Origin of the sequence: Chryseobacterium sp. MP_3.2 (assembly GCF_035984805.1) — a bacterium.
Taxonomy (GTDB): Bacteria; Bacteroidota; Bacteroidia; order Flavobacteriales; family Weeksellaceae; genus Kaistella.
In genome coordinates this window covers 57,672-288,357 of sequence record NZ_JAXCHW010000002.1, presented here as the reverse complement: position 1 = coordinate 288,357, position 230,686 = coordinate 57,672, and the positions used below count along the sequence as shown (strand labels likewise).

At 36.0% G+C, this 230,686-nt stretch carries 240 protein-coding genes, 4 tRNA genes and 3 pseudogenes (1 of these 247 running past the window's edge); 128 read left to right on the top strand and 119 right to left on the bottom strand.

The genetic code is table 11. The features are described 5' to 3' along the window. Positions 1-6 precede the first annotated feature (6 nt). Positions 7-855 (top strand): pantoate--beta-alanine ligase, encoded by an 849-nt coding sequence (panC, locus tag RCH13_RS05560; protein ID WP_326986241.1) that lies wholly within the window; start codon positions 7-9, stop codon positions 853-855. 110 nt (positions 856-965) lie between these two features. Here panC and RCH13_RS05555 read toward each other — a convergent pair. The 3 genes from RCH13_RS05555 to RCH13_RS05545 form a co-directional block, all read right to left on the bottom strand. Beyond that, positions 966-1,038, bottom strand: a tRNA-Lys gene (locus RCH13_RS05555). Between the two features lie 82 nt (positions 1,039-1,120). Next, positions 1,121-1,206: transfer RNA gene (locus RCH13_RS05550), tRNA-Leu, on the bottom strand. 49 nt (positions 1,207-1,255) lie between these two features. Continuing rightward, a tRNA-Lys gene (locus tag RCH13_RS05545) sits at positions 1,256-1,328 on the bottom strand. 103 nt (positions 1,329-1,431) lie between these two features. On the opposite strand from RCH13_RS05545, the gene RCH13_RS05540 reads away from it, so the two are divergent. Further along, positions 1,432-1,962, top strand: a complete 531-nt coding sequence (locus tag RCH13_RS05540; protein WP_326986240.1) for a shikimate kinase — start codon at positions 1,432-1,434, stop codon at positions 1,960-1,962. On the opposite strand, the gene RCH13_RS05535 is transcribed toward RCH13_RS05540, so the two are convergent. Then, positions 1,943-2,368 (bottom strand): RNA-binding S4 domain-containing protein, encoded by a 426-nt coding sequence (locus RCH13_RS05535; protein WP_326986239.1) that lies wholly within the window; start codon positions 2,366-2,368, stop codon positions 1,943-1,945. The two genes, RCH13_RS05540 and RCH13_RS05535, sit on opposite strands and share 20 nt — an antisense overlap. Positions 2,369-2,427: 59 nt before the next feature. Between RCH13_RS05535 and RCH13_RS05530 the strand changes: the two genes are divergently transcribed. Together RCH13_RS05530 and RCH13_RS05525 are read left to right on the top strand one after the other, a co-directional pair. Then, entirely contained in the window at positions 2,428-3,153 is a 726-nt protein-coding gene (locus RCH13_RS05530; RefSeq protein WP_326986238.1) for a hypothetical protein, read from the top strand. Positions 3,154-3,156: 3 nt separating this feature from the next. Beyond that, positions 3,157-4,170 carry an acyltransferase family protein gene (locus RCH13_RS05525; protein ID WP_326986237.1) on the top strand — a complete coding sequence of 338 codons (1,014 nt, stop codon included), beginning with the start codon at positions 3,157-3,159 and terminating at the stop codon, positions 4,168-4,170. Here the strand turns inward: RCH13_RS05525 and recO are convergent. From recO to RCH13_RS05505, 4 genes are read right to left on the bottom strand one after another with little or no spacing between them, the layout of a single operon-like run. Then, positions 4,148-4,837 (bottom strand): DNA repair protein RecO, encoded by a 690-nt coding sequence (recO, locus tag RCH13_RS05520; RefSeq protein ID WP_326986236.1) that lies wholly within the window; start codon positions 4,835-4,837, stop codon positions 4,148-4,150. The two genes, RCH13_RS05525 and recO, sit on opposite strands and share 23 nt — an antisense overlap. Beyond that, complete coding sequence (porZ, locus tag RCH13_RS05515) at positions 4,837-7,062, bottom strand: type IX secretion system anionic LPS delivery protein PorZ (RefSeq protein ID WP_326986235.1); 2,226 nt, start codon at positions 7,060-7,062, stop codon at positions 4,837-4,839. The genes recO and porZ overlap by 1 nt, the downstream gene beginning before the upstream one ends. A 2-nt stretch (positions 7,063-7,064) precedes the next feature. Beyond that, positions 7,065-8,015, bottom strand: a complete 951-nt coding sequence (locus tag RCH13_RS05510) for a bifunctional metallophosphatase/5'-nucleotidase (protein ID WP_326986234.1) — start codon at positions 8,013-8,015, stop codon at positions 7,065-7,067. Continuing rightward, entirely contained in the window at positions 8,008-8,778 is a 771-nt protein-coding gene (locus RCH13_RS05505; protein WP_326986233.1) for a 5'-nucleotidase, read from the bottom strand. The genes RCH13_RS05510 and RCH13_RS05505 overlap by 8 nt, the downstream gene beginning before the upstream one ends. Before the next feature lie 110 nt (positions 8,779-8,888). Between RCH13_RS05505 and dapA the strand changes: the two genes are divergently transcribed. Next, complete coding sequence (gene dapA / locus RCH13_RS05500; protein ID WP_326986232.1) at positions 8,889-9,773, top strand: 4-hydroxy-tetrahydrodipicolinate synthase; 885 nt, start codon at positions 8,889-8,891, stop codon at positions 9,771-9,773. A 30-nt stretch (positions 9,774-9,803) separates the two neighbouring features. Here the strand turns inward: dapA and RCH13_RS05495 are convergent, their stop codons facing one another. The 3 genes from RCH13_RS05495 to RCH13_RS05485 form a co-directional block, all read right to left on the bottom strand. Beyond that, positions 9,804-10,532, bottom strand: coding sequence for an ABC transporter substrate-binding protein (locus RCH13_RS05495; protein WP_326986231.1), 729 nt, complete (start codon positions 10,530-10,532; stop codon positions 9,804-9,806). An 8-nt stretch (positions 10,533-10,540) separates the two neighbouring features. Beyond that, positions 10,541-11,860 carry a magnesium transporter gene (gene mgtE, locus RCH13_RS05490; protein ID WP_326986230.1) on the bottom strand — a complete coding sequence of 440 codons (1,320 nt, stop codon included), beginning with the start codon at positions 11,858-11,860 and terminating at the stop codon, positions 10,541-10,543. A 101-nt stretch (positions 11,861-11,961) separates the two neighbouring features. Further along, positions 11,962-12,513 carry a pyruvate decarboxylase gene (locus tag RCH13_RS05485; RefSeq protein WP_326986229.1) on the bottom strand — a complete coding sequence of 184 codons (552 nt, stop codon included), beginning with the start codon at positions 12,511-12,513 and terminating at the stop codon, positions 11,962-11,964. Between the two features lie 175 nt (positions 12,514-12,688). Between RCH13_RS05485 and rpsO the strand changes: the two genes are divergently transcribed. Then, positions 12,689-12,958 (top strand): 30S ribosomal protein S15, encoded by a 270-nt coding sequence (rpsO, locus tag RCH13_RS05480; protein WP_326986228.1) that lies wholly within the window; start codon positions 12,689-12,691, stop codon positions 12,956-12,958. 140 nt (positions 12,959-13,098) lie between these two features. On the opposite strand, the gene RCH13_RS05475 is transcribed toward rpsO, so the two are convergent. Then, on the bottom strand, positions 13,099-13,341 hold the full coding sequence (locus tag RCH13_RS05475; RefSeq protein WP_326986227.1) for a GlsB/YeaQ/YmgE family stress response membrane protein: 243 nt from the start codon (positions 13,339-13,341) through the stop codon (positions 13,099-13,101). Between the two features lie 354 nt (positions 13,342-13,695). Between RCH13_RS05475 and RCH13_RS05470 the strand changes: the two genes are divergently transcribed. Continuing rightward, a complete protein-coding gene (locus RCH13_RS05470; RefSeq protein ID WP_326986226.1) occupies positions 13,696-16,041 on the top strand; it encodes a polyribonucleotide nucleotidyltransferase in 2,346 nt (781 codons plus the stop codon). Positions 16,042-16,162: 121 nt separating this feature from the next. Here RCH13_RS05470 and RCH13_RS05465 read toward each other — a convergent pair whose 3' ends face one another. The 3 genes from RCH13_RS05465 to RCH13_RS05455 all read right to left on the bottom strand — a co-directional run bounded on the left by RCH13_RS05465 (position 16,163) and on the right by RCH13_RS05455 (position 18,422). Then, positions 16,163-16,786: a hypothetical protein gene (locus tag RCH13_RS05465; RefSeq protein WP_326986225.1), complete on the bottom strand. Its 624-nt coding sequence runs from the start codon at positions 16,784-16,786 to the stop codon at positions 16,163-16,165. Between the two features lie 99 nt (positions 16,787-16,885). Beyond that, positions 16,886-17,605 carry a hypothetical protein gene (locus RCH13_RS05460; protein ID WP_326986224.1) on the bottom strand — a complete coding sequence of 240 codons (720 nt, stop codon included), beginning with the start codon at positions 17,603-17,605 and terminating at the stop codon, positions 16,886-16,888. Between the two features lie 112 nt (positions 17,606-17,717). Further along, complete coding sequence (locus tag RCH13_RS05455; RefSeq protein ID WP_326986223.1) at positions 17,718-18,422, bottom strand: endonuclease domain-containing protein; 705 nt, start codon at positions 18,420-18,422, stop codon at positions 17,718-17,720. A gap of 201 nt (positions 18,423-18,623) precedes the next feature. Here RCH13_RS05455 and RCH13_RS05450 point away from each other — a divergent pair, with 201 nt between their 5' ends. The 3 genes from RCH13_RS05450 to RCH13_RS05440 all read left to right on the top strand — a co-directional run bounded on the left by RCH13_RS05450 (position 18,624) and on the right by RCH13_RS05440 (position 19,957). Continuing rightward, positions 18,624-18,956, top strand: coding sequence for a HopJ type III effector protein (locus RCH13_RS05450; RefSeq protein ID WP_326986222.1), 333 nt, complete (start codon positions 18,624-18,626; stop codon positions 18,954-18,956). A gap of 173 nt (positions 18,957-19,129) precedes the next feature. Then, positions 19,130-19,600 carry a hypothetical protein gene (locus tag RCH13_RS05445; RefSeq protein ID WP_326986221.1) on the top strand — a complete coding sequence of 157 codons (471 nt, stop codon included), beginning with the start codon at positions 19,130-19,132 and terminating at the stop codon, positions 19,598-19,600. A gap of 129 nt (positions 19,601-19,729) precedes the next feature. Further along, positions 19,730-19,957, top strand: coding sequence for a hypothetical protein (locus tag RCH13_RS05440; RefSeq protein ID WP_326986220.1), 228 nt, complete (start codon positions 19,730-19,732; stop codon positions 19,955-19,957). Positions 19,958-19,997: 40 nt separating this feature from the next. Here RCH13_RS05440 and RCH13_RS05435 read toward each other — a convergent pair whose 3' ends face one another. From RCH13_RS05435 to RCH13_RS05410, 6 genes are all read right to left on the bottom strand, one after another. Then, on the bottom strand, positions 19,998-21,185 hold the full coding sequence (locus RCH13_RS05435; RefSeq protein WP_326986219.1) for a DUF1501 domain-containing protein: 1,188 nt from the start codon (positions 21,183-21,185) through the stop codon (positions 19,998-20,000). 45 nt (positions 21,186-21,230) lie between these two features. Next, positions 21,231-22,607, bottom strand: coding sequence for a DUF1800 domain-containing protein (locus tag RCH13_RS05430; protein ID WP_326986218.1), 1,377 nt, complete (start codon positions 22,605-22,607; stop codon positions 21,231-21,233). A 74-nt stretch (positions 22,608-22,681) separates the two neighbouring features. Further along, positions 22,682-23,665: an NAD(P)H-dependent flavin oxidoreductase gene (locus tag RCH13_RS05425; protein WP_326986217.1), complete on the bottom strand. Its 984-nt coding sequence runs from the start codon at positions 23,663-23,665 to the stop codon at positions 22,682-22,684. Positions 23,666-23,791: 126 nt separating this feature from the next. Next, positions 23,792-24,139, bottom strand: a complete 348-nt coding sequence (locus RCH13_RS05420) for a hypothetical protein (RefSeq protein WP_326986216.1) — start codon at positions 24,137-24,139, stop codon at positions 23,792-23,794. A 15-nt stretch (positions 24,140-24,154) separates the two neighbouring features. After that, entirely contained in the window at positions 24,155-25,108 is a 954-nt protein-coding gene (locus RCH13_RS05415) for a calcium/sodium antiporter (RefSeq protein ID WP_326986215.1), read from the bottom strand. Between the two features lie 14 nt (positions 25,109-25,122). Beyond that, positions 25,123-25,773, bottom strand: a complete 651-nt coding sequence (locus RCH13_RS05410; RefSeq protein WP_326986214.1) for a DUF2490 domain-containing protein — start codon at positions 25,771-25,773, stop codon at positions 25,123-25,125. Between the two features lie 193 nt (positions 25,774-25,966). Here RCH13_RS05410 and RCH13_RS05405 point away from each other — a divergent pair, with 193 nt between their 5' ends. Further along, complete coding sequence (locus tag RCH13_RS05405) at positions 25,967-26,656, top strand: TetR/AcrR family transcriptional regulator (protein WP_326986213.1); 690 nt, start codon at positions 25,967-25,969, stop codon at positions 26,654-26,656. A gap of 232 nt (positions 26,657-26,888) precedes the next feature. On the opposite strand, the gene RCH13_RS05400 is transcribed toward RCH13_RS05405, so the two are convergent. The 5 genes from RCH13_RS05400 to mutY all read right to left on the bottom strand — a co-directional run bounded on the left by RCH13_RS05400 (position 26,889) and on the right by mutY (position 32,873). After that, positions 26,889-28,253: a peptidylprolyl isomerase gene (locus tag RCH13_RS05400; RefSeq protein WP_326986212.1), complete on the bottom strand. Its 1,365-nt coding sequence runs from the start codon at positions 28,251-28,253 to the stop codon at positions 26,889-26,891. Between the two features lie 65 nt (positions 28,254-28,318). Continuing rightward, the gene (locus tag RCH13_RS05395) at positions 28,319-30,151 is read right to left on the bottom strand and encodes a peptidylprolyl isomerase (RefSeq protein ID WP_326986211.1); all 1,833 of its coding nucleotides are present in this window, start codon (positions 30,149-30,151) and stop codon (positions 28,319-28,321) included. 73 nt (positions 30,152-30,224) lie between these two features. Beyond that, positions 30,225-31,145, bottom strand: coding sequence for a PfkB family carbohydrate kinase (locus RCH13_RS05390; protein WP_326986210.1), 921 nt, complete (start codon positions 31,143-31,145; stop codon positions 30,225-30,227). A 63-nt stretch (positions 31,146-31,208) separates the two neighbouring features. Beyond that, the gene (gene gldD, locus RCH13_RS05385; protein ID WP_326986209.1) at positions 31,209-31,763 is read right to left on the bottom strand and encodes a gliding motility lipoprotein GldD; all 555 of its coding nucleotides are present in this window, start codon (positions 31,761-31,763) and stop codon (positions 31,209-31,211) included. A gap of 66 nt (positions 31,764-31,829) precedes the next feature. After that, positions 31,830-32,873 carry an A/G-specific adenine glycosylase gene (mutY, locus tag RCH13_RS05380; protein ID WP_326986208.1) on the bottom strand — a complete coding sequence of 348 codons (1,044 nt, stop codon included), beginning with the start codon at positions 32,871-32,873 and terminating at the stop codon, positions 31,830-31,832. A gap of 47 nt (positions 32,874-32,920) precedes the next feature. On the opposite strand from mutY, the gene RCH13_RS05375 reads away from it, so the two are divergent. The 16 genes and pseudogenes from RCH13_RS05375 to RCH13_RS05300 all read left to right on the top strand — a co-directional run bounded on the left by RCH13_RS05375 (position 32,921) and on the right by RCH13_RS05300 (position 47,204). Further along, complete coding sequence (locus RCH13_RS05375; RefSeq protein ID WP_326986207.1) at positions 32,921-33,211, top strand: HU family DNA-binding protein; 291 nt, start codon at positions 32,921-32,923, stop codon at positions 33,209-33,211. Positions 33,212-33,570: 359 nt separating this feature from the next. Beyond that, positions 33,571-35,130 (top strand): ribonuclease E/G, encoded by a 1,560-nt coding sequence (locus tag RCH13_RS05370; protein WP_326986206.1) that lies wholly within the window; start codon positions 33,571-33,573, stop codon positions 35,128-35,130. Positions 35,131-35,261: 131 nt separating this feature from the next. Further along, positions 35,262-35,891, top strand: a complete 630-nt coding sequence (locus RCH13_RS05365) for an NUDIX hydrolase (RefSeq protein WP_326986205.1) — start codon at positions 35,262-35,264, stop codon at positions 35,889-35,891. Positions 35,892-35,916: 25 nt separating this feature from the next. Continuing rightward, complete coding sequence (locus RCH13_RS05360) at positions 35,917-36,714, top strand: lysophospholipid acyltransferase family protein (RefSeq protein ID WP_326986204.1); 798 nt, start codon at positions 35,917-35,919, stop codon at positions 36,712-36,714. A gap of 24 nt (positions 36,715-36,738) precedes the next feature. Next, positions 36,739-37,182 carry a hypothetical protein gene (locus tag RCH13_RS05355; RefSeq protein WP_326986203.1) on the top strand — a complete coding sequence of 148 codons (444 nt, stop codon included), beginning with the start codon at positions 36,739-36,741 and terminating at the stop codon, positions 37,180-37,182. Between the two features lie 2 nt (positions 37,183-37,184). Beyond that, a complete protein-coding gene (locus RCH13_RS05350) occupies positions 37,185-37,730 on the top strand; it encodes a hypothetical protein (protein WP_326986202.1) in 546 nt (181 codons plus the stop codon). A gap of 97 nt (positions 37,731-37,827) precedes the next feature. Then, positions 37,828-39,015 (top strand): homogentisate 1,2-dioxygenase, encoded by a 1,188-nt coding sequence (locus tag RCH13_RS05345; protein ID WP_326986201.1) that lies wholly within the window; start codon positions 37,828-37,830, stop codon positions 39,013-39,015. A gap of 168 nt (positions 39,016-39,183) precedes the next feature. Further along, entirely contained in the window at positions 39,184-40,461 is a 1,278-nt protein-coding gene (locus RCH13_RS05340) for an acetyl-CoA hydrolase/transferase family protein (protein ID WP_326986200.1), read from the top strand. A gap of 111 nt (positions 40,462-40,572) precedes the next feature. Beyond that, entirely contained in the window at positions 40,573-40,962 is a 390-nt protein-coding gene (locus RCH13_RS05335) for a hypothetical protein (RefSeq protein ID WP_326986199.1), read from the top strand. Between the two features lie 172 nt (positions 40,963-41,134). Continuing rightward, positions 41,135-41,737: a Crp/Fnr family transcriptional regulator gene (locus RCH13_RS05330; protein ID WP_326986198.1), complete on the top strand. Its 603-nt coding sequence runs from the start codon at positions 41,135-41,137 to the stop codon at positions 41,735-41,737. A 151-nt stretch (positions 41,738-41,888) separates the two neighbouring features. Continuing rightward, positions 41,889-42,677, top strand: a complete 789-nt coding sequence (locus RCH13_RS05325; protein ID WP_326986197.1) for a hypothetical protein — start codon at positions 41,889-41,891, stop codon at positions 42,675-42,677. 213 nt (positions 42,678-42,890) lie between these two features. Beyond that, positions 42,891-44,021, top strand: a complete 1,131-nt coding sequence (hppD, locus tag RCH13_RS05320; protein ID WP_326986196.1) for a 4-hydroxyphenylpyruvate dioxygenase — start codon at positions 42,891-42,893, stop codon at positions 44,019-44,021. A 43-nt stretch (positions 44,022-44,064) separates the two neighbouring features. After that, entirely contained in the window at positions 44,065-44,526 is a 462-nt protein-coding gene (locus RCH13_RS05315) for a hypothetical protein (protein ID WP_326986195.1), read from the top strand. Positions 44,527-44,607: 81 nt separating this feature from the next. Beyond that, positions 44,608-45,855 (top strand): fumarylacetoacetase, encoded by a 1,248-nt coding sequence (gene fahA, locus RCH13_RS05310; protein ID WP_326986194.1) that lies wholly within the window; start codon positions 44,608-44,610, stop codon positions 45,853-45,855. Positions 45,856-45,946: 91 nt separating this feature from the next. Next, a pseudogene (locus RCH13_RS05305) lies at positions 45,947-46,276 on the top strand (GxxExxY protein). Positions 46,277-46,379: 103 nt separating this feature from the next. Next, entirely contained in the window at positions 46,380-47,204 is an 825-nt protein-coding gene (locus RCH13_RS05300; RefSeq protein WP_326986193.1) for a flavin reductase family protein, read from the top strand. Positions 47,205-47,299: 95 nt separating this feature from the next. On the opposite strand, the gene RCH13_RS05295 is transcribed toward RCH13_RS05300, so the two are convergent. From RCH13_RS05295 to RCH13_RS05260, 8 genes are all read right to left on the bottom strand, one after another. Continuing rightward, the gene (locus RCH13_RS05295; RefSeq protein WP_326986192.1) at positions 47,300-48,133 is read right to left on the bottom strand and encodes a TerC family protein; all 834 of its coding nucleotides are present in this window, start codon (positions 48,131-48,133) and stop codon (positions 47,300-47,302) included. 75 nt (positions 48,134-48,208) lie between these two features. After that, positions 48,209-49,057: an alpha/beta hydrolase family protein gene (locus tag RCH13_RS05290; protein WP_326986191.1), complete on the bottom strand. Its 849-nt coding sequence runs from the start codon at positions 49,055-49,057 to the stop codon at positions 48,209-48,211. Between the two features lie 217 nt (positions 49,058-49,274). Beyond that, a complete protein-coding gene (locus RCH13_RS05285; protein ID WP_326986190.1) occupies positions 49,275-51,359 on the bottom strand; it encodes a M13 family metallopeptidase in 2,085 nt (694 codons plus the stop codon). A 244-nt stretch (positions 51,360-51,603) separates the two neighbouring features. Further along, a complete protein-coding gene (locus RCH13_RS05280; protein WP_326986189.1) occupies positions 51,604-51,813 on the bottom strand; it encodes a GIN domain-containing protein in 210 nt (69 codons plus the stop codon). Continuing rightward, on the bottom strand, positions 51,803-52,261 hold the full coding sequence (locus RCH13_RS05275) for a GIN domain-containing protein (protein ID WP_326986188.1): 459 nt from the start codon (positions 52,259-52,261) through the stop codon (positions 51,803-51,805). Before RCH13_RS05275 ends, RCH13_RS05280 begins: the two co-directional genes overlap by 11 nt. Positions 52,262-52,323: 62 nt before the next feature. Continuing rightward, positions 52,324-52,794, bottom strand: a complete 471-nt coding sequence (locus RCH13_RS05270) for a DUF2238 domain-containing protein (protein ID WP_326986187.1) — start codon at positions 52,792-52,794, stop codon at positions 52,324-52,326. Between the two features lie 112 nt (positions 52,795-52,906). Further along, positions 52,907-53,296 (bottom strand): YkvA family protein, encoded by a 390-nt coding sequence (locus RCH13_RS05265; RefSeq protein WP_326986186.1) that lies wholly within the window; start codon positions 53,294-53,296, stop codon positions 52,907-52,909. Next, positions 53,289-54,542, bottom strand: coding sequence for a CinA family nicotinamide mononucleotide deamidase-related protein (locus RCH13_RS05260; protein WP_326986185.1), 1,254 nt, complete (start codon positions 54,540-54,542; stop codon positions 53,289-53,291). Before RCH13_RS05260 ends, RCH13_RS05265 begins: the two co-directional genes overlap by 8 nt. A gap of 319 nt (positions 54,543-54,861) precedes the next feature. Here RCH13_RS05260 and RCH13_RS05255 point away from each other — a divergent pair, with 319 nt between their 5' ends. Continuing rightward, the gene (locus RCH13_RS05255) at positions 54,862-55,239 is read left to right on the top strand and encodes an STAS/SEC14 domain-containing protein (protein ID WP_326986184.1); all 378 of its coding nucleotides are present in this window, start codon (positions 54,862-54,864) and stop codon (positions 55,237-55,239) included. A 26-nt stretch (positions 55,240-55,265) separates the two neighbouring features. After that, positions 55,266-55,745 carry a Dps family protein gene (locus RCH13_RS05250; protein ID WP_326986183.1) on the top strand — a complete coding sequence of 160 codons (480 nt, stop codon included), beginning with the start codon at positions 55,266-55,268 and terminating at the stop codon, positions 55,743-55,745. Between the two features lie 56 nt (positions 55,746-55,801). Here the strand turns inward: RCH13_RS05250 and lipA are convergent, their stop codons facing one another. Next, positions 55,802-56,668 carry a lipoyl synthase gene (gene lipA / locus RCH13_RS05245; RefSeq protein WP_326986182.1) on the bottom strand — a complete coding sequence of 289 codons (867 nt, stop codon included), beginning with the start codon at positions 56,666-56,668 and terminating at the stop codon, positions 55,802-55,804. Between the two features lie 128 nt (positions 56,669-56,796). Further along, complete coding sequence (locus RCH13_RS05240) at positions 56,797-57,354, bottom strand: RNA polymerase sigma factor (RefSeq protein WP_326986181.1); 558 nt, start codon at positions 57,352-57,354, stop codon at positions 56,797-56,799. A gap of 118 nt (positions 57,355-57,472) precedes the next feature. On the opposite strand from RCH13_RS05240, the gene RCH13_RS05235 reads away from it, so the two are divergent. Beyond that, the gene (locus RCH13_RS05235; protein WP_326986180.1) at positions 57,473-57,769 is read left to right on the top strand and encodes a hypothetical protein; all 297 of its coding nucleotides are present in this window, start codon (positions 57,473-57,475) and stop codon (positions 57,767-57,769) included. A 99-nt stretch (positions 57,770-57,868) separates the two neighbouring features. Here RCH13_RS05235 and RCH13_RS05230 read toward each other — a convergent pair whose 3' ends face one another. From RCH13_RS05230 to RCH13_RS05200, 7 genes are all read right to left on the bottom strand, one after another. After that, positions 57,869-58,282, bottom strand: a complete 414-nt coding sequence (locus tag RCH13_RS05230) for a cytochrome C (protein ID WP_326986179.1) — start codon at positions 58,280-58,282, stop codon at positions 57,869-57,871. An 18-nt stretch (positions 58,283-58,300) separates the two neighbouring features. Next, positions 58,301-58,561, bottom strand: a complete 261-nt coding sequence (locus RCH13_RS05225) for a hypothetical protein (RefSeq protein WP_326986178.1) — start codon at positions 58,559-58,561, stop codon at positions 58,301-58,303. 23 nt (positions 58,562-58,584) lie between these two features. Beyond that, a complete protein-coding gene (locus RCH13_RS05220; RefSeq protein ID WP_326986177.1) occupies positions 58,585-59,577 on the bottom strand; it encodes a cbb3-type cytochrome c oxidase subunit II in 993 nt (330 codons plus the stop codon). 10 nt (positions 59,578-59,587) lie between these two features. Next, positions 59,588-61,339, bottom strand: a complete 1,752-nt coding sequence (locus tag RCH13_RS05215; protein ID WP_326986176.1) for a cbb3-type cytochrome c oxidase subunit I — start codon at positions 61,337-61,339, stop codon at positions 59,588-59,590. A gap of 47 nt (positions 61,340-61,386) precedes the next feature. Beyond that, entirely contained in the window at positions 61,387-61,821 is a 435-nt protein-coding gene (locus tag RCH13_RS05210) for an RrF2 family transcriptional regulator (RefSeq protein ID WP_326986175.1), read from the bottom strand. 183 nt (positions 61,822-62,004) lie between these two features. Then, positions 62,005-63,675: a ribonucleoside-diphosphate reductase subunit alpha gene (locus tag RCH13_RS05205; RefSeq protein WP_326986174.1), complete on the bottom strand. Its 1,671-nt coding sequence runs from the start codon at positions 63,673-63,675 to the stop codon at positions 62,005-62,007. Positions 63,676-64,101: 426 nt separating this feature from the next. Beyond that, positions 64,102-65,076: a ribonucleotide-diphosphate reductase subunit beta gene (locus RCH13_RS05200; RefSeq protein WP_326986173.1), complete on the bottom strand. Its 975-nt coding sequence runs from the start codon at positions 65,074-65,076 to the stop codon at positions 64,102-64,104. A 420-nt stretch (positions 65,077-65,496) separates the two neighbouring features. Here RCH13_RS05200 and RCH13_RS05195 point away from each other — a divergent pair, with 420 nt between their 5' ends. The 4 genes from RCH13_RS05195 (at position 65,497) to RCH13_RS05180 (ending at position 70,035) form a co-directional block, all read left to right on the top strand. Further along, the gene (locus RCH13_RS05195) at positions 65,497-66,189 is read left to right on the top strand and encodes an ABC transporter ATP-binding protein (protein ID WP_326986172.1); all 693 of its coding nucleotides are present in this window, start codon (positions 65,497-65,499) and stop codon (positions 66,187-66,189) included. Between the two features lie 11 nt (positions 66,190-66,200). Further along, a complete protein-coding gene (locus RCH13_RS05190; RefSeq protein ID WP_326986171.1) occupies positions 66,201-67,430 on the top strand; it encodes an ABC transporter permease in 1,230 nt (409 codons plus the stop codon). 97 nt (positions 67,431-67,527) lie between these two features. Next, positions 67,528-68,799 carry an ABC transporter permease gene (locus tag RCH13_RS05185; RefSeq protein ID WP_326986170.1) on the top strand — a complete coding sequence of 424 codons (1,272 nt, stop codon included), beginning with the start codon at positions 67,528-67,530 and terminating at the stop codon, positions 68,797-68,799. Between the two features lie 36 nt (positions 68,800-68,835). Next, complete coding sequence (locus tag RCH13_RS05180) at positions 68,836-70,035, top strand: efflux RND transporter periplasmic adaptor subunit (RefSeq protein ID WP_326986169.1); 1,200 nt, start codon at positions 68,836-68,838, stop codon at positions 70,033-70,035. Positions 70,036-70,061: 26 nt separating this feature from the next. Here the strand turns inward: RCH13_RS05180 and RCH13_RS05175 are convergent, their stop codons facing one another. The 5 genes and pseudogenes from RCH13_RS05175 to lptB all read right to left on the bottom strand — a co-directional run. Further along, positions 70,062-70,673 (bottom strand): hypothetical protein, encoded by a 612-nt coding sequence (locus RCH13_RS05175; protein WP_326986168.1) that lies wholly within the window; start codon positions 70,671-70,673, stop codon positions 70,062-70,064. Between the two features lie 114 nt (positions 70,674-70,787). Then, positions 70,788-71,438, bottom strand: coding sequence for an HD domain-containing protein (locus tag RCH13_RS05170; RefSeq protein ID WP_326986167.1), 651 nt, complete (start codon positions 71,436-71,438; stop codon positions 70,788-70,790). A gap of 6 nt (positions 71,439-71,444) precedes the next feature. Then, complete coding sequence (locus tag RCH13_RS05165) at positions 71,445-72,038, bottom strand: hypothetical protein (protein ID WP_326986166.1); 594 nt, start codon at positions 72,036-72,038, stop codon at positions 71,445-71,447. A gap of 16 nt (positions 72,039-72,054) precedes the next feature. Further along, positions 72,055-73,782 carry an ABC transporter ATP-binding protein gene (locus tag RCH13_RS05160; RefSeq protein ID WP_326986269.1) on the bottom strand — a complete coding sequence of 576 codons (1,728 nt, stop codon included), beginning with the start codon at positions 73,780-73,782 and terminating at the stop codon, positions 72,055-72,057. 517 nt (positions 73,783-74,299) lie between these two features. After that, positions 74,300-75,025 (bottom strand): annotated as a pseudogene (gene lptB / locus RCH13_RS05155) (LPS export ABC transporter ATP-binding protein); the annotation flags it as partial. A 129-nt stretch (positions 75,026-75,154) separates the two neighbouring features. Here lptB and RCH13_RS05150 point away from each other — a divergent pair. Continuing rightward, positions 75,155-75,649: an RNA polymerase sigma factor gene (locus RCH13_RS05150; RefSeq protein WP_326986165.1), complete on the top strand. Its 495-nt coding sequence runs from the start codon at positions 75,155-75,157 to the stop codon at positions 75,647-75,649. Then, positions 75,642-76,316 (top strand): beta-carotene 15,15'-monooxygenase, encoded by a 675-nt coding sequence (locus tag RCH13_RS05145; RefSeq protein ID WP_326986164.1) that lies wholly within the window; start codon positions 75,642-75,644, stop codon positions 76,314-76,316. Before RCH13_RS05150 ends, RCH13_RS05145 begins: the two co-directional genes overlap by 8 nt. Positions 76,317-76,347: 31 nt before the next feature. Here RCH13_RS05145 and rpoN read toward each other — a convergent pair whose 3' ends face one another. The 5 genes from rpoN to RCH13_RS05120 form a co-directional block, all read right to left on the bottom strand. Continuing rightward, complete coding sequence (rpoN, locus tag RCH13_RS05140) at positions 76,348-77,826, bottom strand: RNA polymerase factor sigma-54 (protein ID WP_326986163.1); 1,479 nt, start codon at positions 77,824-77,826, stop codon at positions 76,348-76,350. A 294-nt stretch (positions 77,827-78,120) separates the two neighbouring features. Beyond that, positions 78,121-78,348, bottom strand: coding sequence for a DUF2683 family protein (locus tag RCH13_RS05135; RefSeq protein WP_326986162.1), 228 nt, complete (start codon positions 78,346-78,348; stop codon positions 78,121-78,123). Positions 78,349-78,382: 34 nt separating this feature from the next. Then, positions 78,383-79,828 carry an asparagine--tRNA ligase gene (gene asnS / locus RCH13_RS05130; protein WP_326986161.1) on the bottom strand — a complete coding sequence of 482 codons (1,446 nt, stop codon included), beginning with the start codon at positions 79,826-79,828 and terminating at the stop codon, positions 78,383-78,385. A 188-nt stretch (positions 79,829-80,016) separates the two neighbouring features. Further along, complete coding sequence (locus tag RCH13_RS05125; protein WP_326986160.1) at positions 80,017-80,637, bottom strand: hypothetical protein; 621 nt, start codon at positions 80,635-80,637, stop codon at positions 80,017-80,019. 1 nt (position 80,638) lies between these two features. Beyond that, a complete protein-coding gene (locus RCH13_RS05120; RefSeq protein WP_326986159.1) occupies positions 80,639-81,325 on the bottom strand; it encodes an LA_2272 family surface repeat-containing protein in 687 nt (228 codons plus the stop codon). Positions 81,326-81,428: 103 nt separating this feature from the next. Here RCH13_RS05120 and RCH13_RS05115 point away from each other — a divergent pair, with 103 nt between their 5' ends. Continuing rightward, positions 81,429-82,358, top strand: a complete 930-nt coding sequence (locus RCH13_RS05115; protein ID WP_326986158.1) for an XRE family transcriptional regulator — start codon at positions 81,429-81,431, stop codon at positions 82,356-82,358. 126 nt (positions 82,359-82,484) lie between these two features. Here RCH13_RS05115 and rimM read toward each other — a convergent pair whose 3' ends face one another. Then, positions 82,485-83,027 (bottom strand): ribosome maturation factor RimM, encoded by a 543-nt coding sequence (rimM, locus tag RCH13_RS05110; protein ID WP_326986157.1) that lies wholly within the window; start codon positions 83,025-83,027, stop codon positions 82,485-82,487. Positions 83,028-83,276: 249 nt separating this feature from the next. Next, positions 83,277-83,819: pseudogene (locus tag RCH13_RS05105) on the bottom strand (30S ribosomal protein S16); the annotation flags it as partial. A 495-nt stretch (positions 83,820-84,314) separates the two neighbouring features. On the opposite strand from RCH13_RS05105, the gene RCH13_RS05100 reads away from it, so the two are divergent. The 3 genes from RCH13_RS05100 (at position 84,315) to RCH13_RS05090 (ending at position 91,207) form a co-directional block, all read left to right on the top strand. Next, on the top strand, positions 84,315-84,692 hold the full coding sequence (locus RCH13_RS05100) for a hypothetical protein (RefSeq protein WP_326986156.1): 378 nt from the start codon (positions 84,315-84,317) through the stop codon (positions 84,690-84,692). Between the two features lie 9 nt (positions 84,693-84,701). Further along, positions 84,702-88,418, top strand: a complete 3,717-nt coding sequence (locus RCH13_RS05095; RefSeq protein ID WP_326986155.1) for a T9SS type A sorting domain-containing protein — start codon at positions 84,702-84,704, stop codon at positions 88,416-88,418. 632 nt (positions 88,419-89,050) lie between these two features. Beyond that, positions 89,051-91,207: a TonB-dependent receptor gene (locus RCH13_RS05090; protein WP_442784617.1), complete on the top strand. Its 2,157-nt coding sequence runs from the start codon at positions 89,051-89,053 to the stop codon at positions 91,205-91,207. A gap of 209 nt (positions 91,208-91,416) precedes the next feature. Here the strand turns inward: RCH13_RS05090 and RCH13_RS05085 are convergent, their stop codons facing one another. From RCH13_RS05085 to RCH13_RS05070, 4 genes are all read right to left on the bottom strand, one after another. Beyond that, complete coding sequence (locus tag RCH13_RS05085) at positions 91,417-91,935, bottom strand: hypothetical protein (protein WP_326986153.1); 519 nt, start codon at positions 91,933-91,935, stop codon at positions 91,417-91,419. Positions 91,936-92,039: 104 nt separating this feature from the next. Beyond that, positions 92,040-94,277 (bottom strand): TonB-dependent siderophore receptor, encoded by a 2,238-nt coding sequence (locus RCH13_RS05080; protein ID WP_326986152.1) that lies wholly within the window; start codon positions 94,275-94,277, stop codon positions 92,040-92,042. Between the two features lie 153 nt (positions 94,278-94,430). Beyond that, entirely contained in the window at positions 94,431-95,807 is a 1,377-nt protein-coding gene (locus RCH13_RS05075; protein ID WP_326986151.1) for an APC family permease, read from the bottom strand. 19 nt (positions 95,808-95,826) lie between these two features. Further along, positions 95,827-97,707, bottom strand: a complete 1,881-nt coding sequence (locus RCH13_RS05070; protein ID WP_326986150.1) for an ABC-F family ATP-binding cassette domain-containing protein — start codon at positions 97,705-97,707, stop codon at positions 95,827-95,829. A 137-nt stretch (positions 97,708-97,844) separates the two neighbouring features. On the opposite strand from RCH13_RS05070, the gene RCH13_RS05065 reads away from it, so the two are divergent. Next, the gene (locus RCH13_RS05065) at positions 97,845-98,981 is read left to right on the top strand and encodes an 8-amino-7-oxononanoate synthase (RefSeq protein WP_326986149.1); all 1,137 of its coding nucleotides are present in this window, start codon (positions 97,845-97,847) and stop codon (positions 98,979-98,981) included. On the opposite strand, the gene RCH13_RS05060 is transcribed toward RCH13_RS05065, so the two are convergent. The 8 genes from RCH13_RS05060 to RCH13_RS05025 all read right to left on the bottom strand — a co-directional run bounded on the left by RCH13_RS05060 (position 98,978) and on the right by RCH13_RS05025 (position 107,839). Then, on the bottom strand, positions 98,978-99,841 hold the full coding sequence (locus RCH13_RS05060; RefSeq protein WP_326986148.1) for a glycoside hydrolase family 25 protein: 864 nt from the start codon (positions 99,839-99,841) through the stop codon (positions 98,978-98,980). The genes RCH13_RS05065 and RCH13_RS05060 overlap by 4 nt on opposite strands. Positions 99,842-100,143: 302 nt before the next feature. Beyond that, the gene (locus RCH13_RS05055) at positions 100,144-102,537 is read right to left on the bottom strand and encodes an aldehyde dehydrogenase family protein (RefSeq protein ID WP_326986147.1); all 2,394 of its coding nucleotides are present in this window, start codon (positions 102,535-102,537) and stop codon (positions 100,144-100,146) included. A gap of 299 nt (positions 102,538-102,836) precedes the next feature. Continuing rightward, the gene (gene deoC, locus RCH13_RS05050; protein WP_326986146.1) at positions 102,837-103,835 is read right to left on the bottom strand and encodes a deoxyribose-phosphate aldolase; all 999 of its coding nucleotides are present in this window, start codon (positions 103,833-103,835) and stop codon (positions 102,837-102,839) included. 120 nt (positions 103,836-103,955) lie between these two features. After that, positions 103,956-104,426, bottom strand: a complete 471-nt coding sequence (locus RCH13_RS05045) for an Lrp/AsnC ligand binding domain-containing protein (protein WP_326986145.1) — start codon at positions 104,424-104,426, stop codon at positions 103,956-103,958. After that, a complete protein-coding gene (locus RCH13_RS05040; protein ID WP_326986144.1) occupies positions 104,423-105,397 on the bottom strand; it encodes an endonuclease/exonuclease/phosphatase family protein in 975 nt (324 codons plus the stop codon). Before RCH13_RS05040 ends, RCH13_RS05045 begins: the two co-directional genes overlap by 4 nt. 55 nt (positions 105,398-105,452) lie before the next feature. Beyond that, on the bottom strand, positions 105,453-106,127 hold the full coding sequence (gene trmD / locus RCH13_RS05035) for a tRNA (guanosine(37)-N1)-methyltransferase TrmD (protein ID WP_326986143.1): 675 nt from the start codon (positions 106,125-106,127) through the stop codon (positions 105,453-105,455). After that, the gene (locus RCH13_RS05030; RefSeq protein ID WP_326986142.1) at positions 106,124-107,386 is read right to left on the bottom strand and encodes an NAD(P)/FAD-dependent oxidoreductase; all 1,263 of its coding nucleotides are present in this window, start codon (positions 107,384-107,386) and stop codon (positions 106,124-106,126) included. Before RCH13_RS05030 ends, trmD begins: the two co-directional genes overlap by 4 nt. A 96-nt stretch (positions 107,387-107,482) precedes the next feature. Beyond that, complete coding sequence (locus tag RCH13_RS05025) at positions 107,483-107,839, bottom strand: T9SS type A sorting domain-containing protein (RefSeq protein WP_326986141.1); 357 nt, start codon at positions 107,837-107,839, stop codon at positions 107,483-107,485. A gap of 123 nt (positions 107,840-107,962) precedes the next feature. Here RCH13_RS05025 and hemB point away from each other — a divergent pair, with 123 nt between their 5' ends. After that, complete coding sequence (gene hemB, locus RCH13_RS05020) at positions 107,963-108,955, top strand: porphobilinogen synthase (protein WP_326986140.1); 993 nt, start codon at positions 107,963-107,965, stop codon at positions 108,953-108,955. Between the two features lie 52 nt (positions 108,956-109,007). Here the strand turns inward: hemB and RCH13_RS05015 are convergent, their stop codons facing one another. The 5 genes from RCH13_RS05015 to RCH13_RS04995 all read right to left on the bottom strand — a co-directional run bounded on the left by RCH13_RS05015 (position 109,008) and on the right by RCH13_RS04995 (position 111,805). Beyond that, positions 109,008-109,304 carry a TM2 domain-containing protein gene (locus RCH13_RS05015; RefSeq protein ID WP_326986139.1) on the bottom strand — a complete coding sequence of 99 codons (297 nt, stop codon included), beginning with the start codon at positions 109,302-109,304 and terminating at the stop codon, positions 109,008-109,010. 58 nt (positions 109,305-109,362) lie between these two features. Continuing rightward, positions 109,363-109,890 carry a nitroreductase family protein gene (locus tag RCH13_RS05010; protein WP_326986138.1) on the bottom strand — a complete coding sequence of 176 codons (528 nt, stop codon included), beginning with the start codon at positions 109,888-109,890 and terminating at the stop codon, positions 109,363-109,365. Between the two features lie 13 nt (positions 109,891-109,903). Beyond that, positions 109,904-110,353 (bottom strand): hypothetical protein, encoded by a 450-nt coding sequence (locus tag RCH13_RS05005; RefSeq protein ID WP_326986137.1) that lies wholly within the window; start codon positions 110,351-110,353, stop codon positions 109,904-109,906. A 174-nt stretch (positions 110,354-110,527) separates the two neighbouring features. After that, entirely contained in the window at positions 110,528-111,271 is a 744-nt protein-coding gene (gene rlmB / locus RCH13_RS05000; protein WP_326986136.1) for a 23S rRNA (guanosine(2251)-2'-O)-methyltransferase RlmB, read from the bottom strand. A gap of 63 nt (positions 111,272-111,334) precedes the next feature. Beyond that, a complete protein-coding gene (locus RCH13_RS04995; protein ID WP_326986135.1) occupies positions 111,335-111,805 on the bottom strand; it encodes a DinB family protein in 471 nt (156 codons plus the stop codon). A gap of 343 nt (positions 111,806-112,148) precedes the next feature. Between RCH13_RS04995 and RCH13_RS04990 the strand changes: the two genes are divergently transcribed. The 8 genes from RCH13_RS04990 to RCH13_RS04955 all read left to right on the top strand — a co-directional run bounded on the left by RCH13_RS04990 (position 112,149) and on the right by RCH13_RS04955 (position 120,470). After that, positions 112,149-113,153, top strand: a complete 1,005-nt coding sequence (locus RCH13_RS04990) for an AAA family ATPase (protein ID WP_326986134.1) — start codon at positions 112,149-112,151, stop codon at positions 113,151-113,153. A gap of 86 nt (positions 113,154-113,239) precedes the next feature. Then, the gene (locus RCH13_RS04985; RefSeq protein WP_326986133.1) at positions 113,240-114,103 is read left to right on the top strand and encodes a DUF58 domain-containing protein; all 864 of its coding nucleotides are present in this window, start codon (positions 113,240-113,242) and stop codon (positions 114,101-114,103) included. Positions 114,104-114,149: 46 nt separating this feature from the next. Next, positions 114,150-115,046 carry a hypothetical protein gene (locus RCH13_RS04980; protein WP_326986132.1) on the top strand — a complete coding sequence of 299 codons (897 nt, stop codon included), beginning with the start codon at positions 114,150-114,152 and terminating at the stop codon, positions 115,044-115,046. Positions 115,047-115,057: 11 nt separating this feature from the next. After that, the gene (locus RCH13_RS04975) at positions 115,058-116,062 is read left to right on the top strand and encodes a vWA domain-containing protein (RefSeq protein WP_326986131.1); all 1,005 of its coding nucleotides are present in this window, start codon (positions 115,058-115,060) and stop codon (positions 116,060-116,062) included. A gap of 193 nt (positions 116,063-116,255) precedes the next feature. Further along, positions 116,256-117,263 carry a vWA domain-containing protein gene (locus tag RCH13_RS04970; RefSeq protein WP_326986130.1) on the top strand — a complete coding sequence of 336 codons (1,008 nt, stop codon included), beginning with the start codon at positions 116,256-116,258 and terminating at the stop codon, positions 117,261-117,263. 87 nt (positions 117,264-117,350) lie between these two features. Then, complete coding sequence (locus tag RCH13_RS04965) at positions 117,351-118,094, top strand: tetratricopeptide repeat protein (RefSeq protein ID WP_326986129.1); 744 nt, start codon at positions 117,351-117,353, stop codon at positions 118,092-118,094. Next, positions 118,094-119,833, top strand: coding sequence for a BatD family protein (locus RCH13_RS04960; RefSeq protein WP_326986128.1), 1,740 nt, complete (start codon positions 118,094-118,096; stop codon positions 119,831-119,833). Before RCH13_RS04965 ends, RCH13_RS04960 begins: the two co-directional genes overlap by 1 nt. 40 nt (positions 119,834-119,873) lie before the next feature. Next, positions 119,874-120,470 carry a MarC family protein gene (locus RCH13_RS04955; RefSeq protein ID WP_326986127.1) on the top strand — a complete coding sequence of 199 codons (597 nt, stop codon included), beginning with the start codon at positions 119,874-119,876 and terminating at the stop codon, positions 120,468-120,470. Between the two features lie 221 nt (positions 120,471-120,691). Here RCH13_RS04955 and RCH13_RS04950 read toward each other — a convergent pair whose 3' ends face one another. From RCH13_RS04950 to RCH13_RS04920, 7 genes are all read right to left on the bottom strand, one after another. Beyond that, positions 120,692-121,048, bottom strand: a complete 357-nt coding sequence (locus RCH13_RS04950; RefSeq protein WP_326986126.1) for a hypothetical protein — start codon at positions 121,046-121,048, stop codon at positions 120,692-120,694. Positions 121,049-121,194: 146 nt separating this feature from the next. Continuing rightward, entirely contained in the window at positions 121,195-122,247 is a 1,053-nt protein-coding gene (locus tag RCH13_RS04945; protein WP_326986125.1) for a diphosphomevalonate/mevalonate 3,5-bisphosphate decarboxylase family protein, read from the bottom strand. A gap of 27 nt (positions 122,248-122,274) precedes the next feature. Then, positions 122,275-124,035 carry an AMP-dependent synthetase/ligase gene (locus RCH13_RS04940; protein WP_326986124.1) on the bottom strand — a complete coding sequence of 587 codons (1,761 nt, stop codon included), beginning with the start codon at positions 124,033-124,035 and terminating at the stop codon, positions 122,275-122,277. After that, positions 124,032-125,054 (bottom strand): NAD-dependent epimerase/dehydratase family protein, encoded by a 1,023-nt coding sequence (locus RCH13_RS04935; RefSeq protein WP_326986123.1) that lies wholly within the window; start codon positions 125,052-125,054, stop codon positions 124,032-124,034. The genes RCH13_RS04940 and RCH13_RS04935 overlap by 4 nt, the downstream gene beginning before the upstream one ends. Positions 125,055-125,065: 11 nt before the next feature. Further along, positions 125,066-125,854 (bottom strand): alpha/beta fold hydrolase, encoded by a 789-nt coding sequence (locus tag RCH13_RS04930; protein WP_326986122.1) that lies wholly within the window; start codon positions 125,852-125,854, stop codon positions 125,066-125,068. Between the two features lie 33 nt (positions 125,855-125,887). Continuing rightward, positions 125,888-126,607 (bottom strand): pyridoxine 5'-phosphate synthase, encoded by a 720-nt coding sequence (locus RCH13_RS04925; RefSeq protein ID WP_326986121.1) that lies wholly within the window; start codon positions 126,605-126,607, stop codon positions 125,888-125,890. A gap of 5 nt (positions 126,608-126,612) precedes the next feature. Beyond that, positions 126,613-127,872 carry a mechanosensitive ion channel family protein gene (locus RCH13_RS04920; RefSeq protein ID WP_326986120.1) on the bottom strand — a complete coding sequence of 420 codons (1,260 nt, stop codon included), beginning with the start codon at positions 127,870-127,872 and terminating at the stop codon, positions 126,613-126,615. Between the two features lie 70 nt (positions 127,873-127,942). On the opposite strand from RCH13_RS04920, the gene RCH13_RS04915 reads away from it, so the two are divergent. Together RCH13_RS04915 and RCH13_RS04910 are read left to right on the top strand one after the other, a co-directional pair. Continuing rightward, positions 127,943-128,434, top strand: coding sequence for a DUF456 domain-containing protein (locus tag RCH13_RS04915; RefSeq protein ID WP_326986119.1), 492 nt, complete (start codon positions 127,943-127,945; stop codon positions 128,432-128,434). Between the two features lie 4 nt (positions 128,435-128,438). Continuing rightward, positions 128,439-129,074 (top strand): hypothetical protein, encoded by a 636-nt coding sequence (locus RCH13_RS04910; protein WP_326986118.1) that lies wholly within the window; start codon positions 128,439-128,441, stop codon positions 129,072-129,074. On the opposite strand, the gene RCH13_RS04905 is transcribed toward RCH13_RS04910, so the two are convergent. After that, positions 129,061-129,702, bottom strand: coding sequence for a uracil-DNA glycosylase (locus RCH13_RS04905; RefSeq protein WP_326986117.1), 642 nt, complete (start codon positions 129,700-129,702; stop codon positions 129,061-129,063). The genes RCH13_RS04910 and RCH13_RS04905 overlap by 14 nt on opposite strands. Before the next feature lie 93 nt (positions 129,703-129,795). Next, the gene (locus RCH13_RS04900; protein ID WP_326986116.1) at positions 129,796-130,254 is read right to left on the bottom strand and encodes a GNAT family N-acetyltransferase; all 459 of its coding nucleotides are present in this window, start codon (positions 130,252-130,254) and stop codon (positions 129,796-129,798) included. A gap of 83 nt (positions 130,255-130,337) precedes the next feature. Here RCH13_RS04900 and RCH13_RS04895 point away from each other — a divergent pair, with 83 nt between their 5' ends. Further along, entirely contained in the window at positions 130,338-132,488 is a 2,151-nt protein-coding gene (locus RCH13_RS04895; RefSeq protein ID WP_326986115.1) for an endonuclease MutS2, read from the top strand. A gap of 33 nt (positions 132,489-132,521) precedes the next feature. Here the strand turns inward: RCH13_RS04895 and RCH13_RS04890 are convergent, their stop codons facing one another. The 3 genes from RCH13_RS04890 to RCH13_RS04880 all read right to left on the bottom strand — a co-directional run bounded on the left by RCH13_RS04890 (position 132,522) and on the right by RCH13_RS04880 (position 135,770). Continuing rightward, complete coding sequence (locus RCH13_RS04890; RefSeq protein ID WP_326986114.1) at positions 132,522-133,085, bottom strand: DUF421 domain-containing protein; 564 nt, start codon at positions 133,083-133,085, stop codon at positions 132,522-132,524. Between the two features lie 74 nt (positions 133,086-133,159). Next, on the bottom strand, positions 133,160-135,187 hold the full coding sequence (locus RCH13_RS04885) for a heavy metal translocating P-type ATPase (RefSeq protein WP_326986113.1): 2,028 nt from the start codon (positions 135,185-135,187) through the stop codon (positions 133,160-133,162). Between the two features lie 256 nt (positions 135,188-135,443). After that, on the bottom strand, positions 135,444-135,770 hold the full coding sequence (locus RCH13_RS04880; protein WP_326986112.1) for a helix-turn-helix transcriptional regulator: 327 nt from the start codon (positions 135,768-135,770) through the stop codon (positions 135,444-135,446). 106 nt (positions 135,771-135,876) lie between these two features. On the opposite strand from RCH13_RS04880, the gene RCH13_RS04875 reads away from it, so the two are divergent. The 26 genes from RCH13_RS04875 to RCH13_RS04750 all read left to right on the top strand — a co-directional run bounded on the left by RCH13_RS04875 (position 135,877) and on the right by RCH13_RS04750 (position 152,039). Further along, the gene (locus RCH13_RS04875) at positions 135,877-136,110 is read left to right on the top strand and encodes a hypothetical protein (RefSeq protein WP_326986111.1); all 234 of its coding nucleotides are present in this window, start codon (positions 135,877-135,879) and stop codon (positions 136,108-136,110) included. Positions 136,111-136,121: 11 nt separating this feature from the next. Next, on the top strand, positions 136,122-136,688 hold the full coding sequence (locus RCH13_RS04870) for a helix-turn-helix transcriptional regulator (RefSeq protein WP_326986110.1): 567 nt from the start codon (positions 136,122-136,124) through the stop codon (positions 136,686-136,688). Between the two features lie 114 nt (positions 136,689-136,802). Continuing rightward, positions 136,803-137,135: a hypothetical protein gene (locus RCH13_RS04865; protein WP_326986109.1), complete on the top strand. Its 333-nt coding sequence runs from the start codon at positions 136,803-136,805 to the stop codon at positions 137,133-137,135. A gap of 101 nt (positions 137,136-137,236) precedes the next feature. After that, on the top strand, positions 137,237-137,671 hold the full coding sequence (locus tag RCH13_RS04860; protein ID WP_326986108.1) for a hypothetical protein: 435 nt from the start codon (positions 137,237-137,239) through the stop codon (positions 137,669-137,671). Position 137,672: 1 nt separating this feature from the next. Continuing rightward, on the top strand, positions 137,673-140,609 hold the full coding sequence (locus tag RCH13_RS04855) for a hypothetical protein (RefSeq protein WP_326986107.1): 2,937 nt from the start codon (positions 137,673-137,675) through the stop codon (positions 140,607-140,609). Continuing rightward, positions 140,578-140,946, top strand: a complete 369-nt coding sequence (locus tag RCH13_RS04850; RefSeq protein ID WP_326986106.1) for a hypothetical protein — start codon at positions 140,578-140,580, stop codon at positions 140,944-140,946. Before RCH13_RS04855 ends, RCH13_RS04850 begins: the two co-directional genes overlap by 32 nt. 4 nt (positions 140,947-140,950) lie before the next feature. Further along, complete coding sequence (locus RCH13_RS04845; RefSeq protein WP_326986105.1) at positions 140,951-141,295, top strand: hypothetical protein; 345 nt, start codon at positions 140,951-140,953, stop codon at positions 141,293-141,295. After that, positions 141,295-141,504: a hypothetical protein gene (locus tag RCH13_RS04840; protein ID WP_326986104.1), complete on the top strand. Its 210-nt coding sequence runs from the start codon at positions 141,295-141,297 to the stop codon at positions 141,502-141,504. Before RCH13_RS04845 ends, RCH13_RS04840 begins: the two co-directional genes overlap by 1 nt. A 12-nt stretch (positions 141,505-141,516) precedes the next feature. Further along, the gene (locus RCH13_RS04835; protein ID WP_326986103.1) at positions 141,517-142,170 is read left to right on the top strand and encodes a hypothetical protein; all 654 of its coding nucleotides are present in this window, start codon (positions 141,517-141,519) and stop codon (positions 142,168-142,170) included. A 12-nt stretch (positions 142,171-142,182) separates the two neighbouring features. After that, positions 142,183-142,596 carry a hypothetical protein gene (locus RCH13_RS04830; RefSeq protein ID WP_326986102.1) on the top strand — a complete coding sequence of 138 codons (414 nt, stop codon included), beginning with the start codon at positions 142,183-142,185 and terminating at the stop codon, positions 142,594-142,596. A gap of 18 nt (positions 142,597-142,614) precedes the next feature. Continuing rightward, positions 142,615-142,887: a DUF3127 domain-containing protein gene (locus RCH13_RS04825; protein ID WP_326986101.1), complete on the top strand. Its 273-nt coding sequence runs from the start codon at positions 142,615-142,617 to the stop codon at positions 142,885-142,887. A gap of 2 nt (positions 142,888-142,889) precedes the next feature. After that, positions 142,890-143,132: a hypothetical protein gene (locus RCH13_RS04820; protein WP_326986100.1), complete on the top strand. Its 243-nt coding sequence runs from the start codon at positions 142,890-142,892 to the stop codon at positions 143,130-143,132. Positions 143,133-143,144: 12 nt separating this feature from the next. After that, positions 143,145-143,681 (top strand): hypothetical protein, encoded by a 537-nt coding sequence (locus RCH13_RS04815; RefSeq protein WP_326986099.1) that lies wholly within the window; start codon positions 143,145-143,147, stop codon positions 143,679-143,681. A gap of 6 nt (positions 143,682-143,687) precedes the next feature. Continuing rightward, positions 143,688-143,945 (top strand): hypothetical protein, encoded by a 258-nt coding sequence (locus RCH13_RS04810; RefSeq protein ID WP_326986098.1) that lies wholly within the window; start codon positions 143,688-143,690, stop codon positions 143,943-143,945. Further along, positions 143,942-144,097, top strand: coding sequence for a hypothetical protein (locus tag RCH13_RS04805; protein WP_326986097.1), 156 nt, complete (start codon positions 143,942-143,944; stop codon positions 144,095-144,097). The genes RCH13_RS04810 and RCH13_RS04805 overlap by 4 nt, the downstream gene beginning before the upstream one ends. Beyond that, the gene (locus tag RCH13_RS04800; protein ID WP_326986096.1) at positions 144,087-144,671 is read left to right on the top strand and encodes a hypothetical protein; all 585 of its coding nucleotides are present in this window, start codon (positions 144,087-144,089) and stop codon (positions 144,669-144,671) included. The genes RCH13_RS04805 and RCH13_RS04800 overlap by 11 nt, the downstream gene beginning before the upstream one ends. A gap of 494 nt (positions 144,672-145,165) precedes the next feature. Continuing rightward, the gene (locus tag RCH13_RS04795) at positions 145,166-145,564 is read left to right on the top strand and encodes a hypothetical protein (protein ID WP_326986095.1); all 399 of its coding nucleotides are present in this window, start codon (positions 145,166-145,168) and stop codon (positions 145,562-145,564) included. 2 nt (positions 145,565-145,566) lie between these two features. After that, a complete protein-coding gene (locus tag RCH13_RS04790; protein ID WP_326986094.1) occupies positions 145,567-146,115 on the top strand; it encodes a hypothetical protein in 549 nt (182 codons plus the stop codon). Positions 146,116-146,167: 52 nt separating this feature from the next. Then, positions 146,168-146,767, top strand: a complete 600-nt coding sequence (locus RCH13_RS04785) for a hypothetical protein (protein ID WP_326986093.1) — start codon at positions 146,168-146,170, stop codon at positions 146,765-146,767. After that, positions 146,767-148,212, top strand: coding sequence for a hypothetical protein (locus tag RCH13_RS04780; protein ID WP_326986092.1), 1,446 nt, complete (start codon positions 146,767-146,769; stop codon positions 148,210-148,212). Before RCH13_RS04785 ends, RCH13_RS04780 begins: the two co-directional genes overlap by 1 nt. A 152-nt stretch (positions 148,213-148,364) precedes the next feature. Beyond that, complete coding sequence (locus tag RCH13_RS04775) at positions 148,365-149,531, top strand: discoidin domain-containing protein (RefSeq protein ID WP_326986091.1); 1,167 nt, start codon at positions 148,365-148,367, stop codon at positions 149,529-149,531. A 1-nt stretch (position 149,532) separates the two neighbouring features. After that, positions 149,533-149,916, top strand: coding sequence for a hypothetical protein (locus RCH13_RS04770; RefSeq protein ID WP_326986090.1), 384 nt, complete (start codon positions 149,533-149,535; stop codon positions 149,914-149,916). After that, positions 149,913-150,323, top strand: a complete 411-nt coding sequence (locus RCH13_RS04765) for a hypothetical protein (protein WP_326986089.1) — start codon at positions 149,913-149,915, stop codon at positions 150,321-150,323. The genes RCH13_RS04770 and RCH13_RS04765 overlap by 4 nt, the downstream gene beginning before the upstream one ends. Positions 150,324-150,359: 36 nt before the next feature. Beyond that, positions 150,360-150,944 (top strand): phage holin family protein, encoded by a 585-nt coding sequence (locus RCH13_RS04760; protein ID WP_326986088.1) that lies wholly within the window; start codon positions 150,360-150,362, stop codon positions 150,942-150,944. Beyond that, positions 150,871-151,479, top strand: coding sequence for a hypothetical protein (locus RCH13_RS04755; protein ID WP_326986087.1), 609 nt, complete (start codon positions 150,871-150,873; stop codon positions 151,477-151,479). Before RCH13_RS04760 ends, RCH13_RS04755 begins: the two co-directional genes overlap by 74 nt. Next, on the top strand, positions 151,476-152,039 hold the full coding sequence (locus RCH13_RS04750; RefSeq protein WP_326985660.1) for an N-acetylmuramoyl-L-alanine amidase: 564 nt from the start codon (positions 151,476-151,478) through the stop codon (positions 152,037-152,039). The genes RCH13_RS04755 and RCH13_RS04750 overlap by 4 nt, the downstream gene beginning before the upstream one ends. Before the next feature lie 268 nt (positions 152,040-152,307). Here RCH13_RS04750 and RCH13_RS04745 read toward each other — a convergent pair whose 3' ends face one another. Next, positions 152,308-152,580: a hypothetical protein gene (locus RCH13_RS04745; protein ID WP_326986086.1), complete on the bottom strand. Its 273-nt coding sequence runs from the start codon at positions 152,578-152,580 to the stop codon at positions 152,308-152,310. Between the two features lie 172 nt (positions 152,581-152,752). Between RCH13_RS04745 and RCH13_RS04740 the strand changes: the two genes are divergently transcribed. The 31 genes from RCH13_RS04740 (at position 152,753) to RCH13_RS04590 (ending at position 173,217) form a co-directional block, all read left to right on the top strand. Next, positions 152,753-153,532, top strand: a complete 780-nt coding sequence (locus tag RCH13_RS04740) for a hypothetical protein (protein ID WP_326986085.1) — start codon at positions 152,753-152,755, stop codon at positions 153,530-153,532. Positions 153,533-153,544: 12 nt separating this feature from the next. Beyond that, on the top strand, positions 153,545-155,611 hold the full coding sequence (locus RCH13_RS04735; RefSeq protein WP_326986084.1) for a hypothetical protein: 2,067 nt from the start codon (positions 153,545-153,547) through the stop codon (positions 155,609-155,611). A 61-nt stretch (positions 155,612-155,672) separates the two neighbouring features. Beyond that, entirely contained in the window at positions 155,673-156,482 is an 810-nt protein-coding gene (locus RCH13_RS04730; RefSeq protein WP_326986083.1) for a hypothetical protein, read from the top strand. A 78-nt stretch (positions 156,483-156,560) separates the two neighbouring features. Beyond that, a complete protein-coding gene (locus RCH13_RS04725; RefSeq protein ID WP_326986082.1) occupies positions 156,561-156,893 on the top strand; it encodes a hypothetical protein in 333 nt (110 codons plus the stop codon). Next, positions 156,874-158,232: a hypothetical protein gene (locus tag RCH13_RS04720; protein WP_326986081.1), complete on the top strand. Its 1,359-nt coding sequence runs from the start codon at positions 156,874-156,876 to the stop codon at positions 158,230-158,232. Before RCH13_RS04725 ends, RCH13_RS04720 begins: the two co-directional genes overlap by 20 nt. Position 158,233: 1 nt before the next feature. Next, positions 158,234-158,503: a hypothetical protein gene (locus RCH13_RS04715; RefSeq protein ID WP_326986080.1), complete on the top strand. Its 270-nt coding sequence runs from the start codon at positions 158,234-158,236 to the stop codon at positions 158,501-158,503. Then, positions 158,494-159,408: a hypothetical protein gene (locus tag RCH13_RS04710; protein ID WP_326986079.1), complete on the top strand. Its 915-nt coding sequence runs from the start codon at positions 158,494-158,496 to the stop codon at positions 159,406-159,408. Before RCH13_RS04715 ends, RCH13_RS04710 begins: the two co-directional genes overlap by 10 nt. A gap of 116 nt (positions 159,409-159,524) precedes the next feature. Beyond that, positions 159,525-160,358 carry a hypothetical protein gene (locus RCH13_RS04705; RefSeq protein WP_326986078.1) on the top strand — a complete coding sequence of 278 codons (834 nt, stop codon included), beginning with the start codon at positions 159,525-159,527 and terminating at the stop codon, positions 160,356-160,358. 4 nt (positions 160,359-160,362) lie between these two features. Then, on the top strand, positions 160,363-160,806 hold the full coding sequence (locus RCH13_RS04700) for a hypothetical protein (protein ID WP_326986077.1): 444 nt from the start codon (positions 160,363-160,365) through the stop codon (positions 160,804-160,806). Further along, positions 160,806-161,210 carry a hypothetical protein gene (locus RCH13_RS04695; protein WP_326986076.1) on the top strand — a complete coding sequence of 135 codons (405 nt, stop codon included), beginning with the start codon at positions 160,806-160,808 and terminating at the stop codon, positions 161,208-161,210. Before RCH13_RS04700 ends, RCH13_RS04695 begins: the two co-directional genes overlap by 1 nt. Positions 161,211-161,246: 36 nt before the next feature. Next, the gene (locus RCH13_RS04690) at positions 161,247-161,438 is read left to right on the top strand and encodes a hypothetical protein (protein WP_326986075.1); all 192 of its coding nucleotides are present in this window, start codon (positions 161,247-161,249) and stop codon (positions 161,436-161,438) included. Positions 161,439-161,485: 47 nt separating this feature from the next. Further along, positions 161,486-161,989 carry a DUF4468 domain-containing protein gene (locus RCH13_RS04685; RefSeq protein WP_326986074.1) on the top strand — a complete coding sequence of 168 codons (504 nt, stop codon included), beginning with the start codon at positions 161,486-161,488 and terminating at the stop codon, positions 161,987-161,989. Between the two features lie 55 nt (positions 161,990-162,044). Next, positions 162,045-162,773: a hypothetical protein gene (locus tag RCH13_RS04680; RefSeq protein WP_326986073.1), complete on the top strand. Its 729-nt coding sequence runs from the start codon at positions 162,045-162,047 to the stop codon at positions 162,771-162,773. A 208-nt stretch (positions 162,774-162,981) separates the two neighbouring features. After that, positions 162,982-163,269, top strand: a complete 288-nt coding sequence (locus RCH13_RS04675; protein WP_326986072.1) for a hypothetical protein — start codon at positions 162,982-162,984, stop codon at positions 163,267-163,269. A gap of 12 nt (positions 163,270-163,281) precedes the next feature. Continuing rightward, positions 163,282-163,548, top strand: coding sequence for a hypothetical protein (locus tag RCH13_RS04670; RefSeq protein WP_326986071.1), 267 nt, complete (start codon positions 163,282-163,284; stop codon positions 163,546-163,548). Continuing rightward, positions 163,518-163,688 carry a hypothetical protein gene (locus RCH13_RS04665; RefSeq protein ID WP_326986070.1) on the top strand — a complete coding sequence of 57 codons (171 nt, stop codon included), beginning with the start codon at positions 163,518-163,520 and terminating at the stop codon, positions 163,686-163,688. The genes RCH13_RS04670 and RCH13_RS04665 overlap by 31 nt, the downstream gene beginning before the upstream one ends. A gap of 111 nt (positions 163,689-163,799) precedes the next feature. Further along, complete coding sequence (locus RCH13_RS04660) at positions 163,800-164,642, top strand: hypothetical protein (RefSeq protein ID WP_326986069.1); 843 nt, start codon at positions 163,800-163,802, stop codon at positions 164,640-164,642. Further along, positions 164,629-165,210, top strand: a complete 582-nt coding sequence (locus RCH13_RS04655; protein ID WP_326986068.1) for a hypothetical protein — start codon at positions 164,629-164,631, stop codon at positions 165,208-165,210. The genes RCH13_RS04660 and RCH13_RS04655 overlap by 14 nt, the downstream gene beginning before the upstream one ends. Then, positions 165,207-165,632, top strand: a complete 426-nt coding sequence (locus tag RCH13_RS04650) for a hypothetical protein (protein WP_326986067.1) — start codon at positions 165,207-165,209, stop codon at positions 165,630-165,632. The genes RCH13_RS04655 and RCH13_RS04650 overlap by 4 nt, the downstream gene beginning before the upstream one ends. A 1-nt stretch (position 165,633) precedes the next feature. Further along, entirely contained in the window at positions 165,634-165,834 is a 201-nt protein-coding gene (locus tag RCH13_RS04645; RefSeq protein WP_326986066.1) for a hypothetical protein, read from the top strand. Then, positions 165,835-166,167: a hypothetical protein gene (locus tag RCH13_RS04640; RefSeq protein ID WP_326986065.1), complete on the top strand. Its 333-nt coding sequence runs from the start codon at positions 165,835-165,837 to the stop codon at positions 166,165-166,167. Then, on the top strand, positions 166,148-166,792 hold the full coding sequence (locus tag RCH13_RS04635; RefSeq protein ID WP_326986064.1) for a hypothetical protein: 645 nt from the start codon (positions 166,148-166,150) through the stop codon (positions 166,790-166,792). The genes RCH13_RS04640 and RCH13_RS04635 overlap by 20 nt, the downstream gene beginning before the upstream one ends. Continuing rightward, positions 166,792-168,504 (top strand): hypothetical protein, encoded by a 1,713-nt coding sequence (locus RCH13_RS04630; protein WP_326986063.1) that lies wholly within the window; start codon positions 166,792-166,794, stop codon positions 168,502-168,504. The genes RCH13_RS04635 and RCH13_RS04630 overlap by 1 nt, the downstream gene beginning before the upstream one ends. Positions 168,505-168,525: 21 nt before the next feature. After that, the gene (locus RCH13_RS04625) at positions 168,526-168,783 is read left to right on the top strand and encodes a hypothetical protein (RefSeq protein WP_326986062.1); all 258 of its coding nucleotides are present in this window, start codon (positions 168,526-168,528) and stop codon (positions 168,781-168,783) included. A gap of 231 nt (positions 168,784-169,014) precedes the next feature. Then, positions 169,015-169,413, top strand: a complete 399-nt coding sequence (locus RCH13_RS04620; protein WP_326986061.1) for a hypothetical protein — start codon at positions 169,015-169,017, stop codon at positions 169,411-169,413. Next, the gene (locus tag RCH13_RS04615) at positions 169,413-169,751 is read left to right on the top strand and encodes a hypothetical protein (RefSeq protein WP_326986060.1); all 339 of its coding nucleotides are present in this window, start codon (positions 169,413-169,415) and stop codon (positions 169,749-169,751) included. The genes RCH13_RS04620 and RCH13_RS04615 overlap by 1 nt, the downstream gene beginning before the upstream one ends. Further along, positions 169,748-170,965, top strand: coding sequence for a DEAD/DEAH box helicase (locus tag RCH13_RS04610; RefSeq protein WP_326986059.1), 1,218 nt, complete (start codon positions 169,748-169,750; stop codon positions 170,963-170,965). The genes RCH13_RS04615 and RCH13_RS04610 overlap by 4 nt, the downstream gene beginning before the upstream one ends. Next, entirely contained in the window at positions 170,962-171,510 is a 549-nt protein-coding gene (locus RCH13_RS04605; RefSeq protein WP_326986058.1) for a ParB N-terminal domain-containing protein, read from the top strand. The genes RCH13_RS04610 and RCH13_RS04605 overlap by 4 nt, the downstream gene beginning before the upstream one ends. Before the next feature lies 1 nt (position 171,511). After that, positions 171,512-172,642 carry a phosphoadenosine phosphosulfate reductase domain-containing protein gene (locus tag RCH13_RS04600; protein WP_326986057.1) on the top strand — a complete coding sequence of 377 codons (1,131 nt, stop codon included), beginning with the start codon at positions 171,512-171,514 and terminating at the stop codon, positions 172,640-172,642. Between the two features lie 99 nt (positions 172,643-172,741). Beyond that, positions 172,742-173,020: a hypothetical protein gene (locus tag RCH13_RS04595; protein ID WP_326986056.1), complete on the top strand. Its 279-nt coding sequence runs from the start codon at positions 172,742-172,744 to the stop codon at positions 173,018-173,020. After that, on the top strand, positions 173,020-173,217 hold the full coding sequence (locus RCH13_RS04590; RefSeq protein ID WP_326986055.1) for a helix-turn-helix domain-containing protein: 198 nt from the start codon (positions 173,020-173,022) through the stop codon (positions 173,215-173,217). Before RCH13_RS04595 ends, RCH13_RS04590 begins: the two co-directional genes overlap by 1 nt. A 99-nt stretch (positions 173,218-173,316) precedes the next feature. Here the strand turns inward: RCH13_RS04590 and RCH13_RS04585 are convergent, their stop codons facing one another. From RCH13_RS04585 to RCH13_RS04570, 4 genes are all read right to left on the bottom strand, one after another. Next, the gene (locus tag RCH13_RS04585; protein WP_326986054.1) at positions 173,317-173,742 is read right to left on the bottom strand and encodes a DUF6943 family protein; all 426 of its coding nucleotides are present in this window, start codon (positions 173,740-173,742) and stop codon (positions 173,317-173,319) included. Next, positions 173,732-173,896 (bottom strand): SymE family type I addiction module toxin, encoded by a 165-nt coding sequence (locus RCH13_RS04580; protein ID WP_326986053.1) that lies wholly within the window; start codon positions 173,894-173,896, stop codon positions 173,732-173,734. Before RCH13_RS04580 ends, RCH13_RS04585 begins: the two co-directional genes overlap by 11 nt. Then, a complete protein-coding gene (locus RCH13_RS04575; protein WP_326986052.1) occupies positions 173,886-174,098 on the bottom strand; it encodes a hypothetical protein in 213 nt (70 codons plus the stop codon). The genes RCH13_RS04580 and RCH13_RS04575 overlap by 11 nt, the downstream gene beginning before the upstream one ends. 66 nt (positions 174,099-174,164) lie before the next feature. Then, a complete protein-coding gene (locus RCH13_RS04570) occupies positions 174,165-174,587 on the bottom strand; it encodes a hypothetical protein (RefSeq protein WP_326986051.1) in 423 nt (140 codons plus the stop codon). A gap of 459 nt (positions 174,588-175,046) precedes the next feature. On the opposite strand from RCH13_RS04570, the gene RCH13_RS04565 reads away from it, so the two are divergent. From RCH13_RS04565 to RCH13_RS04555, 3 genes are read left to right on the top strand one after another with little or no spacing between them, the layout of a single operon-like run. Next, entirely contained in the window at positions 175,047-179,342 is a 4,296-nt protein-coding gene (locus tag RCH13_RS04565) for a phage tail tape measure protein (protein WP_326986050.1), read from the top strand. Positions 179,343-179,345: 3 nt separating this feature from the next. Next, a complete protein-coding gene (locus RCH13_RS04560; protein ID WP_326986049.1) occupies positions 179,346-181,265 on the top strand; it encodes a hypothetical protein in 1,920 nt (639 codons plus the stop codon). Continuing rightward, positions 181,262-183,085, top strand: a complete 1,824-nt coding sequence (locus RCH13_RS04555; RefSeq protein ID WP_326986048.1) for a hypothetical protein — start codon at positions 181,262-181,264, stop codon at positions 183,083-183,085. Before RCH13_RS04560 ends, RCH13_RS04555 begins: the two co-directional genes overlap by 4 nt. On the opposite strand, the gene RCH13_RS04550 is transcribed toward RCH13_RS04555, so the two are convergent. The 4 genes from RCH13_RS04550 to RCH13_RS04535 all read right to left on the bottom strand — a co-directional run bounded on the left by RCH13_RS04550 (position 183,082) and on the right by RCH13_RS04535 (position 187,624). Further along, complete coding sequence (locus RCH13_RS04550) at positions 183,082-184,182, bottom strand: tyrosine-type recombinase/integrase (RefSeq protein WP_326986047.1); 1,101 nt, start codon at positions 184,180-184,182, stop codon at positions 183,082-183,084. The two genes, RCH13_RS04555 and RCH13_RS04550, sit on opposite strands and share 4 nt — an antisense overlap. Before the next feature lie 201 nt (positions 184,183-184,383). Then, positions 184,384-184,456 (bottom strand) — tRNA-Phe (locus tag RCH13_RS04545). Positions 184,457-184,541: 85 nt separating this feature from the next. Further along, entirely contained in the window at positions 184,542-186,380 is a 1,839-nt protein-coding gene (locus tag RCH13_RS04540) for a lysophospholipid acyltransferase family protein (protein WP_326986046.1), read from the bottom strand. A 5-nt stretch (positions 186,381-186,385) separates the two neighbouring features. After that, positions 186,386-187,624 (bottom strand): aspartate kinase, encoded by a 1,239-nt coding sequence (locus RCH13_RS04535; protein ID WP_326986045.1) that lies wholly within the window; start codon positions 187,622-187,624, stop codon positions 186,386-186,388. 254 nt (positions 187,625-187,878) lie between these two features. On the opposite strand from RCH13_RS04535, the gene fbp reads away from it, so the two are divergent. Together fbp and menC are read left to right on the top strand one after the other, a co-directional pair. Beyond that, the gene (gene fbp / locus RCH13_RS04530) at positions 187,879-188,889 is read left to right on the top strand and encodes a class 1 fructose-bisphosphatase (RefSeq protein ID WP_326986044.1); all 1,011 of its coding nucleotides are present in this window, start codon (positions 187,879-187,881) and stop codon (positions 188,887-188,889) included. Positions 188,890-189,029: 140 nt separating this feature from the next. Then, complete coding sequence (gene menC, locus RCH13_RS04525; RefSeq protein ID WP_326986043.1) at positions 189,030-190,031, top strand: o-succinylbenzoate synthase; 1,002 nt, start codon at positions 189,030-189,032, stop codon at positions 190,029-190,031. A 34-nt stretch (positions 190,032-190,065) separates the two neighbouring features. On the opposite strand, the gene RCH13_RS04520 is transcribed toward menC, so the two are convergent. Continuing rightward, complete coding sequence (locus tag RCH13_RS04520; RefSeq protein WP_326986268.1) at positions 190,066-191,025, bottom strand: YpdA family putative bacillithiol disulfide reductase; 960 nt, start codon at positions 191,023-191,025, stop codon at positions 190,066-190,068. Between the two features lie 126 nt (positions 191,026-191,151). Continuing rightward, complete coding sequence (locus RCH13_RS04515) at positions 191,152-195,360, bottom strand: T9SS type B sorting domain-containing protein (RefSeq protein WP_326986042.1); 4,209 nt, start codon at positions 195,358-195,360, stop codon at positions 191,152-191,154. Between the two features lie 242 nt (positions 195,361-195,602). Here RCH13_RS04515 and RCH13_RS04510 point away from each other — a divergent pair, with 242 nt between their 5' ends. Beyond that, the gene (locus RCH13_RS04510; RefSeq protein WP_326986041.1) at positions 195,603-195,761 is read left to right on the top strand and encodes a hypothetical protein; all 159 of its coding nucleotides are present in this window, start codon (positions 195,603-195,605) and stop codon (positions 195,759-195,761) included. On the opposite strand, the gene RCH13_RS04505 is transcribed toward RCH13_RS04510, so the two are convergent. Continuing rightward, positions 195,758-196,555, bottom strand: coding sequence for a sensor histidine kinase (locus RCH13_RS04505; RefSeq protein WP_326986040.1), 798 nt, complete (start codon positions 196,553-196,555; stop codon positions 195,758-195,760). The two genes, RCH13_RS04510 and RCH13_RS04505, sit on opposite strands and share 4 nt — an antisense overlap. Further along, entirely contained in the window at positions 196,552-197,031 is a 480-nt protein-coding gene (locus tag RCH13_RS04500) for a hypothetical protein (protein WP_326986039.1), read from the bottom strand. The genes RCH13_RS04505 and RCH13_RS04500 overlap by 4 nt, the downstream gene beginning before the upstream one ends. A gap of 465 nt (positions 197,032-197,496) precedes the next feature. Here RCH13_RS04500 and RCH13_RS04495 point away from each other — a divergent pair, with 465 nt between their 5' ends. The 10 genes from RCH13_RS04495 to RCH13_RS04450 all read left to right on the top strand — a co-directional run bounded on the left by RCH13_RS04495 (position 197,497) and on the right by RCH13_RS04450 (position 206,778). Further along, on the top strand, positions 197,497-199,173 hold the full coding sequence (locus RCH13_RS04495) for a glutamine--tRNA ligase/YqeY domain fusion protein (RefSeq protein WP_326986038.1): 1,677 nt from the start codon (positions 197,497-197,499) through the stop codon (positions 199,171-199,173). Positions 199,174-199,326: 153 nt separating this feature from the next. Beyond that, positions 199,327-200,499: a thioredoxin family protein gene (locus RCH13_RS04490; protein WP_326986037.1), complete on the top strand. Its 1,173-nt coding sequence runs from the start codon at positions 199,327-199,329 to the stop codon at positions 200,497-200,499. Positions 200,500-200,509: 10 nt separating this feature from the next. Next, on the top strand, positions 200,510-201,139 hold the full coding sequence (locus tag RCH13_RS04485) for a DUF3575 domain-containing protein (protein WP_326986036.1): 630 nt from the start codon (positions 200,510-200,512) through the stop codon (positions 201,137-201,139). Next, entirely contained in the window at positions 201,139-201,342 is a 204-nt protein-coding gene (locus tag RCH13_RS04480) for a hypothetical protein (protein ID WP_326986035.1), read from the top strand. Before RCH13_RS04485 ends, RCH13_RS04480 begins: the two co-directional genes overlap by 1 nt. Positions 201,343-201,405: 63 nt before the next feature. Then, positions 201,406-202,398, top strand: a complete 993-nt coding sequence (dusB, locus tag RCH13_RS04475; RefSeq protein ID WP_326986034.1) for a tRNA dihydrouridine synthase DusB — start codon at positions 201,406-201,408, stop codon at positions 202,396-202,398. 327 nt (positions 202,399-202,725) lie between these two features. Further along, positions 202,726-203,631 (top strand): ABC transporter ATP-binding protein, encoded by a 906-nt coding sequence (locus tag RCH13_RS04470; RefSeq protein WP_326986033.1) that lies wholly within the window; start codon positions 202,726-202,728, stop codon positions 203,629-203,631. Positions 203,632-203,678: 47 nt separating this feature from the next. Next, positions 203,679-204,992, top strand: a complete 1,314-nt coding sequence (locus tag RCH13_RS04465; RefSeq protein WP_326986032.1) for an ABC transporter permease — start codon at positions 203,679-203,681, stop codon at positions 204,990-204,992. 248 nt (positions 204,993-205,240) lie between these two features. Next, positions 205,241-205,579 carry a type II toxin-antitoxin system RelE/ParE family toxin gene (locus RCH13_RS04460; RefSeq protein ID WP_326986031.1) on the top strand — a complete coding sequence of 113 codons (339 nt, stop codon included), beginning with the start codon at positions 205,241-205,243 and terminating at the stop codon, positions 205,577-205,579. A gap of 2 nt (positions 205,580-205,581) precedes the next feature. Then, entirely contained in the window at positions 205,582-205,866 is a 285-nt protein-coding gene (locus RCH13_RS04455; protein ID WP_326986030.1) for a helix-turn-helix domain-containing protein, read from the top strand. A 168-nt stretch (positions 205,867-206,034) separates the two neighbouring features. Then, a complete protein-coding gene (locus RCH13_RS04450) occupies positions 206,035-206,778 on the top strand; it encodes a CPBP family intramembrane glutamic endopeptidase (protein ID WP_326986029.1) in 744 nt (247 codons plus the stop codon). 420 nt (positions 206,779-207,198) lie between these two features. On the opposite strand, the gene RCH13_RS04445 is transcribed toward RCH13_RS04450, so the two are convergent. From RCH13_RS04445 to RCH13_RS04410, 8 genes are all read right to left on the bottom strand, one after another. Continuing rightward, a complete protein-coding gene (locus tag RCH13_RS04445; protein ID WP_326986028.1) occupies positions 207,199-207,858 on the bottom strand; it encodes a porin family protein in 660 nt (219 codons plus the stop codon). Positions 207,859-207,885: 27 nt separating this feature from the next. Continuing rightward, positions 207,886-208,758, bottom strand: a complete 873-nt coding sequence (gene sucD, locus RCH13_RS04440; RefSeq protein ID WP_326986027.1) for a succinate--CoA ligase subunit alpha — start codon at positions 208,756-208,758, stop codon at positions 207,886-207,888. Positions 208,759-208,838: 80 nt separating this feature from the next. Beyond that, positions 208,839-209,741 (bottom strand): LpxD N-terminal domain-containing protein, encoded by a 903-nt coding sequence (locus RCH13_RS04435; RefSeq protein WP_326986026.1) that lies wholly within the window; start codon positions 209,739-209,741, stop codon positions 208,839-208,841. A gap of 18 nt (positions 209,742-209,759) precedes the next feature. Further along, positions 209,760-210,323, bottom strand: coding sequence for an elongation factor P (efp, locus tag RCH13_RS04430; RefSeq protein WP_326986025.1), 564 nt, complete (start codon positions 210,321-210,323; stop codon positions 209,760-209,762). Between the two features lie 55 nt (positions 210,324-210,378). Beyond that, a complete protein-coding gene (gene lpxA, locus RCH13_RS04425; protein WP_326986024.1) occupies positions 210,379-211,170 on the bottom strand; it encodes an acyl-ACP--UDP-N-acetylglucosamine O-acyltransferase in 792 nt (263 codons plus the stop codon). Continuing rightward, positions 211,167-212,567 carry a bifunctional UDP-3-O-[3-hydroxymyristoyl] N-acetylglucosamine deacetylase/3-hydroxyacyl-ACP dehydratase gene (locus tag RCH13_RS04420; RefSeq protein ID WP_326986023.1) on the bottom strand — a complete coding sequence of 467 codons (1,401 nt, stop codon included), beginning with the start codon at positions 212,565-212,567 and terminating at the stop codon, positions 211,167-211,169. The genes lpxA and RCH13_RS04420 overlap by 4 nt, the downstream gene beginning before the upstream one ends. After that, positions 212,560-213,591, bottom strand: a complete 1,032-nt coding sequence (gene lpxD / locus RCH13_RS04415; RefSeq protein WP_326986022.1) for a UDP-3-O-(3-hydroxymyristoyl)glucosamine N-acyltransferase — start codon at positions 213,589-213,591, stop codon at positions 212,560-212,562. Before lpxD ends, RCH13_RS04420 begins: the two co-directional genes overlap by 8 nt. A gap of 60 nt (positions 213,592-213,651) precedes the next feature. Then, entirely contained in the window at positions 213,652-214,863 is a 1,212-nt protein-coding gene (locus RCH13_RS04410; RefSeq protein WP_326986021.1) for an HD domain-containing protein, read from the bottom strand. 230 nt (positions 214,864-215,093) lie between these two features. Here RCH13_RS04410 and porX point away from each other — a divergent pair, with 230 nt between their 5' ends. Both porX and RCH13_RS04400 read left to right on the top strand, forming a co-directional pair. Continuing rightward, complete coding sequence (porX, locus tag RCH13_RS04405) at positions 215,094-216,635, top strand: T9SS response regulator signal transducer PorX (protein WP_326986020.1); 1,542 nt, start codon at positions 215,094-215,096, stop codon at positions 216,633-216,635. 138 nt (positions 216,636-216,773) lie between these two features. Continuing rightward, entirely contained in the window at positions 216,774-217,535 is a 762-nt protein-coding gene (locus RCH13_RS04400) for an exodeoxyribonuclease III (RefSeq protein WP_326986019.1), read from the top strand. Between the two features lie 129 nt (positions 217,536-217,664). Here RCH13_RS04400 and RCH13_RS04395 read toward each other — a convergent pair whose 3' ends face one another. The 14 genes from RCH13_RS04395 to RCH13_RS04330 all read right to left on the bottom strand — a co-directional run. Then, positions 217,665-218,036, bottom strand: coding sequence for a septal ring lytic transglycosylase RlpA family protein (locus tag RCH13_RS04395; protein ID WP_326986018.1), 372 nt, complete (start codon positions 218,034-218,036; stop codon positions 217,665-217,667). Between the two features lie 340 nt (positions 218,037-218,376). After that, positions 218,377-219,678 carry a 30S ribosomal protein S12 methylthiotransferase RimO gene (gene rimO, locus RCH13_RS04390; RefSeq protein ID WP_326986017.1) on the bottom strand — a complete coding sequence of 434 codons (1,302 nt, stop codon included), beginning with the start codon at positions 219,676-219,678 and terminating at the stop codon, positions 218,377-218,379. A 46-nt stretch (positions 219,679-219,724) separates the two neighbouring features. Next, entirely contained in the window at positions 219,725-220,942 is a 1,218-nt protein-coding gene (locus RCH13_RS04385) for a sodium:proton antiporter (protein ID WP_326986016.1), read from the bottom strand. A gap of 133 nt (positions 220,943-221,075) precedes the next feature. Then, positions 221,076-221,933, bottom strand: a complete 858-nt coding sequence (rfbA, locus tag RCH13_RS04380; protein ID WP_326986015.1) for a glucose-1-phosphate thymidylyltransferase RfbA — start codon at positions 221,931-221,933, stop codon at positions 221,076-221,078. A 157-nt stretch (positions 221,934-222,090) separates the two neighbouring features. Then, positions 222,091-222,399: a four helix bundle protein gene (locus tag RCH13_RS04375; RefSeq protein WP_326986014.1), complete on the bottom strand. Its 309-nt coding sequence runs from the start codon at positions 222,397-222,399 to the stop codon at positions 222,091-222,093. Positions 222,400-222,439: 40 nt separating this feature from the next. Beyond that, positions 222,440-223,519, bottom strand: coding sequence for a dTDP-glucose 4,6-dehydratase (gene rfbB / locus RCH13_RS04370; RefSeq protein WP_326986013.1), 1,080 nt, complete (start codon positions 223,517-223,519; stop codon positions 222,440-222,442). A 9-nt stretch (positions 223,520-223,528) separates the two neighbouring features. Then, positions 223,529-224,074 carry a dTDP-4-dehydrorhamnose 3,5-epimerase gene (gene rfbC / locus RCH13_RS04365; protein ID WP_326986012.1) on the bottom strand — a complete coding sequence of 182 codons (546 nt, stop codon included), beginning with the start codon at positions 224,072-224,074 and terminating at the stop codon, positions 223,529-223,531. Positions 224,075-224,086: 12 nt separating this feature from the next. Next, positions 224,087-225,100, bottom strand: a complete 1,014-nt coding sequence (locus RCH13_RS04360; protein ID WP_326986011.1) for a Gfo/Idh/MocA family protein — start codon at positions 225,098-225,100, stop codon at positions 224,087-224,089. Positions 225,101-225,250: 150 nt separating this feature from the next. Further along, entirely contained in the window at positions 225,251-226,249 is a 999-nt protein-coding gene (locus tag RCH13_RS04355) for an MraY family glycosyltransferase (protein WP_326986010.1), read from the bottom strand. Continuing rightward, complete coding sequence (locus RCH13_RS04350; protein WP_326986009.1) at positions 226,249-227,145, bottom strand: NAD-dependent epimerase/dehydratase family protein; 897 nt, start codon at positions 227,143-227,145, stop codon at positions 226,249-226,251. The genes RCH13_RS04355 and RCH13_RS04350 overlap by 1 nt, the downstream gene beginning before the upstream one ends. A 95-nt stretch (positions 227,146-227,240) precedes the next feature. Next, positions 227,241-228,440 carry a glycosyltransferase family 4 protein gene (locus RCH13_RS04345; protein WP_326986008.1) on the bottom strand — a complete coding sequence of 400 codons (1,200 nt, stop codon included), beginning with the start codon at positions 228,438-228,440 and terminating at the stop codon, positions 227,241-227,243. Further along, positions 228,440-229,294 (bottom strand): sugar nucleotide-binding protein, encoded by an 855-nt coding sequence (locus tag RCH13_RS04340; protein ID WP_326986007.1) that lies wholly within the window; start codon positions 229,292-229,294, stop codon positions 228,440-228,442. The genes RCH13_RS04345 and RCH13_RS04340 overlap by 1 nt, the downstream gene beginning before the upstream one ends. Beyond that, entirely contained in the window at positions 229,294-230,415 is a 1,122-nt protein-coding gene (gene wecB, locus RCH13_RS04335) for a non-hydrolyzing UDP-N-acetylglucosamine 2-epimerase (RefSeq protein ID WP_326986006.1), read from the bottom strand. Before wecB ends, RCH13_RS04340 begins: the two co-directional genes overlap by 1 nt. 36 nt (positions 230,416-230,451) lie before the next feature. Beyond that, positions 230,452-230,686, bottom strand: the 3' portion of a protein-coding gene (locus RCH13_RS04330; RefSeq protein ID WP_326986005.1) for a polysaccharide biosynthesis protein. It continues 773 nt past the right edge of the window; only the last 235 of its 1,008 coding nucleotides appear in the window; its start codon lies beyond the right edge, outside the window — the gene reads right to left on this strand; it ends in the stop codon at positions 230,452-230,454.

Here is a 230,686-nt window from a genome sequence, read left to right as displayed (position 1 = left end):
TAAACTATGAAAGTTTTCCGATCAAAAAAAACACTTCAAGATTACATTGAAAGGCAAAAGGAAATGGGCAAAAAAATTGGTTTTGCGCCTACTATGGGATCATTGCATGAGGGACATTTATCACTTTATACACAAGCAAGCAAAGAAAACGATTTGGTCATCTCCTCAGTCTTTGTAAACCCCACTCAATTTAATAATCCGAGTGATTTAGAAAAATATCCACGTGATTTTAACCGAGATATTAAGATATTAGAAAAGGCTGGAAATGTAGACGCTGTTTACTTACCAGAAATAGTTGATTTATATCCAGATGGGTTAAAAAGCAAGGGCTACGATTTTGATGGGTTAGAAAATGAAATGGAAGGTAAATTTCGGTCCGGACATTTTGACGGCGTAGGAACTGTAGTTGAGGAATTACTACTTCAAGTTAAACCAGACAATGCGTACTTTGGAGAAAAAGACTACCAACAACTACTCATTATAGAGAAGCTTACGGAAAAACTTAAATTACCTGTAAAAATTCATGGAGTTCCTATTTTTAGAGAAAAAAGTGGCTTAGCGATGAGTTCCCGAAATGAGCGGCTTACTCCTGAGCAACGAGAATCATCTAAAGTCATCCACGAAACTTTAATTAAGGTCAATGATTGGTTTAGAATCATCACCATTCCAGAAATTAATAAAAGAATAAAAGACATATTCGATGATCAGCGTGGAATGATGTTGGAATATTTTGTGATCGCTGATGAAAAAACTTTAAAGGAAACAGATTTTTTCTATAAGGGACATGATTACAGAGCTTTTATAGTGGTTTTTGTGAATGATATACGGTTAATTGACAATATGCACTTAGATTAAAATTAACTCATTTACAAAAATCAAAAGTCTTCCTTGCAGGGAAGACTTTTTTAACACAAATTACCTCATATTAATATGAAAAAAAAATTACTCCCGAAGAAGTAATTTTGTGACCCGGCTGGGATTCGAACCCAGGACCCATACATTAAAAGTGTATTGCTCTACCAGCTGAGCTACCGAGTCGGTCTTAAGAAAATAAGAGATGATTTATTACTGACAATTGATTTGAAAATCATTTATTTTTCATCAATGATCAATGATTCTCTGGTGCCTGCGACTGGACTCGAACCAGCACATCCATAGGAAACCACCCCCTCAAGATGGCGTGTCTACCAATTTCACCACGCAGGCAAAAAAAATCCGTGTCGTCCTAAATAACGAGACGGAATTTTTTCGCTTGTGACCCGGCTGGGATTCGAACCCAGGACCCATACATTAAAAGTGTATTGCTCTACCAGCTGAGCTACCGAGTCGGTCACCGTTAATCGAGAATAACATTCCCTTTTAAAGTGGTGCAAAGATAAGTCTTTTTTTAAAATCTCAAAATTTTTTTGGAACTTTGTGCAAAATAAAAAGATGATAATTTCACTCGTAGGATACATGGGAAGCGGCAAATCTCACGTTTCCAAAGTCTTGAGTACACAACTTGGTTTAAAATTAATAGATTTGGATCAACAAATTTCTACGATAATTAATATGCCCATCTCAGAAATATTTGATAAAAAGGGCGAAATCTACTTTAGAAAGGTTGAAAGAGAGATTTTAGAAAATATTTTAGCCACCGAAAAAAAGGCTATTTTGAGTGTTGGCGGTGGTACTCCTGTTTATTATGATAATATGGATTTAATTAATAAAAATTCGGAAAGTATATTTCTTAGAACCTCTGTCCCAACTCTCGCAAAGAGAGTTTCAATACAAAGATTTAAACGACCCCTTATCGCCAATATTCCTGATGAGGATTTGAATGAATTTATTGCAAAACATTTATTTGAAAGAAACTTCTACTATGCGAAGGCCAAATATGCGATCAGTACAGACCAGAAATCGGTAGAAGAAATTGCCGCAGAAATTATTTTACTTATAAATCCTACTCCTCTACCTCACTAAAGAATAAATCCCAATCACCAGTTTCCATCGATTCTGTGGAATCATGATCTACAAAATCGTCCATATCTCTACGATCTTTCTTCGTAGGTCTACCTTCGCCTTTAATACGATAGTAATCTTGCGTTAGTTTGCGTTGCTTTAAGATTTCATACTGCTCAGTCTCAGTTCTATCTTGAATGTGCAGAGGAACCAATTTGGCAGCCAACCTACTTTTTGGAATTTGAAGTATTTTTATTTGGTAATCAATTTGGTTCTTGCGTATTTTAATGACAGTTCCTTCCGCAATTTCCTTTGAGGACTTCACGGTATTTCCGCCTACAGAAACTCTATTTTTCTTTATTTCATCTGCAGAAATAGTGCGGGTTTTGTAAAATCTAACGCACCATAAAAATTTATCTATTCTCATAATTTATTTATACTTTTGCAGCATTACAATTTTTTAGCAATTTAATGATAAAAATAAAAATGAAAAAAATATTCTTATACCTTTCTTTAGCCTTAGTTACTACAATATCTTGCCGAGAAGATCAGGTGGAAATCGCAAAGGAAGCAAGCATTGAGACGCAAAACAGTTATGATGATCAAGCAGCACAATTGTATTTGCAAACTCATAGTTTTGACGCTAGAGGAAATATTGTGGCCTACGTAGCGACAGATATCGCTGCTGTGAAATTGGCAGACCTGAACCCAATCACATTACCTTCTGGTGTTATTTATATTATAAAACCGGGAGCGCAACCAACTCCAGGCGAGCAAATTAGCACCTTTGATTTACTAAAAATCATGCACAAATCTATTACTTATGTAGCGTCTGACATTGATGGGAAAGTTGATTATTATGGCGAAGCTACTTTTAGAAACACCATTGATGGTTCTGGCGTACCAGAATCTGATCCTAATTACTACTACGTAAAAAAAGCTGATTTAGAGAAACCTAATCTTCCTGATTTTGCGAAAGAAAGAAAATATTATGAAATTGAAGGTTTTCAAGAAGCAATTAAAAAATTCAGTGCATATAACATTACAGATGATTCAGATTATAACTTACAAGGTATAATCATTGTACCCTCTAGAGCGGCTTTCGCAAGGGATGCTCACGCAACCTATATCAATGGATTAAGTTTCCGAAACAGAAGTTTTATCTTCAATTTTCAAATTTACAAAGCGACGCATTTTACAGAACCAAGATAGTAAATGAAACATGCTAACAATTTTGATTTTCTGCGGTTTCTGTTCGCATTCTTAGTTGTTTTAGGTCATACCATAATCTTAAGCAAACAGCCTGAATTTCAAAATGAATTTCTAGCGGCAATGCCTAATTATAGTGTTTACTGCTTTTTCATCATTAGTGGATTTCTGATATTTTCGAGTTTCGAAAAATTAAACAATCTTAAAAAATATATTATCAATAGGTCTAGAAGAATTTTCCCGGCCTATTTTTTCGTTGTTTTATTCTTCTCCTTTTTTCTTTTGTTCTTCTCTAATGTTAAAAATTATGAATATTTCACTTTAGAATGGACAAAATATGTAGGAGCCAATCTTCTATTTGCTAATTTTCTGCAACCCTGCATCAATTACGTTTTCACTTCAAATCTAATTTGTGCCGTAAATGGCTCACTCTGGACTATTAAGGTCGAACTTATGTTTTATGCTTTTATACCCGCACTCTTTTATTGTCTTAAAAATAGAAGCATTATCATTAAAAACATGGCTTTGATAGTGATTTACGGACTTTCTATATTTTATTTTTGGTTTGTAGTGAATTTAGGTAAATATGAACTTGCGCGTCAACTTCCAGGAGTGCTATGTTATTTCGTATCAGGTATTTTTCTATTTGTGAATTTAGAATTTTTCAAAAAATGGAGGAATACTTTACTTCCATTTGCTATTGCAGCGATCTTTTTAGAGAAGGGAATTTTTCATCAAAATTTATTGACGCCAATTGCTTTGGGAATTTGTATTTTTTGGTTTGCTTTTTCAAATATTCCCTTGAAAAATTTCGCGAAATATGGAGATTACTCTTACGGAATTTATCTGGTCCACTTTCCTATAGTCCAGTTATTTGTGCAGGAAAACTTATTTGAAAAATACTCATTTTACGCATTTTTTGCCTGCTTAAGTATTGTTTTACTATTTTCTATTTTTATTTGGAACTTCATTGAAAAGCCAGTTTTGAAACGAAAATTTAATCATAAATCTGCTGTATAACTGCTAAAGAAATCGGTTCCCGAAATCCGTGGAAATGAGTTCCGTAATAAGACATGAGCGAATCCAACATCTTTTTTCGGAGATTTCTATTTAATTTTATGGAGTAAAGATTTTCAGATTGTAAGTAATCTTTCCAAATGGTGGAAATTTCTTCATCAAATAATTCCATCGACTTCTGGGAAGAAAAAGTCCCGATTTCTGGATTTAAAAAAACTTCTGCACTTACCAAAGGTGAAATGCCTTGTTTTTCTAAAATTTTAAAAATAAAAGATATGTAAGAATCCATATTTTCTGCATAAAGTTCCTTCATAAAGTTTTTTATTTCGATATAAATTCTTTCATAATTCTGCTCTTCCCGCAAAACTTGAAAAAGGAAATCTGACACAAAAAACAGGATGGAATTAATCTTTACGCTTTCAAATTCGTACAGTTGATCCGCAGTTTCTATTCGGGAAACAGTCGGTAGTCCAGATCCACTTTTCTTTGGTGCAACTGTAATTTGAATCTCGTTAAGGGGAAATAAATAGGACTTTTTCTTATTTCTAGGGGAATAAATATTTGAGGCAAAAAAACTTTGAAAACCCTGATCTTTTGAAAAACATGTTAAAACCGCGCCATTGTCTCCATATTTTACGTAGGAAAGCAAGAAACAAGTTTGGGTAATCATCAATTCACCACCGCTATTTTAGCCGTCGCGGTATCAGTGCCATCGGCATTGGTCATTAAAACGAAGTAAATCCCCGACGCGACTCTAACGCCACGTGTATTGTTAAGATTCCATTCATAATAACCACCTCTGGAAACCGCTTGATGAACTAGATTTCCAGCAGCATCAGTAATTCGAATATTTGTTTTTTCTGCAAGTCCTCTTATGGTTACATTCCCTTTGTATTGCGCATAAACCACCGGATTCGGATATACCAAGACCTCACCAAAATCTTCCGTAACATTCAACACATCTCCTTGGTAGACCATAACGCCCTCTAATGTTACAAAATACACCTTACCTGTTTTATTATCTACTTTAATATCCGTGATATTATCACTTGGAAGTGGCGAATTAGCGCGCGTAAATTGCTTCAAAGTTCGTTCTCCATTCGAACTCAAATAAAAAACTCCACCACCATCAACAGAAACCCATTTTTGGTTTCCGTCGTCAACTTCAATTTGTAAAATATTACTGTCTCGAAAAAGCTCTTCGCCCAATCCATTTTCTTCAATGATAACTGGATTTGCTTGCGGGTTTGCCTCTGTAATAATAGATGATGGACTTCCAATAATTCTTAATCCAATTCGAGTTCCAATCCATATATCATCATTTTTATCAATGGCAGCGGAAACTACACCATCTGTAGGAAGATTATTTCCTTTTTTTATCACCTTCAATCTATCATCACCTAGCGAAGTCGGGGTATTATTATAATCGTAAATGAGAAGTCCGCCCCCTGTAAATACGGGGTCTGGAATAAATAAGTATCCGTCTTTCGTAAAAGGTTTTTGAACGCGACCCCCTGAAACTACATTCACCAAACTAAAATTATCCGATCCAGCATTATATGAGTAAAATCCTATTTTATTTTCATTCCCAAATTCAGTGACAAAAAGTTGATTATTTGCATCAAAGGTCATCCCAACCACCAAATTAAAATATCCACCTGTACTCGCATAGATTTTTGCGACCTCATCGTTATCCATCCGATAAATCCCTTTTGATCCATCATTTGGAGTATAATTAGTGAAAAAAATCTCAGTAGGTTTCGCTGGATTGATAACCGCATCTAAAACATTAAACTGAGTAGAAGTGTTCTTAAATACGTTCGGATAATTCCACTTCAAACCATCAAAATGGTAATAACCTAAATTTCTGATAATGGCTTCATTAAATGCATCTCTACCTCCACTAGAAATTACAATTTGAGAACCTACCAAATCAATCTTATATGACGCATTATTATATGGCCCATCTGGTTTCAGTGAATCACCTGCATCATTCTTTAAGCCAGAAATTTTCGTGCCCGCATAAATTCTATCCTGGGAAAAAATCCCTGTGTTTAGGGCTTCACCGGCGTCATAAGACTTTACAAATTGCCCTGCTGTAGAAAAAACATAAACCAAATTAGAATCAGTAACCACTATGTTTTGTGAATCTACTAAGACATCTGCAACATTGCTAAATCCTTGAGGCAAAGTTGAAAAAGCGCTTCCTGTTCCGTATCTGACCGAATTTGCGTTTGCGTAAGCAATTACACCTCCGGATGCTATATTGTTAAAATTTCCACCTTCAACTGTTGTCCACGTGGAGTAAATTGGAAAGGTGACATTCATTTCATGGAATTTTAAACCTGTCGCAGTTACCGCGTAAACTGTATTGTCTTTGATAATAGCTTCTTTTGCCGCTTCATAATTTCCAACCCTTGTAAAAAAAGAGGAGTCTCCAAACTCTTTTCTTTCCAAATTAAAAAGTGAAACACCATAACCCACAGAAATTACTGCGGTATTGCCTGTAATAGAAATATGATTAATTTTTTTGTCACCGCTATATCCAGATGCAATAGGAATATCAACAACATATGTAATACCATTTGGCGTAATCACATCCATGGATCCATTTCTATAACCCACCAAACCAATTTTTGTTTCAGAATTATAATCGAATGCAGAAATTTTTACTTCATGCAAACCATTGGCTTTTGAAAGCTTTGTGATTTCTCCCGTTGTAGGAGTGTAGAAAAATATTCCGTTTTCTGTAGCTGCTATTAATTTTCCCTCATCTTCCCGAACAGACAAAACATTATTATAAGAAAACAAATCTGTCCATTTACTGGAAGAAATGACTTGCGCCGAAAATTGCAAAGAAACCAGAAGCAGAAATAACGGTAGTATTTTTTTCATCTTTAAACTAAAATTGTATCATCTATAACTTGATTATCCCACGAAATATTTTTCACTTTTTTATCTTTATCAAAATAAAAATCTACTTTTCCTAAAAGTAAACCAGCCCAACCGACTTGATTTACAAGAACATTCTTCCCACCTTTATTCGCAAAAGATTGTGGCTCCTTTAAAAAAGTGTGCGTATGGCCACCTAAAATTAAATCAATGTTATCGGTTTTTGAAGCTAAAATTTTATCAGAAACTTTGTTTGGACTATCCCGATAATCAAAACCAATGTGAGATAGGCAGATTACCAAATCACATTTCTTCTCTTTTTTTAATAAATCTGCATAATGCTGGGCAGTTTCAATGGGATCCAAATATTTCGTTTCACCATAGCTTTTCTTACCTACCAATCCTTCTAACTGAATACCTACTCCGAATATTCCTACTTTAATCCCATTTTTATTGAAGATTTTACAAGGTTTGGTTGCACCCTCTAAAATTGTATCAGTAAATTCGTAATTAGAACAAAGAAACGGAAATTTTGCGTTCGGCAATACTTTTTTAAAACCTTCTAAACCGTTGTCAAAGTCGTGATTTCCCATGGTAGAGGCATCGTAACCCATCATAGACATCAATTTAAATTCTAATTCGCCACCAAAAAAATTAAAATAAGGCGTTCCCTGAAAGGTATCTCCAGAGTCTAAAAGCAAAATATTCGATTGTTCATCTCTGAATTTTTGAATTAAAGCAGCTCTTCTGGCAAAACCTCCCTGATTAGGATTCCGAGTATAAGACGCGTCAAAAGGCTCTATTCTACTATGCTGATCATTAGTATGCAAAATGGTGAGATGATATTCTGAGGCAGATTTCAACAGATTAAAGTTTTCTGCCAAAAGTAAATTCGGTGCCAGAGTCATGGCCAAAGTTCCACCACCAATTGTTTTCAGAAAATTCTTTCTATTCATCGGTCTTGTTTTTTTGAGTTTTAAAGTTTAAGCGGATGTCTGTAGGCGCTGCAATTTCTGGATTTGCTTTAAATTTTTCTAAAAATAAATCCCGTAATGCAATTCCAGTAGAAATCACTTCTCCCTTTGAAAAGAATGTCATGTTATCCCCACCTAATGCTAAATAATCTGAAGTTGCGATGTAATAAATTTTGGTAGGTTCTACCTCTTTTCCATTGATTAGTTCTTTCAATATAACTCCATTTCCCGTTTCGATATACAGATTAGAAACAGGATTATTTTTTTGAGTTTTTAAGTAATAATCAAAGAGTCCCTTCAAATCAGAGCCTTTCATTTTCACAATTACTACTTCGTTTTCGAAGGGCATCACTTCATAGATATGTTTCGTAAGAATATCACCTTTTCCAATCGTAGACCGAATTCCGCCTATATTAATCACGGCAGCATCTACTCCACTTGGAATTCCATTATTTTTTGCCCATTCATCTGCGCCTTGTAAAGTGTAATCAGAAAGCAGATTTCCAAGATTACTATTATCTCCCTGTTTATTAAGATCAAGAGCAGTATAAGAAATCTTAGTATTCATCACCCCTTCCAATTGCTGTTTGTAAGGAGAAATAACTTGCGTTAAATTTTCAGCTTCTGGTAAATCTGCAGCTAAAGAAATGTTTTTTTCTGTAGAAACTTTAGCAATATTCAATGGCGTTTTACAGGATGAAAATGCTAAAAATGACAGGGCGACAATTACATATTTAATATTCATTCATAATTTAATTTGTGATGCAAATATAAAGATATGAATACAAACTTATCATCTTATTTAGTAAATTCTCGTCCGAAATTTTGTAATTTTGAAAGCATAATTTCAAATATATGAGCAACTTAAAAGGAGTTGGTGTTGCGTTGGTTACACCCTTTAATTCAGATTTAACCGTAGATTATAATTCTCTTACAAAATTGGTGGATTATAATATTGAAAACGGCACCAATTATTTAGTGGTTTTGGGCACTACTGCAGAATCAGCTACCCTTTCGACTGAAGAAAAGCAGGCCGTAATTTCTCATATCATTAAGGCAAATAATGGCAGAGTTCCTTTAGTTTTGGGCATCGGGGGAAATAATACATACGAGGTAAAAAAGCAAATTGAAGAAGCAGATTTATCAGCTTTTGAAGCTATACTATCTGTATCCCCTTATTACAACAGACCAAGCCAAGAAGGACTTTATCAACATTACAAAGTGTTGGCAGAAACAGGTAAGAAAATAATCATTTACAATGTTCCCTCCAGAACGGGACAAAACCTAGAAGCATCTACCACCTTAAGATTGGCAAAGGAATTCCCGAACTTAATCATGATTAAAGAAGCTGCTCCCAATATTCTTCAATATTTTGATATTCTGCGACAAAAACCAGAAAACTTCAATCTCGTTTCGGGAGATGATGAATATACTTTACCAGTAACTTTAGCGGGTGGAAATGGCGTGATCTCTGTGATTGGGCAAGCTTATCCAAAAGAATTTTCCACAATGGTGCAGTTGGCTTTCGAGGGCAAAGTGAAAGAAGCCTATGAAATTCACAACAATCTGGTTGAAATTACGCGTTCCATTTTTGCGGAGGGAAATCCAGCAGGAGTAAAATACGTTTTAGCCGAAATGGGTATCATTCAAAATTACTTAAGACTTCCTTTAGTTGCAGCAACAGAAGTTTTGGAAAATCGACTAAAAGAGGACATGAAAAAAATTAAGAGATTAAATTAAGACAAGAAGGGAGTTTAAAAACTCCTTTTTTTATGCAAAAATTTCAGTTTTTAATTTTTGATAGTTGTTCGCGCATTTAGAAATGTGGGTTCCAAACCAAGAAAACGCTTCGCCATCTACCAAAATTATTTTTGAATGAGGCAGTTGTTCCTGAAGTTCTTTAATGTGTTTATTTTGGAAAGGAAAAGGTTCGGAAGAAAGTAAAATAAAGTCTGCTCCACTCATTTCTTCGAGGGAAATCTCTGGATATCTCAATTGATTTTTAGCAATATTTTCAACTCCAATCTTCTCTAATACATCATGAATAAAAGTATCTGAGCCAATTGTCATATAGGGATTTTTCCAAATGAGATATGCTGCTTTCTTCGGTTGAAGGGAAGAAGAATTTTGAAAAATTGAGTCAATTATTTTGTTAAATTGCGCTGCTTTCTCTTTTTGATGAAGCAGTTCTCCAACTTCAAATATAAATTTTGAATTATCTTCTAATGTCTTAATATCGGTTACCCACACTTCACTATGTTTCATTAACTCTTCTACCTGAAGTTTTTCATTCTCCTCTTTATTGGCAATGATAAGATCGGGCTTTAGAGCGATAATCTTTTCGATATTCAAATTCTTTGTCCCACCAATGATCGGTACATTTTTTACGAGGTTTTCGGGATGGATACAAAATTTAGTTCGGCCAATTACATCGTTCCCCGTTAATCCAAAGTCAAAAAGGGTTTCCGTAATACTTGGAACAAGGGAGACGATTTTCATTTTAAAAATTAAAGGAGTTTACCACTTAGTAAAAGTCCAGCTAAGGTAAAATAAATCACCAATCCCGTAACATCTACCAAAGTTGCTACAAAAGGCGCGGAAGAAGTGGCTGGATCCAAGTTGAATCTCTTTAAAATAAAAGGAACCATTGAACCAGAAAGTGTGCCCCACATGACGATTAAAGATAAAGATACTCCAACACTTAATCCGATAAAGGCCCAATATTCTCCATAATCAAACCATCCTGCATATTGCCAAAGCATGATTCGAAAAAAACCAAGCACCCCTAAAACTCCACCCAGAAACAATCCTGTAATCAATTCTTTTTTAATAACAATCCACCAATCCTTCACCGTAATTTCTTGCAATGCCATAGCACGAATAATCAATGTTGCGGCTTGAGATCCTGTATTTCCGCCACTGGAAATAATAAGCGGAACAAATAAAGTAAGCACCACCGCTCGCTGAATTTCATCTTCAAAATACCCCATCGCGGAGGCAGTTAAAAGTTGAAAAAAGAATAAAAGGATTAGCCAGAAACCGCGTTTCTTAACCATTTCAAACCAATGCGTTTGCCGATAAGGTTCATCCAACGCATCCATTCCCCCAAATTTTTGAATGTCTTCTGTATTTTGGGAAGCAATTTGATCCAAGATATCATCAATGGTTACAATTCCCACCAGAACACCAGATTCGGTAACGATGGGCAAAGCAGTGCGGTCATACTTTTCAAAATATGTTACTGCATCTTCTTTGGATGTTGTGGTGGTTATTGCCACAAAGTGATTGTCTGTAATATCTGCAATCGGAGTATCTTCTTCCGCCAATAACAAAGAACCAATAGCAATATCATCAATTAATTGATTTTTTTCATCCACCACATAAAGATGATTCATGGTTTCCATCTTTTTGCCCACCTTTTTAATCTGCTGAAGACATCTTTTCACCGTCCATTCTTTTCGGATTTGAATATAATAAGGAGTCATCAACCTCGCGATGGAATCCATATCGTATCCTAAAAGTTTCAGGGCTATTCTTCTTTCCTGCGGATTAAGAAGGTTGATGGAATATTTAATCAGTTCATCTGGGAAATCTTCAAACAAGGCTGTTCTATCATCCGGAGTCATGGCGTTCAAAAGTTCAGAAACATCTTCACTCCCTATACTTCTAATGGTATCTTCTTGAAAAGACGGATCTAAGTGCGAGAAAACATCTGCCTTATATTCTTTCGGAATTTTCAAAAAAGCCAATAACCGATCTTCTCCCCGAAGCGCCGTAAGCGTTTCAGCAATATCTTGCGGATTAAAAACGAGTTCTTGAACTTTCACCTATTTGATATTAAGAATTGCAAAACTAAGGGAAAAAGTCAAAAATTCCCAATAATAAAGAAGTTTAAAAAATAGAAGGGAAAATGATTCGCTCGTGAACGTTAGATTTTTCGCAAATCAGTAAGAGTTTTGGCCATATTTTTCATCGCGCCACTTGTTCCAATTTTAATGGAGTTTTCTGCAGAACCTAAAATTCTTGCATTTTTTTTGTAGGTATCGTAATCGGTCTCTGCCAAAAATTTTCCAGAAGCATCAAACAGCTTCATACTTACAATGACTTGGTTTGAAAAAACATATTTTCCAATCCCAACTTTAAAATATTTTACTTTCGGAATTACAGCAAATTGCGCGTTGTTATTATGACAAAATTCTTTGATTAATGAAGGATCTTGTTCATCATACGCTATTTGTGAATCGACCCGTAACATCTTAAAATGGCGATATTGCCCGATTTTTTCTGAAACAGCACTGTAAAAAGCTGAATAGGTAGGCTCTTTAATCTCCTCAACATCTGGATATACTTCTGGATTGAAATACAGAATACGCTGCATTTTCAAGTCTTTGCTCTGAGTTTGGTTTTGCGCAGTAGCAGTACAACTAGCAAACAAGAGCAAGGTTACAAAAGTAAGGGGAAGTAAGTAAATTTTTTTCATCAGTTGGTGTGTTGCAAAAATACGGCCATTCAACGGATAAATGAAGTATATTTTAAGATTTAATTAACATTTAACAGGGAGGTTTCTGACTCTAGTTTTCATTACCTCTTCCCAAGTCGAAAAATTAGTTGTACTTTTGCACCCGTTACATAATAATCATTAAAATAATATTGGAATGTACTTAACAACTGACAAGAAGAAAGAAATCTTCGCAAAACATGGAAAGTCTGATGCAGACACTGGAACAGCAGAGGGACAAATTGCCCTTTTCACATTCAGAATCAACCACCTTTCAGGTCACCTGAAAAAAAACCACAAAGATTACGCAACTGAAAGATCACTGGTACTTTTGGTAGGTAAAAGAAAAGCCCTTTTGGATTATCTGAAGAAAAAAGATGTTCTAAGATACAGAGCTATTATTGCTGAATTAGGATTAAGAAAATAATCTTAGATCACTCTAAAAAATTAAAGCAACTCATTTCGAGTTGCTTTTTTTTGATGGCTCCTCACCCTAATCAATGAGTAAAAAAAAAATAAGCAATCTATTTCTAGATTGCTTATGTGCTTTAAATGGAATAAAATTAATTATACCTTTCCTCTGGTAAATAAGTTCACTATTGCTAGTAGCACAATTGCACCAATGGTTCCTGTTAAAATTTCGCCGACTACGCCTTCACCTAATCTTCCTCCTAATAACCAGTAACCGATGAAACCACCGACGATACCAACGATAATATTACCGATTAGTCCTAGACTTCCGCCTTTAAAAATTTGTGATCCTAACCATCCTGCAATTGCACCGATAATCAATGTCCATAGAATTCCCATAATGTTTAATTTTTAAGTTTATAAATATGTTTGTGCTAAAATCGCAACCAAATTTGTGCCGAAAATTTAAGATTAAATCTTTATCTCAATACAAATCTCATCTACCAACTTTGCAAAGTTTTGATTTTATGACATTTAAGTATTCCTAACTAAATCATAAATTTTACAGTTTATAAATAATCACCAAATTTCTCCTGATCATGTATTTGCTTTTCTTATTCAATCCTCTTAAAATTGAGCTCATCCAATAAAGACTTTGGCTCTCATCAAAATTCCGTATCTTCGCACACGAAAATTTAAATAGATTAAATACTAACCGCACTCAATACGGAGTGCCAAAGACAGACAAATTTTATGAATGCTCCACAAGCAATTATTGAAACGATTCAATTAAGTGATGGTAGAGAAATTACCATCGAAACAGGAAGATTAGCGAAACAAGCTAATGGTGCTGTAGTAGTAACAATGGGCGGAACAATGCTTTTGGCAACTGTTGTTGCGAGTAAAGATGCAAAACCAGGTGTGGATTTTCTTCCACTAACGGTAGATTACAGAGAGAAATTTTATTCTGCAGGTAAAATTCCAGGAAACTTTTTCAGAAGAGAAGCAAGACCATCTGATGAAGAGATTTTAACAATGAGATTAGTTGACCGAGTTCTTCGTCCACTTTTCCCCTCTGATTTCCATGCAGAAGTTCAGGTAATGATTTCCCTGATTTCTTATGATAAAGAATGTATGCCGGAAAGTTTGGCTGGATTAGCCGCTTCTGCTGCAATCGCAATTACCGATATCCCTTTCAACGGACCAATGTCTGAAGTTACCGTTGCCAGAATCGACGGACAATTAGTGGTAAATCCAAGTATGGAAAATTTAGCGAAAGCTGATTTGAATATTATGGTAGGTGCAACCAAAGACTCTATCGTAATGGTAGAAGGTGAAATGGAAGAAATTTCTGAACAGGAAATGATTGAAGCCATTAAATTCGCACACGAAGTAATTAAAGTACAGGTAGCCGCTCAGGAAAGATTAGCCGAGAGAGTTGGCAAATCTCTTCCAAAAAGAGAATATACGCACGAAGATCACAACGAAGAAATTCGGGAAAAAGTTTGGGCAGCCACTTATGATAAAGTATATGAAGTTGCAAAAACTCCTTCTGCAAAAGAAGAAAGACATGACAATTTCCAGGCAATTTTAGAAGAGTTTTTGACTACGTATTCCGAAGAAGAATTAGAAGTTGCTAAACCTTACGCAAAAAACTATTTCCACGATGTAGAAAAAGAAGCAATGCGCCAGTTAATTCTGAACGAGAAAATTCGTTTGGATGGAAGAAGTCCAGAAACGATTCGTCCGATCTGGTCAGAAGTGGATTATTTACCCGGAGCTCACGGTTCTGCAATCTTTACACGTGGAGAAACTCAGTCCTTGACTGCAGTAACTTTAGGATCTGTAAAAGATGCAAACATGGTCGATACGGTTGCCATCAATTACGATCAAAAATTCTTCTTACATTATAACTTCCCTCCGTTTTCTACGGGTGAAGCAAGACCTTTAAGAGGAACTTCAAGAAGAGAAGTTGGTCACGGAAACTTAGCTCAAAGAGCATTAGCGAAAATGATCCCAACAGAAAATCCGTACACCATCCGTATCGTTTCAGATATTTTAGAATCAAACGGTTCATCTTCTATGGCGACTGTTTGTGCGGGAACTTTAGCCTTAATGGATGCAGGGGTTCAAATTTCAAAACCAGTTTCTGGGATTGCAATGGGATTGGTAACTGATCCAAAATCTGGTAAATTCACCGTACTTTCTGATATTTTAGGAGACGAAGATCACTTAGGTGATATGGACTTCAAAGTAACAGGAACTGCAGACGGAATCACGGCTTGTCAGATGGACATTAAAGTGGAAGGTTTGACAATGGACATTATGGAAAAAGCTTTGATCCAGGCGAAAGACGGAAGATTGCATATCCTTAACGAATTATTGAAAACGCTTGACGCACCAAGACCAGACGTAAAACCTCACGCACCGAAAATGGAAGTATTGGAAATCTCCAAAGACTTCATCGGAGCAATCATCGGACCTGGAGGAAAAATCATTCAGCAAATGCAGAAAGATTTCGAAACGGTTATCGCGATTGAAGAAATTGGCGAAATCGGAAGAATCGAAATTTCTGGAGTGAACAGAGAGAATATCAACAGAACCATTGCAGCCATCAACGAAATTTGTTTCGTACCGGTAATTGGTGAAGTTTATAACGGTAGAGTTGTAAAAGTGATGGACTTCGGAGCATTCGTAGCGATTGCAAAAGGAACGGAAGGTTTACTTCACATCTCAGAAATCGAATGGGCGCGTTTGGACAAAGTTCCTTACAACGAAGGCGATATGGTAGAAGTGAAATTCATGGGTTATGATGACCGTAAGAAAATGAAACTTTCCCGAAAAGTTCTTTTGGACCGACCAGCTCGGGAAGAAAGACCCCAAGGAGATCGTCCTCAATTTAATGACAGACCGAGAGAAGATCGTCCACAAGGCGATAGACCTCCGAGAAGAGATGACCGAAGAGAAGGCAACTTCAATCAGGGAAATAACAGACCTCAACACGGTGGACAAAATAATGATCGACCTGCAACAGAGGAAAATTTCAAACCTTTGAATGAAGGCGAAAATCCAACAGACAGCAAGCCGGAAGGTTTTTAATTAGAAAAACTGAACAGGTTTAATTATAGAAACCATCCCGATGTAAAATCGGGATGGTTTTTTTTATGGTTGAAATAGTATTTTCGATCTTAATTTTTGATTCTTGACTCTTGGCTCTTGATCATAACAAATCACCCTCTCTTTTTACAATAATGCCCAGTTTTTCCAGGGTTTGATTATCCGGGAAAAGCACCTTGGCAAAGGCGATGAGTTGCGTGTATTTCGGGTAAAGTAAATCAATTGCTGCATCCCGGGTATCGGTTGCTTTTTGTGCCTCGCCGAGTTCTTTTTTCTGAGAATTTTTCACGTCAGAAACCTCTTGCAGGGAAGTTTGCATGGCAGTAATATCGGCATCTTTAATATTCACCGCTTCGGCTTTGGTTTTGAAATCTGGATTGGCAAGAATCTGCGCATAAAAATTACTGATCTGCTGAAACCAAGCGGCGAAAGCTACTTTCTTCGGGTAGTCGATTCCTAAGGTGGTGTTGGCTTGTCGGTCTCCTTCGAAAGCGATCTTCGCAAGATTGCGGTGGCGTGTAAAAAGCGTATCTATTTCAGCTTTTTTCAGGTTATAAATATCCGTTTCTGCATACTGCTCCCCGTATTCCCGTTGTTGTATTTGACTAAGCTGCTCGAGATTGGTAATCTCCACCAAATAATCATCCAACATGGCTTCCGTAATACCCACCGTTTCCAGTTCGGGTAACAGGTCCGGATCTTTTGCATTGGTAAATGCAATTTTCATTTTAGCGATCAATTATTCGGCCGAAACATATCGGTTTCTGGACGCACTCTTTCCCGCTTTGGGATTTAGGTTTTCAGGATTTTCCATTATTATTTGTATTTAGATACAAAATTGTCGGTAACCATCTTTGTTCCCTAGCTCATAATTTTTTCCACCCAAAGAGATAACGGGCGCATTGTTTTTATGTAAGAGTTCTGCGGGTAAATTTTCGTGCGTAGAAATAGTACCATCGCTCATAATATCTGCAAAAAATAAAAGCGCGTAATCTTTTTCGGCAACACCATTAATCTCTCGCCCAATCATCAAAACCCATTTATCAAAAACCTGTTTTAAATTGTCGGGTGTAATTTGGGTACGGATAATATCACCATTAATGATGGCATTTTTGATGGTTGAAATAAATTCTTCTTCATGCGTTTCTATTTTAAAAGAAACAAAATACGTCCCGATGTAGGCAGAAACCGCATCCAGAGCTTCCTGCGTATAACCACTTGCAGATTTTCCCCATTTTATGGTTTTCTTTTCCAGGAAAGGAAGCACATCTGCAGTTTTCATAATCGCGGCTTTGTGCGTATCAATCACACACAAAAAGGGCGGAATATATTCTCCTTTGTTCAAGGCATCTTGTACATAATGCATCAATTGTGTGAACATTGCGTAGGTAGAAATTCTGCCAGAATCTTTGGCTTCAAACCAAATTTCTTTCGTTTGTATATCAACGAGGTTTTTGGAATATCCTTTTAAGCCAAGAGCTTTTATGTAGGCATCTTTAACATCTTCTTCGCTTTTTGTGAGTTTTAGTTTTTGGTGTAATGTCATGGAGAAAAGAGAATTTGTTTCTGTGAAAACTCCCAAATTTATTTAAATGAAAATTTCCAATGATTAGTTATTTACTTAAAGTTATTGCTTATAAATCTCTGAACATTTTAGTTTAAACAGTCCATCGCTTTATTTCGGAAATTATTTTTTCAGGATTTTCTTTAACCTCTTTTCCTGTGTATCGCAAAACTGTAAAACCCAATTCCTGTAGTTTTCGGTCGATATTGCGATCCCGTTTTGCTTGCTCTTCAGTTCTCTCGTGATAAGTGTGTCCATCAGTATAAACACATAATTTCGCTTGCCTTTTTTCTATAAAAAAATCAACAACCGTTAACACTTCTTTGAAATTATTAAATTTATCGTCAAACGTTTTCCCTTCAATGGAGATCGTTTCTCCTTGCCAATTCAATGGATATTGTGTTTCAAATTTTATATATGACTTTAGTAGCGATAGAAATAATTGTCTTTCTAAAGGACTTTGCAAAATAAATAAACACTCTTTACATCTGCTGCTCAACTTATAACTACAATTTTGACATAATGGATCAGTTCTGTAATGTTCATCTACAATTTTAGCTTTGTCGATTGATATATTTAGGATTTCGGAAGTAGTTGTTGTAGAAAGCAGTTTGTCAATTTCATTTCGAAATTTTAAAAGATCATCACGATGGCAAGTGATTGTCTTCTCCCATTGTGTTCCCTTTTCAATGAGTTTTAATAAATATTGTACAGTTTCGGTAATCGTATCGTCACTTTTTAAGTGTTGATTAGTATTTCTAATTATAATTTTTTCTATACTGATTGGAATTCTTGCCATATAAATTTATTGTCTTGCTTAAAATTGGTATTGGAAAAAAAAATTCCACTCAATCCCAAATATAGTTAAATTTTCAAATTTAACTACTTTCCGTCATCTTAAATCTAATTACCAGAAATACCAACCTATATTAGTGTTTCCAACGAAATTCCCTACTTTTAATCCATCATCCTCCAGCAAAATAAAATAACCAAAATTGATATGCTTGTAAACCAACTCAAAACTTCCCCAGAAACCATTGACTTTACAAAAGTCCTCGCTTTCATTGATGAACATTACGATTTCACCCCCACAAAATTCACCAACGGAAATACGGTAAATGAAGCCAATCAGAATGATGGTTCTTGTAAAATTTTCAGTTTTGCGAAGTTGAATGATTTATCGAAGCGCGACACTTTGGCTTTGTTTGGCGCGTTTTATAGAGAAGATGTTCTAAAAAATATTGAAGGAAATGACCATCAAAATATTCGGAATTTTATAGAGTTTGGGTGGAACGGAATTTCTTTTGAAAGGGAAGCTTTGAGACAAAAATAATTTTTCAACTCCACTTACATTCATTGCTTCACACTTTCTCCCATAGCTATTGAAATCAATTTGCAATTCAACTAATTTTTAGAATTAACTGATATCAATAGGGTAGAAATTCAAGAATATTCTTGGCAGGATTTTTAATGCTCTATTTCCCATTCACATTTAAATAAAATAACATGGTCATAAAAAATTATTTGATCCTCGCTGGATCGGCGCTTCTGCTCCAGAATTGTCAAAACACAGTAAATTCCGCCACAACAACTGATAATGAAAATGAAAAATTAACGCGCGTGGAATGGTCTACCTATGGAGGCCAAAGAGGTTATGTAGAAAAAATGGTTATTACAAAAGACAGTATTCTTCATTCCTCTTTTACCACCATGAACGACAATGAAACGGTTGAAAATAAATATAAAAATAGTCCGGAAAAGTGGCGAAAACTTGTCGATGCCTTCCAAATTTCAGATTTTAAAAAGGTAAAAGATGGGGAGAGCAAACTAGCTTTTGATGGCGTAGATCAAAAACTCATTGTGCGCACCGCTACAGATGCAGATTCTCTCGTAAATGGTTTTGAGGACAAGGTTAATTTTCCCAAAATAGAAAAATTCGCAAAGCTTGTAGAAAGCATTAGAGCGGAAAATAAATAAAGGCAGCAGCTTATTCCTCCAGAAAACTTCTAGATGATTTTAAGAAAATCTGTCGACCAACTTGAACTGAGTTGCACGTCAGATCGAAAAGGGCCATGAAGTACCGCCCGTCAAATGAGATTGGGCAATTTGAAAGAGGAAAAAGTTGTAAAGCAGCCGGTAGAATTCAATTTCCTTGCTGGTAATTTCCTCCTCAATATATTTGGCAAAATTGTTGCAAAGCAATATTCAAATAAAAATAAAATTATGGGAACAATATTTAGAAGACTGCTTATTTGGGTAGCACCGTTGGCTTTAGGTTATTTTATGAAAAAATTTCAAAATAGAAAACAGAGCACTCCTACTCGTACGAGATAATCACAAAACAAAACCTCACTCTACGGTGAGGTTTTTTTGTTTAGACGAAATCGTAAATCCCATTTTTCCACCCGAGAATTTTATTTGAATCTGCACCGAGCCAACTTTTCAATACCGTGGCATATACTTTTCGAAAATCTTCTGTAAAGATTAAATCGCCCTCATTCAGTTTTTCTAAATCGGGTAACGCGTTCAAAATTCCTTTTTTCTTCAAACCACCGGACACAAAGAACATCTGATTCGCCGTTCCGTGATCGGTTCCTTTGCTTCCATTTTGCGCGACACGACGACCAAATTCGGAGAAGGTCATCAATAAAGTATCCCGAAATCTTCCAGAGCCTTTCAAATCTTGCACGAACGCTTTCACCGCGTCATTAATTTCTGTAAAAAGTTGTGCTTGTTTTTGATTTTGATTAACGTGCGTATCAAAACTTCCCACTGATAAATAGTAAACTTTCGTATTAATATCCGAATTAATGAGGGAGGCGATATTCTTAAAATCTTTTCCTAATTGCGAATTCGGATAAATAACGGTGCTGGCTTTTGCCTTACTTTTTTCGAAAATATAACCTGCATTATTCAGCGTAGATCCCATGGTTTGGTATAAATAATCTACCGTTTCATCTTCATGATGATGCGCATCTACAAGCGTTTTGAAATATTTTTCCTGCGAAGTTTGAAACAATCTTTTGGGATCTTTAAAGGCAAATGCTTTCTGCTCCTTTCCTTTCATCGCCAAACTCAACATATCATCCACTTCTAAAGCTTGAGTTGGATGATCACACTTGTAGCAAGCTTCATCCAAATATCTACCAACCCAGCCAGTTTCTAAAAACTCCTCACTTTTACTTGCAGACTGCCAAATATCCATACTGCGAAAATGGGATTTATCAGGATTCGGATAGCCAACATTGTTTAAAACCGCCATTTCTCCCTGATCAAAAAGTTCTTTGAAATAACTTAAATTGGAATTAATTCCTGCCTCATCTGTGAGTTTTAAAGAATCTTTAATGGCGATGGTTTGTCGCTCCCGGAAATAAATATCATTTCTTGTGGGAATAATGGTGTTTAGGCCATCATTTCCACCACTTAACTGAAGAATGATCAGAATCCTGTTGTCTTTATCCACCGCCTCTGGAATTGCCATGGCTTGTAAAAAATTGGGCATCATCAAAGATGCCGTGGCGAGGGAAGATATTTTGAGAAAGTCGCGTCTTTTAATAAGCATCACATTAAATTTAAGGTTGGAAATTGATTTTGAAGTGTTGAATAATTACATCATCTGAAATTCAGGCGTAGACATCAGATTAATCATCTGCGATTTCGTGGAAGCATCGGAATGCTGCATAATCGATTTTCTCAAAGTAGGAGAAGTCTTTTGCAGCAGATATTTTTCCATGTCGAGGGACTGAAAAACGTTGTCCACTTTCTCCCAATCAATCGTAATATTGGCGTTTTTGACAGATTTTACAGATTGCTGTGCGGATTTCATTCCCATCTCCACATCATCATCGGATTTTGGCTCTGCATTCAGCGGCCTTAATCCCGACCAAATCTGGGGCATTTGCAAACGAACCATTAAAGTAGAACTGTCTATCCAAGATTTTCCAGCGGGCCAACCTGCAACATTTGGAGGATACAGAAGCATTTGTCCCAAGAGCTTTTGGTAAGTGATGAGCGTTTCGGGCTTTTGAATTTCCATCGGTAAAATTCTACGCATTCCTGCAATCAATTCAATAGGCGATTTTATTTTCGTGCCGATGTTTTCTTCATTATAAAACCAAGTAGAAGAAAAAATATTTTCCATCAGCATTCTAATATTGAAATTAGAAGCGTAGAATTTTGTACTCAAATCTTCAATGATTTCAGTGTTTACCTTTTCATTAACGAAGAATTTATAAATCTTAGTGGCGATAAATTTTGCGGTCGTTTTTTGCTCTAAAATTATTTTTAAAACATCTTCGCCATTAAAATTTCCTGTTTTACCTAAAAAAGTTTTAGTCCCGAAATCATGGACTTTTGGTCGTTCAAAGAAAGTTCCGTTGGGTAAAAAAGCCCATCCTGTAAAAGCTCTGGCTGCTTCTTGTACATCTTTTTCCGTGTAATTTCCACGTCCGAGCGTAAATAATTCCATGACTTCTCTTGCAAAATTTTCATTGGGATGATTTTTTCGATTTTGCTGATTGCTTAAAAACTGAAGCATCGCGGGAGATTGAGAAACTGCCATGAGCAAATCACCGAAATTACCGAGGGATTTTTCGCGAAGGGTATTGAGTAATTGCAGATTGAATTGAGAATTGGCGACGCGTGTTGCAAAATGTCCGTGCCAGAAAAAAGCCATTTTCTCCCGAAGTTGATCTTCGGAAAAAACCATTTGATTTAAGAAAGAATGATTAAGTTCTAAGTTTTGCTTTCTGTTTTTCTGTTGCGCCAATTTTTTGGTAACAGAATCCATCTTTTGAATATTTTGATAATCAAATGATGAAGAATTATCCTTAAACTCCAAGGGTTTAAAAGCGTACTCTTGCAAAAACTTACTTCTCAATTCTTCCGAATTAAGCTTTTCTAAATTTTTAAATTGGGAAAGCTGTGGACCGAAACCTGCACGAAGGAGAAGATGATTGTTTTTCTGAAGTTGCGAAACACTCATGGTTTTGATTTGCAACTTTGATAAGATGATTTTCTATTGGTTAAAAGTGACAGTCGAAAAGAAAGACCAAACGACTATAAATCAGGAACATTAGTTGCGCGATACTCCCTTAATAAATTGGTAAAAACTTCTTCCACCGAAATGATCCCGTCCAACAAAGCGGAAACTTGGCCAATTTCTAGTTCACCTTCTTCTAAATCGCCTTCGAACATTCCGCGTTTTGCACGTGCTCTTCCGAGGGTTTCTTTTAAAGCTTCGGCATTTCTGCCCGTTTCATACAAGTTTTCTAAATCATGAAAGAATTTATTTTTCACCAAGCGAACAGGCGCTAATTCTTTCAAGGTTAAATGCGTATCACCTTCATTAAGAGAGATAATTTTTTGTTTCCAATTCTCGTGCGAACTTGCTTCTTTGGTCGCGGCAAAACGGGAACCGAGCTGTACTCCATCTGCACCCAAAACCATGGCTGCTTTCATTTGGGAACCAAGCGCAATTCCCCCCGCGGCAATAAGAGGTTTGGAGATATGTTTGCGTACGTTTGGAATTAAACAAAAGGTGGTCGTTTCATCTCGTCCATTATGTCCGCCAGCTTCGAAACCTTCGGCAACGATGGCATCTACTCCTGCATCTTCACATTTGATGGCAAATTTGGTGGAGGAAACAACGTGAGCGACTTTTAAACCTTCTTTCTTTAGTGTTTCCGTGTAGGTTTTCGGATTTCCGGCTGAAGTGAAAATAATTTTGACCCCTTCTTCTAGAATAATCTGAATAACTTCATCTAAATTGGGATAGAGCATGGGAACATTCACGCCGAAAGGTTTGTAGGTCGCCGCTTTGCATTTCTGAATATTTTCACGCAGAATATCTGGATACATACTTCCGGCCCCGATGAGACCTAAACCGCCGTTATTGGAAACAGCTGAAGCCAAACGCCACCCAGAATGCCAAATCATTCCACCTTGAATGATGGGATATTTAATATCAAAAAGTCTGGTGATTCTATTTTGGTTTTCGGTGTACATTTTTTCTGCAATCCCGAAATGGATAAAGTTGCTCATCCCGTAAATTTAAAAAAATCTTAGAAGTGAGGGAAGTTTTCAGGAGAAATTCTCATAAATAAAGACTTCCGAAATGTTTTCTAAAAAATTACAATAAAAGACGGGGAAATTATAAAGAAATAATCATCAATTTTCCTCTGAAATAATTTTGTAATCCCCAAACTGACCATTCCAATTTTCGCCATAGGTAGAGAATTCCAGGAAAACTATCTGACCGGCGGTAATGTCTATGACATAACCCAGTCCTTGCTTTAAACCTTTCACCTGAATGTTTTCTCCGCCACTGAAAAGCGCATTTAATTCTTCGAATTCTAACTCGTTTTCTAAATTTGTATATTCAAAATCGACTTGCATTCCAACTTTTGTGGTGCTTCTTTCTTTAACTTTAAGAAAGGGAAGATGTGTTTTTAGGTTTGAATATTTTAGAAATAAGCGTTCTAGAAGTGCTACTTCTAATTCCGTTAATTGGTCCATAATTTTTGAGGTTAATTAGATTTCCTTCGAAACCAAATAGATGGTGTAAGATAAATAAAAACCAATCAATAGCAAAGCTTCCCATCGATCCAGCATTTTCCTTCTACCCGTAAACATAGCAAGCATCAGAAAAGCAGTTCCGCCCATAAAAATTAAAAAATCCTGATTAAAAAGCGGACTGAATTGAATAGGACTGATTAAGGAACTTACGGAGAGAACCAATAAAATATTGAAAATGTTGGAACCGATCACATTTCCAATCGCAATATCGCTGTTCTTTTTTAAGGCAGCCACAACGGAAGTCAGTAATTCTGGTAAGGAAGTTCCCGCCGCAATAATCGTCAAGCCAATAATTTTTTGACTGATACCCAAATCAGTCGCGATTCCGATACTGTTATCAACCACCAATTTTCCACCGATAATTAATCCAGTTAAACCGAGCGCAATTAAAGTCCATATTTTAAGACTGGATTTTTCCGTATGGGTTATTTCTTCCGGATGTTCTGCCTTCATATTTTTAAATAAGTAGAAGAGAAAGCCCGCAAAACATAACAAAAGGAATATTCCATCCCATCTGGATATTTCCAATACACCACCGAGATAGAAATTGTTGGCAAGAAACAACAAGAGCAGAACGACCAAGAGAGAAATGGGAATTTCTTTTCGGACCATAGAGGACTGTACGGAAATAGGATAAATTAAACCCGCGATTCCAAGAATGATAAATAGATTAAAATTGTTACTTCCGATGACATTGGCCAAGACAATATCGGAAAGTCCATCTGCAGAAGCCACTGAATTCACGACCAATTCTGGGGCGGAAGTTCCGAACGCTACAATGGTTAAACCAATAATTAAATCTGGAATATTGTATTTTTTAGCCAAAGATGAGGCGCCGTCTACAAGCCAATTCGCGCCAAAAATTAAACCGAAAAAGCCGACTACAATTAGTAAGAAAGAAAGTATCATGAGGGTTCTATATTTTAAAGTTCTATTAATAAATTCACATTCATCCAAAAACTATGTCTGGTATTATTTTGCAAGAAAGAGTCTAGTCTATAATCCATTCCCATTTCGACTTTTTTATCGTTTCTAAAATTAAAACCGAGCAAAGGAACGAGCCGCATTTCCAAATCATACTCGGAATCCTGCCAACTGTTTAAATATTCGTTGCTGATTTTGAAATACAACTCATCGGCATCAACGGTTTTACCTGCCAATGGAATTTCGGTCGCCAGACGATATCTCAGGCGAAATTCCGGTTTTTCTGCAGGGGAAAAAGTTTGATCGCTAGAAAAACGATGACTTAATGCCAAAGAATCCAACTGATGCGTATACGTATATTGCTGAATAAATCGGTGAAAAATTTTGTCTTGTTCAATTCTTAACAGGTAACCGCCAGCTAACCGAGACTTGGGACTGATTTTCTTAGCACCGAGCACAGAAAAATCTGTCAAAAAGTATTCATACTTATTTTCAGTGAAACCATTAAAAGTTCCTTTACTTAATAATTGTCGCGAGTCTATCTCATAAATAACTGACCAATCATTCTCCTTTTTATCAGTTAAGACAGCAGAAGGCAATATACCGACTTGAAAAACGCTTTGAGCCTGAACACTGATTACAAACAGCATACTTATAATTAATATTAAAGAGGACTTTTTATACAAAATCAATAATTTTTAGATTTGTTTTCAAATGATGTGACAAATATATAAAATATTTTCTAATTAATAGTATTACTATCATATATACAAGTAAAGTATTCAAATAAAAAGGTTATCTTTCATTTATTATTTTTTAGCTTTGACGATTAATACGCGTCATATGTCTCTAGAAATTAAAATATCTCTGAATGCGGGGATTTATTTAAAAGATCCGCAAGATTCTGTTTTAGGCAGAAAAATTATTCAACACGGGATTTTACTAATCGATGAACTGGGTTTCGAAGCTTTCAATTTTAAAAAATTAGCACAGGAAATCGGATCCACAGAAGCTTCGATTTATCGTTATTTTGAAAATAAAAAATCATTGCTAACCTATTTGGTTTCTTGGTACTGGGTCTGGGTTGCTTATCTTATTCAGTTTAATACAAAAAATATTGATGATCCAAAAAAGAAACTAAAAATCATTATTAAGTCTTTTGTTTCCGCCTCTATAGATGATTTGAATACGCAATATATTGATGAAAACAAGCTGCATAAAGTTGTCATCACGGAAGGAACGAAAGCCTATAAAACTAAGGAAGTTGACCAGGAAAATGGAAAAGGTTTTTTTAAAAACTACAAACAGCTCATTACCATGGTTGCGGAAGTTATACTGGAAATAAATCCTACATTTAAATATCCTTATGCCCTTGCAAGCAGTTTATTTGAAATGTCTAATGATCATATTTATTTCGCCAAGCATTTACCCAAACTGACTGATATTAAGGAGAATGATAATACATATGATGAAGTGGAAGTGATGCTCAATTTTTTCACCGCTCAACTTTTGGGATACAAAGTGACGGATTAAAATTTAAGGGAAACTACAAGAACTTTTAGCCCTGATCGCAGTGAAAATCCCGGAAAGAGGCGCGAGCGAAGCGAGCGCCGATTGAGGAATTGTAACGGAGAGCAGGTGGTTCTTTTCTGAAAAGCAAAACTCTAGATGCTCCTAAAAAAGGACTTTTGATTTAATGATATCGTCCCTTTGGTCCGAATGATTACAAAAAAAAATCTCTGCAAAACGCAGAGATTTAATATTTTTATTTGGCAGCTACTTTTCGCCAATCAGTTTTAAAAGTACAGTCTTTGTAGCGGTCATTGATAGAGATAAATACATTTGGCAATTTTTCTTTTACCCATTTTTCTACCATTTCATTTTTCTTTTTGTTCAGTGCCAATTGCTTGATTCTGTCATAATCTGTGCTGATATCTAATTGGTGTGCTGCACTGACATCATCTACTCGCACGATGGTTACTTTTTTTCTCTCTGGATCTGAGGTATCCAAAAAGATATCAGTAATATCACCTTTGTTTAAACCTGCAATCTGATAAGAAATTGTAGGAGGCAAATTTAATTTTTCTAATTTATCTGATCCATCATCAGAAGTAATCACTCCTGCATTAAACTTGGATTTTTTGTCATCAGAATATCTAAAAGCGGCTTCCTTGAAGGTCATTGTTCCGGCTGCAATTAAAGTTCGGATGCTGTCTAGTTCTTTTTTACCGCTTGCGATTTCCGCTTCATTGGGTTCGGCTTTTAAAAGAATGTGTCGGGCATCATATTGCTTTCCACTTTTTTTAACCAATTGAATGATGTGGTATCCAAATTCGGATTCTACTGGATCAGAAATTTCGCCTTCTAGTAAATTAAGTGCTGCCGCTTCAAAAGGCTTTACCATTTTTCCTTTCGAAATATTTTCATAGAGACCGCCTTTAGCCGCTGATCCCGGATCTTCAGAGTAAATTCTGGCTTGGCTTTCAAATGATTCGCCACCTTGAATATCTTGCTTAATTTTCAGCAGTCTGGCTTTAATTTCTTCTTTATGCGTGTCTGTTAATTTGGGATACATGGTAATGTGTGAAAGGGTAACCTCATCTTTCACCTCTGGCAATTGTAATTTGTACAAATTGAAAAAATCTGTGACTTCACTTGGCGTAACATCTGCTTTCTCCGTAATACGACCGTATTTCATTTGACCATAGTAATTATCTGTGTCAATCTTCTCAATGGCATTTTTCATTTCATAAGAAGTTCGGAATTTATAGGTGGTCAACATCGTTTTTTCATCTGGAAACTGACCCTTAATCTGATTGTATTTTTGATTCGCCGTTTCTTTAATGGCTGCAGATCTATTTTCAATCAAGGTATCTCTTTTTGCTTCATAAATCAAAAGCTTGTTGCTGATGATGCTTTCTACAAACTCGCATTTTTCTGAGGATTCTGCTCCTTGCTGTTTCGCGAAGTTAGCCTGATCAGCAATATCAGATTCCAAAATAATTTCATCTCCAACTACCACTGCGATTCCATCTACCAAGTCTCCTTTTTTTACCTGCGCACTTAGATTGGCACCAAATAGCCCAATCATAAAAGTAAGTAAGAGTGCGAATTTTATGTTTTTGTTCATTTCTGTTTTTTATGGATTTGCAAAATTATCATTCTAATCTAGATAATCTGCATTTATTATTATAATTATTTCTTAAAATTCTTTACCAAATCCTGCATAAATCCAGGCTGAATCACAATACTGGTTTTGCTTTTTTGCTGCGCAATAATTTCTTTCAACTTTTCTTCTGTCACGGCATCTTTTAGTAGGTCTGCAGATTCTTCTTGCGTCATTTGAGTCGGTGGAAGAATTTTCTCAATGGCGATTACTAAATCTCTAGCTTCCATTTTTGTTTGATGAACGCCGGTTTTAAATGGCACCTTGTACTTGGTGAAAACATCTGCATCTTCAGACATTTCTCCTTTTTCAAAATGAACAAGAATTTGCTTTTTCTCATTCAACTTTCCGTAATACTTGCTTTTTAAAGCTTCCCATTTTTTGGGATCTTTCATTTCTTTTTCAATTTCTTTTGTCAATTTGGGATCCGCAATAATGGCAACTCTGCCTTCTGCTCTATTCTCCCACATGTACTTGGATTTATTTTTATTGTAAGATTCTGTCAACCATTGGGGGTTTTTAGAAATCTGCTCATTAAGGTATTTAGAAAAAACGTAATCTGAGTACAAGACTCTTTTAAAATCATTTAATTCCTTTTTAATTTCTTTTTGCTCCGTAAAATCTTTACTGTAAAAAGACATTAAATCTTGGGAATTAAATCCAGTAAAGGCTTCATTCCATTGTGAAGGTGATAATTTTTCAGCCTCGCTTTTTTTATCACCGATTAGTATTTTAATATCTCCAGCCGTCGTTTTGTGTTTTTTGTATTGGTACAAAACAGAAGCATCAGTAAGCGTCATTAAATCTTGATAGGATTTTTTCGCCTTTTGCAAATCTGGAAATTCCTTGTAAGTTGGATCAGATTTCAAATACGCAATCATTTTATCTTGCAGATTTTCTCCATATAAAGAACTCGTCAAATCCCGAAGGTAAAATTCTCTATTCTTCTGTGTTATAGCATAAGGTTCTGAACTGATTAAATTAAAAACAAAATAATTTTCTCCATACAAAATAGGTTCAGGCGTATAATAACCCGCTTTCTTACCTTTAAAAGACTCATAAACTTCATCTGGAAGTGTAGGTGAACCCATCACCACGCCTCCGTTTTGTTTTTCGTGGTCATTTGAGCCGTACAATTTCGCTACTTCAGAAAATGTTTTTCCTGCTTTTAAATCTCCATAAATTTTAGCTTTCATGGCTGCTGCAGCCTCGTTTTTCGGATAAGAAACAGTGCCGAAGATAGTATATCCTAAACTTGGTCTGGAGTTCAAAACTTTCGCAAAAGCAATATATCCTGGCGTGTCATAAAGTTTCGTATAGCTATTGTTTCCCAAAACTTTCACCTCCGAATACAAATCATTATCAATACTTCCCGCTTTTATAAAAACGGCTTTCGGATTGGCGCCTTTGGTAAATTTAGTAATGGCTTCATCCATCGTCATTTTACCAGACTTCACCTCATTAAAAATTTGGGTGTAGTTATTGGTGTCTTCTTTGGTTTTCGGAACCATAAAGATTTGCACCAATTTCTCCGTCTGATTGTCTTTGATGTAAGCATTTAAAACTTCATCAGTGATATTTTTTGGATAAAAAAACTGCGTTCGCAATTCACTTTCTTTGGTATATAATTTCTCCCGAAAATCAGCCGTAGTATCTATTTTCTGCTGCGCAGCAAACTGCTGAAGCAATAAAAAATCTTGCGTAGACTCTATGGTTCGGGCGATACCATTATTTTTCAGGCCGTAATCATATTCTTTTTTAAAGGTAGAGAGGGAAATAGTATCCTTTCCTACTATCATATTTTGCGCAGATAAACCACTGGTAAGAAATGCCCCAAAGAGGATTGCAATTATTTTATTCATGTCTTTTTATTCTATTTAAGGTAGAAATTTCTGTTCTAAAGTGAATTGATAAGATGTAAAAAACAACTATAAGTTAAACATTTACCTCAAAAGTGGTTAAATCTTTAAAGCTTTTAATTCTCTCAATCATTTCAGTTTCTGTAACCTCTTGTAATTTTTCGGTCCCGAATTTTTCTACGGTAAAAGAAGCCATTGCAGAACCTACAATTAAAGCGGATTTCATGGTTTCGAAACTGAAATCTTCTTTTTTGGCTAAGTAAGAAGCGAATCCACCCGCGAAGGTATCTCCAGCACCAGTTGGATCATAAACTTCTTCTAATGGAAGTGCAGGAATAGCGAATATTTTATCTTCGTGGAACAACAATGCTCCGTGTTCTCCTTTTTTAATGATAACGAATTTAGGACCCATTTCATGGATTTTTTTCGCAGCTTTAACCAAAGAATATTCTCTAGAAAGTTGTCTGGCTTCTTCATCATTAATAGAAATCACATCAGTTTTCGCAATCATTTGCACTAATATATCCATCGCAGAGTCCATCCAGAAATTCATGGTATCAAGAATAACCAGTTTCGGGCGGTTTTTCATTTTTTCTAAAACAGAAAGTTGAACACCGGGATGAAGATTACCCAAAACTAAAATCTCTGCATCTTGCATAGAATCTGGAATTTTTGGGTCGAAGTTTTCTAAAACGTTTACTTCTGTCACTAAAGTATCGCGGGAATTTAAATCATTATGGTATTTCCCACTCCAGAAAAAGGTTTTGCCGTCTTTTACTACTTCTATACCTTCTATATTCACACCTCTACCGGAAAGCATATCTAAATCTGATTGTAAAAAATCATTTCCTACCACGGAAACTATTCCAGATTCCACATTTAAAATGGAAGCCGCAATACTAATATAAGTTGCAGCACCACCCAAAATTTTATCTGTTTTCCCAAAAGGAGTTTCTATAGCATCAAATGCAACTGAACCGACAACTAAAAGCTTCATCTATTTATTTTTTTATTTATTCTTAAAATTTTCTCTAATCTAATTGTGTTGCCTTGCAACAAACTATTTCCACTGAAATGTCTCTACCAAGTGCATCAAGTCTTTTTTAATATAATCTATTGCCGGCGCCAAAGAATCTGGTTTCGGTCTTGTATTGAAATAAAGGTTTGCGGTGACATAATGTTTGGTAGAATCTGTAACAAAAAACTGCAGATTTGAGGCAGTCGGACCTGTTAATTCATAAAAATTCCCAAACACATTTTTTTCGGGAAAGCTGAATGATTTAGTTTCAATCGCACTTGCCTTGATGGTGTGTTCATAAACCATCTTTTCTGATTCTTTTACATGAAGGTCAAAATCATTTTTGATGGGAAAGTAGGTGAGAAAAACTTTCGCCTTCATTTCTGGATAATCAATGTAGTACCAACAAGGATTCTTCGCATTTTCAATCTTTGCAAAACTGGAATACTGAAAACCGAAATTACAGGGAGAAGAAAAGTCTACATATTTTGCCTCTGGATATTCTAATCGTAGTTCCCCGGAAGGTTTCGGAAGCGTCTCTTGCGCACAAGAGATCACCAGAAATCCTAAGAAAGCGAACATGATTTTTTTAAGCATTGCGCAAAAATACGAATTACTTTTAGATTGGAAAGGAGGAAAATAAACTTGCGCTATAATACTCATTTAAAATAGTTCTGCGTCTAAGTTTGCCAAATAGTTCTCTAAAGGTTTCGGAAACGATTTATGATGCGCTTCCTTTTTATTAGAGATTAAGTATCCATTTTCTTTTGCAAACTTTTTAAAGGTCTTTTCCTTTTCAAGAATCACCTTATATATGTGAATTGAAACATTCTTGTGCGTCAATTTGTGCGCGATTGTTTTTTGAGTGACGATGCTTTCTTGAAATTCATTAGGAATGGAGTTCGGAAATTCGTACAATTTTTTCCAAATGAAGTCGGTATCTCTTTGGCGAATTAAAAATTGATCCTTAAATCCGACAAAATAATAGGTCAATTCCAAATCCGTGGGTTTAACTTTTTTGGATTTTACAGGAAAGCTTTGGACTTTTCCAATATTAAAAGCGAGACAATCTGCAGATAAAGGACAATTTATACACTCGGGATTTTTTGGTTTACAGATTCCGGATCCTAAATCCATCATGGCTTCATTAAAGTGACCTGCTTCGTTTTCGGGCATCATCAATAAAGCAAGTTCAGTGAAATATTGGAAGGCTTTGGAATGAGAAACGTCAAAATCATCAGCAAAAACACGAGAAAGAACGCGGTAAAAATTACCATCGACGGCCGGAATTTTCTTTCCAAAACAAATACTGGAAATCGCAGCGGCAGTGTACTTCCCCACTCCTTTTAAACTTAAAATATCTTCATAATCCTTTGGGAATTTACCTTTGAAATCATTGATAATCTGCAGAGAAGCTTTATGAAGATTAAGAGCACGGGAATAATACCCAAGTCCTTTCCAATAGAGCAGAACTTCATCGGTTTCTGCTTTTGCCAAATCCTGAACAGTAGGAAAACGCTGGATGAAATTCTTGTAATGATTTAAACCTTGTTCAATTCGGGTTTGCTGAAAGATTATTTCGCAGATCCAAATTTTGTAAGGGTCATTTGTATTTCGAAAGGGCAAATCTCTGCCATGTATTTTGTACCAAGCCAAGAGTTTTTCACCAACGTGAAGAAAATCAGCATTTTGATTTTTAGTTTTCAAAAAATGTTATTATATTTGCACACCAAAAATATAAATAAAAAAAGGAAATGACAAAGGCAGAATTGGTGAATACCATATCAAATAAATTGGGTACTGAAAAGAATGAAACTCAGAAAGTTGTAGAGGCATTCATGCAGGAAATCAGAACTTCAATGTATAATGGAGATAATGTTTATTTAAGAGGATTCGGTTCATTTATCATCAAAACAAGAGCAGCAAAGACAGGTAGAAATATCTCAAAAAATATTGCAATAGAAATTCCGGCGCACAATATCCCGGCTTTCAAACCTTCTAAAACTTTCGTAGAGAAAGTAAAAACCAAAGTAGCAGTAAAATAATTAATTCAAAGAAATATACGTTTACACACAAAAAATTTAAATTATGCCAAGCGGAAAGAAAAGAAAGAGACACAAGGTTGCGACCCACAAAAGAAAGAAAAGAAGAAGAGCGAACAGACACAAGAAAAAATAATCATTTCGCGATTTACAATATAACAATATAGTTGGTGTATTTATATTTATTAAATTTCACCAGCTATATTCTTGTTTATACCCAATAAATCGGAAATATAAAAAAACCTTACTTCACCAGAAGTAAGCGTCTAAAACAAAATAATTTATATTAAAAAAAGCTAATCTTTAGATATCGAAATAATTCAATTTAAAGCACGCAAATTTTTTAATTCCCTATTAAAACAATGAAGAAAGAACTGATAATATCACACGAAGGTGAGCAATCCAAAATTGCCCTACTGGAAGATGGTCGTCTTTTGGAACTCCATGAACAGGAGGACAAAAGTGATTTTGTAGTAGGTGATTTATTTATCGGTAAAGTAAAAAAATTGGCACCCAATCTTAATGCTGCGTTTGTAAGCATTGGTTATGAGAAAGATGCATTTTTGCATTATCAGGATCTGGGTCCACAATTCCTCACGTACAAAAAATTTCTGAAGGATACTGTTTCTAAAAAACAAGAAACAACCTCTTTGAAAAACTTTGAAATTCAAAAGGAAATTGATAAGCACGGAACCATTGAAAAAGTGCTGGCAAAAGATGAAAGTGTAATTCTACAGATCACCAAGGAACCGATTTCCACCAAAGGTCCAAGAATCTCAACGCAAATATCTTTAACCGGAAGATTTCTTGTCCTTATCCCTTTTGATAAAAGTGTTTCTATTTCCAAAAAAATTCTGAACGCCGAAGAGCGCGAACGTTTACGCACCCTTATAGAAAGCATCAAACCAGAAGGTTTTGGTGTGATTATTCGGACTGTAGCGGAAGGAAAAAAAGTTGCAGAACTGCATAATGACATGAACCTACTGGTTCAGAAATGGGAAACAACCTTCAAAAATATTCAGAAAAACAAAGTTCCAAGCAAAGTTTTGAGTGAAGAAGATAAAGCATCTTCCATCTTGCGGGACAATTTTAATGCAGATTTCGTTTCTATTATTTGTGATGATGAGCAAATGGTGGATGATATGCGAAACTATCTGGAAGTAATTGCACCCGAACGAAAAAATATTGTACAGTTTTTTGACAAACCTACTCCACTTTTGGAGTATTATAACGTTGAAAAACAACTCAAACAAAGCTTCGGGAAACATGTTAACATTCCGAGTTCCAAAGGTGCTTATTTGGTAATTGAACATACAGAAGCACTTCACGTAATTGATGTGAACTCCGGGAATAATATTTCTTCCGGTATTGCGGCAAAAAATGAACACGCGCTTCACGTAAATAAAATGGCAGCAACAGAAATTGCGCGTCAGTTAAGATTGCGGGATATGGGTGGAATTATTGTCATCGATTTTATTGACATGACGAATGCGGATCACCGTAGAGATTTGTACGAACATCTGAAAGAGGAAATGAGTCGTGACAAAGCACGACATAAAATTTTACCACCGAGTAAATTCGGGCTCATCCAAATTACGCGACAAAGAACGCGGCCCGAAAATCAAATTGAGACCAAAGAAGAGAATCCAAATATCGATGGAGAAATTCTAGCACCCATCGTGGTGGTAGAAAGAATGGAAGAAGTAATCCGGAATATCATTCAGAAAGAAAAGGGGAAAATTTTCCTTCACGCTCACCCTTTTGTTGAAGCTTACCTTACGAAAGGTTTGATGAGCATTCAAGTGAAATGGTTTCTGAAGTATAAAAAATGGGTCACCATCATTCCACGCGATTCTTACAAGTATCTGGAATACAAACTGATTAATTCTGATAAAGTAGAATTAATGAGCTACTCTAATTAAGTTATACAACTTTAACAAACACAAACTCCTGATTGATTCGGGAGTTTTTTTTGATTCAATGTCCCTTAGATTAACCAAATTTTAACTTTCCTTTAAAACTTTTTCAAAGTCCAAAACCTTAAATTTGCTTAATGAAAACTTTCGGCAGAGATCTAGTCACTAAAATACAGCAGGCAAAACTTCAGGGCGAAGCGGCTCATGAAATTTATTCCCCGCCCTATCGCACCCTTTTAACGTACGAAGAAATTTTAGCCCAAAATCCAAAATTTGCTGCCGTTAATATTTTACTTTATTTAAAAAATAACGAGTGGTATTTCCCCTTAATTGTTCGCAGCACCAATGATAGAGACCGTCATAGCGGACAAATATCTCTTCCTGGCGGAAAAAAGGAAACAAGCGACATCGACTTTCAAGCTACCGCAAAACGGGAAACTTCCGAAGAAATGGGAATTGATCCGTACTACATGCGAATAATCCGAGAAATGTCTCCCATGTATATTCCACCAAGCAACTTTTACGTGCGTGCCTTTGTTTCTTACACGGGGAAAAATCCAGAATTTTTTCTACAGGAAAGAGAAGCCGTGGAATTAATTGAGTTTCCCATTTCTACTTTGCTCGAGATTTCTACAGAACCCGAACTCCGCGTTTTACCAAGTTCCAGAGGCCGTGAAGTTCCCGTAATTGACTTTAATAATTACCTGATTTGGGGCGCAACTTCCATGATTTTAAGTGAATTTAGCCACTTGCTGAAAAATTTGTAAATTCGCGGATTATGTTAATTAGATAATGGCGAAGAAAAACATTTTTACCGATGCATTCGGTAATTTATATTTCCTGAAACGGTTGATTATTTTCACCCTCGGAATGATTTCCTACAGAAGATTCAATGGCTTCAATAAATTAAAAATTACAGGTACAGAAAATTTGGTGGATCTCCCCGACTCCAATGTCCTTTTCGTTTCTAATCATCAAACTTACTTCGCAGATGTAGCCGCAATGTATCACGCTTTTTGTGCGGTGAATAATGGGTATCTTAATTCCATTAAGAATCCAATCTATTTATTGAATCCGAAAGTAGATTTCTACTATGTAGCTGCAGAAGAAACCATGAAAGCTGGTTTTATGACGAAAATTTTCGCTTTAGCGGGAGCCGTTACCGTGAAAAGAACTTGGCGAGCTGAAGGACAAGATGTGAATAGAATGGTGGATTTAAAAGAAGTTGACAATATTATGAAAGCTTTGGACAACGGTTGGCTCATTACTTTTCCACAGGGAACTACTTCTGCTTTTGCACAGGGAAGAAAAGGAACTGCAAGACTTGTTAAAAACCAAAGACCCATTGTAATTCCTATAAAAATTAATGGTTTCCGCAGAGCTTTTGATAAAAAAGGATTGCGTGTAAAGGTTACTGGAGTGAAACCAACAATGGAATTTAAAAAACCATTGGACATTGATTATGATACCGATGATGCACAGCAAATTCTTAATAAAATCATGTTTGCCATAGAACAAACCGAAGATTTTAACGTTTTACATGAATATGAAAAAGAGTTGAAAGCCCAAAAAGCAGAATCCGCAAATTAAAATTGACAGAAAAATACACTAAGCATGAAGAACCTTATTTACGTTTTACTTGTGCTCCTATTAGCAAGCTGTAACACGCAGAAAAAATATTCAAACTTTGATTATAGTTTTGCCCGAAGTGGCGGCTTAGACCCGATTTATGAAAACTTATGGATCCGTGGGAATAGCGCGACCTACAGTTTCGAAGGCCGTGGTGAAAAAATAAATAAAACCTTTAAAATCTCTCCTGAAACATTAAAAAATATTGAAGTAACATTAGCTGAAAATAATTTTAGAATGATTCAAGAGGATTATAAGAAATTATACGACAATGTTTCTACAAGTATTGTGGTTAAAAAAGGTGATAATTCTGCCAGTAAATCCAATGCATCTCAAATTTTGGAGCGTGATCAAGAACGATGGAATAATGTGGCATCTGTTTATGAAAGCATCATTCAAACCAATGTGAAGCAATCTACCTTAAAATAATAATGATCGATTTTTCAGTTCTGTTTCCTACTTACCAGGTTAAGACACGTGTTTTAATAGCAAGCAATAATGCCGAAGTTGCGCGTTGCATCTTCCACACTTTAGAATTTTACCAAAAGAATTTTGACTATCTTTTAGAAAATGGTTCCAACAAAAATTCTGGGGAAGATTTTATTTTTCTCGAAAGTAATTCCGTAGAAATTGCCACTCAGTTCAAACCGAATATTGTTCTTTTAACTTCAGAAATTGTTGAGGATAATGTGGGTGAAATTGCGAAAAACATCACAGGTGGTGGCGTTTTGGTTTACCCCGAAAAATTTGAAAATCTTTTGGACCACGTTCAAAACTATTTTCGAAAACTTCCCTATTCTCCCACAGATTTCTCGGTAAAAAACAATACGTTGTCAGTGTCCACGGAAATGGGCGAAATTGCCTTACAAACTTTAGATCAAAAATTAGCTCTGGATTTGCAAGGAATTCAGTTCTTCAATCAACAGTTTGGAATTATGGAAGAGGATTTTTATGACCCTTTGCTCAATTTTCAATAAAGAAAGTTCGCTTTATTTTCTTCAAAAGCAAGATTCCCAGAGATTTATTCCAATGTCTTAAAATTTCGTTATTTTTACTTCCATAAAAAGTAAAGTAATGAGATATCATCAATCCGGAAAAATCCCGCAAAAAAGACATACCGTTTTCAAATCTGAAAAAGATGAATTCTACTATGAGCAACTTTTCGGGACGGAAGGTTTTCATGGAATTTCTTCCCTCCTCTATCATATTCACAGACCAACGCAGATAAAATCTATCAGCGAACCAAAAGATGTTACGCCGAAAATCGCCGTGGATAAGAATGTGACACCGCGAATGTTTAAGGGCATGAAAGTGACTGCTGAAGATGATTTTCTGGAAAGCCGGAAAATCTTGATGGTCAATAATGATTTAAAAATGGGTCTCGCAAAACCTCGAAAATCTACGGATTATTTTTACAAAAACGCAGAATGCGATGAAATGCTTTTCGTGCATGAAGGCACGGGAACATTAAAAACCTTTGTGGGCGATTTAGATTTTGTGGTGGGTGATTATTTAATTATTCCGCGCGGAACCATTTATCAGTTAGAAGTTCACTCAGAAAATAATGTTTTCTTAATTGTAGAAAGCCACTCCCCGATTTACACACCCAAAAGATACCGAAATGAGTTCGGGCAGTTATTAGAACATTCTCCTTTTTGCGAGCGAGATATCATCATGCCGACATACAAAGAACCTAAGGATGAAAAAGGCGATTTCACCATTAAAGTAAAAAAAGAAAATCAGATCTGGGATTTTGTTTACGCCACGCATCCTTTTGATGTGGTTGGGTGGGACGGTTATTTTTATCCTTTCAAATTCAATATTAAAAATTTCGAACCGATTACAGGAAGAATTCACCAACCGCCTCCAGTTCATCAAACTTTTGAGGCGCATAATTTTGTAATTTGCTCTTTTGTGGCAAGAATGTATGATTACCATCCGCAAGCAATTCCAGCTCCCTATAATCACTCCAACATCGATTCAGATGAGGTTTTATTCTACACAGAAGGTGATTTTATGAGCCGTAATCATATCGATTTAATGGACTTCACGCTTCATCCAGGTGGAATTGTGCATGGACCTCATCCCGGCGCGATGGAAAGAAGCATCGGCAAAAAATTTACAGAAGAATACGCCGTCATGATTGATCCATTCCGACCTTTTCAACTCACAGAAGAAGCCATGAAAGTGGAAGATGACACCTACAAAACTTCCTGGTTAGACACCATGGATAATCATTTAGAAGATCGATCACAGGAATAAAATTCGAAAAACTTATTGAAAAAAGCCTGGATATAATTAATCAGGCTTTTTTGGTAAAACTACTTTAAAGTAAAAAAATATTTTAGGTGATTTTGCTCATTTTTATTCTAGAATTAAAGCCTTAAATTTGGTTAAAATTAAAACAAATCCTATTAAAATTATCTAAATATGAGTCAATATGTAAGCGCCGAAGAAGCAGTTTCCTTAATAAAAAGTGGTGACCGAATTTTTTCACATGGTAGTGCGTGTACACCCAATTTATTAATCGATGAATTGGCAAAACAAGCTTCCAGATTACAAAATGTAGAATTTGTTTCCATCACACAACAGGGAAATGTAGAAGTCGCAAAACCTCAATACAAAGACAGTTTTTACATCAACTCTTTATTCGTTTCTACCCCAGTTCGCGAAGCGGTGAATTCTGAACGCGGTGATTTTCTTCCTGTATTTTTAAGTGAAATTCCCTTGCTTTTTAAAAGTGAAATTCTTCCTTTAGACGTGGCGATGGTTACGGTAAGTCCACCGGATCAACATGGATATTGTACGTTAGGAACTTCCGTAGATGTAGCCAGAAGTGCAGTGGACCACGCGAAAATAATTATCGCGCAAGTCAATCCAAGAATGCCCAGAACTCACGGCGATGGAATGATCCACGTTTCTAAAATTGATAAAGTAGTGTGGCATGAAGAAGATCTTTTAACCATCGATTATAGCGCAAAAGTAACGGACTGCGAAATGATCATCGGAAAAAATGTGGCAGAATTGATCGACGATCGCTCCACGCTCCAAATGGGAATTGGAACCATTCCAGATGCAGTTTTACAATGTCTGCACAATCACAAAGATTTAGGAGTTCATACAGAAATGATCAGCGACGGAATTGTAGATTTAGTGGCGAAAGACATCGTCAATAATAAATTTAAAGGAACTCACAGCAACCGCACAATTACCAGTTTTGCCTTTGGAACCCGAAAATTATACGATTATATTGATGACAATCCGGCCTTTTCTTTTATGGATGTGGAACACGTGAATTATCCCATCAATATTATGAAAAATAAGAAAATGGTCGCTATCAATTCTGCCATCGAAATTGATTTAACAGGTCAGGTTTGTGCAGATTCTATTGGGACTTTTCAGTTCAGCGGAATTGGGGGTCAAATGGATTTTATGCGTGGTGCAGCACTTTCCGAAGGTGGAAAACCAATTATTGCCATTTCGTCCCGTACAAAAAAAGGCGTTCCCAGAATTGTTCCATTTTTAAAACCCGGAGCCGGAGTTGTCACCACAAGAGGTCATATTCATTGGGTGGTGACGGAATTTGGCGCCACTAATTTATATGGAAAAAGTTTAAAACAAAGAGCAAAAGCCCTCATCGCTATTTCTCATCCAGATGATCGCGAAATGCTGGAAAAAGCAACGTTCGAAAGATTTAAGTGTCTTTAATGAAAACTGATCCCGAAAAATATTCGGGATTTTTTTTGGAAAATTTTCAATCTTGATTTGAATCATTTATTTTAAAGATTAAAAACTTGAAATTTATAGAAAATATTGAAAATGAAAACAATGATTGTCTTTTTAGCAATGCTTTTCGGTGCAAATTTATTTTCCCAAGAAGAAAATAAAAATCAGGAAGTAAACCGTTATCTTCAAAAATCTCTGCGTCAAAAGAAAACCGCAAATGTTTTTACGATCACTGGCGGAGTTTTAATAATTTCCGGCATCATCACAGCAAGTACAGATAATGGAAGAGGTTTTATTTCTGGCGAACAACTCGCGGGAGCAAGTTTCATAACACTTGGAACTGTTTCCGCTCTCACTTCAATTCCTTTTTATATTTCCGCAGGAAGCAACAAATCAAAATTCCGTAAAATTTTCCCACAACTCGGAAGTTTTAAGGCGAATGAAAATAACTATTTAACAGCAGGTTTAAAAATCGAATTTTAAATTTTTGGAGCAAACCTATTTTCGCTATCTTTAAAAACCCGTCCCGTTGTTCGCTGTATCTGTCGTTGCGAGAAACGAAGCAATCCCAACATAAAGATTACTTCGTTCCTCACAATGACAGGATGTCGCTTCCATCACGGCTACAATTAAAAATATTTTTAATTACAAAAAAATGCAGAAAATTTCTTCCCTATTAGAATTTATGACTTGCCTTCAGAAAAATTATGATCTTCATAAGGAAGAAGATAAGTCAGTTCAGAAATATTTCGAATTACAGGAAATCAAAAAAAATGAAATTCTTTTAAACAGTGGCGAAAAATGCAATAAACTTTACTTTGTAGCAAAAGGACTATTGCGCACTTTTCATCTCAACAAAAATGGAAGCGAGTTCACAAGATTAATTGTTCCCGAAGGTAAATTCTGCACCATCTTAATAAGTTTTCAGGAGAAAATTCCAAGTCCAGCAATAATTCAAGCGTTGGAAAATGGACTCGTTTTTTCTATCACACTAAAAAACTTTCAGGAATTTATTTCCCAATCTCCTAATGCGAAAAATGTGTACACCAAAATATTAGAAGACTATCAGAATTTTCAGATCAGCCGTTTAGAATTTCTTACCACACTTTCTCCCAAAGAGAAAGTAGAACAATTTCTCTTAGAAAACTCAGATTTAGAGAAAAGAATTTCAGATAAAATCATTGCATCTTATCTTCAAATTACTCCCGAAACTTATTCCCGCTGCAAGAAAAAAATGAGATCTAGATTGAAAAATTAAAATTTAAGCGAAAACTTTTAGCTATAAAAACAAGAAATAACGACAATTTTAATATCGAAAGAAAAAATATTTACATTTTATAAAAAAATTAAGAGAAAATACTTTATTTTTATCTGTCATAATAAACAAATTATAAAAAAAAGCGAAAAATTTGGAGAATATTTACAATGCAATAAAAAATGACGTCAGGAATCATCCAAATGTTAAATTATCAATTTTAGGTCAGGTATTCGATTGGAAAAGAAGCCAATATGTTATTCTGTCAGAAATTATTTCTGAATATTTATCCAATTCCACCGTTTTAACTGATGTTCGGAAACTCAATCTTGGTTCCACCATTTCGCCGGTAACTTTGCAGCGCTTTTTTAATGATGAGTACCACATTAAAACGCACAATGATTTAAGATTTATTAAAACCTTAGATAAAATATGTATTTTCTTAGGCAAATTTGACTTGAATAATTACATTCAGGACTGGATTAATCAAGGTAAAAACACGGGCGCAAAAAATGCCTTAGACCTAAATTTTTTCGAAAAGGACTTGGTAATCAATTGTTGCAGATTTCATTTTGAGGCCTTTTGTGATTTACCTGCTGTTAACATTGAAAAAATTTCAGATTTTGTTTTTCATGATTCTCCACTTCAAGAAAGGATTAAAAGTTCAATGGAGGAAAAGAGAATGAAAAATTTAATTTTTATTTCAGAAAATAACAAATCCAATTATGAAATTTTCGAGCTCTACAAGATTTGTGATGACCCGGACCTTAAAGTCATAAAGACTCAGGAATTTTGGAATTTACTTTTTATGGATGAGAAAAGAATAGAATACGTTATCAATCATGTTAATACACAGTTCTATATTCTAAAAAAGCGTGACGGTGAGTGGAAAATTTGGGACAATTACAATCCGGAGCAGGGTAAAATTCTAAAAATAAACTAAGCCGCAGAACGGCTTAGTTTTATTCATCATCTGTGTTTTATAAATATTTTCTTCTAAATATTCAGGTGTAAATATAGCCGAAGTGTTCCAAATTTTTAAAACTTAAAATAACATAAAAAAACATAACATTTCTTATGCAATTTTTAGTTTTGGTCATCAGATTTTCATAAAACCTAAAGTTTTCGTAATTTGGCGTAACCTAAAACAAGAAAAATGCCCCCACTTACTTTCGCGGAAAAGATTGCTCAGGCAGAGAATTTCCTTCCAATTAACGGAACAGATTATATAGAATTTTATGTCGGAAATGCTAAACAAGCCGCGCACTTTTACAAGACCGCTTTTGGTTTTCAGTCGCTCGCTTACGCTGGTCCAGAAACTGGAGTTCGGGACCGATCTTCTTACGTTGTGCAACAAGGGAAAATCCGTTTGGTATTAACTTCTGGTTTAAATTCTGATTCCCCAATTTGTGAACATCAGAAAAAACATGGTGATGGCGTGAAAATTTTGGCACTTTGGGTAGATGATGCTTATTCCGCCTACGAAGAAACTACAAAAAGAGGCGCTAAATCTTACATGGAACCAAAAACACTGACAGATGAGCACGGAGAAGTGCGTATGTCTGGAGTTTATACCTACGGCGAAACCGTTCACATGTTCATTGAAAGAAAAAATTACAAAGGCGAATTTATGCCCGGTTTCCAGAAATGGGAAAGCGCTTATAATCCCACAGAAGTAGGTTTACTTTATGTCGATCATTGCGTAGGTAATGTTGATTGGAACCGAATGATTCCTGTGGTTCAATGGTACGAAGACGTTATGGGGTTTGTTAATATTTTAAGTTTTGATGACAAACAAATCAACACAGAATATTCCGCCTTGATGTCTAAAGTGATGAGCAACGGAAATGGTTTTGCAAAATTCCCTATCAATGAACCTGCAGAAGGTAAAAGAAAATCGCAAGTAGAAGAATATTTGGATTTTTATGAAGGTGAAGGGGTGCAGCATATCGCCGTAGCGACAAAAGACATTATTAAAACTGTAACAGAATTGAAAGCGAGAGGAATAGAGTTTTTACCAGCGCCGCCGAATGCTTATTACGATATGGTTCCGGAACGTGTAGGAACAATTGATGAAGACATCAAAAAACTTTCAGACCTCGGAATTTTAATTGATTGTGATGAAGAAGGTTATTTACTCCAAATCTTCACGAAACCTGTAGAAGACCGCCCAACTCTTTTCTATGAAATCATCGAAAGACACGGTGCGCAAAGTTTCGGAGCCGGTAATTTTAAAGCTTTGTTTGAAGCTTTAGAAAAAGAACAAGAAAAAAGAGGAAATCTTTAAGACTATATTAATTTTTGAACTTCACTAAATTTCAAACCCTGAAATGAGAAAGATATTTTTCACCTTCTTCTTACTCACGCTCACACTAACTGTTAAAGCGCAGTATGGAACCATCAACGCGATTTTGACAAAGCTGGAAGAAAGACGAGGACTCAATAAAAACTTGTCTGAAGTCAGCCTCGAAAAAGCAAAATTTGTCTTAATCAAAGAATTTGAGGATCACACGGAAAGAAATTTCATCATCTTCAATGGGAAGAATGCGACTTATGTAGAAGTTTTTGATGATAAGCAGACCGGGCAAAGCACCTCCAACGTATTTTCTGGAGACGTGGTACGGTCCAACCGAAATATTATTTCTCTGCGTGCAGATCGGTTAGAGGGAAAAAAAATTCCGATTCCGCTTACAAAGACTTTTCTCCTGACCCAACAGAAAAAAATTCTCTATTTGGTGGACGTTAATTCCAAAGATCGCTGGATTGAAGAAGGTGCCATCAACAAAAAATAAATAGAATAGTAACAATAAAAGGTTCAGAGTTTAAAGGGTTTCTTTTACGCTTTGAACCTTTCTTTTAAAAAAATAAATCACATGAAATCATTTGTAAACTACGACTCCACTTCAGACTTTTCCATTCATAATATTCCCTTTGGAGTCGCTGTCTTTAATCAAGAATATATTGCGTGTTGCACTAGAATCGGAGATCAAGTAATTGACTTGGCAACACTGTACGATTACGGATTCTTCGATGAAATTGAAGGCATTGACGAAAATGTTTTTGAAGCGTACACGCTGAATGAATTTATTGAATTAGGAAAACCAGTTACCACTGCCGTGAGACTAAAAATTCAAGCAATCCTGGGCGAAGACTCCAAACTAGCAGAAGATCATAAAACTTTAGAGGAATGTTTTTTCAGCATTGATCAGGTTAAAATGATGATGCCGGTTCACGTTCCGAACTATACAGATTTCTACAGCAGCATCGAACACGCAACCAATGTAGGGAAAATGTTCCGTGGCGAAGAGAATGCTTTGCTCCCAAACTGGAAACATATTCCAGTGGGTTACCATGGTCGCGCCTCTTCCATCGTGGTTTCTGGCACTGATATTATTCGTCCGAAAGGTCAAATGAAACCAGCTGATTTGGATGCGCCTATTTTTGGTCCTTGTAAGCAATTGGATTTTGAATTGGAAATGGCGTTCATTGTGAATCAACATACGGAAATGGGAGAAAGTATTTCTACATCTCAAGCAGAAGATGCTATTTTCGGGATGGTTTTGTTCAATGATTGGTCTGCAAGAGATATTCAAAGTTGGGAATATGTTCCGCTTGGACCCTTTTTAGGGAAAAACTTCGGGAGTTCGGTTTCACCTTGGGTTGTCACGTTAGAAGCCTTGGAGCCGTTCCGTACCACTTCACCAACGCAGGAGCCAAAGGTTTTAGACTACCTTCAATTTGAAGGAAATAAAAATTTTGATATTCATTTAGAGGTTTATTTGCAGCCAGAAAATGGGGATCAAAATCTCATTTCCGAAAGCAATTACAAATTTATGTATTGGAATATGGCGCAGCAGTTAGCGCATCACACCATCAATGGATGTAATGTGGAAGTCGGCGATATGTACGCATCAGGAACTATTTCGGGTAGCAATCGAAAGTCTTTCGGCTCTATGCTGGAACTTTCTTGGCGAGGCACCAATCCTTTGACCCTAAAAAAAGGCGAGGAACGAAAATTCATTGAGGATAATGATACAATTATCATGAAAGGTTTCGGTGAAAAAGAAGGAATTAGAGTTGGTTTCGGTGAAGTTTCTGGTAAAATATTGCCTGCTAATTGATTTGTAATAACAGGACATAAACCACAAAAGTGACAAAAGTTTTATTGCATGATTAATCAATTATATTTAATGAATTTAACATACAAGATCAATGGTGCGTGCATTGAAGTTCACAAAATTTTTGGGACCGGGACTTTTAGAAAGTGTCTATCACAAGTGCTTAGAACAGGAATTCAGGTTAACAAATATAAATTTTCAATCTGAATTAAAAATTCCCGTTTATGACAAAGAGAAACTCATCAAGTGTGATTTCTTTTGAGATTTTCTTGTGGAGGACCTAATTGTTTTAGAATTGAAGGTAGTGTCAAACATTTTAGACATACATAGAGCTCAGGCTATTAATTATATCAATTTAATGAAAAAACCAAAAGCTATTCTGATTAACTTTAACGTTAAAAACCTCTTTCATGAAGGTCAATAAACTTTTGTTAATAAATATTTTGACATGTTAGAGTGAATCTTTGTGCGTTTGACTAAAATAGGAATTTTAAATATAACTTTTGTGACTTTTGTGGTTAACTATTATGAAAACAATCTCCCCAACAGAACTCAACAACTTTGAATTGCAGACCCTTCTGCAAACAGCCATCGCGCCGCGACCAATCGCTTTAGCCTCAACGGTTGATGAAGATGGAAATATCAATTTAAGTCCGTTCAGTTTTTTTAATCTTTTCAGTTCTAATCCGCCGGTAGTAATTTTTTCCCCGGCCAGAAGAGTAAGAGATAATACGACGAAACATACTTTGGAAAATGTACTACAAGTTCCGGAAGTCGTGATTGGCATCGTGAATTATCCTATAGTACAACAGATTTCACTCTCTTCTACGGAGTACGATAAGGAAACTAACGAGTTTGTAAAATCTGGTTTAACCATGAAGGATGCAGATCTGGTTAAGCCAAAACTTATTGCAGAATGTCCCGTAAATCTGGAATGCCAAGTATTAGAAGTAAAAGCTTTAGGAACTGAAGGAGGCGCCGGAAATTTAGTCATTTGCGAAGTCATTAAAATCCACGTGCGAGAAGAATATCTTAATGAAGAAGGCAAGCTGGATCAGAAAAAATTGGAGCTCGTAGCGAGGTTGGGTGGAAATTGGTACTCCCGAAATAACGCAGATAATTTGTTTGAAGTTCCAAAACCTCTGGTTACAAAAGGGATCGGATTTGATTTATTGCCAGCGGAAATTAAACTGAGTAAAATATTTACAGGAAATGATTTGGGAATGCTTGCAAACACAGAAAACCTTCCCGAGGGAAACTTCTCTACCGATGAAAAAATTCATCAAGAAGCACAAGATTTATTAAAAGAAAGTAAGATTGCAGAAGCTTGGGATTTACTTCAACTTAAATAAAAACAAAAGTTTTATCCTACGTTATTGAACAAAAAAATATCCCGAATAAATTTTCAGGATATATTTTTATGTGCATCGAAATGAATGTTGTTCGTTTAATTTGAATTTTGATTCTCCTTGATACTCAAATCTTCATTCAAGTCTGGATTTAATTTCAGTTGCTCTTTATTCTGATTATTACGAAATCTAATATTTAAAAACTCCACCAATAAACTGAAAGCAAGACAAGAATAAATAATGTTTTTGCTCACATGTTGGTGAATTCCTTCTGCAACCAACATGACGCCAATTACCACTAAGAAAGAAAGTGCAAGAATCTGCAAACTTGGATATTTGTTAATAATATTAGAGATAGGACTTGCAAAAGCCATCATAATACCAATGGAAATAACGACCGCAATAATCATTAAAACTACATTATCTACCAAACCTATTGCGGTTAAAATGGAATCTAAGGAAAAAACCATATCCACCAAAATAATTTGAATAATCACCATGGTCATTAAAGACGAAGCCGCTTTTTTCGGAGTATGCTGTTCTTCAATTCCCTGCATTTTTCCATGGATTTCTAAGGTACTTTTTGCAATTAGAAAAATACCACCCAGTAAAAGAATGATATCTTTCCAACTTAAAAATAGGGGAAGATCTGTTCCTGGCTCATCTATAAATGGAATTGTGATAACAGGCTCTTTCAAACCAATAATCCAGCTGATCATCAACAATAAAGCAACGCGGAAAATCATGGCGAAAGCCAATCCTAAATTACGCGCAAATTTCTGGCGTTCCTTCGGAAGTTTATCCGAAATAATAGAGATGAAAATAATATTATCTACGCCCAAAATAATCTCCAGAAAAGTTAAGGTCAATAAACTGACCCATATTTGGGGCTGTGCAAAATCTGGAAATTCCAGAATAGAAAGAAACATCATTTTTTAAATTTTTAAGACCGTAAAACTACTACATTAGATTGAAAAATTAGCAGTAATTTTTGTTTAAATTAAAGCCTAAAATTGTGATTTGAGAAATAAAAGAGCTGTTAAAATGGCCTTATTTAAATCAGGCGGAAGTTTATTTTCTTCCCAAGGTTCTCGTGCCCCAAAGGTATGATTCGCATTTGGTATTTCTACTAGTTCAGAATTTTTCGCCCATTCATGGAGTAAAAATGCTTCCTTATCTTTTACCGCCTCATCATTAGTGCCTTGAATAATTAAGAAAGGTTTTTGAAAATGCTGGGCTGCATGTTGAATATCAAATCGGTCTTCATTTTTTTGAAAATCTTCATAAAACTGAAAATAGTGCGGCATTTGCTGATGCGTTCTTTTATTTTCAGAATACATTACGCCTTCTGTTTTCCAGTTCTCAAAACGTTGCTGATTTGGAAATCTGTATTTGAAATTACTCACACCTGCCAAAGTGATGAGCGCTTTTATTCGCTCATCTTCTCCCGCTTTGATGACGGAAATTCCGCCACCACGGCTATGACCGATGATTGCAATAGCCTCCTTATTAATTTGCGGTAGCTCTTGAAAATGATCGAGAAGGGCATCAAAATCCGACATTTCTTTAGAGAAATTATTATTTCCAAAAGCTTCTAAATCCGCAAATTCAGTTGGGTTTTCCAGCGTAGTTCCATTATGCGAAAAATTAAATTTCACAAAATAATATCCTGCTTCTGCAAATTTTTCTGCCATTAAATTCCAGGCGCCCCAATCTTTGTACCCTTTGTAACCGTGTGCAAAAATTACAAGTGGAAGATTTTTACCATTTTTCGGATAGAAAGCATCTGCCAAAAAATCCCGAGTTTCTTCATTTTTAATGATGATGTTTTTCTGAGTTAGAACTTTGGTGCCCATAATTATTTTAATTAAATAAGGTTGCGTGTAATTCTGACTGATTTTAATAGAAAATCTTTAATCTGGTTTTTACAAATATAGGTTTTCACCTTGGACTTATAAATAGGTTCTAGAAAGTGTAAATAAATAAATATTGACGGAAAAAAAAGACCCTCGCTTCAATTGAATGAAGAAAGGGTTTAGTAAATATGCTAGTTGAACTATTTAAATTCTGATTTTACCAGATTTTTATTCTTTCACCTGGAGCTCTATAAAGTTTGTCACCTGGTTTTACATCAAAAGCTTTGTAGAAAGAATCTTGATTAACCAAAGGAGCAAAAGCTCTGAAATAACCTGGGGAATGTGGATCTGTTTTAACTTGGTTCACCATAAATTGCTCCGTAGATTTGGTTCTCCAAACGGTTGCCCAACTCATGAAAAATCTTTGATCTTGGGTATAACCACTGATTTCTCCTGGGTTCCCTTTGTCTTTTAAATACATTTGAAGAGCGGTGTAAGCCACAGCAACACCACCTAAATCACCAATATTTTCTCCACTGGTAAATTTACCATTGATAAAACTACCTTTTACTGGCTCATAAGCATTGTATTGATGGGCTAACTGACCCACTTTCGCATCAAAGTTTTTTCTATCTGCATCTGTCCACCAGTTATTTAAGTTTCCGTCTCCATCGAATCTGGAACCAGAATCATCAAAACCGTGAGAAATTTCGTGACCGATAACAGCACCAATTCCACCGAAGTTTACCGCCGGATCAGCTTTGAAATTAAAGAAAGGCGGCTGAAGAATTGCAGCAGGGAAAACAATCTCATTGTTTGATCCGCTATAATAAGCATTTACGGTTTGTGGAGACATTCCCCATTCAGTTTTATCTACGGCTTTACCTACTTTATCTAAGTTTTTAGCATATTGCCAAGCAGAAATGCTTTGTAAGTTTTTGTAGTAAGATCCACCTTCATTAGAACCAGCTAAATCAAGTTTAGAATAATCTTTCCACGTATCTGGATAGGCAATTTTTACAGAAAATTTGGCTAATTTTTCTTGTGCTTTTACTTTCGTTTCTGGAGACATCCAATCATTATCAGCGATGTGTTGTTTGAAGGCTTTTCTAATGTACGTAATATAAGTTTCCATCTGACTTTTTGCTGCCGCTGGGAAATATTGATCCACATATAACTTACCAAACGCTTCACCTAAAACTCCATTCACAACACCCAAACCGCGTTTGTCCATAGAGCGCTGCTCTTTTTGACCTTGTAGATATTTAGAGTAGAAATTAAAATTAATATCGTCTAAATTCTTGTTGAGATTTCCTGCATTACCTGCAACCATGCGTACTTTCATGTATTCTTTAATTAGTGGAAGCGTTCTTTCATTCATCCAAGAATCCATGTTTTGGTAATATTTCAATTCACTTACGATCACTTTATCCGTTTTCACACCTGCATCTGTCAAGTATTTTGGCAAATTAACTTGCTTAACCAATTTAGATAATTCAGCGGTCGTTTTTGGATTGTATCTTAAATTAGCATCACGATTTTGCTCATTTGTCAATAAATCTTGCGCCAATTTTTTCTCAAAAGCTACTACTCTTTGTGCCGCTTGATCTGCATTCGGATACCCAATTGCTTGAAAAAGTTGAGCTACGTAATTCTTATACTCAATTAAAGTTTTGGTATTAGCTTCATTTTCTTTTTGATAATAATCACGACCTAAACCTAAAGAAGCGCCCCCAAAATAGATGGCGTTCATATTAGAATTTTTCAAGTCTGGACCTACTCTCCAAGCATATAAAGGATTATCGCCGGTTTTGGTGGCTGCAATTAAATAATTCTGTAAATCTGAAACCGATTTGATGGCATCAATTTTAGCCAAATCTCCTTTGATTGGACTGATTCCATCGGCATTTCTTTTGTCCCAATCCATGTAAGTTCCATACAAATTCTGGATTTTTTGACCTTCGGAACCGGCTGGAAATTGATCAGTTAAAATTTTGTTTAAAATTTCTAAAGAAGAATTGTCTACATCTTCTCGCAAAGCATTAAAACTCCCCCAACTTGATTTATCAGATGGAATTTCTGCAGTTTTCATCCAGTTTCCGTTTACATAATTGGAGAAATCATCTTGCGGACGAACGGTTTTATCAATGTAAGACAAATTAATTCCTTCATCTTTTGCAACTTCAGTTTCAATTACAGTAGTTTCTTCCGTTGTAGTTGTAGTGGCTGTATTAGCAGTAGAACAGGAATTAAGAAAGACAACTCCTGCAAAAGCAAGAAGGGTAATAGTTACTTTTTTCATAGACTTTATAAGATTATTTATTGATTAAGGTAAAGATAATAAAATATTTGAGGGGAATTCGGAATGTCTGTCTTAAGCAATCCGAATTAAACAAATCCGCTTATTTAAAGGACATTTATAAACTTTAGATTATAGATAAATGCTTTTGCTAGACAATTTCCTATTAATTTAGTCTACCAATTTTCCAGATTGTTACAGACTTGACAATAAAAATGGCCATCTAAAATTGAATGACCTTTTTTTCTTATTTAAAATTAATCTTGCCACCGATGATTTTCTTGAATTTTCGATCATTAGGATCACCATAAACATCAATTTTTCCACCGGCTCTGGTGGTTGCATCAACCGAATCTTTGACATTTATTGCAACAATTCCTCCGGCATTAGAAACGACAATCGAATTTTCTGAATCGAGATTTTTTCCTAAATATTTGCCAGCCGAGTTAACGGTCATATTTTGTTGGGACGGCATTCCCAGAAACTTCAATAATTCCTCCTGAGTTAGTTTTGATATTTAAGAGATCTGCTTCCACACTCACTTTAATATTGGAACCCTCTTTAGAAGTTAAACTGAGTCTTTTACATTCTAAATCTGCATCTGCCAAAATAGTAGAACCTTGACTTGCTTGAATATCACACAATCGTTTGTAAAAAACTTTTACTATAGTATCTTTCCCTTGTAAAATCATGGTAGGCATCATTCTGATTCTTAGTTCGCCTTTTTTATTAACGATTTCTACATCATTGCTATTGGTCTCTCCCTTATTTTCTCCAGATGAGTAGCGTTTTACCGTCATTTGGTCATACGCTTTCAGGGAAGAGAATTCACCCACATTTTGATTGGATTGCGCGTTCATCAATTCCAAGCTTAAAATTACCGTAAATACTAAAATATTTTTCATTGTTATCCTTTTTACTCTAAGACGACAACGAAATTTTCCCAGAATATTTATAACATAAAAATTTATATCTGTGAGATTTTGCGATTTTGGATCTTAGAAAGGAAAAACAACGCAACCAAAGCTCCAACTACAGCCATAAAAATGTCTGTTTGCGTATCCCAAATAAAACCTTGAGTTCCTAAAAAACTGTCCCCAGATTCTCCGGAAGTAAGAGAAATAATCCACTCAATTAATTCATAAAAAGCACTGATGGCTAAAACGATGCAAATAACAAGGAAAGGAAGCCACGATTTTTTATTCAGCACATTTTTTCGAATTAAAATTTCCCTTGCAATCAAGGCCGGCGAAAATCCTTGCATAAAATGTCCGATTTTGTCATAATTATTACGCGTTCCACCGAAAATTTCATTCATCCAATTGAAACCCGGAACTTTTGCGTAGGTATAGTGAGCGCCTAAAAGAAGCACTAAAAAATGAATAAAAATAACGATATAAACAAAATTAGTAAACTCTAATTTGCGGAAAATAAGCAAAGCTAAAATCCCTAAGAAAACCGGAGCTGCCTCTAACCATCAGGTAAAAGGCTCCTTCGCACCGATGTAAGAAAATATGATGGCAAGAAAGGTGAGTAATAGCAAGGATAATTTAAGTTTCATTTTTAAAAAATTTAAAATACAAAATAAGAAGGAGCACAGAATAAATCAAAATGATGGGAATTGCCAAATACCATTTTTTTTGAAGACTTTCTTCTGCATTAATTTTTGATTTAATATCATCATAGAGTTCATTTGGAATTAAGGAAATGGTGACTTTAATCAAAATAGGAACCAAGATCAAATCATCCAAAAGCCCGAGAACTGGTATAAAATCTGGAATTAAATCGATAGGACTAAACAAATAAGCAACCGTAATTGCAGCGAAAATTTTCGCAATTAGCGGAGTTCTTTTATCTCGGAGAGCAGCATAAATAGTGAGCGTTTCCCTTTTAAGTTTTTGTACTTTTTTCTGGAGCCACTGTAAATTAACTTTAGACATCATCGATGATTAAAACCGAAACCAAATCTTGTAATACGCGCTGTGAAACGAAATTGATGAAATCATTTCTTTCTAAATGCGGCATATAAAGACGACTGGTTTTTTCCATTTCCCCAACTCGAATAGAATAGTAAACGAGTCCAATTTCATTAAAAAACTCATCAGAATTGGGACCCGCAACTCCCGTAGTAGAAAGACAAATATCTGACTGAAACAATCTTTGACCACCTGCACTCATTTCTTGGGCAACCTCTTCTGAAACCACAGTTTTTGACTCAATAGTTTCTTTTCGAACTCCCAGAATTTCTATTTTTTTATGATAATCGTAGGCGGTAATTCCGCCGAGGAAATAACTGCTGCTCCCAGAAACGGAAGTGAGCAAACGCGATAATTCTCCCCCAGTGCAACTTTCTGCCACAGAAATAGTTAATTTTTTCTGGAGAAAAACATCTTTTAAAATTTCCTGAATTTCATCGCCGTCCCAAGAAATTACTTTTTCTTCAATCAAAGGTTTCAAGGTTTTGATCTGATCATCTAATTGCGCATTTAATTCTTCCAGGTTTTTTCCTTGACCTGTTAAACGTAATTTCACTCTGTTTCCGACGGGCAAATAGGAAAGCGAAATATGCTTTGGAAGGGCGAGTTCCCACTCTTCAATGGTTAAAGCCAACAAACTTTCTGGAAAATCCACCACAGAAATAATGCGGGAAGTAAGATGGTCTAACGAAAACTCTTCTGCTAGAAATGGAATTATTTTGTCTTTGATTAAAGGTTTTACCTCAAACGGAACTCCGGGTAAACAAATAACAATTTTGCCAAGCTCGCGAATCATTTGACACGGCGCTGTTCCGTTTTCATTTTGAAAAATAAAGGCTTTGGATAAAACGACGGCTTGATTGACATTAATCTCCAAAAGATGTTCCCGTTTTCTTTTGATCAATATTTTTTTTAAATGTTCATAAGTAGCCTCATCCAATTTTAGTTCATCATGAAAATATTCGGCGAAGGCTGTTTTGGTGCGGTCATCTTTGGTTGGTCCTAAACCGCCAGTGCAAATAATTAAATCGGCAATCTTGGAAGCTTCTTGCAAAGTATTTTTGATCGTTTTAATTTGATCAGAAATGGTGAAAATTTGCACCACAGGAATTCCGATATTTTTCAATTGCGTGGCGATAAAATTAGAATTGGTGTCAATAGTATTACCTGATAAAATTTCGTCGCCGATGGTGATAAGAACTGCTTTCATAAAATCAATTTGAAAGTCTAAAAATACTTAAATTACCGTTCAGAAAGGTGCAGAAGGGAGTTTTTATTTTCCTTGATAAACTCTCGAAACTGGTCATATTTTATAAAAAGTTTAACATTGATAGGGCGAGAAGCATCTTTTAATGGTTCAATTCTTGCTTCTACAAAAAAAATCACAACTTTTTTTTGATAGCCCCGATTGAACGGTCTGTTTGAGCTCTCCCAATTGAAAAATTGGGAAGCGAGTAGTGAAAGCGGGTCCGGAATTTCTAAAAATCTCAAAATTTTGTGCTTCAAATAACTTCTAAAAAAACAAAATCATGATTACATCAATTCCAGAGATTCCAGATAACGTTGCCGCATTTAAAGCGAGTGGCGACATAACGAAAGAAGATTTTGAGAATTTGGTGATTCCTTGCGTTAAAGCGAAGGTCAACACTTTTCAAGAATTAAATTTTCTCCTTTTATTAGATACTGAAGTGGGTCATTTTACCACTGGAGCTTGGTTTCAAGATGCACTTTTAGGTTTAAAGAATATTACCAAATGGAATCATGCAGCGGTAGTAACTGATAGTGAAGGCGTACAAAAATTCACAAAAATTTTTAATGCGTTGACGCCGGGTGAATTTAGAGCCTTCCCCATTTCTGATTTACATACAGCGATTGATTGGTGTGCTAATGGAGAACAAAAAAAATAACAACAATAATTTTAAATTATAACATTATGAAACCTAATTTAGGAATTTCCGCGAAGAATTTAAAAGCGGTAAACGAAGTACTTAATCACGTGTTGGCAGATGGAAATATCATCTATATTAAATTGAGAAAATTTCACTGGAACCTCGCTGGAGATAATTTCATGGAACTCCACTTGCTTTTTGAAGATCAATATGATGCGATTGCAGATGCGGTAGATGAAGTTGCGGAAAGAATCAGCACCCTTGGTGGAACTGCGATTGGAACCACAAAAGAATTTGCAGAATACTCCCAATTGAAAGAAAATCCAGGGAAATTACCAGGTAATCAAGAAATGCTGAAAGAATTGGTAGGCGATCATGAAACCATTGTAAAAGCGCTGAGAGAAAACTTAGATCTTTGTGAAGAGAAATATGGCGATGCCGGAACTGCAGATTTCTTAAATGGATTAATGCAAAAGCACGAAAAAATGGCTTGGAAATTGAGAAAATATTTCAAAGAAGCTTAGCAAAAACAAAAAACGCTTTCATTTCGAAAGCGTTTTTTTATGTCTTTTGGGTAAATTTAGTGAATGTGTTTTTCTGCGTGGTAAGAACTTCTGACCAACGGGGAACTTTCCACATGTCTGAATCCAAGATCAAGCGCAAAAAGTCGGTATTCTTCAAATTCCTCTAAATCCACAAATCTTTTTACAGGTAAATGATTTTTGGTGGGTTGAAGATATTGTCCCATGGTGATGATATCTACATTGGCATTTCTAATGTCTTCAATGGTTTGCATTACTTCTGATTTCGTTTCTCCTAAACCTAACATTAAACCCGTTTTAGTTCGGTTTTGTCCGGCTTCTTTCATGTAGCGTAAAACTTCTAAACTTCTCTCATATTTCGCTTGGATACGAACTTCCCGCGTTAATCTTTTCACGGTTTCCATGTTGTGAGAAATAACTTCTGGGGAAACATGTAAAATTCTATCGATGTGTTTTGTGATGCCCTGAAAATCTGGAATTAAAGTTTCCATGGTGGTTCCCGGAGAAATTCGGCGAACTGCATTTACGGTTTCTGCCCAAAGAATAGAACCCATATCTTTAATATCGTCGCGATCTACAGAAGTTAAAACGGCATGTTTTATTTTCATGAGTTTAATGGAACGCGCCACTTTTTCTGGTTCTTCCCAGTTAACGTCTAAAGGTTTTCCCGTTTTTACGCCACAAAATCCACAACTTCGGGTACAAATATTACCTAAAATCATAAAGGTTGCAGTTCCTTCACCCCAACATTCGCCCATGTTTGGACAACTTCCGCTTTGGCAAATGGTATTAAGTTTATATTTATCAACCAAAGTTCGGAGTTCGCGGTAATTTTTTCCCGTAGGAAGTTTTACGCGGATCCATTTTGGCTTTTGCAATGGAGTATCAAGAAGAGTTTCGCTCATGTGAATAAATAAAGAGCAAATTTACAAAATTAAAAAGAGAATTTGATTTCAGGAATGGCAAGAAAGAAGTGAAATTGCAAGAATGTTGCGATAGAAATTAATTATGAAGGGATAAAAAATAGTAGTATTTATTCGTCGTATTCATTATTTTTCAACAAGGCAGCGAGTAATTTTTTTGCGCGCATAATGCGAACTTTCGTATTGGCGACGGTGAGATTTAATTCCTCCGCAATTTCCTTAATGCTTTTTTCTTCAAAAAATCTTAGCTGAATAATCTGCTGGTAATTAGAATCGAGACTTTCTATAATGGTTAAAATTTGCTTTTGATCTTCTTCGGAAATGAGCAATTCTTCGGGAGAAAGCGCCAACTGATTTTTAATACCATCGAAGTTATCGGTAGAATCTTCATTTTCCCGAGATTTTTTTCGCCAATAATCAATAATGGAATTTTGCGCAATGGTCAAAATCCACGTTTTGAACTGAAAATTGGGATCGTATAAATCCAGTTTGGCTAAAACTTTGGAAAAAACAGAAACCGTAAGTTCATCGGCTACGTGTTCATCTTGAACTTTCTTCATGACAAAGCTGAAAACATCAACCCAAAATAGATTAATAAGTTGGGTTTGTGCCTTTTGATTTTTGTTTTGAGCGAAGGCAATGAGGGAAAAAAGATCAGCATTTTTCATGGAAAAACAAAGATACCTCTTTTTAAGACCACCATTTAAATAAGGAAGCGTAATTTTGCACTGTAATTTTAAAACCCGATTTAAAATCCCTACTATTGTAAAACGTAAAAAATAAAATATGAATCCGAAGAAAAAATATAAAAAACAATTACTTAAAGCCCTAGAGGAATTGGCATTTACAGAAAGTCTTTTGCTAGAAACGATGACGAATTTAATGTTGCTGAAAGAGCTGAAGGAAAACAACATCACTTTTAAAAAGGGAGATACATTTTCTTTTGAAGACGATATTTTCGATTACAGTGAGGACAAAAATATCCGAAGAATTGCGAAGCTGCGCGGCAAAATTCTAAAAACGATGCATAAAATTGTCACCAAAAACGATTTTAAAGACAAAGAAATAGAGTTTTTGGCGTAAGTCAGTTTTTTAAATAAAATACAAAGACGGTTTCAAAGTTTGAAACCGTCTTTTTTTTATTTTTAGTGGGTTTAAAGTGAATTGTTTTTAAAGTTGAAATTAATAAGGAAATCCGGTGAAATAAGTGACTAAATAATAGGCACTCCAGCCCACGATTAAGATGATAAGAATCCACATCCAAACGGGAATTGTTTGCGGCGTTTCACTACCTGTGATCACAAAACTTTTCTGATTTCCTTTGTCGTAGGCGTTAATCATCAGCGGCAAACTTCCATCTACCACTTCATTTTCAGATAAACCTTCGATGCTGATAGAAGGACCATTTCTCACAAAAAATTTAATTTTTCTGATGCCTTCTCTACCAGTTGGCGATTTGCTGATGATCTTTAACGTATGTTCGCCATCCGTCAATTTAGAGGTATCAAAATCAAAAACAATGGGAGTTTCCAAATTGGCAATCGGCTGCAAATCTTCATCTATAAAAAGCAAAACTTTGGTTCTGTCATGAGTCATTTTGAGGGCTTTTTAAAATTAATTTAAGATCGAGTTTTTGATGTGATTTCTATCTTTTTCACCCGGTTTAACTAAATATTTTAAAGAAAATACAAAAGTATAAACCGTAATTACTGCAATAATTCCAATGATGAGCCAATCCCATTTGCTTTCTGGGCCGGTTCCGTGTGTAAAACTCTGGGTGATTTTTGGTTGCTGAAGTTTACATGCTTCGCAGGCAAAGGCAAAAGTGGTCATCAACAGTAAGAGAAAGGCGCATATTTTTTTTAAATTTTTCATTTTTTAAATTTTAAGAATTCCAATTATTTAATTTCCTCCATAATTGTTTTCACTTCTTCTGCAGTAACTTTTTTACCTGCATTACCCCAACTTGTACGTTCATGATTAATCAAGGCAGCCACTATTTCAGGAGTGAAATTAGCGTTGGTTCCTACCGCAGGCATTTCTGCATATTCTGGTCGGGCATTATATCCTTTCATAATAATGGTGACATACAATTTTAAATCTTCACCTAGAATCACTCCACTTCCCTTTAAAGGTGGAAACGCGCCTGGTAAACCTTCCCCATTCGCTTGATGACAGGCAACACAGTTTACAGTGTACAATTCTGCACCATCTGGCAAATTATCTCCCCCTGCAGCGGCTGCAGCTTTCACTTCTTTTTGTTTATAAAGAAATTCTGGCGGCGTTTGACCATCTGGAAGCTTCGTTTGTTTTAGAGATTGAAGGTAAGCCACTAAATAAAGCGCATCTTTGGTCGCGACAATTTTATTGAATTTATTTTTTAAAAATTCTGGCGGAACTTTCACTTCTACATCACCTTTTTGCAGGTATTGTTTTTCTTGAAAAAGCCATTGATAAGCAGGCATTATAGATTCTTTCACCACAGCTCTAGGTTGGTAAAGATGGAGCAAATGCCAATCTATACTCGGTTGTCTTTCTCCAATATTCGTAAGGTCCGGACCCGTTCTCTCTGAACCCAATAAATTAGCGGTATTTCTCCAAACGTCTGTTCTCTTATTTGCTGCATAATCTGCTGGAATATTGGGACGGCTACCAAAAACTTTATCCATATCTACACTCCGTACCTGCTGCGTATGACAAGCGATACAGCCGTTTTCTACATAAAGTGCCTTTCCTAATTTTTCTTCCGGCGTTAAGGGTTTTGCATTAGGCAAAGGTTTGAAAACCGTCTGATTTTGCAACGCTGGTAAAATTCCAATCTGCAAAGTGAGAAAGGCAAAGAATAAAAGGGAAGACCAAAAAAGGAGTTTATGATTACTATAAAAGTTCATAGGTTAATCTTTATTTTGTTGGTTTAAATTCAGTATTCTGAAGTTGTTTTTTCGCTTCCAGAATTTCCGCTGGAGTTGTAGGAATTACAATCACTTCTTTTCTATTCACCATTTTGTAAAAGTTATAGGCAAAAACAAAATGCGAGATCCACATCATGGTACCGCCGATCGCACGCCATAACCAGTAAGGAGCCATGTGAACTACACCTTCAATAAATGGTTTTTTCGCCATCCACATTAATCCTTTTTCAGTAGAACCAATCATCAGAGAAATAATATAAAACATCAAACCTATCAAAGCCAGCCAGAAGTGAATACCCACCCAAATTTTTGGTGGCTCTTTTCCTGTTAACCTTGGAACCAGCGTGTAAATAAAGGCCCATAACATGAAAGTGATAATTCCGTACATCGTCATGTGGGAATGTGCAACGGTAAAATCAGTAAAGTGCCATATTAAATTGGTAAATCGAAAAGCTTCGGCGGTTCCCTGTAGTGATCCACTGAAATAAAAGAGAATGGAAATCAGATAAAAAGGCAGTGTATAGCTTGTTCTCAACTGATGCCAAGAACCATTAAAGGTCAAAAGAAAATTTGCAGATCCTGCAACCACAGGAATAACCATTCCCACACTTGCTACAATGGCGACGGTTTGCATCCACCAGGGAATGGCACTAAAAATAAAGTGATGACTTCCAATTAATGTATAAAATAATATTTGAGTCCAGAAAGCTAAAATTCCTAAACTATAAGAGTAAATCGGTTTGTTTAATTGTTGCGGCAAGAAATAATACATTAAACCCAAACAGAAAAACATGAACCACATTCCAACCCCTTGATGCATATAATATCCCTGAATGATGGTTTCCGCAAGTCCATCTTGCCAAAAAGGCAGATAAGCAACCAGCAGAATTACAATCACGTACATCATGGCAGAAATAATATACCAGTTGGATACATAAATTTCTTTGGTGACTCTTCGGGCAATAGTTTTTAAATAATTATAAAGCGTAATACAAATCCCGGCAGCAAAAAGTGCCATAATCGGCCAAATATATTCTCTGTATTCTCCACCCGCATTATTGATTCCGGCCATCAAAGAAAGACTTCCCAAAATAACGGAAGCATTCATTAATATTAAGGAGTAATATCCAAGTTTTACACTATATATCTCTACGTTGCTCACTCTAGGGATCACATAATAGGCAAGTCCGACCATCGCGAAGGAAGACCAACCCCAAAACACCAGATTGGTATGAACTGGTCGAAGCCGCCCAAAGCTTAACCAACTTGAATGGTCTACATCTGGCGCCACAAATTTAATCCCCAAATATTCTCCAGCGGAAGTCCCTACCAAGAGCCACAAAATAGAAAACCCAAGGAAATATAGAATTAGGGTTGAGGAAGCGGTGGAAATATATTTTTGTGCCGCAATACTTTTTTTCTGCGGAATAATAAGAATTTCTTCCACAGAATTAATATTGGTAATAATTCCTTTTTGATCAGACACTGGTAAATCGCCGGAAAGCTCATTGCTTGGAAGTTGGTAGCCTAATTCCTCTCCTCTCTTCTCATATTCTTGAATTTCTTCTGGAGAAAGATTGGCTACTTTTTTCTGGAAATCCAGATATTGCCGCTTCTTTTGTAAATTTTTGTAGGTACCATAAGTTTTCACCACCGCAATTGCCAATCCAGCCAGTACAGGGATTAAAATTAAGAACAAAGTAATTTGAATACCAGATTCTCCTAATAGCGCGTTATTCATAAACTGTATTATTAGAGGACAAATATGTCCTTTATTAAGTCAAAATTTTATCTCTTTAAAAATACGATTCCATCAGAAACGTTTTCCGCCAAAGATTTCAGCGTGGTGCTTTCGAGCATTTCCCGCATTTCATCCCGGATTTTCACAAACTTGAAATGCATGGGACAGGGTTTTTGTTCGTCACATTTTCTTAAACCCAAAGTGCAATCTTCAAAAATACCATTCCCATCCATTGCTAAAACAATGCTGAGAAAGGAAACCTCATCTAAATGACCTACAGGAACAAAAAAACCACCATTGGGACCTTTAGACGATGAAAGAACTTCTGTTCTGGTTAATTTCTGTAATATTTTCGCCATGAAAGCTGGAGGTGCATCCGTATGTTCAGCGACTTCCTTCAAACTTACTTTACGATTTTTGAGGGAGTTTTTTGCCACATAAATTGAGGCCCGGATTCCATATTCACACGATTTCGAAAACATACTTTTTTAACTAGAACAAATGTAAAACAAATAATAATAAAAGACAAACAAGTCTTTTATTATTTAAAGGGTTTTTAAGAATTTTTTATTTTACTTAAAAATATGGAATGAGCTCTCTTTTTAGACCAAGAAAAAACCACAGAAAATTCTGTGGTTCATATCAAATATTTAAACTGTTAAGTTTTAAGCTTCGCAACTAGAACACGTTACAAAATTCACCATCATTTCTTTTGAAACTGAAGAACTTCTTTGATAGTATAAAGTTTTTACTCCTTTTTTCCAAGCTTCCATGTATAAGAAGTTCACGTCTTTCACCGCCATCGTAGATGGAATCTGAAGATTTAAACTTTGTGCCTGATCAATGTACTGCTGTCTTTGCGCCGCCTGAGAAATAATTTCCATGGGAGAAATCTCGCGGAAGGTTTTGAAAACTGCTTTTTCCTCTTCGCTCAATTCATTTAAGTGTTGAACAGAACCGTGATTCAACATAATGGTACGCCACGTTTCTTCATTATCCAAACCTTTTTCCTTCAGCAAAGTGGCGAGATATTTATTTTTTCGCATGAAGTTTCCTTTTGCCAGACCAGCTTTGTAATAATTCGAAGCAAACGGCTCTATTCCCGGAGAGGTTTGTCCTAGAATCGCCGATGAAGAAGTGGTCGGAGCAATCGCCATTGTGGTGGTATTGCGCATTCCATAGCCTTTCAACAATTCTGGTTCGCCATAAATATTGGCTAATTCCTGCGAGGCGGCGATAGATTGTTCTTTAATTTGTCTGAAAGCTTTTGCGTTAAATTGAGTCGCCTCAAAACTTTCAAAAGGGATCATATTTTTTTGCAGATAAGAATGGTATCCTAAAACGCCTAATCCAAGTGCTCTGTGACGCAGGGCAAAAGTTCTGGCACCCGTCAAATAATAATTTCCTTCAGTTTTCTCAATAAATTCAGATAAAACGGCATCTAAGAAATAGATGGCTAATTTCACTGCGTTCGTGTCTTTCCATTCATCGTATAATTCCAAGTTCATGGAAGATAGACAGCAGATAAAACTCTCCTCCGCATTAGAAGGTAACATGATTTCCGAGCACAGATTACTCGCGTTTATGGTCATTCCCAAATCTTTATAAACCTGCGGCTTGTTGCGATTCACATTATCCGAAAACATAATATACGGCAAACCTTTTTGTTGACGACTTTCTAACACTCGCGCCCAAATCTTCCGTTTATCCGTATCGCCGTCAATCATATCCTGCATCCAGTAATCTGGAACGCAAACTCCTGTAAATAAATTCTGAATAGGGCTTCCAATATCTTTTATGGACAAAAATTCTTCAATATCTCCATGGTCAATATCCAAGTAAGCGGCAAAAGCTCCGCGGCGAACGCCACCTTGAGACACCACATCCATTGCAGTATCGTATAATTTCATGAAAGAAACTGCGCCGGAAGATTTTCCATTATCCGTAACGGCTGTTCCGCGATTTCTTAATTCCCCGAAATAGCCAGAAGTTCCACCACCGATTTTGGTCTGCATGATCACTTCGCCTAATTTGTGCGTAATTCCTTCGATATGATCCGGAACGTGAACATTGAAACAAGAGATAGGTAAACCGCGTTGGGTTCCCATATTTGCCCAGACTGGTGAAGAAAAACTGATCCAACCTTTGGTGATCATTTCCTCAAAAGCGGGTTGCAATTCAGGTTTGTATAATCTTTTTGCAGCCGCGGTGGTAATTCTTTCAATTGCGCCTTTTACGGTTTCTCCTTTTAGGAGGTAACCGCGATTCAGCATTTGTTCAGACTCTTCGTTCAGCCACCAGATATCAGTTTTTTCTTCCATAATTTTTTTTGTCATTGCGAGGGAAGCAAAGCAGTCTCTCGGTTTAATGTGTTTTCTTTATTTTTTTTGAAGAAGATTATCTCCGCTTTTTTCAATGATTAGTACCGCTTTCCACTGTATCTTTTTATTTTAAAAAAAAAAAAAGGATGCCGTTTCAATCGGGGCTAGAAGTTCTATTTGTTTTTTTTCAAGCAGCGTTGTTAGAGCTTGAAGCTCTAACAAAGCTTATCAATCAACCCGATTTTGGATAAAACCAAATTAAATTCGCTCTATTAAACGGGCTAAAGCCCGCTCCTATTGTTATCTTCCTAAAATCGGATCAACGCTCGCTTCGCTCGCGCCAAATTTTATTCTAATTTTGCAATTGTGGAAAAAGGCGCCTAAAATATTTTGAACATTGTATTTTCTAGATTCTTGGCTCTTTAATCTTGTCTCTTTCACTTAGAACAAATCGTTCTCTGTAATACTCTTATCATGTTTCGTGTAATCTACAGGTCTTTTGGCAAAGAAATCATCCAAAGAATTGGCGAAAACTTCTTCTTCAAACCAAACCATTGGTCGGTATTGATCCGGAGAAATATTGTAACGTGTTTTCATTCCAATTTTTTTCAAACTGTCATCAACTCTATATTTCATAAAGTTCAATAAGTCATCTTTTCCAATATTATCGATTTCTCCCAGTTCGAAGATCCAATCTAAAATTTCTTTTTCCAATTCAATGGAATGATCCACCAAAGTGTAAATATCTTCAATATCGGAATCAGTCAATAAATCAGGTTGTTCTTCCCGGATTTTATTGATCAGATACATTCCTGCATTGGCGTGAATCTGCTCATCTACGGAAGTCCAGGCAATAATATTGGACACATTTTTCATGTATCCTTTAAATCTTGTAAACGATAAGATGATGGCAAACTGAGAAAACAAGGACACGTTTTCAATCAGAATACTAAACAAAAGAAGGGAAGAAACATATTCTTTCGGCGTTGTAGAATTAGCGTGTTTCAAAACATTGGAAAGAAAATCAATTCTTTTTTTAATGGCCGGAATTTCCACCACTTGATTGAAAGAATCATTATATCCCAAAACTTCCAATAATCTGGAATACGCTTCGGAATGACGGAATTCGCACTCCGCGAAGGTCGCACCTAATCCATTTAATTCTGGTTTCGGCATATGATTGTAAAGATTTCCCCAAAAAGTTTTCACAGAAACTTCAATTTGAGCAATGGCCAAAAGCGCATTTTTTATGGCGTTTTGTTCGTGCGGTTCTAATTGAGATTGAAAATCCTGTACATCTGCAGTGAAATCCACTTCTGCATGCACCCAAAATGACTTGTTAATGGCTTCTACAAACTGCAGAATTTCCGGATATTCGAAAGGTTTGTAACTTACTCTTTTGTCAAAAATTCCCATGCGCGTTTTTTTTATGAATTATATTTGGTTTCCACTTCCTAACAAAAGTTTAATTTCTGTAATCTTTTGATCATCTGTAATTTAACGGATGGAAAAAGAAGGAAAAATCCACGTTCGGAGGTAAAGCCGTAGGAGACAAAAATAGAAAATAGAACCCGATGAAAAAAGGTCTAAATACTAAAAGTCTGACTTAGAGTTGCAAAAGTTTTCCACAATTGCACACATCTTGCTCTGCTATTGGATTTGAGACAGTCTGGCTTTAAAATACGCACTTTGAAGAGAATTTCCTTTAAACAAAATAGAAATTCGCCCTATTGATGGTAATTTGCAATCAAACACCCCACTTTAGAAAAAGAAATTGACCCTTGTAACAAATCACCCAAAATACCTACTTATATTTTAAACCAAATTTACCACTTAATGCTATTAATTAAGGACTTGCACAAATCATACGACACCGGCAAAAACAAACTGCATGTTTTAAAGGGAATCGACCTCAGCATAGAGGAAGGTGAGTTTGTTTCCATCATGGGAAGTTCCGGTTCTGGCAAATCCACCCTCCTTAATATTATAGGAATTTTGGATGAAAAAGATACGGGCGTATATAACTTAGATGGAATTCCCATCGAAGATTTATCTGAAATTAAAGCCGCAGAATACCGCTCGAAATTTCTAGGATTTATTTTTCAGTCTTTTAATTTGATTGGATATAAAACAGCCTTAGAAAATGTTGCTCTACCCCTTTATTACCAAGGCGTTGGCAGAAAAGAGCGCAATCAAAAAGCTTTAGAATATTTAGGAAAAGTAGGTCTTGCTGAATGGGCAACCCATTTACCTAATGAACTTTCTGGAGGCCAAAAACAAAGAGTTGCCATCGCACGAGCATTAATTAGTGATCCAAAAGTAATTCTGGCCGATGAACCTACTGGAGCCTTAGATTCCAAAACAACTTATGATATTATGAAACTTTTGCAGGAAATTAACCGCGAAGGAAAAACCATTATTGTTGTAACTCACGAACCAGACGTAGCTGCAGAAACGAAACGTAACGTTATTTTAAAAGATGGCGTGATTGAAAGTGACGAATTTATTACCCAAAAAGTTCTTGTTTAATTTAATTTTCTATGTTTGATATCGATCGGTGGAGAGAAATTTTTGAATCCATTCGCAGTAATGTACTGCGGACGGTACTTTCAGGCTTTACGGTAGCGTTGGGACTGTTTATTTTTATTGTGCTTTTTGGTATAGGAAACGGATTGAAAAATGCTTTTACGGAAGGTTTTGCTAGAGATGCTACCAACTTAATTTCAATTTCTACGGGTAAAACAAGTATCGCTTTTGATGGTTTACAATCTGACCGAAAAGTAGTTTTGCAAAATCCTGACTTCGAAACAATTGTAAATGATGAACCCGAAAAAATAGAATATTCTTCTGCAAGATACACTGCAAATATGCTCGTGAAATACGGCAAAGAAAGTGGTGCTTATCAAATTAATGGTGCCGATCCCGAGGAAACCTACATTGAAAACAGAACCATGTTAGATGGTCGATACATTACGAATGCAGATATCACGAGACAGCAGAAAGTAGCCGTCATCGGAAGAATGGTTCAGCGCGATTTAATTAAAAACGGAAGTGCTGTAGGGAAAGATTTAGATTTAAATGGCACCATGTTCAAAGTGATTGGTGTTTTTTCTGATGACGGTGGTGACCAAGATGAAAGAATGATCAGCGTTCCTATCTCAACTTTACAACAGCTCAAAAAAGGTTCAGACACCATCAGTAGAATTTTTATTACCTACAATCAAGATATGTCGCCCGCTGAAGCCATTAAATACAGTGATGAATTAGAAAAAAAATTAAAGAAAAACCTGCAAGTTTCTCCCGATGATGAAAATGCTGTTCGGGTGAATAATAATGCAAAGAACTTGGAAAGAACTTTTCAGTTTTTGTTGATTATCACCTTAATTGTTGGATTTATCGGATTGGGAACATTGTTAGCGGGAATCATTGGAATCAGCAATATCATGGTGTATATCGTAAAAGAGCGTACGCGTGAAATTGGAGTTCGGAAAGCAATTGGCGCAAAACCCAATGAAATCGTAGGTTTAATCATTCAGGAAAGTGTGGTGATCACGGTAATCTCTGGAATTATTGGAGTTGGACTTGGAGTTTTAACACTCACTTTGATTGGAGATAATTTGGAACAATATTTTATAATGGCGCCTTCCGTAGGTTGGGGTCTGATTTCGGTGGCATTTGTATGTTTGGTAATTGCAGGGTTAATTTCCGGATTCGTTCCAGCTTATAGAGCAAGTAAAATTAAACCGATTGAAGCCTTGAGAAGCGATTAAATACATACAAAATTTGAGAAACAAGACTCAAGAAGGAAGACTTTAAAATTTGAAAAATCAACTCTCAACTTTCTACTCTTTTTTATAAAAAATAGAAATGAATATTATATTTAAACTCGATACCTGGCAAGAAATTTATCATTCTCTTCGGAATAATAAACTTCGGACTTTCCTCACTATGATTGGGGTTGGTTGGGGTATGTTTCTATTTGTGGCGCTCTTGGGCGCGGCAAAAGGAATGGAGAATGGTTTTGATAAAGCTTTCGCGGGATTTGCTACCAATTCAATTTTCCTTTGGGCACAGAATACCACCATCCCTTATGATGGTTTTCCAAAAGGTAGAGCAATGTCTCTCCGTTTACCCGATATACAATTATTAGAGAAAAAAATTCCAGAGATCGATTATATTTCGCCCCAGTCTACTCGAGGAAATTTTGGAAGTCCAGGAGAAAATTTTTCCAAAGACGGTAAAAATGAATCCTATACCTTAAACGGAGATTATCCTATTGGTAATAAAATTTCGGAGAAAAAATTAATCTTTGGGCGCTATCTTAACGACGCTGATATTAATGGTAATAAAAATGTAATCGTCATTGGCGAAGAAATTTACAACAACTTCTTTGATGCTAAAAAGAATGAAAATCCGCTTGGTAAATCCGTGACGGTAAAAGGTATTTTCTTCAATGTTATTGGCGTTTTTAGGGTTCAGCAACAAGGCGGAAATATGGGGAGTGATGATTCTGCCTATATCCCATTCAGCACCTTTAGTAAAATGTATAATGATGGCGACAAAGTGGGATTCTTTGCGATCGTGGGAAAAAACGAAGCTGATCTTAATGTTTTAGAAAACACCGTAAAATCAGAATTAAAAGCCAAATACAATGTGTCCCCAGATGACAGCAATGCCTTCGGAAGTTTTAACCTTGGGAAACTTTTTGGCAAACTAACCGGATTTTTAACGGGTATGCAATTACTAACCATCGTAGTAGGAACTTTGACCATTTTGGCAGGTGTTATTGCCATTTCCAATATTTTGCTCATCACCGTAAAAGAACGAACCAATGAAATTGGAATTAGACGTGCTTTAGGAGCAAAACCTGCAGAAGTTCGAAATCAAATCTTATTAGAAAGTGTAGTCATCACCATCACTTCTGGTCTCTTAGGATTTATATTTGGGATTCTATTATTGATGATTCTCAATGCATTGACAGAAGGTCAAGCTGAATTTCCCTTTTATAACCCAACCGTAGATTATTTGGAAGTTTTCGCGGCTATGGGAGTAATGGTTTTTTTAGGATTAATAATCGGAATGATTCCAGCGCAAAGAGCCGTGAGCATAAGACCCATCGAAGCTTTAAGAACAGAATAAAAAATTTAGATAGAAAAACTTTAGAACATATAAACTATGAAAAAGAAATACACCGCTAAAAAAATTGTTTACATCATCCTTGGTGTGCTTTTCCTTGGAGCGCTCATTATGGGAATCCGCTATTTGGTAAACTCTAATAAATCAAAAAGTGAACAATTCTTAACAAAAAAAGCCGTGGTACAAAATATGGACGACAAAGTTTTGGCAACAGGTAAAATTGTACCGCGGGAAGAAATTGAAATTAAACCCAATATTTCTGGTATTATAGACAAAATCTTAGTGAGTGAAGGTGACAAAGTTGTGGCCGGACAATTGGTAGCCACCATTAGAATTGTTCCCAGTATTACGAGTATCAACGCCGCACAACAGGAGATTAACAATGCCAATTTGCAAATCAGCAACTCCAGAATTAATGTAGACAATCAGCAGAAACAATTTGCGATGCAGCAAAGATTATACTCACAAGGTGTAATTTCTAAACAGGAATATATTTCTGCACAGCAGCAATTGCAGTCTACGCAGCAAGTTCTGAGAAATTCTCAGCAGCAGCTAAATACGGCACAGAAAAATTTACAGATCGCGAGAACGGGAACCACTCCAGAATTGGCTAGTTTGGCAACCACGCAAATCAGATCCAAAGCCAACGGAACTGTTTTAGAAGTTCCAGTTAAAATTGGTAGTCAGGTTATTGAAGCCAACTCTTTTAATGCAGGAACTACAATTTGTTCCATCGCCGATTTAAATTCTCTTATTTTCGAAGGAACCATTGATGAAGCTCAAGCGGGTAAACTAAAAGAAGGAATGGATATGAATGTAGTTATTGGTGCGCTACAAAACAAAAGTTTTAGAGGCCGCGTTACTATGATTGCACCGAAAGGAAAAGACGAAAATGGAACCATTAAATTTCCATTAGAAGGCGATGTTTTTAATGATACGAATGAATATATTCGGGCAGGATTTTCTGCGAATGGCGAAATTATTTTAAGCTCCCAGAAAAATGCACTACTGCTTGATGAAGCTTTAATACAGTATGAAAAGGTAAACGGACAGGACAAACCTTTTGTAGAAGTTTTGCAAAAAGATGGCAGCTTTAAGAAAACGTATGTAAAATTAGGCGCTTCAGATGGAATCAATGTTCAGATTTTATCTGGCATTACAAAAGATTCTGAAGTAAAAGTTTGGAATCCAAGTGATAAGGATAAAGAAGCTTTAAAAGAAAAGCAGAATAAAAAATAATTCAACATTTAATAAATCCCGACTATTTAGTTCGGGGTTTTTCTTGATATTAAATTAAATAATAAATAGAGATTGAGAAAAAGAAGCAAAAAATCCAGCACAATCCAAATGGCTGTCGAGCGGTTTTCAGCTTTCAATTCTTCTATTTGAATTTTGGCTACTTCTGATAATTTTGCACTTTGATTCAGGTAATTATTGACTTCAATCTTTCGGTCTTCATTTTTACTAACTAAAGAGTGCTGAGAAAAATACACCATATTTTTTTTTCCGAGAAAACCCGCAATCCACACTTCATCAGAATGCTGTACATCTAAATATTCCAAACGGTAATGGTTGCTTCTTATATTGCCTACATGGCGCGTTTCATACGTCAAATTTTTAGATTCGTCCGTCTCTAATTGGATGAAATAAAAATCCAGCGGAAGCGGTAATTTATTGATCAATTGGATGGATAGCGCATCTTTCCGAAACTGAGATAAACTCTTGGTTATAAAAAAATAGGTGAAAGCTCCGATGGATAGTATCACCACAAAAACCCGAAATGTTTTGGCCCAAAAAGCGCGTCGTCCCGTTTTAAAAGGTACAAGAAACAAAGACGCTGCTAAAGCGACGAATAGTAAAAAGAAAATGGTGAACATGGGAGCAAATTTAACTAAATATTTGTACTATATCTACAAAGATTTGATCTGTGAAATAGAGGAAAAAGCAAAACCTACGAGAAAAATTAAATGGTTCATTTTCAAGAAATAATTCTATACCTGAACTTGCCATTCTCGATCAAATTCTTCCAAAAACTTCAGCATAAAAACGTGTCTTTCTGCTGCGATTTTTTTTGCGGTTTCTGTATTCATAAGGTCTTTTAGCAACAACAATTTTTCGTAAAAATGATTGATGGTTGTGCCCTCAGATTTTTTGTATTCCTCTTTTGTCATGCCTAGTTTCGGCAGAATTTCTGGGTGATACATTAAATTATTTTTAAAGCCCCCAAAATTAAAGGTCCTTGCAATTCCAATGGCACCTATGGCATCTAAGCGATCTGCATCTTGCACAATTTGCAATTCTAAGGATAAATTTTCTGGCACTTCTCCCCTATTTTTAAAGGAAATATTTTGAATAATGAACAAAACTTGCTCAATCATTTCTTCGGAAACATTTTGACTTTCTAAAAAATCCCGAGAAATTTTTAAGGCTACAGTTTCATCACCATTGTGGAATTTCGCATCGGCAATATCATGTAACAAGGCGCCCAACTGCAACACTTCAGAATCTACATTTTCATTTTCCGCTATTTTTAGGGATAATTTCCACACACGTTCGATGTGAAACCAATCATGACCTGCTTCCGCGCCTTCTAATTTTTCTTTTACGAAGGTTACCGTATTATCAATTAAAATAATGGACATTCTATTTTAAATTTTTACCCGTGCAACTTCTACAAAATGAAAGACCTGCTTGGTTTTCGGATTGTAAATTAGGGTACTGCTATTCGGGTAACGTTTCAGTTTATAATATTCTATACTCTTGTCATTTTTAATGTTATCCAAAAAGCTCATGTCAATGGTATTTGCCGGAATAAATTTCTCAATAAAACTGAGTTTATCGATAAAGCTTTGCCCATTAATTTTCTCTACCACTTTATCAGATTTTGTTTCATCCGTAGTTTCCTGTTTTTCTAAAAATGGAATAAGAAGTTCTCTTTCGGATTTATACTTAAAAATGTAAGCGGGTGCACCATTCGGAAACGTAAATTTCTTTCCTGTAAAGTCACTGATCATCGCAGGTTCGCCACTGGGAAAAATTTCCTGAAATTGCGCATTTTCCGCATTCGTCATAGAGTTAATGGAATTGCTTACCGTTTCATTCAAAGTTTCTTTTACCGCATTTTGGGCAGTTTCTTTTACCGTAGTTGTGGTTTTTTCGATGGTCTCATTGATCTTTTCCTCGATATTTGAGCAAGAATTCAGACCAACTAAAGCTGTTACAGCAATGATATATTTTTTCATATTTCGATTTTTATAATTATTTTTCTTTAAATGAGTTCATTAATTTATCCAGGTTCAAACTTCTGGCAGAAGCATCAAAAATTTCGCGGTACGTTCCATGCAAATCTATCAGTTCATCGTGCGTCCCACTTTCGACTACTGTTCCCTTTTTCAGGACATAAATACAATCCGAATCTAAAATTTGCGAAAAGGAATGAGAGATCATAACCACAGTTCGTCCTTCCTTTATGGCATCCAAAGAGTTCTTAATCTGTTCTGTGGCAATGGCATCTAAACTTGCCGTGGGTTCATCTAAAAAGATAATGGGCGGGTTTTTCAAAAACAAACGCGCAATCGCAATTCTCTGTTGCTGTCCTCCAGAAAGTTGGGTCGCATCATGCTCATATTTCTGCGGCAATTCTGTAATCTGATCGTGAAGATATGCTTTCTTCGCTGCATTTTCAATCTCTTCGAAAGTTGCGTTGATGTTTCCATACCGAATATTATCTTCAATGCTTCCCTGGAAAATATGGTTCTTTTGTAAAACTAAGCCAATATCATTTCGCAAAGACGTATTTTCATAGTGATTTAAATCAACATTATCCAAAATAATATCACCAGAATCAGGAAGATAAAACTTGCACAAAAGATTGATAACGGTGGATTTTCCGGCACCACTTAAACCAACCAAAGCCGTAGTTTTTCCGTTTTTGATATGCAAGGAAACATTGTGCAAAGCTTTGGTTCCATTCGGATAAGTGAAGTCAATGTTTTTTAATTGAAAATCTCCTTTCACATTTTCTTCCACGAAATTTCCATTCGGTTCTGTTTGATCATCTGCATTTAAAATATCAAAATAACCTTCCGCATAAATCATGGCGTCATTCATATCATCATAAATCCGGTGCAATTGCCGGATTGGCGCGGAAATATTATTAAATAATAAAATGTGCAACATAATCGCTCCAATAGTCATTTGCTCATCCAGCACCAAATAAACGGTTAGCAGAATAATTAAAACCACCCCAAATTGTTCAATGAAAGTTTTTAAACCATCATAAATAAAATTAGTTCTTCGCGTGTACAATTGACTGTCCATGAGTTGCATCTGCAAATCATACTGTTTTTTGCCCTCAAATTTTTCTCGTACGAAACTTTTAATTACCATGATGGAATTAATCAGGTTCAAAAGTCCAGAAGTTTTTCTTTCCCTTTGATTACGTAATTGTCGCCGAACACCTGATAATTTTTTGGCTTGTAAAGAACTTATGGCAAAATAAATTGGAACTACGATGGTAGAAACCAAACCCACATACACGTTTTGCATATACATAATCACCAAGGCGATAAAGGCATTGGAGAAAAGGGGTAAAATATCAATGAAGAAATTTTGAACCAGCTTCGTCAGGCTTTCAATGCCGCGGTCAATTCTTTGTTGAAGCTTTCCGGATTCGTGGTTTTCATTCGTATAGAATGCAACGCTGTACGTTAAAATCTTATCAATGGCCGATTGTGCCAAAACGGAACTTGTACTTATTCTAATCTTTTCGCCGTAAAATTTCTGCCCAAATTGAATGAAAATATTTAATAATTCCTTTCCGAGCAAAATGGAAGAGATAATTACCAAAACATGAATTCCCTCTGTCATCGGGTCAGGAAGCTGGATTAATTCCGTGACTTCATCTACGGTATATTTTAAAACCAAAGGATTTACCTGTGCCATTAATGCCCCAATAAAAGTAAGAAACAGCGTAAAATACATCATCTTTCGGTAAGGTCTGATGAAGGGAATCAGCTGCTGATAAATATGATAAAGGGTGATGGTTCGGTTGAAAGGTTTTGGCATCTCTAGAAATAAGGCGTGCTTAATTTTTGATTGTTACGAAATCATTTTTTTTAAGAGATTATTAAATTACTTTAGATTTGAGTCTACAATTTCTAAAGTTTTAAAATTCAAAAAGATAGGTCGTCAAATAATGCAAATCAGCTCTGCTGCTCACTTTCGCGGCAGATTCTACTTCTTCTACAAGGTGGGTAGAATTGATTTCTTGTTTTTGAAAGAGAAAGGCATTGTTGGCAGTTTTATCAACCACATTATTAAAAATATGTTCAATTTCTGAATTGGCCAAAGACGCAAAACTGATATCATCAAAGCCATAAATCAAGCGCAAATTCTCCATATCCCGAAAATTTTCATCCACAAAACTTTGAAACTGGTTTTTCGAATCGAAGTTTCCTGCCCAAATATTATAAGCGAAAGTCCGTTTTTTCGGCTTGTTTAAAATATCCTGATACACAAAATTTTCTCCTAAATAAGCTTCCCGAACTTGTGGATCATTTGCCAAATCATGAGGCAAACCTTCTTTTAAAATCTTACCCTCAAACATAATATAGGTTTTATGCGTAATGGCTAGAGTCTGCTGCACATTGTGATCCGTAATTAAAATTCCGATATTTTTATCGACTAAATTCCGTACAATTTTTTGTATATCTTCTACCGCAATGGGATCTACACCCGCAAAAGGTTCATCAAGCAAAATAAAGTTGGGACTTGTTGCCAGACATCTTGCGATTTCTGTACGGCGTCTTTCTCCCCCAGAAAGCAAATCTCCCCGGTTTTTTCGAACATGCTGCAGAGAAAACTCTTCAATGAGCTCTTCACACTTCATGTGTTGTTCCCTTTTGGATAATTTGGTCAGCTGCAGAACGCCGAGAATATTATCTTCTACGGAAAGTTTACGGAAAACAGAAGCTTCTTGCGCCAGATAGCCAATACCTTTTTGTGCGCGACGGTACATGGCATCGGTCGTAATTTCCTTATCATTCAAGAAAATTTTTCCAGAGGTAGGTTTTACCAATCCTACAATCATATAGAAAGAAGTGGTTTTTCCGGCACCGTTTGGACCTAGAAGTCCCACAATTTCACCTTGTCTAACCTCCACTGATACGCCTTTTACTACCTTTTTCGGTCCGTACTCTTTGATCAAATTTTCTCCTCGTAGAATCATAGGGCAAATATATCGAAATAGTTTGAGTTGAAGTATTGCTAAAAAGCGATTATGGTGCGAAATGAAGCTGGATTTAGTTAAAATTCGGTTAAAAAAATCTATCTTCGCTCCTATAAATTTTCGCAAGTTTTGAGTACGAAAGAGAAAGAATTTTCTAAACTGGTAAAAGACAACCAAGGATTAATCATCAAGGTTTCTCGTCTTTATACCAATTCTCTGGAGGATGAACAGGATCTTTTTCAAGAAATCGTGTTACAACTCTGGCGCTCTTACGACTCATTTAAAGGAAACTCGAAGATTTCTACTTGGATGTACCGCGTTGCCCTCAACACCGCCATTACCCTTTTCCGAAAAAAGACAAAATCTCCGCAAACCGACGAATTACTAGACTTTCATTACAAAGATTATGTGGAAGACGATGATGAAAAACAGATGCAAATTTCTTTGCTCTACAAAGTAGTAAAAATGCTTCCTAATGTGGAACGCGCAATTGTAACCATGTATCTAGACGATTTACCTTATCGTGATATTGCAGAAAACTTAGGGATTACAGAAGTTAATGCACGTGTGAAAATGAACAGACTGAAGAAAACGTTAAAAGAATTAATGCAGAAACATGCCTGAATTTGATATAGATCAGTTTAAAAAATCTTGGCAAGAGCAAAACGTTCAGCCAAAATATAACAGCACCGATATAGAATTGATGCTCAATAAATCATCTCGAAATTACGTGAAATATATCCTGCTCATCAGTTGTGCAGAATTTTTGGTGATTTTGGCAATGAACTTATACAACCTTTTTGCAGGTGGTGAATCCACTACTTTCCTGGGTATTTTAGAAAAATTTGGCGTCATCAATTCGCCAGATATTGAAAGTAATTTTGACCATTTGTATTTGGGTCTAAAAATCGTGAGTCTTTTGCTGACGGCCTACTTTGTGATCCGATTTTATGAAAATTACAAGAGAATAAATATTGAATCCAATCTTAAAAAATTAATTGAGCAAGTTATTAAGTTCAAAAAAACAGTTAATTTTTTTATAATCGCCAATATTTTCTTGATGGTTATTTATTCCATGACCTTGGTTGTTTTCACCAATCATATTTTGGTGGAACAAAACATACTGCTCACTAAGTCTACTCTTGTTGGATTTTATGTAGGATTTTTCCTCCTTTTGGGTCTAAGTGTTTTTCTGATTTGGTTTTATTACAGAATTGTCTATGGAATTATTCTGAAAAGATTAGGTAATAATCTGGCGGAATTAAAGAGAATAGATTCACAGAATTCATAAAAAAAAAGGTCATTTTTCAATGACCTTTTTGTTATAATTCTTTTCTTAATCTTGCGACCGGAATGCTTAATTGCTCCCTGTATTTCGCGATGGTTCGCCTTGCAATATTGTATCCTTTCTCTTTCAAAAGTCCAACTAAGGCATCATCTGTCAAGGGTTTTCTCTTGTTCTCTTGACTGATTACATCTTGAAGATGCGTTTTAATTTCTCGTGTAGAAACCTCTTCCCCATCATCATTCGTTAAGGAATCTGAAAATAAATTTTTCAGGTATAAAATTCCATTTGGTGTATCTGCATATTTACTTTTGACCACGCGAGAAATGGTAGAAATATCAAAACCGGTGATATCTGCAACATCCTTCAAAATCATGGGTCTCAGAGACTTGTCATCTGCAGTGATGAAATAGTCTTTTTGTAATTTAACAATGGCAGAAATCGTTTGAAGCAAGGTATTTTGGCGCTGATTTATAGCATCGATATACCATTTTGCAGCATCTAATTTTTGCTTGATAAATAAGGCAGCCTGTTTGTGTTCAGCCGATTTTTTATCGTGCGAATACGTTGTTAAAATATCTTTGTACTCATCTGAAACCCGCAAAGAAGGTGCGTTTTTGCTATTTAATGAAGGGATTACATCAACCTGACCGTTTTTCCCTTCTTTAATTTGGATGACAAAATCAGGGATAATTTCTTGGTTTAATGTAATGGTTTGGGTATCAAAATTACCGCCCACTTTTGGAGATAATTTAGAAATCACTTCCAGCGCATCTTTTAAATCTTCCTCTTCAATATCATATTTCTGAATAATCTTATTGTAATGTTTGTTCGTTAAAGCATCAAACTGGCTTCTTAAAATGTTTCCCGCTAAAATAACGGCTTTGTCGGCGCTTACTTTTTTCTCTATTTGCAAGAGAAGACATTCTTGTAAATTTCTGGCGCCCACTCCCGGTGGATCCAATTTTTGGACATAATTTTCTAAGATTTCAACCGCATTTTCTTTGGTGGTAGAAATCCCTTGTGCAAAAGCCAAATCGTCTACAATCTGCTTGATTTCTCGCCGCAAATAACCATCTGTATCTAAATTCCCGATAATGTATTCTGCAATCTGTAAATCTTCACCTTCAATGGAGGACAAACGAATTTGCTCCAAAAGATAATCATACAGCGACTGACCTTCCGTTAAGAGCGATTGGTTATCAAATTCCTCATCATCTGCGGAATAATTATTGGCAGAGGACTTATAAGCGGGTTCATCATCAAAAATATAGTCATTCACATCAAAATCAGTGTCGATGCTTTCATTTCCTTCCGTTTCAAAACTTTCTTCTTCTGCGGAATATTCTTCTTCTTTATTTTCTTCCTGAACTTTTTCTAAAGCTGGATTTTCTTCTAATTCACGTTCCAATTCTTCTTCAAACTCAAGTGTATGAAGCTGAATCAACTTCATCAATTGAATTTGTTGGGGAGCCAATTTCTGGCCCAATCTCATTTGAAGATTTTGTTTTAACATATATTTCTAAACTATATTTCTAAATTTTCTGGATCATTCCGGTTATCAAAGAAGGAAAGGATTTCTATTTGCTTTAATTTTACTTGGTAATAAATGGAAAAATTCTGTAAAATTTAAATCCTCCGAACTTCGGTGAAAGGCTGCAATTCTTCCCCCATAAAAATGTTTTTCTTAAGTAGAGAAAGTTTGCTTTTAGTTTCCTTTCTTATTTTTTTTGAATATACGTTCGATTGATTATTCTTTATCCAATATTTTAAAATATCAGCACTTTCTTTCTTCGCATGTTCCGTCCACTTAATTGAAAACATCATCAAGAAATTGCTCAGCTTCTTCTTCAGAAACAAAGTTCCCGATTTCAGCATCAATTAAACCTCTTCGAATGGACTCCTCCGCGACTTTGGAAATTTTCACTTTTATTTTTTCTTGATCTCCACTTTTAAAACGAATCTTCATTTCTTCTAAAAGCGCTTTTAAAATATCGAGTTGTTTTTTGGTTTCTGGGTAAATAATTAAATTTTCCATAGAATCATCTTTAATTCAAAGTTAACATAAAAATTTAGAACTCCGCATTCTTAGGCGTTCTCGGGAAAGGAATAACGTCTCGAATATTCGTCATACCCGTTACGAAAAGCACCAATCTTTCCAAACCTAAACCAAAACCTGCATGCGGAACCGAGCCAAATTTTCGGGTATCCAAATACCACCAAAGCTCTTCCTCATCTACGTTCATGGCAGTCATTTTATCTTTTAAAATCTGCAGTTTCTCTTCTCTTTGAGAACCTCCAATGATTTCTCCAATTCCTGGGAATAAAACGTCCATCGCTGCTACCGTTTTGCCGTCTTCATTTAATTTCATGTAAAATGCTTTGATTTCTTTTGGATAATCAAAAAGCACCACGGGACATTCAAAATGTTTCTCCACTAAAAATCTTTCGTGCTCACTTTGCAAATCTGCACCCCATTCTTCGATCGGGAACTGGAATTTACCTTTCTTATTTTCTTTGGAATTTCTTAGAATATCAATCGCTTCTGTGTAAGATACCCGTTTGAATCTTTTCTGAATAACGTTTGTCAATTTTTCAATAAGACCTTCGGAAGCTCTGTCTTTCTCAGGCTTCTGTTTCTGCTCTTCTGCAAATCTTTTATCCAAAAATTCCAAATCATCTTTGCAGTTTTCCAATACATAATTAATTACATATTTCAAAAAATCTTCTGCGAGATCAATATTGTCTTCTAAATTATTAAAAGCAACTTCGGGCTCCACCATCCAGAATTCCGCAAGATGACGCGTGGTATTAGAATTTTCTGCGCGGAAAGTAGGTCCAAAAGTATAAACTCTACCCAATCCCATCATCGCAGTTTCTACACTTAATTGCCCAGAAACGGTAAGATTCGTTTTCTTTCCGAAAAAATCCTGTTCGAAATCGATCTCGCCGTTTTCTCCCCGCGGAATTTCATTCAAATCAAAATTGGTAACGCTGAACATTTCTCCAGCTCCTTCTGCATCTGCACCCGTAATAATCGGCGTATTCATGTAGAAAAACTGGTTTTGATTAAAAAATTGGTGAATTGCGAAACTCACTGCACTTCTTACGCGGAAAACTGATCCAAATAAATTAGTACGGAAACGCAAATGTGCCTGCTCACGCAAAACTTCTAAGGAATGCTTTTTCGGTTGAAGGATGGTTTTATCTCTTTCTTCTGTAAAATTATCACCCAAAATTTCAATTTTCTTGGCGATAATTTCTATGTTTTGTCCGGCACCTTGACTTTCTACCAATTCTCCTGTGATCTTCAGCGAAGCAGCATTGGTAATACCTTTAAGAATATTGTCATCAAATTTTTCAAAATCCACCACGATCTGTAAATTGTTAATGGTAGAACCATCATTCAAAGCGATAAATCGGTTAGAGCGAAAGGCTCTTACCCAACCTTGAATAGTAATATCATGATGTACTAATTTTTTATAATCAGTAAGTAATTCTTTAATTGTTGTTCTCATATTTGCTAAAAAATCAATAAATGCAAACTTACTAAAAATTGGCGTAATTCTTGATGAAAGGAAAAATTTTTGCGGAAAAAACCCTGCTATTTTTCAATGTGTTACGGGATTCCTGATTTGCTCAGATAAAAATTGAGAATCAGATTTCGACAAATCTAAAATCATTTTATACTAATTTAAAAAAAACTTTACAACTTTAAAGAAACCAGCGCTTCTGCGGAAAAAACATTAAATTGATTTGGCACCCGATCGCGATACCATAAACTGAAAGATCCAAAATTTGCCTTGATTCCGAACCCCAAATTTCCGCGCCAAATCCGAAAACCCTGCCCCAACTGAAGCGTGGAAATTGTTTCTTCATCAATTACAATCTCTGCGCTTCCGGGAGTTTCTTGTTCACGCGCTGAAGAATCCGGAATGTCTTTTCCATCAACAAGAGTACTGAAAGTCAATTCACTCATCCATTCTACTTTCTGAGCTCCAAGGGAGAACTCTCTAATCAGTCTTCCACCGAGATTTACAATAACCGGTTTTGAGGTTACTGCATAAATATTCCCATCTTTTCCAAAGTCAAAATTATACAGGGTATTTCCAGTTTTTACGTTTCCACCAAACTCTAATCTGGCACCTTCTTCAATTGGATACCGATACCACATTCCAAAACCAATTGCACCATTTTGCTTCGGAATTTGTGCAGAAAAATCAGAAGACACAGAAAGTTCCAGAACAATTTTATTTACACTTTTTACTTTTGAGGAGATTTGTGCTTTAATGCTTATCATTCCCACTAACAAAAATAATTGTTTCATTTTAAAAATTTATGAAGGGTAAAGTGCGTTTTGCATTTTTGTTCCAAAATCCAAGTTGAAGTCCTTTTCTACTTTTAGATTTGTTGATGATTCCTATTTGAATTCCTCTTAGATTGGACGTGCTATTGTTAATTCCAACCTGCAACCCATTTCCTTCAGTAATTTCATTAAAGAGACCCAACTGAATTCCATTAAATTTTTCTGCAGTATTTGAAAAAGCGACCAAAATTCCATTTCCATTTTCCGTAGAATTATTGAGCCAGGAAACATGTACTCCATTCAATTTTCCGGAATTATTATTGAAGCCATTAAAAGTAATTCCGTTCGATTCCTGCGCGATATGATACATGGAAATTCCAATTCCATTGAGTGTTCCGCCATCTAACATTCCACCTGTAGAAAGATGAAGTCCGTTGATCGAAACAGTTTCACTACCTTTTTCTGGTACCTCTAATGCTGTTGGAATCAGCAAATAAAGCAGGGTGATCGGATTTAGCTGAAAATTAATTCCGTTGATCTTTCTATTTTCATAACTATCCAAAATTCCTACGTTTAAACCGTTTGTCTTTCGGGAAACAGCAGTTGGGTTAATCGTTAAAGGGGACCATTTTACATTTTCAACCTCTGAAGTTTGGGCGAAAGCAAAATTGGTAAGAAAAATTGCGAGTGATAAGATTGTCTTTTTCATGATATTCTTTATTTAAATTATACCTCAAAAGTATCCCGCAAACGCAACCTACTCAATGTGAAAATGAGTTAATAATTTTACTACATTTGTGAAAATCGCAAATATGTATCAGGAGCAATTATTGAAAGAGATTCGCAGAAAAATTGGAGAAAAATCTCTGAATGATGAATTGGCAAATGTCTTAAACATCAGTTATGATGCAGCGCACCGAAGAACTACCATGAAGTCTAAATTTTCTCTGGAGGAAAGCGTGCAACTTGCGAAATTCTATAATATCTCTTTGGATCAATTTATCCAAGATGAAACCAACGTCATCGCGAAAAAAACAAAACCGATCAGAACCGCGACTGATCTTCTGAATTACTTTGAGCAAGCTCTGCTTTTATTGAATGATTTTAAAATTAATCCTGACACGAAAGTTTATTATTCTGCGAAGGATATTCCATTTTTTTATACCATTTCCGACTCCATTTTATCCAAGTTTAAACTGTTTGTTTGGATGAATCTTTTAAATGAAAAAAATTTTATGACGCCTTTTGAAAACTTTAAACTGGAAAAATATGCGGGTAAAAGTGGAGATCTAAAATTCCTATACGAAAATTTAAATGTGACAGAAATTTGGAACAGCACAACAATTTCCAGTATTTTGAATCAGATCACTTTTTACACCGAAATTAAATTAGTGACTAAAGAAACTGCGATTTTGATTTTGGAGGAGTTGAAGGGATTGATTTGTAAAATTGAACAAAAGGCGGAAAACGGAAGTTTAAAATTTCAGATTTACGCGCACGATTTGTTGATTTTAAATAATAGTATTTTGTTTGAAAGCAAAGAGAAATCCTCGCTTTTTATTCCATTTAATATGTTTGGATATATGATGACAGATGACAAAAACACGTGTGATGATGCACTCAATTTCTTTCAGCATCAGATTAAAAACTCCACGTCCTTAAGCTTTACGGGTCAGCGTGACCGTAAGAAATTCTTTAACAAAATGCGGGAAAATATTGAAATGGTGGCTAAATTTTTGTGAGATTCTAACTCAATAAAAAATTGGAATATTTGGAAAGCTAAGCCGCGACCCGACTTGAGTGGATTCCGATGTAAATTCGGGAGGGAAAGGAAGGCGGAAATGTTCGCCCAAAAAATAGAGAAAATACTACTCGTCTTTCTTAGACGGAACCAAGAAAACATCCATCAACCCTTCTGGTAAGGACATTTTTAAAAATTTATCTTCGCGGTTGAGTTCCAGAATCCAATCTCTGATAATCGGAATAACGATTTGTTTACCGGCTAAATCCAGCACGAAATAATGCTGACCGGTTTGGTCATTAATCGTTTGAATCGTTCCACATGTTTTACCGTCTTCTTCCCGAATTTCAAAACCTACGACTTCATGGTAGTAGAATTTTTTTCCGGTGAGTTCTGGCAAGCCAGAAAGTGGCAAGTAAACATCTTTTCCTACGACCTGATCAACAAGGGCTTCGGAGGAATTTTTAAAGGAGACGATGAGGGTTTCACCTTTGCTCCAGGATTGTTTGGCAATAAAAAAAGGAACCAATAATCCGTTGATGTCAACGAATATTGATTCCAATTTACTATACATTTCAGGTTGGTCTGTATCTAATTTTAAAAATACATTTCCCTGAAGACCGTGTCTGCGTGTGATTTTTCCTAAAAAATAGCAATCTTCTTTGCGCATCACGATTTGTTTTTTTGATTAAGCTTTCGCTTCCTCAGTCCCTTCTTCAGTTGCTTTGTCTTCAGTTCCTGTAATTTTTTCAGTAACGTTTGCTACTGTTTCTTTTACGGAATCCACAGCTCCTGAAACTGCAGCAGCAGCTTCACCAACTTTTTCAGCAACAGTTTCTACTACTGTTTTATTTTCTGTAGCTTCTTCCGCAGGTGCGTTTGCAGCCTCTTCAGTTGCTAATGCTTCAGCGTCTTTTGCATCTTGCGCAGCTTTTGCTTCTGCATCTTTCGCATCTTGCGCAGCTTTTTCTTCTGCTAATTTAGCATCCGATTCAGCTTTTGCATCTGCTTCTATTTTCGCAGCAGCATCTAATCTTCCTTGGTTTACTTTGGTTTCAGCCTCAAAAGCCGCTTTTTTAGCATCATCTTTAGATTTCGCTAAGCTGTCTTTTTTACCTAGAACTTGTTGCTCTTTTCCTTCTAACCAAGTTGCAAATTTGCTATCTGCAGCAGCTTGATCGAAAGCACCTTTATCAACTCCACCTTGTAAGTGTTTTTTGTAAAGAACGCCTTTATAAGAAAGAATAGCACGAGCAGTATCGGTAGGTTGAGCACCGTTATTTAACCATTTTACTGCTGCATCCACGTTTAATTCTATAACCGCAGGATTTACAATTGGGTTGTAAGTACCGATTTTTTCGATGAATTTACCATCTCTTCTCGCTCTTGCATCCGCAACTACAATGTGGTAGAAAGGTTTTCCTTTTTTACCGTGTCTTTGTAATCTAATTTTTACTGACATAAATGTTTGTTTTTTGGGAACTCGTCCCGATTAATTATAAGGGTGCAAAGATACTTATTTTTTCCATTTTGGCAATTGATAAATTGCTCTTTTAAAGTTATTGCAATTAGGTCATCTTCATCTTTAAATACACCTCTAACTTCTCCTATATAGTAGGTTATTTTGTGGACACGCATTCTTAGATCAATATTTATTCTCTCTTCTGCCATTAAATGTGGAGGTTAATATTTAAGAAACATCAGTTTATGCTAGGCAAAGTGAAATTTAGGTGTGTTTACCATAAAAACGGGGATTCATCTCCTACTTTTTGAGGTGAATAATATAGGAGAATATACAATAATTATGTCTTGTTCATTACATATTAAATACTCAACACATTATTAATCAATTTATTACGAACTTTTATTGATATTTAACTTTTGCAATTTAGAAACTTTAGTAAAGAAATCTGTATATTTAACCATCAAACAAACTACTGTTTTACATTCTTTTCTAATGAAATATTTCTTCCTTCTTTTCGCTTCTCTAATGTCCTGTACCAGTATGAGCACCGATCCCGAAAATTCTAAAAGCAACGACGTAATTGTGAATCAAGAAAGCGATTTTAAACATGTGCTGAGTAAAGGTGGCACCTATACGTTACATTATAAAATGGAAGAAGAGAAAAATAGTCCTGTAAAAAGATTCACATACTACGTAACCACTACAGCAGACAAGAAGGTGGCACGGAAAAGTGAAACCGTGGCAGCAGAAAAAATCTACTGGAAAAATAACTACACATTAGCCATCATTCCTTACGTAGAAGTAATGAGAGCCAGTACAGAGGTAGGAGTTAATCCACAACAACAAGAAATTTTAATAACAATTAAATAATTTTTAAGTATGAATAAGAACTATCATGTGCGAAGTTTTCTACTCGCAGGTTCTGTCGTATTACTTTCGGCTTGTCAGCCAGTTAGTAACTCGCAAACCGAAAATAATAGGAATTGGTTTCCGCTAGGAAACACTGAAAGAACCATCGCAAATGCGCCGGTGGAAATTTCTGAAACCTCTGTTAATACAGATGTTCAGACCACTTCAAAAGTGGAAATTACTGCGGTTAAAACTGGTATCACCGCTGATCAACCAAAATTTAATTCTGCATTCAGCAACCTTTCCGACGATGAGTCTATGGTTGAACTAAGAAAGCAAATGTTAATTGGTCTTTCTAAACCAGGCGAAAATGTTTACAAAGAAATTGCAGACCGAAAGGAAAGAAAACGATTAGGAGTTAAGGTTCCAGGTGACGTGAGCGGAATTGTAGAAATGGCAAATTATCGCAGAAATATCACCATGCCGATTGGGACTGATAAAATGCTTTATGAAAACGGTTTCTTAGAAAAAGAATATGCGAAAGCAGTTAGCAGCCCATTCTTAAAACAAGCTAAAGCAGCTAATTTTGACACTTCTCGTAACAGTACTTATGCCTTACCAAGTGTAGTTTGGGAAGAAAGAGGACCCAATAACATTCCGGGTAGAGGAAGAAGTATTGTAGTTGCGCCGAATAACCCGAACAAATGGTACAATGCAACTGTGGGTGGTGGAGTTTGGATTACTGATAACGCGGGATTAAACTGGAGAACAACTACAGATTTCGCTATTCCAAACTTGTCCACAAGTACATTGGCAATCTCTGATTCTAATGCAAATATTGTTTATGCGGGAACAGGGGAACCTTTTGGAAATCTTGATGCTATTACAGGATCTGGAATCGTAAAATCTTTAGATGCAGGTGAAACTTGGACTTTCTTATCAAATACTGCTTTCGGTAGTATCGGTAGATTGTTGGTAAATCCTACAAATGCGAATCAGCTTTTTGCTGCTACTGCTACTGGAATTTACCGTACTAATGACGGCGGAACTTCTTGGACAAAAATCTATACAGGTCCAGGAACTACATTAAACGTTCAAGACTTAAAAGCGAGTGCAGATTTCAGTACATTATACGCTTCTGTAAACACTTATGGAATTATAAAATCTACAGACGGTGGTGCAACTTGGACAAGAGTTTTTGATGTAACAGGTAAATCAATCAAGAGAATGGAAATCGCTATTTCTCCTGCTGATAACAACACCATTTTTCTTAGTACAGAAAGTGGAACTACTACAGGTTTATACTTAAGCAGTGATGCAGGTGCAACATTCGTAGTTCAAACTTACGCAAGTGGAGACAGCAAAGAAATTCTTGGTGCTCAAGGTTGGTATGACAATATGATTACCGCTCACCCTACAGATAAGAATATCGCTTATGTTGGAGGGATTTATTTAGCTAAAGTTACCGTAAACCTAACCGCTAATACCTATGCAGTAAAAAGTATTGCAAGTGGATATGATGGAACAAAATTAAACACTTATGTTCACCCGGATCAGCATGGTCTAGTTTGCCAGGTTAATCCTGCAAATGCAGCACAATTCCGACTGATTTTAAATAATGATGGTGGTATTTATTACACCGATTATAAAACCAATCCAGGAGAAACTCAAAATGACTGGAAAGTAAAAGCAGCTGGACTGAACAATACTCAGTTCTATGGTGCCGATAAAAAGAAAGGTGAAGATTCTTATGTAGCTGGAGCGCAAGATAATGGTTCTTCTGCTACAATTGCAGGACCTTCTTCTGCAGCTTCTTCTTATTTAGCTTTACTCGGAGGTGATGGTTTCGAAGCACTTTGGAATTACAGAGACACCCAAAAATTAATTTTTGGTTCTCAGTATAATAATTTTGCTGTTTCTAGAAACGGAGTTACAAATATTGGCTTGTTAAATGCAAGGAATGCTGACTATGGTTCTGCAAAATCACCATTCTACTCTAAATTACATAATGCGAACAACAATCCTGATGTAATATTTACAGTATCTTCTACAGGTGTTTGGAAATCTCCGGATTTTGGAACTACTTGGAGCGTAAGTCCATTTACTGTTGCGAATAATGGTACTTGGTTAGGTTCTGCATCGTATGCAACCGCAAAAGTATCTGTTGCAAATCCTGATGTAATCTGGGCTGTTTCCGCTGTTACAGGTGGAACAGGCACTACCTATAGAGTGAATGTTTCAAGAGATAACGGAAGTACGTTTAACAAAGTTACAGGAACAATGCCTATCACAGGAAGTTTTTATTCTTCAGGTCTTGCACCATCTAGCGTAAATCCAGGTCAAGCCTACACTTTATTTAGTGTTGCCAACCAAGCTAAAGTTGTGAAAACAAGCGATTACGGTGCAACATGGACAGACATTACCGGTTATTCTACTGCTACTGCAACGGGATTCCCGAATGTTCCTGTTCATAGTTTCTTAGAAATGCCTTTTGATACTAATGTTCTTTGGGCAGGTACTGATATTGGAATTTTTGAAACAACCAATGGGGGAGCAAATTGGTATTTAATTGAACAATTTCCACCGGTATCCGTTTGGAATATGAAGATTGTAGATGACCAAGTTGTTCTTGCTACTCACGGTAGAGGTGTTTGGACCGCAACGGTGCCACAACTTAGCAGTTACGTTTTGCCCGATTACGTAGGCGCACCCGCAATTAAGAGTACAGCTCAAAACGGGATCCATACCATGAAAGGGAAAGCAGTATTTAATTATGCTACTCCACAAATCACCGATCTAAAAGTTTTTGTAGATAACGTTTTTGTTTCTACTATTTCTAATACGGTACCTAATACAGATTACACCTTTATTACAGGTGACCTTACAGAAGGTAGTCATACGATTTCTGTTTCAGGTTTATATAACGCTGGAGCTGATGAAAGCGTAAAAGGGGTAGGTTCTGTAGAAATTATTAATTTCAACGCAGGTGCACCTAGCGTAAATATTCCAACGTTTGCTAATACAGATGTTTACATTGGAACTACAGGTAAATTTGTAGTTGATAATCTTTCTTCTAAATTTACTTTTAACGTTTTAAATAACGTAGGACACCCTTATGCTAACGCGACAAACTATCAGACTTATTTAAGAACACCGATTGTTATTAATTCTGATTCTAAAGAAAGTTTAACGCACATGGCATTTACAGAAGCAGGATATGACTTTGCAGTAGTAGAAGCTTCTAAAGATTTAGTGAACTGGTTTCCAGTTGCTACATATGATGAAAGTTCTTTCCCAGAATGGGCGAATGTTTCTACAGCAGCAGGCGTTACAGAGGCTAAATTTAAGACCACAATCTTAGATTTCCCAGCTAACTTTAATTCAGGAGATGAAGTTGCGGTACGTTTCCGATTAACTACAGATCCAGGTGATGTAAGATTTGGATGGATTTTAAAATCTATCGTACCAACCTCAACTTTGGCAACCGATGCAACTACTGCACCGACAAATCAAATTGCGATTGCTCCTAACCCAGCCACATCAGATACTAATCTTTACCTTCCTGCAACTACTAAAGGAAATGTAACGATTGGAATCTATGATGCCTCTGGAAAAGTGGTGAAAACACTTAGCAAAGCAGCAGCCTCTAAAATCAATTTAGATGTTACCGCTCTACAACCAGGACTTTACCTTGTATTAGTAAAAACTGAAGCAGGAAACAAAGCACTGAAATTATTAAAAAAATAGAATAATAAATCTATTTTAACAACCAAAGATTGGATCAATTTCCATTTCTTTGGTTGTTTTTTTATTTAAAATCATCTCATTAAAAATCTTCGACACTCTTGCCTTGAAATCAAAATCTTCACTTTTTTTTTATAATTCCTTTTTTCCTAAGTCTATTATCAATGTCTTTTTCTAATTACACCCTCTTGAGTAGTGACATGAAGAAAGCCGCTAAAGTTGATTGCTGTTATCAGATTTCTGATGACACTAATTTAATTTTACCTTCTGATAAAAATTCAATTGAAAAATACGCATTCAATGAAAACTATTTTGGATTAAATGATGAGCTGAGTATTGCAAAACAGAATAGTATGATCAGAGATGAAGTGCCAATGAAAAAGGCTTTAGCAAAACTTCAGCTGCATCGAAATAAGAGAAAATTAAGAAGTTCCTCTCCCAGAAATAATTTGCGGCTTTGTAAACCAAGTTCTTTTCTAATAGCATTCTTGAAGTCTGGGGCAATCTGGAACACCAATGGAATTTTTTACAAGCCCTCAAAATTGCTCGGAATTTATAGTCAAATTCAAAATTCCACCACAAGTTTTATAATTTTGATTCCATCAAAAATTATCAATTATTTTCACTCCATATTTATGAAATTACAAATATTATTTGGTGCTTTAATCGCATCAACTTTCCTAATGGGTCAAAATCAAGAAAAACCCCTCGATACAATTCAGATTTTAGGCAGACCTAAAATACAAAAAGAAAGAGCAGAATTTATTCGCCATGCACAGAGTACAGAAACTCTGGGAAGTTACGAGCTAAATAGAAACAATTCTGCTTTTATAGAACAAAGTTTAAACACCATGTCTGGCGTTCAGGTAGATAAAAGAACCAATCTTGGGGGTCAACGCGTGGTGGTTCGTGGTTATGGAAATGACCAAAAATTTAACAATTGGGGCGTTAAATTCTATTTAAATGCTGTACCCTTAACCAACGCAGATAATACCACGGTTTTAGAGGGAATTGATTTTTCCTTAGTCAATAATGTAGAAGTCATAAAAGGTCCTGCGGGAACTTTGTACGGAAGCGGAGTTGGGGGTGTTGTACGGTTTTACATGAGACCCGAAACTGAGAAGGGAATCACTTTGTCTCAAAAAGTGATTGGTGGATCTTTTGGATTATTGCAAACTGCAACCCGAATTGATGCCGTGGGCGATAATTATTCCGTCATGCTCAACTATGGTCATACCCAAAGTGATGGCTACCGACCAAGAGGTTCTAGTTTAAGAAATGATTATGCGTTCTTAGGAAACTTCAAGCTTAACCCGAAACAAAGCTTAACCGTTTACGCAAGTCAAAACTATAGTAATGAAGGCGTTTCTGGTCAGATTTCATACAGCGATTATTATGCGGGAATTGATCCGGGGAATTTTGCCTACGCGAAAAAAAATGCAAGAAATAAGTTTATTACTTCTCGCGCTTCAGTCTCGCATAATTTAGAGATCTTACCCAATTTATCAAACACCACGTCGATATTTTATTCCCACTTAGATGCAGAACGTTCTGCGGCTGGAGCTTTGGAATACAGTGAAAATCCTAATTATGGTTTCAGATCTGCCTTTAAACTGAAGAATAGAATTAATCAAAATTTTAAAAGCGAGCTTGAATTTGGGGCAGAATATATTATTTCTCGTTCCCTTATTTCTAACTACAGGTTTACGGGAACAAATGACGATATTCCCTTACAAGTGGCGCCACTTTCGAGAGGTTCTTACTTCAAAAACTTTAATGAAGGACTCAATTTTTTTGCGGTGGATCGTTTGACTTACACGCCATGGGAACTTACGCTTGTAGCTGGAGTGAGTGGGAACAGTGCGAATTACAGCAGAAATGATTTGCTTGCATTGCCAGGATTAATTACGGGATACAACAAAAATTTATCATATGAGAAAAAGTACAATACTGTGTTTACGCCTCATTTCGCACTACAAAAAACCTATCGAAATCAAATATTCAACTTGAGTTATAGTGAGGGTTACAACGCTCCAACCTCCAGCAGTTCCTTTATCAATGGATTAAATGTAGCCAATGACGACTTAAATCCAGAACGTGCAAAAATGTGGGATTTCAGTGTTCAAGGACTTGTTGAGCATACCAAAATTGATTATCAGGTTTCTGTTTTCAGATTGAACATTAAAGATAAACTCACGCAATTATCGAGTATCGCGAACGGTACTGCTTATAATTATTTCGCAAATACAGGTTCCCAACGAAATCAAGGTTTAGAAACAAGTATTGGATACCTTTCAAAAAATGACAATCGTTTTTTAAACATTATTCGTCCCTTTGCAACCTGGTCTTATTATGACTTTAAATATGTTGATTTTAAAACATTGACAGAGGGTCAACTCAAAGTTTATGATCACAAAACAGTAGTTGGTGTTCCAAGAAATAAATATTCGTTGGGACTGGATGTAGAAACGAAAATCGGACTTTATCTGAACAACACATTTAATTATTTAGGTGGAGTATTTACCGATTTTGATAATACGAATTTGGTGAAAGGATTTACCCAATACAATGCTAAATTAGGTTTGAAAAAATCTTTTGGGAAGTTTGAATTTGATGCGTATGCAGCGGGTAACAATTTAACCAGTCAGATTAATTACACCTTCTTATTTTTAGGAAACAGTATTAATGACAGTGATGCAGGTTCTAATTATCCGGGAGAAAAAACGGATATTAATCCAGGACCAAGCAAAGCGTACTTCTTCGGCGGTGTCAATATTAAATATCGCTTTTAGAAAGAATAATGAACAATGAATCGCCTTAAAATAATTTTTTACGGCGATTTTTTTTAAGAAGCATCAAGATTCGTCTATCACAGAAGAGTGTTTCCTGCTGTCCGTTTCAATCTTTTTTATACTTATAAAAAAGGATTTCCACTGCCATCAGGGCTACAATTTTACAAGTGATTTTTTTATAATTTTTGACTCCTTTCTCTTCATTTATATTACTGAAAAAAGACCATAATCACCGCTAAAATGAATCCTAAACCAGCGTAAACCATTCCACGGCGAAAAGCTTTAGACTTAAAATTAAACATCCAAAAAGAAGAAATCACAAAGAAGAAAAGCACAAAACCAAAAACGGTATTTAAAGTAGCATACCGATGCGTACTTGTAGATTTATGCAGGTCATTAAACTTTTCTAAAACCACTGGAAGTTTCATTTTAGAATATTTAGTTTCTCCAGTTTTTACATTGTAAGAGCCATTTTCAAAGGTTTTTAGATCGCCTGAACCGGGAACAAAGTCAATGTTTCGCATTTTAATTTCTTTCGCCAATTCCTTTTCGGTCATATTCGGTTTTAAAACTATTTCCGTTTTATTTTCCTTTTTCAAGAAATTCGTATCTCGGTAAATGAGTAAAACGCCACTCAGCGAATAAACGGCCATAATCCCTGCCGCGAAATATCCTAAATAACGATGCGTAATCCGCATGAAGGATTTGGTATCTTTAATTGCTGCCATGATTTTAATATTCTGTTATTGTTTTTGCTTTCAATAGCAGAAGTGGAAATTAAAATTTCCACTTCTGTTGGTATGAATCAATTATGATATTAAAATTGTTTTCCTCACAATTTGTAGGTTAAGGTTACGTAGAAATTTCTGGGAGTAATGGGATTAACAGAGTAATTCTCATGGTAATTGTAATCTACTGTATCAAATAAGTTTCCTACTTTTCCCATGATAGATAATTTTTCCCAGTCATATCCTAGGGAAACTGCAGCTGTTACATAATCATCTACTTCTAAAAATCGGGAAACTCCATTTCTGGTATCCAGCAATTCTTTCGTATCATTCCAACCTGCAATACGGTCGCCCACAAAATAAGCACTTGCTCCTACTTTCAAACCTTTAATGTAGTTATCGAAGGTATAAAAAACGGAGGCATTCGCAGTAGTTGCAGGTGTTCTTACCAATCTCTGATTTTCTACATATCCGAAATCTTCTGGCGTATCTAAATAAACAGAGTGATTATAAGAAGCTCCCGCAATGATAGATAAGTTCGGATAAGGATTCCCAGTAATATCCAACTCAACTCCCTGACTTCTCATTTTACCCGCGAATTCTTTAAATCTGGAATCATTGTTTGCAACGCCGTCTTTTAACTCTGCGGTTTGATAAAAGTTTCTGTTTTCAATTTGATAAACTGATAGATTTAGCGCAACTGCATTATTCCAGAAATTCTTTTTCATTCCAACTTCAAACTGGTCGATTAAAGATGGTTTCAGAGCCAAACCGGTATTTACATCTTCGCCGGTGTTGGTAGAAAATGAATTGGTATAGGTTCCAAACAGTGTTAAATTGTCATTTGGCATATAAACCAAACCTGCTTTCGGAGAAAATGCACGATCAACCGTCCCTTCTCCTGGTGTAATTTTTCCGGTTACAAAATTAACTTTCTCCGAGTCTTTATTTTCGATATAAGACCATCTTAAACCAGCCAAAACTTTAAACTTATCAGAAAGCTCAATATAATCCTGTGCATAAATTCCAAATCGCTGTGTTGGGATTCTGTTTCTTTCGAATTTTGAAGTATCAGGCATCGCTCCAGATGCCCACGTAGAAGGATCATCTAAATACAAAGTTCCGGTCGGACTTCCATTAGTTCCGTAGAAAGAGGTTCGTTTAATTTCTTTTCCGTTTGCTTTATCAAAGAAGCTGTAGGAATTATTAGTACCGTAATCACCGTCTGTCCCGACTAAAATTTTATGATTTACGCTTCCAGTTTTAAATTCCCCGTTCAAATTAATTTGTAGAGAAGTGTAATTTTGCTCTGCAAAAGTTCTGCCCATCGGTCGGTTCCATTTCAATCGGTTCGCATCATCATATTCCCACTGAACTCTTTCCGTCGCAAAATAATCTTTGGTGTAGTTCTGATAAGATGCAACTGTATTTAAAGTCCATACCTCATTGAACTGATGATTGAATGTAATTCCTGTAGTGGCTTGTTCTACATTCTGAAAAGACCAATCAGTCCCGACAAATGCACTTCTGTCTAAGAATGGATTTTTAGCGTAAGATTTATCTTTATTGGTAATAGAACCAATCCCAAAATCTGGCGTAAAATCATTTTTCAGATAATCTGCTTCAACAATTAACTGAGAATGTTCTCCGATATTAAATAGCAAGGACGGATTAAAATAATATTTTTTAGAGGAAACTACGTCACGGAAACTTTCAGCAGTTTCATAGGCTCCATTGACGCGGAATGCAATTTTTTCGCTTAAGGGACCATAAAAATCAACGGTGGGTTTGTAAGAATTCCAGCTTCCAGCATTTAATCCAATACTCCCACCCTGATTGAATTTTGGTTTTTTCGTTATCAAATTAACTACTCCTCCTGCTGCAACATTTCCGTACAACATGGCATTTCCGCCTTTCAGAACTTCTACCCTTTCTAAACCAGAAACTTCTGGAAAAACACCACTATTCACGCGAGCGCCATTTTTAAAAATATTATCGCTTCCGAAACTAAAACCACGACCGCCAAAACTATCCTGAGAATTTCCTCTCGATGAAGTAATATAAAGACCATTCACATTTTGAAGAACCTCACTTAACTGTTTAGCCTGCTGCTGCTCTATAATTTCATGGGTAACAATTGCAATCGGTTGTGGATTCTCCATGATGGTCAGGTTTGACTTAGAGGAAAAAGGTTTTGCAATGTTGGGATTTCCGGTCTTATGAAGATTAATATCCTCTATCTGCTGAATTTTTATGGTATCATTATCCTGTTCGAATTTCATTTGAGCGTTCACGGACATGGCGATAACCAAAAATCCGAGGGAAACTATCTGCTTTCTCATTTACAAGTTTTTATTTAGAATGAATTAAAATAACGCTGCAAATGTAAAAAAGGTCGTGCAAATACACAACACTATTTGTAATAATTCTAAATAAAGGTCGCCAATAACATGTAATGATCTGAAAATGAATAACTGAAGTACAACTGATATTTATCAGTTTGTCTTCTTAGCAGCGAAACCAAGCGCTAAAAACAGGAGTGCAACAAGGAAATAGGTAATTCCATTGGCCGCACTAGCCGTTCCGAAGAGCACTACCGCAATTCCGAGAACCGCAATAACAGCCATCATTTTTTGCAAAATAGAATTTTTTGAGAAGAGCTTTTTCCGAAACATTTGAAATAACCCTAAGAAGAGAGCACCGTTCACTAAATAAATAAACACAATAGGAATGGCAGATAAATCAAAATTTTTCTCTGTGAAATACGGAAGAGTGTTCGTCAGATAATAAAGGAATATATAAGTGATAATCAAAACAACGGCAAAAATCCCACTGTTTACTGGCATTTTGGTTTCTTCGTTCACTTTATATAAATGCAGAAATTTCTTAGATTTTTCTAGGTTTGAAAATTGGTAGGGAACTCTGATACTTGCCAATAATAATCCGTTAGAAGTACCCAACACAGAAATAATGATAAAAAGTTGCATCAAAATAGCCCCAGAATTACTCGCAAATTTTCTTGCAAACTCTGTAATGTAAGTATCTTTCAAAAGGATAATTTCTTCACCACTCATGCGAAAAACGATTCCCAAATAGTACGCGATATAAATAAACATCACAGAAATAGTCCCAATGATTAAGGCTTTAGGAAGATTTTTACGGGAGTTTTTTATTTCCCCAGAAATTTGGGTAGCAATATACCAACCATCAAATGCGAAGGAAATCGGAATAAAACTGGCCGCAACCAATAAGATAAAAGATTGCGTTTGCACACTCGTTCCAACCTGTGTAAAGGTGTTGACTTCACTTACATCACCTTTCACTAAACTTAAAATACCCAGGGAAGCAATAAAAATTAAAGGTAAAACTTTCAGCACCGTGGTCATCTGCTGAAATATACCGCTGCTTTTTGGACGAAAAATATTGAGACTAAAAAAAATAAGAAGGTTAACAAAACCAATCAGTGAGTAATGCAAAAAAGAGGGATTAAAATCCATGAAATCTGCGAGTAAATGCGCAATGTAAATCCCAGAAACCGTAAAAAGCACGGCGGTGAGTAAGGGATAAAACAAACTCAAATACATCCAACCCACAAAATAAGCGGCGGTTGGTCCAAATCGGTATTGAACATAGTTTAGAATACCACCCTCTTTTGGGAGCAGTTCCGCATAATTTGCCATAGAAATTCCGGCGAAAACAACACTAATTCCGACAATAATAAATCCGAGTAGACCAGCCAAAACATTTCCCTCGGTAGCCAATAAAACATCATCTACCTTAAAAAAAATTCCGGACCCAATGACTTGACCAATCACCATAGAAATGGCTGTGAAAAAACCGTATTTAGCTTCTAATTTCTGATCGGCACTCATTTACTTTCAAAATAATAGATTAATCTTGAAGTTCTAACCAACGCATTTCCATGTCTTGAAGCTGCTTTGCAATCAATTCTAAATTTTTAGAATGTTCTGCAATTTTGCCATAATCAGTTTCGCTATTCAGCTTCTCTAAGATTTCACTTCTCTGCTTCTCTAGTTTCGGCATAGCTTTGTCAATATCTTTCAGTTCTTGCTGCTCTTTGAAAGATAACTTTTTTACTGGTGCTGATGCGTTACTTTGCGGCACAATTTCCACTTTTTTTGCTGCTTCCACTATGGGAGCTGCAACTTTTTTGTTTTGTTCCTGAGATTTTTTCTCCCGGTATTCCGAGAAGTTTCCTACGAAATCTTTGATTAACCCGTCTCCTTCGAAAGCCAAAACGTGATCTACAATACGATCCATAAAATATCTATCGTGAGAAACAATGATCAAACTTCCCTGGAATTGCAAAAGGAAATTTTCTAAAACCGTCAATGTTGGTAAATCCAAATCATTGGTCGGCTCATCAAATATTAAGAAATTTGGATTTTGATACAAGACATGCATCAAATGCAGCCTTCTTTTTTCACCCCCAGAAAGTTTAGAAATTGGCGCATATTGCGTTTGGTCATCAAATAAGAAAAGACGTAAAAATTGGGAGGCAGAAATAGTTCGGCCATTCGCCAAAGGAAAATTTTCGGAAATATCTTTGATAAAGTCAATGACCCTTTGATCCTCTTTGTATTTTAAACCTTTCTGCGCGAAATATCCAAATTTAATGGTTTCTCCAGTTTCAATGGATCCTCCTTCATAAGTTTCCAACCCTTGAATAATATTAAGTAAGGTTGATTTTCCAGCTCCATTTTTACCTACAATTCCGACTTTTTCACCACGCTGAAATTGGTAAGAAAAATCTTTGAGCAAAACGTTTGTTCCGTAACTTTTACTGATTTCATGCAATTCAAGAATTTTCGTTCCCAGCCTTTTCATTTCGAAATCAAGCTCTAACTTCTCTTTTCGGGTGTCTGTCTTTGCTACTTTTTCGGTTTCGTAAAAATCATCTTGTCGAGATTTAGATTTTGTTGTTCGCGCTTTCGGTTGACGACGCATCCATTCCAATTCTTTCCGATAAAGATTTTGCGCTTTATCAATGGTAGAATTCATGTTATCTTCCCGAATAATTTTATTCTCTAGGTAAGTCCCGTAACTTCCATGATGTACATACAAATTATAATCTTCTATTTCCCAAACAATATCACAAACTGCATCCAAGAAATACCTGTCGTGAGTCACCAAAAGCAGAGTTACCATGGCTTTACTTAAATAATTTTCCAGCCATTCCACCATATCCACATCCAGGTGATTGGTCGGCTCATCCATGATTAATAAGGTATGACGATGCTGAGCGCGCGTTTCTACCAATAATTTCGCAAGGGCCACTCTTTTAATTTGACCACCAGAAAGGGTCTTCATTTTGGATGTTAAATCAGTTATTTTCAACTGACTTAAAATCTGGCTCATTTCATTTTCTAAGTCCCAAGCTTCGTGAATTTCCATTTCATTCAAAGCTTTATCCATGTCATCTGGATTTTCTGAAATCAAGGCGTGATGATAATTCTTCAGCGCCATAATCGGGGCAGAATCCAAAGTCATCATAAATTCTTCTACGTTCAATTCTCCTTCGAAATCAATTTCTTGATCAAATAAAACCACCTGAATGTCTTTGTTGATAACAACAGTACCAGAATCGGCGATTTCTTTACCCATTAAAATTTTGAGCAAAGTTGATTTACCGGAACCGTTTTTTGCAACGATGGCAATTTTATCACCTTCATTAATATGGAAAGTAATATCTCGGAAAAGCGTTTTAACACCGTAAGATTTCGTAAGGTTTTCAGCTGAAATGTAATTCATTATCGTAAGGAATAGGGAGTTTTTGAAAGGTGCAAAAGTACGGAAATAAAATGAGTACTTTTTGATAGAAAGTTTAAGGGAATTCATCTTTAAATTCGATTAAAATAGGGAAGAAAATGTAGATTTGCAGCGCATTTATGAATTATAAATTTCAAATTTTCTCTCAGGCTAAAGATCTTCCACAGGATTGGAATTCCATTGTTGCACCACACAATATTCTCTTGTCTCGCGAGTATTTTCAAGTTTTAGATGATTCTCAGCCGATTAACATGAAGTGTTATTTCGGCGGCTTTTTTTTGAATGACGAATTAATTGGTGGAGGTCTCTTTCAATATTTGGACTTTCAAAATCATGAAACTTTCCAAAGCGCAGAAATCTCTTGTGGAATTCGCAACATTATCACAAAGAAATTTGTGAGAACTCTTCTTTTGCTGGGCAACAATATGCTTACGGGTCAAAATGCATTTTATTTTAACGAAGAAAAAATTACCTCAAAAGTAAAGGGAGAATTATTACAAAGTGCATTGAGTGAAATTCAAAAAACAATTAAGAAACCTTCGCTTGTAATCCTCAAAGATTTTTCGGATAAACAAACGCAAACATTTAAAACCAAAACTTATAAATCATACTTTCCGTTTTCTGTGCAACCCAATATGGTTTTTAAACTTCGGCAAGAATGGACAAATTTTGAAGCATATAAAAGTTCCTTTTCCAAAAAGTACCAGCAAAGAATCACTTCTGCGCGCAAGAAATCTCTGACCATTGAAAAAAAAGAACTTGACTTAGAAGGTGTAAAATTTCATTCTAAAGTGCTTCATTCACTTTACCACAACGTGGCAGAAAACGCTTCCATCAATACCTTTTTCTTGCCCGAAAATCATTTTAAAAGTTTAAAAGAAAATTTAGGAGACCGCTTTAAAATTTTTGGGTACTTTGAAAAGGGTGTTTTAGTGGGTTTCTACACGATTATTTTAAATGGGAAAAATATAGACACTTACTTTTTGGGATATAATAAAGAAGTACAAAAAGAGATGCAGCTTTATCTAAATATGTTATTAGACATGATCAATTTCGGGATTGAACAGAAGTTTTCTACCCTCATTTTTGGAAGAACTGCTTTGGAAATAAAATCGACAATCGGTGCAGTTCCGGAAGAAATATTTGGTCTCATCAAGCACAATAACAAAATCATAAATTCACTTGTTCCAAAACTATTTCCTTATTTAGAGCCTAAATCTGAGTGGATTCAGAGAAATCCTTCTGGAAAAATTTAATCTAAAGTCAACCTTTTTAAGGACCAGAGATTTCCATTGAAAACGTTTAAATCAACTTTGGTATTGATGCCGTAAACAATTCCATTTTCAGTAAACTGCCAAATATCCCAATCATCATCTGGCGTGGGTTGCGGAACATCATTATAATTGGCCAACCAAAGCGGATAATCATCAAATTCTCCTTTTAAAAAATCTTTGTGGTAATGATAGTAGCTGTAAATAATGGGTTTTTCCCCATAAGCTTCTTCTACAATTCTGCACCAAATTTTTAGATCCTCGATGAGTTTTTTGGTCGATTTCCGGCGTGGAATTTTCTCAATATCTAAAATTGGAGGCAAATCTCCAGATTCTAATTTCACATGAGCGAGAAAATTATTGGCTTGCAAGACGGGATCTTCATCTGCACGGTAGAAATGATAGGCACCACGAACCAAGTCATGCTTTTTTGCGAGTGTCCAGAATTCTTCGAAATGTTTATCTGCAGATCGGTTTCCCATGGTGGCACGTAAAACCACAAATTCTAAAGGAATTGACCGATTCCCCACGCTTAAACTATCCCATTGTATATCCTCTTTTCTTTGGTAATGAGACATATCCAAACCAAAGGTTTTATCTGCATAATCACCGATTATTCGGTTGATTCTCTTCTCTTCTTTTTCTGTGTTAGAAAGTTTTTTATGTTCAAATTGATTGAAATACATCGCATAATAAAAAGAGATTTTCTCTTTTAAATAAAAACCCGTTCCAAGTAATGCGACTGCTAAGAAAACCAGTAGAATTTCCCGACGTAAAAGGAAATGCCTTTTGCGGTTTTTATGGATTTTTCGGGTGGTTTTTCTTTTGACTGTTCTCTTTGCCATGGACCTGCAAAAATAGATTTTTTAGGAAGAAAAAGCGACGGAAATTTTTAAATGCTAAATCATAATTATGAACCAAAAAGTCACAAAGATTCTACGACAAATGAGATACAATAGTTTCAGTTAAAATCTAAATGAAAAAGTTCAAAAAAGCATTCGTACTTAATTTCCGAAGAAACCCTTAATAATGAAAAAAAATCACCTTTTTTTGCGTAATCTCCCATAGAATTCCTGTATTTCGCAGATTTTTTTCAGTAGCAAAGCCACGAAATTATCGTGGCTTTATAATATATATTTTGAAAATATTAGGCTCCGTAAGGAATCCAGATATTTTTAATTTCTGTGGCATGTCTTAAATATTCTTGCCCTTCACCATGTTTTGGATTCAGCCAATTCCGGTATTTCCCGAAATTAACCCAAGATCTTTTCATAGAATCCGTAGCGAATAATTCCATATTTTTACTTCCTTCTTCACTTCCAAAGTACCAAATACCTTCTACATCATAATGTTTCGCCAATTCATTTGCCAACTCTTCTTTGGGTCCCGTTACAATGTTTACGGTTCCTGCTGGAACATCTGAAGTTTCTAAAATCTGATAAAAATCGGTCGCAGAAAAAGGATGCTTTTCAGAGGGAACAACCACTACTCTATTTCCCATCGCAATGGCCGGAATTACCGTAGAAATAAATCCTAACAAGGGATTTTCATCTGGACAAATTATTGCCATGACACCAATGGCTTCAGGCATTGCCAAAGTAATCATTCGCTGAACCGTAGAATGTGCTGCTCCATCATATTTATCAGCATAAGCTGCGTAAGTATAAATTCTTTCGATAGATTTCTCAACCTCATCTTGTGCAGATTCTAAAGATTGATTGGTCATTTCCACAATTCTATCGGCAAATTCTTCGGCACGAATGGCTAAATTTTCCGCGATATAATATAAAACTTGCGCTCTAGAATGACCTGTCATTCCGCCCCAAGATTTTTCCGCATGTGCTGCTTCAACTGCATTTCTAATATCTTTTCTATTTCCTTCGGAAACTTCCCCAATATATTCGCCGTGCGCATTTTTTATTTCTGTGCTGTAACCACCATCTGGTCTGGCTTGTTTCCCACCGATGTACATTTTGGTCGTACGGTCAATATCTGCTAAAATATTTTTTTCTTTCTTCGAACCTTTTACTTTTTCGATTTTTGGCAAAATCGGTTTTGAAGTAAATTCTGCTTCAACTTTCGGTTTTATATATTCATACAAACCTTCTTTTCCACCTTCTCTACCAAAACCAGATTCTCTGAAACCCCCAAATCCTGCAGCTGCATCAAACTGATTTGTGCAGTTTATCCAAACGCTTCCGGCTTTAATTTTTGGTGCAATGTCTAAAGCTAAATTGATGTTTTCTGTCCAAACACTTGAAGCCAAACCATATCTGGAATTATTCGCCAAAGCCACTGCTTCAGAATGGGAACGGAACGTCATCGCGACTAGAACCGGGCCAAAAATTTCTTCTTGTGCAATTACAGCACTTGTTGGAACATCTGTAAATAATGTTGGTGGATAAAACCAACCATTTTTCGGTACTGCATTTTTAGATTGATACATGGTACAACCTTCATCCAAACCAATTTGCACCATATCTTGAATGGTTTTAAACTGTATCGGATCTACAATGGAACCCATATCCACGGTTTTATCCATAGGATCACCGATGCGCAAAGTTTCCATGCGTGCGCGAAGTTTTTTATAGAATATTTCTGAAACGGATTCTTGTATTAAAAGCCTGGAACCTGCACAGCAAACTTGCCCTTGATTAAACCAAATAGCATCAACAATTCCTTCTACCGCGGAATCTAAATCTGCGTCTTCAAAAACGATGAAAGGCGATTTTCCTCCTAATTCGAGTGATATTTTCTTACCTGTACCTGCTATATTTGTGCGCAGAATTTTGCCCACTTTGGTTGAACCTGTAAAGGCTACTTTTTGAATATCTGGATGATTGACCAAAGCATCTCCAGCGACGGTTCCGCGACCAGTGACAATATTAAGGACTCCTTTTGGCAATCCTACTTTCTCACAGATTTCTGCGAAAAGCAAAGCAGTTAAAGAAGTCAGTTCAGCAGGTTTTAAAACAACAGTATTTCCCATTGCTAAAGCTGGTGCAACTTTCCAGGAAAGCATCATCAAAGGAAAATTCCAAGGAATAATTTGTCCAACAACGCCTACTTCTTCATAATCTCTGAATTCTGTATCCATTAACTTCGCCCATCCTGCATGATGGTAAAAATGTCTGGCAACAATTGGAATATCGATATCTCGTGTTTCACGGATGGGTTTTCCGTTATCTAAAGTTTCTAAAACCGCAAATAATCTGGAATGTTTTTGAATCTGTCTTGCAATGGCGTACAAATATTTTGCGCGCTCGAAACCACCAATTGCTACCCATTCAGGCAAAGCTTTGTTGGCTGCTTTTACGGCGTTATCAACATCTGACTCATCGGCTTCGGCAATTTTTGCTAAAAACTCTTTGTTCGAAGGATTAATAGAATCTGCATATTTTTTTGAATTAGGCTGAACCCAAGCTCCATTAATAAAAAGCTCAAATTTTCTTTTGTGATTTTCTAAGAATTCCACAGCAGAAGCTGCACTTTCTGCTGCGGGACCGTAAATCATGGTGTCGTATATTTCTTTGATTTCCATTGTTTGATATGGTGATTTGGTGATGTGATGATGTGGTAATTTCAACCACAAAATTTACAAAAATCTCTATTTTTTTAAGGTTTTTAAAAGTGCAAAAAAGTGACGTGAATTTACGCTGTTAAAAATCTTTGTCTTTATTATTATAGCCTTTCTTTATATTTGGCTCCTACTGCGCCCCGGCTTGAACGGAGCTCTTTTTGTGGAACGAAGTGGAACAAAAAAGCGGGAGTGGAAGACGGAAAAAGGCGCCCATACTTCGACAAGCTCAGTATAACATTCGAAGAACTCAATATGACAAATTACGCCATGGGGTGACGGTAATTGGCACTGTATCTTCCCGTAATGAAATGTTCTAATTGCCGCTCTATATCGCCCAAAAGGGAACTTGCACCGAAGCGGAATAAGTCCGGCGTTAACCACTCATTTCCTAATTCTTCTTTGATCAATATTAAAAAATCCAAAGCTTGTTTTGCTTTCTGAATTCCACCTGCAGGTTTATACCCAATTTTCACTCCTGTTAACTCGTAATAATCACGGATGCAACGAATCATGACCAAACTCACCGCAAGTGTTGCATTAATTGCTTCTTTTCCCGTAGAAGTTTTTATAAAATCTGACCCAGCCATCATGGCCACCCAAGAAGCTTTAGCGACTTTGGTATATGTTGGAATTTCACCGGTTGCTAAGATTGTTTTCATGTGCGCATCTCCGCAAGCTTCTCTGCACAATTTAATTTCGTCGTATAATTCTTTCCATTTGGATTCTAAAACCAAATCGCGGGAAATAACGATGTCAATTTCTTTCGCTCCAGCTGCGACGGATTTTTTGATTTCTGTAATTTTATCTTCTAAAGAAATTTTTCCAGCTGGAAATCCGGTGGAAACTGCTGCAATTGGAATGGAAGTTCCTTTTAATGCTTCTTTGGCGTAAGGAATCAAGTTATGATAAACGCAAACTGCACCTGTTGTCAGATTAGCATCTTGCATTTCTAGCGTATTTAAAATATCCAAACGCACTGGATTCTTAGCTTTTTCGCAAAGACGCAAAACATTTCCGCGTGTATCATCTCCCGCCAAAGTGGTAAGATCAATCATCGAAATTGCCTTCAAGAGCCAGGCTGCCTGAAATTCTTTTTTCACGGTGCGTCTGCCACCTAAAGTATTAACGCGGCGGTCAATGGCGCTTCTGTTAATATTTAGGGAGTCAAAATATTTGGTATTAAAGGGCAATCCCTCATTTCTCAAGGCATCATGAGAAGCGACAATTGCAGTTTTTTCTTTATCCAGTACTTTATTCATTCTTCTTAATTTGGGAGTGTAAAATTAACCAATTATCTGCAAATGAATGCCATACTTATGGTCAAAAGCAAAAAAATGCATTTCAAAAGAAATGCATTATACATCGAATATATTTAAAAGTTAAACTTTTAACTGTCTGCTGATACTTTGTTCCAAAGAAATAAACGTTTCCGTTCTCGTAACGCCTTCTAACTTTTGAAGTTTATTTAATATTTCCATTAAATGATCATTATCTCTGCATAAAACTTTTAAGAAAATGGTATAATTTCCTGTAGTATAGTGTGCTTCTACTACTTCATTAATTTTTTGAAGGGCTTTTACACATTCTGGATAATAACTTGGTTGGTCTAAAAACACACCGATGTAAGACACTACTTTGTATCCGATCTTTCGTGGGTTTAAAAAAGACACTGAATTTTCTATCACCTCCGCTTGCTCCAATTTCTTAATTCTTTGGTGTACAGCAGTGGTTGAAATTCCTACTTGTTTTGAAATTTGTGCCAGAGAAGTCTTGGCATTGTCCATTAACATATAGATAATCTGCTTGTCTACAGCATCTAAATGATATCCGGAATTAATGGCATTTTTCATTGTATATCTTTGTTTTTTTTGATTGCTAACTGAACGTAAACGGGAAAGTGATCACTGTAACCACCTAAATATCTGGTACCGGCGTACGTTCTGAAGGGTCGGCCGGAAAATTTACTATTTCTATTACTCAACTTTTCATGATTAAAGACTTTTGACTTTACAAAATGTATTTGAGATTCTGAATTAAAAAATTCTGTGGACAGAATTATCTGGTCAAAAAGCAGACCATTTTTATAATAAAAAGTTGAATATTCCCTATTCATAAACAAATATTCTGAAGGATTTAGTAAACTCTTCATATTATTTGAATTAACAAGAAAATCTTTCATGTTTTTCTCATCCGGATTGTCATTAAAATCACCACAGATTAAGACCGGTTCATCCGTCTCCTCTTGGATTTCTTTAATCTTCTCACTTAATTTATTGAGGATGTAATTACGCTTTGGCAGATTGATATCACGTTCTCTTTTTGAAGGAAGATGCAACACAAAAACATTGAAAATAGATTCTCGGAATTTAACTTTGCAATGCAAAACATCTCTGGTGGTATCGTAATTTGCAGGATTTTGATCAACGAGTTCAAAAAAATACGTGATAGGTTCCGAGGAAATAATTTCGACTTTGCTTTTGTCATATAATAGGGCCACATCTACTCCACGCTCATCCATTGAATCATAATGAATCACCCCATAATTTGAATTAAAAGGCGGTAGTAAAACTAAATCTTCTAGAGGAGTATGTCCTTGAATTTCTGAAATCCCAATAAGCATGGGCAACACCCGTTCTTCCTGCTCTATGAGCTGAAACACGTGTGCAATCTTTGATAATTTATTTCTGTAGCGTTTTTCGTCCCAGTTTTTCAGGCCCGAAACTGTAGGATCCAAGTGATGCACAGGAGGAAGATCTGCGGAAAACAGATTTTCTACATTATAAAAGGAAATTAATTCCTTAACCTCATCATTTTTAATCACAGTCTGAGTGTTTTTGAAATGTAAATTTAATAAAAATAATGGATTTTTATTAAATTTATTTTAAAATATCAGGTCTTTTTTCTTGGGTTGTGGAAACTGCTTGGTCGTGTAGCCACTCTTCAATCTTTTTCGAATTTCCGCTGAGTAGAATTTCGGGAACTTTTAAGCCTTTGTATTCAGCAGGTCTTGTGTAAATTGGCGGCGATAGCAGATTATCTTGAAAACTGTCTGTTAATGCGCTTTGTTCGTCATTTAAAACTCCCGGTAGAAGTCTAATGATAGAATCCGCTAAGACGCAAGCTGCTAATTCGCCTCCCGTTAAAACATAATCACCGATGGAGATTTCCTTCGTGATATGCAATTCCCGAATGCGCTGATCAATTCCTTTGTAATGTCCACACAAAAAAATGAGGTTTTTTTGGATGGAAAGAGTGTTGGCAATTTTTTGATTGAGAGTAATGCCATCTGGCGTGAGATAGATGATTTCATCATATTCTCGTTGCGATTTTAATTCAGAGATACAAAGATCCAAGGGCTCTATCATCATCACCATTCCGGCACCGCCACCATAAGGTTCATCATCAATTTGCCGATGTTTACCTTTTCCAAAATCTCTGATTTGATGAAAATGAATTTCTGCTAAACCTTTGTCCACGGCTCTTTTTAAGATTGATGTTTCAAAAGGACTTTGCATCAATTCTGGCAACACGCTTATAATATCAATTCTCATTGTTCGGTATCATTGTTTTTTGTCTGAGTAATAATAAGTCGTAAAGACGAATCTCTGTTAATGTAACTCCACATCCAATTAAAGAAAATAGCCAATTTATTTCTTACCGAAAGAATGAGCATTAAGTGTAAAAACATCCAGAAATACCACGCTAAAAGCCCTTGAAATTTAAAACTAGGTAAGTCAACAACCGCTCTGTGCTTTCCTATTGTAGCCATACTTCCTTGATCATTGTACTCATATTCTTTCCACGCTTCGCCTGCTTTTCTTAAAATATTTTTGGCTAGATTTTTTCCTTGATTGATGGCAACGTTGGCCACTTGCGGATGACCAGTTGGATATTTTGGAGTTTCCATGTAAGAAATATCGCCAACTGCAAAAATATTTTTAGTTCCAACGACTTTATTAAAGCGGTCTGTTTTGTAGCGATTTTGAATGATAGCGTCTGGATTTAAACCTTGTACGATATTACCCGTAACTCCAGCGGCCCAAATAACATTGTTGGACGGGATTGTTTTTCCACTTTTCATGTAAACTTTATCGCCGTCATAATCCGTCACAAATTCTCCGGAAAGAAATTGAACGCCTAATTCTTGAAGGTATTTTTTGGACTTTTCCTGCGCTTCTTCACTCATGGAACTCAGCGGCATGTCTGTAGAACTGATGAGGATAATCTGTAAATCATCAAAATTCATATGGGGATAATCCCGTGGCAAAATATCTTTTTTCATTTCGGAAAAAGCGCCGGCTAATTCCACACCAGTCGGACCACTTCCTACAATTACAATATTCCAGTTTCCATCATCGCTTCTTCTTTTCTGGATGATTAATTTTTCGAACGTCAAAAGCACATGATTTCGGATTGCAATGGCTTCCTGCGTATTTTTCATCCCAAATGTAAGAGATTGCATTTTTTCATTTCCAAAAAAATTAGTTTTGCAACCTGTTGCGATGATAAGCTTGTCATAAGTAAACTCAGCATCTTCGGTAATAATCTTATTTTGTTCTGGGATAATTTTTTGCACCTCCACCATTCGATATTGAATGTTTCTGGTACGCTGAAAAATTTTTCTAAAGGGAAAGGATATATTACTCGGTTCAATTCTACCACAAGCAACTTGATAAAAAAGTGGCTGAAACATATGATGATTCACCTTATCCATCACCATTACTTTTTTTCGCTTACCGATAAACTCTTTAGCAACTTGTAAACCTGCAAAGCCACCACCAATAATCACAATTTTTTCCCTTGTTTCCATACTGGCAAAATTACAGAAATTTTTATACTTCTAATCTACTTGGTTTGGTAAGTCATGTGCAAAAAAAAATCCTTGAGAATCAAGGATTTAAATTTTTTATTGTTTAATAATTTGGGTGACCTTTTGGGTATTGTCACTCAAGGTATATTTCATTAAATATTTACCGGGGCGAAGTCTGTCTAAACGAATTTCACCAGAGTTCATATTAACAGCGTATTGTGCTACTTCCATCCCTAAAATAGAATAGAACGTTATGGATTTAATTTTTAATGAAGCGTCTTTGGACTTTACAATAATAAAATCGCGCGCTGGATTTGGATATGCAACCATCACTCCATCATCAGATTTCTGAGAAGATGTCATCGATTCGCGTGCCGTAGATTGGGCAGAAAGTGTATTTGTAGAAATCGATAGAGTACCGATAAACACTACTAAAAATAATAATTTTTTCACCTTATAAAGCTTTGTATTTACTTATATCCTCACAAATGTAAGAAATTGATATTAAATTTCAATAGTTTTTTTATAAAACTATAATTAAATTTGCAGGGTCTAATTCAAATACTATTCCACAAAATGATCATCTATTCTAGAAATCGCAGAATTCGCACCAATGCTTCAATCCGCGCCTTAGTTCAAGAGACTGTCTTGACAACTAATGATTTTGTAATGCCCATTTTCGTAATGGAAGGGCACAATATAAAAGAACCAATTTCATCCATGCCGGGAATCTTTCGAAGAAGTTTGGACCTTACCGTTTTAGAATGCAAGGAATTATATTCTTTAGGCATAAAAGCGGTGAATCTTTACATGAAGGTTTCTGAAGACTTAAAAGACAACCGCGGAACAGAATCTTGGAATGCTAATGGTCTCATGCAAAGTACAATCAAAGCCATCAAAGATGCAGTTCCCGAAATGATTATTATGCCAGATGTGGCTTTAGATCCCTATTCTATTTATGGACATGACGGAATTATCACCAAAGGTAAAGTGGACAATGACGCCACGAATGAAGCTTTGGTTAAAATGTCAATTTCTCTAGCAGAAGCGGGTGCAGATGTGATGGCTCCAAGTGATATGATGGATGGAAGAGTTGCTGCAATTAGAACCGGTTTGGAAGAGAATGGTTTTACGGATGTAGGAATTTTAAGTTATGCCGCGAAATATGCAAGTTCATTTTATGGACCATTTAGAAGTGCTTTGGACTCTGCCCCAAAGGCCGATTCAGATATTCCAAAAGATAAAAAAACCTACCAAATGGATTTTCATAATTCACGGGAAGCGATGGATGAAGTTTTAAAAGATGTAGCAGAAGGTGCAGATATTATCATGATTAAACCAGGTATGCCGTATCTGGATATCGTTTCTAAAGTGCGTGATTTGATAGATTTGCCAATAGCCGTTTATAATGTTAGTGGAGAATACGCGATGCTAAAAGCTGCAGCTCAAAACGGCTGGCTAGATAATGATAAAGCTATTATAGAAAGTTTAACATGCATCAAACGTGCCGGTGCAGATATGATTTTTACCTATGCCGCAAAAGAAGCCGCAATCCTTTTAAATCATTAATTATCAATTGATACAATCAAAAAAAGTCTCCTTTTCGGGAGACTTTTATATTTTAAAACCATTCTTTTCTATTTTGTAAATAAGTGTGGTCAAATTGCTCATCACTCATTGTCAAGTATAAAATACCTTCTATCAAAGGAATTACGGTTGCAATACCGCAAGTCACAATATTAAGGATAATCTGAATTACTCCTTGCGTAATATAACCTAAGTAAAATTTATTGGCCCCAAAAGCTCCTAATAGAATACCCAAAAGTCCCGCTGCCAATTTCTTTTCTGAACGATAAGGGGTGTTTCTAAGGTTTGGATTTTGCTGAGATTCAGGATTGTTATAACCGTAAGTTTCCATAGTTTTAAGTGTTTAGTTTATTTAAAAAATCAGTCGAACACTCCTAATGATTGTTACATTATATTTTACCCATATAGAATAATCCGTAGCATTTTTGATTCTCCTCCAATCCTAAAAATTGATCCAAATGCTTAATCATTGCAGGTGAACTCCAGTAACAACCGACTTCATTTACACTTGCGGTGAGATACATATTTTGAACGGCCATTGACACCGCTGCAATTTCTTCCCATTCTGGAACCAATCCACTAAAATTGACAGAAAGGGTTATTATTACGTCAGTCTTAGAAATTTTGTTAGTAATGTCTGCATATTTCTTTTCCAAAAATAGAGCTTCTGCACAAGTAGCTTTATAAATTCTCGCGAGTTCTTGACCTAATTGAAATTTTTCTTCATCCCGAAAAACTTTAAATCGCCACGGTCGTGTTTTTTTATGTTGTGGCGCAAAAGTGGCGGAGCTTAAAATATCTTCAATAATTTGTTCGTCTATTCTTTCGCCCGTATAATTTTTTGGAAAAACACTTCTTCTATTTTCTATAATTGACTTTAAAATTGCTGCGTGATTCACTTTTATTATTTTGCTCATTAAGTTAATGTGATTACCAAACTTCTTCTATGGTTTGGCTGATGTTATTAAGGACAAAAGAGTCACCCGATTTTTTACCGAACATTATTTTGGCCATGGGACTTTCTTCTGAAATTGCATAAAAACGATTTCCTTCAAAGAAAAACTCCCCTAGAGAAACCGAAATATAAAATCTTGCCTTATTGGTAAACACCATCGATCCCATTTGAACTCGTTCACTGGGTGCGGTAATCACTTTGGCTAAATTTCTTTGCAAGGAATTTAAAAATCCAAGTTGTTTTTGCATCTGATAAATTTCTTCCTGCATTTCTGTCCTCATGGAATCATATTTCGGTGCTTTCTTTATGTCTCGGCTCGCTTCTAAAGTAAATTCGATAAACTTCTCTAACTTTTCAATTTTTTGCGCAATAATTTCTTTAATGTAGTGCCGGATGTCACTTTTTGATATGGTCTGATTTTGCATCCACCTATTTTTTAATAAATATAGAAATTCTTTTTTATAACAAGGTTTCTCTTCAGCAACTTTGAAACCGACCTCATCAACTTATCATCAGAAATACCTATGATTAAAATTTTACAATAAAAAAGTCGGAATCTTTAAAAGATGCCGACTATAATTTATTAGATATTTTTTCAATTATTTTTTCACCACAATTTTCTGTCTCATGGCTTCATAGAGAATTGCTCCACATGCAACAGAAACATTAAGAGATTGAGTTTTCCCTTCCATTGGTAATTTAATTTTTTCATCTGCATGGTGAAGAACTTCTTTAGAAATTCCCGTTTCTTCATTACCCATCACAATAGCACAAGGTTCAGTAAAGTCAACATCATATAATAATTTTTGAGCTTTCTCTGTGGCTGCAAAAACTTGAACTCCAGATTGCTGAAGGAAATCTACCGCGTGTGCAAGATTTTTCTCTTTACAAATTTTCAAATTATAAATAGCTCCAGCCGAAGTTTTGATGGCATCAGAATTAATAGGAGCGGCTCCTTTTTCTGGTAAAATTACGGCATGAATTCCAGCACATTCCGCAGTTCTACATATTGCCCCGAAATTTCTAACATCGGTTAAGCGATCTAATATTAAGAGAAAAGGCGTTTTTCCCTCTTCAAACAATTGCGGCAACACATCTTCAATTCTTTCAAACGGAACATCTGAAATAAAAGCAACTACCCCTTGATGATTCTTACGCGTAAATCGATTTAATTTTTCAACAGGTACAAAATTCGCGCGAATTTTATGTTTTGCCAAAAGGTTTTTCAGCTCGTGGTAAATATCACCCTGAAGTGCGTTTTGCAAAAATATTTTATCAATGGTTTTTCCGGCTTCCAAAGCTTCTATTACAGGACGCAGTCCGAATATAAAGTCGTCTTTCATTTTTTTGTCTGAATTTTTTAAGAATATATGTAATCCAACCGCTTAAATTACGGTCGACTATTTTTAAAGTTGTTCCCCCAAAAGTGCTCTTTTCTGAGCCATGGCGTAACCTAAGTGTAAACTTTCGTGCATATTATTAAAGATGATGGCATCTTGAATATTTTTTAAATCTAACCCAAAACTCGTTGTGTAAGGTGTATAATCTGCAAAGAAATCTGCATCATAATCCTTCATCAATATTTTGGAAGTTTCTGTAAGTAGAAAAGCCAAATCATCAATTTCTGATTGTTGCACATTTAAGTTCGGTAAGGTTCCTTTTTTATAACTTTCTATCCAATATTTATCAATGCGAAAAGGATTACCGCTTAAATAATAGTGCAATAGTTGCTGAGTTGCTACGGTGTGGGCAATATTCCAATAGATATTATTATTAAAGCCGTCTGGAATCAATAGTAAATCTTGCTGAGAAGTATTTTGCAAAATCTCTGAAAGATTGTTGCGAACCTGCCGATGTGCCTGAAAATGATAGTTCATTTGAGCTAATTTTGAATGGTCAAAAATAGGTTAATTAACTGAGAAAGACAATATTTCGACGAATATGCAGCATCTCAAGAAAGATTTCGGAGCCATTATTTTTAAATCTAATATTTTAAGATTATGAAGATTTCATTTGGATAATTTCCTTGATTGCATTCTACTCTAAAAAATTTTGTTTAACGTAAAGTAGATGTGAACATCCATATACAATGATACATTTCTGTCCTATTAAACGAACAGGAATATGGGTTTAACAAACTTTAACGCTGTATTGGCATTAATTATGTAGATTGGTGAAAGTTTTTATTGGAAATTTACCCTTTAAATTTTTTTCAACATTATGGCGGAATTACAGCAAGCAGATGATATCAGACTATTAACCGAAAAGGTAAGAGAACAGAATGTTTATTTTACTCTTTTGAAACAAGAAATCAACAAAGCAATTATTGGGCAAGAGTACATGGTTGATCGTTTGCTGATCGGACTTCTTGGCAACGGACACGTTTTATTGGAAGGTGTGCCCGGACTCGCTAAAACCTTGGCGATTAAAACTTTAGCAGATGCCGTGCAAGGTGCTTTCTCCAGGATTCAGTTTACCCCAGATTTACTTCCTGCGGATGTTGTGGGTACCATGATGTACAATATTAAAGATAATGATTTTACCATAAAAAGAGGTCCAATCTTCGCAAATTTCGTTTTGGCAGATGAAATTAACCGGGCTCCTTCCAAAGTTCAGTCTGCATTACTAGAAGCGATGCAAGAAAAACAAGTCACCATTGGTGATGAAACAATGCCGCTTCCAAAGCCATTCTTAGTTTTAGCTACCCAAAATCCAATTGATCAAGAAGGAACCTACCTTTTACCTGAAGCGCAAAGTGACCGTTTTATGCTAAAATGTACCGTAACTTATCCTGATTTCGAAGACGAAAGAAAAATTATGAAAATGATTGCTTCTTCTCACCAACCGGAAATCCGTCCTGTTATTTCTATGGAAAATATAGTAGAAGCGAAAAACCTCATCAACCAAATTTACTTGGATGAGAAAATTGAAAAATATATTTTAGATATGGTTTTCGCTACCAGATTTCCCGAGAAATATGGACTTGCAGAATTAAAAAATTATATTAGTTTCGGAGCGTCTCCTCGTGCATCTATCAATTTAGCAATTGCGTCTCGTGCATTAGCATTCTTAAAAAACCGAGCCTTTGTAATTCCAGAAGATGTGAAAGACATTGCAAAAGATGTTCTTCGACATAGAATCGGATTAAGTTTTGAAGCGGAAGCGGAAGAAATTACCTCAGACGAAATCATCAACAGAATTCTAGCGAAAGTTCAAGCTCCTTAAAATCAATTCTAAATGATGGTTTTTATATCTTAAATCAATCGAATTCGATCGTTTAAAATCTAAAATTCAAAATCTAAATATTTTCCGTGCAGATAAAAGACATCATCAAAAAAGTTAAACAGATAGAAATTCGGACTCGTAAAAAGACTGAATCTACTCTGATGGGTCAATATCACAGCGCTTTCAAAGGTCAGGGAATGACATTTTCCGAAGTTCGCCCTTATCAATACGGCGATGAAATCCGCAGAATAGACTGGAATAAGACCGCACGTTTTCGGGAACCTTTCGTTAAGGTGATGGAAGAAGAACGGGAATTGACCATGATGCTTTTGGTGGATATTTCTGCCTCTATGGATTACGGTACCAAAACACAGCTGAAAAGAGAATTTGTGGCAGAAATTGCTGCTAGTTTAGGGTTTTCTGCTGCTGGCAATAATGATAAGGTAGGATTAATTCTCTTCGCGGACAAAGTTTACAAAGTTCTTCCACCTCAAAAAGGAAGAAAACATATTTTGGCTATTTTAAGTACCATTTTGAGCACAGATTATGTTGCTGCACCCTCTAAAATAGATAAGGTTTTAGAATATATGATGAGCGTATTCAAGAAAAAATCGTTGGTCTTTTTACTCTCAGATTTTCAAGATGAATATGATTTGAAAATGCTGAGAGTGGCTTCAAAAAAACATCAAATTTTAGGAATGCGCGTTTTTGATGATAAAGACGAGCAAATTCCTGATGTGGGTTATATTCTTTTTCAAGATGCAGAAACGGGAAAAGAAATTTGGGCCAATACCTCTAGTGCAAGATGGCGGTATGAATTTGCGGAAAAACAAAAACAAATCGTGAAAAGTGTGGCAGAAGATTTTGAAAATTCTTCCGCAACCTTTGTGAATATTAATACAGGAGAAGATTATTCTAAATTCCTCTATCAATATTTCCGAAAAAGATAAATAGTAAAATTGACTTCTTGGCAGTCTCATAAAAATAATTTCAGGTTTGAAAAAAATAGTGCTCGTTCTTTTTTCCCTCTTTAATATCTTCCTATTTTCGCAGACTTTAGGTTCGAAACTCGAGAAAAAAACTTTGGCTTTAGGTGAAGTTGGCACCTTTCGTGTGACTATTTCTAATTTACAGGGAAAAGAGGTAAGTTCTGCTCCAAAAAATGAATTGCTCCCTTTTCATTTTGAAGAAATTAAAGACAGCACCACTGCGCAACCCGACTATTATGAACGCATCATAGAATTTGCAGTTTTCGAAGAAGGCAATTTTAAAATTCCGGCGTTGGATTTTCGCATCGGGGGAAAAATGTACAATACCATTCCTTATGAAGTAGAAGTGGTGAATACCGCACAAAAAGGCGATCCTTTAAATGATATCATGAAAAATAAGGAAGTCAATCTGCAGATTACGGATTATTGGCAAATGTATAAGTGGTACATACTCGCTGCATTGGTTGTACTTGCTTTAATTTTCATTATTTATCAAATCATTAAGTACGGAAAGAAGAGAAAAAACTCCCCTCAATTGATGACCAACCAAACCTTAAAAGATTTGGAACTTTTGAAAAAGAAAAAATACATGGAAAATGGCGACTACCGATCTTTCTACGTCGAATTAATTGATATTGCCAGAAATTTCATGACCAAACAATATGACATTCCGGCGGATGTTTTGCTCACCGATGATTTAATAGAAGTCATGAAGTTGAACAATACCATTTCCCCCGAAAATGAAAAAATTGTAGAAGAAATATTTCTGCGCGGAGATTTGGTAAAATTTGCAAAAACCTTCCCTGATCAAACCATGATGTCCGCAGATTTCGAGGATATGAAAGGCTTTGTTAAACGCTCTTCGAAAGATTTGGAGGCAGAAGAATTAAGAACCGGAGTTTAACAAGAAGAAGCATGATACTTGATTTTTTAAATTTCGAACTTTACAGCCCTTGGTTTTTACTCTTGTTTCTAACCTTTATTCCGTTGCTAATTTTAGATGCGCGGAAGAAAAAACGAACCGGAATAAAAGTACCCACTACACAAAACATGATGGAAAACAAGACCATCTTGTTCGTCCTTTTCCTCCTTAAAATTTCGAAATATATTTTGCTTTCCGCTTTGATTATTGCCATGGCAAGACCGCGGACCTTCACCATTTCTCAGGATCAAGATGATAGCAAAGGAATTGATATTATGCTTTCGGTAGATGTCTCGCTGAGCATGTTAGCGCGAGATTTAGATCCAGATAGACTCACCGCCTTAAAGGGAATTGCGCGAAAGTTTGTGGAAAAACGTCCGGGAGATAGGATTGGTTTGGTGCTTTACGCGGGGGAAGCTTTTACGAAAGTTCCCGTCACCAGTGATCACGCCATTGTCATTGAGGAATTAGAAAACATTAACCAGCTGGAACTGGAACAGGGAACCGCCATTGGAGAAGGTCTTTCTGTGGCCGTGAGTCATTTAAAAAATAGCAAAGCCAAGTCTAAAATCATTATTTTAATGACAGATGGCGTGAATACAATAGAGAACGCAATGCCCGCTCAAGTGGGTGCACAACTCGCAAAAAGCAATGATATTAAAGTGTACTCTATCGGAATTGGGACCAATGGATATGCTTTGATGCCTACACAGACTGACATATTCGGGGACTTAGTGTTTACGGAAGCAGAGGTAAAAATTGATGAACCGGTGCTGCGGGAAATTGCGCAAACCACCGGTGGGAAATATTTTCGAGCAACGAGTAATCAAAGTCTGGAAGAAGTGTATGATGAAATTAACCAGCTGGAAAAATCAGAATTAAAAACTACTAAACTTTATAATTACCAGGAATACTTTCGGATATTTCTTTGGATCGCATTGGGTGTTTTACTCTTTGATGCCCTTTTGCGGTGGGTTTTTTATAAGTTTTTAAGTTAAATAAATTTTCTTTTGGAGCAGGTAAATTTCAGTTTCTCCGAAGATTTGTCCCGCTGTCCGTTCCCTCCCGAAACTCCGGGAGCCACTACCATCGGGGCTAGAAGAAAAGACGGGTGGTCTATTGATGAGAAATAAAAATTGAAGTCACTCATAAGTGATAAATAATAGTGCATTGTTTTGCAAACTATAAATTATGGATTGGTATTTAGACAATTATTGGTATCTCCTTTTGCTGCTGCTTTTGCCACTGCTCGGGATTATTATGGTGCAATATCTTCGCTGGAAAAGTAGCAAAAAAGAAATTTTTGCAGAAGCGAGATTTCAAGAAGAATTATTTGAGCGAAGAAGTAAATTTTCTCGCGTGCTTCCTTTGCTATACTTATTGGGCACCTTGTTTCTGATTTTAGCAATTGCCGATTTATTAAATGGTTCAGAAGAAGTAAGTTCTAAGCAGAAGATGAACAATGTGATTTTCCTCATTGATGTTTCTAATTCTATGAATACTCAAGATATTCAGCCTAATCGATTAGATGAAGCCAAGAATATCATCATCAACACCATGGGTAAAATGCGGAATGATAAAGTTGGACTCGTCATTTTTGCGGGAGATGCAACTTCCATAATGCCTTTAACAACAGACTTTACCGCCGCAGAAACCTATATTGGCGCCATCGAAACAAGTATAATCAAAATTCAGGGTACCGATTTTTTGATGGGAATGCAAGCGGTGGCGGAGAAATTTAAAAATGTAGGCAAAGGTTCGCGAAAAGTTGTGCTTTTAAGTGATGGCGAAGATAATGAGGGCAATGAAAAAGATGCCATCAAGCTGGCTAAAAAGGAAGGAATGTCTGTAATTACGGTGGGAATTGGCTCTGATGAAGGTGGACCCATTCCAGAATATGTCTTCGGTCAATTAATGGGTTATAAAACAGATATCACGGGAGAAACTGTCATTTCCAGAAGAGAAAGTACCGCCTTACAAAATATCGCTACTGAAACTGGTGGAACGTACATTGACGGAAATAATTTGGAAAGTGCAAGTTCCCAAATTATCGATGCGCTGAGTAAAAATGAAGGCACGTCAGATACTTTCGTGAAATCTCAAAATGCAGTACATTATTATCAATATTTTTTAGCCGTTTCCCTCTTATTCTTTCTTCTCATTTTTCTCTTCAATCCAAAAAGGGAGTTCAATATTTGAGTAAAATCAGCGCTTTCACCCGACTTTAACCGAAATTTAACAAATTATCGTAAAAATCTTAACATATAAAGGAATATTTTTGCACTAATGATTTGGAAACCACTTTTTTCTGTACTTCTGATATTTATCTGTGCCACCTTATTTTCTGCACAAGAGAGTTATAATACGCTTGTTTACAAAGGCAATCAGGACTTCAATAATAAAAATTATGAAGGGTCTTCTGGCAAATACATGGAAGCTATTCAACTGCAAGACAATGACTTTGCAGCACACTACAATCTTGGCAATTCTCTGTACAAGAGAAAACTGTACACGGAGGCAAAAGCTGAATATGAAAAAGCCATTAAAAATTCTACAACTTTACCAGACAAAGCAGCCGCACTCTACAATTTGGGAAATGTAGAAATGGACATCAACAATTCTAAAAAAGCCGCCGAACATTACAAAGCCGCCCTCAAGCAAGATCCCTACAATGAATCCATCCGGAAGAATTATGAAATTGCCATGCTGAAAGAAAAGGAAAAAGAAGAGGAGAAAAAACAGAACAATAAATCTGATTCTGGCGGTGGCGATGGGAAAGAAAAAGATGAAAATAAAGGAACTGATCCTGGTAAAAACCCCCAAAGTGAAGCAGGATCCGGTCAAAAGAATAAAGGCGAAGGTGAAGGTGAAGATCCAAACAAAAAAGAAAGTGATAATTCTGGAAAACTTCCTTCAGACTTAGAAAAATCTCTCCTTAACCGGGTAGAGAATCGAGAACGAGAAACCGCAAAACGTATTTTAAATAAAAATTCCTACTCTATGCCAGACAGCAACGAGAAGGATTGGTGATGAAAAGAAAAATTCCATATTTGTTTTTACTCTTCTCTGCCCTGATTGTTTCGGGACAGGTTACTTTGGCGATATCCGAAGTGAGAGAGGCAAAAGTGAATCAGAATTTTGAGCTCACTGTACTTCTGGAAATAAGTGGGGAAAATATGGCACAGGAAACACCGCTGAGAATGCCGGATCTTTCTAAATTTAACATCATCGGCTCTGCTTCTGATCAAAATACTTTGGTTGTAGATGCGAAGAAAGGGAACGTCCTCAATCAAACAGTTTTTCAATTGGTTCTTGCACCCAGACAATCTGGCCGGGTAAAATTTGGTTCTGTATTGGTAACAGTCAATGGAAAGATTTATAAAACCGAACCTTTCGATCTCTTTGTTCGCGAATCTGAAAAAAGTTCTGTCGCCTCCGTAAAAACAGATAATTCGGTTCATCTTAATCTAGAAATACAAGATAAAGTTGTTTATAAAAATGAGCCCACTTTAGCCGTACTTCGTGCTACAAGTCGGGATTATGGAAATTTGCGAAACTTGAAAAACATCCGTTATCCAGATCAAAATAACCTGAACATTAAACAAGTAAGCTCTTCAAAATCAGAAATCGAAACGAGGTCTGGAATGGCATCGCAAATTGTCGGCACTTTTGTGATTTATCCTACAGAAAGTGGAACCATAGAAGTTAATCCTGCTTCGGCTTCCCTTGCCAATACAAGGAACAGCAAAAGAATATCCTCTAATAAAGTAAATTTAAAAGTAAAGAAATTACCGGCGGGAATGCCTATCAACTACAAAAATGCAGTTGGGAAATTTGAGGTCGCCTTAATTTCTACAAATTCTGGTGATGCTTTAGAAATGGAAAAGCCCATAAGCGTGACCGTTCAAATATCAGGAGCCGGAAATTTCAGCACGCTACATCTACCAAAAATTGTGGAATCTGAAAATTATAATTTCTATCCTCCTAAAATAACCTCTGTTACTAATGCAGGAAGTGATGGATTATACGGATCCATTACGGCCGATTATTTAATAGTGCCGAAAAAAATAGGAACCATTCCAATTATGTTAGAAGATTTTTCCTTTTTTGATCCTGGAACCAATCAATATGTAGACTTAGGCAGAAAAACATTACTTCTAAATGTGAAGTCAAAAGATGATATTTTAGCAAGCAGAAGCACTTTGGAAAAAGTGAATGAATATACCAATACTGTTTTAGAGACAGTGAACACACCCATCTTGCCCACGGAAAATTTGAAATTAAAAAGCAAAGACCAAATAAACTGGCAAGCAATTGCTGGAAACCTGGGTCTTTTGGCGGTGCTACTTTCCTTAACATTATTGGTAAGAAAAAAAGTAAAAGAGAAACCTGCCAAGGTTAAACCTACACCGCAGTATCAAACCATTGGTGCTATTACGGAAACGGAAGAAACCATTAGGAAAAATTGGAATAACCGCTGGGAAGATGATGTAGAATACTTAAAGATCGTAGCTGACAGTAAAGATTTCACAAAGTTTTTCACTACCTATGAAGACTTGAACCGCCAAACAAAAGAACATTTTTCAGTTGCCGCTGAATCTGATTTTAAAAAATTTCTTGAAAATGAAAAAGGCGCTTATATTGCCGATGAGTACAGAAAATTAACGGAGCAAATTCAGATTGAAAAATATGCACCCCTGCAATCTGAGGAACATATTGACGAATTACTTCAATCCATCATCACTATCTATTCGGCAATTAACAAATAGTCAAATATTTTTTATATTTTTGCGGAATTAATAAATCCTCATGTTTGAATTTTTCTCTTTAAAAGAAACACTTACCACAACTATGGTTCTTTTTGCCGTAATCGATATTGTAGGATCTATCCCTATTATCGTGGGTTTAAAGAAAAAATTCGGGAAAATTGAAGCAGAGAGAGCTTCACTAGTTGCGGGTGTTTTAATGATCTCCTTTCTTTTTATCGGGAATAATATTCTGAAGTTAATTGGCGTAGACGTGAATTCTTTTGCGATTGCGGGTGCTTTCGTTATCTTCATCATCGCTATTGAAATGATTTTGGGCATAGAAATTCAGAAAAATACGGAAGCCAAATCTGCCTCCATTGTTCCTATTGCTTTTCCTCTGATTGCAGGAGCCGGGACATTGACCACCACATTATCTTTACGTGCGGAATATCATGATATCAACATCATATCTGGTATCGTTCTCAATACTATTTTTGTATATTTGGTGCTTAAATCTGCCAACTGGATTGAAAGAAAATTAGGAGACGGAACACTGCAGGTTTTACAAAAAGTTTTTGGAATTATCTTGCTGGCCATTTCCATCAAATTATTTACGGCAAACTTTGCCCAGCTTTTCAGCTCGTACGTTAAATTTTAAATTGAATAAAAATGCAATTGTTTTATAAAATATTCCTTGGGATTTTCATCTTGTTTATAGGGTTCAACCTGTATAGAATTCAGTGGGATCTCGGCTTCTGGAATGAAGAAAATTCCGTTTACATTTTATCCATGTCTGCTGCTGTTCTAGGAATTATCGTGTTGCTAGTTTTAAACATGATGAGCAAATTGGCGGTTAAGAAGTAAACCGTACGACAATATTCAGAGCATTTTTCTGTGAATAAATGCTTTTCGATACTTTTTTCTAAAAGCTCTGATGATCGCTTCTAAATAGATAAAATCTTTTTGGAAACTTAAATTAGAAACTTTTTCCTTTACCATTTTATCATTTTTCAATTTGATGGATAAAAATAAAACTCTAGATTTCCATATGTAATCTATAGATCTAATATTTTTCCATGGAATGTTGATTGCACGTAATTCGATGCCTGTTGAATTCAATGCAATGATTGGTATAGTGAACGCTAAAAATATTTTATAAAGTCCAAACAGAAGTGCAAATACTGCTACTCTAATAATGAAATCTTTGTAACTCGTCAGATAAAAAATAATTGCCAAGATTAGAAATGTTAGCACAAATACAATTAAAGCATTGAGTGGCGACTCAAAGTATTTTTTTTCATTCCCTATTTCAACCCGCGAATACTTAAAGGAACGGCTTTCATGCCATCGCTGGATCCGAAATTTCTGATTGTAAAATTCCATTAAAAATGCATCACATCTTTCACCACGCCATTATTCTGAGTGTGCTGCAGTAATTCTTTGATAATAAATTCTCTAATAGAGGTTTGCTCTTGATTAGAAGGAAAAAGAAGATGGACATTTGCTCCTGCATCTAAGGTGAAAAACAAGGGCAATTTGGTTTCTTTACGGAACTCCCATATTTTGTTAATCACGGCTAAAGTTCCGGTTTTCATTAAAATAAAGGCGGGATCGCTCATCATCATCATGGCGTGCAAAGTCAAAGCTTCATGCTCCACCAATTTAATAAAGCCTTCCATATCTCCATTTTTCAATATAACTTTTAGCAGTGCGAAATTTTCATGCGCTTCTAGAAATCTTCTTTCTGCATAAGGATTAGTGTTCATCAAACCATGGCCAACTGTAGAACTTACGGTTTTTTCTCCTTCGTGAATGAGTAAAACCCAATCATTAAAATTTTTGAAACTAGTATGAACTTCAGAATTTGGATATTGTACCGCAAATAAATCGGAACTATTTTGCACTTCATGGGTTTCACCCCAAACTACCAAACCATTATATAAACTTCGGCACGCGCTGCCACTTCCTAAACGAGATAAGAAACTGGCTTTTTTCACTTTTGCTTCCGTCCCTATTTTGCCAGAAAAGAGCTCATCCAATTCCATTAAAGTTTTTGCAATGGCGCCAAATCCAGATGCAGAACTTGCGATGCCCGAACTGTGCGGAAAGGTATTTTCTGTGCGAATAATGTACTTTCCTTCTAGGATCCAAGGTACATATTCTACGATACTTTTAAAATATTTTTCAATTTTTTCAGCGAATTTTAATTCTTCCTTTCCAGCGAGAAAAGTTTGAACTCCAAATTTCTCCCCTGCCAAAAATTCAACTTCTGTATTTGTTTTACAGTTGTTTAAGGTGTAACTGATGCTTGGATTAGCCGGAATTTGATTTTCATACTTCCCCCAATATTTGATGAGGGCAATATTAGAAGGACAACTCGCCGACACTTTTTGATGGGAAACACTGAAATTAGGATTGCCGAAAAATTCGTTCATAAGGAAAGGTCTAAGGTTTAAAAAATTTTAAGCGTACATTTTGTCAATGAGTTGAGCATATTTCTGCAAAACAATATTTCTTTTAATTTTTAAAGTGGGCGTGATTTCTCCGCTGTTCACTTCAAATTCTGAGGACATCAGAATGAATTTCTTCACCTTCTCAAATCCAGAAAGGCTAGCTTGAAACTCATCTAATTTCTGACGGTACAACTCTTTAATTCTATCAGAATTAACAAGCTCTTCCCAATTGGTGAATGGAATATTCATCTTCTCTACCAAGATCAGTAATGCTTCGAAATTGGGAACGATTAAAGCGGTAACAAAAGGTTTTCCTTCTGCAATAACCATCACCTGGTTGATTAAATTATTGTTTGATAATAAATTCTCAATCGGTTGTGGCGTGATGTATTTCCCATTGCTGGTTTTCATCAAATCTTTAATTCTATCCGTAATAATTAAATTGCCAGCCTCATCAAATTCCCCTGCATCACCAGTTCTAAACCAGCCATCTTGGGTGAAAACTTCCGCGGTTTCTATCGGTTTTTTGTAATAACCTTTCATAATTCCACTTCCCTTGGCTAAAATCTCCTCATTTTCTCCAATTTTTATTTGAGTGTCGCCAATTGGTATTCCCGCAGAACCATGTTCAAAATGGTGGAAAGGAAAGCAAGTTAAAGTTGCAGTAGTTTCCGTCAAGCCATAACCCACAGTTACGTGAATTCCTAAAGCTTCAAAAAACTCCGTCACTTCTGCCGAGACCGAAGCGCCGCCACAAGGCATGAACCAAAGTCTACCGCCCATTTTTGCCTTTATCTTCTTAAAGACCATCAAGTTGGCAACAGTATTTTTCAGGTTTAATGCAAATGGAATATTCTGATCTAAACGGCGTAATTCTGCAACCTCTCTTCCAGTTGTAATGGCCCAATTAAAAATTTTCTTTTTCCCATCGGAACTGTTTTGCAACATATCATGAACTCCAGCGTAAATCTTCTGATAAAACCTTGGAACAGCACACATCAATGTAGGTTTAACTTCTGACAAAGCATGCACGATGAGCTTTGTATTTTCTAGAAAGTATACTTGTGCACCACCGTGGAGACATAACATGGTCCAGCTTCGTTCAAAAATATGGGTTAAAGGCAAAAACGCCAAAGAAACTTCTTGCTCGAAATTTTTGAATTTGAAAAAATCAAAATGCGCCTTGAAGGAATTTACGAAATTTCCATGAGAAAGCATTACGCCTTTTGGAACACCAGTAGTTCCAGACGTGTAAATAATGGTCGCTAAATCATCTTCATTTTTCGCGACAATCTCTAATTCGTCTGAGCTTTTTTTAATGTAATCTTCTAAATACGAACTGTTTTCCTTCTTAATCCAAATGGCTTTTTTCGAAACAATAATCAAATTCAAAAAAGAAGATTCCTGCAAAATATTATAGGCAACGTCATATTGCTCTTGATTTCCCACTAAAATAGCTTTTGATTCAGATTCTGATAAAATATAAGCAGCTTGTTCCTGGTTATTGGTAGAATAAATAGGAACGGTGATGGCGCCCAAGGATAAAATAGCCAAATCAAAGACAATCCATTCTGCGGAATTATCTGCATAAATGGCAACTTTATCATGCTCCGCAATTCCTGAAGCGCGCAAAGCTGATGCAGTTTTAAAAACAAGCCGACGGAAATCTGTCCAAGAAATTGTTTCCCACTTTTCCTTTTTTTTGAAACCTATGGCTGGCTTTCGCGGATATTTATCTGCGTTGGTATTTAGAAATTCTGCAATATTCATGAGTTCTTCTTCATATTTTGGTGATCAGAAATATAATTTTTGAGGTGAAAATCCAAACTATCTAACACTGGAATGAATTTATAGTCGAGCTGATCACTGATCTTTTTATTAGAAAGTATATTGGTAGAAGTTACCGTTTTTAGATTTACTTTGCTCATCAGTCGTAACTTCGGAAAGAGCCAGCCGAACATAATGTTCAGCACATATCCCATTTCCAGCATAGTCTCATTTAAGATTTTCGCACTCGGAAGATTTAATTTTTCGCGCACAAAATTGGCGACGTCAATCAATTTTTTATTTTCGGAGATCACGATAAATCGTTCGTTATAAATTTCTTGATTCATTAGAGAAATGGCAATTTTAGAAACATCGCGCACATCTACATACGCGGAAATTCCGCTCATTGCGTAAGGATAATCGGAAAAAGATTTAAATAATTCACCGCTGCTTGATTGCCAGTTTCCACTTCCCAAAATAACACCTGGATTTACAATTACTGTAGAAAGTCCTTCTGCAGAAGCCCGCCAAACTTCCATTTCCGAAAATTGTTTGGATCTGGAATAGGGAGAATGTTCCAACTTTGGATTAAAGTTAGAATCTTCATCCACTTCATGATTTTCATTGAGACCATCTAAAACTGCCGTAGAACTGATGAAGCAGAATTTTTTTACAGCGCCATCTTCGCAAGCATAAAGTAAATTTCTGGTGCCTCTGATATTGGTGTGATACATTTCTCGCCGGTCCTCAGAACGAAAACTGACTTTCGCTGCGCAATGATACACTTCATTTATTCCAATCAATGCATTTTGAAGGGCCTCCAAATCATCAAAATCAACATCAATCCATTCTATTTGATCGAAATATTCCTGTGGAGATTCTGTGTAGAAACGGTAAGATTGTTCAACTTCTTCTGTATTGCTGGATTTTCTTTTCACGGCACGTACTTTTCTGCCACTTCTCAGCAGATCCAGTACTATTACTCTACCTAAAATTCCGGTAGCACCCGTTACTAAAATCATTATGTTATGTTTTAATTCTCCGCTAAAAATTCAGTCACCACCGTGCTGAAATCTTTTGGATTTTCTGCCTGAACCCAATGTCCCGCATTTTTAATGGTTACCACTTTAGAATTAGGAAATTGCTGTTTAATTAAAAATTCATCTTGCGGTAAAATATAGTCTGATTTTTCACCTGCCATAAACAATGTTTTTCCTGTAAAAATGCCGAACTTAATGGCATTGGAAACAAACTCACTGTATTTCTCTGCTAAAGTATTGATATTAAAGCGCCATCCGAGCGATTTATCTTCTAACCAATATAAATTTTTAGTCAAAAATTGCACTACTGCTTTTTCTGGAATGTATCGTTGAAGTGCATCTTCTACATCCTGACGCGTTTTTACAACTGAGAAATCAATCGATTGCAACGCTTTTAAAATTCCTTGATGATGCGGTGGATAAGCTTTCGGGGCAATGTCTACAACAATCAATTTATGCAGTTTTGGGGGATATTTAATGGCAAACTGCATCACCGCTTTACCGCCCAACGAGTGACCCAGTAAGTTGACTTTATCTAAGTGATGAAATTCCATGTAATGCAAAATATCATGCGCCAAATCATCATGACTCATTTCTTCTGAATGGAAACTTTTCCCGTGATTTCTTAAGTCAATCAGATGAACTGGAAAAAATTCGCCCATTTCTTTCCCAAAACTTCCCCAATTATCAAGCATCCCAAAAAGTCCATGAAAAACCAAAAGCGGTGTTCCATTTAATTCAGATCCATAAATTTTTGAGTGCAGAATAGTATTATTTTCCAAATGCTGTATTTTTAAAAGAATCAAATATTGGTTTTACCACTTCGCTAACCGCTTCAAATACGCTTGAACCGTATTTTCTAAACCCATGTAGAGCGCTTCTGAAATTAGAGCGTGACCAATGGAAACTTCTAATAAATTAGGAATCTGGCCGGAAAAATATTTTAAATTATCTAAACTTAAATCATGTCCCGCGTTAATTCCAAGTCCAAATTTCTGTGCTTCTATTGCGGTTGCTACGTAGTCTTTTATGGCCTCTTCTTTATTTATTGAGTAGTTAGAGGCATAAGCTTCAGTGTACAGTTCAATTCTTTCAGCACCTGTTTCTGCTGCAAATGAAACCATTTTCGGGTTAGGATCTAAAAATATTGAGGTCCTAATTCCCGCATTTTTAAACTCTGCGATCACATTTTTTAAAAATCCAAGATGCGTCTCACAATCCCAACCTGCATTAGAAGTAATGGCATCTTCCGCGTCTGGAACCAAGGTAACTTGGTCTGGCTTCACTTTTAAAACCATATCAATAAAACTTCGGTGCGGATTGCCTTCAATATTAAATTCTGTGGTCACCAAAGGTTTTAAATCATACACATCTTTTCTGGTGATGTGGCGCTCATCTGGACGCGGATGAATGGTAATTCCATGTGCGCCATATTCCTGCAATTTCACTGCAGCTTCGGTTACGCTTGGGAATTCTCCACCTCTTGCATTTCTTAAAGTGGCGATTTTATTAATATTTACACTAAGTTTTGTCATTCTTTTTAAATTTTTACAAACTGAACTACTTCTAATTCAAATTCTTTGGAGGCCACCAATAGATGGTCGAAAATATCGGCCATGATTTCCTCATAACTCGTCCATTCAGAATTATTGGCGAAACAATAAATCTCCAGTGGCATTCCGTGCGTGGTGTTTTCTAGCTGTCTTACTAAAATCATTTCGGTCTGGTCAATGTGCTCATTGTTTTTTAAATAATTCACTACATATTCCCGAAACACCCCAATATTGGTCAGTTGTTTTCCGTTGATAATCAAGTCTGAATTTTTCAGCGTTTCTCTTTCCTCTACCATGTGGGAAAGCCTTTTTTCCAAATAATCGGTCAATAAATTTATTTTCGCTAAACGCTCAATTGTTTCGCGATTTAGAAATTTAAACGAATTAATATTGAAAGTAATGGACCTTTTTATTCTTCGCTTATTTCCCTCGGACATTCCCTGAAGATTCTTTATTTCCGTAGAAAGCAAATCGTAGGTAGGAATTGTTGAAGATGTTTTATCAAAATTCTGAATTTTAGTGGTCAAAAGGTTGATGTCTTCAATATTCCCTTCCAGATTATATTTCGGAATTCCGATCCAGTCCCCTACCTTCAAATTTTTCGATGTTGCCACGTGAATTCCCGTCACAAATCCCAAAATGGTATCACGGAAAACCAAAACCATCACTGCTGTAATTGCACCTAAGCTCCCCAAGATTGTAGAGCCGCTAATTCCAAAAACTACGCTGATGGCAATAACTGAAGACACAAAGACTCCGAAAATTTTCACAGTTTGAGAAACGGCATTCAGCGCAATAATTTTGTAGTAGTCTTTCACGATGAGGAAATAATTTCGGAAAGCACCTAAAGCACGATAAAGCATACCTGCGAACACAAAAACAATGGTCAAACCGATCATTCTCTCTAAAAAATCGAAACTTTTTGGATGGCGATAAAAAATAGAAAATAAAGCAAAACTCCCAAAGAATAATGCGATGAGATGCGCAAAAGAATTGGTTATTTTGGATTGGTAAATGGATTTAAAAATCGGATACTTATCATTATCATAAAAGATTTTAAAAATGGCATTAATTGCGAGTTTAATTAAAAAATCAACAAAATAAATCAACCCAACTAAAAATACTAATTTCAAGATGATTTGTAGCAGAAGCACCCAACTATCCGGCGTGCTATCTCTCACGAAAAAGTGAATATAATCACTTGCATCTTGCAGTAAATCCTTAGTGTCTTTAAATTCCGTTTCCATTGAGGCAAAAATAAGAATAATGATTGTCTTATACAGATTAATAACTACTTTTAACAATTAATGCATTGTTATGGATATTGGCGTAATACAGATTGTTAGCATCATTTTACTTATAGTAGGAATTCTGGGAACTTTTCTTCCCGTATTACCAGGATTATTACTGAGTTTATGCGGACTTTTAATTTATAAATTCGGGACAGATGCACCACTTTCCATGGTCTATATTTGGATTTTTGTATTTCTCACGGGATTGTCTGTAATTTTAAATTATGTAATCCCGGCTAGAACGACCCGCAAATACGGCGGTACCAGATGGGGAAGCATTGGTTCTGTAATTGGAACAATTGGCGGAATGTTTTTTATTCCCATTCCTTTCGGTTTTTTAATCGGAATGTTCTTGGGCGTTTTTATTGGGGAACTTCTTCATGATGCAAAAGACAAAAAGAAAGCCTGGAACTCCACGAAAGGTGCATTTATTGGATTTATTTACGGAACAGGCTTTAATCTCTTGGTAGGTTTGGCAATGTTTTTGGTCGTAGTTTATGACATTTATAAATCCTAAAAACATGATACACAGATTAATCCTTACTTCATTTAGTTTTCTTTCTTTGGCTATGTGTCAAAACCAAACTACAGCAACTTCTACAGAAAAGGTAAAAGATGCTGCAACGTCTGGCTCGATTCCACCGCAAAAATCTGCTGATGGAACAGATATTATCACGCCAGAGAAACCCGCAACATTGCCTCCTGCAAAAGGAAATGCCGCGTCATTACCTCCTGCAAAAATGGAAGCGTATAAAAAAGAAGCTGATTTAAATACACCCCAATCTGGAATGATTTACCTGAGCGAAGGCGAAAATAAGTTTTTAAAAGAATACGGAATGAACGTCACATTCAAAAGAATGGTGGAAGACAGCCGTTGTCCACAAGGTGTTAACTGCATTTGGGAAGGCGTTGCAACCGCAGAATTAGAAGTGATGGGTCTGGAAACTCGCCCGATGACAATCAAAATAAGTTCTATGCAAGATGCAAGTAAAGGGTATTCCAGAACGCAAAATTTCAATGGATATAATATCACCTTAGGTGAGGTTGCTCCAACTACTACGTCGGATAGAGGCTTTAAAGCTTTACAAGGAAAATATAAAATTGGAATTAAAATTAGTAAAGGAAATTCTGTATCTAGTGGAACTACCACGAAATAGTTTCCAAGCCCTTCTCTTTTAAATAGTCATTAATAGCAGAAAAAGGTTTGCTCCCATAAAATCCCTTATACACGGAAAAAGGGGAAGGATGCGGAGATTTTAAAATGAAATGAGAGGAAGAATGAATTAATTCTTCCTTTTTTTGTGCGAAAGCACCCCATAAAACAAATACCACATTTTCTTTTCGTTCCGCAATTTCTTGAATGATAAAGTTAGTCAGTCTTTCCCAACCTAAATCCTTGTGAGAATTCGGTTCGTGTGCTTTTACCGTCAATGTGGCGTTGAGAAGAAGTACTCCTTGTTCCGCCCAATCTCCCAAATCTTTTTTTGTTCGTTCAATTCCCAAATCATCTTGCAACTCTTTAAAAATATTTTTCAAAGAAGGCGGTGCCGTCACATTTTCGGAAACAGAAAAGCAAAGACCATTTGCCTGCTCAACATTGTGATAGGGATCCTGACCAATAATAACCACTTTTAATTTTTCAAAAGGGGTAAGTTCCAAAGCGCGAAATATTTCTTTTTTTGGTGGAAAACATTGATCCGCAGCATACGCTTCATTTACTTTTTGCCAAAGTTGTTCAAAATATTGAGTCTCTTTAATGGGTTTAAGAATTTCTTTCCAAGTCATAGGTTGATGTGATGATGTGGTGATGTGGTGATGTGAAAAGCGAATGAATTATTTTGAAAGCTCAAAAATAAGATTTTCTGGATATTTTTCATCTTAGCGGGAAGCATTTAAAACGAAATTAAATTGCTCTAACAATTTAATGGAATTTAGATTCTCTTTATTCGTGAAAGCTTCGATTTCATTCAAGCTTAGTTCATTCCCACCATAACGCAGCATGAAGTGAATCGCTTCAGACATAATTCCTTTTCCCTGAAATTCGGGTAAAAGTTCATAGCCCAATTCTGCAGTTTTTCGGTCATTAGAAAAATTCCAAAAACAAATTGTTCCAATTAGATTGTAATCACTTTTTAATGAAATTCCAAAAAATACAATTTCTTTCAACTCTGTTTTCATCTTAATTCCCAAGATAAAATCCAAGGCTTCGAAAGAATTCTGGGGCGGATTTCGGTGAAGAAACTGATTAATAGAAGGGTTGCTTCTGATCTGAAAAATGTACGCGGCATCATATTCCGTGATGGGTCGGAAGATTAACCGGTCCGTAGAAAAGTTCATGTTCAAAGATAGATTTTAATTATGACCGAAATCGCGCCTCAATTTGGTATCGTCTTTATCAAAATATCTCATTAAATTTGCATGTGGATATACAACAAGAAGACTTAAACGAACTGGAGTTTCCAGAACTTTTAGCAGAGATTTCCCCCTTTGCATTCTCCCCAAAAATCGCCAAAAAAATCACAGAACTTCGTCCTTTTGCAAGAGAAGAAGCAGAATTGTCTTTGAAAAAAGTGGCAGAATTTGTGTCCAGTTTTGAAAGTGACAATGCGATTCCTTTCAATGAATATGAAGACATCGAGGAGGAACTGAACCATCTGCTCATTGAGAATTTTCGGTTAGATAATACGGCTTTTCTCAAAATTAAAAGTCTGACGGAACAGATTGCACGACTGCAAAAATTTTATCCTGCCTACGAAGAATTATTTCTGCATTTAAAAAATGATGTTAAGGATTTAGAATACCGGAAAGAAATCATTGATAAAATTGACAAAGTTTTCAATCGTTTTGGCGAAATAAAAAATGAAGCTTCTCCAATTTTAAAAGTTCTGCGCACAGAAATTCAACACGCGAAAAAATCCATTCAAGAAAATTTTAATCGCGCATTGACAACCTATGGTCAAAGTGATTTTCTAGATGATATCCGAGAAACGATTTTGGATGATCAAAGAGTTTTAGCGGTAAAATCTGGTTTTAAAAAACGCGTTCCTGGCAGAGTTTTAGGGCTTTCTAAAACGGGATCTATCACTTTTATTCAGCCAGAATCGGTGTTGAAGCATTTCTTTAAACTTCGGGAAAATCAGGAAGAAGAAAAGAAAGAACTGGATAAAATTTTACGAAAGTTAACGGCAGAAATTGCAGAATTTCAACCTCAACTTTACAGTTATCAGCATTATATTTTCGATCTGGATTTTACGCGTGCGAAAGCAAAATTTGCGTATAAAATAAACGGCGTTTTACCGAAAATAAATCCGCACAAAACCCTCCGATTAGTCAATGCATATCATCCTTTGCTTTGGCTGAGAAACCAAACGGAGAAAAAACATATCTTTTCCCAAAGTCTCACCTTCACGGAACACAACCGGATTATTTGTATTTCAGGTCCAAATGCAGGCGGAAAATCCATCACGCTGAAAACTGTAGGATTGCTGCAATTGATGATACAGAGTGGACTTTTGGTTCCCGTACATCCTAAATCTGAAATGTTTTTTTTCGATAAAATGATGACGGATATTGGGGACAATCAATCCATAGAAAATCATTTGTCCACCTACTCTTCCCGCTTGAAAAAAATGGGTGGAATAATTAAAGAAGCCAATGCCAATACGCTTTTACTCATCGATGAATTTGGAACAGGTTCTGATCCAGAATTAGGTGGCGCTCTGGCGGAAAGTTTTCTGGAATTCTTTTATGAAAAGAAAAGTTTCGCCATTATAACTACGCATTACACGAATATTAAGCTCGTTATTGAGCAATTGCCAAATGCGCAAAATGCTGCTATGCTTTTTGATGATTCTTCCCTGGAACCGCTCTATAAATTAGAAGTGGGGCAAGCTGGAAGTTCTTTCACGTTCGAGGTTGCAGAGAAAAACAAAATTCCGAAATACATTATCGAATCCGCGAAGAAAAAAGTAGAACATGACATTCTCAATCTGGATAAAACAATTGTAAAATTGCAACAGGAAAAATTTGAAGTCGAAAAGATTAAGACCGATTTGGCAGAAAAGCGCGATTCAACTCAAAACAAAAAAGAAAATCTAGAGAAACTGAATGAGCAATTGCAGCAGAAACTCTTTAATTTTCAAAAATTGTACGAAGATGAACACCGCAAATTGCAGTTTGGAAATAAGATTGAAGGTTTTATTGATTCTTATGTAAAAGGAAAATCGCGAAAAGATGTGGTGAAAGATTTCGTAAAGATTCTGGAACAGGAGAAATTCCGGAAAATAGGCGCAGATAAAGACGAGTCCAAAAAACTGCTCATCGTTAAAAGGAAAATTACGCAGCAATTAAAGAAAGTGGACATTATGGAAAAAATTGTAGAAACGAATGAAAAGCTGGAAGACAAGCGCGTAAAAGAACGTGCAGTATGGATGAAAATTGGTCAACGAGTTCGTATTCAGGGTTCCACAAGTGTAGGAACCATTGAAAAAATTGAAAAAAACGGAAAAGTTTCTGTGAATTATGGAAGTTTTAAAACGCAGATTTCTGGGGACGAATTGGAAAGGATTTAGAAATTATTTTATAGCAATTTGTGGATTTCTATTTTATTTGAGTTCATCCAAATCTTCGGGTAAAATTGAATTTTCCAGTTTCGAATTCTCAAATTTATAAACACTGAGGGCTCCAGATTGCTCATAATACGCATGTTCTACTTCTGAAAGAAATCTAATTCCTTGCTGTCTTAAAAGCATATAGACTTCATTTTCATCAATGTCATCTTGTGTGAAATTTTCTTTTAACAGTTTTCCATTTTCAACCAACTTCATCACTTTTGGATCTGTTATTTGCCGTACGGATTCATACTTTATTCCAATGTACACATATAATTTTTGAAACGCAGCAATTAAGGTAATCACGGTAATGGGAATGGAAAGTGGAATATTTGGATAAAACATAGCGTCACCAACCGCACTTCCCATCGCCACGATGAGTAAAACATCGGCGCTGCCTAAACCGCCGACAACCCTTTTGCCAAGCCATCGAATCATAAAAATGGTGTATCCCATAATGATGATGACGCGCAAGATAATTTCCAGATAAATCTGGACTGTGAAATCTCCAAATAAAATCTTCCAAATATCGAAAGTATATTCACTGGCTTGAATCATGATGGTATTTTTTTGGTTGAACGTTCATTTGAAAATAGTGCGAGCAAATATTGAGCAAATTGGAAGTTATCACCTTAAAACTTCATCCTTTGAATTCTTACCGCATTTAAAATGGCCAATAATGCCACACCCACATCAGCGAAAACGGCTTCCCACATGGTTGCCAATCCACCCGCACCTAAAATTAGGACAACTGCTTTCACGCCGAACGCGAGAAAAATATTCTGCCACACCACTTTTCGCGTTTGCTTGCCAATATGAATGGCCATTGGAATTCTACTCGGTCGATCGTCTTGAATCACGACATCTGCAGTTTCTACCGTGGCATCACTTCCCAATCCGCCCATGGCAATTCCGACGTCACTCAGAGCGACTACGGGAGCATCATTCACGCCATCACCCACAAAAGCTACCGTTTCTTTGGTCGCTTTAATTTCTTCTAATTTTTTCACTTTATCTTCTGGAAGTAAATCACCGAAGGCATTTTCAATTCCTAGTTCCTTGGCTACGAACTGCACTACAGAATTTTTATCGCCACTTAACATGGTGGGTTTTACACCCAAAGCTTTCAATTTTTCGATGGTCAATTTTGCGTCTTCTTTAATTCGATCTGCAACCGTGAGATAGCCCACAAATTTTTGATCATAAGCAATGGCGATGACGGTGTACACAATTTTGCTCACATCGGTATCAAACTGTACTTGAAACTGATCCAATAATTTAAAATTACCAACCACCAATTCTTTGCCGTTAATCATCCCCCGCAAACCATGACCCGCGATTTCTTCCACGTTTTCCAAATGAATGCTCGTATTAACTTCGCCCACAAATTCATGTATGGCAGTGGCAACCGGATGCGTGCTTTTGCTTTCTAAAGCATTCACCATTTCTAGAATTTCTTCTTGATTAAAGGAGGGATCAAAAATAACTTCCTGTACTTTGAAGACGCCTTCCGTCATGGTTCCGGTTTTATCCATGACCACGTGTTTGATTTGCGCGATGACATCCAGAAAGTTGCTGCCCTTGAATAAAATTCCGTTTTTACTCGCAGCACCAATTCCTCCAAAATATCCTAAAGGAATACTGATGACCAAAGCACACGGACAAGAAATTACGAGAAAAACCAAGGCGCGGTAGAGCCAATCTGAAAAATCATAATTCGCTACAAAAAAGTAGGGCAAAAATGTAATCGCGATGGCGAGATAAACTACAATAGGCGTGTAAATCTTCGCAAATTTTCGGATGAATAGTTCGGTGGGCGCTTTTTGGGCGGTAGCATTTTGGACGAGTTCCAGAATTTTACTCAACTTACTGTCTGTATATTCGGTAGTAACTTTCACCGTAGAAACGGTATTCAAATTGATCATTCCGGCAAATACGGCTTCGCCTTTTGCCTTCGTGTCGGGTTTACTTTCACCTGTTAAAGCAGCCGTATTAAAGGAAGCAGAATCTGAAAGTAATTCGCCATCCAATCCTAATTTTTCTCCAGGTTTCAGTTGAATTACATCACCGATAGTAGCGAGTTCTGCTTTGATGGTTTCTGGTTGATTGCCTCTTAAAACAGTCACTTCATCTGGACGCTGATCCAGCATACTTTTAATATCCGCTTGAGCGCGGGAAACTGCCAAGGTTTGAAAAACTTCCCCGACCGAATAAAACAACATGACGGCAACTCCTTCTGGATATTCCCCAATTCCAAAAGCTCCAACGGTCGCAATTCCCATGAGGAAAAATTCCGAAAAAAAAGCGCCTTGTCTAATGCTGCAAAAAGCTTCTTTCAAAACAGGTAAACCCACCGGAAGATAGGCAACAACGTACCATGCAACTCTGATCCAATCTGTAAACCAGTTTGGTTTTAAAATATGGTCGAAATACATTGCTACAAGTAAAAGGACAAGAGAAATAATGCTGGGTAAGAATAGTTGCAAAGCACTTCCTTCCACATTTCCGTGAGTGTGACCATCATGATCATCACGATGATCATCTTCTTGATTTGAAATGTTTTTATCTCTAGGATTGACGGACTGTACTTTAGATGGTGTGCTATCATCTGTTGCGCAGCAATTTTTTGGAACTTGTTTAGAGATAAATTTTTCTTTCATGGTCAGATTTAATACAACAGTACATGAAAAAATGAGTCCAATAATTATATTTATTTGAAAATTTAAACATTCAAATGACACTAAGATATTCTAAGATTTAAAAATTTACACTGAAAAATGATATTAAATTGTATAATCACAAAAAACTAAAGCACAAAAAAAATCACCTACGAGAATCGTAAGTGATTGATATTAATTGTGGTCTCTCCAGTACTTCTATAGATCCACCAATAAGGACATTCCGCTTGGATTTGTGTCAGATTTGTGTCTTTTCTAAAATCTTTTTGATATCAGAAAGCGCTTTTCGGTATTCATTATCCGGTATTCGATCATAATTTACAGCGGGTTCCGACACGATATTTACATTCGATTCATTCTTATCGAACAATTCATAAAGATTAATTTCTGTGTGTTCAATGATTCCCAGAAAAAAGTCTTCGGTAAATTTTTGCCTTCCACTCAACATGTTTCCCAATGCTTGTCTGCTCATTCCTAATTTACTAGCCAAGGCAGTTTGAGTTAGATTATTTGACTCGCAGTAGTAATCAATTTTAAGTCTCAAACTTTTTAGATTTTTTTCCATAGTAAAATAATTAGCTTTTTATTGTAAATATATTTTGTCATTTGAAAGAATGTATTTACATTTGTAATGTTTTCTAACGGTATTTAATATTTACTAACGTTTTCTAATGGCAAATTTAAACAAAAATCAAATGCATTCTAATATTGAATCCAATATTAACGAAGCGTTCATCATCATCGACGGATTTCTGCCAAAAAGATATACCGATCGGGTACAGGAGATTCTTCCTGGAATATCAAAAACCTATATCAGAAATGTAAAGAGCACTAAACAAGGCCCAGCGAAAATCATTGCTGCCTTGAAAAAAGTAGCACAGGAAGAACAGGAAATTTTCAACTAACAATAAAAATTATGAATGCAACAAGACTCTATCCAGGGATGTGTGACGACAGCCTGGAAATCTTCTTCCACCCGGAAGAACAAAAACTAAAAGCCATAGACAATGGCTCAGTAAAAGATTTTTCTGTGGTTTCTGCCGCGAAAAAACAATTCTTAAACCACATGATCGAAACTGATTCAAAACTTGCAGAAGTATTAGAATCGATGATTCCAAATGATCACTTGGCACAAATCGAAAAAATTGCGAAGTGCCGTTTCGGTGGATTGAATTTTCAGCCAGATTACTGCGGTACTACTAAAACAATCAATCATGACATTATCAATTGCGCTATCCGGAAGACTTGTATCGGATGCGGAATCGTCTGTAAAAATCTGAGTTACCAGGGCGAAGAAATTTCAAATATTGATGTTCTCGCCATTCAATTAATGGCAAGTGATCATAAAACAGAGGTTCTGGCGGAAGAATTAAACATGCCGCTCGGAACATTCCACGTATACCGCACCAAATTCTTCAACAGATTGGGTGTGAAAAGCAAACCAGAATTAGCCAGAGTAGGTGTTGAGTTGGGGCTGATTTAGTTTACTATCCTTTCCCCGTGAAAGCGGGGATTTTTAAAAGAACACAAATTCTATATATAGTTGTCCCCGACCAGTTTTCACTGGCGGGGTCGTAACCCAAAAAATTTAAAAATCATGGAAAATAATACAGACAACGGCGCTCATTCCTTTACTGAAGCAGCGCAATTTATTGATGAAAAGCCAAAATCTGAACCAAAATTCTATATCCAAAATAGAGATGCAGGTTTTATGGGTAATGCAATAGTTTTTTGGCGAAAAGAGTGTAAAGGATATACTGTAAACCTTGATAATTCAGAAATATTTTCAGAAGAAGAAGCTGCAAAAATATGCAGAGGAAATCCTTCAAAAAATAAAGCATGGCCTGTGGAATACATTGATAACAATAAGGGAATACAGCGAATAGTAGATAGCCAGTATATTTTTTCTGAAAACATTAAAACTTTTTAAAGATGAACCGAACATTTATAAAAATATCAGCTCTCTCAATTTCACTTCTTTACGTTGATCTCAATTCTCTAAAAAATCAATTTTAAAAAACCACTGGTAAAATGGCAAAACATATCATTTTTATAGGCAAACGCGATTCAGGAAAATCCCTTTTTGCTAAAATGATTTTCGGGACTGAAAAAACCATGTGGATTAATGGCAGCGGAAATCTATTAAACAACCCATTTTTATTTGACCACGGCAAAGAATGGAAAATTGACAATGTTGTAATTGATGACTTACATCCTGACTTTAATATCGAATCATTTTATAATACAATCTGCGCTCCGGTGCTTAAAATTAATAGACAAGGTAGAGAAACAATAACCGTGACAATGCCAAGGTTTGTATTTATTTTAAAAAGTGACAATCGTTTGCCAATCGATTCTCCATCATTCATGCGGCGATTTAAAGTAATCGATTTCGATAAACATAAGATTTCCTCTTTAATTAAAATGATTCAGACTGAAAAAATAATCATTAATACTCCGCGATAACATGCCACAAACATTCAGAGATATAGAAATAAAACTCCTCTCCGTAACCAATGATGGTTTGGATATTATTCAGACGCTTTATCCGCAGGCGACAGATCGGAAAAATTTCCGCATCAGAGATGTGCAAGATGATAAATCAGAATCTTCATCAATAAAGTTGCTGGAAGTTAATGGCGTTCGTGCTTGGCGACTTACGGATTGGGGCGGTTCTGTTGCTAAAGAAAACTGTTTCGGATTGTACGCCCTCGATCGTAATATTTCATACGTGGAAGCGGTTTTGGAATTAGCCAACGATTATCAGGCGAAAGGAAATGATATCCTCGAAACCCAAAAAGTAATTTACAAACCTGAGTACCGGGAATGCAAACCCGAAGATTTTGAACATGAATTGAACGAAAAAGATTTTCATTTCATCACCAAAGATTTTACAAGTTTTGAACTGGGACTTTTGGGACCCGAAATAAAATCCAGTGAAAGCGAAAACGGAAATTATAGATCTCACTTGGTTACTCCGGAACATTGCAAAGAAGTGAATCTCTACTCCCTGGAAGAATATTCCTATTTGAGTAAAGACAAAACCAAAGTGATCACGTACCGCAGTACCGATAATTTTCCGATCCTCGGCTTTGTAAATACGGATGATGAAATTGGCCAATGGGTGAAGATCTACAAACCAAGAGCGGGTAAAAAATTCACAGATGATGGCAAAGATTATCGTTTTCATCACTTAGGCGGCAGACCGAAAGATTTTATTTTTGGATATGAGCGTCTGGAAAAACTAATGCAGGCGTATCGCAAAAGCAAAGAGGATGAAGTTTTTGATGTTGAAAATATCAAAATGCCAAGAATCACTATCGCAACGGGTGGAAGTGATGGATTGAATTTCTTAGCGATCGGCGAACCTGTTGTTTGGTTCAATTCTGAAACGCAAAAGATTGACAAGCTTATTCTGAATAAATTAAAATATTATGCAGAAGAAATCGTAAACGTTCCCGATTGTGATCCTACCGGAAAGCGTGAAGGTCGCGATCTCGCTTTAACATTCATGGAAGTTCGCACCCTTTGGCTCGATACCTATTTCCGAAATAAACATCACAAAGATTTCAAGGATTTTGCAAAAGAAAATCAGAGCTCCACGCTCAAGCAACTCACAAAAAGAGTTGGTGATATGCTCGATACCACAATGCCTGCAAAATTCTGGACTTCGAGTTATAATGAGAAAGGAAAGAAATGGAATCACGGATTCTCTCCTACTTTCGCCTTCTATTTTTTAAGATTAAACGGGTATTGCAGAGTTCTGGACAAATCCCGAAAAGATGGATATTACTTTGCGAAAGTAACCGGAAATGTAGTGGAAGAAGTGGATGTAACCGAAATAAAAAATTTCTTTAAAGCTTTTTTAATTGAGAAACAAAAGAAAGAAGGGGTTAGAGAAATCTCGCACTCATTGATGGATTCTTTGATCACTACGCCACGTTTTTCAGATGCTTCCATGGCCATGCTTCACGATCGTGAATTGGACTTCTCAGATTTCGACCAGGACGGACAATATTTCTTTGTCGGAAACAAGGTGTACAAAACCACAAAAAACGGAACGGAACAGGCGGTTTTTAATCGCTACGTTTTGAAATCTCAATTGTTAGATGAACTAATTTTCGAAGGCACCGGAACCAGGATCGATGCAACTCAATTTAAGATTGCGGAAAAACCTTATTTCGACATTAAAGAAATTGGTCCCGACAGTTACGACATTACCATCCACGAAGAAAATTGCGAGTTTTTTAATTACATGATCCAAACGAGCCGCGTTCACTGGGACAAAGATCGTAAGGGATATATCGCAGCGGGAAAATCTGAGGAGGATTTTTTCAAAGAATCAAAATTTAAAATAAGAGGAAAATATTTAGACGATATAGACAACCATGAACAGGTTCAGCACGTCATCAATAAACAATGGACGTTCGGTTATATGCTTCATCGCTACAAAGACCCTACAAGACCTTTAGCACCATTCGCGGTGGATGAAGCTGTAATGGAAGATGATGTGGCAGAAGGTGGAGCCGGTAAAACAATTTACATGGATGGTGCAAAATTCTTTTGCAACGTTCACCAGATCTCCGGAAAGGAAGATTTTGAAAATGATAAATTTTTATTGGAAGGAGTCAGCGAACATACAGACCTCCTTTTCTTCGATGACTTAAAAAGAAACTTTGACCTCTCCTTTTTTTACCAAATGATTACGGGTGATTTAACGGTGAACACCAAGTTCATGAGTAAAATTAAAATCGCCCGAAGTCTGTCGCCCAAGTTTCTTTTTACCAGTAATTATTCTTTGCGTGATCAGCGTGGTTCTTCTATCCGTAGAAGAGTGGTCACAGGATTTTCTGATTATTACCATGCAGAAAGTGAAGAGCGAACCAAGCGCGAACCAAAAGACGATTTCCACGGCTCTTTGTTCGATGATTGGGATGATGCACAATGGTACAAGTTCATGAATTTCGGATTTCAGTGTCTGGCTTTTTACCTGAGCACGAAAAAGCAGATCAACGCGCCGAAAAACAACATCATGATGCGGACTTACTACATCGAAATGGGTGAACATTTTCAGCAGTGGGCAGACAATAAGTTGTTTGACCGAATTGATACTGATCTGGTGAAGGATTATCTCTACAAAGAAATGCTGGATTACGCGCAGCATAATAGAATTAAATTTTTACAGGACATTAAACCGACCACTTTCAAAAAGAAATTGAAAGCCTGGTGCAGAGTGAATGATTACGAACTGGAAGATCGAAAAATGATCAATGTATTTCAGTTTGACGAACAAGAGAAACCGATCATGAAAAATGGTAAACACTACGAAAAAACAATGGAACATGTACGATTTTTTAAACACAAACATGAAGATGACAACATTCAGCCAGGAGAATATTACTAAAGTTCCTGCGCAGATTCACTTCAAAAAAACGGGCGGCTTTCTTTTCTTCAATATGCTGCTGGAAGGATTAGATGTATTGGGAGTTCACCTGAAGAAAAGCGATGAATGGTTCTTCGGACTTTACCACGGCGGAACTTACAATGGGTATCTGCATTTCGGAGAGATCCCAAAAGAAGATCACCAGAAATTATGCGATCAATTTTTCCCGATGGATCGCAATAATCTACAAAGCTTTATCAAAATCAACCAGGGCAGATTAGAATATCATGAAAGTGCGTCGGAATCCTGGCGTTTCATCGGGGAACTGGAAAATAAAAAAATAATTCAAAAAAATTAAGAAGATGAAAAACACCCAAGAAATTCCAGTCAAGTTGAATATATCCGGAATGATCCATCGGCTTCAGATGAAATCGGAAAACGATAAAATATTAAGTCTCCGGTATTTTTTTCACTTGAAGGAAAAAGGAGTGATCCCCGTAACAGATCTGATCAAAATAATAAAAGGAATCCCTATTCACGAAATTTTTTTGAAGATGCACATCGTGACCATCAAAACAGAAGATGGGTTATTTTCTTACGGTCAGTTGCTTTCTCTCCTGGCTAAATGTGAACTGATTAAAATCACACATGATCTTCGGTTTATGGTCAATGATCATTTGGAATACATTTATAAAAACCTAAAGTAATGTGCTCAAAAATCGGGTATCACAGCAAAAGGGAAGCGAATATCGCCCTGAAGGATATTAAACGCAACAGCAGCAGAAGTCACATTCCGAAAAGAACTTATTACTGCAGAGTTTGCGAAGCCTACCATTTGACAAGCAAAACAATTGGGCAAAAGCTGGCCACAAAATTAAAAGTGACCGCCAGAAAAATTAGAAATCTAACACAATAAATATTTTACAAAATGAATGCAACAAACATTTTCAAGCCGATCCTTTTCTCTACAGAAATGGTGCAGGCAATTTTAGCCGGCAGAAAAACGCAGACGAGGAGAATTCACGGATTACAAATTATCAATAAAAATCCTGACATATTTGGATTAGGAGACGTGGTACTCAACAACCACTATAATTTCTACAAACTGGCCACCGAAAAAGGGATGATGATTCCAATGAAATATATTGAGGGTGATATTCTTTGGGTTCGGGAGACTTTTCATGATTGCTCTTTCTATAACGAGAAATCATATTTATATAAAGCGGAATTTACAAAGGATGAAAGATCACTCGTAATTTGGAAACCTTCCATCTTTATGCCAAAAGAAGCCTGCCGAATTTTCCTAAAAGTAACCAATGTTAGGTGTGAAAGATTGAATGATATTTCTGAACATGATGCGATTGCTGAAGGCATCAAGCTTTTATTTAATCAAGATCACGGCAAGAACTTACCAGTTTATCAAGATTATAGATTTTCCGAAGAGATAGGAACTATTACTCCTACTATTTCTTTTTGTTCGCTTTGGAATTCCATCAACGCCAAAAAACATCCGTGGAAATCTAATCCCTGGGTTTGGGTTTATGATTTTAAGAGAATAGAAAAACCGGAAGATTTTAATTAAAAATTTGAAGTAATGAAAATTGTAAAAATAACTTTTGAAAACGGCTCCGAAAAAGAATTCAAAGAATTGCCTCTAGAGAAATTTGTTAAAGAGATTAGTTTTCGGCCGGAATATCATTTTAAAAGACAACATAAAGAGTGGGAAGAAGATATTTTGTTGCCTAATTTAATGACTGATATTGAAGATTGGGCAAAAGACCAATATGATTTAATTGAGAAAAGTGAATTAAAAAATATAGAAGATTTCAGTGATGGTGAATTATTATTTGAATGCTGTTCACGAGATCTTGTTTTAAATGAAATGCACAGAGAAAGCATTGTGAATGCAAATTTTATTCAAAGGATTATAGATATTTCTTATCGTGGAAATGATTTAGAAATTGATAATGCTTTAGAAATTTTAGAAAAAAAATACAGAATTAAATAACAATCAAAATTTATAAAAATGGACTTTACAGGAACAGTTAAAAAAATCGGCGAATTAGAAACCGGTAAAAATGATTTTCAAAAAAGGCAGTTGGTACTTCTAACTGAAGAACAATATCCACAACCGATCGCCATCGATTTTCTCCAGGATAAATCTGATCTTCCGGAGTTTCACAAAGAAGGTGATAAAGTAAAAATATCGGTCAATCATCGGGGCCGTGAATGGACTTCACCAACTGGCGAAGTAAAATATTTCAATTCGATTGTCGGTTGGAAAATTGAAAAACTTTGATAATGGAATCTACTATTAAACAAAATCGATTAAAAAGTTTCATCGCAGGTTTCCTTTGGAAGCCTGCTCCGAAACCAGAACCGGAAACGGTAGAAAGTCTGGGGAAATTACTAAACCCAAATTATAACCACGAAATCTGGCGAACCTGCAATTCGTGTGGACATCAATGGGATGCAATTATTGATGGTTATTCCATCTGCCCAAAATGCAGAAGTACCGACCTAAGAAGCGGAAAACAATTATAAACAACACAACAAATGAAAAATTTAATTTTATTCTTAGCAGTGGCGAATCTAACTTTTGCCCAAAGCTTGAAACCTACACTGGGTATTCATTGGACAGGTGGAACCACCTATAAAAATGATGTAGAAATGCCCTCTGCACAATTGGGTTTAATTTACACCCCGAAAACCCCGGATCTGATTATGAGTAATATTGGCATCTCCGCCAATTACTACTACAATTTCATCAATGAGATTCCAGAAAAGAACAATACGGACTTTTATGTGCTGCGTCTGCAGTTTGCGAAGCGGGTTTTAGAATGGTGGAATATCACCTATTATGTAGGTTACGCGAATACCTTTGATAATAACATCACCAAATCCATCACGGGACCGTACAAAAATAACTTTGCGTACGGAATCGGGATCCAGACATTTGATAACGGCATGACTGGAGAATTGCTTTATGAAAACATAGCGGGATATCCTTATCTCTCGGTGGGCGTGAATTTAAACCTGATGAATCTGCTCAAGAAGAAAGACAATTTAAAAGATGGGGAACTTAAATATTAAAATCAAATGTCTAAAAGAAAACATTTATCTGAAAAAGAATCGCTTTGGTTGGAGCGAGTTAAAAAATATTTAATTACCTATGATGATGATTATTTATGCAGTTGGTGGCTTCGCTTGGAATATAAAAACGATACGGAACCATTATCAACACCGCAGATTAATTATATCCTTCGTAAGCTAGTTACAAGAGGATTATTAAAAATGCAAACTAATAAATCCTATACAAGATTTTCGCTGGAAGAAATCATTAATCAAGTAATATGAAAATCCTAACCATCATCCGCAAAAGCGGAAAGACGACCATAGAAATGCCCGATGATGCAAACGTGCTGGACGTGTTGAAAGAAAACGAGATCCAGAACTTTGAGTCTGCAACAGTAACAACAATTAAAAAATATAAGCAAGATGAAAAATAAAGAATTAAAACAATTACAGGAAGGTTTTGCCAACGCGTCGAAAATGATTGGTCAAATGATTGAGTTAAAGAAACTGAAAATCGAAGAACTAACACTCATGCAAAAGCCTTTGCCTATCAAGTGGCCAATGGGTGCGCTTATACCCACGAAAGAAAAAATTGTCTGGCATCCGCTTGCAGGTAATGTTGACCTCGAAGAAATTAAAAGAATAGGTGAAGCATTACCTAAAGAATGGATGAATAAATCTGCCTTAATCGCTGAAATTGGCACTATGTTTTTAGAATGGGCAGACAAGTACTTTGAAGATAAAAAAAATATGAATATTGAATACAGGCCAATGATTTTAAATTTTAATTCAAATAACAGAATTTGCCTGACTGACTTGATGTTTAAAAAGAAACTGAAGAATTACTGTCTGTTGAAAGGTTACGAATTTAACCCGGGCCTTACTGATAAAAATGGACGTATATTTTTCTTCATCAAAGATAGATTATGTGAATTCATCTTCATCAAGGACACGCCAGCAAAACCACAGTTTCCTGAAGATAGAGAAACCAAACATCAAGAAGGATAATCCTCCTTCTCACTCCAACCAAACCGACAATTCCCGTTGTCGGTTTTTTTGTATCCCATTCTCAGCGATCAGCCAATTCCGCACTTGGTATTTTTACCTGTTTTCACACCTACAATCTCTTGCATCCCTTTGGCAGAAACCAAAGTGCGGAATTCGCCGTTCCCCTTTTCCCCCTTTCCCCCAAAGAAAAACCCAAATTAATTTGTAATTCTGTAATAATCAATGCAAATTATTGATTTCCTTTTAGTTACACTTTTTATATCCTTTTGTAATAAATAATAAAGATTACAGAAAAAACTGTAATAATACAGTTGATTACAAAATTACAAAACACTAAAATTGGGTATTACAAAATAAAAAAGGGGCGCAATCGCCCTGAGAATGGCAGAGTTACAAAATTACAATTTGAACCCCTTCTCCGGAGAAGATTTTAGTAAATATATATTGTCTTTTGAAATTATTTATTTACATTTACGTTAATTCTAACTCACACAATGTCAGCACTTTTACACCTTACCCAAATTAAATTACTCTCCCGTTCCGAAATAACCGAAGATCTGACGGATGCAGAAGTTATTTCCTTGGCCGAAAATAAAGTTCGGGAAAAACATACTCCAGGTTCTGCCATGATCTCCACGACGCAAAAACCCACAATTGCAGGAGTTTCTTACCAAACCGAATTAAGTTGGTCTATTCCCAAAATGATCACGGAAGCAGACAGTGACCGAATAAATTCTGTGGGAGCCATTTTATTGAAAACCATTCAGGGACAAAATATTCTTATCTATAGGAATGATGTTTTTCAAAACACCAGAATGCGACCTAATTATGATACTACTCTATTGCGGTCCCAAATTACTTTTACCATCAGCACCATTAAACCCTTATTCTGAGTATGAAAGTATCACCCATAGAAGTTCCAGGTTATATTATTCCTTACATCACTAAAGAATGTGCAGGAATTTACACAGAAGGAGCCGGAGAAAACTTCACAGAAATTCGGATCGAGCCAACCAGCGTTTTTGGAATGTTTCTCACCAGAACATTACGACCGGATTATAAAGTGAAATTTTATCAGCTCACTATTTACAGCCGAAAAATCGGAAATAAAACGGCTTTCTCCACAGATATTTTGGAGTTTAAAAATAACGCAGAATTTCAGATCGATCTCAGCTTTGAAGATTTGGAGAATTTTTACCGCTTCCTGGATACGCTTTTCAATACATCTTTTTATTTTTTCATGTCTGGCTTTTGCTATGGCTGCGATGACAAAAAGAAAATCAAAAACGGCATCAATACCTTCATAGAAAAGTATGATTTGTTGGAATATGGTTTCAATGAAAATCAAATGCGGATCCTGTACTGGAGATATCGGAATAATGGCTCTGTCTCGGCTTTCCGAAATAACAAAAGTTTCAAATTCTTTACTTCGGGAAAGTTTTAATGTAACAGAAATTTTCCAGCAGCTACGCTAATTTAGACCAAAATAAAAAAGGGTGAGAGTAAACGTTGTCAAGCCAGCCAATAATTCAGGATTGCCGTCTGCAAAGTATGGCTATCTCTACGTTGGGCATGCAGATGATGTGATCACATTTCCTGCGGTTGATGAAAGCGGTGTTGTTACTATTGGCGATATAGTGATGAAAGAAGAATCAAAATTTACGCTACTCTATCTCACTCCTTCCAAACAAAAATTAAATACGGATACTTCCGGAGAATTGGAATCCCGTGGTTTCATTCAAAAGATTGCAGGATCTTATCCAGGTGATGAAATTCAAATGAATGTTTTTGTGAAAGATTTATTAAATGAACCACTCATTGTAATTTCGGAAAACTGTGGAAAACCATTTCGTAAAATATTAGGCACTCCTTGGAACCCTATGTATTTCACTACTTCATTTAAAGATGATGTATCTGATAAATTGTGGGAACTCAGTTTTGAAAAAGCATTTCCAGATGAAACCCCCGCTTTATTTTATGATGGAAATCTAGAAATTGAAATGGAAGGCGAACCAGTGATTGTTACCGGAGAACCTACGGAAGTGGTTTATGTTGGTGGAACTGGTGGATTTATAGACATAAAAGACGAATACTAATGCAAAAAAACGGTATAGAGTGGCACGTAACCACTGAATTAACTGATGCGCAGGTTTTAGCTGATCCGCGCTTTAGATTCCCGTGTTCATTTTCGGTAGATTTAGCACCGAATATTGTTAAAAAAATTCAATATGACAGAAATGGTGTTAAATCATCAGGACTTTACTCGGGTGAAGTGGAACCCAACTCCTACCAAACCGGACCAATCACCACCACATCCAATTCCGTAACAATAGGATTACACCCAAGCGGTGAGAATTACGCGATTATAAACGGCACCAAATATATTGAACCTACTCCCATAGTTGCAAAACTAGTCACGCCCGTTTCAGCAGGAAAACTTAAGCAAGTAATCATTCATGCATTGCCAGACGCAAGTGTGTTTCATATAGCTGAAGGGATAGAGGGTGAGCAAGCAACTACGCCCGATTTTACAGGATTATTCGTTGCATCTATAATTTTCAGTGATTCTGGGCAAATTATTGATAATGGATTTTTAAAATCCGAGATTAAATACACAGAGGAAGACGGCTGGAGAAATATTACACTTACTGAAGCTTTAACGGTTTTGCCTTATACCTTTGATTTAAGATCAAGTTATTGGATAGAATCGCAAATTGGAAGCCCAACCATTGGCGGCATCAGGAATTCATTAATTGACAGAAATACTTCGCCATCGTGGGACGGTAAAGAATTTTGGATCTACAACAATACTGGAAGTGATTTGCCTTTGAATTCGGAAGCAGTAACTGAGGAAGATGTTTTCTTATTTACTTCGCAAATTACACTGAAACCTTATCAAAGTTGTAAAGTGAAAATACGCAACTTCGCTTTGGAGGTTGTCGGGGTTTTGAGTAGCGGTTCATCATTCCCAGAACTTGGAAATAATGGAGATGTTTTAGAAAAAGATTCTACAACTGACGAAGGCGCAAAATGGAGCAATAGATTAACACTTGCGGAAACTAATATAATTTCAGAATCAGCATCACGATTAGCAAATGATAACGCTGAAATAGTTGAACGCGCTGCTCAAGATGCGATTCTAAATGCGAAAATAAATACTGAAATAACAAATCGTACTACAGGTGATGATTATTTACTTTCTCAAATTGTTGCAGATGCTGTCAGGATTTTGGCTTTAGAAAATAAAAAATACCAATTAGGAGATCAGATTGAAGTTCAACTTCCAGCGACTGTTTTAGAATCTTGGAATGGCAAAGTGATACTTTTCACAAGTTCAGGTACTCTAATAGTTCCCGGAACGGGGCTTGGTGATTCTTGGTCTTTTAATGGCGGTACTTTAATTGGTGTTACCATTATGCTTGCAATTACAACTCCTAAAACGTGGTATTTTGTAACTCCTCCTCCTGTTATTCCAGAAAAACAAATTTTTACTATTGCACAAAGAGGTTCTACTAATTCAATAATGTTATTTGGTGTATAATGGGAATAAGAAATACAATATTTGGAGTTTCAAAATCGGGATTTATATTTTTCCCGTTGATAAATACATTGAGAATTATTTTTAATTTTTCTACGCGAACAGGCGATGCAAAATTTGAGTGGGGTGATGGAACCAACAACGATTATTATGTGGTGAAAAATTTTGATTTAACGAGTGGTAGTAGTAGTGGGTTTGATAAGACCTATGCAAGTGCTTTTACAGACAATTTTAAAGTTATTCTCAAAAACGGTTTAAGAGATATTTATTCGCTTTTATTAAGAGATTTTTCAAGTGGTCAATTTAACCTTGGTAATTTTGGAATATTTATGCAGAGGTTTCCAAATCTGTATAGTTTTAGGTTAAATTTCGTAGAAAATCAGAATACAATATTGACTGGTAATATTGCAGAATTTCCCGATTCGATAGAAAGAGTTTTTATTGAGAATTTTAGAGTGAAAAATAATCTAACAGACGCTTGGTTAGATTTATCTGGATTTAGTGAAACCTCTAAATTAAAATTTTTCCTTCACCAAAACCAAAATACGGGGCAAATTGTAAAGTTGAAAACTATTGGCAATGTTGCAAAAATTCCAATTGGTTGTGTTTTTTTCGCATTTCAAAACCAAACATTAAATGGTTTGGCCCCAGGTTGTAGTATTAGTTATTCAGGCACTAAGGTTTGGGCAAATACTTTTGATACATTCCATTTGCCTTTTACATTAAAAGTTTCAGAAAACAATAAAATGCTTACTGATATGCGCAGTATTACTTCCGCTTTTGGAGGAAAATTAATAAAAAATACTGGTTGGAGGAATTTTGAATCTGACGCAGATGTTCTGTATTTAGAAAGCTTAGGTTTTTCAGTTCAAATTTTCAGAATCCCAAGTGACACAAAATTGAATATTCGATTTATCAGGTCATGGAGTAATGGAAATAATATAAACAATCTCAATATTTGGAGTGATATAAAAGCTTTAAGAGATTCTCCAAATGATAATGTAGCCTTTGAAAAAATTGTAAAAATATACACTGCTGCTGGAGTTTTTGTTGCTAATACTTCGCTTGTTACTGATGCAGATAACACCTCTTGGTATAACGGTGGAGCAACAGGATTGAGATATGCTTTGCTCGATTTAGGAGAAATTTTCCCAATTAGACAAATAATTCATAAATATTATTATGAACCTGGCAGGTTCACTAATGGAAGTAAAATTGAAGTTTCTGAGGATGGCATAACCTGGGTAGTTTTATATGACTCTGCAATTAGTGGAACTTATTTAGAATCTGCAAGTGGTACAAAATATATACATACATTTTAAAATGGCAAAACTAATAACAACAAAAGAAGTCCTATACGATAACAGAAGCAACAAATCTGCAAAGATGATGTTTGAAATGATCGTTGGCAATAAGCAAGGTGATAATTACAATATTACAGTTAATGATTACATCGTAACCGAAGTTGGGGAAAGTAAAAGTTTTCAGTTTTGGAGTAAAAAAGATTTACAGATTCCTGTAACCCAAATCAATTCTTTGTTTGATGCTGTTTCGGCTTTGATTCCATCAGAAACTCCTTATTCAGAAAAAGAAGATTTAGCGCATACTTATGCATTTCTTTATTTTGTTCAAAATGATATTATTGAAAGTACTGGAAAATGCATTTATGGGTTAGATCCAGAAGATTTTATAATTTATTCAGAATGAAGAAAGTAAAAGGATTCGCCTTGCTAATCATCGGGATCAGTTTAATTCTGCCAATGACAATTATAAACCGTCATTATGTAGATGCAAAATACGGTGATACAAATGGCTATTGGCAGTCAACCGCAAAGAACATTGATGTTTGGGCAAATAAAGAATTTCGCGCCACTTGGAACGCTCGCTTAGTTCAGGCAATTGAAGTGAACGGTGTGATCACTTACCCTTATGCTTTCGGTGTAGATCGCGAAACCATTTCATCAGCCCTGGGTAAAAATGAGTTGCTGGGAACTTTGACCAAAGAGGGTGAAAAGTTGGTGAAACTATTAAATGCTTTGGAAAAAAATCACTGCATTTTATGGATTGATAAGAGTGTTGGGGATTGGATGGATCCTAGAACTAAAACAAAATGATGAACAACGAACAGACCCGACTATTAAAAATAAAATATGAAAATCCTCGAAATCATATTAGATAAAATAAACGAGATGCCAAAGTTTCCCGCCCAAATACTGCTTTCAGGCTTGCTCAGTGTAGCACCCGCTATCCCAATTTCATTGATGGATCGGTTGACTGGTTGGTACATCAACAATCAATGGTTTCTAACCATCGTATTTCTAGCCGTGCTCATTGATTATTTATTGGGAACGATCGTTCACTGGAAGGTAAAAGCTGATTTCAGCGCAGGAAAAAACCTCGGTGGACTTCTTAAAAAAGGATTTTCAGTGTGTGCTGGTTATGTTCTCTTCGAAATGGTTCACCAGATTGTGAGTGATGTAGAATTTATTGCCATTTATTTTAAAGTCGTGCTGCAATTATCCGTTCTGCTCTATCCCACTTTATCGGCTTTAAAAAACCTTTCTATTCTTTCCGGTGGGGAATTTCCACCTGCAATATGGTTCAAAAAATTCGAGAGTTTCAATAGAGATCTTGATTTAAATAATTTTAAAACAACTAAAAATGACAGCGAAAATAATGATGCTGGTCCTGATGATCCTATTGACATCATGCCGGAGCAGGAAGAAAAACCTTGAGATTACAGAATACCGATTTGCCCAAGTTGAAAAGATTGACACTAATACCGTGATTTCAAACGAAAAAGCGGTGCAAGATAAAATCATCATTGCAAAAAAGATAGACCAAACCATCAAAGAAAACGATGGCGATATTGTAATTAAAGGCAAAACCGACAGCGTAAAAGATTTCCGTTTTAGCAATGTGGTTGGGAATGATACCATTTCAGATATCTACATTTCTGGCAATGCTGATTTCATTATCAAAAACCGCTGGAAACAAACGGAAAAGAAAGAAGTTATCGAAGAGAAATCTGAACATTTAAACATCGTTGCCGAAATCGCTAGAAAATCAGTAGCACAATCAACCATAAAAGAAGTAGCCGAAGAATTCAAAAGTAAGAAAGTAGATGCTAAAACAACTGGCTTTTCCTTCCCGATGTATTTGATTATTGCGGGAGCAGTTGCATTCCTAATCTTACTGTTTTTCTTATGGAAAAAGTTTGGCGGTTCTATCGTGGAACGTATTAATAAATTTAAAAATAAAATATCATGATACAAATACCTTTCAAACAATTTATTTCTGCAGGTCATAATAATGCAGATTCAGGAGCGGTTGCCCATGGAAATAAGGAAGCCGATGTTACCAAGTTAATTCGGGATTCAATTGCGCGAAATTCCAGAAGTTCAGAAATTATTTTGGATAAAGATTGGGAAAACAACCGTCAATACCAATCCCGAATTAAACCAGGGAATGGAAGTGTAGTTTTTGATATACACTTGAATGCAGCTGCGAAAAATACCACCTCCGGAATTGAAGCTTTCATCAATAAAAAAGATTTCGCAAACTCAAATTCCCTAAGTTGGAAAATGGCAAATCGCTTTTTAAAGGAATATTCCACAATATTAGGAATTCCGAATCGGGGCGTAAAAGGAGAAAACAGTTCTCAGCATTCCAGAATTGGTATTCTAAATTTAGGAGCAGGAATTTCCGTTTTACTCGAAGTAGATTTTATCACTTCTACTACAGCGGTAGGGAATATTATTTCTAAAAAAGACCAGCTCGGAAAAGTAGGAGCAAAAATTCTGCAAGACTTTGATGATATGATAAAATAAAAATATCCTGATTTACTAACCCTAAAAAAATGAGATGTTTTTCGATGTCTCCGACAGCAATGTCGGGGACATTTTTTATTTTAAAAATCTAATAGCAACTAGTTCCATGTAAATTGATCTGAAGAATTTAGAAAACCAATTTTCCTTCTTGTCGAAATATTCGCCACAAGCTTCACAATAGCATGGATAACCCTCAAAGTAGTGACCATGTCTTGGAGCACATTTTTTACAGTATTCAGCCATTTTTATTTCAAAGGTACATCTAAAATCATTTTCCATTTCCAACTTGGCAAAATGGTTGTGCCTTGCTGCAAATCAAGTGTGTGAAATAAGATTTGACCAGCGTTCTTTCATCCATAAAAATTTCACTTTCCCATTTAATCCAAAGATCCCAAGAATCCCATTTACGGATTCCAATCTGATATGGATTAAACTCACATTTCACTTCGAAATGCTGTTTCCTTTCATCTCCTTCAAATTGCACTATAATAAATGTATCCGCAAGTTCTGGCGCTTCTTTAATGGTTCCTCTCAATTTCATGTTTCAAAAATGATACAAAATAGAACGACTTTAAAATTTTTATTGATACTAATTGTAGCAATTGCCCTTTTTCCCTCTTTTTAATGTAACACCATTTTTACTCCTTCGGCGGTAGTTTCGCCCTATGAGTTTAAAAGCATTACTAAACGAAATCAATACCGGGATTTTTTTGATGGAAACTCCCAGCGTTTCCAGTTACAAAGAAATTATCTCTGGCATTAGAACCGGGCAGTTTCAAAAAGAAGAAGCACAGATGTTTTCTAATTTGATGGGAGAGCCTTCTGTCAATCCTTCAAACAATGAACCGGAACTGATCAATAAAGTCGCAGTCATTTCATTTGAAGGCGAATTGACCAAAAATTCTGGCATGTGCAACATAGGTGCAGATCTTTTAATTTCGAGAATTCTTCATTATAACAATGATGCTTCCATCAAAGGATTTATTTTTAAAATGGATGGACCGGGTGGAAATGCTGCCGTAATTCCGATGTTCCAGGAATTGAAATCTAAAATGAAGAAACCTGTGATCGCTTTGGTAGAAAAAGCATGTTCTCTTCATTATTACATCGCTGCAATTCTCTCAGATCAAATTATCATGGCAAATGATTTTACTGCAGAATGTGGTTCCATCGGAGCGATGATCATGTTCGAAAAACCGGACAAAGAATTAATAATGATCCGTCCCCCACAATCATTCGATAAAAATGAAGAATTGATCCAGGCGCTTGATGGGAACTATGAACTTTTACAAAAACGATTAGAACCTTTAGCCGTGAGATTTATGGCAGATGTGAAAGCATCTCGCCCACAGGTTACCGAAGAAGTGCTACACGGAAAAGTGCTTTATGCAAAAGATGCCATTAAAAATGGACTTGCAGATATGATCGGAAATATCGAAGTCGCTTATAAATTGGTTATCGCCAGATCTGAATTATCAAACAAAACCAAATAATTTTTAGAACCTATGAAAAAATTTCAAGCCATGTTGGCGGGATTGCTCGGTTGGGCAGTCTTAGCAACAAAGGACAATCAGGTTTTACTTACCGAAGCGGAAAGTAATAATCTGACAACAATGCTTGGTGCAGAAAAAGCGGGAGCGCTTATTGCCCAGGCAAATGCAGAACTGACAGAAGTTCAGACCGCCTTAGAACAATTAAACTCTGTTCAAGCTGTTGCTGAAGAAGCGGTAAGCGAAAATGTAAATCTAGCTGAGCAATTAGCCGGATTGCAAAGAACCGTAGAAGTTCAGGCAGAAGCCATTACCAAATTGAGCGATTCACCAGATAATGCTGTTCCAACAATTCTTGCACATGCAGGAAAATTAGGAGCAGGATTGGCAATGGTTTTTGCTTTACAGGGACAATTGATGGGATATGAAGGAAAACTCTGGGGAGCAGATTCGCCTTGGAATGCAAGAGCATTATCAGGAGCAACAGGATCTACAACAGATTTCCGTTCTTCCGTAGCCGTAGACAAATTAAATGAAGGATTTGACGCTTTTGCTAATGACAATCCTGACAAAATTGAGTCTTTATTCAATCGTTATTTCCCACTTCCTGCAATTTGGCCAACAGTTACCGGAGTTTCAGATCGTATGAGATCTGCTCAAATGGTAGTTGGTGAAGTTACCCAGCCAAGAAAGGCAAAATGGTCTCCAAAAGGTGATGCTACAATCAAACCAGAAGAAATGCGGGTTCAACCTGCACAGATCGATTTGCAGTTCAACTACTGGGAGATGCAAAAGATTGAAAATTCTTGGTTGCAAAACTTCAACAAAGAAGGATCTCAAGCGTACAAAATGACCTTCATCGAATTCTTATTAACAGAATTCACGAAAAAAGCAAGAGCAGAAGATGCTAATGTTTTGATCAATGGTGTTCATGTAGAACCAGTTGTTCCGGGACCGGGTGAAGTGCAGAAATCATCTTCTTACCTATTCAGAAATGATGGTTTAAGAAAACAGATTTTGGATGCGAGAAACGCAAACAAATACCGTCCGTTTAATGTCGGGATTCCAACTTCTGCAAACATTGTAGATTATATTGATGGAATGATCGCATTAATTCCGGAAGATGTGAAAAATGATTCATTACAATTTGTTCTCTCTCCAACCTGGTTGAGAACTTATAAGAGAACGTACGAAGATACTTTCGGGCAAAATACGGACTACAAAGGAATGCCGACAACTCCGAAAGATTTCCCCAATATTACTTTTGTTCCTCTTCAGCAATTGGAAGGTTCAGATTTAATGGTGATCACTTTCATGGACAACATCAAGATCCTTGAGTACAAACCGGAAGAAAAAGCGAAATACACGATTGAGAAATTCTTGAGAGATGTATATATTTTCGCCGACTACAAAATCGGTATTGGTATCAATCACATCGGAATGATCGTAGATGAAGGAACGCCTTATGCGGAAACGTATCAAGCGATCTGGACCAACAATGTTCCTGCAATGAGCGCAAACTTCTTCGCGGTTGCATACGACGAAAAAACAGGAGTTTTGGATGTTCGTCATAATAGAACTTATGTTGATAACGGTTTCACTACCGACATCACAAAAATCACAGGTAACCCTGGAGATTTCTTAGTTCTTCGCGGAGATATTTCTTTGGCATCAGCCGTCTTAGTGAAAGACAATGCAAATTTAGATCTGACTGCAGATTTCAATTTGAAATTAGGTGGTGAATTAACTCTTGTGAAAACAGGTGTTGATTTATGGAAAGAAGTGAATAGAACTTCTGGTCCTGCCGCAGTTTCTACAGTTGTTCAGTTTGCTGATGATACAATCGAGTACAGCGCGGATCAATACATGTATTCAGGTATTGCTCCTGATACTTTAGCAGAGATCATCGGTGGAACCGAAGGAAATAGAGTAAGAATCTATGGAAGCACTCAGGCGCTTACGATTGACAATGTAGCAGGTAAAATTAAAATTACAGGTGCTGCTTACGTGATGGACACTCAAGCGAAATTTATGGACTTATTGTTCGTAAACGGAATTTGGACAGAAATTGCACGCGGATAACATTAACCTCTAAAAGTCCTGTCTTTAGGCAGGACTTTTTAAAAAAAATACTCAAAATAAAATGAGACACTTAGTAAAATACGGATCTAATCCGGGTGTTCCTACACCAAAAAGAGGTGAAGCCATTGCAGTACTTGTAGAAGATGTGCAAACATGGCCAACATTGAACGAAGACGGCGTAAGCTGGGACGGAAATTTTGTCTTTAAACCAGGAACAGGATTTCTGAAAACATATATGACGCCATCTACCCAGAAGGCATTGCTTGAATCGTCAGGTTCTCCAGATGCGTATGGAACAAAAGGTAAATATATGGGTGAATATCCTGGGACGCCAAAAGAAGCAATAGTCTGGGCGAAAAAACACAATTCCAGAGGATTTGTAATTTTCTACGGTGGTTGTGATACCGAAGAATTCAAAACAATGGGAACTAAATGTTTACCAATGGTTCTTCAGGTTTCCATGGAAGATAATAATGAAAAGAATTTCATGACTTTATCTTTCGAGCAGGAAATGATCAATGACCAGTTCATTCGATTCTACACAGGAACGGTGGATTCTGAAACGCCAACAGAACTTGTTGCAGGTGCTGATTTTGCTTTAGAAAAAGCAAATGGAGTAATTTATCAGTTACCTGCAACGGCAGTAACAGATGATATCACCGTAACTGCAAACGATCTGGACGAAGATACTGTGGTCACCCTGATCGGTGCTGGTGGAGTCGCTCCATTAACTTTAGCCAATCAGCCAGCAGCTGCTGTAGGGATTCTTTTAAAAGATGCAGCAACCTGGACGGCTTTGGCAGGTGCAGTTATCAACTTGAAAGTTGTAAAAGCAGACAAAACTTATCTTGTAGAAGTTTCTAGAAGTTAGATTTTTTTCATTCATCAGTTTTTAAATCCCAATGCTTCGGTATTGGGATTTTTGTTTTTAATGTAACATGCGAAATACTTGTACTACTCTATTTTCGCAGGTATGGAAAGTGAAATTTCAAAAGAAATAAACATCTATGATGCTTTAAAGTTGATGCGAAAATTATCGAAAGATAGTTTCCCAATCACTTTTTCTTTTGTCTCTTGCGACAGAACCCGAAAAACTTCTTCCGGATTAGTCGTTGTCAAAAATGCTTTGCTTTCTGCCGGGCTTCCTTCCAAAAAAAGTATCCACGCTAAAAATTTGATTGCTTACGAAAATGTAGATACCGGTGAAAAGAAACATTTTTGGCTGCCTTTATTAATGACTGTAAATGGTTTAAAAATATCTCATGATAGAATTTATAGATGAAGAAAGCGCGATTTCGACAGACGAAAAAGCATCGTTCACCTTCGAAGTGATCGATAAGCGCAGAAATACTACTCAACCTTGGTCCCCACTTGATGTATTTACCAATCGTGGTTATGTTTCCCGTTTTCAGGATTGGAACATTTTCCCTTATGGAGAAAACAATAACCTGCCGTTATCAATTAGGAATATCGTTTACGCCAATTCCATCGTTCCTGGGATCCTCAATAAAAAAACGGGGCTCAACTGGGGAAAAGGTCCCAAATTATATGAAGAAAGGTTTGATGCAGATGGTAGTTTGATCCGAAAATGGCAAAAAGATGCAACGATTGAAAAATGGTTGAAATCCTGGAACTCTGATAAATTTCTTCTCAAAGGCACTGTAGATTTTTCTCATATCGAAAGTTACTACGCCAAATTTATCTTTAAAAAAGGTTGGCGCTTGGGTGATTCTCCATTTATTCACAGGATAGAGCATATTCAGTCTTATCGCCCGATGGTAGTTGGAAAGCGCCAAACTCCCACACATATTTTAATGGAGAAAAAGGACGATCCAAACCAATATGAAGTTTATCCTTTACAATATACCGATGCAGATCTGGTTAAAGCTTCACAATCGGTGATGTACACCAATTTGCCATCGTTTTGTTCTGATTTTTTCAGTATTCCGCAAATCCTTGGTTCAATTCCCTGGATCGTTCAGAGCACAAATGTTCCTAAATTTTTGGAGGCATTGTCTAAAAACTCCATCAACATCAAATATCACATTACTTCACCCCAGGAATTTTGGAATCAAAAACGGGACGAATTAAAAGACCAGTGCGCCGATAAGAATATTTCCTACGATGAGAAAATGCTGAAAGCATTGAAAAGAAAAATGCTTCGGGATATTCAAAAAGTTTTATCCACTATTGAAAATGCAGGAAAATTCTGGCATTCTGAACAGGTGATGTTTGTGGAAGGAATGAACATCATCGAAATGGGTTGGAAAATTACGCCGATCGATACTAAAATGGGTGATATCGTAAAAGCACATATTGATATTGCAAACAAAGCAGATCAGTCTGCATCTACCGGAGTCGGAATTGGTGGATCTCTGGGAAATACTGGGGACAAAGGAAAAGCGAACGGCGGATCTGAGCAGTATTACGCCCTCAATAATTATTTACAGACCGGTATTGATATTCCAGAAATGGTGATCATGGATCCCATTAATTTCGCCATCAAAACTAATTGGCCGGATTCTAATTTAAAACTTGGTTTTTATCATCTGGAGCCACAAAGGCAGGAAGATATGACAAGCGGTGACCGAAACAAAGTAGCAGATTTTAAAGCAAGTTAAAATGGACAAGGTAATAGAAAATATGAAAAATTGGGCTTCACAACAGGAAGCTAATCCAGAACTGGAGAAAGATATAGAACGAATCTTGGAACAGCGCAGAAAAGATGAAGCGGAGCACTGGTTAAATGTTCCGGAATTATCAGCCGAAGAATTAGCTCCGAAAATTCCGAGCGGTTGCAAATGGGTTGCAGTCCTTTTGGCTTTAGGATTTTTGAGCTTTGGTGTTTTGGGATTATGGAAAACAATTGAAATTATTTTATCATGGATTTAATTTGGTCTAAAGCGGACTTTTCGGCAGAATTTAAGAAGTATATCGGATTTGTAGATTCAGATATTCCTTTTATAAGAATGGAATCTGCTTTGCGCGCCTCTACATCTGAAATAACCGATCTGATAGGTTTACCACAATATGAAATTGTAAAAGCTGCTCCTGTGGATCCGGAAACAACATTTCCTAAATTAGTGAAATACGCCATTCTTTTGCGTGCTTTAATCATCTACACTCCAACAGCAGATATTGCTTTCACCGCTCGCGGAAGAAAAACAAGGAATGATGAACATGATGGAACTCCATGGCAATGGATGCTTGATGCCAATATTCAGGCGTTGGATAATTTGTATTATCGGCATTTAGACTTACTTTTAAAACACATGTTCACGAACTCAATTCCGGTGAACGTGAAAAAATATGATCACAAAGAATTATTTGTGAGCTCCCTGGATATGTTTGAAAGACATTTCAACATTAATGGTTCCTATTATTTATATTTAAAATTACTTCCAGCTTTGCAGGAATGTGAAGATCTCGAACTGCTGCCGCGAATCGGTCCACTTCCTCTCAATCAATTTTCGCCTGCGATGAAAAATATTGCAGAAAAATGCTGTGTTTTTTACGCTCTCGATTGGGGAATGAGAAGATTGAATATTCAGTTATTTCCCGAAGGAGTTTTGCAGACCAGTTTGGGAACGGTGAATGGATCTGTCGGAAAAAATTATAAACCTTCAGATAAGTTGCAGTATTTAGAAACGGCGATGACCTTCAAAAATGATTGTCAGAAATATTTGGGCGCTTTGGAAGGAATGATTAGAAAAGCCACAAACGTGAAGCAACTATATCCCAATCAGGTCGTATTAGACAGTGGAATTTATGGTGATGATGGTTTTATTGATACCTAATATGAGAAGTTTTTTAAAAATAATAGTATTTCAGATTGGTGTTGATGTTCTAGGATTTCCACTAATTCATGAACATCGGTTAAAATATGGTACCGAAAGTAATTTTATAAGATCCAATGAGAACAATCGAAATTCCAGATAAAAAAACATTCCTTTATCTCCCGGAACATTTGGGAGAATGTGATCCCAAACAATACGGAAATATGGCCAAACTGATTTGGCTCTTCCAATTGGGTGAAATCACCTATGAAGATTTTCGAAGTTTGGCGGTTTATGCGCTTTTAGGAATGAAAGCATCCGGCAAAAAAGATCCCGAAATTTTTAATAATGTTTTTATCCTGGGTGAATTGATCGATACCTTTTTCGACCGCACAGAAAAAGACGGAAACAATGAATTAAAGATCAAACAGTTTTACGTCAATAATCATCTTCCGCAGATTAAAGCAGGATTCTTCCAAACTTTTTACGGACCGGAAAACGTTTTTGAAGATGTGGAATTTGGTCAGTACGTTGATGGACTGGAAGAATTTATTAATTACTCCCAAACTGGAGATTATATTTTTCTTTGCAAATTATTTGCAATTTTCTATTTAAGAAAAGGGGAGAAATACGATCCTAAAATATCCAGAATTCGCGCAAAAACCATTTTTAGAATTACGGACATCAGACATTTGTATGGGTTTTATCTGTACTTCTCTGCAATGCAGCTTTTCATTATGAGCGGTGAAATATTTGTCCAGGGTTCCAGTATCGATCTTTCCATTATTTATGAGCCAACCGGCGAAGAATCCAAAAGCGATATCCCCGGAATAGGAATGTTTGGTTTGCTAAATGATTTGGCAGAAAGCGGCGTTTTTGGTCCCTACCACGAAATCAGGCGCGCCAATTTTTGGGCCGTTCAAAAAAGATTATACCAGATCCAGAAAAAACAACTCGACGAGAAAACCTAGTATTATGAGTCCACAACAATTGAATACCTTACTTTCTGAAATAAAAGCAAAAGTTGCAGCAATTAATTCCGCTTGGATGGTGATTGACGACAGCCAATTGGTGAAAACTTTGGCGGAAAAATACAGTGAAGACAATATGTTTTTAGTGGGAGTTCTGCCGAGTTACGGCACGAATGGAAGCAATGCAGATTCTTATAGAAATACAACGCGCTCAATGCTCTTTGTTTTGGAAAAAACAGATTACTCAGACAATGACCAGGAACAGTTTATTGAGTTATTTGAAAGAACATTTCAAGCTGCAAAACTAATTCGGGAAGAAATTCTAACTTTAGCAACAGAAGGATGTTCCGGTTTTCTTCGGCATATTTCGGTAGATTCTATTCAAATCCTCCCGGAATGGAAAAAAGCAGACTGCAATGGGTGGAGTATTAATTTTGAAATTGAGTAATGAGTTTGATCAGCGAACGAAATAGCGGAAATTCGATTGAGGAACGATTCATCGAACAGGTTCTGCGGGAGCAGGCTGCATCTATACTAAAAGATACCCGTCGGGAAATGCGTGGATTTTCTCAGGCAAAGTGGCGGAACGTCAATATGAGCGTGGATAAAAATTCCTTGACTTATACGCATTTGGCTGTGCACCGGTATATTGATATGACTACGAGAAAAGCAGGAAATTATTCAGCAGCGACCAGAAAATTAAAACTCAATCGCGAGAAGAAAAAGAAGAATTATCCGATTCACAATAAAATTATTTTCGGCCACAAACGGTTTATCATTAAACAACTGTCATTTGGTTTCACAGATGAAGTAAAAGCGCAGTTCAGGAAGTTGCAGGAAGATGCAGAATAGTTTGCTCATCTGCTTAAAAAATACTACATTTGACGTATGACAAGAGCGGAAGAACTACAACAAATTTTCGAAAAAATTCCCTGGATGAATCTTTCTGTATTCGCAGAAAAGATAGGCATGGACCGAAAGAATTTTACAAAATACGTCACCGGAAAACTAACGGTCACCGAAAAAACCTACGAGAAAATAATTGCCGGACTTGCGGAATGCAAGAATGAATTACCTTAAGCTTCACATTGTGAAGTTTTTTTTATCTTTAGAGCTAAAATTATTGTATGAAAAAGCTCTTACTTATTTTCTGTTTATTATCAGTTTTGATAATTTCCGCACAAAATACTTTTACTGCGACTCCAACACGATTGATTCCAGAAAATAATATTGTTGATTTCCCTGGAAAAAGCAGGACAGAAATTTATAAATCACTAAAATCTTGGATTGCTAAAACCTACACGAATCCTGACTTTGTTACAAAATCAGATGTTCCCAATGAATATCTTAGGATAAATGGTTTATGGAATATCATGTCGAAAGGACCGCTCGGTAAGTCTGCATTAGGCGTTAGTTATACTTTAACTTTTGATATCAAGGATCAAAAATTACGATACAATATTGATAAGATCGGAGGTGTTGGTAATTTTAGTTATTACAATTGTTTCAAAGGGAATGGAGATCGAAGGCAAACAAAAGAAGTTATCAATTACCTTAATGATATTGAAGTTTACGCCGAAATTTTCATGAATGAGATGATTGCAAATATTCATCAAAAAGAAGATTGGTGAACAGTATATTTAGACCGCTACCACAGCGGTTTTTTTTAATACTAAATTTAAAAAAATGGATTTTATAACTGTGCTTATTATTGTTTTTCTTTTGATAATTGTTATATGCCTTGCGTCTTTATTGTCGAATAAGGACGAAAACGTTCAATTAAGAAAGGTTGCTACAAACCATACAATTACTGACTTGCAATTAATTTCAGGCGAAGATTTACTGGTGTTTTTAAGAGATGCAGATCAGAATCTAATTGACGAACTTTATCAAAACAATTCTTATCATCAGATCACAGAAACATCCCTTAGACGGGCCTTTATTAGAAGATGGAGATTTGAATTTATCGATTTTGATTTTTGGTTAAACGAATTACAAACGGAATTATATAATAAAGAAAATAAAATAAAACGAAAAGTTAGAAGTAAAGAAGAATTGTATAATGATTTCTTGTTATATGAAAATAAAGGATATGAAATTCCTGCAATTGACAATTATGATGTGGTATCCATTTTTGATATTCAAGGTGTACACTTAAAAAAAAGATATGAGTTTATTGAAAACAATCTTAAAGAGGGTGATTTATTGCAATTATTTAAGGACAACTACAATGAGTTTGACAAAAAAGCTGTTGAAATTATTTCTGACGAAGTGACCGTTGGTTATGTATCAAGACAAGAAACTACAATTGTGCGGCGAGCAATGAATTATGGGTATATCTGCAAATTGTATAGTTTCGATATTGTAGATGATTGGAAAACTGCATCCTACATTTTGTATGTGAAAAAATTATAAGTTTGTATTATTTTCTAATGTTTTGTATTGTTATTGGAAAAAATATGTACATTTGCTATAGCGAAACTTAATAATCGGTATCTTCCGAAAAAATTTATTTAAAATACTGCGCCTTGTGCGTGTGGTCAATCTTCACCGATTGTTGAGTTTCGCGACGCCACACAATCGAGGCGTTTTTGTTTGAAATAATTTCTAAATAGATTATAAAATGCGAAACTCAACAATCTTTTTAGACAATGACTCTCAAGTAGTGTCATTTCTACGCTCCACAGGCGAAAATGTGCAAAGCTGGTTTTCTACCGCTTTAGTTCCAACCAAAAAAATAAGCATCTGCCGATTCGTGCGCGAAAACAACATCCGCTGTTTCCGCTCCCGAAAACTGCGGAATGGGAAAACACGCGTTTCCATTATCACGAAGGAAGGCAGAGAAGTTTTTGAAATTAACACTGACTTCACTTCAGCGTGGAACGCTTTAATTCTTAAGTTTAATAGCTAAAATAAAAAACTTATGAGCACAGAGAAAAAAACCGCCGAGATCTTGGAATCCGCCGCAATCTTACTAAATGTTTATTCAGCTAAAGAAGTAGAGGATACTTTATTTATCGCCTTCGAGCGCGCCAATTTATTGAGCGACGGAGACCTTGAGCAAGATCGGGAAACCCGTTCTGCAATTCACACAGAACTCCGCGCTATTTTCCGCAATCTCGCAGATTGTCCTGAGCTCATTACCAAAATTAAAAATCAATGGAAACCCAATACTACAGAAATAACTTAGACCTACAAACGCTTTTTGATTACATAGAAGCAGATAGTCTCTGGACGAGAAATGAAGATATGATGATCCTGGTTGATGAAGATCGCCATGCAGAATATCCGTACAGTCCCACAATGTTTAGAGAAGTTCCTAACCCTTAAATAATTCCCGCTTCGGCGGGTTTTTTGGTTTTAATGTAACATGGCAATTGCCTAATCTTATCGTTTTTTGTTCTCACTATTATTGCAAACTTGATAAAAAAAGAGTCAATTATGAAAACAAAAGTTTTAGATTTTATTAAAAATCCACCGAAAGATCTTAGCGAAAAGTTCAATAAAGGGATTGCATTGGCCGTGGAGTCCAATATCCCCGTACAGCTGCTGAACCGCTATAACAAAAAAGGAGCTACAAAAGACAACGTAGAAAAAATTATCTACGAATTACAGCGTTTCCACACGATTTCTAAAGTAGAGATTGCTAAACACGTTCCTGCTGAAAAAGAAGTGGAAGCGGTTCCGGAAACTGATGTTCCAGACTTTAGAAAAGCTGCTGATCTCTCCGATGTTCAAAAAGATCCGTTTACCAATGTTTTGCGCGAAATGGATTCAGCTGCAAAATCCGGATTGCGATTTTCTACCCAATATCCATTTTTACAAGAGAAAGATGCTCCTGCAGAACTGAAAGCGATGACCGTAGATGCGCTTAATTCTTTCGATGGTTACAAAAAGAAACATTCCCAACTGTTTAAGGAGTTGGTGGATGTGGCGGAACCAAAGCTCAGCAAAGAAGAAGTTTTCAGCATTTCTAATGAACTCTTAGAAGATTTTGAAGAAAATAGAGCCGTTCATGCAGAACTGGAGCATTACCAGAAAAATAAAATTATTCTTGGGGAACATGAAGTTTTTGCGGGCTTGAAGCTGGAGCGTGAAATAGAAAAGATTCTTCCAGAAAAATTGGGACAGGCAAAAAGCAACATCGCTTCCAACATTACCAAAAAAAATAAACTCATAGAGAAGGAAAAGGACAAAGACCGCAAAGCAGATCTGCAGTCTCAAGTGGATTTCCTCAACAAAAAAAAGGAACTGGTAGAAAGCCGTATTAATGCAGGAAAATAAATTTTTCTCATTGAATGCCATTACAGAAACACCCGCCCAAAAACGGGAGGGTGTTTTCTCTACCTATCTCAATCATCATCTGGAGAAAATAAAGAAAGTAGAAGATCTTATCAGAATTCCGCAGGAAGGTGAAATCTTCTACATTTTTACAGAAAACGCCTTCAACGCTTTTACCTTCATCCCATTTATTGCAAAAAGATATTTTATTAAAGAAATTTTTGCCAGCACCTACTCTATTTCTCGCCGTGTGGTGGAAGCCTTGCAGGAACTGCAGCAAAGCGGAAAGGTAGGAGAAGTAACGCTTCTTATTTCCGACAGTATGATCAAGCGGAATCCAGTGACCATAGAAACTTTGGAAGCGGTGGTAAAATCCAATCCAAATTTTAAAACAAAATATTATTGGAATCACAGCAAAGTCACTTTGATCAAAGCAGTTTTAGAAGATCAGGAATTTAATTTAGTGATGGAAGGCAGCGGAAACTGGAGCGAAAACGCTCAACTGGAACAATACACAATTACCAATCACCCGGAAGTTTACGACTTCTACAAAACAATGTTTGAAAAATGAAAAATTACGTAGAAATAAAATCAATCGAATTTAACGATATCAATAAAAGAATAGAATCAAGAAATTATCCTGAAAGTGGACTCTATTTTTCGAAGTTCGCAGTCGATAACGAAGTTACCCTATTTGATCTTGCAATGGTGAATAGGGATAATAACACAGTCGTTTTCCTTTGTCCTGCGGATGTTTTTAAGACAGAATTTAAATTCGAAAAAATTGATAAAGTTGAAATCGAAACTTTAGTAGAAAAAAATAATTCCTTGCTAGATGAAAATGATATATTACGGCAATCTTATTTTACAGCAGAAAAAAAACTGAAAATAAAAGATGATATACTCCCATCAGTTTTACATTCAGAAAACTCTGGTATTTCAGAAGGTTTTGTTTTGAGTCTCGTTAAACTTTTAATCGGAAATAAAATTTAAAATGAATACAGAAACTCCCCAACCACATCCCGGCTTAATCGATCTCACCCTTCTGGAACTTGAGCTTTTAGAAAATAAAAATAAGAAAGTTCGAATTAATCTAAGAGAGACCAATTTCATCGAAAAACATAAGATGAATAAGAAGCCGAAAAAAACAAAAAAAAGAATAATCGCCTGGAGCGGTTCTAAATTCATCAGATAAATGCTCGCAATTTCCGTAAGGCTTTCCCAGGAAGAACTGGAACAGATAGAAACTCTCGCCGGTGCCGGTTACGGTCCCGAAAAAATTGCGGTCTATCTTGACGTTCCCGTAAAAGATTTTCTGAAGGAGTGGCGAAACGCAGAAACCCTGGTGCATTTTCATTACAAACGCGGTGTTCTAATAGTAGATGCAGAAGTGGGAATGAAGCTCGCGCAAAATGCCCGCGAAGGAAATATTACTGCAGCGCAACAATTGGCAAAAGTAAGATGGGAACAATACCTGAACGATTGCAAAAACCAAATATATTTTAACGGTGGAGTGGACGAAATATGACATAGCTAATCTGTACGAATGGGCAGAAATGGGAATGCCGAAAATGGTAGATGAAAGTTTTGTGAAGTATGTGAACATGCTTTCCAAAATTTACAATATGCGGATGCGTTTCGACCTCTATGGCGAAAAGGATGCAATCATCAATCATTTGGTCTCTTTTGAAGCTGATCTAAAGGGAAACCGTTTGCAGGCCCTGAAACTCTTCAATGAAAGCATGGAGTATTTCTACGGCTCCACGGATATTACCAAAAAAGCACACCTCAATAAATATGCAGATGATCTGGACAGAGATATTGCACTCGCAAGAAAATTGGTGCAAAATGTTAATGACCTGGAGAAAGTTGGGAAACTCGTGAAATACGCTGCCGAAATTCGGGAACGTGCCAATCCGGATGATAATAAGCTACCCGATGAAATGTTCAACAAACCTTTCAAAGTGTACACATTCGATATGAATCATTTTGACAGTGAACCCAACGAAAGTTTGGAAGATACCGAAAAATGGATCGATGAAAAGATTCAGAACATGACGCCAAAAGCGATTGAAAGAATAAAGCAGGAGGCAATGATCAATCTTCCGATCAAGGTATTTATGGATGACACCGATAACCCGCGAAAAGAATAATGAAAAAATCCATTATTTCCGTAAAAGAACTCGGTGATACGGAATTTCGTTTCTGTTCCTGGCCAAAAATGCTCGCCGATATTATGCAGCCAAAAAATCTCTTTTTGGTTCTCGGCCGTGGTACCGGAAAAACCACAGATATTTTGGCAGAACGAACAATGGATATTTGTTTCGAAATGCCTGGTTGTTACATCGCAATTGTTGGTGATACCTACACGAATCTTCTTAAAAACGTAGTTCCTTCCATCATCGAAGGTTGGAACAGAAAAGGCTGGATTGAAGGAGTTCATTATGTGGTGGATGAATCCCCGCCAGATTTCTTTAAAAAACCATACAAAGCGCCGCAAACTTACAAGCATACCATTTCCACATTTACGGGGAATTTCTTCAATTATGTTTCCATGGATGCGCCAAGTTCCGGTGCGGGTAACTCTTACCAACATTTGGTTGGTGATGAAACAAAATATTTAGAAAAAAAGAAAATTGACCGTTTGTTTCCTGCGCTTCGTGGGGATTCTACAGTTTTCGGCAGATCTGCATTTTTCCGGGGTGCAACCTTTACCACGGATTATCCGAACATCATCATGCCGGGAGAATATGACTGGATCCTGGACCGCGAAAAAGATATGGATAAAAAGCAGCTGCACTATCTGCTCAATATTTCCATGGAGCTGAATAAAGCGAAATCAGACTGGATTCGGTACCGCCGGAAACGCAATGTTTCATTGGTGAAAAAAACCGAAAACCTTATTAAAAAACTTTCTGTAAAATGGCAGGTTGCACGGCAAGACAGTACGTTTTTTTATGTGGTTTCTTCCTTTGCAAATTTGAATGTACTGCGGTTGGGATATTTTGAAACGGCATTACAGTCTTTGGGTGTTGAAGAATTTAATACTTCCGTTGGCTCTATGCCGCCACAGGTAGAGAGTGGTCAAAAATTCTACGTTGGATTTGATGAAAACCTGCACGTGTATGAAGATGGCGTGATGCATGATTTTTATCTGCGCTACAGAACAGGCGACCAAAACGCAGAAACGACCAGTGAAGCCCTGAAATATTGCAATACGAATTTACCCTTAGAAATTGGGGTGGATTTCGGAGAAATGCTTTCTATGGTGATCGGACAAACGAAAGGTTTGGATGTTCACGTTTTGAAGGATCTATTTGTTTTGGGAAAAGGTGGAACTCGGGAATTTGCAAATAAATTTTTGGAATTTTTTGCAGGGCATCGAAACAAAAGGATTATTATGTACTACGACCGGGGAGGAAATCAGTACGAAAGTTCTGGAAGGGATTGGGCAGGCGAAACAAGAAAGTTTCTCGAGACTTATGAAGATGGCAGTAGAACAGGTTGGAGCGTGCAAATGATGAACCGCGGTCAAAAAACAATTTACCAGGAAGATGAATTTAAGCTATGTAAAAATATTTTCTTAAAGACTTTCCCGAAACTGCCTAATCTGCTTTTCGACAAATACCAGTGCCGCCATCTGATCAGTTCTATGAACGTCGCCAAACAAATCATCAAACCAGATAAACGAGGAATAAAACGCCTGCATAAAAACAAATCTTCGGAGAAATTACCTTTAGCAAAACGGCCTATGTTTTCCACGAATTTGAGTGATGCTTTTAAATATTTTATCTACCGCCCTGAATGGGTGAAGCAGCAGAATGGAAGAGAAGTTTTGAACATGGGAGATCCGGAGTTGGTGTAGAATATTTTTGTAAATTTGAGTATGCAAATATTTGAAGAGTTTTTAGAAGATCTTAAGACAATGGAACCGATTCCCGAAAAATATTCCCTTGGAATATCTGTTGATCGAGAATTATTTTTCTATGTCTTTTCACGATACGGCAATCATCAAAGTCAAATTTTGCTCATGAAAGAATTTAAAGATGAAGTGAAATTTAAATATGAAGTTGAAGCTTTAAGTAAAATATTTGAATGTAAGGTCTATTCAGACACTTATGATTTGTTAAAATTAAAATTATAAGAAATGAGCAATAAAAAAAGGATTTCAAAAAAAATTAAAAGCATTACCCGTGCTAATTTTTTGACACGATATAAAGTTAGATTTTATAAAAATTAGCGTTTTTATATTTTAAAATTTAACAACATTTTAACATTTTTTTACTTTGTTAGTATGTTTAAAAAACATATCTTTGTTGTATTAATAATGAGAGGGACTGCAATCCCAAGTCTAACAAAATAAATATTTAAGATTATGAAAACTACTACTGAAATCTTCGAAGCAAACCAAGTATTAACTTTAGCAATCGCTAAAAAATTAATCGGTAAAACAATTGCCGTTACCAATCCTGAATACTCAGGAAATAGCGCGCTCGTAAGAACCGGTAAAATTATATCCATTAAATCAGAATGGGATATTGCTGGAAACGAAGATCATTCTCATTTGGATGGAGGGAAATATGCTACTCGTCAAGATTATTTGAAATCTTATATGGAACCTATTCAAATTGAAGGTTGCAAAAATAACATGAAACTTGTATCTGATAATGTTTTATATGCTACATGTGATTTATTAGATAGATGGACTTTTACTGAGCCTACATTCTACGGTTCTGATTCTGATAGAGAAATTTACTACATTGTTTTAGACTAATGAAAAAAATAAAAGTGGTTTCGGTAAGACTTAAAACTCTTACCGAAATTTCTCTAAAGTGCTACAAAGCCGCAGATTGGCAAGGTAATTCTGCACTTATTCCCAAATCCCAAGTTTTCGGGCAAGATTGCGATGTAATTAAATGTGACGCTTATTGGATTTCGGAATGGTTTGCCAGAAAAGAAGATTTCGACTTAATGATTTCACTCAAAAAAATAGGGTGGTATAATCCAAATTCAGGAAATGTAGAACAAAACTTTGAAATAATTGTTGAACATCATTCCCCTGCCAAAATATCTCCTTTAGAAAATAATACCATAGAAAAATTAAAGAAATGAGTTTATTAATTCAGCAAGAAAAAGCATTAATAAAACAACTGCCAAACAAAGTGGGTGCGTTGTTTATGAAGATGGGAACTGGTAAAACTCGAGTAGCTTTGGAACTGGTAAACGCCGTTCCGGAAATTAGATTAGTTGTGTGGATTGGTCCACTCCGAAGCATAAAACCGATAGACGAAAGTATTCCCTCAATTAAAGATGAGATTGCCAAATGGGGCGGTTTCAATGCGCCAGAAGTTATTTATATGGGTGTAGAAACTTTGCAATCTTCAGATAGACAATTTTTGCAACTGTTTAATAAAATTAGAAATTCTTTAGACACATTTCTCATCGTAGATGAAAGTATTAAAATCAAAAACCACGATGCAAAGCGCACCAAACGGCTTTTAGAAATGTCTAAATGGTGCGAATATAAATTGATTTTAAATGGTGAACCTATTACCAGAGATTTAATTGATCTTTGGCCACAGTTTGAATTTCTTGCGCCTGAAATTCTAAATATGGGTTTGGCAGAATTTAAAAATACTTTTTGCAAATACACGACTATTACCAAGAATTTCGGCGGTTATAAAAATTATGTAAAGGAATTTATTACCGGTTATGAAAATATAGACTATCTCTATTCTATGATTGGCGAGTATGTTTTTGAATGTGATCTGGATTTGAATATCAATCAGATTTTTGAAACAGCAAACTACCAACTTTCTGATGAAGAGCAAAAGAATTATAAATATTTAAAAGAAAAACATTTAGATGATGAAAAACTCATGGCGATGAATAATAATATTTTCCTAGAAATGACACAGAAAATGCAGCATGAATATTCTTTGTCTGAAGGTAAATTTGAAGCCGTAAAAAACTGGATTACCGATGAAAGCAAAACGATTATCTTTTGTAAATATATTGCAAGTGCGAACGAATGCCGGAAACAATTCCCAAAAGCAACAGTTCTGAATTATAAGACAGGATCTATGAGTCTGAATTTACAAGACCGTCCGCACACGATTTATTTTGACCAAACTTTTGATTGGGGTGATGTGATCCAGAGCCAACATAGGAACTACCGAACAGGACAAAGTGAAGATTGTCGGTATTTAAGATTAATAGGAAATGTAGGTTTAGAAAATCTTATTTTTGAAAACAATAAAAAGAAACTTGGAATTTCCGAGTATTTCAAGAAAATTAGTAGAGAACAATTACAAGAAATATTATGAAAAATAAATTTATAAGCCCAGTCTATAATATCATTGCCGTACCACTGGAAAAGATGGAAGCCAATGATTACAACCCTAATCATGTAGCAAAAAGAGAAATGGATTTGCTTTATCAATCTATAAAAAGCGACGGCTACACAATGCCGATTGTTTGTTTTTATGATAAAGAACGTGATAAATACGTGATTGTAGATGGGTTTCACAGATATACAATAATGCTGCGTTATAAAAATATTTTTGAGCGGGAAAATGGAATGCTCCCAGTGTCTGTGATTGACAAAGATATTAGTGATAGAATGGCATCTACCATTCGTCACAACCGTGCGAGAGGAAAACACGAGGTAGAATTGCAAGCTTCATTGGTTGGAATGCTAAAATCTGGTTGGGACGAAATTAAAATAATGAAGGAACTGGGTATGACTTTGGAAGAAGTTCAAAGGTTAATTGGTATCAAAGGAATTGCAAGTGAAATAATGGGCGTTCCTTATTCGATTGAGCGACAAATAAAAGAAGTGGAAGAAGATATAAATCCAGAATTAGACTAAAATGGCAAGAACGGTAGTAAGAGGGACGATTGATGTTTTGGCCGCTGTGATAAAAAGAATAGAAATATTATTTGATAATTACGATAATGTTTCTCTTTCTTTTTCTGGCGGAAAAGACAGTACGGCTTTATTTCATTTGGTAAATGCCGAAGCAAAAAAGCGAGGTAGAAAATTTATACTTTATTTTCAGGACCAGGAAGCGGAATATCAAGGAACGATTGATTTTGTAGAATGGGCAATGTTGCAACCCAACGTAATACCGCAATGGTATCAAGTGCCTATTTTTATGACCAACGCTGCGAGTCATGAACAATTGTTTCTTTGGGCATGGGGAGAAGGAGAAGAGTGGGTAAGAGAAAAGCATCCTTTGGCGATTCATAGTATTGAAAATAAATATCCGAAAAGATTTAATAAGTTCAACCTTTGGGTTGGGCAGAACCTGCGGAAATTAGAAGGCACTTGCGTTTCCATTATTGGCTTGCGTGCAGAGGAAAGTCCGGATAGAAGATTTGTAATGTTTGGCGAAGATTCTGATCTGTTTTGGTTGCGAAGAAAAAACGAACCGCACAAAGCTTATCCTATTATTGACTGGCGATATACAGATATTTGGAAATATTTAATTGAAAATAATTTACCGTATAACAAAGTGTATGATAAAATGTATATGCTGGGTGGAAATTTGAAATTTTTCAGAGTTTCAAATTTAGTACATGAAAAAGCATTTAGATGCCTTGCAGATCTTCAAGAACTGGAACCAGAAACTTATGATAAATTAGAAAAAAGATTAAAAGGCGTGCATACTGCTGCAATGTATGGCAAAGAAAACTTAATTTATTCTATAAAAAAACTGCCCGAAAACTTTAAAACGTGGAAGGCGTACAAAGATTTTTTATTAAGTTCCATTCATCCAGATTTAAAAAGAATGTTTGAATATCAGTGGAGCAGATTTGGAGATACAGAAGATGTTGCAGCCAATAAATATATGGTAAAAAGAATTTTACTTTGCGATTGGGAAGGGAATATAACCTGGAGTAGAGATTTTGAATTTAATTATTCCAAAGATCAGATTTTATTTAAAAATAAATTAAAGCGAGAAGATGAAATTATAAAAAAGTGGACCCAACTTTTATAAAAAAATCCCCATCACAGACCTGCAAGTCTCCGGGGATTGTTAAATAAACGTCTAACGAAATATTTAAGTAGAGCAAAATTAAACAATTAATACTTAAATATGGAAAAGCAATTTATTAGCAACGGAGAAACCTCTGTTGAAATTACAAAATTTCTACTTTGCGTAGACAAAGAAAATAATGAACTTTACGTTTTGCATCGGGAATTTCCTGCGTGTTTAATCTATGTAGAGCAAACAAAAACGCCCATAAACTTTGTGGTATTTGATCTTTATGAAGAAGACCAGAAAAAATCTACAGAAGTTTTAACATCTGATTATTTTAAAAAAGAATTGCGAGAATATTTTATTTCTCAATCTGTTTCAGAAAATTTAAACTAATGAAAATAGCCGAACTTATAAAAGCCGAAAGAAAAAAAGCCAATCTTACGATGGAAGAACTGGCGAAAAAACTAGATCTAGCAGGAAAAGCCACAATCTATGATTATGAATCTGGAAGAGTATTGCCCTCATTGCAGGTATTAGAAAAAATGGCAATGGTGTTTGGAAGTAAACTGGAGATTAATTTTAAAAAATAAGTATTCCCGCAAGCGACCAAAGGAAGCGCAGCGGAAAAATTTTTTATCCGTTTGTAAACGGATATAAATGACAAAAACCGCCTTACTTGGCGGTTTTTTTTATGCGGTCGATTTTATTTTATTATAAAGTTCCCGTGAAATGGATTTTTTAAGTTCCTGCATTAGATTTTTAATTTTATCCTGCTGCTGCAACTGGGTTTCTATCTTCCTAATCTGCAAATAATGTTCGTTAATTATTTTGTTTTCGTGGATAGCGTTTTTCAAAATGGGGAAAATAATATTTTTGTATTCGTGCAAAGCGATAAAAGGAATCACGGATCCCCGAAAAAAGGGTGCTAAAATTTTACTCTCAAAAACGATGTACAAAATTTCAAAATCTGCGCTTCTCTCGGTCCGAACTTCCCAACAATTGGGAAGTGGTTTTTTTAGCGGTCGCCCTGCGTTAAATCCGTGAGACTGAATATAAAAAACGGTTTCGCCTTTCTTCGGTTCTGCGGATGCTCCGTTGTAAGTTTTAATTTGCATTTTTAATGATGATTTGATTTTCTGAAATTTCAATTTTTACACTTTTGCCAATTTCAAAACCTGCATTTTTTAGCCATTGCCCAGAAATATTGATTTTTGGAACGGCTTTTTTATTGGCGAACAGGTAAGAGATTTTTAAAATCTTAAAATTCATAATCCGCAAAATCTGAAAGTTCGTGAGTGTTCCAAAAAATAAATTGCTCTGCAATATATTCTGCGCGGTCTGGTTTGTTGATGCTATCTTTTTTAAAATAGCGGTAATCTACCCAGTTGAAAAGTTTAGAAAATCCTTTCTTCTCTAAAATCTGATAAACTAAATCAGATAATTTTTGTAAATTTGTCTCCGTTGCATTCATAATGATTTGTAAAAATTGTTTGGATGAAAAACCCCTCTCGCTCGTCACAGCTTGAGGGATTTTTTTTTAAATGTGGAAAGTCAGAATTTGTTCTTTACTTTCTGAAACTAGATGACTAAGTTTTTCAGAACATAGATTTAAAACTTCATCGATCACGACAGAATTTGAAATTTCAAAAATTTGTCCGTTGTCATTTGAAATCTGAACTTTTTCTTTTAATCCGTCTCTTCCAATCATAAAGGAATTTAAATCATCTTCTTTTTCCGTTAAAAATCGGTGCTTCTCTGCAATCTTTAAAAAATTTTCGCCATTACGTATTCTCTGTTCTGCCGTAACTGGTTCCAAAATTTTCGCTAATGCTTCTTTTTTCTCTTGGATTGCGCTTTTCTGCTTATCCTGGGTCTGTTTCGAATTGGCAATATTGCCAATTGGTTCTGTGGCGGAAGTTACTTTCTTCGCTTCGGTGCCTTTGGTTGCTAAGTCGTTCATAATCTGTTACTTTAGTAATATAAAGATACAAAATAAATTCCTAAAATACGTCAATTGACGTATTAAATATATGCTTTAAATTGTTATTTATTTTGATTATAAATAGTTATAAATCAGATGCTTAAATTCAAAAAAAGCATTACAAAAATTCAGTAAAATTTGTTAAACCACTGAAAACCAACGGAAAAACCTAAATAATTAAATTATGTGGTTTTTCTGTCTGTCTTGGACTCCGACGCCGCCGAGAATCGTAAATGCAGTTGCCAACGAACAAAAAAAGCGGAAATATGGCAATACACCCCACCAATAGGACGTTTTTAAAATTTTTGCATCAAAATTTTAAAATCACCTATCACATAATATCCGTTGGCAATTGCACCAACTAAAAAAATCTTGAAATTTTTAATGTAACGTAGGTCTTCACCGTCCAGCAGTAATCTTGTGCAAACATTTGATAAGATGGCAAAGGTGATATCCGATGAGATTCTAAAACTCAAAATTGTAATTAATGGTGATGAAGCTCAGAAGCGTGTTCTCGATTTAGAACTTGCTAATAAGCGGTTGGGCATCACTCTGAAAGATTTGCAGCAGAAGCAGCAGGTTCTTTCCAGACAACGGAAGAAAGATTCTGATGAGTATAAAGATAATCAACGAGCTATTGACACGCTAACAAAGGCGATGTCAAACAATCGTAAGGAGATCGATAATGAAGTACGTTCAATGAACATCATGTCCTTGACGATGGAGCAACTCAAGAGGCGAGCAAGTGAACTGCAGTTCCAATTGAATCATATGAATCCAAACTCTGCGGAGTATACTCAGGCATCTACCCAGTTAGGAGAACTGAATGGTCGTATGACTCAGCTTCGAACTGGTGCCAATGCATCCTCTCTGTCAATTCAAAATCTTGCAGGTAAGTTCAATCATTACTCAGGCATTGTTGCAGGTGCTTTAGCTGTCATGGCAGGTGTGGCCCTATCCGTTAAATCAACCATAGATCTTAACAATAAGTTAGCAGACGCACAGACAACAGTTGCCAAAACTACAGGGATGACTAATGAGGAAGTTAAGGAGCTCATGCGTACATACAGTGATTTCGATACCAGAACCTCTAAGATGGATCTCCTAAAGATATCGGAAGTAGGTGGTCGCCTAGGTGTGCCGAAAGCTGAGATTGCACAGTTTACGCAAGAGGTGGATAAAATGTATGTAGCATTAGGAGATAGCTTCGAGGGTGGTGTAGAACAGGTGGCAAACCAAATGGGTAAGATCAAGAACTTATTTCGAGAGACTAAAGATCTTGATATCCCTACTGCCTTCAATCAGATTGGATCTTCTTTAAATGAATTGGGTGCAAATGGTGCCGCATCTGAGGCAAATATCGCAGACTTTACCCTACGAGTGGGTGCGTTACCAGATAATTTAAAACCATCCATCGCTGAAACATTAGCATTAGGTGCAGCCTTTGAGGAAAGTGGTATTGATGCCGAACGTTCCGGAACTGCTTACTCTTCCTTTGTACGGATGGCCGCTAAAGAATCTGCAAAGTTTGCGGAAGTGATGAACATTACCCAGAAGGAAGTTGAGGAGCTCATCAACAAAGATCCGATGCAATTCTTCTTAAAATTTGCAGAAGGTGCAAAAGGATTGGATACCACCGAGATGGCAAAAATGCTGGACTACCTAAAATTAAATGATCAGTATGTTATTTCAATTTTAGGTGCCGCTTCGGAAAACACTGATCGATTCCGTAAAACCATTGCTTTATCTAATGATGCATTGCAAGAAGCTACATCATTGACAGAAGAGTTTAATAAGGTAAATAACAATTCGGCTGCTATTTATAATAAGGTACAAAAAAGCATCATAGGTGCTTTTACTAGCGATACTGTTGCGAAATTTTTAAATTCTGTTATTAGTGGATTTGGAAAACTAATTGGTGCTGTTGATGATTCCGAAGGTGTAGTTAGTATGTTCGGTTCAGCACTATATGTTGTAATTAAGATTTTAGCAGTAGCAGTTGTATCAATATTTTCATTTAACACCGCTATATCACTCTCCACTTTATTAACTACAGGTTTAACTGAAAAAACGGTTTTATTCAATATTGTCCAAAAGACCAGATCAGTTCTTACTGCCGCTCAAACTATTATACAAAGTTTGTGGAATACAAGTATCGGGGTAGGTGCAACGGTTTTAGGACTATTCACCAACAATACTAAATTACAGACAATTGCTCAAACGCGATTAAATGCAGTAACCAGTGCTAATGCCATCGGTGCTATGATTTCTTTAATTATAACAGCTGTAGCCGTTTACAAAATTTTTATCCAAACTACCGATTACGCCGCTGATTCTAAAAAAAGATTAAAAGTAGCCTTTCTCGAATCTGCGGAATCTGTAGCGAAAGAAAGATCTGAGTTGGATAAATTATACAAAGCAGCTACAAATGCTGCAGCGGGAAAAGATGCTCAGAGAAAAGCGGCAGAAAAATTACAGGAATTATATCCAAAGATGTTTGCAAACATTTCCACTGAGGTCATTATGAATGGTAAAGCGGAAAAATCATATTTGACCCTAAGAGATGCTATTTTATCTGCTGCAAAGGCGAAAGCGGCACAAGGTGAAATAGACAGAAGAGCTGCTGAAGATTTAAAAGAGGATATGGAATTGCAGGAAAAGTTCGATTCCGCAATCGAGCGATATAGAAAACCGGAAAAACAAACCATTAGAGGCGTTGGCAGCGGTGGATTAATGGGAGGTGGACAAAGTGATTTATATTTAGATGAAAAAGATTCAAAAGAATTAGCCAAAAAACAAGCTTATGCAGCTTTTCAAGAGATGAAAGCAAAAGCGAAATCCAGAAAGGAACGTGATGCATATCTTTTTAAATTAGTAGAAAAAGAAGAGAAAAAAGGAGCAGTTGCAGGAGGAAAAGATCCATACAACACCAATGTCGGCGGCACCGAAGATAAAGCAGATAAAGCGCCTCGTAAAACTGATGCCCAACGTGCAGCAGGATCTTTGGCTAAAAAATTCGAATCCGAAAAAGAAGCGATGTTGAAAAATGGGGAAACGGCAAAAGCTTTGGCGATTCAGTTGGAGATTGATCGACAAAACGCCATCGCTGATTTAGAAACGGATTGGTACACCAGAGAGTATTTGCAGATCAAAGCAGACGGATTAGCTGTTGTTGCAGAATTGGAGAAAAAGCTGATTACTGATGAAGAATTTAAAAAACTGAATTTAATCATTTCCAAAACAAAAGGCTCAGAGCGTGCAAAATTCGAAACAATTCGGGAACAGTGGATGGATAACAATGCGGTTATTGAGGATCTTAAATTAAAAGCTGAGGAAACAACCTTTATCAAGATCCAGACTTTAAACGAAAAACTGTTCAAAGAAAACCTGAAAAAAGAACAGGAAGATCTTCAAGCGAAGATTGAAGCAAACCAAAATGCAGTTAACGAAGCTTTAGCCAATAATTCCAATGTAGATCAGTTAAAAAATTTCCTTAAAAGTCTCGGCTATTCCGATGAAGCATTAGAAGCAATCAAGAGTTGGAATGAGGGCAAACAGGAAGTTGAAAAATATTATCAGCAAAAGTCCTTAGATGAGCAAATCCGCTTTTTAAGGGTTAAAGTTGAAGTATTAAAAGCTTTAATGATTGCTGATCCTACTTCCTTTGGACCCGCACAGATAAAATTAATTCAAGATTTTGCTAATGAACTTAATAAGCTGGAAGCTGCAAAAAATGGACTTGTAAACGGTAAAACTAATGAAGGCCCCAATTTTTCCTCGCTAAAACAATTTGGCGCAGACAACGCAGATTTATTAGGAATGAATCGCGAGCAGTGGGATGCAATGTTTGCAAGTACCACCGATTTAGCCACTAATATTAATAAAGTTGCAGCCGCACTCCAGGTCGCTCAAAATATGTTTGCGCAATATTCTGCTTTCGTTCAGGCAAATGAACAGGCAATGCTACGAAGAATGGAAGCATCGTCTGAACGTAAACAGCGACGGTTAAAAACAGAATTACTGAACGGACAAATCAATCAGGAGACGTATAAAAAATTAACCATTGCAAATGAAATTCAGCTTGAAAAGAAGAAAGCTGAATTGGCTTTAAAATCTGCGAAGAGAGAACGTGCAATGAATATCGCATCTGCAATCACTGGAACCGCTGTTGCTGTTGTAGGGGCTTTAGGGAACAAACCATGGACACCTTTTAATATTGTTTTAGCAAGTTTAGTCGGTGCAATGGGTGCACTACAGTTAGGAACAATCTTATCTCAACCACTTCCCGAAGCAACCGGAGCAGAAGATGGCTTATATCCTGTGATGCGGAAGCAGGATGGAAAAGTATTCAACAGCCGAAAAAGAAAATTAGTTTCCGGAATGTATAATGAACCTACTCTTTTAGTCGGCGAAGGTGGGCGAAATTATCCAGAGATGGTTATTGATGGACGTACCATGAAACGCCTGAAACCAACCACCGTGCAAACTTTAACCTCAGAAGTCGCTCAGGCAAGAGGTTTTGAAAATGGGATGTATAAAGAAAACGCTACATCATCCGGAAGCGATGAAATGATGATCATGATTGTAAATGCGCTCAATGAAAATACCGCGGTAATGCGAGAAATCAAAGATTATGGAATTGTCGGCGTATTTGATACAGGACCGCGAACCGGTAAAAATCTAAAGAAATCCCTGAAGTCCTTCGAAACTTTAGAAAACAACAGTAAACATTAAATTATGCCAGCAATTAGCAAAGTAACTCCAACGTCTCAAACCATCTATTGGGACAGAACCGGCGCAATTCCTTCCATAACTCCGCTCGACGTAATTGTGATGGAAAGCGAAACCGTAGAATATGTGCAGTTTTATATAGATAGAATTTCTGGAAACGTCGATTGGTTAACTTCTGAAAATTTGGGAGAATATTTACCGCTAGGTGGCGGTTTAATTCCTCTCAATTTAATGAATTTGGATCAACTTTATCCAGGGAATTATCAAAGCAAAGTAGATGTCTTTATTTCAAATTCCTTAGGATTCGAAAAACAACTAACCTCAATTGTTAACCTTAATATAACAGGAAATCCACCTATTGCAATTACCACGGATAAAACAAATTACGATGTTGTTTACATCCGGAGTACAAATGCTTTTTCTGGAGACACTGATATAGATATTGTTAATAATACCGATGGTTCTAATATAGAATTTTCCACCATCGGCAACTTATTTAAAGAAGGAATTGCTACTTCGGCGATTATTTTGGAAGAAGATCCGGCTTTTCCCTTTTCTACCAATGCCGAATTACCTGCAGCTGGAATTAAAGTGGTGAATTGCCGTTTAAAAAAAGATGGAGTTTACGTTTATAACTTTACGGTAACGATCGCAGTTATTGAAGATGATGAAATCATTACGGATCCTGAATTTTTAGATTTTAAATTAAGAAAAGGATATAATGAAACGCAGTCCAAAGTTGTGCAGATCATTAATCCACTCAATAAAAATTTCACGATTACGGGACCTGATTGGCTGAATTTTGATGTGACCGCAGGAAACTCCACCCTCAATCTAACAGTAACTACGGATAATTCCGAAATGGTTCCGGTAGGTGTTTATTCGGGAAATATCCAAATTGCTTACGACGGCAAAATAGCAGTGGTTCCAGTGACGCTTCTGGTTGTGGAATTTATTTCAATTCCCGATCGAAATTTTTGTTTAGATGATATTATTCTTACGGCAACAAGACAAAATGAAACTGCGAAAATTTTAAGGATTACCATGACCGCAACTTTTCACACCAATGAAAAACAAGTCCAGAATCTAATCACCTATGATGTAATGTATCAAAATGGCTTCGTGAAAACTGATATTGGTACCAAAGTTCACAGAATGTTTCCGCGCAACCGAAAAAGCTCTTTTCTACTCCCCAAAACGAAACCTTTCGAAAATATTTTGGTTTACAAACCTGCGCAGATCATTTTAAAAATTGAAGAGTTGGATATTAATTATGTGGTAAGTAAAACGGTCAATTTACCCGCGCTTTATCTTTACCCCGGAAAGAAACCGAAAATGTATCCGCTTTTCACCAATCATAATATAAGACGGCGCGTTGATCAGTCGGCTTATATTTTTTCCTATATGGCGAATCTAATAACTCCCGCAAACATTGTGGGAAGTGCAGCACCTTCAAATCCTGTTATTTCGGGCGAAGTCTACACGGTGAAAATTGAAGACTCTGATAATTTGATCACCTGGACCGATAAAAAAACGATCCTCGGTGTAGATTATTATAAATTGAAACAAAGCGAACCGATTCAGGTAGAATGGCAAAATCAGAACCTGGTACCGGAATGGTTCTGTTTTACCGGAGAATTCACTAAGACTAAAGACAAAACGCATATTTACCAGGAGAATTCCTTCACCGAGAATATTGAAAAAATGGAGGTCAGAAATTCCCGACCTTTTAAATTAAATACTGGATTTATTTTAAAAGCTGAAGCAGCTCTCCTTGACGAACTGATCGATTCTAAATTATGTTTTTTAAAAATAGAAGGCAAAACGTTCGAAGCTTTTGCGATCTCCAATAAATTTATAGAAGAGGATTCTGCTCTGGAGCTTTATCAGTATGAAGTTGAATTTTTAATCATTAAGGAAATATGAAAACAATATTTTTAGCAGAAAGTGGAGCGGCTCTGGACATCTCAAAACAAAAGATTTCGGTTTTAGAAAGTAATTCCAAAGTGAGTGATCAGTCATTTTCTAAGATCATGTTTCCCTTTGAAGCGATTGTCGATGAAAACTTCATTGAAGAATTTGGTGATTTTGTGAGCTATGAAACTACGGATCTGGAAACAAAAGTTCTGGGTAATTTGGAATTTGAAGGAAAAATAAGTACTTCGAAGTTAGATATTATGAGTATTGAAGGATTAAATGTCACGGGACAAATTTATTATGGATTAGAGGAAGTTCCCAACTTCGAAAAGAAACTTTCGGAACTGCCTTTGGAAAAGTTTTCCGTAGATGACATCCATATTTTTGCAAAGCAAATTTGTGAAAAGAAATATCCGGAGACTAATTTTAATTTTCCCCGAATGTTTACGCCTAAATATTCGCCTGATGATAGTTTATGGGATGCTTTCAACGGGTATTACAATGACATGAATCCGGCAGGAACAGAAATGCTTCGGAATTATATTGATGGCGCCGGGGAAATATTTAATCAAAATGTGATTCACGCATGTCCGCATTTGCTTTATCTTTTGAAAATGGGATTTCAAGATGGCGGATATGGATTAGCTGGAGACATTCTCACCGATCCTGTCTTAGCGCAGAGATGGGTTTTTTCCGGTACCGAATATTTTTCGAAACTGACGCAGCTGCGGAATAATATTTCTTTAACCTGTAATGATTATATCCGTATAGAGACCGCTGGACAAATGAACGGGGCTGAATATGAAGCAAATTTAAGTTTGTTTAAAAAAGGAAAATATAAAGTCCGCGGCACGGTAAATTTATATTGGTCTCGAAAAGTAATGAAGCACGTTTCTTTTGATTTGTATCTTAATGATGTGAAAATTTTAAACAAAACGGGCAAAAATGATATTGAAACAACATTTGATATTACAATTAATACCACCGAAGACAACGCCGTTTTGCGATGGGAAGGAAGATCCGCCTTTAAAACCGGAGAGTTTTTTAATGTGCTGCAGTTAGAAGCGATCGGTGAATCTTTAGAAGTGACGAATAATCCTGGCGAAGATGTTGGTGTTATTACGAATTTAAATGAAATTGATTTGGCAAAAGCAGTTCCCGAAATGACTTTTGGAGAATTGGTGAACCGCATTAAGAACTGGCTCAACTATGACATTGAAGTAAAAAACAAGGTTATTTACATGAACAAAATTGTAAATTCTGTGGTGACCGAAGGAAAGAATTTTGAATTTGCAGAAATTTTGCGACCAAAACGACGTTTTCTTTCCGGTAAATCTTTTCTTCACAAATTCTCGGATCTCGATAATGATGTGAAATTAAACTCCATGTTTTACGATAAAGATGGCGCGTTACTTAATGGAAAAGAAAAGTTGGACACTAATATTATTGAAGTTAACGGTTACGCAATGCCAGTTTCTAAAGAGAAAGAAACGGCACCACTTACCGCAAAAGTAATGAAGGATTCCACAGACACCCTTGCTTTGGTTTGGTATGATGGTTTAACCGCAGGTCAAAATAACGCGAAAAATCCCGAAGGATGTAATCACCCGGAATTATTTGCCAATAATTGGGAAGCGTGGCTAAGACAAAGGATTAGAGGACAGGAATACGATTGGTCTTTTAAAGTTTCAATTGAAAAATTATCTCAATTTTCCGTTAAAGATTATATTTTTTGCTACAATAATCTGCACATTATAAAAAATTGGACAAAAGATAAAACAGGTGATGATACTTACGAAGTACAGATCGTTACGGAAACGGTCATTTAATCATCCAACAAAAATACCGACTGAATAGCTTCTGCTTCCACGATGTGAACATATTGCATCGTGGTTTCTATGGAAGAATGACCAAGAAGAACCTGAAGTTCCTGAACGCTCCCACCTTTTCTTAAGAAATTGGTTGCAAAGGTATGTCTTCCGACATGCATGTAAATTGCGGTTTTTATTCCACATTGCGCCGCGATGGTTTTTAGTTCGCGATTGAGAACCTGCTGTTTCGGAAATTGAATAAATAAACGCGGTTCTGTTTCGATAAGAAGTTTTGCGGTTCGGTTCAACTGTATTTTCTGAATCTTATTTGTTTTGATGGTGGTGAATTGAAAGGTTTCTTCCAGTAATTCTTTTCGTTTTAATTGTTCAATATCACCAATCCGCAATCCAGTATTACAAGCAAAAAGAAAATATCCTAGGGAAAGTCGATGATTTTCTTTGATGAATTCACTTACGAAAAAAGCCTGCAGTTTTCTCACCTGTTCAATATTAATGTTAATTCTATTTCCCGCAAGACTTCCCACCTTTACCATTTCTAAATTGATGTTCAGAACAATTCCATATTTAGAAGCAATATTTAAATAATGCTTAATGATTTTGATATTTGAATTAACAGTCGTTGCAGCGTTTCCTATTCTTGATAGATGCTGTCTGTATTTCTCGATGAATTTAAAGTCAATGTCGGTGAAGGGAATTACTGCCGCAAAATCAACCAATTTTTTATAAACTGATTTGTGTTTTTTGAGTGTATTAGCATTGTTCACCCGCTCGGTAATTTCTTTGATCATAAATGAATTGAAATCAAAAGAAGGAGTCTCGCTAAAAAACTCTTTTAAAAAGTTATCCATTCCCACTTCTTTTTTTGTCAGAAAATAAAAAGTTTTGATCTGGGTTGCCTTTGCGCAAAAATTTTCCAAAACCAAATTAATATGATCGTCAGTTTTTGCGCGTTGCTTAGTTTGGTCCCAATTGCAGGGCTTTACAAAATAACCGGTGGGTATTCTCTCCCGCAGTTTATTGATGGTAACAGAAAAAAAGATTTGGGTTGTTCCCTCGGCGTTTAAATAACCGTGGAGATAAAATCGGGTTTTCATTGAGCTAAATTTATTTTTGCGGCTCAATACTAAAATTGGAAGATCTGTATTCATTCTCAAAAGTTTGAAGAATTTGACACAGAGGAAATGAGTTGGGACAGTTTTGGGACAAAAACAAAAAAAAGGATAGTTTTTGCCTTTATATAGAATCCCGATTGATGGGGAATCTGGCTAAAAATACTATCCTTTTTGTTAAAATTGTGGTCTCTCCAGGAATCGAACCAGGGACACATGGATTTTCAATCCATTGCTCTACCAACTGAGCTAAGAGACCTTCATTAATTGAGTGGTGCAAAAATAGGAACTTTCTTCTAATCTCACAAATGATTTAGGAGAGAATTTTCTGCAAAGCCTCAATATTATTGATTATCAGCCTCATTATTTTCTTCTTTCCGGATTTGCTCGCTCATTTCCTCTAAAACTGGCTTAATAGTACTTTCTGGAAGTTCGCTAATTCGGATATACATTAACCCATCAATAGCATCATTAAAACTAGGATCTACATTGAAGGAAATTACTTTTGCATTTTGCTTGATGTATTTTTTAATCAAAACCGGCATCCGCATTTCTGGTTCCAAATCATCAATTATTTTATCCAATTTATTCAAATCAGATTCTACCTCATCAAAAAATAGATGTTTATCGCGGTCTTTTAGTTTCACTTTAAAGTCATGTTTTGGATGAATGTATTGCGCCACCGCAGAGTCGTAATAGTGCGACCGCATAAATTCGATCATCAGTGATTTAGAAAATTCCGAAAATTTATCCGAAATACTGACGCCACCCATCAAAAATTTATGTTCTGGATTTCGCAGACACACATGCACGATTCCTCGCCACAAAAGGAAAAGAGGCAAAGGCTTTTGTTGATATTCCGTGGAAATGTAAGCACGCCCCATCTCGATTACTTTGCGGAAAAAAGGTTGAAGTTCCTGATCAAATTCGAATAATGAACTCGTGTAAAATCCCTCAATGCCATGTTTTTTCATCACCTCACTTCCGAGCGCCATTCTGTAAGCGCCCACCAATTTCTTCGCATTATTATCCCAGAGAAAAAGATGGTGATAATGCTGATCGTATTCGTCTAGGTCAAAAGGCAGATTGCTGCCCTCTCCTATTTTCCGGAAAGTCAATTCCCGTTGCCGACCAATTTCCCGCATGATAAAAGGGATTTCTGCGTATTTAGCGAAAAAGACTTCGTAATTTCCATTCCGAAACAGCATTTTCTCTTTTTTGTAGAGCGTCTCTATTTCTACTTCAAGATCTTCTTGCGGAGTTTCATCAATGATATTTTGAACTAAATTTTCTTCCTTTAAAATGGGGAAATTCAATTTCAAGTTGGGCAATTTCAGCTTTTCCGCGAGTGACTTTCGCTTTTCATAATAAGATTTTAAAACGTAAATTTTCTTTTGCAAAAATTCTCCAATTTCTTCCACACTTTCAATATCTTCCAAAGCTTTCACAGAAACTGCTTTTCCAACTCTGATTCTAATAGGCTGTTCCCTTTTATGCATCATTTCTGAAGGCAAGAGCAACGTCTGCAAATCTGGATGAACTTTTGCGAGCTGATAAAATAAAGTGCTGTTTTTCGCGTGAAAATACATGGGAACCACCGGAACTTTCGCCATTTTAATGAGCTTCAGCGCCGGTTTTTCCCAGGCTTTATCCATGATTTCATTAAAGGAGTTGTTTTTATTAGAAACTTCTCCTGCCGGAAAAATCCCGACACACCCACCGCTTTCCAAATGTTTCAATGTTCCCCGCATTCCCGTGGCGCTGTTTCTTAAATCTTTTCTACCTTCAAAAGGGTTTACCGAAATGACGAAGGGCTCCATGGGTTTTATTTTTTCCAGAAGAAAATTTCCCATAATTTTGAAATCGGGACGAATTTCCGATAAGATTTTCGTCATCAAAATACCATCAATAGCTCCTAAAGGATGATTAGAGACCAAAATGAAAGGACCAGTCTTCGGTATTTTTGCCAGGTCCTCTTCAAATACGATGTATTTTAAATCCCGTTCTCGCACAAAAGAATCGAAAAAATCTTTCCCAACTTTATCTTTTAAGCTATCATAGAGTTTATTAACCTCATTAATTTTGGTAATTCCCATGACGGCCGAAGCTAAAGAATTTTTAAAAATTCCTGTTTTGCTTAAGCCAGAGGCTTTAATTAAGTCGGTTTTGGTTATTAAACTCATGGTGTTTAGTTGGTTACTACTTGAATAATTTTTTTGGAAATCTGTTCCAAAAGGATATTTTTACCTTCATAGAAGCTTTTCAAATCCTCTAAATTAGCATTTCTCAAAGTATACATAGAAACATCCCGCACCACTTCGGTATTAAAAGTAATTTGTAACTCCTGATTTAGAGCGTCTAAAGTTTCATACTTATCTTCCAAACAAACCGCAAGAGAAATTGCAGAATTCTGCATTAGGGAAATTTTGATTTGTTGTTTCGCAAACAAAGCAAAGATTTGACTTAAATGTTCCTCTGCAATAAAGGAGAAATCACGCGTCGAAATATGCATCAAATGCTGATTTTCCTTCACGATATAAGATTCAAGCTGCTGATTTACTTCGGTAGAACTCACTTTGGTTCCAGCTTTTTTTGGATCCAAAAATGATTTCACATAGAAGGGAATATTTTTCTGCTTTAAAGGTTGAAGCGTTTTTGGGTGAATCACCGATGCTCCATAATAAGCCATTTCAATGGCTTCTTCGTAGGAAATATTATCGAGCAAAGTTACGTTTTCAAACTTTCTTGGATCACCTGTCATTACGCCGGGAACATCTTTCCAAATCGTCATGGCATCGGCGTTTAAACCGTACGCAAAAATGGCGGCAGAATAATCGGAGCCTTCTCTGCCCAAAGTCACGGTGAAATTATTGGCTTCGGAGCCGATGAAACCTTGCGTTACATAACAAGTATTTTGATCAAGTGTGGAAATTTGTTTTTGTGTTTCTTCCCAGTTGATATTTCCTTCTCGGTAATTACTATCGGTTTTTATGTAATCTCGCGCATCAATCCACGTATTTCTAAATTGAATATCCGTTAAATATTCGCTTAAGATTTTAGAAGAAATCATTTCTCCGCAACTTACCACTTGATCATAAACAAAATTAGGATTTGGGGATTTGTTGCGACGCAGAAAGGATTCGATATCATCAAAAAATAAAGAAATCTCGGCGAAAACAGCATGTCCATTTTGAAAAAGTCCGGTGGAAATTTCTAAATGTGTTTGCTTTACTTTTTCTATTTCAGTTTCGTAATCTTCTTTTTCAAAATACTTTTTCACTACTTTTTCCAAAGCATTGGTGGTTTTTCCCATAGCCGAAACGACCAAAAGACAATTTTCAAAACCTTCGGATTCCAAAACCAAAGCAACATTTTTTACACTTTCTGCATCTTTCACAGATGCGCCTCCAAACTTAAAAACTTTCATCTACTATTTTACCAATCAATAGGTTATAAAAAAAATCTCATTTTAGTCTAAAACTAAGATGGCCCAAAATTATTCATTTAGAGCGAAATAAAAAAACGCGCTGTTTTCTCCTCAATAATTGAAGGGAAAAACGTCCTCCTTATTTACCTTTTAAAATTTCGGATGGTTGTAATTTCGCCGTTTATATTTAAAGAAAAAGGGAGACAAATTGAAAGAATTTTCCGAAATTTGTGAAAACCCAAATACAATTTAGCATGGCTGATCAAAGTTTCCAGACTCTAGGTGAATTTATTATCGATAAACAAGAAGATTTTCTTTATTCCACCGGGGAATTATCTCGTTTATTAAGTGCAATCCGTCTCGCTTCCAAGGTCGTAAACCGCCAAGTGAACAAAGCCGGAATTGCGAATATCATCGGAAAAGTTGGAAGCAGCAATATTCAGGGCGAAGAGCAACAGAAATTGGATGTACTGGCAAATGACATCTTTATTGAAGCCCTTTCTCAACGCGAAGTAGTTTGCGGAATTGCCTCTGAAGAAAATGACGATTTCATTACGGTAAGAACTGGTCCAAACGCGCATTTGAGTAAATATGTGGTTCTAATTGATCCTTTAGACGGTTCTTCAAATATTGACGTCAATGTTTCTGTAGGAACAATTTTTTCGATTTACCGCCGTGTTTCCGAGCCGGGAACACCTGTAATTTTAGAAGATTTTTTACAAAAAGGTGTGAATCAAGCTGCCGCAGGATATGTGGTTTACGGTTCTTCCACCATGATTGTTTACACCACTGGAAATGGGGTAAATGGATTTACTTTGGATCCAAGTTTAGGAACTTATTATCTTTCTCATCCAAGCATGAAATTTCCAGAAAATGGTAAAATCTATTCCATCAATGAGGGAAACTATATTAAATTTCCACAAGGCGTAAAAGATTATTTAAAATATTGCCAAAAAGAAGAGGATGATCGTCCTTACACAGCGCGATACATTGGAAGTTTAGTTTCCGATTTTCATCGGAATATGATTAAAGGCGGAATTTATATTTATCCTTCCACGGCTCAATCACCGAACGGAAAACTTCGTCTTTTGTATGAATGTAATCCAATGGCTTTACTTACTGAGCAAGCGGGTGGCAAATGTACAGACGGATTTCAGAGAATTCTAGAAATTGAACCTACAGAATTGCATCAGCGCGTTCCATTTTTTTGCGGAAATACCAAAATGGTGGAAGAAGCAGAAGAATTTATGAAAAACGCACAGTAAATTTTCTAAGGTTTTATAGACAGAAATTTTTAAGGAGCTTTTTCCCGCTTTCCACTTTATCTTTTTATTTTTCTAAAAAAAAAATAAAAAGGATACCGTTCCAATCGGGGCTATTGACCAGTTCACGCCATAAAAAATCGATGTACGCAACATTTAAAAGACATCTTCTTCAATTCAAAAATCCCAGCGGAACTTCGCGCGGCGTTCTCACTACGAAAGAAACTTTCTTTCTCGAAATCGAAGAGAACGGCAAAAAAGGCATCGGTGAATGTGGACTTTTCCGCGGATTAAGTTTTGATGATGTGCCGGAATATGAGGATAAACTTGCATGGCTCTGCACAAATATAAATCTAAATTCAAATTTTTTAAAAGAGGAATTAAAAAATTTCCCTTCTATTTGGTTTGGCTATGAACAAGCCATGTTAAATTTAATACAAGGCGAAAACCTCTACTTTCCCAGTGATTTCACAACCGGAAAAAATTCCATGAAAATCAATGGGTTAATTTGGATGGGTTCAGCTGAGTTTATGCAAGAACAAATTGAGGAAAAATTAGCGCAAGGATTTGATTGTATCAAATTGAAAATTGGTGTTGATTGGGACTCAGAGAAAAATATTTTAAAACATTTGCGAGAAAAATTTCCAAAGGAACAGTTAGAATTACGTGTGGATGCCAATGGAGGCTTTAGTTTTGAAGAAGCTAAAATTGTTTTGGAAGAACTACATGAGCTGGGAATTCATTCCATTGAACAGCCTATAAAAGCAGGACAAATTGACGAAATGGCAGAATTATGTACGATTACTCCGACTCCCATTGCCTTAGATGAAGAATTAATTGGCGTTGTAGATTTCCAGAAGAAAAAAGAACTTTTAGAACAAATAAAACCCCAGTTCATCATTCTGAAACCTTCATTAGTGGGTGGAATTTCCGGCAGCGAAGAGTGGATTTCTCTGGCAGAAAATTTAGGAATTGGATGGTGGATTACCTCAGCGTTGGAAAGTAATATCGGTCTAACCGCCATCGCGCAATACACTTTTACTAAAGACCCAAAAATGCCGCAAGGATTAGGAACTGGTGGATTATTCACGAATAATCTGGAAACTTCTTTAGTTTTAAAAGGAGATCAACTTTGGATGCAATAATCACATTGTGAAACTTAAAATCATTGAAAAAGGTCTAGTTTTTCACAATGTTTTTCATAATAATTTCCGCGTGAATCCGCGAATTTTCTATAAACCAAAGATGGGTATCTCGTCCGCCACAAACCACTCCTGCTAAATACAAACCTTCAATATTGGTTTCCATAGTTTGTTCATTGTACTGTGGTTTTAAACAATCGCCCTGCAATTCAATCCCGGAATTTCGGAGGAATTCAAAATTCGGCAAATAGCCGGTCATGGCTAAAACAAAATCATTTTCAATTTCATGAATCGTTTCGTGTTCGTCTTTAAAGATGATTGTTCGTTCTTTAATTTCCACCACTTCAGCATTAAAAAAAGCCTCGATAGCCCCTTCCTTAATTCTATTCTCGATGTCTGGTTTCACCCAATATTTTACACTTTTTGAAATATCTGAATGGCGAATAATCATGGTAACTTCTGCTCCTTTCCGATAGGTCTCCAAAGCTGCATCTACGGCAGAATTACTTGAACCAATGACTGCAATTTTCTGCTTTGCGTAAGGATAAGGTTCTGAATAATAATGTTTCACTTTTGGTAATTTCTCTCCTTCCACTTTCATTAGATTTGGAACATCATAAAATCCAGTGGCAATGATTACGTTTTTGGCGCTGTAATTTGCTTTGGTTGTTTCCAACGAAAAGTGGGTGCCTTTTGTCACGCTCAGAACTTTTTCGTAGAGGTTTATTTTCAGATTTCGTTGTCGCGTAATGCCTTGATAATATTCTAAGGCTTCTCTCCGACCCGGTTTCGGTGCGGTAGAAATGAAGGGAATATCGGCAATCTCTAATTTATCTGCAGTGGAGAAAAAAGTCATGTACAAGGGGTAATTGTAGAGGGAATTTACAATGGTTCCTTTCTCCAGAATTAAATAATTCAAGCCAGCTTTTTCAGCTTCTAATGCACAGTTTAAACCAATTGGTCCACCCCCGATAATAATGACATCAAAACATTCCATGGTGCAAAGATATTGAAGTAAAAGCAAATTTTACAGGAGCTCCCCGCTAAACAGGACATCGATACAATAAATAACTGGCGAAGAAACTCATTTTAAAAAATTTAATGGAGTTTTTTCTTCTTAAACTTAGTTTCTATTCTTTAATAAAACCCACCCCGTAAAAACTCTGCCATCTGCTAAGGTCAGCACATACCAATAAGAAGCGGTAGCAACGCCACGCAAACCCGTTTTTCCATCCCAAACTAAACGCGTGGAACTGTTCTGTTCATAGATCTTTTCTTGAAATCTGTTATAAATTTTCAGATTAGTCATTTTACCATCAAAAACATTAAGATCATCTATCACCCAAGTGTCATTAAACCCATCATCATTAGGCGTAAAGGCATTTTTAATATCCAACACCAAACCGTTCTTCGGTTCACCTAGACAATCTGACCCCTCAAATTTCACATAAAATGTAATCACCCCAAAAGGCAAATTATTAAACACATTGCTAGTCTGATAGTTTATATTATCAATGGAATAAAGAATCGTTTGGCTTCCACTTGCTATAACCGTGTAGGATTTGCCATTCGGAATAAGATTAGTAATAATGGGCACTTCGAAGTAACTCACTTTAAAAGTGGTGGAAAAGGTACATCCATTTGCTGCCACTACATTAAGGGTGTAATTACCCACTTCTTTCACTCCTAATAATTGATTTGTTGTAGAAACAATTGAACCTGCAGAATTCCGCCACTCAAAGCTCACAATATCTAATCCGGAAAAATCTGGTTTAATATCAATGAACCCATTGGGACAAAGAAAGTATTCTGGCAAAGAAAAAACTGGCGTCGTTTTTAATTTTATATTGATCTCCGCTTTCTCGGGACAAAGTCCAGCTGTACTCACTTTTACGATTATTTTTGAACTTCCGCTTAATCTATTAAAGACGTAATTTTTTGGCGCAGTAATTTGATTGGTATTATTATTTAAATCTAATAAAGTGGGAAAATACGTATATGATGCTGTAGGACCATATATGTCATTTTCAAATTGCGTTAAGTTAACTTCTTCGGAACCATTATTCTCGAGATCACAAACTTCTAAATTAAATGGACCACTATTTTTCAGCACTACCTTCTGACCAAACTTAAATTCAACTGAGGCGGTATCATAACATGCTGTAATATTTTCAGTGCGTACATAAATAGTCATTCTTGCCGGATCAATGATGAAGTTTTTCGGATTAGAAATTGGGTTAGTGTTTGCTTCCGCGTCCGCTCGGGTATTGAAAAAAGTGAAAATTTGATCAGAACTTGGAGTATAAACCATTCTATCTGTGTAGAGCGTTAAGTCCACTTCATATAAGCCATCCAAATTATCATCACATAAATCAGCAATAATCGCATTCAGCGCTTTTGGTGGAACATAAGTTTGCAATTCAATCGGCGCCACAGAATAGCAACCGCTCGATTTAGAAGTGAATCTGGCCCAGTGGGTAATTCTAGAATTTTTTGTTACTACCATAGCATTGATCTGCGTAGATGACAATCCTGCATTCGCTTCCTGTTCGGTTTTATAATAGGTAATGTTGATATTTGCTAGTGGAATTTGATTTTCGGCAGGTAAAAATAACTGCGAGGTAGCATCGGCGAGGTTAAAAGTTTCATTCAGGTTAAAACCAAAATCACATTTCTGCAACACCGCAGATTTTAAAATGACAGCAGGTAAAAATACCAGTTCGATATTGATGATACTTACGGAAAAACAACCTCCCGCAAAAGAAACTTTAGCATATACTTTTCCACTCTGAGCAGTTTGATAAGCCGCGGGATTAGGAATTAAACCAGAAAATGAATTGGTAGCAGCATTGTAATCGGTATAGAATTGAAAGCTCACCGCCTCACTGCCTGTGTAGATTTCTGCTTCCAAAGTCTTTAAGTTAAAAGGTTCTACACCATCATTATTATTATCGCAAATCGGAGGCGTGATGGCATTTACAACTTTTTTTACCATTGGCGTTAAGGTGAGATTCACTGTAAATTCAAATACGTTGGAACATCCATAAGATTCTATTTTCGCAAATAACTTCGCAGAATTTTGAACGTTAAAAGTGGTAATTGCATTGGTTCCAGCTGTGGCATCAGAAAGTTGCGAATAATAGGTTACGGTAGCGTTTTGCGGTCCCTTTATCCCATTGCTGAACTGCGCTAAAGTTACATCCTCTTTTCCATCATTTTCTGAATCACATACTTCAAAAATTGATTGGAAAATGATTGGATTCACTAAATTAATGGCTAAAACTTTAATTGCGTAACAACCCGCAGAATCTGTAAATCTCACATAAAAAATTGCAGGGACAAAATAGCCGTCCTCTGTAATGGTTTGAATGTTTGAAATTTGATTAATATTTAATTCCGCAGCGTCTGGCGAGGTGAAATAGGCCGTAGTAATTACGCCAGTTTCCAGCAGCATACCTACGGAATAAAAATCCAAATCTACTTGTACATCCTGCGTTCCATCAAAACAAATATATTTGGATGTATTTTGCGCCTCTACTTGCGTAAAAGTTATGTCCATGTTAATGGTTGCAATAGTGAAACATCCATTCGCATTTTCAACTCTTACAAAAACAGGATATTGACCCTCGGAAATGATGCTTAAATTACCACCACCGCCAATAAATGCATTGTCATAATTAAGATAATATGAAGTTGCAACACCCGTTTCAGCTGTAATCAACGAATCAAAAACAGCAGGGAAATCAAATGGTTCCAATGTATCAAATTTAAAATCACATGTAGTAAGTTGATAATCCAAAGGCGTATTTACGACTGGAGTTGGTGTGAAATTGACTGTTATGGGCCCAAATGTTTGCGTACAGTTTCCTGTTTTATAATTAACAAAAAGCTGCGTACCATTTACCAAATTAGCAGTGGTCACTTCGTTCATGTTCGCATCCGCATCTGCTTGAGATAAAAAGTAGTGGATACTTCCAGCAATCGGAAGAGTAAATATTTTTGGAGTAAAAGTAGAAAGCAGATAATTGTTCTCTACTCCATCGTTATCCGTATCACACACTAACAAAGTAGAATTAACAACCGTTTTAGCCAATACATTCAATGTCAGTATTGAAGTTCGATAACAAGTTGGAGTACTTGGATTCTGCACCCTTACATAAAAAGTTGCAGAGGAAGTAAGTGTAAAATTTTGGGGTTGTGAATTGTCTCCTGACTCGGCGTCAGCAAGGCTTGTATGAAAAGTAAAATTAAAATTTGCAGGATTTTGGGGAGTTAAATCTGCGCGGAAATCATCAAGATTAATAAGAAAGGAATTTCCACCACAAAAAACTTTTGTAAAATTTTTGGCTAAAGGATAATATGGTGAAAAGGTAATACTGGTAGTATCCTCCAAAACGTAATTGTAATTTCCACAGAGCGGATAATTAACCTTCACGGTATAAACTTCGTTATTTTCTGGACAAACACTCACACTGTCACCTGTTCCAACTTTTTCATTTTTAGAATTAAACCAATTGACTTGGGGTACAATGGTGCTTCCTGCCGGTGTAAATTTATAGGCTTCATTTTGAGAAGCCCATTCGCCTACATTTCTTCCGGCGGGAGAATAACCAATGGTTCGATCCTCATTAATTATTCCGAGCAAAGAATTTTTAAATTTTGCCTGGGCACAAGGAACTGGCTTTTCGTCCACAAAAATTTCTATGGCGTTAGAGCCTTCGGAAAGTACAATCTGAGAAGTTGAAGTTTGACTGCAGCCAACGAGTCTGCCTTTATAAAAATTAATGATCAATTTCCGACAAGGTGCTGTGCCAACAACTTTGTAATAAATCTCGGAATCATTGTTTTTTGAGAAAACCAAATCACTGTAAACCCCGAAAATACTACTTTTTGGCAAAGTTGTGCTCGGATTTGTATCGCCTACATTGGGATAATTGACCTTGCCTAATTGAGAAACATCAAAAGTAATTACGCCATTGGTCCCGATGACAAGATCTTTATAAACCGCCCCGAAATAGCAAAAATTAAAAGGAATAGGTATTTTTGAGAAAAAGTCATCATCGCCCTCTGCATTGAGTGCCGTTCCCTCATTATATTTTCCATAAGGAATATAATTTTCTGTGGATACTGCGTAGGATGAAGTTTCATTAAATGCAGGATAGCTCGCATTTAATGTTAAACATTTATCATTTAGAGTATAACTGCAATCAATAATTGCATCCTCATTTCCATAGGAGTCGGTAATTTTTACGGTATTGCAAAACTGCTGCCCGATAAGGGAAGAGGTCATGGAGGCAAAGGCAAAAATTAAAAAAATTACGCTTTTCTGCATTTTTTAATTTTGATTTTAAGTTACCTTCCAAAATTTGTGTTTTTTTCTACAATTATTTACCTCAAATTGTATTCATAATTCCGATTGAATATCTAAAATTATAATCTAATATACGTAACATATTCTCTATTGGTGGAATCTAAATAAAGATTTTTTTGAATTTTTTTATTCACTTCTTGTAGTTGATTCCGGTATACAATTTGAAAACGCTTATTAAAAAGTACAAAAGTAAAGAATTGTAGATGGCGAAGATAATAATTTTAACCATATTTAAGATTATTATTGACATTTTTTCTTCTAAATATTTTATGGGCGAGAAATATGGCGATGCGAGACCACGCTTTGTAGAAAGTGAATTTGAGAAAATGTGCAAAAACAGATTGAAGAGAATAACATTTTAGATCGCCTCTTCCAACTTTAGAGATAGGTCGATGTGAACGCCTCTGTCCACCGCAATAAAATTGAAATCTCCTTCTAAGTCAGCCATTCTGCATCGTAAATTTTCCAGACCGTTTCCTTTTGGAGAATCTGCGACAATGCCGATTCCATCATCAATAATGGAGATGGTTAAATGATTTTCTACCAGCCTGAAAACAATTTCGATATTGTTAGCATTGCTGTGTTTGTATATGTTATTGAGTGCCTCCTTTGTGCAGAGGAAAAGATTGCGGCGTTGACTTGCTGAAACGTGAGAAAAATTGATATTGAATTTTTTAAAATTAACCCTGATTTCCGTTTTACCAAAGAAATTTTTCGTGTACGTCACTATATCTTCTACGAAATTAACCAATGTATCTGAGCGTGAATTTAGACTCCAAAGCATTTCTCTCATACTGGAATTCAACTCCTCGCACGTTTGTAAAAGATCCTGAATATTTTCTACGCTTTCTGTATCAGTGGCATTTTGTTTCAGAAATTCTGCCTGTAATTTAATGGCGGAAATTCCGGCACCTAAGTCATCATGCATGTCATGAGAAATCCTTTCATGTTCTTTCTGCGCTTTTTTTTGAAAATCTACTTCTTTCTGCAGCAGTTGATTGCCGTGAATCATTTCCTGCAGCGCAATTTCTTTTTGATAGAGAATCTGTTTTCGGGAATAAAGCAAAACAACAAAAATTAAAAACACTACCACAGACACCATCAAAACAATGGAGAGTACTATAGAAACCTTTATGTCTGCGGGTAAACTGTTCATACTGCCGGTTTTTGCTTTCGGGTAACGGAAATAAGAAAAAACACATACGTAATCAAAATAGATACTTTAAATATCTGATGCAAAAGCAGCAAGAATTCTGGATCATGCGTTTGTAAATAATACATTAAAGTTACTCTAAATAAAAATATAATCCCCCAAAATAAGATGGCGGCACTCACCCAAAAACCCTGCATCTGAGCAATAAAAACCTTCTCCATATTTTTCAAATGATAAGAAAACCAAATTAAAGCAAAAGTGGCATATGTTAAGGAGATGATGACCCCCACTTCTACGGGGAAAATGTGCGGGGATTCATAAATAAAATAAACCATTGCTAAGATGGAACCTCCACCCAGCGCGTACAACACTTTTCTAAATTGAGGAATAAGATTAGAATAATACAATGTAAAAAACGGAACATAAAGAAATGAACCGATGAGATACGTTAAATTTTTTCCATCAGGATCTAGAAACATACAGAGGATTTCTATTACTGCTACAATTAAAAAATAAATGTAAAAAGGAAATTTATTTTCTCTCCTTTTCTGAAAAGAAATAAGCAAGCACGCACCTAATAATAAGAAATAAAGCAATATCGTAACATCAAAAGGCATAAGTCTGTAATTTTTGTTGGCATTTTAAATTAATTGAAAGCAAAAGCCTTAATCTGAAACTAAATTCATAAAACTCAGATTATCAGTATTTGTATAATAGTTAGAGTTTATTACCGCTCCACCAAATCATCGCACTGATTTTAAAATCAATTTGAAATTTATTTCGGCTTAAAAATAACCAAAAATAACCATTTATTCCTCTCATATTTATAAATTCATAAATATTATGTAAAAATTCCTTCAATTTCGTAAAATACATAAGGATAATTATTTTTTGATGTTTTTTTCCTGCAATATTCAGTAAATTTGCATCTTATAAAAAAGACCATGGAAGAAGAAAAAAAATCGCTCAATTTTATTGAACAGATTATAGAAGAAGATATAGCAAACGGACTATCAAAAGATAAACTGCGTTTTCGTTTCCCACCTGAACCAAATGGATATTTGCACATCGGCCATACCAAAGCCATCTGCATCAACTTCGGTTTGGGAGAAAAATATGGCGCACCCGTTAATTTACGATTTGATGATACCAATCCAGAAAAAGAGGAACAAGAATTTGTAGATTCTATTAAAACCGATATTGATTGGTTAGGATTCACCTATGATAAAGAATTATATGCCTCAGATTATTTCGAGCAACTTTACAGCTGGGCAGTTCAAATGATTAAAGATGACAAAGCCTACGTAGATGAACAACCTTCTGAAGAAATTACGGCTCAAAGAAAAAATCCTTTCGAAGAAGGAATCGATTCTCCGTTTAGAAACAGACCTGCCGCGGAAAGTTTAGCGCTTTTCGAAAAGATGAAAAATGGAGAATTTGAAGAAGGAACCATGTCTCTTCGCGCAAAAATTGACATGAAATCGCCAAACATGAACATGCGCGATCCTGTGATGTACCGAATTTTAAAAAGACCCCATCACAGAACTGGCGAAAAATGGAAAATTTACCCCATGTATGATTGGGCACATGGTGAATCTGATTATATAGAGCAAATTTCTCATTCCCTCTGTTCTTTAGAATTTGAAAATCACCGTCCGCTTTATGATTGGTATTTGGATCAAGTGTATGAGGGAAATCAAGTAAGAAATAAGCAACGAGAATTTGCGAGGATGAATGTTTCTTACATGATTACCTCCAAAAGAAAACTTCAAAGATTGGTTGCAGAAAATGCAGTTACCGGTTGGGACGATGCAAGAATGCCTACCATTTCTGGAATGCGCCGTTTAGGTTTTACAGCAAAAGCGATTAGAAATTTCATCGATCAAGTGGGTGTTGCGAAGAGAGAAAATTTGATAGACATTCAGTTATTAGAGCATTTTGTGCGAGAAGATCTAAACAAAATTTCAACGCGAGTGATGGCAGTCATTAATCCTGTCAAATTACTTATCGAAAATTATCCAGAAGGTCAAGAAGAACTTTTGGATACAGAAAATAATCCGGAGGATGAAAATGCTGGAACGCGAACTGTGCCTTTTTCTCGCGAATTATACATTGAAAGAGAAGATTTTCAAGAAGAAGCCAACAAAAAATTCTTCCGTTTAAAATTGGGCGGCGAGGTTCGTTTAAAATCTGCCTACATTATCAAAGCGGAACGCGTAGAAAAAGATGCGGAAGGAAATATCACCACCATTTTTGCTTCCTATGATCCAAAAAGCAAATCCGGAAGCGGGACTGAAGAAAGTCTAAGAAAAGTAAAAGGAACCTTGCATTGGGTTTCTGCGCAACATGCATTGCCTGTAGAAGTGCGGTTGTACGATAGACTTTTCACGACTCCACAACCAGATGCGGAAAAAGAAACGGACTTTATCGAATTTATCAATCCTGAAAGTTTGAAAATCGTTCAAGGTTTTGCAGAACCGAGTTTGCAATATGCTGAAATCGGTCAACCTTATCAGTTTCAAAGAATTGGTTATTTCACCAAAGACAGAGATTCAAATTCGGAGAAATTCGTGTTTAACCGCACTGTTACGTTAAAAGACAGTTTTAAAATTGACGCCTAATAAAATAAAAACGGAGTAAAATCCGTTTTTTTATTGACCATTAATAAAAGAGAATTTCGATAATAGAAATCAGCAAACCATGAGGTACATCACCTGAATTTACTACTTGCTTCTTTATTTATAATTATATTTGCATCAAATTTTTTAAGAAAAATGAAAAAAATAATTTCACTCTTTATATTCTGTATTTCTCTTTCCCTTTTTTCTCAGGAGACTATCAAATTTGAAAATCTTACGTTTAAAGAAATTTTAGCCAAAGCTAAAGCTGAAAAGAAACTTGTTTTTATGGATGCATTCGCGGTTTGGTGCGGTCCGTGTAAACTCATGGAAAAAAACGTTTTCACTTTGCCCGCAGTGCGTGAGTATTACAATTCTAATTTCATCAATGCGAGATTTGATATGGAAAAAGGAGAAGGACGAGATATTGCCGCAAAATATGCCATCCGATCTTACCCCTCTTTTCTCTTTTTAAACGGCGATGGAGAAGTAGTTTTGAAAAATTACGGCTACATGGATGAAGAAAATTTCATCGCGTTTGGGAAGGAAGCCAACAATCCAAAACTAACCGAAAGCTCCTATAAAGAACTTTTTGAAAAAGGAGAAAAAGACCCAGAATTTTTATTGAATATGATGCGCCTTTATGCAGACAATGATTATGAAATGGCGAAGAAAGTTTCTGAAAGATATTTTTTGGTGAAAGCCAAAGACCCCTTGACGAAAGATGATTTAGGATTATTGCTTTATTTTATCAAATCTACGGAAGATCCAAATTATAAAATATTCACGAAGAGAAAAGCGGAAGTAGAAAAATTAATGTCGGCAGATATTTACAAACAATTTGATGCAAATATTAAAATTTCTAAAATTATGGAAACTGCCCTTAATCAAGAAACTGGAGTAATTGATGATGCCTACTTCTATAAAAACGCCACTCCTTTAATTGGTAAAGCAGACGCGGAAGTTGCATTGAACAGAATGAAAGTGATTTTCTATCCTAACGTTGGCAACTTTGTGGGTTATGAAAAAGCAGCTTTAGACTATTATAAAAATGACGAGGGATTTACGAGCGAAGAACTATTAAAAGCAGCTTGGTTTTTCAGTCAAAACATCACCAGTAAAGAATCACTAAAGAAAGCTGCAATGTGGGCAGAAAAATCAGTGATGCAAGGCGAAAATTCAGAAAACACCTATATTTTAGCAAGTCTTTATGCAAAAACAGGTCAAGTGGAAAAAGCAAAAGCTTTCGGAGAAATAGCTAAAACATTAGCGGAAACCCAAGGCAGAGACGCCACAATGGCGAAAAATCTTTTAGAAACTTTAAAATAAATTTTTTCCATTGAAAAAAACCGTTTTTCTTTTCGTGCTGTTCCTATTTGGATTTAGCAGTGCCCAATTATCTGATTCTACTGAAACCAAAAAATTATATGTAAAAGTGAATGCGCTTTTTTTACCACTTGGAATGCTAAATGCAGGTTTGGAATATCAAGTCAGTAAAAAGATGACGATTCAAGGAGATATCTTCATTTCACCGTGGAAATCTTTTGCCGGAAAAAAAGCCCAGGTTTACATGGTTGGTATTGAAGCGCGGTATTATTTCAAGGAAGCTTTCAAACATTTTTACGTCGGCGGCAATATTTCTGCAGCGCGATATATTATTCAAAAATATAGTTACTGGGGATCAGGAACGTATCAGTATAAACCAGATGCGCCAATTTACAATAGAGCCGATATTTACCAAGATGGTTATTCCGTTATTTTTGGAGCTACAGCTGGATATCAGTTTCAGTTGAGTGAAAAATGGAATATGGACTTTTTCTTAACCGCGGGTAGTGTTCAAAGTATCTACAAAGGCTATGTGAAAAATAAAGACTTGAGATATGACACGGATACAGCACCGAATTTTAACCGAAGTGGTGAATTTTTACCTTATCGCGGCGGCGTAATGATCTCTTACAAATTAAGATAATGAACATCAAAAGCACCAAATTTTATGTCATCGTGGCGATTACTTTCATCATTTTATTTTTGATGAATTACATTGGCAATCAAGAAACTGATCGTTTAGAACGAGCCTTAATGACTGCTGCTGCAGGAAGTATTGGCTTGACCATTGGAATGTGGTTCGTTCACAAAAATTCCAAAGATGATACCCATCACGATTTCGATTAGCAAAATTCTGAATTACAAATATCCAACAGATTTTAACGAATCTGTTTTTTTTATCTTTGCACCATGATTAAAATAGGAAATATTACCTTACCAGATTTTCCACTTCTTTTGGCACCCATGGAGGATGTTTCGGATCCGCCTTTTCGCCGCCTGTGCAAATTGCATGGTGCTGATATGATGTACTCGGAATTTATTTCGTCTGAAGGATTGATTCGAGACGCCATGAAAAGCTTGAAAAAACTGGATATTTTCGATTATGAAAGACCCGTGGGAATTCAGATATTCGGGGGCGATGAAGAAGCGATGGCCCTTTCTGCTAAAATTGTAGAAGCCGTAAATCCAGATTTGGTGGATATTAATTTCGGTTGCCCCGTAAAAAAAGTGGTTTGCAAAGGAGCCGGAGCTGGCGTGTTGAAAGATATTGATTTGATGATCCGCTTGACGAAAGCTGTTGTGAATTCCACGCATTTACCCGTAACAGTGAAAACGCGTTTAGGTTGGGATACAGAAACCATCAACATTATGGAGGTTGCAGAACGTTTGCAGGAAGTTGGCGTAAAAGCTTTAACGATCCACGCCAGAACGCGTTCTCAAATGTATAAAGGAGAAGCCGACTGGAATTATATTTCTAAAGTTAAAAATAATCCCAATATTGAAATTCCAATTTTCGGAAACGGCGATGTAGATTCACCCCAAAAAGCTTTGGAATATAAAGAAAAATATGACTGCGACGGAATTATGATTGGTCGTGGCGCGATTGGTTATCCCTGGATTTTCAATGAAGTGAAACATTACTTTGAAACAGGGGAAATTCTACCACCACCATCGATTGATCAACGATTAGAAGCAGTGCGTCAACATGCAGAATGGAGCATGGAATGGAAAGGAGAGCGTTTAGGATTGATAGAAATGCGCCAACATTATAGCAATTATTTCCGTGGCATTCCGCATTTTAAAGATTTCCGCAGAAAATTTTTAGAAGTTTTCACTTTGGAAGAAATGGATGTGGTGATCGCTGAAGCTGCTAATTTTTATAGTGTGAATGAGGTTTATTAGTTTGTTGTGATTGGTTTTTTTAAGTGATTGGCCGATTGAGTTATTATCTCTCCATCTCTAATCTTTTTGTCTATTGTCTATTCGTCTATTATCTATCCGTCTATCATCTATCCTTCTATTATCGCTCCGTTTATTATCTATCATCTATCCGTCTATTATCTTCCCCAAAAAATAGCCGTGATTGAACGGCATGTTTGAGCTCTCCCGATTCCGGAGTTTCGGAAGCGGGAAGCGAGTAGTGAAAGCAGGTTCCCGGCTCCGAAAAAAATGACTAATAATCCGTAACTTTTCCCTTTAATTAATGACTAATTCTGTAAAATTGATTGGATGCTGAATGCTGAAAATGTGACTAAAACGTACAACGCCGGAAAAAAACTCGCCCTTGAAGATTTTTCTATACATGTTCCAGAAGCCAGTATTTATGGCTTACTTGGTCCGAATGGCGCTGGAAAAACTACTTTTATCCGGATTATTAATCAAATAACGCAGCCAGATTCTGGGCAGGTTTTTATTAATGATCAGAAACTAAATCCAGAACACATCAAACAAATTGGATACATGCCGGAAGAACGCGGTTTGTACAAAAATATGGGTGTAGGGGATCAAATTCTTTACTTCGGCGAATTGAAAGGAATGAGCAAAGCAGATGCACTGTCTCAGGCGAAATATTGGTTTGAGCAACTGGAAATTGATCAGTGGTGGAAAAAAAAACTGAGTGAACTTTCGAAAGGAATGGCGCAGAAAATCCAGTTTGTGGTTACGGTTCTTCACCGGCCGAAATTATTGATTTTAGATGAACCTTTTTCCGGTTTCGATCCGGTGAATGCCAATTTAATTAAAGACCAAATTCTACAATTGAAGAAAAATGGAACCACCATTATTCTCTCCACGCACCGCATGGAAAGTGTGGAGGAAATGTGTGATTATGTAGCGTTAATAGACCATGCAAAGAAAGTTCTGGACGGAAAAGTTTTTGACGTACGCGAAAAATTCAAGAAGAATATTTTTGGAATCACTTTGTCTGAAGTTAATGAAGAAGGCTTCAATTTATTTAAAAATCAATACGAAATCCAGGATTTTAAGTTAGAAAATAATCTGAGTTCTTTTAATATTCAAAATACAAGCGATCAAAATATTTTGCTCCAGGAATTGATGAAAGTAGGAAAAATCCGCTCTTTCGACGAAAAAATTCCGAGCATGAATGAGGTGTTCATCAATGCTGTAAAACAATAGATCACCATTGATTTATATCACTCCCTTTCAACAAGCAACTTTAACCTATGAAAAATATATTTCTAATTACCAAAAGAGAATATCTCACGCAGGTGAAGAAAAAATCTTTTGTAATTCTTACGCTTTTGGCACCCATTTTATTGATTGGTTTCGGGGCGTTAATTGCCTTTATGTTTAAAGCGAACGCGAGTTCCAGCACTTTTCACGTGGTAGATAAAAGCGGAATTTTTACCGGAAATTTAAAAAGTAATTCTTCCGTAACCTACGTTTTTGTACCGGAACAAACGGAGAAAGCCTTGACCTCAACTTTAAAAGAAATGCAGGGAATTGAAGGATTACTCATTATTCCAAAGTTAGAAAACAACAATTTTGATCAGTTAGAAAAAGATTCTAAACTCCTGCTCAACAAAAAAATTGGTTTTGACACGAAGATCAAAGTCATCAGTGATTTATCCAAAGTCATTAAAAAAGAAAAAATAAAAACCCTCGGAATTTCAGAAGTTCAAATCAAAGATCTGGACAAAAATTTCGATCTGGCCACCCAAAATGTTGTCGATAAAGACAAAGTGGATTCTGATTTGGATTTCGGTGTGAAATCTGGATTGAGCATGATCCTGATGTACGCTGTTTTCATGTTCATCATTATTTACGGCGTTCGTGTAATGCGCAGTGTTTTAGAGGAAAAAAATAACCGCGTGGTAGAAATTATCATCTCTTCTGTGAAGCCTTTCGAATTAATGATGGGAAAAATTTTGGGAGTTACAGCAGTTGCGCTCACGCAGTTTTTGGTTTGGATCACCATGTCTGTGATTGGTGCCCTTGTTTTAAATACCGGTTTTTCTACGCTTAAAAATCAAATTCCGGGCGGAGAAAATTCCGAAATGATGCAAAAATTTGACCTTAAACAAATTGCGATGGAAATTTCTCATACCCTCTTGAATCTGAATTTCGGACTCATTATTTTCGTTTTTATTGTCTTCTTTTTACTGGGTTATATTTTCTACAGTTCTATGTATGCCGCCATCGGTTCTGCGGTAGACAACGAAACGGAAACGCAGCAATTCACCTTATTTGCAATCATTCCACTCACGCTTGGAATGTACGGAAGTTTTACCATCATGAGTAATCCCGAAGGACCGCTTGGATTTTGGCTTTCCATGATTCCGTTCACTTCTCCTGTTGCCATGATCGCGCGGATTCCGTTTGGTGTTCCGGCGTGGCAAATTGCACTTTCCATGATTATTCTGGTCATTTCAACATTATTAATGATTTATTTGGCGGCAAAAATTTACCGCGTGGGTATTTTAATGTATGGCAACAAAGCCACGGCGAAGGAATTGTGGAAGTGGATTCGGTCTTAGGTAATAAATAATGATTTTAAAATCATTCGTTAGCAAAAATTCCTTTTGATGATTTGAAGGGAATTTTTGTTATTTTAGCTTTAAGATAAAGGATGATGACTATCATACCACTACCACCTATTCTGGGTTTATTTGTATGAATTTGTAATACCTGCGAACGACTTGTGTTTCATACTACCAAAGTCCGTCCTCAAAAGAAAAACCGTAAAACAAATTGACAATTGTAACTATTTCGTTACATTTGTAATATGAGAGAAATCGATATTACAGAAGAATGTTTGGAATTTATCGATAAGCAAAACGAAAGAGTTGGACTGAAATTCTTCCAACTGATTGAGGTTATTGGAGAAATAAAAATTGTCAATTCAAATTTTCTTAAAAAACTTCAATCTTCACAATTTTATGAATTGCGAATTAAAGCAGGAAATGAATATCGCATTGTGATCTTTGCTATCGACCATCGGAATTTTGCTGAATGCAAAAAAGCCGTATGTTTATGCGGATTTCAGAAAAAAAGTACTAAAGATTATAAAAAGGCTATCCAACACGCCGAACAAATATTAGAGAATTATCTAAAAGAAAAGTAATTATGGGAAAATCAATAAACGCAAAAGAACTGATTACAAAACGATTCGGAAAAGAAGGTTCAAAAGAACGTGAAGAATTTAGAGAAAATGCTTTTTCTTATTATTTTGGAGAAATCATAAAGAATCGCAGAAAGGAATTGCATATGAGTCAAGAGAATTTGGCCCAAAAAGTAGGCAAAAAAAGACCTTATATTTCTCGAATTGAAAACGGAGAAGATATTAGATTATCTAACTTTTCTTTACTTGCCAATGCTCTCGGATTATCAATACATCTAACATCTGAATAAAAGTACGAACACACAACACGAACTATAAAAAATAGCGGGTTCGGTGCTAAATTGAAAGTTTTGACATTTTAATAAACATTCGTGATTAACCGAAAATCCTCGCGTTTTAAGCCGCTACTATTCATATACTCAACCGTTGGCATTAATTAAAATCAACATTATGAAAAAATGAAATATGAATTGAAACCTTTTTGGAATAGATATTTTAAATTCGACTGGAAATTTGGACTATTCTTACTTGTGATCGTTTGTGTTACTCGATTTGTTCTGGTTCTGAAAGCAAATGAAACTGGAAATTATAGTTTAATTGGTTTAATAATGTTTCTTTCTGCAATAATTCCGTTTGTGTTTTTGAGTAAGTACGGGAGAAATCAAATCGGAATCAAAACTACCAAAAAACTGAAGTATTTGATTTTAGCTTTGGGTATAGGAATAGGATTTAGCGTTATTTTACACTTTTTAGGACAAGGTCTTTATGGAAAATCGTATGAAAATTGGTATGTATATATTGGAAAATCATACAATATTCCGGAAAATATTTCTGTTCAGGGAAAAAGGACAATGTTTCTAATAATGGCAATTATGGGAATGATTTTTAGCCCAATTGGAGAAGAATTGTTTTTCAGAGGTATCGTTCACGGAAGTTTTGCAAAATCTGTTGGAGTTAAAAAAGCGTCATTTATAGATAGTTCTGCTTTTGCATTAACTCATATATCACATTTTGGATTAGTTTTCGTAAATAAAAATTGGGACTTTTATTTAGTTCCAGGGATAATCTGGGTTTTAGGAATGTTTATTGCGAGTTTACTATTCTTTGAGATGAAAAAAAGAACTGACTCCTTATTGGGAGCAATCTTATGTCATTCAGGTTTCAATTTAGGTATGATTTACTGCATTTTTTATTTGATATGAATGAAAATAACTATTGCCAACACATATTTTGAATAACGACTGGATTGTTGAATCCCTAAATTCGATAGTGAAAAGACCTTCATCAAAAGATAAAAATGCGGGATTCGGTTTTCAATTTTGGACCTATAAAGAAAAAGTAAACGATACAGAAATCGAAATTCAGGAGGCCAAAGGAAATGGCGGGCAAAGAATATTTTTATGCAAGTCATTAAATATATGGTGGTGATAACCGCAGGTAACTACAATAATTGGGATATAAAAAATGACTCAAGAGCAGCATTTGTTAATTATATAATCCCCGCGGTGCAAAAATTCCCGACTTTAAAGTAAATATGAAAAGATTCCATCTATTTCAGAAATTAAAGCAAAAAATCCCATCAAAATTAATTTGATGGGATTTTGAATATTTATAAAGTCTATTTACTGAAAAATATAACTCAAGCCAACACTAATCACTTGTTCTGATTTTCTTTTTGCAATATTGGGATCGTTTCCTACTTCATTATTCAAACCTGGATAGGTGTTGCTTAACCCAATATCATATCGTCCCGTAATCTCTAGCATTCTTTTGTAAGAAAAACCAACGCCCAATCCAATTGCAAAATTGAAACTGGCCGCTTTTCCATTTACACCATTAGAATCTCCTTCAATTGTATATTTTGGTGGTGCGTCTGTTACATTTTGGTCGATTAAAAAATTAAATCTCGGTCCAGCCAAGGCAAAGAATTCTGATTCTGCTTCAGAAAAATACCCTTTAAAAAAGATAGGAACGCTGATGTAACTATTGGCATACACTGCGTCATAACCTATGGCTCCTTTTGCATCCTTGTCTTTCCCAGTTTCCCCTGCTCCCAAATATTCTACACCAGGCTGAATATAAAACTGATCATTACTATCAACTGGAATGAGGGCTAAAACACCGCCGTAAGCTGCAAATCTTGGTCCCGAAGGATTGTGTGCATTTCTTACGCGGGAATACGTTCCACCTCCAGTTATTCCATATCTAATGGCACTGAAGTCAATCTGAGCCGACAAAAGGGTGGTGACACAAAGCGCTCCACTGAGAATTAATTTTTTCATATTGTGTGTTTTAGTTTTTCTGAAAAATTATCCAAGAACCTGCGCTACAGTAACTCCAATTTCTGCTGGAGAATCCACTACGTGAATTCCATTTTCGCGCATAATTGCCATTTTCGCCTGTGCTGTATCTTCGTCTCCCCCTACAATTGCACCAGCGTGACCCATTGTTCTTCCTTTCGGTGCAGTTTGTCCTGCAATAAATCCTACCACTGGTTTTTTAGAACCACTTTCTGTGTACCATCTTGCTGCTTCAGCTTCCAAGTTACCACCAATTTCTCCGATCATTACTACTGCGTCAGTTTCTGGATCGTTGATAAATAATTCCAAAGCATCTTTCGTAGTAGTTCCGATAATTGGATCACCTCCAATTCCGATCGCGGTAGAAACTCCGTATCCTGCCTTTACAACCTGATCAGCTGCTTCATAAGTTAAAGTTCCTGATTTAGAAACAATTCCAACTCTTCCTTTTTTGAAAACAAATCCTGGCATAATTCCAATTTTCGCTTCGTCAGAAGTAATAATTCCGGGGCAGTTTGGTCCGATTAGTCTTGTATCTCTGTCAGCAATGTAAGATTTTACTTTTACCATATCTTCTACTGGGATTCCTTCTGTAATACAAACGATCACTTTAATACCGGCATCTGCAGCTTCCATAATTGCATCTGCAGCAAAAGCTGGAGGTACAAAAATAATAGAAACATTGGCTTGCGCTTTTTCTACCGCATCTGCAACCGTGTTAAAAACTGGTTTTCCCAAATGTTCAGAACCGCCTTTTCCTGGAGTAACTCCACCTACTACATTGGTTCCATATTCCATCATTTGTCCGGCATGAAAAGTTCCTTCATTTCCGGTAAAACCTTGTACGATTACTTTTGAATCTTTGTTTACTAATACTGACATCTTTTATTTTTTAAATTTATTTATACATTTTCTGAGTATTGCAAAAATACTCAATAAATATTACTTTATCTGCGAATTTGCTATTGCAATTTCTTCAACTTGCTTTGTTTCTTTAAATACTCTTTAAACTCTTCGGCGAGCAGACCGAAGTAGGTTCCTTTCTTTAAATCTTTGTTGACTCCCGTTTTTCCTAAAAGCACTGTTCCACTTTCTACTCTTACGCCAGATGCCATACCGACTTGTCCCCAAATGGTTACATCATCTTCAATGTTGCAACACCCTGCAATTCCGCAGAGAGATGCAACCAAACATCTCTTTCCAATGACTGTATCATGTCCGATTTGGATTTGATTATCTAAAACTGAACCTTCGCCAATAATGGTGGAATCCGTCACGCCTCTGTCGATGGTGCAATTATTTCCAATTTCTACATTATTTTCAATGACCACATTTCCTACCGAAATTAACCGATCAAAATTACCATTCAATTTTCGGTAATAAAAAGCATCGCCACCTAAAACGGTTCCGCTTTGAATAATGACGTTGTCTCCGATAATCGTTCGATCACCGATGACTACATTGGGGAAAATAATACAATTTATACCAATTCTCACCTCGTTACCAATGACTGCAGAAGGGTGAATTTGACTTCCCTCACCTACTTCAATATCGTGAAGTTCTGTGGAGAAATTAGTAATTCTCGTAAAATGCGTGTTGATGGAGTTAAAATCCCGGAAAGGATCTTCTGAAACCAATAAAACTTTCCCTTCTGGACATTCAACTTCTTTATCAATAAGTATAATGGTGGCCGCAGAATTAAGGGCTTTATCATAATATTTGGGATGGTTTACGAAAACAATTTCGCCTGCTTTAACCCGGTGAATTTCGTTCGTACCTAAAACCTTAAAATATTCGTCGCCAATCATTTTAGCGCCGATAATTTCTGCAATGGTTTTAAGAGTTTGCGGTTGAGCGAAAGTCATGCGTTAAATTTTAGAAAATTATTTAACTCTTTCTAGATAAGAACCGTCTTCTGTATTCACTTTAATTCTGTCTCCAGCTTCGATGAATAATGGCACCATTACTCGCGCTCCTGTTTCTACGATGGAATTTTTCAAAGCATTTGTTGCCGTATTACCTTTTACACCTGGATCAGCTTCAATTACTTCTAAGTAAACGGTTGGTGGAATTTCTGCGGATAATGGCGATTCATCTTCATCTTTCAAAATAATGGTGATTTCTTCCCCCGCTTTCATAAACTGAGAATTTTCAATCATATTTTTATCCAGATAAATTTGTGTGAAATCATCATTGTTCATAAAATGAAAACCATTGTCATCCTCATATAAATATTGAAATTTACGCGTGATGACTTTCACCTCGTCAATTTTGTGACCTGCAGAAAAGGTATTGTCTAAAACTTTTCCATTGGTTACCGATTTCATTTTTGTACGAACGAAAGCTGGACCTTTGCCCGGTTTTACGTGCATAAATTCAATAATTTTGAAAATATCATTGCTGAATTCGATGCACATTCCTTTTTTAATATCGTTGCTTGTTGCCATTTATTTTTTTAGTTGATAGTTGATAAATATTTCTTTTAACTTGATTCTTTTAATCTTATTTATTCTTTTCCGTTCCGTATCCTTTCACAATTCCGCTTGGAGAATTCTTGATGAATTCTAAAATTTCATCTCTTTCTGCTGTTGGAAGCATTTCTTTTTCAATGTATGTTGTTGCTTGAGATACGTTCATTTTCATTTGAAAAATGGCGCGGTAAATCTTTTGTATTTCGAAAATTTTCTCATTGGTAAAACCTCTTCTTCGCAAACCGACAGAATTGATTCCGGCATAAGAAATCGGGTCACGACCAACTTTTACATAAGGTGGAATATCTTTTCTGATGAGTGATCCGCCAGAAATCATGGCGTGTTTACCAATTTTTCCAAACTGTTGAATGGCAGAAAGTCCGCCCATAATGGCATAATCGCCAATTTCTACATGTCCTGCGATACCACATCCATTTGCAATAATCACGTTATTTCCTAAAATACAATCATGTGCAATATGGGAAGTTGCCATAATGAGACAATTTTCGCCAAGTTTGGTATAACCGAGCGCTTTAGTTCCACGATTTACAGTAACACATTCGCGCAGCGTGGTTCCGTCTCCAATAATAGCTTGTGAATCTTCTCCGTCAAACTTTAAATCCTGTGGAATTCCGGCAATGACGGTTCCGGGAAATATTCGGCAATTATTACCAATTCTCGCACCATCCATGATGGTAACATTAGCACCAATCCAGGTTCCTTCTCCAATTTGTACATCGCCCGCAATTGTTGTAAAAGGATCTACAATAACATTCTTACCAATGATGGCTCTTTTATCTACCGCAGCTAATTGATGTATCATTCAGTTAATTTTCTTTTTGCCACTTGTGCCATCAGTTCCGCTTCTACCACTACGGTATCTCTTACGTAACCATAACCTTGCATGTGTACAATTCCTCTTCTGATTGGTTCCAGCAAATCAATTTTAAAGATTAAAGTATCTCCAGGAACTACTTTTTTCTTGAATTTTACTTTATCAATTTTGATGAAATAAGTAGAATAATTCTCGGGATCAGGAACGCTTGCCAAAACTAGAATTCCGGCTGCTTGTGCCATTGCTTCTATCTGCAAAACTCCGGGCATTACGGGTTCCAGTGGAAAATGACCCACAAAGAATGGCTCATTCATGGAAACATTTTTTAATCCAACAACATGTGAATCTGAAAGTTCCAGAATTTTGTCGATCAATAAAAAAGGTGGCCTGTGCGGCAATAATCGCATTATTCCATTAATATCAAAAACAGGCTCTTTGGAAAGATCGAAATCAGGAACATTTTTCCTTCTTTGTAATTTCCAGTGACGGTTCAGTTTTTTAGCAAACTGCGTATTTACAAAATGTCCCGGTTTATTGGCAATGACTTTTCCTTTAATTTTTACACCAACCAAAGCCAAATCACCAATTACATCAAGTAATTTATGACGTGCTGCTTCGTTGGGATAATTTAAAGTAAGATTGTCTAAAATTCCATTGGGGCGAATCGCTAAATCATCTTTACCAAAAGCTTTTTTCAGCTTTTCTGCAGTCTCTGGCGTTAATTCTTTGTCCACATAAACAATGGCGTTAGAAATATCGCCACCTTTAATCAAACCTGCATCCAAAAGCATTTCTAACTCGTGCAAAAAACTAAATGTTCTGGCTGCAGAAATTTCATTTTTAAATTCAGAAATATCTTTTAAAGTAGCATTTTGAGTTCCTAAAACTTTAGTCCCAAAATCCACCATCGTAGTTACTTCATAAGTATCTGAAGGAATAATGGTTATTTCTGAACCCGTTGCAGGATCCACATAACTTAGAACTTCTTTTACGACCAGATATTCCCGCGCAATATTTTGCTCTTGAATACCAGCTTTTTCAATGGCTTCTACAAAAAATTTGGAAGAACCATCCATAATTGGAGGTTCTGCGCTGTTCATTTCTAAAATTGCATTGTCTATATCGCAACCTACTAAGGCAGCAAGAAGATGTTCACAGGTATGAATTCTAACACCCAATTTTTCGAGGGTAGTTCCTCTTTCGGTAGTTGTAACATAATTTACATCCGCTTCAATGTGAGGGTTTCCTTCTAAATCTGTTCTTACAAATACAAATCCTGTATTTTCTTTGGCAGGTTTCATCGTCAAATGAACTTCTTTACCCGTATGAAGTCCGATGCCTGAAAGAGAGATTTCTTCTTTCAGTGTTTTTTGTTTATCACTCATTAGTTTGATCTTTTGAGTTTTGCTCAAGAGTATTTATTTTTTTAGCTAATTCAGGCAATTTTTTGAAATGAACATAGCTTCTAAGATAGTCATTATAGGCAATTGCGGGCGATCCATACATTCTTTCACCATCAGCAACATTCGTAGTAACTCCGCTCTGCGCCTGAATTTTTACTTGATTTCCTATTTTAATATGTCCTACAATTCCAACCTGTCCACCAATTTGATTCCAGTCTCCAATCGTTGTAGAACCCGCGATTCCCGTTTGAGAAGCGATTACATTATGTTCCCCGATTCTCACATTATGTGCAATCTGAATTAAATTATCAATTTTAGTTCCTTTTCCAATCACTGTAGAACCTATAGTTCCTCGGTCAATGCTACAATTAGAACCTATCTCCACGTTATCATGAATAACTACGTTACCAAGTTGGGGAATTTTCTGATATCCATCTTTGGTGGGCTGAAAGCCAAATCCATCCGAACCGATTACGCTGTTGGAGTGAATAATACAATTATCACCAATTACGCAGTAATCATAAATCCTCACGCCACTATACAACACGCAGTTTTTGCCAATCTTTACATTTTTACCGATAAAAACCTGGGGATAAATTTGAGTTCCATCTCCGATTTTTACTTTTTCAGAAACGCAGGTAAAGGCGCCTACATAAACGTTTTCTCCTACTACAGAAGTTTCATGAAAAACCGCTCCATCTTCAATGCCAGATTTTCTGCCCTGCATTTCCTTATACAGATTCATTAAAACCTGAAAAGAAAGATAAGCATCTTCTACCACAATCATTGTTTGCGGATAGTAAATATCTGGGAGTAATTTTTCGGATATAATAAGAACAGAACATTTAGAATCTGCAATGAAATTTACAAACCGCTCCTGCGCAACAAAAGAAAGATGACCTTTTTCTCCACTCTCAATCGGCGATACTCCGTTTATTACGGTATTCTCATCACCAATAATTTTACCTTTGATAAAACCTGCAATCTGCCCTGCTGTAAATTCCATATCCTGCAAATATAGGAAAATATGAAAATATATGGAATTCTTTAAACTAAAAATAAAATTCTAGATTTCTCGGGGGAAGCTTAAGATATACTTGGTATTCAGCTCATTGATGCTATTGGATAAAATTTGATTTTCCGCCTTTTCTAAGGTAATGGTTTTTCCGTTTTTTTCTAGCAATTCTATGGGTTGGTAGGTACTATTATAAGGAAGTAAACTGCGTGAAATTTCGTCTACTAGTTCTTCGCCATTGGTAATATTAAAGAATAAATTCGTTTTTTCTACTTTATCTTTTATAAAGTCTGCTGAAAAGGGTTCGGATGAAATGATGCTCTTCGGAAAATTTCTTTCAATCACGGCTTTGCACAAGTAAGAGAGAATAATGTCCTCACTTTTTGTCCAAAATTTCATGGCTTGAATGACGTCATTATCATCAAGTTCCGTAAAACGCTGCACATCTTCTTCCGTAGGATCCGCAAATTGATTTTTGTGCAGAAAATAATGAAGATTCTCTGAACAGGGCAAATCTTGACCTTGAGAAATCAAAACCTTCGCTCGATCCAAAATTTTGACAAGCAAATGCTCTGCTAAAGCCGAAGTTTTATGATAATACACTTGCCAATACATAAACATTCTGGCGGTAAGAAAATTTTCGATAGAATAAATTCCTTTGGAGTCAATGACCAATTCATCTTCGCAAACATTCATCATTGAAATAATCCGCTGTGTATTGACATTTCCTTCAGAAACGCCCGTATAAAAACTATCCCGTTTCAAATAATCCAACCGATCTACATCTAATTGAGATGAAATAAGCTGATTGAAAAATTTTCTTTGGTATTTCCCTTGAAACATTTCTATCGCCAATGAAAGCTGACCTTGAAAAGTTTCATTCATTTTATTCATTAATAAAATGGAGAGTTTTTCATGATGCCAATCATCCATCAGCATTTTTTCTAAAGCGTGAGAAAAGGGACCATGACCAATATCGTGCATTAGAATTGCTAACATCGCGGATTTTTCCTCTTCCTTAGAGATGGAAACTCCTTTTAATTTTAAAGTTTCCAAGGCGGTAAACATTAAATGCATGGCACCTAAAGCATGGTGAAATCTGGTATGAGTAGCACCCGGAAAAATTAAATTCAACAAACCTGTTTGAGAAATCCTGCGCAATCTTTGAAAATAAGGATGCTCTATGACATCAAATAAAATCTCGTGCGGAATTTTTATAAACCCATGAACTGGATCATTGATAATTTTTAATTTATTGGTCATTATCTTCGATTTGATTTTTTCTGAAACTTTAATTTTAAGAAGAGACAAATTTAAGGTTTTCTCTTCGTAAAAGGTGTTGATTACCTATTTATTAGGACGAAAACTGCTTTGAAATTTAACGCAACTTTAACGTGTGTTACATTAAACTTAGGAATATTTCGCTGTATTTTTGGGACTTCAATAACGGTTCAAATACCTTGAACCTCAAGCATAATTACCTAATTTTTTATATGTCAAAATTAATTTGGATTGATGATGAAGTAGACTTATTAAAACCTCATATCGTATTTTTAGAAAAAAAGGGTTATCACGTTTCTCCCGTAAATAATGTGAATGAAGCTTTGGAAATGATTGAAAAAGAAAATTTTCAATTGGCTCTTTTAGATGAAAATATGCCCGGAATTAGCGGATTAGAAGCAATTCCGATGATTAAAAATATAGATTCTGCCATTAAAATTGTAATGGTTACGAAGAATGAAGAAGAGCAAATTATGGAGCAAGCCATCGGTTCCCAGATTGCAGATTATATTTTAAAGCCCGTAAACCCGCATCAAGTCTTACTTTCTTTAAAGAAAAACTTGCAAGAAGACACTTTGGTAGAACAAAAAACGATTCTAGAATACCAACAAGAATTCCGGAATCTTTCTATGGAACTTTCCTACTTGCGAACGTACCAAGAATGGGCTGAATACTATAAAAAAATTCTGAATTGGGAAATCAAGTTTGATAAAGTATTTGATAATGAATTTTCAGATCTATTGCAGTCTCAGAAAGAGGAAGCCAATATTCAGTTTTCAAAATTCATCGAAAATAATTATGAAGATTGGTTAAATTCTTCGGATAAACCAATGATGAGCCATACCTTATTTAAGGATAAAGTGAAGCCAGAAGTTGAAAAAGAGAAAGTACTCCTTTTGATGATTGACAATCTGCGTTATGATCAGTGGAAAGTTATTGAACCACTCTTCACCAAGTTTTACACCAAGACGTCCGAAGATTATTACTTCAGTATTCTTCCGACGGCAACGCAATATGCGAGAAATTCTTTTTTTGCAGGCTTAATGCCTTCTGAGATAGAGAAACGTTTCCCGAATCAATGGATCAATGATAATGAGGAAGGCAATAAAAATGAGCATGAAAGAGATTTTTTAGAAGATCAAATGAAGCGTTTGGGACTTTCCGGTAAGTCTATGAAATACTTGAAGATTTTGAACTCAGATTTCGAGAAGAAGATTTTAGAAGACTTTAATCAGCATAAAAACAATGATTTATTGGTCATCGTTTATAATTTTATCGATATTTTATCTCACGCTAAAACAGATAATGTTATTGTAAATCAATTGATTAGAGATGACAAAACTTTTAGATCGCTTACCTACAATTGGTTTGAAAATTCCTCTTTGCTCAAGATTATCAAGCAAGCGGCAGATAACGGTTTCAAGCTGGTTTTAACAACGGATCACGGAACTATTTACGTGAAAAAACCTAGTAAAGTTGTGGGTGACAGAGAAACTTCCACTAATATTCGGTACAAGACCGGAAGAAGTTTAACGTACGAAAAAGGCGATGTTTGGGCGATTGATAATCCTGAAAAATTATTTTTACCCAAAGGAAATTTAAGCTCAAAATATATTTTCGCGAAGAATAATTTCTTTTTAGCGTACCCAAAAAATTACAATCACTTTGTGAATTATTATAAGGAAACATATCAACATGGTGGGATTTCTTTAGAGGAAGTGATTATTCCTATTTGTGTTTTAGAGCCCAAATAGTTTTTTTCATAGTTTATTTACTATGGGTTCTAAGGGCGGAAAAAATCAAAGATTTTTTCCGCTTTTTTATTGGTTGATGTTTCTTCAAATTATTGCAAAACGCAATTGAGAATCGTATTTTTGAAAACAATGTATTTTATGAAAATTATCTCTTATAATGTGAACGGAATTCGAGCTGCTTTTGGCAAGGATTTTTTAGGCTGGATGAAAGTTGCTAATCCTGATGTCATTTGCATCCAAGAAAGCAAGGCAGGAACGGATCAAATCGATATTAAGAGTTTACAAGAAATTGGATACCACAGTTATTGGCATTCTGCCCAAAAAAAAGGGTATTCTGGAGTCGGAATCGCATCTAAACTGGAACCAAAGCATGTAGAATATGGGTGTGGAATTGAACATTATGATTCGGAAGGACGAATAATGCGTGCAGATTTCGAGGAATTTTCCGTAATTTCTGTTTATGTTCCCTCTGCTTCCAACATTGAAAGACTTGATTTTAAAATGAAGTTTTGTTTTGACTTTTTGGATTACATTAAAGAATTAAAGAAAACGATTCCAAACCTGATCATTTGCGGCGACTTTAATATTTGTCATGAAGCCATAGATATTCATAATCCGAAAGGTTTAGCCACCACCTCTGGCTTTCTACCGATGGAAAGAGAATGGATGACCAAATTTATGGAGGAATGCGAAATGATAGACAGTTTTAGACATTTTAATTCGCAACCTGATCATTATTCATGGTGGAGTTACCGCCAAAATGCAAGAGCCAATAATAAAGGATGGAGATTGGATTATAATTTTGTTTCCAGGACATTAGAAAATAAATTATCCAGAGCGGTCATTCTAAAAGAAGTTTTCCATTCGGATCATTGTCCGGTTTTGGTGGAATTTTCTTAACTATTTTCTTTACGATGTAACCTTTAATGGACTGAACATCCATCAAAAAATAAACAATAACATTAAATTTTTGTCCAAATAAAAAAGCCGACTCCAAAGAATCGGCTTTTAGTTTATCAACGTGATTTGTTAATCAAGAATTTCATATTCAACTGGCATCGTACCGCGAGAGGTATTTCCGATGGCATCAAATGCCGCTTTAGAAAGATCCAGCGCTCTGGAAGAATGAAAAGGACCGCGGTCATTAACTTCTACTATTACGGTTTTTCCTGTTCTTAAATTGGTTACTTTCAGCATTGTACCGAAAGGAAGTGTTCTATTTGCTGCAGTCATTTTCTTGTTAGAAAATATATCTCCGCTGGCTGTGGTTCTACCGTTAAACTTGTCGTGGTAGAATGATGCAATACTTGTTCTGACATTGTCGGCATTATACTTGCTAAAAGAATAAATGCTAAGTGTTGAAATCATCATTATGATTAGGAGTAATCCTCTTTTCATCATTTTGAATTATTTTATTGGTTTTGACTTTGCAAATTTATTCCGAATTCTTCACCCGCAACATCCGAAGGGTTAAACTCCGTTAACGAAAAGTTAATTTTTTGTTAACAACGTTCGCATATTCACTTTTCATAGGCTTTGACAAAGGTTGTTAATTTATGTTAAAATCATACGTCAATTGTTAATATTATTAACTAACCATTGCATAATAACTGTTATTTTCCACTATAAATCCCCTGATAAGCAACACTAAGGGCAATAAAAAAGCTTCCTAGTAAATTGGAAGCTTTTCTCTTTATCTTTTAAGTAATTATCAATTTTTTCACTGATCATTGATTAATCGCTAAACCAGTTCACCGTACAAATCAAATTCTTCTGCGGAGGTTATTCTAATATCAGCAAATTCGCCAATCGACAAATACGTATTTTCCGCAGGAACTAAAACGGTATTGTCTACATCTGGGGAATCAAATTCTGTTCTACCTACGAAGTAGTTGCCCTCTTTACGATCAAAGATGCATCGGAAAGTCTGGCCAATCTTCGCTTGGTTCTTTTCCCAAGAGATTTGAGATTGCAATTCCATGATTTCTTCCACGCGGGCTTCTTTTACTTCCTGTGGCACATCATCTTCTAATGCATAAGCAGTAGTATTTTCTTCATGAGAATAAGTGAAACATCCTAAACGATCAAATTTTTGTTCACGAACCCAATCTTTCATCTCTTGAAATTTCTCTTCCGTTTCCCCTGGGAATCCTACAATTAGGGTTGTACGAATAGCCATATTGGGAACTTTTTCCCGAAATTTATTTAAGAGTGCATCGGTTTTTTCGTGATTTGTTCCACGCTTCATCGCTTTCAACAAATCAGAATTGATGTGTTGTAAAGGAATGTCGATATAATTACAGACTTTCGGTTCATCTCTAATGATATCTAAAACATCTTCTGGAAAACCTGTGGGAAAAGCGTAATGCAAACGAATCCACTCAATTCCTTCTACCTTCACCAATCTTAATAACAAATCTCCTAAAGCGCGCTTCTTATATAAATCTAAACCGTAATACGTTAAATCTTGAGCAATTAAAATTAATTCTTTCACTCCCTTTTTCGCTAATTTCTCAGCTTCGATGATTAAATTTTCAATAGGCGTGGAAATATTTTTTCCTCTCATCAAAGGGATTGCACAAAATGAACAAGGACGATCACAACCTTCCGCAATCTTTAAATAGGCGTAATGTTTTGGAGTGGTAGTCATTCTTTCTCCTACCAACTCATGCTTATAATCTGCACCTAAATGCTTTAATAAAATAGGTAAGTCACGCGTTCCAAAATATTGATCAACATCAGGAATTTCACGTTTTAAATCTGGCATATATCTTTCAGAAAGACAACCCGTTACGAAAACTTTTTCAACTTCCCCTCTATTCTTCGCTTCTACAAATTCTAAGATGGTGTTGATGGATTCTTCTTTGGCATTATCGATAAAACCACAGGTATTGATAACAACAATATCTCCACGGTCTTCATGTACCACATCTTTTCCATTGGCTTTTAGCTGGCCCATTAAGACTTCAGAATCATAAACATTTTTGGAACAACCCAGGGTTACGATGTTGATTTTCTTTTTACCGACTGATTTCGTACGCATTATAAAATTTTTGTGGGCGCAAAGATAGCGATATTAAAGGAGAAAATTAATCAGATAAAATTTTCTTTGGGATTGGCTCGTCGGCGTTTCCACGAACTTCTTCGACGTTTTTTTCAAAAATTAATCCGATCATCATGATGATTGTTGTAAGTAAAATAACCTGCACCACTACAGATTCATTTAAAAGCGGGATTCTCTCTACTGGTGTAATGCTGAGGAAGAGGAGAATGGTAATTAATCCTCTCGGCGCAATATAGAGTAATGGTTGATTCTCTATTTTGGCCAGTTTCAAAACAATAAATCGGATAGCAAATATTGATATAACAATGGAAATTGACCACACTAAAGAATCTTGATTGATGATGTCTTCTGTTTTTAAAACAAATCCAAAAACAATAAAAAATAATGATCTTACAACGAAAGTTGCTTCTACCACTACGTCTTTAAAATGCTTCACTTCTTTATTCAATTTGGTAAACTGAAAATTCCGAAGCAGTTTAACATTCTTCAACTCATCGATATTACCCAAAACCAATCCGAAAAAGAGGATAAAGATTAAAGCTGGAAGGTGATAAATTTTGGAGATTTCATAGATTAAAATGTTGAGAATGATAATAGGACCATACTTGATATGATGATCAATTTTTGCCAAAAGAAACGCTAAAACCAAGGATGCAACAATGGAAATGATGAGCATAAGAAAAAATTGTCCGACAAAATGAAAACCTCCACTTAGTGTAATGGCTGTTCCGAAAGTAGCAAAATTAAAAAATACTACTCCAATGATATCGGACAAACTACTTTCATACGTAATAAACTGGCGCTTAGAAGTCGCTAAATTAACTGCACTCGGAATTGCTATAGAACTACTAATAATGGCAAATGGGATCATGTTAATCAATCCCTGTTTAAAGGGAACATCCCATTCCCATTGAAGGAAAATGGCAAAACCCACCGCGATCAGGATTACTGGAATCAATGCAACAAACATTGATTTTTTAATCATCACCTTTTTGGAATTGTTTAATTCTAACTCCAAAGAACCTTCTAAAACGATTAATATCAATCCTACGGTTCCTAGAATCGGTAAGATTACAGTAAAATCGGGAATACCAGAACCGAAAAATTTACTTGCCTGTCTTAAAAGCCATCCAGCTGCGAGTAAAAATATAACAGAAGGAATTTTTGTGAATTTTGTGGTAATATCAAAGATATAGGCAATGAGTAAAACCAGACAAATTCCAATGATAAATAGTTCAGCCATTAGGTAAATATAGAAAAAATCTCAAATAAATTTGAGATTTTTAATTTTATGCGAGTAATCGGTCTTTACTAGACCCCTTCATTTCATCCTATTCATGAATTTTGAAAAGTTATTGCGCAGAAAATAACTTCCCTTAGATCAAGTTTTTTAGATAATCACCGTACCCACTTTTTCCGTATTTTTCAGCGGATTTTAAAAGCTCCTCTTTGTTGATAAATCCTTTCTTATAGGCGATTTCTTCAATACAAGAAATTTTAAAACCTTGTCTTTTTTCCAAAACTTTTACAAATTCGGAAGCTTCATGCAGTGAATCAAAAGTTCCCGTGTCTAACCAAGCTGTTCCACGAGACATTACGCCAACTTCCAGATTTCCATTCTCAAGGTAAATTTTGTTGATATCGGTAATTTCCAATTCACCACGTGGTGAAGGTTTGAGATTTTTAGCAAATTCTACTACGGAATTATCATAGAAATACAATCCTGGAACGGCAAAATTGGATTTTGGTTCGTCAGGTTTTTCTTCAATGGAAATGGCTTTGTTGTTTTCATCAAATTCCACTACGCCATATCTTTCTGGATCAGAAACTTGGTAGGCGAAAACGCAACCACCTTTCACATTGGTTTTACTGGCTAATAATTCTGGCAAACCTGCTCCGTAGAAAATATTGTCGCCCAAAACCAAAGCCACAGAATCATCGCCGATAAATTCTTCGCCCAAAATAAAAGCTTGCGCTAAACCATCTGGACTTGGCTGTATTTTGTAGGAGATCTTGCAACCGATAGACGATCCATCTCCCAATAATTTTTCGAAACCGCCTATATCATGTGGTGTTGAAATTATTAATATCTCTTTAATCCCTGCTAAAAGTAGCGTAGAAAGCGGGTAATAAATCATGGGTTTATCGTAAACAGGCATCAATTGCTTGCTTACCGCGATTGTTAGTGGATAAAGTCTGGTACCGGAACCTCCGGCGAGTATTATTCCTTTCATATTGAGTATTTGAGTATTTGAGTATTTGAGTATTTGAGTATTTGAAATATTATTTCTGAAGTTATTTTTTTTGTTCAGAAAATGTCCACTTTTCAGAATTGATAGTCATTGACACTATCATTCCAAGAATTTCATCATATGCTTTGTATAAATCTGATTACGTTTTTTCATCTATATATTCGCAAGCAAATGCAAAATCTAACCAATATTGAGTTTCGGCGGCTTCACCATCTGCATCGTTTAATTTACCAATAAAAGATTTTTCATATCTTCTTTTCCTCCACGCTTCGGTGATATTTGCATTTACAGAACGAGAAGATCTTCTTATTTGATTAGTTAAGGAGTATCTTTCTTCAGAGGGAAACTTTTTAGAAATCACATAAATGTCCATTGCTGCAGAAAATGCTTTCTGATAAACAATTAAATCTTTATGAAATTTTACAAAAGCCATAATTAAAATTTTCACATTTTAAACTCAAATACTCAATGATTCAAAAACTCAAATACTAATTATATTGTTTAGTATAATATTTTTGATAATCGCCACTTGTTACATGATCCAGCCATTCTTTATTCTCCAAAAACCAGTCAATTGTTTTTCCTAAACCTTCTTCAAAAGTTACAGATGGTTTCCAACCGAGTTCTTTATTCAATTTTGTAGCATCGATCGCGTAACGTAAATCGTGACCGGGACGATCTTTTACATAGGTTATTAATTTTTCTGAATGACCTGCAGGATTGCCTAATTTAGCATCCATTTGCTTGATCAATTCTTTTACCAAATCAATATTTTTCCACTCATTCCAACCTCCGATATTGTAGGTTTCGCCAGTTTTAGCCTCATTAAATATTTGATGAATCGCTTTTGCGTGATCTACCACGTAAAGCCAGTCTCTTGTATATTTTCCATCTCCATAAATTGGAAGCGGTTTTCCATTTAAAATATTAGAAATACAAAGCGGAATTAATTTTTCCGGGAAATGATTTGGACCATAATTATTGGAACAATTGCTAATGATAAAAGGCATTCCATAGGTATTTCCGTAAGCACGAACCAAATGATCAGAAGCCGCTTTACTTGCAGAATACGGTGATTTCGGATCATAAGCTGTATCTTCTAAAAAGAAACCCGTTTCGCCTAAACTTCCATAAACCTCATCCGTAGAAACGTGATAAAATAAGAAGTCTCTTTTGTTGCCTGGGAAATTTCCATGTTGATGATCTGGGTTCAGAGTCCAGAATTCTCTCGCTAAATTCAATAAATTTGCAGTTCCGTTTACGTTCGTGTTGATGAAAGCACTTGGATCTACAATACTTCTATCTACATGACTTTCTGCGGCTAAGTGGACAATTGCATCAGGTTTATATTTTTCAAAAATCGGACGTAATTCTTCGGGCTTTGTAATGTCTGCTTTCTCGAAAACGTAGTTGGGTTCGTTTTCGATATCCTTTAAATTTTCCAGATTTCCGGCATAGGTTAAAGCATCCAGATTAATAATTTTTGAATGTGGATTGTTCTCCACAAATTCCCGAACAACGTGGGAACCAATAAATCCGGCACCACCAGTGATGATAATATTTTTCATTGCTAATTTTTAAAAATTTTGTTCCTTAAAAGAGGGAAGTTGAACATCTTTTTCCGAAAGCTGAATCACATCTGCTGGAAGTTTCCAATCTATAGTAAGATCTTTATCATTCCAAATTACACTTCCTTCCGAATCTTTATTGTAATAGTTATCACATTTATAGGAGAAAATTGCCGTCTCACTCAAAACAGAGAAACCATGTCCGAAACCTCTCGGAACATACAATTGCAATTTATTCTCTGGACTTAATTCAATTCCAAACCACTGACCGAAAGTAGGCGAATCTTTTCTTAAATCTACAGCAACGTCCCAAACTTTCCCTTCCAAGCAGGAAACCAATTTTGCTTGAGCATGTTCTCCTTTTTGCAAATGAATGCCGCGTAAAACTCCGTAGGAAGATTTAGAAATATTATCTTGAACAAAATGACCATTTAATCCAGTTAAATCTTCAAATTTCTGCTCGTTGAATTTTTCATAAAAATAACCACGGTCATCCTCAAATATTGTAGGTTCGATAATATAACAGTCTTTCAAAGGGGTTTCTTTAATTTTCATGAAAATCTTATTTTAGTTTTTTTGAGCGTATATATTTTCTATAATTCTCAGTACGTGTGCGCTGTTGTCTGTAGTGGTGTGTACTTTTTTTCCATCCCGTAGAAAATCAATTATGTTTTGATAGAGGTATTGATGATTTTGTGCGGATCCTTTAAACGAACCATAATCATTCGCGAGATTAGTTTCAGGCAACTGAGGTGAAATATAATCTTTAATAATACATTTTTCTACGTGATTCATGTATTGCCCACCTACTTTTATAGAACCATTTTCTGCAATAATGGTCAGTGAACTTTCTAAATTTTCATTCCACACAGACGTAGAGAAAGTGAAGCTTCCCATTCCTCCGGAATCAAAATCAAAAGTAATAATACCACTGTCTTCAAACTCTGTGAGATCGGCATGGTTAAAGTCAGCAAACTTTGACTTGATATTCGTGATTTCTCCAAACAGCCAGTACATAATGTCTAAATAATGCGAAAATTGAGTGAAAAGTGTTCCTCCATCTAAATCCTTTGTTCCTCGCCAGGATTCTTTGGTATAATATTGATCATTTCGATTCCAGAAACAGGAAATCTGCACGATAAATATATTCCCCAAAACTTTCGATTCCATAAGACTTTTTAACCATATTGCTGGTGGAGAGAACCTATTTTGCATCACTGGAAAAATATGCAACTCCTTTTCAAGCGCTAATTGTTCTAACTCTATCGCCTCATCAGATTTAAGAGCAATGGGTTTTTCAACAATCACATTAATTCCAGCATTAATAAGAATTTTTGCTTGGTTGAAATGTAATCCATTAGGCGTGCACACTGCCACAATATCGGCACTAATATTACTTTTAAGGAAATCTTCTAATTGTTGGAAATGGAAAACTGGATTTTTATTGATTAATACCTCCATTGAGAACTTTGGATCGATTAGAGCAACCAATTCATAGTCTTGATTTTGAGCCACCATCTCTGCATGCTTTTTACCGATATGCCCGTAGCCTAATATTGCTATTTTTACTTTTTTTTCCATTAAGAAGTCTGATGTAATCTACAAATTAATTATGTTTAATTTTTTTTTGCATAAGGTTTGTATTTTAAGATGATAGATTTATATTTCTGTAAAGAAAGTTCGAACCGCCATTTACATTATCACGCAGATTCTATTTCTTTTATAATCATTTTAATTGATATCTGCGATCTGTTTTTTAATTCTCAATTTTACTACTAAATATAGAATTACAAACGGCAGTAAAATTACTAAAAAATTCATCCAATCAGGCCAATTGACTAAAATCACGATTAAGTTAATGAAAAGTTGAAGACCAGCATAAACTGAACTGACGACGAGATGAGAAATTCTTTTCTCATTCGCAAAAAGCTGATATAAATGACGGCGGTGTGCATCAAAGATATTTTCTTTTAATTTTAATCGCTCAAGAATTGTGAAAATGGTCTCTACTCCATATACAGATAATAAGAGTATCCACTTATATTGTTCAGTTTTGATAATAAGCAATGCAACCAAAGCAATAATCCAAAACGCAATCCCCAGACTTCCTATATCTCCTAGAAAACATTTCGCTTTCTTGCGAAAATTAAAAAATAGAAAAACAAAACATCCAATTATAGGATAGATGATGAAGTTTGCATTCACAAAATTAGTTACGTTCTGATTAATATAAAATAATGCGCCGAACACGACTAAACTGTAAATGCCGGACATTCCATTTATTCCATCCATAAAATTATAGGCATTAAGAATACCGATAATTAAAATATAACATATTGGAATTGCCCACCACGGCAGTAATTGAAATGCATTCAAAAAATAAAGCAACAAAGTCACGGAAATGAAATGAAATACTAATCGAACCTTGCTTGATAAATCAATCATATCATCTACAAAACTGATAATACAAATCAACAATAAGCCTGCACCGAAAATCCAAAAGTTTGGCTCTACCATATTGTCTAAAAAAAATTCATAATCTTTAAATAAAACTTCATAGGTAATGAAAAACAAAAATGCAATGGGGAAAATAATACCACCACCGCGCAATGTAATTTCCGTGTGTGCACTTCTATGATTTGGTTTATCAATGATATTATACTTGTTGGCTATTTTGAAATAAACCAGCATCACGACAAATAAAGCGATGGTAATGATAAAATACTCCATTAGTTTTTAAAACTTTTTATGGTTTTTATTAACCCTTCCTGAGCTGAAACTGGAAGTTGATCAATTCCTAAAGCCATTTTAATTTTAGTATTAGAAACGACGTAGCTTTCTGTCAGTTTTTTTAAACGTTCAGAATTCAAAGGTAATTTTAAAAAATCTCCTGCTCTGGCAAAACCTGAAATTAAACCACTATTAATCTTCCAAATTTTAGATTTATTGCCGGAGACTTTTGCAATAATTTCTATTAAATCATTAGTCGATAGTTTGTCATCATCTGCAAAATTATAAATACCTGATGAAATGTCTTTTGAAGTGAGCATTTTTAAAATTAAGAAATTAAGATTATCAATGCTAAGAAATGATCGCTCATTGCTAAAAGATCCTAAGGGCCAAGGAATTCCCTTATTCACCACTTGGTATAATAAATTCAAGTTTCCTTTATTCCCCGGACCATGAATCATACAAGGGCGAATGATGAAGAGTCTTTTTCCAGCAGGTAAGGTTTGCTTTAATAAAAATTCCTCCGCTTCTAATTTTGATTTTCCGTACGGTGTAAGTGGATTGGGATGTACATTTTCATCCAATAAAACCTCCACCGTATCTGCAACCGCTTTCACAGAACTGAAATAAATAAAATCCTTAATTTCTGATGTTAAAAATTGTTGGAACAATTTGATTGTTAGATCTCTATTTACGGTGAAATATGATTGCGGATCAGCAGAATTACTGGTGTCATGAGCTTTGCCTGCAAGATGAATAATTACATCAGCAGAGGTCTTCAACTTCCAATCATTCTTTCGCAATGATAAGCCTTCAACCACGTTTCCATGAGCTATCAAATATTTTGATAAATTCTGACCGACAAAACCAGATATTCCTGTAATTATAGTTTTCATAGAAATTTTCTTATTAATGAAATATCTGCAAATTAAATAGAAATGATTGTTGCACTCATCACGTTTGCCACTTATCAATATATATTTACAAGATTTTATTTCATAATTTGTATTAAATTATTCAGCAAAGTTTCTCTCTCAAATTCTGATTGAAAATAGTTTAGGGCTTTTTCTCCCATTAGTAGCCGATCTTCTTTTGATAAATTGTATATTTTTCTTACATTTTCTGCTAAATCTTCCGCATTCTCTGCGGCAGATGAAAATCCTGCTCCAGATACATTTATAATACTTGCACCTTCTCCATCCATAGATACTAGAATTGGTTTTTTACAGGCGAGATAAGATTGAATTTTTGAAGGAATCGTCAAAGCGAAAATCTTGTCTTTTTTAAGAGAAGCTACTAAAACGTCTGAACATGCAAAATAATCAGGCATTACTACAGCAGGAAAGGAGCCAAGTAGATAAACAGTTTCTTCTAAATGATTATCACAGATAAATTTCTCGATCTTATCTTTTTGTCTACCATCTCCAAGAAACACCCATTTTATATCAGTTAAATTAGATTCTTTAATAATCCTGGCAGCCTCAAGCAGAGTATTTAAGCTCTGAGCTTCTCCAAAATTTCCGGCAAATGTTATTATAAACCCTTGCGGAATTTTGTCTAAAATTTCAGATTTTCGAACAGTTGGTTTGTAAAAATTTTCTGTTGTATTTGGATAAAATATAATTTTATCATGTGGAACTCCCTGTTCGAAAATATAGTTTCTAAAACCATTAGATTGCACTAAAACTTTTTCCGCCTTGCTATAAATAAATTTGGTGATTTGGTTAAAGAATTTTAAAATCACTGGATTATTTATATTTCCAGCGGCTGTCAAGCTTTCTGGCCATAAGTCTTGCACCCAAAAATAGAAAGGAGCCTTAAATTTTTTTGAGGCGATAATAGCAGGAAGCCCTACTGTTACAGGAGAAGGTTCATAGACCAAAATACGATCAAAATCTTCTTCAATTTTTCTCACTTTCAACCATCCGAAAAATACAAATGAAAAATAATTCAGAAATAAATTTACCCCGCCTTTTTTTCTCGGATATAGTTTGCATCGGTAAATTTTCATTCCATTCCACATTTCGTCTATGCTTTTGGATGAATAACCTTCATAAAATTCTCCCGCAGGATAATTTGGAATTCCGGTAAGAATACTTATATGATGCCCTTTTTCTTGTAAACCAAGAGCGATATCATTTATTTTAAAACTTTCAGGGAAAAAGTATTGAGAAATTATAAGAATTTTCATTAATAAGAATATATATTTTGCTTTTCAATATAAACTCTCATTTCATTAAGCATTTCAGAATAATCAGGAACTCTATAATCAAAATCTTTTCTGATGCTAACCAAACTTTTATCCACCTTATATTGATCATTCGGTTGAATTGCAATTTCATTATCGCGAAATATTTTATTAAATAAATTTAATAAAGAATATTTGTCGATTTTTACTTGAGGTGCAACTTGAACTAAACCCGATATTTCATTGTCTAAGATATATTGTATAACATTTGCAAGCTCAACAGTGGTTATACCTGACCAAAATGCTTCAGAATATCCGGAGATTGCAAGATTTTGGGGCACAGACATGAACCAATGAAATAAACCTATTCCATTTTTATTCAGTTCAGGACCAATGATAGACGTTCTAATTGTTAAATCTTTTTGATTATCAATTTCTCCTAATGCTTTAGACTGCGCATAAAATCCAATACCATCTTTAATATCATTTTCTGTGTAAGCTCCCTTTTTTCCATTAAATACACAATCCGTACTGATGTGAATGATTTTAGTTTTTTTGTGTTTCGTCAAACTTTCGAGAAAATGCGGAAAATAACTGTTAAACCATACGGCTTTCTCCGGATGATCTTCAGCATCTTTATTTAAAATACCTATCGCATTAACAATCACATCAAAATTGTTTGCAGTAATTATGGATTGTAATTCGTCTGTTTTAGCAACATCAAGATTAAAAGTATTATCCGATTGGATAATATTTCTTGCTAAACCAAAGACATCGTATTTTTCCGTGCTTTTTAATTTATTAAAGATGACATGACCTGCCATTCCCTTAATACCTATAACTAATATTTTCTTCATTATTTGTCCCAAATCACTTTATTAACAATTGGTGTGTAGCTTTGAATTGCTCTAATTACTCTTGCCGAAGTGTTATTAATGGTGTATTCGACAGGCAATTGGCTCTTTTCATCCAAGGATAAGCCTTTTGCAATTTCTATAGAATTAATCATACTTTCAGTTGAAATTCCACCTAAAACGATTGTTCCCCAATCTATTGCTTCTGGCCTCTCTGTGCTTGTGCGAATACTTACTGCTGGGAATCCCATCATTGCAGATTCTTCACTAATTGTTCCACTATCTGACAGCACAACATAAGCGTGTTTTTGAAGTTTTACATAATCAAAAAATCCCAAAGGTGGAACGTTGCTAATTAAAGGATGAAACTTAATTTTATTGCTTGCTATCCTGTTTTTTGTACGAGGATGTGTGGAGAAAATTATAGGCATTTGATATTTTTCAGCTACTGCATTTAGTGATTCTGAAAGTATCTCAAAATGATCTTTTAGATCGATATTTTCTTCTCGATGTGCACTAACAACTAAATATTTTTGAGGTACTAAACCTAATCTAGAAATAACGTTAGAGGTTTCAATCTTTGTTTTGTATTTTTCTAACACCTCGAAAAGTGGAGATCCTGTCACGAATACGTGATCTTTCCGAAATCCTTCACTTAGTAGGTATCTGCGACTATTTTCCGTGTACGTTAAATTGATGTCAGAAATATGATCAGAGATTTTACGATTAATTTCTTCTGGAACATTTTGATCAAAACATCTATTCCCAGCTTCCATGTGAAAAATTGGTATTTTTAATCTCTTTGCGGCAATGGTGCATAATACACTATTGGTATCACCTAAAACTAAAAGGGCATCGGGCATTTCCTTCGCTAAAATTTCATAAGATTTCGAAATTACATTACCTATAGTTTCTCCCAAATGAGAACCTGCAACATTTAGAAAAACATCGGGTTTTCTAAGGTCCAGATCTTCAAAAAATATTTCATTTAATTCATAGTCATAGTTCTGACCCGTATGTATTAAAACATGGTCAAAATACTGATCACATAGTTTTATGCACTCTGCTAGTCTTATAATTTCGGGGCGAGTTCCTAGAACTGTCGCAACCTTAAGTTTTTTCATTATTTTCTGTTTTACTACCTGTAGTACTTATTATTCTTAATTAGTCTGAACCTGAAACAACTCTAATTTTTTTAATAAAATTTTGATACCTTCCACATTTTCTCTTTGGGTATTGTGCGAATTATAATCTTCAATTTCGGGTTGAATTTCATTTCCTTCCGAAAAATACTTAGCATAATTTAAATCACGGTTATCAGCTGGAATGCGGTAAAAATCTCCCATATCTTCAGCTTTAATCATTTCTTCCCTTGTACAAAGAGTTTCGAAGAGC

What these genes read in the sequence shown, in the direction of transcription:
- panC (WP_326986241.1), top strand. Translation starts at nt 7, where the DNA reads ATGAAAGTTTTCCGATCAAAAAAAACACTTCAAGATTACATTGAAAGG.
- RCH13_RS05540 (WP_326986240.1), top strand. Translation starts at nt 1,432, where the DNA reads ATGATAATTTCACTCGTAGGATACATGGGAAGCGGCAAATCTCACGTT.
- RCH13_RS05535 (WP_326986239.1), bottom strand. Translation starts at nt 2,368, where the DNA reads ATGAGAATAGATAAATTTTTATGGTGCGTTAGATTTTACAAAACCCGC.
- RCH13_RS05530 (WP_326986238.1), top strand. Translation starts at nt 2,428, where the DNA reads ATGAAAAAAATATTCTTATACCTTTCTTTAGCCTTAGTTACTACAATA.
- RCH13_RS05525 (WP_326986237.1), top strand. Translation starts at nt 3,157, where the DNA reads ATGAAACATGCTAACAATTTTGATTTTCTGCGGTTTCTGTTCGCATTC.
- recO (WP_326986236.1), bottom strand. Translation starts at nt 4,837, where the DNA reads ATGATTACCCAAACTTGTTTCTTGCTTTCCTACGTAAAATATGGAGAC.
- porZ (WP_326986235.1), bottom strand. Translation starts at nt 7,062, where the DNA reads ATGAAAAAAATACTACCGTTATTTCTGCTTCTGGTTTCTTTGCAATTT.
- RCH13_RS05510 (WP_326986234.1), bottom strand. Translation starts at nt 8,015, where the DNA reads ATGAATAGAAAGAATTTTCTGAAAACAATTGGTGGTGGAACTTTGGCC.
- RCH13_RS05505 (WP_326986233.1), bottom strand. Translation starts at nt 8,778, where the DNA reads ATGAATATTAAATATGTAATTGTCGCCCTGTCATTTTTAGCATTTTCA.
- dapA (WP_326986232.1), top strand. Translation starts at nt 8,889, where the DNA reads ATGAGCAACTTAAAAGGAGTTGGTGTTGCGTTGGTTACACCCTTTAAT.
- RCH13_RS05495 (WP_326986231.1), bottom strand. Translation starts at nt 10,532, where the DNA reads ATGAAAATCGTCTCCCTTGTTCCAAGTATTACGGAAACCCTTTTTGAC.
- RCH13_RS05485 (WP_326986229.1), bottom strand. Translation starts at nt 12,513, where the DNA reads ATGAAAAAAATTTACTTACTTCCCCTTACTTTTGTAACCTTGCTCTTG.
- rpsO (WP_326986228.1), top strand. Translation starts at nt 12,689, where the DNA reads ATGTACTTAACAACTGACAAGAAGAAAGAAATCTTCGCAAAACATGGA.
- RCH13_RS05475 (WP_326986227.1), bottom strand. Translation starts at nt 13,341, where the DNA reads ATGGGAATTCTATGGACATTGATTATCGGTGCAATTGCAGGATGGTTA.
- RCH13_RS05470 (WP_326986226.1), top strand. Translation starts at nt 13,696, where the DNA reads ATGAATGCTCCACAAGCAATTATTGAAACGATTCAATTAAGTGATGGT.
- RCH13_RS05465 (WP_326986225.1), bottom strand. Translation starts at nt 16,786, where the DNA reads ATGAAAATTGCATTTACCAATGCAAAAGATCCGGACCTGTTACCCGAA.
- RCH13_RS05460 (WP_326986224.1), bottom strand. Translation starts at nt 17,605, where the DNA reads ATGACATTACACCAAAAACTAAAACTCACAAAAAGCGAAGAAGATGTT.
- RCH13_RS05455 (WP_326986223.1), bottom strand. Translation starts at nt 18,422, where the DNA reads ATGGCAAGAATTCCAATCAGTATAGAAAAAATTATAATTAGAAATACT.
- RCH13_RS05450 (WP_326986222.1), top strand. Translation starts at nt 18,624, where the DNA reads ATGCTTGTAAACCAACTCAAAACTTCCCCAGAAACCATTGACTTTACA.
- RCH13_RS05445 (WP_326986221.1), top strand. Translation starts at nt 19,130, where the DNA reads ATGGTCATAAAAAATTATTTGATCCTCGCTGGATCGGCGCTTCTGCTC.
- RCH13_RS05435 (WP_326986219.1), bottom strand. Translation starts at nt 21,185, where the DNA reads ATGCTTATTAAAAGACGCGACTTTCTCAAAATATCTTCCCTCGCCACG.
- RCH13_RS05430 (WP_326986218.1), bottom strand. Translation starts at nt 22,607, where the DNA reads ATGAGTGTTTCGCAACTTCAGAAAAACAATCATCTTCTCCTTCGTGCA.
- RCH13_RS05425 (WP_326986217.1), bottom strand. Translation starts at nt 23,665, where the DNA reads ATGAGCAACTTTATCCATTTCGGGATTGCAGAAAAAATGTACACCGAA.
- RCH13_RS05420 (WP_326986216.1), bottom strand. Translation starts at nt 24,139, where the DNA reads ATGGACCAATTAACGGAATTAGAAGTAGCACTTCTAGAACGCTTATTT.
- RCH13_RS05415 (WP_326986215.1), bottom strand. Translation starts at nt 25,108, where the DNA reads ATGATACTTTCTTTCTTACTAATTGTAGTCGGCTTTTTCGGTTTAATT.
- RCH13_RS05410 (WP_326986214.1), bottom strand. Translation starts at nt 25,773, where the DNA reads ATGCTGTTTGTAATCAGTGTTCAGGCTCAAAGCGTTTTTCAAGTCGGT.
- RCH13_RS05405 (WP_326986213.1), top strand. Translation starts at nt 25,967, where the DNA reads ATGTCTCTAGAAATTAAAATATCTCTGAATGCGGGGATTTATTTAAAA.
- RCH13_RS05400 (WP_326986212.1), bottom strand. Translation starts at nt 28,253, where the DNA reads ATGAACAAAAACATAAAATTCGCACTCTTACTTACTTTTATGATTGGG.
- RCH13_RS05395 (WP_326986211.1), bottom strand. Translation starts at nt 30,151, where the DNA reads ATGAATAAAATAATTGCAATCCTCTTTGGGGCATTTCTTACCAGTGGT.
- RCH13_RS05390 (WP_326986210.1), bottom strand. Translation starts at nt 31,145, where the DNA reads ATGAAGCTTTTAGTTGTCGGTTCAGTTGCATTTGATGCTATAGAAACT.
- gldD (WP_326986209.1), bottom strand. Translation starts at nt 31,763, where the DNA reads ATGCTTAAAAAAATCATGTTCGCTTTCTTAGGATTTCTGGTGATCTCT.
- RCH13_RS05375 (WP_326986207.1), top strand. Translation starts at nt 32,921, where the DNA reads ATGACAAAGGCAGAATTGGTGAATACCATATCAAATAAATTGGGTACT.
- RCH13_RS05370 (WP_326986206.1), top strand. Translation starts at nt 33,571, where the DNA reads ATGAAGAAAGAACTGATAATATCACACGAAGGTGAGCAATCCAAAATT.
- RCH13_RS05365 (WP_326986205.1), top strand. Translation starts at nt 35,262, where the DNA reads ATGAAAACTTTCGGCAGAGATCTAGTCACTAAAATACAGCAGGCAAAA.
- RCH13_RS05360 (WP_326986204.1), top strand. Translation starts at nt 35,917, where the DNA reads ATGGCGAAGAAAAACATTTTTACCGATGCATTCGGTAATTTATATTTC.
- RCH13_RS05355 (WP_326986203.1), top strand. Translation starts at nt 36,739, where the DNA reads ATGAAGAACCTTATTTACGTTTTACTTGTGCTCCTATTAGCAAGCTGT.
- RCH13_RS05350 (WP_326986202.1), top strand. Translation starts at nt 37,185, where the DNA reads ATGATCGATTTTTCAGTTCTGTTTCCTACTTACCAGGTTAAGACACGT.
- RCH13_RS05345 (WP_326986201.1), top strand. Translation starts at nt 37,828, where the DNA reads ATGAGATATCATCAATCCGGAAAAATCCCGCAAAAAAGACATACCGTT.
- RCH13_RS05340 (WP_326986200.1), top strand. Translation starts at nt 39,184, where the DNA reads ATGAGTCAATATGTAAGCGCCGAAGAAGCAGTTTCCTTAATAAAAAGT.
- RCH13_RS05335 (WP_326986199.1), top strand. Translation starts at nt 40,573, where the DNA reads ATGAAAACAATGATTGTCTTTTTAGCAATGCTTTTCGGTGCAAATTTA.
- RCH13_RS05330 (WP_326986198.1), top strand. Translation starts at nt 41,135, where the DNA reads ATGCAGAAAATTTCTTCCCTATTAGAATTTATGACTTGCCTTCAGAAA.
- hppD (WP_326986196.1), top strand. Translation starts at nt 42,891, where the DNA reads ATGCCCCCACTTACTTTCGCGGAAAAGATTGCTCAGGCAGAGAATTTC.
- RCH13_RS05315 (WP_326986195.1), top strand. Translation starts at nt 44,065, where the DNA reads ATGAGAAAGATATTTTTCACCTTCTTCTTACTCACGCTCACACTAACT.
- fahA (WP_326986194.1), top strand. Translation starts at nt 44,608, where the DNA reads ATGAAATCATTTGTAAACTACGACTCCACTTCAGACTTTTCCATTCAT.
- RCH13_RS05300 (WP_326986193.1), top strand. Translation starts at nt 46,380, where the DNA reads ATGAAAACAATCTCCCCAACAGAACTCAACAACTTTGAATTGCAGACC.
- RCH13_RS05295 (WP_326986192.1), bottom strand. Translation starts at nt 48,133, where the DNA reads ATGATGTTTCTTTCTATTCTGGAATTTCCAGATTTTGCACAGCCCCAA.
- RCH13_RS05290 (WP_326986191.1), bottom strand. Translation starts at nt 49,057, where the DNA reads ATGGGCACCAAAGTTCTAACTCAGAAAAACATCATCATTAAAAATGAA.
- RCH13_RS05285 (WP_326986190.1), bottom strand. Translation starts at nt 51,359, where the DNA reads ATGAAAAAAGTAACTATTACCCTTCTTGCTTTTGCAGGAGTTGTCTTT.
- RCH13_RS05280 (WP_326986189.1), bottom strand. Translation starts at nt 51,813, where the DNA reads ATGACCGTTAACTCGGCTGGCAAATATTTAGGAAAAAATCTCGATTCA.
- RCH13_RS05275 (WP_326986188.1), bottom strand. Translation starts at nt 52,261, where the DNA reads ATGAAAAATATTTTAGTATTTACGGTAATTTTAAGCTTGGAATTGATG.
- RCH13_RS05265 (WP_326986186.1), bottom strand. Translation starts at nt 53,296, where the DNA reads ATGTCTAAAGTTAATTTACAGTGGCTCCAGAAAAAAGTACAAAAACTT.
- RCH13_RS05260 (WP_326986185.1), bottom strand. Translation starts at nt 54,542, where the DNA reads ATGAAAGCAGTTCTTATCACCATCGGCGACGAAATTTTATCAGGTAAT.
- RCH13_RS05255 (WP_326986184.1), top strand. Translation starts at nt 54,862, where the DNA reads ATGATTACATCAATTCCAGAGATTCCAGATAACGTTGCCGCATTTAAA.
- RCH13_RS05250 (WP_326986183.1), top strand. Translation starts at nt 55,266, where the DNA reads ATGAAACCTAATTTAGGAATTTCCGCGAAGAATTTAAAAGCGGTAAAC.
- lipA (WP_326986182.1), bottom strand. Translation starts at nt 56,668, where the DNA reads ATGAGCGAAACTCTTCTTGATACTCCATTGCAAAAGCCAAAATGGATC.
- RCH13_RS05240 (WP_326986181.1), bottom strand. Translation starts at nt 57,354, where the DNA reads ATGAAAAATGCTGATCTTTTTTCCCTCATTGCCTTCGCTCAAAACAAA.
- RCH13_RS05235 (WP_326986180.1), top strand. Translation starts at nt 57,473, where the DNA reads ATGAATCCGAAGAAAAAATATAAAAAACAATTACTTAAAGCCCTAGAG.
- RCH13_RS05230 (WP_326986179.1), bottom strand. Translation starts at nt 58,282, where the DNA reads ATGACTCATGACAGAACCAAAGTTTTGCTTTTTATAGATGAAGATTTG.
- RCH13_RS05225 (WP_326986178.1), bottom strand. Translation starts at nt 58,561, where the DNA reads ATGAAAAATTTAAAAAAAATATGCGCCTTTCTCTTACTGTTGATGACC.
- RCH13_RS05220 (WP_326986177.1), bottom strand. Translation starts at nt 59,577, where the DNA reads ATGAACTTTTATAGTAATCATAAACTCCTTTTTTGGTCTTCCCTTTTA.
- RCH13_RS05215 (WP_326986176.1), bottom strand. Translation starts at nt 61,339, where the DNA reads ATGAATAACGCGCTATTAGGAGAATCTGGTATTCAAATTACTTTGTTC.
- RCH13_RS05210 (WP_326986175.1), bottom strand. Translation starts at nt 61,821, where the DNA reads ATGTTTTCGAAATCGTGTGAATATGGAATCCGGGCCTCAATTTATGTG.
- RCH13_RS05205 (WP_326986174.1), bottom strand. Translation starts at nt 63,675, where the DNA reads ATGACAAAAAAAATTATGGAAGAAAAAACTGATATCTGGTGGCTGAAC.
- RCH13_RS05200 (WP_326986173.1), bottom strand. Translation starts at nt 65,076, where the DNA reads ATGGGAATTTTTGACAAAAGAGTAAGTTACAAACCTTTCGAATATCCG.
- RCH13_RS05195 (WP_326986172.1), top strand. Translation starts at nt 65,497, where the DNA reads ATGCTATTAATTAAGGACTTGCACAAATCATACGACACCGGCAAAAAC.
- RCH13_RS05190 (WP_326986171.1), top strand. Translation starts at nt 66,201, where the DNA reads ATGTTTGATATCGATCGGTGGAGAGAAATTTTTGAATCCATTCGCAGT.
- RCH13_RS05185 (WP_326986170.1), top strand. Translation starts at nt 67,528, where the DNA reads ATGAATATTATATTTAAACTCGATACCTGGCAAGAAATTTATCATTCT.
- RCH13_RS05180 (WP_326986169.1), top strand. Translation starts at nt 68,836, where the DNA reads ATGAAAAAGAAATACACCGCTAAAAAAATTGTTTACATCATCCTTGGT.
- RCH13_RS05175 (WP_326986168.1), bottom strand. Translation starts at nt 70,673, where the DNA reads ATGTTCACCATTTTCTTTTTACTATTCGTCGCTTTAGCAGCGTCTTTG.
- RCH13_RS05170 (WP_326986167.1), bottom strand. Translation starts at nt 71,438, where the DNA reads ATGTCCATTATTTTAATTGATAATACGGTAACCTTCGTAAAAGAAAAA.
- RCH13_RS05165 (WP_326986166.1), bottom strand. Translation starts at nt 72,038, where the DNA reads ATGAAAAAATATATCATTGCTGTAACAGCTTTAGTTGGTCTGAATTCT.
- RCH13_RS05160 (WP_326986269.1), bottom strand. Translation starts at nt 73,782, where the DNA reads ATGATGTATTTTACGCTGTTTCTTACTTTTATTGGGGCATTAATGGCA.
- RCH13_RS05145 (WP_326986164.1), top strand. Translation starts at nt 75,642, where the DNA reads ATGCCTGAATTTGATATAGATCAGTTTAAAAAATCTTGGCAAGAGCAA.
- rpoN (WP_326986163.1), bottom strand. Translation starts at nt 77,826, where the DNA reads ATGTTAAAACAAAATCTTCAAATGAGATTGGGCCAGAAATTGGCTCCC.
- RCH13_RS05135 (WP_326986162.1), bottom strand. Translation starts at nt 78,348, where the DNA reads ATGGAAAATTTAATTATTTACCCAGAAACCAAAAAACAACTCGATATT.
- asnS (WP_326986161.1), bottom strand. Translation starts at nt 79,828, where the DNA reads ATGAGAACAACAATTAAAGAATTACTTACTGATTATAAAAAATTAGTA.
- RCH13_RS05125 (WP_326986160.1), bottom strand. Translation starts at nt 80,637, where the DNA reads ATGAAACAATTATTTTTGTTAGTGGGAATGATAAGCATTAAAGCACAA.
- RCH13_RS05120 (WP_326986159.1), bottom strand. Translation starts at nt 81,325, where the DNA reads ATGAAAAAGACAATCTTATCACTCGCAATTTTTCTTACCAATTTTGCT.
- RCH13_RS05115 (WP_326986158.1), top strand. Translation starts at nt 81,429, where the DNA reads ATGTATCAGGAGCAATTATTGAAAGAGATTCGCAGAAAAATTGGAGAA.
- rimM (WP_326986157.1), bottom strand. Translation starts at nt 83,027, where the DNA reads ATGCGCAAAGAAGATTGCTATTTTTTAGGAAAAATCACACGCAGACAC.
- RCH13_RS05100 (WP_326986156.1), top strand. Translation starts at nt 84,315, where the DNA reads ATGAAATATTTCTTCCTTCTTTTCGCTTCTCTAATGTCCTGTACCAGT.
- RCH13_RS05095 (WP_326986155.1), top strand. Translation starts at nt 84,702, where the DNA reads ATGAATAAGAACTATCATGTGCGAAGTTTTCTACTCGCAGGTTCTGTC.
- RCH13_RS05090 (WP_442784617.1), top strand. Translation starts at nt 89,051, where the DNA reads ATGAAATTACAAATATTATTTGGTGCTTTAATCGCATCAACTTTCCTA.
- RCH13_RS05085 (WP_326986153.1), bottom strand. Translation starts at nt 91,935, where the DNA reads ATGGCAGCAATTAAAGATACCAAATCCTTCATGCGGATTACGCATCGT.
- RCH13_RS05080 (WP_326986152.1), bottom strand. Translation starts at nt 94,277, where the DNA reads ATGAGAAAGCAGATAGTTTCCCTCGGATTTTTGGTTATCGCCATGTCC.
- RCH13_RS05075 (WP_326986151.1), bottom strand. Translation starts at nt 95,807, where the DNA reads ATGAGTGCCGATCAGAAATTAGAAGCTAAATACGGTTTTTTCACAGCC.
- RCH13_RS05070 (WP_326986150.1), bottom strand. Translation starts at nt 97,707, where the DNA reads ATGAATTACATTTCAGCTGAAAACCTTACGAAATCTTACGGTGTTAAA.
- RCH13_RS05065 (WP_326986149.1), top strand. Translation starts at nt 97,845, where the DNA reads ATGAATTATAAATTTCAAATTTTCTCTCAGGCTAAAGATCTTCCACAG.
- RCH13_RS05060 (WP_326986148.1), bottom strand. Translation starts at nt 99,841, where the DNA reads ATGGCAAAGAGAACAGTCAAAAGAAAAACCACCCGAAAAATCCATAAA.
- RCH13_RS05055 (WP_326986147.1), bottom strand. Translation starts at nt 102,537, where the DNA reads ATGGAAATCAAAGAAATATACGACACCATGATTTACGGTCCCGCAGCA.
- deoC (WP_326986146.1), bottom strand. Translation starts at nt 103,835, where the DNA reads ATGAATAAAGTACTGGATAAAGAAAAAACTGCAATTGTCGCTTCTCAT.
- RCH13_RS05045 (WP_326986145.1), bottom strand. Translation starts at nt 104,426, where the DNA reads ATGAAAAATGCCATTAATTCCGGATATCATTTAGATGCTGTAGACAAG.
- trmD (WP_326986143.1), bottom strand. Translation starts at nt 106,127, where the DNA reads ATGAGAATTGATATTATAAGCGTGTTGCCAGAATTGATGCAAAGTCCT.
- RCH13_RS05030 (WP_326986142.1), bottom strand. Translation starts at nt 107,386, where the DNA reads ATGGAAACAAGGGAAAAAATTGTGATTATTGGTGGTGGCTTTGCAGGT.
- hemB (WP_326986140.1), top strand. Translation starts at nt 107,963, where the DNA reads ATGATCATCTATTCTAGAAATCGCAGAATTCGCACCAATGCTTCAATC.
- RCH13_RS05015 (WP_326986139.1), bottom strand. Translation starts at nt 109,304, where the DNA reads ATGGAAACTTACGGTTATAACAATCCTGAATCTCAGCAAAATCCAAAC.
- RCH13_RS05010 (WP_326986138.1), bottom strand. Translation starts at nt 109,890, where the DNA reads ATGAGCAAAATAATAAAAGTGAATCACGCAGCAATTTTAAAGTCAATT.
- RCH13_RS05005 (WP_326986137.1), bottom strand. Translation starts at nt 110,353, where the DNA reads ATGCAAAATCAGACCATATCAAAAAGTGACATCCGGCACTACATTAAA.
- rlmB (WP_326986136.1), bottom strand. Translation starts at nt 111,271, where the DNA reads ATGAAAGACGACTTTATATTCGGACTGCGTCCTGTAATAGAAGCTTTG.
- RCH13_RS04995 (WP_326986135.1), bottom strand. Translation starts at nt 111,805, where the DNA reads ATGAACTATCATTTTCAGGCACATCGGCAGGTTCGCAACAATCTTTCA.
- RCH13_RS04990 (WP_326986134.1), top strand. Translation starts at nt 112,149, where the DNA reads ATGGCGGAATTACAGCAAGCAGATGATATCAGACTATTAACCGAAAAG.
- RCH13_RS04975 (WP_326986131.1), top strand. Translation starts at nt 115,058, where the DNA reads ATGATACTTGATTTTTTAAATTTCGAACTTTACAGCCCTTGGTTTTTA.
- RCH13_RS04970 (WP_326986130.1), top strand. Translation starts at nt 116,256, where the DNA reads ATGGATTGGTATTTAGACAATTATTGGTATCTCCTTTTGCTGCTGCTT.
- RCH13_RS04965 (WP_326986129.1), top strand. Translation starts at nt 117,351, where the DNA reads ATGATTTGGAAACCACTTTTTTCTGTACTTCTGATATTTATCTGTGCC.
- RCH13_RS04960 (WP_326986128.1), top strand. Translation starts at nt 118,094, where the DNA reads ATGAAAAGAAAAATTCCATATTTGTTTTTACTCTTCTCTGCCCTGATT.
- RCH13_RS04955 (WP_326986127.1), top strand. Translation starts at nt 119,874, where the DNA reads ATGTTTGAATTTTTCTCTTTAAAAGAAACACTTACCACAACTATGGTT.
- RCH13_RS04945 (WP_326986125.1), bottom strand. Translation starts at nt 122,247, where the DNA reads ATGAACGAATTTTTCGGCAATCCTAATTTCAGTGTTTCCCATCAAAAA.
- RCH13_RS04940 (WP_326986124.1), bottom strand. Translation starts at nt 124,035, where the DNA reads ATGAATATTGCAGAATTTCTAAATACCAACGCAGATAAATATCCGCGA.
- RCH13_RS04935 (WP_326986123.1), bottom strand. Translation starts at nt 125,054, where the DNA reads ATGATTTTAGTAACGGGTGCTACCGGAATTTTAGGTAGAGTAATAGTA.
- RCH13_RS04925 (WP_326986121.1), bottom strand. Translation starts at nt 126,607, where the DNA reads ATGACAAAACTTAGTGTAAATATTAATAAAATCGCCACTTTAAGAAAT.
- RCH13_RS04920 (WP_326986120.1), bottom strand. Translation starts at nt 127,872, where the DNA reads ATGGAAACGGAATTTAAAGACACTAAGGATTTACTGCAAGATGCAAGT.
- RCH13_RS04915 (WP_326986119.1), top strand. Translation starts at nt 127,943, where the DNA reads ATGGATATTGGCGTAATACAGATTGTTAGCATCATTTTACTTATAGTA.
- RCH13_RS04910 (WP_326986118.1), top strand. Translation starts at nt 128,439, where the DNA reads ATGATACACAGATTAATCCTTACTTCATTTAGTTTTCTTTCTTTGGCT.
- RCH13_RS04905 (WP_326986117.1), bottom strand. Translation starts at nt 129,702, where the DNA reads ATGACTTGGAAAGAAATTCTTAAACCCATTAAAGAGACTCAATATTTT.
- RCH13_RS04900 (WP_326986116.1), bottom strand. Translation starts at nt 130,254, where the DNA reads ATGAACTTTTCTACGGACCGGTTAATCTTCCGACCCATCACGGAATAT.
- RCH13_RS04890 (WP_326986114.1), bottom strand. Translation starts at nt 133,085, where the DNA reads ATGATTCAAGCCAGTGAATATACTTTCGATATTTGGAAGATTTTATTT.
- RCH13_RS04885 (WP_326986113.1), bottom strand. Translation starts at nt 135,187, where the DNA reads ATGAAAGAAAAATTTATCTCTAAACAAGTTCCAAAAAATTGCTGCGCA.
- RCH13_RS04880 (WP_326986112.1), bottom strand. Translation starts at nt 135,770, where the DNA reads ATGGAAAAAAATCTAAAAAGTTTGAGACTTAAAATTGATTACTACTGC.
- RCH13_RS04875 (WP_326986111.1), top strand. Translation starts at nt 135,877, where the DNA reads ATGGCAAATTTAAACAAAAATCAAATGCATTCTAATATTGAATCCAAT.
- RCH13_RS04870 (WP_326986110.1), top strand. Translation starts at nt 136,122, where the DNA reads ATGAATGCAACAAGACTCTATCCAGGGATGTGTGACGACAGCCTGGAA.
- RCH13_RS04865 (WP_326986109.1), top strand. Translation starts at nt 136,803, where the DNA reads ATGGAAAATAATACAGACAACGGCGCTCATTCCTTTACTGAAGCAGCG.
- RCH13_RS04860 (WP_326986108.1), top strand. Translation starts at nt 137,237, where the DNA reads ATGGCAAAACATATCATTTTTATAGGCAAACGCGATTCAGGAAAATCC.
- RCH13_RS04855 (WP_326986107.1), top strand. Translation starts at nt 137,673, where the DNA reads ATGCCACAAACATTCAGAGATATAGAAATAAAACTCCTCTCCGTAACC.
- RCH13_RS04850 (WP_326986106.1), top strand. Translation starts at nt 140,578, where the DNA reads ATGACAACATTCAGCCAGGAGAATATTACTAAAGTTCCTGCGCAGATT.
- RCH13_RS04845 (WP_326986105.1), top strand. Translation starts at nt 140,951, where the DNA reads ATGAAAAACACCCAAGAAATTCCAGTCAAGTTGAATATATCCGGAATG.
- RCH13_RS04840 (WP_326986104.1), top strand. Translation starts at nt 141,295, where the DNA reads ATGTGCTCAAAAATCGGGTATCACAGCAAAAGGGAAGCGAATATCGCC.
- RCH13_RS04835 (WP_326986103.1), top strand. Translation starts at nt 141,517, where the DNA reads ATGAATGCAACAAACATTTTCAAGCCGATCCTTTTCTCTACAGAAATG.
- RCH13_RS04830 (WP_326986102.1), top strand. Translation starts at nt 142,183, where the DNA reads ATGAAAATTGTAAAAATAACTTTTGAAAACGGCTCCGAAAAAGAATTC.
- RCH13_RS04825 (WP_326986101.1), top strand. Translation starts at nt 142,615, where the DNA reads ATGGACTTTACAGGAACAGTTAAAAAAATCGGCGAATTAGAAACCGGT.
- RCH13_RS04820 (WP_326986100.1), top strand. Translation starts at nt 142,890, where the DNA reads ATGGAATCTACTATTAAACAAAATCGATTAAAAAGTTTCATCGCAGGT.
- RCH13_RS04815 (WP_326986099.1), top strand. Translation starts at nt 143,145, where the DNA reads ATGAAAAATTTAATTTTATTCTTAGCAGTGGCGAATCTAACTTTTGCC.
- RCH13_RS04810 (WP_326986098.1), top strand. Translation starts at nt 143,688, where the DNA reads ATGTCTAAAAGAAAACATTTATCTGAAAAAGAATCGCTTTGGTTGGAG.
- RCH13_RS04805 (WP_326986097.1), top strand. Translation starts at nt 143,942, where the DNA reads ATGAAAATCCTAACCATCATCCGCAAAAGCGGAAAGACGACCATAGAA.
- RCH13_RS04800 (WP_326986096.1), top strand. Translation starts at nt 144,087, where the DNA reads ATGAAAAATAAAGAATTAAAACAATTACAGGAAGGTTTTGCCAACGCG.
- RCH13_RS04795 (WP_326986095.1), top strand. Translation starts at nt 145,166, where the DNA reads ATGTCAGCACTTTTACACCTTACCCAAATTAAATTACTCTCCCGTTCC.
- RCH13_RS04790 (WP_326986094.1), top strand. Translation starts at nt 145,567, where the DNA reads ATGAAAGTATCACCCATAGAAGTTCCAGGTTATATTATTCCTTACATC.
- RCH13_RS04780 (WP_326986092.1), top strand. Translation starts at nt 146,767, where the DNA reads ATGCAAAAAAACGGTATAGAGTGGCACGTAACCACTGAATTAACTGAT.
- RCH13_RS04770 (WP_326986090.1), top strand. Translation starts at nt 149,533, where the DNA reads ATGGCAAAACTAATAACAACAAAAGAAGTCCTATACGATAACAGAAGC.
- RCH13_RS04765 (WP_326986089.1), top strand. Translation starts at nt 149,913, where the DNA reads ATGAAGAAAGTAAAAGGATTCGCCTTGCTAATCATCGGGATCAGTTTA.
- RCH13_RS04760 (WP_326986088.1), top strand. Translation starts at nt 150,360, where the DNA reads ATGAAAATCCTCGAAATCATATTAGATAAAATAAACGAGATGCCAAAG.
- RCH13_RS04755 (WP_326986087.1), top strand. Translation starts at nt 150,871, where the DNA reads ATGACAGCGAAAATAATGATGCTGGTCCTGATGATCCTATTGACATCA.
- RCH13_RS04750 (WP_326985660.1), top strand. Translation starts at nt 151,476, where the DNA reads ATGATACAAATACCTTTCAAACAATTTATTTCTGCAGGTCATAATAAT.
- RCH13_RS04745 (WP_326986086.1), bottom strand. Translation starts at nt 152,580, where the DNA reads ATGAAATTGAGAGGAACCATTAAAGAAGCGCCAGAACTTGCGGATACA.
- RCH13_RS04740 (WP_326986085.1), top strand. Translation starts at nt 152,753, where the DNA reads ATGGAAACTCCCAGCGTTTCCAGTTACAAAGAAATTATCTCTGGCATT.
- RCH13_RS04735 (WP_326986084.1), top strand. Translation starts at nt 153,545, where the DNA reads ATGAAAAAATTTCAAGCCATGTTGGCGGGATTGCTCGGTTGGGCAGTC.
- RCH13_RS04730 (WP_326986083.1), top strand. Translation starts at nt 155,673, where the DNA reads ATGAGACACTTAGTAAAATACGGATCTAATCCGGGTGTTCCTACACCA.
- RCH13_RS04720 (WP_326986081.1), top strand. Translation starts at nt 156,874, where the DNA reads ATGATAGAATTTATAGATGAAGAAAGCGCGATTTCGACAGACGAAAAA.
- RCH13_RS04715 (WP_326986080.1), top strand. Translation starts at nt 158,234, where the DNA reads ATGGACAAGGTAATAGAAAATATGAAAAATTGGGCTTCACAACAGGAA.
- RCH13_RS04710 (WP_326986079.1), top strand. Translation starts at nt 158,494, where the DNA reads ATGGATTTAATTTGGTCTAAAGCGGACTTTTCGGCAGAATTTAAGAAG.
- RCH13_RS04705 (WP_326986078.1), top strand. Translation starts at nt 159,525, where the DNA reads ATGAGAACAATCGAAATTCCAGATAAAAAAACATTCCTTTATCTCCCG.
- RCH13_RS04700 (WP_326986077.1), top strand. Translation starts at nt 160,363, where the DNA reads ATGAGTCCACAACAATTGAATACCTTACTTTCTGAAATAAAAGCAAAA.
- RCH13_RS04695 (WP_326986076.1), top strand. Translation starts at nt 160,806, where the DNA reads ATGAGTTTGATCAGCGAACGAAATAGCGGAAATTCGATTGAGGAACGA.
- RCH13_RS04690 (WP_326986075.1), top strand. Translation starts at nt 161,247, where the DNA reads ATGACAAGAGCGGAAGAACTACAACAAATTTTCGAAAAAATTCCCTGG.
- RCH13_RS04685 (WP_326986074.1), top strand. Translation starts at nt 161,486, where the DNA reads ATGAAAAAGCTCTTACTTATTTTCTGTTTATTATCAGTTTTGATAATT.
- RCH13_RS04680 (WP_326986073.1), top strand. Translation starts at nt 162,045, where the DNA reads ATGGATTTTATAACTGTGCTTATTATTGTTTTTCTTTTGATAATTGTT.
- RCH13_RS04675 (WP_326986072.1), top strand. Translation starts at nt 162,982, where the DNA reads ATGCGAAACTCAACAATCTTTTTAGACAATGACTCTCAAGTAGTGTCA.
- RCH13_RS04670 (WP_326986071.1), top strand. Translation starts at nt 163,282, where the DNA reads ATGAGCACAGAGAAAAAAACCGCCGAGATCTTGGAATCCGCCGCAATC.
- RCH13_RS04665 (WP_326986070.1), top strand. Translation starts at nt 163,518, where the DNA reads ATGGAAACCCAATACTACAGAAATAACTTAGACCTACAAACGCTTTTT.
- RCH13_RS04660 (WP_326986069.1), top strand. Translation starts at nt 163,800, where the DNA reads ATGAAAACAAAAGTTTTAGATTTTATTAAAAATCCACCGAAAGATCTT.
- RCH13_RS04655 (WP_326986068.1), top strand. Translation starts at nt 164,629, where the DNA reads ATGCAGGAAAATAAATTTTTCTCATTGAATGCCATTACAGAAACACCC.
- RCH13_RS04650 (WP_326986067.1), top strand. Translation starts at nt 165,207, where the DNA reads ATGAAAAATTACGTAGAAATAAAATCAATCGAATTTAACGATATCAAT.
- RCH13_RS04645 (WP_326986066.1), top strand. Translation starts at nt 165,634, where the DNA reads ATGAATACAGAAACTCCCCAACCACATCCCGGCTTAATCGATCTCACC.
- RCH13_RS04640 (WP_326986065.1), top strand. Translation starts at nt 165,835, where the DNA reads ATGCTCGCAATTTCCGTAAGGCTTTCCCAGGAAGAACTGGAACAGATA.
- RCH13_RS04630 (WP_326986063.1), top strand. Translation starts at nt 166,792, where the DNA reads ATGAAAAAATCCATTATTTCCGTAAAAGAACTCGGTGATACGGAATTT.
- RCH13_RS04625 (WP_326986062.1), top strand. Translation starts at nt 168,526, where the DNA reads ATGCAAATATTTGAAGAGTTTTTAGAAGATCTTAAGACAATGGAACCG.
- RCH13_RS04620 (WP_326986061.1), top strand. Translation starts at nt 169,015, where the DNA reads ATGAAAACTACTACTGAAATCTTCGAAGCAAACCAAGTATTAACTTTA.
- RCH13_RS04615 (WP_326986060.1), top strand. Translation starts at nt 169,413, where the DNA reads ATGAAAAAAATAAAAGTGGTTTCGGTAAGACTTAAAACTCTTACCGAA.
- RCH13_RS04610 (WP_326986059.1), top strand. Translation starts at nt 169,748, where the DNA reads ATGAGTTTATTAATTCAGCAAGAAAAAGCATTAATAAAACAACTGCCA.
- RCH13_RS04605 (WP_326986058.1), top strand. Translation starts at nt 170,962, where the DNA reads ATGAAAAATAAATTTATAAGCCCAGTCTATAATATCATTGCCGTACCA.
- RCH13_RS04600 (WP_326986057.1), top strand. Translation starts at nt 171,512, where the DNA reads ATGGCAAGAACGGTAGTAAGAGGGACGATTGATGTTTTGGCCGCTGTG.
- RCH13_RS04595 (WP_326986056.1), top strand. Translation starts at nt 172,742, where the DNA reads ATGGAAAAGCAATTTATTAGCAACGGAGAAACCTCTGTTGAAATTACA.
- RCH13_RS04590 (WP_326986055.1), top strand. Translation starts at nt 173,020, where the DNA reads ATGAAAATAGCCGAACTTATAAAAGCCGAAAGAAAAAAAGCCAATCTT.
- RCH13_RS04585 (WP_326986054.1), bottom strand. Translation starts at nt 173,742, where the DNA reads ATGCAAATTAAAACTTACAACGGAGCATCCGCAGAACCGAAGAAAGGC.
- RCH13_RS04580 (WP_326986053.1), bottom strand. Translation starts at nt 173,896, where the DNA reads ATGAATTTTAAGATTTTAAAAATCTCTTACCTGTTCGCCAATAAAAAA.
- RCH13_RS04575 (WP_326986052.1), bottom strand. Translation starts at nt 174,098, where the DNA reads ATGAATGCAACGGAGACAAATTTACAAAAATTATCTGATTTAGTTTAT.
- RCH13_RS04570 (WP_326986051.1), bottom strand. Translation starts at nt 174,587, where the DNA reads ATGAACGACTTAGCAACCAAAGGCACCGAAGCGAAGAAAGTAACTTCC.
- RCH13_RS04565 (WP_326986050.1), top strand. Translation starts at nt 175,047, where the DNA reads ATGGCAAAGGTGATATCCGATGAGATTCTAAAACTCAAAATTGTAATT.
- RCH13_RS04560 (WP_326986049.1), top strand. Translation starts at nt 179,346, where the DNA reads ATGCCAGCAATTAGCAAAGTAACTCCAACGTCTCAAACCATCTATTGG.
- RCH13_RS04555 (WP_326986048.1), top strand. Translation starts at nt 181,262, where the DNA reads ATGAAAACAATATTTTTAGCAGAAAGTGGAGCGGCTCTGGACATCTCA.
- RCH13_RS04550 (WP_326986047.1), bottom strand. Translation starts at nt 184,182, where the DNA reads ATGAAAACCCGATTTTATCTCCACGGTTATTTAAACGCCGAGGGAACA.
- RCH13_RS04540 (WP_326986046.1), bottom strand. Translation starts at nt 186,380, where the DNA reads ATGAGTTTAATAACCAAAACCGACTTAATTAAAGCCTCTGGCTTAAGC.
- RCH13_RS04535 (WP_326986045.1), bottom strand. Translation starts at nt 187,624, where the DNA reads ATGAAAGTTTTTAAGTTTGGAGGCGCATCTGTGAAAGATGCAGAAAGT.
- fbp (WP_326986044.1), top strand. Translation starts at nt 187,879, where the DNA reads ATGGCTGATCAAAGTTTCCAGACTCTAGGTGAATTTATTATCGATAAA.
- menC (WP_326986043.1), top strand. Translation starts at nt 189,030, where the DNA reads ATGTACGCAACATTTAAAAGACATCTTCTTCAATTCAAAAATCCCAGC.
- RCH13_RS04520 (WP_326986268.1), bottom strand. Translation starts at nt 191,025, where the DNA reads ATGGAATGTTTTGATGTCATTATTATCGGGGGTGGACCAATTGGTTTA.
- RCH13_RS04515 (WP_326986042.1), bottom strand. Translation starts at nt 195,360, where the DNA reads ATGCAGAAAAGCGTAATTTTTTTAATTTTTGCCTTTGCCTCCATGACC.
- RCH13_RS04510 (WP_326986041.1), top strand. Translation starts at nt 195,603, where the DNA reads ATGGCGAAGATAATAATTTTAACCATATTTAAGATTATTATTGACATT.
- RCH13_RS04505 (WP_326986040.1), bottom strand. Translation starts at nt 196,555, where the DNA reads ATGAACAGTTTACCCGCAGACATAAAGGTTTCTATAGTACTCTCCATT.
- RCH13_RS04500 (WP_326986039.1), bottom strand. Translation starts at nt 197,031, where the DNA reads ATGTTTCTAGATCCTGATGGAAAAAATTTAACGTATCTCATCGGTTCA.
- RCH13_RS04495 (WP_326986038.1), top strand. Translation starts at nt 197,497, where the DNA reads ATGGAAGAAGAAAAAAAATCGCTCAATTTTATTGAACAGATTATAGAA.
- RCH13_RS04490 (WP_326986037.1), top strand. Translation starts at nt 199,327, where the DNA reads ATGAAAAAAATAATTTCACTCTTTATATTCTGTATTTCTCTTTCCCTT.
- RCH13_RS04480 (WP_326986035.1), top strand. Translation starts at nt 201,139, where the DNA reads ATGAACATCAAAAGCACCAAATTTTATGTCATCGTGGCGATTACTTTC.
- dusB (WP_326986034.1), top strand. Translation starts at nt 201,406, where the DNA reads ATGATTAAAATAGGAAATATTACCTTACCAGATTTTCCACTTCTTTTG.
- RCH13_RS04470 (WP_326986033.1), top strand. Translation starts at nt 202,726, where the DNA reads ATGCTGAATGCTGAAAATGTGACTAAAACGTACAACGCCGGAAAAAAA.
- RCH13_RS04465 (WP_326986032.1), top strand. Translation starts at nt 203,679, where the DNA reads ATGAAAAATATATTTCTAATTACCAAAAGAGAATATCTCACGCAGGTG.
- RCH13_RS04460 (WP_326986031.1), top strand. Translation starts at nt 205,241, where the DNA reads ATGAGAGAAATCGATATTACAGAAGAATGTTTGGAATTTATCGATAAG.
- RCH13_RS04455 (WP_326986030.1), top strand. Translation starts at nt 205,582, where the DNA reads ATGGGAAAATCAATAAACGCAAAAGAACTGATTACAAAACGATTCGGA.
- RCH13_RS04450 (WP_326986029.1), top strand. Translation starts at nt 206,035, where the DNA reads ATGAAATATGAATTGAAACCTTTTTGGAATAGATATTTTAAATTCGAC.
- RCH13_RS04445 (WP_326986028.1), bottom strand. Translation starts at nt 207,858, where the DNA reads ATGAAAAAATTAATTCTCAGTGGAGCGCTTTGTGTCACCACCCTTTTG.
- sucD (WP_326986027.1), bottom strand. Translation starts at nt 208,758, where the DNA reads ATGTCAGTATTAGTAAACAAAGATTCAAAAGTAATCGTACAAGGTTTT.
- RCH13_RS04435 (WP_326986026.1), bottom strand. Translation starts at nt 209,741, where the DNA reads ATGACTTTCGCTCAACCGCAAACTCTTAAAACCATTGCAGAAATTATC.
- efp (WP_326986025.1), bottom strand. Translation starts at nt 210,323, where the DNA reads ATGGCAACAAGCAACGATATTAAAAAAGGAATGTGCATCGAATTCAGC.
- lpxA (WP_326986024.1), bottom strand. Translation starts at nt 211,170, where the DNA reads ATGATACATCAATTAGCTGCGGTAGATAAAAGAGCCATCATTGGTAAG.
- RCH13_RS04420 (WP_326986023.1), bottom strand. Translation starts at nt 212,567, where the DNA reads ATGAGTGATAAACAAAAAACACTGAAAGAAGAAATCTCTCTTTCAGGC.
- lpxD (WP_326986022.1), bottom strand. Translation starts at nt 213,591, where the DNA reads ATGGAATTTACAGCAGGGCAGATTGCAGGTTTTATCAAAGGTAAAATT.
- RCH13_RS04410 (WP_326986021.1), bottom strand. Translation starts at nt 214,863, where the DNA reads ATGACCAATAAATTAAAAATTATCAATGATCCAGTTCATGGGTTTATA.
- porX (WP_326986020.1), top strand. Translation starts at nt 215,094, where the DNA reads ATGTCAAAATTAATTTGGATTGATGATGAAGTAGACTTATTAAAACCT.
- RCH13_RS04400 (WP_326986019.1), top strand. Translation starts at nt 216,774, where the DNA reads ATGAAAATTATCTCTTATAATGTGAACGGAATTCGAGCTGCTTTTGGC.
- RCH13_RS04395 (WP_326986018.1), bottom strand. Translation starts at nt 218,036, where the DNA reads ATGATGAAAAGAGGATTACTCCTAATCATAATGATGATTTCAACACTT.
- rimO (WP_326986017.1), bottom strand. Translation starts at nt 219,678, where the DNA reads ATGCGTACGAAATCAGTCGGTAAAAAGAAAATCAACATCGTAACCCTG.
- RCH13_RS04385 (WP_326986016.1), bottom strand. Translation starts at nt 220,942, where the DNA reads ATGGCTGAACTATTTATCATTGGAATTTGTCTGGTTTTACTCATTGCC.
- rfbA (WP_326986015.1), bottom strand. Translation starts at nt 221,933, where the DNA reads ATGAAAGGAATAATACTCGCCGGAGGTTCCGGTACCAGACTTTATCCA.
- rfbB (WP_326986013.1), bottom strand. Translation starts at nt 223,519, where the DNA reads ATGAAAAATATTATCATCACTGGTGGTGCCGGATTTATTGGTTCCCAC.
- rfbC (WP_326986012.1), bottom strand. Translation starts at nt 224,074, where the DNA reads ATGAAAATTAAAGAAACCCCTTTGAAAGACTGTTATATTATCGAACCT.
- RCH13_RS04360 (WP_326986011.1), bottom strand. Translation starts at nt 225,100, where the DNA reads ATGGAAAAAAAAGTAAAAATAGCAATATTAGGCTACGGGCATATCGGT.
- RCH13_RS04355 (WP_326986010.1), bottom strand. Translation starts at nt 226,249, where the DNA reads ATGGAGTATTTTATCATTACCATCGCTTTATTTGTCGTGATGCTGGTT.
- RCH13_RS04350 (WP_326986009.1), bottom strand. Translation starts at nt 227,145, where the DNA reads ATGAAAACTATAATTACAGGAATATCTGGTTTTGTCGGTCAGAATTTA.
- RCH13_RS04345 (WP_326986008.1), bottom strand. Translation starts at nt 228,440, where the DNA reads ATGAAAATTCTTATAATTTCTCAATACTTTTTCCCTGAAAGTTTTAAA.
- RCH13_RS04340 (WP_326986007.1), bottom strand. Translation starts at nt 229,294, where the DNA reads ATGAAGAAAATATTAGTTATAGGTATTAAGGGAATGGCAGGTCATGTC.
- wecB (WP_326986006.1), bottom strand. Translation starts at nt 230,415, where the DNA reads ATGAAAAAACTTAAGGTTGCGACAGTTCTAGGAACTCGCCCCGAAATT.